Source organism: Thalassospira sp. MCCC 1A02898 (assembly GCF_001618185.1).
Lineage (GTDB): Bacteria > Pseudomonadota > Alphaproteobacteria > Rhodospirillales > Thalassospiraceae > Thalassospira > Thalassospira tepidiphila.
This window is the reverse complement of the sequence record NZ_LPXK01000001.1, coordinates 57672-288357: the sequence shown is the minus strand read 5'-3', so window position 1 is coordinate 288357 and position 230686 is coordinate 57672. Positions and strand designations below refer to the sequence as shown.

At 55.5% G+C, this 230686-nt stretch carries 197 protein-coding genes, 1 tRNA gene, 1 other RNA gene and 1 riboswitch (2 of these 200 only partly in view); of the genes, 113 read left to right on the top strand and 86 right to left on the bottom strand.

Translation table 11 applies throughout. The features are described 5' to 3' along the window. From pnp to AUQ41_RS01255, 5 genes are all read left to right on the top strand, one after another. Positions 1 to 1854: the 3' portion of a polyribonucleotide nucleotidyltransferase gene (gene pnp / locus AUQ41_RS01275; RefSeq protein ID WP_063086089.1), read on the top strand. The gene continues 270 nt to the left of window position 1, outside the view; only the last 1854 of its 2124 coding nucleotides appear in the window; its start codon lies beyond the left edge, outside the window; its stop codon occupies positions 1852 to 1854. A gap of 99 nt (positions 1855 to 1953) precedes the next feature. Beyond that, positions 1954 to 3348 carry a nitronate monooxygenase family protein gene (locus tag AUQ41_RS01270; RefSeq protein WP_008888877.1) on the top strand — a complete coding sequence of 465 codons (1395 nt, stop codon included), beginning with the start codon at positions 1954 to 1956 and terminating at the stop codon, positions 3346 to 3348. A gap of 189 nt (positions 3349 to 3537) precedes the next feature. Beyond that, positions 3538 to 3978, top strand: a complete 441-nt coding sequence (irrA, locus tag AUQ41_RS01265) for an iron response transcriptional regulator IrrA (RefSeq protein ID WP_063086087.1) — start codon at positions 3538 to 3540, stop codon at positions 3976 to 3978. A gap of 218 nt (positions 3979 to 4196) precedes the next feature. Further along, positions 4197 to 4631 (top strand): rubrerythrin family protein, encoded by a 435-nt coding sequence (locus AUQ41_RS01260; RefSeq protein WP_063086085.1) that lies wholly within the window; start codon positions 4197 to 4199, stop codon positions 4629 to 4631. Positions 4632 to 4726: 95 nt separating this feature from the next. After that, complete coding sequence (locus AUQ41_RS01255) at positions 4727 to 5011, top strand: YciI family protein (RefSeq protein ID WP_063086083.1); 285 nt, start codon at positions 4727 to 4729, stop codon at positions 5009 to 5011. A gap of 26 nt (positions 5012 to 5037) precedes the next feature. Here the strand turns inward: AUQ41_RS01255 and eutC are convergent, their stop codons facing one another. The 5 genes from eutC to AUQ41_RS01230 form a co-directional block, all read right to left on the bottom strand. Next, positions 5038 to 5811, bottom strand: a complete 774-nt coding sequence (gene eutC / locus AUQ41_RS01250) for an ethanolamine ammonia-lyase subunit EutC (protein ID WP_063086082.1) — start codon at positions 5809 to 5811, stop codon at positions 5038 to 5040. Continuing rightward, entirely contained in the window at positions 5812 to 7203 is a 1392-nt protein-coding gene (locus tag AUQ41_RS01245; RefSeq protein WP_063086080.1) for an ethanolamine ammonia-lyase subunit EutB, read from the bottom strand. Between the two features lie 168 nt (positions 7204 to 7371). Next, entirely contained in the window at positions 7372 to 8196 is an 825-nt protein-coding gene (locus tag AUQ41_RS01240; protein WP_008888883.1) for an ABC transporter ATP-binding protein, read from the bottom strand. Then, the gene (locus AUQ41_RS01235) at positions 8190 to 9251 is read right to left on the bottom strand and encodes an iron ABC transporter permease (protein WP_063086078.1); all 1062 of its coding nucleotides are present in this window, start codon (positions 9249 to 9251) and stop codon (positions 8190 to 8192) included. Before AUQ41_RS01235 ends, AUQ41_RS01240 begins: the two co-directional genes overlap by 7 nt. Next, positions 9251 to 10381 carry an ABC transporter substrate-binding protein gene (locus tag AUQ41_RS01230; protein WP_063086076.1) on the bottom strand — a complete coding sequence of 377 codons (1131 nt, stop codon included), beginning with the start codon at positions 10379 to 10381 and terminating at the stop codon, positions 9251 to 9253. The genes AUQ41_RS01235 and AUQ41_RS01230 overlap by 1 nt, the downstream gene beginning before the upstream one ends. Before the next feature lie 178 nt (positions 10382 to 10559). Here AUQ41_RS01230 and AUQ41_RS01225 point away from each other — a divergent pair, with 178 nt between their 5' ends. After that, the gene (locus AUQ41_RS01225) at positions 10560 to 11354 is read left to right on the top strand and encodes a class I SAM-dependent methyltransferase (RefSeq protein ID WP_063086074.1); all 795 of its coding nucleotides are present in this window, start codon (positions 10560 to 10562) and stop codon (positions 11352 to 11354) included. A gap of 20 nt (positions 11355 to 11374) precedes the next feature. Here AUQ41_RS01225 and AUQ41_RS01220 read toward each other — a convergent pair whose 3' ends face one another. From AUQ41_RS01220 to AUQ41_RS01210, 3 genes are read right to left on the bottom strand one after another with little or no spacing between them, the layout of a single operon-like run. Further along, entirely contained in the window at positions 11375 to 11836 is a 462-nt protein-coding gene (locus tag AUQ41_RS01220) for an OsmC family protein (RefSeq protein ID WP_063086072.1), read from the bottom strand. A gap of 18 nt (positions 11837 to 11854) precedes the next feature. Continuing rightward, on the bottom strand, positions 11855 to 12475 hold the full coding sequence (locus AUQ41_RS01215) for a GntR family transcriptional regulator (protein ID WP_063086070.1): 621 nt from the start codon (positions 12473 to 12475) through the stop codon (positions 11855 to 11857). 53 nt (positions 12476 to 12528) lie between these two features. After that, the gene (locus AUQ41_RS01210; protein ID WP_063086068.1) at positions 12529 to 14880 is read right to left on the bottom strand and encodes a carboxylesterase; all 2352 of its coding nucleotides are present in this window, start codon (positions 14878 to 14880) and stop codon (positions 12529 to 12531) included. A 366-nt stretch (positions 14881 to 15246) separates the two neighbouring features. Between AUQ41_RS01210 and AUQ41_RS01205 the strand changes: the two genes are divergently transcribed. Both AUQ41_RS01205 and AUQ41_RS01200 read left to right on the top strand, forming a co-directional pair. Next, positions 15247 to 16497, top strand: coding sequence for an MFS transporter (locus tag AUQ41_RS01205; protein WP_063086822.1), 1251 nt, complete (start codon positions 15247 to 15249; stop codon positions 16495 to 16497). A gap of 60 nt (positions 16498 to 16557) precedes the next feature. After that, positions 16558 to 17127, top strand: a complete 570-nt coding sequence (locus tag AUQ41_RS01200) for a CHAP domain-containing protein (protein ID WP_063086066.1) — start codon at positions 16558 to 16560, stop codon at positions 17125 to 17127. A gap of 563 nt (positions 17128 to 17690) precedes the next feature. Here the strand turns inward: AUQ41_RS01200 and AUQ41_RS01195 are convergent. Further along, the gene (locus AUQ41_RS01195) at positions 17691 to 18344 is read right to left on the bottom strand and encodes a GntR family transcriptional regulator (RefSeq protein WP_063086064.1); all 654 of its coding nucleotides are present in this window, start codon (positions 18342 to 18344) and stop codon (positions 17691 to 17693) included. Between the two features lie 128 nt (positions 18345 to 18472). Between AUQ41_RS01195 and AUQ41_RS01190 the strand changes: the two genes are divergently transcribed. Further along, complete coding sequence (locus AUQ41_RS01190; protein WP_232308280.1) at positions 18473 to 20959, top strand: plasma-membrane proton-efflux P-type ATPase; 2487 nt, start codon at positions 18473 to 18475, stop codon at positions 20957 to 20959. Positions 20960 to 21031: 72 nt separating this feature from the next. On the opposite strand, the gene AUQ41_RS01185 is transcribed toward AUQ41_RS01190, so the two are convergent. The 10 genes from AUQ41_RS01185 to AUQ41_RS01140 all read right to left on the bottom strand — a co-directional run bounded on the left by AUQ41_RS01185 (position 21032) and on the right by AUQ41_RS01140 (position 31593). Beyond that, on the bottom strand, positions 21032 to 21781 hold the full coding sequence (locus AUQ41_RS01185) for a proteasome-type protease (protein ID WP_008888894.1): 750 nt from the start codon (positions 21779 to 21781) through the stop codon (positions 21032 to 21034). Between the two features lie 15 nt (positions 21782 to 21796). Further along, a complete protein-coding gene (locus AUQ41_RS01180) occupies positions 21797 to 22615 on the bottom strand; it encodes a transglutaminase family protein (RefSeq protein ID WP_063086062.1) in 819 nt (272 codons plus the stop codon). Between the two features lies 1 nt (position 22616). Next, a complete protein-coding gene (locus AUQ41_RS01175) occupies positions 22617 to 23564 on the bottom strand; it encodes an alpha-E domain-containing protein (RefSeq protein ID WP_008888896.1) in 948 nt (315 codons plus the stop codon). A gap of 17 nt (positions 23565 to 23581) precedes the next feature. Continuing rightward, entirely contained in the window at positions 23582 to 24985 is a 1404-nt protein-coding gene (locus AUQ41_RS01170; protein ID WP_008888897.1) for a circularly permuted type 2 ATP-grasp protein, read from the bottom strand. A gap of 174 nt (positions 24986 to 25159) precedes the next feature. Beyond that, positions 25160 to 25921: a precorrin-4 C(11)-methyltransferase gene (gene cobM, locus AUQ41_RS01165; protein ID WP_063086060.1), complete on the bottom strand. Its 762-nt coding sequence runs from the start codon at positions 25919 to 25921 to the stop codon at positions 25160 to 25162. After that, the gene (gene cobJ, locus AUQ41_RS01160; RefSeq protein WP_348638990.1) at positions 25921 to 27870 is read right to left on the bottom strand and encodes a precorrin-3B C(17)-methyltransferase; all 1950 of its coding nucleotides are present in this window, start codon (positions 27868 to 27870) and stop codon (positions 25921 to 25923) included. The genes cobM and cobJ overlap by 1 nt, the downstream gene beginning before the upstream one ends. Beyond that, positions 27867 to 28604: a precorrin-2 C(20)-methyltransferase gene (cobI, locus tag AUQ41_RS01155; protein WP_063086056.1), complete on the bottom strand. Its 738-nt coding sequence runs from the start codon at positions 28602 to 28604 to the stop codon at positions 27867 to 27869. Before cobI ends, cobJ begins: the two co-directional genes overlap by 4 nt. After that, the gene (locus tag AUQ41_RS01150) at positions 28601 to 29854 is read right to left on the bottom strand and encodes a bifunctional cobalt-precorrin-7 (C(5))-methyltransferase/cobalt-precorrin-6B (C(15))-methyltransferase (protein ID WP_063086054.1); all 1254 of its coding nucleotides are present in this window, start codon (positions 29852 to 29854) and stop codon (positions 28601 to 28603) included. Before AUQ41_RS01150 ends, cobI begins: the two co-directional genes overlap by 4 nt. Further along, positions 29851 to 30534 carry a precorrin-8X methylmutase gene (locus AUQ41_RS01145; RefSeq protein WP_063086052.1) on the bottom strand — a complete coding sequence of 228 codons (684 nt, stop codon included), beginning with the start codon at positions 30532 to 30534 and terminating at the stop codon, positions 29851 to 29853. Before AUQ41_RS01145 ends, AUQ41_RS01150 begins: the two co-directional genes overlap by 4 nt. A gap of 33 nt (positions 30535 to 30567) precedes the next feature. Next, positions 30568 to 31593 (bottom strand): sirohydrochlorin chelatase, encoded by a 1026-nt coding sequence (locus tag AUQ41_RS01140; RefSeq protein ID WP_063086050.1) that lies wholly within the window; start codon positions 31591 to 31593, stop codon positions 30568 to 30570. A 366-nt stretch (positions 31594 to 31959) separates the two neighbouring features. Here AUQ41_RS01140 and cbiB point away from each other — a divergent pair, with 366 nt between their 5' ends. Both cbiB and AUQ41_RS01130 read left to right on the top strand, forming a co-directional pair. Then, complete coding sequence (gene cbiB / locus AUQ41_RS01135; protein WP_232308279.1) at positions 31960 to 33042, top strand: adenosylcobinamide-phosphate synthase CbiB; 1083 nt, start codon at positions 31960 to 31962, stop codon at positions 33040 to 33042. Then, positions 33039 to 33665, top strand: coding sequence for a nucleotidyltransferase family protein (locus AUQ41_RS01130; RefSeq protein ID WP_063086049.1), 627 nt, complete (start codon positions 33039 to 33041; stop codon positions 33663 to 33665). Before cbiB ends, AUQ41_RS01130 begins: the two co-directional genes overlap by 4 nt. Here the strand turns inward: AUQ41_RS01130 and rfaE1 are convergent, their stop codons facing one another. Genes rfaE1 through AUQ41_RS01115 form a run of 3 tightly spaced genes read right to left on the bottom strand, consistent with a single transcriptional unit; the run spans position 33666 to position 36773 of the window. Further along, entirely contained in the window at positions 33666 to 35147 is a 1482-nt protein-coding gene (rfaE1, locus tag AUQ41_RS01125) for a D-glycero-beta-D-manno-heptose-7-phosphate kinase (protein WP_063086047.1), read from the bottom strand. It lies immediately after the preceding gene. A gap of 53 nt (positions 35148 to 35200) precedes the next feature. Continuing rightward, positions 35201 to 35785 (bottom strand): D-sedoheptulose 7-phosphate isomerase, encoded by a 585-nt coding sequence (locus AUQ41_RS01120; protein ID WP_063086045.1) that lies wholly within the window; start codon positions 35783 to 35785, stop codon positions 35201 to 35203. Between the two features lie 31 nt (positions 35786 to 35816). Beyond that, positions 35817 to 36773, bottom strand: a complete 957-nt coding sequence (locus tag AUQ41_RS01115; protein WP_063086043.1) for a UDP-glucuronic acid decarboxylase family protein — start codon at positions 36771 to 36773, stop codon at positions 35817 to 35819. Between the two features lie 233 nt (positions 36774 to 37006). On the opposite strand from AUQ41_RS01115, the gene AUQ41_RS01110 reads away from it, so the two are divergent. After that, positions 37007 to 38236: a hypothetical protein gene (locus AUQ41_RS01110; RefSeq protein WP_008888909.1), complete on the top strand. Its 1230-nt coding sequence runs from the start codon at positions 37007 to 37009 to the stop codon at positions 38234 to 38236. Positions 38237 to 38284: 48 nt separating this feature from the next. Here AUQ41_RS01110 and cobT read toward each other — a convergent pair whose 3' ends face one another. Further along, on the bottom strand, positions 38285 to 39319 hold the full coding sequence (cobT, locus tag AUQ41_RS01105; protein WP_063086041.1) for a nicotinate-nucleotide--dimethylbenzimidazole phosphoribosyltransferase: 1035 nt from the start codon (positions 39317 to 39319) through the stop codon (positions 38285 to 38287). Between the two features lie 209 nt (positions 39320 to 39528). On the opposite strand from cobT, the gene cobS reads away from it, so the two are divergent. Beyond that, positions 39529 to 40341: an adenosylcobinamide-GDP ribazoletransferase gene (gene cobS / locus AUQ41_RS01100; RefSeq protein WP_232308278.1), complete on the top strand. Its 813-nt coding sequence runs from the start codon at positions 39529 to 39531 to the stop codon at positions 40339 to 40341. Between the two features lie 30 nt (positions 40342 to 40371). Next, the gene (locus AUQ41_RS01095; RefSeq protein ID WP_063086037.1) at positions 40372 to 40983 is read left to right on the top strand and encodes a histidine phosphatase family protein; all 612 of its coding nucleotides are present in this window, start codon (positions 40372 to 40374) and stop codon (positions 40981 to 40983) included. A 20-nt stretch (positions 40984 to 41003) separates the two neighbouring features. Here the strand turns inward: AUQ41_RS01095 and AUQ41_RS01090 are convergent, their stop codons facing one another. After that, positions 41004 to 41642 (bottom strand): hypothetical protein, encoded by a 639-nt coding sequence (locus AUQ41_RS01090; protein WP_063086035.1) that lies wholly within the window; start codon positions 41640 to 41642, stop codon positions 41004 to 41006. A gap of 551 nt (positions 41643 to 42193) precedes the next feature. Beyond that, positions 42194 to 42385, top strand: a riboswitch (cobalamin riboswitch). Positions 42386 to 42442: 57 nt separating this feature from the next. Here AUQ41_RS01090 and cobU point away from each other — a divergent pair. The 9 genes from cobU to AUQ41_RS01045 all read left to right on the top strand — a co-directional run bounded on the left by cobU (position 42443) and on the right by AUQ41_RS01045 (position 53708). Next, positions 42443 to 42982, top strand: a complete 540-nt coding sequence (cobU, locus tag AUQ41_RS01085; RefSeq protein ID WP_063086033.1) for a bifunctional adenosylcobinamide kinase/adenosylcobinamide-phosphate guanylyltransferase — start codon at positions 42443 to 42445, stop codon at positions 42980 to 42982. Positions 42983 to 43016: 34 nt separating this feature from the next. Then, positions 43017 to 44057, top strand: coding sequence for a cobalamin biosynthesis protein CobW (cobW, locus tag AUQ41_RS01080; RefSeq protein ID WP_063086031.1), 1041 nt, complete (start codon positions 43017 to 43019; stop codon positions 44055 to 44057). A gap of 99 nt (positions 44058 to 44156) precedes the next feature. After that, positions 44157 to 47921, top strand: a complete 3765-nt coding sequence (gene cobN, locus AUQ41_RS01075; RefSeq protein WP_063086030.1) for a cobaltochelatase subunit CobN — start codon at positions 44157 to 44159, stop codon at positions 47919 to 47921. A 184-nt stretch (positions 47922 to 48105) separates the two neighbouring features. Continuing rightward, a complete protein-coding gene (locus AUQ41_RS01070) occupies positions 48106 to 48807 on the top strand; it encodes a hypothetical protein (RefSeq protein WP_063086028.1) in 702 nt (233 codons plus the stop codon). Positions 48808 to 48979: 172 nt separating this feature from the next. Further along, a complete protein-coding gene (locus tag AUQ41_RS01065) occupies positions 48980 to 49753 on the top strand; it encodes an endo alpha-1,4 polygalactosaminidase (protein WP_063086026.1) in 774 nt (257 codons plus the stop codon). Positions 49754 to 49806: 53 nt separating this feature from the next. Continuing rightward, positions 49807 to 50433, top strand: a complete 627-nt coding sequence (gene cobO, locus AUQ41_RS01060; protein WP_008888919.1) for a cob(I)yrinic acid a,c-diamide adenosyltransferase — start codon at positions 49807 to 49809, stop codon at positions 50431 to 50433. Between the two features lie 51 nt (positions 50434 to 50484). Beyond that, entirely contained in the window at positions 50485 to 52005 is a 1521-nt protein-coding gene (locus tag AUQ41_RS01055) for a cobyric acid synthase (RefSeq protein WP_063086024.1), read from the top strand. Positions 52006 to 52224: 219 nt separating this feature from the next. Next, a complete protein-coding gene (locus AUQ41_RS01050) occupies positions 52225 to 52899 on the top strand; it encodes a glutathione S-transferase family protein (protein WP_063086819.1) in 675 nt (224 codons plus the stop codon). Then, positions 52896 to 53708, top strand: a complete 813-nt coding sequence (locus AUQ41_RS01045; protein ID WP_063086022.1) for a trans-aconitate 2-methyltransferase — start codon at positions 52896 to 52898, stop codon at positions 53706 to 53708. The genes AUQ41_RS01050 and AUQ41_RS01045 overlap by 4 nt, the downstream gene beginning before the upstream one ends. Positions 53709 to 53754: 46 nt before the next feature. On the opposite strand, the gene AUQ41_RS01040 is transcribed toward AUQ41_RS01045, so the two are convergent. Further along, positions 53755 to 54783, bottom strand: a complete 1029-nt coding sequence (locus tag AUQ41_RS01040) for a substrate-binding domain-containing protein (protein WP_063086021.1) — start codon at positions 54781 to 54783, stop codon at positions 53755 to 53757. 105 nt (positions 54784 to 54888) lie between these two features. Beyond that, positions 54889 to 55704 carry a tetratricopeptide repeat protein gene (locus tag AUQ41_RS01035; protein ID WP_063086818.1) on the bottom strand — a complete coding sequence of 272 codons (816 nt, stop codon included), beginning with the start codon at positions 55702 to 55704 and terminating at the stop codon, positions 54889 to 54891. 268 nt (positions 55705 to 55972) lie between these two features. Between AUQ41_RS01035 and AUQ41_RS01030 the strand changes: the two genes are divergently transcribed. Beyond that, a complete protein-coding gene (locus AUQ41_RS01030; protein ID WP_063086019.1) occupies positions 55973 to 56878 on the top strand; it encodes an SDR family oxidoreductase in 906 nt (301 codons plus the stop codon). Positions 56879 to 57101: 223 nt separating this feature from the next. Then, positions 57102 to 58109, top strand: coding sequence for a complex I NDUFA9 subunit family protein (locus AUQ41_RS01025; protein WP_063086017.1), 1008 nt, complete (start codon positions 57102 to 57104; stop codon positions 58107 to 58109). Between the two features lie 107 nt (positions 58110 to 58216). On the opposite strand, the gene AUQ41_RS01020 is transcribed toward AUQ41_RS01025, so the two are convergent. Further along, positions 58217 to 59002 carry a cobalt-precorrin-6A reductase gene (locus AUQ41_RS01020; protein ID WP_063086015.1) on the bottom strand — a complete coding sequence of 262 codons (786 nt, stop codon included), beginning with the start codon at positions 59000 to 59002 and terminating at the stop codon, positions 58217 to 58219. Between the two features lie 83 nt (positions 59003 to 59085). Beyond that, complete coding sequence (locus tag AUQ41_RS01015; RefSeq protein ID WP_063086013.1) at positions 59086 to 60204, bottom strand: cobalt-precorrin-5B (C(1))-methyltransferase; 1119 nt, start codon at positions 60202 to 60204, stop codon at positions 59086 to 59088. Between the two features lie 226 nt (positions 60205 to 60430). On the opposite strand from AUQ41_RS01015, the gene cobA reads away from it, so the two are divergent. The 8 genes from cobA (at position 60431) to AUQ41_RS00975 (ending at position 69600) form a co-directional block, all read left to right on the top strand. Then, positions 60431 to 61294, top strand: a complete 864-nt coding sequence (gene cobA, locus AUQ41_RS01010) for a uroporphyrinogen-III C-methyltransferase (protein ID WP_008888930.1) — start codon at positions 60431 to 60433, stop codon at positions 61292 to 61294. A 104-nt stretch (positions 61295 to 61398) separates the two neighbouring features. Then, positions 61399 to 62175: a sulfite exporter TauE/SafE family protein gene (locus tag AUQ41_RS01005; protein ID WP_063086011.1), complete on the top strand. Its 777-nt coding sequence runs from the start codon at positions 61399 to 61401 to the stop codon at positions 62173 to 62175. 143 nt (positions 62176 to 62318) lie between these two features. Then, complete coding sequence (locus tag AUQ41_RS01000) at positions 62319 to 62933, top strand: SCO family protein (RefSeq protein ID WP_008888932.1); 615 nt, start codon at positions 62319 to 62321, stop codon at positions 62931 to 62933. Positions 62934 to 62994: 61 nt separating this feature from the next. Beyond that, entirely contained in the window at positions 62995 to 64338 is a 1344-nt protein-coding gene (locus AUQ41_RS00995) for a cobyrinate a,c-diamide synthase (protein ID WP_083952879.1), read from the top strand. 88 nt (positions 64339 to 64426) lie between these two features. Then, entirely contained in the window at positions 64427 to 64891 is a 465-nt protein-coding gene (locus AUQ41_RS00990) for a YcgN family cysteine cluster protein (RefSeq protein ID WP_063086009.1), read from the top strand. Between the two features lie 109 nt (positions 64892 to 65000). Beyond that, a complete protein-coding gene (locus tag AUQ41_RS00985; protein WP_063086007.1) occupies positions 65001 to 66479 on the top strand; it encodes a PAS domain-containing methyl-accepting chemotaxis protein in 1479 nt (492 codons plus the stop codon). Between the two features lie 663 nt (positions 66480 to 67142). Continuing rightward, positions 67143 to 68633, top strand: coding sequence for a PAS domain-containing methyl-accepting chemotaxis protein (locus AUQ41_RS00980; RefSeq protein ID WP_063086005.1), 1491 nt, complete (start codon positions 67143 to 67145; stop codon positions 68631 to 68633). A 214-nt stretch (positions 68634 to 68847) separates the two neighbouring features. Continuing rightward, the gene (locus AUQ41_RS00975) at positions 68848 to 69600 is read left to right on the top strand and encodes an MBL fold metallo-hydrolase (protein WP_008888937.1); all 753 of its coding nucleotides are present in this window, start codon (positions 68848 to 68850) and stop codon (positions 69598 to 69600) included. An 87-nt stretch (positions 69601 to 69687) separates the two neighbouring features. Here AUQ41_RS00975 and AUQ41_RS00970 read toward each other — a convergent pair whose 3' ends face one another. The 6 genes from AUQ41_RS00970 to AUQ41_RS00945 form a co-directional block, all read right to left on the bottom strand. Then, positions 69688 to 69954: a DUF1150 family protein gene (locus AUQ41_RS00970; RefSeq protein ID WP_008888938.1), complete on the bottom strand. Its 267-nt coding sequence runs from the start codon at positions 69952 to 69954 to the stop codon at positions 69688 to 69690. A 16-nt stretch (positions 69955 to 69970) separates the two neighbouring features. Continuing rightward, positions 69971 to 70468, bottom strand: coding sequence for an Hsp20 family protein (locus tag AUQ41_RS00965; protein ID WP_040822570.1), 498 nt, complete (start codon positions 70466 to 70468; stop codon positions 69971 to 69973). 179 nt (positions 70469 to 70647) lie between these two features. Further along, positions 70648 to 72318, bottom strand: coding sequence for an adenylate/guanylate cyclase domain-containing protein (locus AUQ41_RS00960; protein WP_063086003.1), 1671 nt, complete (start codon positions 72316 to 72318; stop codon positions 70648 to 70650). Between the two features lie 223 nt (positions 72319 to 72541). After that, complete coding sequence (locus tag AUQ41_RS00955) at positions 72542 to 73267, bottom strand: type 1 glutamine amidotransferase (protein WP_063086001.1); 726 nt, start codon at positions 73265 to 73267, stop codon at positions 72542 to 72544. Positions 73268 to 73484: 217 nt separating this feature from the next. Continuing rightward, complete coding sequence (locus tag AUQ41_RS00950; protein WP_063085999.1) at positions 73485 to 73910, bottom strand: DUF6691 family protein; 426 nt, start codon at positions 73908 to 73910, stop codon at positions 73485 to 73487. Further along, positions 73910 to 74344: a YeeE/YedE family protein gene (locus AUQ41_RS00945; RefSeq protein WP_063085997.1), complete on the bottom strand. Its 435-nt coding sequence runs from the start codon at positions 74342 to 74344 to the stop codon at positions 73910 to 73912. The genes AUQ41_RS00950 and AUQ41_RS00945 overlap by 1 nt, the downstream gene beginning before the upstream one ends. Positions 74345 to 74653: 309 nt before the next feature. Here AUQ41_RS00945 and AUQ41_RS00940 point away from each other — a divergent pair, with 309 nt between their 5' ends. After that, positions 74654 to 75628 (top strand): class I SAM-dependent methyltransferase, encoded by a 975-nt coding sequence (locus AUQ41_RS00940; RefSeq protein ID WP_063085995.1) that lies wholly within the window; start codon positions 74654 to 74656, stop codon positions 75626 to 75628. A gap of 72 nt (positions 75629 to 75700) precedes the next feature. Here the strand turns inward: AUQ41_RS00940 and AUQ41_RS00935 are convergent, their stop codons facing one another. The 3 genes from AUQ41_RS00935 to AUQ41_RS00920 all read right to left on the bottom strand — a co-directional run bounded on the left by AUQ41_RS00935 (position 75701) and on the right by AUQ41_RS00920 (position 78760). Beyond that, the gene (locus tag AUQ41_RS00935) at positions 75701 to 76615 is read right to left on the bottom strand and encodes a 50S ribosomal protein L11 methyltransferase (RefSeq protein WP_063085993.1); all 915 of its coding nucleotides are present in this window, start codon (positions 76613 to 76615) and stop codon (positions 75701 to 75703) included. A gap of 526 nt (positions 76616 to 77141) precedes the next feature. Further along, a complete protein-coding gene (locus AUQ41_RS20610; protein ID WP_008888946.1) occupies positions 77142 to 77360 on the bottom strand; it encodes a hypothetical protein in 219 nt (72 codons plus the stop codon). 611 nt (positions 77361 to 77971) lie between these two features. After that, the gene (locus AUQ41_RS00920) at positions 77972 to 78760 is read right to left on the bottom strand and encodes a class II aldolase/adducin family protein (RefSeq protein ID WP_232308277.1); all 789 of its coding nucleotides are present in this window, start codon (positions 78758 to 78760) and stop codon (positions 77972 to 77974) included. Positions 78761 to 78923: 163 nt separating this feature from the next. On the opposite strand from AUQ41_RS00920, the gene AUQ41_RS00915 reads away from it, so the two are divergent. The 3 genes from AUQ41_RS00915 to AUQ41_RS00905 all read left to right on the top strand — a co-directional run bounded on the left by AUQ41_RS00915 (position 78924) and on the right by AUQ41_RS00905 (position 81816). Next, complete coding sequence (locus AUQ41_RS00915) at positions 78924 to 79880, top strand: NAD(P)-dependent oxidoreductase (RefSeq protein ID WP_063085988.1); 957 nt, start codon at positions 78924 to 78926, stop codon at positions 79878 to 79880. A 71-nt stretch (positions 79881 to 79951) separates the two neighbouring features. Next, entirely contained in the window at positions 79952 to 80650 is a 699-nt protein-coding gene (locus AUQ41_RS00910; protein WP_063085986.1) for a TetR family transcriptional regulator C-terminal domain-containing protein, read from the top strand. Further along, positions 80647 to 81816 (top strand): pyridoxal phosphate-dependent aminotransferase, encoded by a 1170-nt coding sequence (locus AUQ41_RS00905; RefSeq protein ID WP_063085984.1) that lies wholly within the window; start codon positions 80647 to 80649, stop codon positions 81814 to 81816. Before AUQ41_RS00910 ends, AUQ41_RS00905 begins: the two co-directional genes overlap by 4 nt. A gap of 24 nt (positions 81817 to 81840) precedes the next feature. Here AUQ41_RS00905 and AUQ41_RS00900 read toward each other — a convergent pair whose 3' ends face one another. From AUQ41_RS00900 to AUQ41_RS00885, 4 genes are all read right to left on the bottom strand, one after another. Further along, positions 81841 to 82305, bottom strand: a complete 465-nt coding sequence (locus AUQ41_RS00900; protein WP_063085983.1) for a YtoQ family protein — start codon at positions 82303 to 82305, stop codon at positions 81841 to 81843. After that, complete coding sequence (locus tag AUQ41_RS00895) at positions 82305 to 82787, bottom strand: hypothetical protein (RefSeq protein ID WP_063085981.1); 483 nt, start codon at positions 82785 to 82787, stop codon at positions 82305 to 82307. The genes AUQ41_RS00900 and AUQ41_RS00895 overlap by 1 nt, the downstream gene beginning before the upstream one ends. Before the next feature lie 159 nt (positions 82788 to 82946). Then, positions 82947 to 83022, bottom strand: a tRNA-Ala gene (locus AUQ41_RS00890). A 97-nt stretch (positions 83023 to 83119) separates the two neighbouring features. Then, the gene (locus AUQ41_RS00885) at positions 83120 to 83425 is read right to left on the bottom strand and encodes an FYDLN acid domain-containing protein (protein ID WP_008888952.1); all 306 of its coding nucleotides are present in this window, start codon (positions 83423 to 83425) and stop codon (positions 83120 to 83122) included. A gap of 360 nt (positions 83426 to 83785) precedes the next feature. Between AUQ41_RS00885 and aroA the strand changes: the two genes are divergently transcribed. From aroA to AUQ41_RS00845, 8 genes are all read left to right on the top strand, one after another. After that, positions 83786 to 85129 (top strand): 3-phosphoshikimate 1-carboxyvinyltransferase, encoded by a 1344-nt coding sequence (gene aroA, locus AUQ41_RS00880; RefSeq protein WP_063085979.1) that lies wholly within the window; start codon positions 83786 to 83788, stop codon positions 85127 to 85129. 74 nt (positions 85130 to 85203) lie between these two features. Continuing rightward, entirely contained in the window at positions 85204 to 85848 is a 645-nt protein-coding gene (gene cmk, locus AUQ41_RS00875) for a (d)CMP kinase (RefSeq protein WP_063085978.1), read from the top strand. Positions 85849 to 86080: 232 nt separating this feature from the next. Continuing rightward, positions 86081 to 87784 (top strand): 30S ribosomal protein S1, encoded by a 1704-nt coding sequence (rpsA, locus tag AUQ41_RS00870; RefSeq protein ID WP_008888955.1) that lies wholly within the window; start codon positions 86081 to 86083, stop codon positions 87782 to 87784. Positions 87785 to 88140: 356 nt separating this feature from the next. After that, positions 88141 to 89064, top strand: a complete 924-nt coding sequence (sppA, locus tag AUQ41_RS00865; protein ID WP_008888956.1) for a signal peptide peptidase SppA — start codon at positions 88141 to 88143, stop codon at positions 89062 to 89064. Between the two features lie 71 nt (positions 89065 to 89135). Then, positions 89136 to 89411 carry an integration host factor subunit beta gene (ihfB, locus tag AUQ41_RS00860; protein WP_008888957.1) on the top strand — a complete coding sequence of 92 codons (276 nt, stop codon included), beginning with the start codon at positions 89136 to 89138 and terminating at the stop codon, positions 89409 to 89411. 221 nt (positions 89412 to 89632) lie between these two features. Continuing rightward, the gene (locus AUQ41_RS00855; protein WP_063085977.1) at positions 89633 to 89941 is read left to right on the top strand and encodes a lipopolysaccharide assembly LapA domain-containing protein; all 309 of its coding nucleotides are present in this window, start codon (positions 89633 to 89635) and stop codon (positions 89939 to 89941) included. Positions 89942 to 90122: 181 nt separating this feature from the next. Beyond that, positions 90123 to 90845 carry an orotidine-5'-phosphate decarboxylase gene (pyrF, locus tag AUQ41_RS00850; protein ID WP_063085974.1) on the top strand — a complete coding sequence of 241 codons (723 nt, stop codon included), beginning with the start codon at positions 90123 to 90125 and terminating at the stop codon, positions 90843 to 90845. 222 nt (positions 90846 to 91067) lie between these two features. Then, positions 91068 to 92276, top strand: a complete 1209-nt coding sequence (locus AUQ41_RS00845; RefSeq protein WP_063085972.1) for an MFS transporter — start codon at positions 91068 to 91070, stop codon at positions 92274 to 92276. Positions 92277 to 92343: 67 nt separating this feature from the next. Here the strand turns inward: AUQ41_RS00845 and AUQ41_RS00840 are convergent, their stop codons facing one another. Continuing rightward, positions 92344 to 93147, bottom strand: coding sequence for a TSUP family transporter (locus AUQ41_RS00840; RefSeq protein WP_063086815.1), 804 nt, complete (start codon positions 93145 to 93147; stop codon positions 92344 to 92346). Between the two features lie 175 nt (positions 93148 to 93322). Between AUQ41_RS00840 and mutM the strand changes: the two genes are divergently transcribed. The 8 genes from mutM to AUQ41_RS00800 all read left to right on the top strand — a co-directional run bounded on the left by mutM (position 93323) and on the right by AUQ41_RS00800 (position 107783). Then, a complete protein-coding gene (gene mutM / locus AUQ41_RS00835; RefSeq protein WP_008888962.1) occupies positions 93323 to 94162 on the top strand; it encodes a bifunctional DNA-formamidopyrimidine glycosylase/DNA-(apurinic or apyrimidinic site) lyase in 840 nt (279 codons plus the stop codon). Positions 94163 to 94348: 186 nt separating this feature from the next. Continuing rightward, complete coding sequence (locus AUQ41_RS00830) at positions 94349 to 95125, top strand: enoyl-CoA hydratase (protein WP_063085970.1); 777 nt, start codon at positions 94349 to 94351, stop codon at positions 95123 to 95125. Positions 95126 to 95311: 186 nt separating this feature from the next. After that, positions 95312 to 95572: a 30S ribosomal protein S20 gene (gene rpsT / locus AUQ41_RS00825; RefSeq protein ID WP_008888964.1), complete on the top strand. Its 261-nt coding sequence runs from the start codon at positions 95312 to 95314 to the stop codon at positions 95570 to 95572. Between the two features lie 389 nt (positions 95573 to 95961). Continuing rightward, entirely contained in the window at positions 95962 to 97527 is a 1566-nt protein-coding gene (dnaA, locus tag AUQ41_RS00820; RefSeq protein ID WP_083952881.1) for a chromosomal replication initiator protein DnaA, read from the top strand. Between the two features lie 329 nt (positions 97528 to 97856). Next, complete coding sequence (dnaN, locus tag AUQ41_RS00815) at positions 97857 to 98975, top strand: DNA polymerase III subunit beta (RefSeq protein WP_008888966.1); 1119 nt, start codon at positions 97857 to 97859, stop codon at positions 98973 to 98975. Positions 98976 to 99039: 64 nt separating this feature from the next. After that, on the top strand, positions 99040 to 100200 hold the full coding sequence (gene recF, locus AUQ41_RS00810; protein WP_063085968.1) for a DNA replication/repair protein RecF: 1161 nt from the start codon (positions 99040 to 99042) through the stop codon (positions 100198 to 100200). 19 nt (positions 100201 to 100219) lie between these two features. Beyond that, entirely contained in the window at positions 100220 to 102676 is a 2457-nt protein-coding gene (gene gyrB / locus AUQ41_RS00805) for a DNA topoisomerase (ATP-hydrolyzing) subunit B (RefSeq protein ID WP_008888968.1), read from the top strand. 247 nt (positions 102677 to 102923) lie between these two features. Beyond that, a complete protein-coding gene (locus tag AUQ41_RS00800) occupies positions 102924 to 107783 on the top strand; it encodes a CHASE domain-containing protein (RefSeq protein ID WP_083952882.1) in 4860 nt (1619 codons plus the stop codon). 25 nt (positions 107784 to 107808) lie between these two features. Here the strand turns inward: AUQ41_RS00800 and AUQ41_RS00795 are convergent, their stop codons facing one another. From AUQ41_RS00795 to AUQ41_RS00780, 4 genes are all read right to left on the bottom strand, one after another. After that, a complete protein-coding gene (locus AUQ41_RS00795) occupies positions 107809 to 110412 on the bottom strand; it encodes a hybrid sensor histidine kinase/response regulator (RefSeq protein WP_083952883.1) in 2604 nt (867 codons plus the stop codon). Between the two features lie 197 nt (positions 110413 to 110609). Further along, positions 110610 to 111989, bottom strand: coding sequence for an aspartate aminotransferase family protein (locus AUQ41_RS00790; RefSeq protein WP_063085962.1), 1380 nt, complete (start codon positions 111987 to 111989; stop codon positions 110610 to 110612). A gap of 102 nt (positions 111990 to 112091) precedes the next feature. Further along, positions 112092 to 113138 carry a histone deacetylase family protein gene (locus tag AUQ41_RS00785; RefSeq protein ID WP_063085960.1) on the bottom strand — a complete coding sequence of 349 codons (1047 nt, stop codon included), beginning with the start codon at positions 113136 to 113138 and terminating at the stop codon, positions 112092 to 112094. Next, complete coding sequence (locus tag AUQ41_RS00780; RefSeq protein ID WP_063085958.1) at positions 113135 to 113839, bottom strand: GntR family transcriptional regulator; 705 nt, start codon at positions 113837 to 113839, stop codon at positions 113135 to 113137. The genes AUQ41_RS00785 and AUQ41_RS00780 overlap by 4 nt, the downstream gene beginning before the upstream one ends. A gap of 188 nt (positions 113840 to 114027) precedes the next feature. Between AUQ41_RS00780 and AUQ41_RS00775 the strand changes: the two genes are divergently transcribed. From AUQ41_RS00775 to AUQ41_RS00745, 7 genes are all read left to right on the top strand, one after another. After that, on the top strand, positions 114028 to 114798 hold the full coding sequence (locus AUQ41_RS00775; RefSeq protein ID WP_063085955.1) for a class II aldolase/adducin family protein: 771 nt from the start codon (positions 114028 to 114030) through the stop codon (positions 114796 to 114798). A gap of 115 nt (positions 114799 to 114913) precedes the next feature. Then, positions 114914 to 116446, top strand: a complete 1533-nt coding sequence (locus tag AUQ41_RS00770) for an ABC transporter substrate-binding protein (RefSeq protein WP_232308275.1) — start codon at positions 114914 to 114916, stop codon at positions 116444 to 116446. Positions 116447 to 116539: 93 nt separating this feature from the next. Continuing rightward, entirely contained in the window at positions 116540 to 117517 is a 978-nt protein-coding gene (locus tag AUQ41_RS00765) for an ABC transporter permease (RefSeq protein ID WP_063085952.1), read from the top strand. Between the two features lies 1 nt (position 117518). Next, complete coding sequence (locus AUQ41_RS00760) at positions 117519 to 118352, top strand: ABC transporter permease (RefSeq protein WP_040822295.1); 834 nt, start codon at positions 117519 to 117521, stop codon at positions 118350 to 118352. Further along, positions 118349 to 119968, top strand: coding sequence for an ABC transporter ATP-binding protein (locus AUQ41_RS00755; protein WP_063085950.1), 1620 nt, complete (start codon positions 118349 to 118351; stop codon positions 119966 to 119968). The genes AUQ41_RS00760 and AUQ41_RS00755 overlap by 4 nt, the downstream gene beginning before the upstream one ends. Continuing rightward, positions 119965 to 120870 (top strand): glyoxylate/hydroxypyruvate reductase A, encoded by a 906-nt coding sequence (locus AUQ41_RS00750; RefSeq protein ID WP_063085948.1) that lies wholly within the window; start codon positions 119965 to 119967, stop codon positions 120868 to 120870. The genes AUQ41_RS00755 and AUQ41_RS00750 overlap by 4 nt, the downstream gene beginning before the upstream one ends. 26 nt (positions 120871 to 120896) lie before the next feature. Beyond that, a complete protein-coding gene (locus tag AUQ41_RS00745; protein ID WP_063085946.1) occupies positions 120897 to 122288 on the top strand; it encodes an amidase family protein in 1392 nt (463 codons plus the stop codon). A 117-nt stretch (positions 122289 to 122405) separates the two neighbouring features. On the opposite strand, the gene AUQ41_RS00740 is transcribed toward AUQ41_RS00745, so the two are convergent. Then, positions 122406 to 123611, bottom strand: coding sequence for a glycosyltransferase (locus tag AUQ41_RS00740; protein WP_063085944.1), 1206 nt, complete (start codon positions 123609 to 123611; stop codon positions 122406 to 122408). After that, the gene (locus tag AUQ41_RS00735) at positions 123608 to 124108 is read right to left on the bottom strand and encodes a MarR family winged helix-turn-helix transcriptional regulator (RefSeq protein WP_008888987.1); all 501 of its coding nucleotides are present in this window, start codon (positions 124106 to 124108) and stop codon (positions 123608 to 123610) included. Before AUQ41_RS00735 ends, AUQ41_RS00740 begins: the two co-directional genes overlap by 4 nt. Before the next feature lie 328 nt (positions 124109 to 124436). Between AUQ41_RS00735 and AUQ41_RS00730 the strand changes: the two genes are divergently transcribed. The 14 genes from AUQ41_RS00730 to rfbC all read left to right on the top strand — a co-directional run bounded on the left by AUQ41_RS00730 (position 124437) and on the right by rfbC (position 143113). Continuing rightward, positions 124437 to 126251: a type I secretion system permease/ATPase gene (locus tag AUQ41_RS00730; RefSeq protein WP_008888988.1), complete on the top strand. Its 1815-nt coding sequence runs from the start codon at positions 124437 to 124439 to the stop codon at positions 126249 to 126251. Next, complete coding sequence (locus AUQ41_RS00725) at positions 126248 to 127630, top strand: HlyD family type I secretion periplasmic adaptor subunit (RefSeq protein ID WP_008888989.1); 1383 nt, start codon at positions 126248 to 126250, stop codon at positions 127628 to 127630. Before AUQ41_RS00730 ends, AUQ41_RS00725 begins: the two co-directional genes overlap by 4 nt. 331 nt (positions 127631 to 127961) lie before the next feature. Then, positions 127962 to 128756 (top strand): calcium-binding protein, encoded by a 795-nt coding sequence (locus AUQ41_RS00720; RefSeq protein ID WP_063085941.1) that lies wholly within the window; start codon positions 127962 to 127964, stop codon positions 128754 to 128756. 70 nt (positions 128757 to 128826) lie between these two features. Beyond that, complete coding sequence (locus AUQ41_RS00715; RefSeq protein ID WP_063085938.1) at positions 128827 to 131064, top strand: glycosyltransferase family 2 protein; 2238 nt, start codon at positions 128827 to 128829, stop codon at positions 131062 to 131064. Then, on the top strand, positions 131061 to 131906 hold the full coding sequence (locus AUQ41_RS00710; RefSeq protein ID WP_063085935.1) for a class I SAM-dependent methyltransferase: 846 nt from the start codon (positions 131061 to 131063) through the stop codon (positions 131904 to 131906). Before AUQ41_RS00715 ends, AUQ41_RS00710 begins: the two co-directional genes overlap by 4 nt. Continuing rightward, entirely contained in the window at positions 131903 to 133168 is a 1266-nt protein-coding gene (locus AUQ41_RS00705; RefSeq protein ID WP_063085932.1) for a glycosyltransferase family 4 protein, read from the top strand. The genes AUQ41_RS00710 and AUQ41_RS00705 overlap by 4 nt, the downstream gene beginning before the upstream one ends. Positions 133169 to 133188: 20 nt before the next feature. Next, entirely contained in the window at positions 133189 to 133983 is a 795-nt protein-coding gene (locus AUQ41_RS00700) for a hypothetical protein (protein WP_063085928.1), read from the top strand. Between the two features lie 61 nt (positions 133984 to 134044). Beyond that, positions 134045 to 136240 carry a hypothetical protein gene (locus AUQ41_RS00695; RefSeq protein ID WP_008888995.1) on the top strand — a complete coding sequence of 732 codons (2196 nt, stop codon included), beginning with the start codon at positions 134045 to 134047 and terminating at the stop codon, positions 136238 to 136240. Further along, positions 136227 to 137549 (top strand): glycosyltransferase family 4 protein, encoded by a 1323-nt coding sequence (locus tag AUQ41_RS00690; protein WP_063085926.1) that lies wholly within the window; start codon positions 136227 to 136229, stop codon positions 137547 to 137549. Before AUQ41_RS00695 ends, AUQ41_RS00690 begins: the two co-directional genes overlap by 14 nt. Positions 137550 to 137587: 38 nt before the next feature. Continuing rightward, positions 137588 to 138778, top strand: coding sequence for a polysaccharide pyruvyl transferase family protein (locus AUQ41_RS00685; RefSeq protein WP_008888997.1), 1191 nt, complete (start codon positions 137588 to 137590; stop codon positions 138776 to 138778). A 106-nt stretch (positions 138779 to 138884) separates the two neighbouring features. Further along, entirely contained in the window at positions 138885 to 139880 is a 996-nt protein-coding gene (gene galE / locus AUQ41_RS00680; protein ID WP_063085923.1) for a UDP-glucose 4-epimerase GalE, read from the top strand. A gap of 90 nt (positions 139881 to 139970) precedes the next feature. Next, a complete protein-coding gene (locus AUQ41_RS00675) occupies positions 139971 to 141176 on the top strand; it encodes a polysaccharide pyruvyl transferase family protein (protein WP_063085920.1) in 1206 nt (401 codons plus the stop codon). Positions 141177 to 141262: 86 nt separating this feature from the next. Then, positions 141263 to 142459 carry a hypothetical protein gene (locus AUQ41_RS00670; RefSeq protein ID WP_063085917.1) on the top strand — a complete coding sequence of 399 codons (1197 nt, stop codon included), beginning with the start codon at positions 141263 to 141265 and terminating at the stop codon, positions 142457 to 142459. A 3-nt stretch (positions 142460 to 142462) separates the two neighbouring features. Then, positions 142463 to 143113: a dTDP-4-dehydrorhamnose 3,5-epimerase gene (gene rfbC / locus AUQ41_RS00665; protein ID WP_063085914.1), complete on the top strand. Its 651-nt coding sequence runs from the start codon at positions 142463 to 142465 to the stop codon at positions 143111 to 143113. Between the two features lie 117 nt (positions 143114 to 143230). Here the strand turns inward: rfbC and AUQ41_RS00660 are convergent, their stop codons facing one another. Then, on the bottom strand, positions 143231 to 144433 hold the full coding sequence (locus AUQ41_RS00660) for a M24 family metallopeptidase (protein ID WP_063085911.1): 1203 nt from the start codon (positions 144431 to 144433) through the stop codon (positions 143231 to 143233). Positions 144434 to 144827: 394 nt separating this feature from the next. On the opposite strand from AUQ41_RS00660, the gene AUQ41_RS00655 reads away from it, so the two are divergent. Continuing rightward, complete coding sequence (locus AUQ41_RS00655) at positions 144828 to 146753, top strand: transglycosylase domain-containing protein (protein ID WP_063085909.1); 1926 nt, start codon at positions 144828 to 144830, stop codon at positions 146751 to 146753. Between the two features lie 176 nt (positions 146754 to 146929). Further along, positions 146930 to 148936 (top strand): transglycosylase domain-containing protein, encoded by a 2007-nt coding sequence (locus AUQ41_RS00650; RefSeq protein ID WP_063085906.1) that lies wholly within the window; start codon positions 146930 to 146932, stop codon positions 148934 to 148936. A gap of 1246 nt (positions 148937 to 150182) precedes the next feature. Here AUQ41_RS00650 and argE read toward each other — a convergent pair. The 4 genes from argE to AUQ41_RS00630 are packed head-to-tail and all read right to left on the bottom strand — an operon-like array spanning position 150183 to position 154462. Continuing rightward, positions 150183 to 151361 carry an acetylornithine deacetylase gene (gene argE, locus AUQ41_RS00645; RefSeq protein WP_063085903.1) on the bottom strand — a complete coding sequence of 393 codons (1179 nt, stop codon included), beginning with the start codon at positions 151359 to 151361 and terminating at the stop codon, positions 150183 to 150185. A 19-nt stretch (positions 151362 to 151380) separates the two neighbouring features. Continuing rightward, positions 151381 to 152883 (bottom strand): tripartite tricarboxylate transporter permease, encoded by a 1503-nt coding sequence (locus AUQ41_RS00640; protein ID WP_063085901.1) that lies wholly within the window; start codon positions 152881 to 152883, stop codon positions 151381 to 151383. A gap of 16 nt (positions 152884 to 152899) precedes the next feature. After that, a complete protein-coding gene (locus AUQ41_RS00635; protein ID WP_063085897.1) occupies positions 152900 to 153430 on the bottom strand; it encodes a tripartite tricarboxylate transporter TctB family protein in 531 nt (176 codons plus the stop codon). 42 nt (positions 153431 to 153472) lie between these two features. Beyond that, on the bottom strand, positions 153473 to 154462 hold the full coding sequence (locus AUQ41_RS00630) for a tripartite tricarboxylate transporter substrate binding protein (RefSeq protein WP_008889011.1): 990 nt from the start codon (positions 154460 to 154462) through the stop codon (positions 153473 to 153475). Between the two features lie 187 nt (positions 154463 to 154649). Here AUQ41_RS00630 and AUQ41_RS00625 point away from each other — a divergent pair, with 187 nt between their 5' ends. Then, on the top strand, positions 154650 to 155555 hold the full coding sequence (locus AUQ41_RS00625) for a LysR family transcriptional regulator (protein ID WP_063085894.1): 906 nt from the start codon (positions 154650 to 154652) through the stop codon (positions 155553 to 155555). Positions 155556 to 155638: 83 nt separating this feature from the next. Here the strand turns inward: AUQ41_RS00625 and AUQ41_RS00620 are convergent, their stop codons facing one another. Together AUQ41_RS00620 and AUQ41_RS00615 are read right to left on the bottom strand one after the other, a co-directional pair. Next, a complete protein-coding gene (locus AUQ41_RS00620) occupies positions 155639 to 156268 on the bottom strand; it encodes a LysE family translocator (RefSeq protein ID WP_063085891.1) in 630 nt (209 codons plus the stop codon). A 49-nt stretch (positions 156269 to 156317) separates the two neighbouring features. After that, complete coding sequence (locus tag AUQ41_RS00615) at positions 156318 to 157037, bottom strand: M48 family metallopeptidase (RefSeq protein WP_063085888.1); 720 nt, start codon at positions 157035 to 157037, stop codon at positions 156318 to 156320. A gap of 218 nt (positions 157038 to 157255) precedes the next feature. On the opposite strand from AUQ41_RS00615, the gene AUQ41_RS00610 reads away from it, so the two are divergent. The 3 genes from AUQ41_RS00610 (at position 157256) to AUQ41_RS00600 (ending at position 161470) form a co-directional block, all read left to right on the top strand. Beyond that, positions 157256 to 158476, top strand: coding sequence for an argininosuccinate synthase (locus AUQ41_RS00610; RefSeq protein ID WP_008889015.1), 1221 nt, complete (start codon positions 157256 to 157258; stop codon positions 158474 to 158476). Between the two features lie 84 nt (positions 158477 to 158560). Further along, a complete protein-coding gene (gene truA, locus AUQ41_RS00605; protein ID WP_063085885.1) occupies positions 158561 to 159307 on the top strand; it encodes a tRNA pseudouridine(38-40) synthase TruA in 747 nt (248 codons plus the stop codon). A 459-nt stretch (positions 159308 to 159766) separates the two neighbouring features. Then, positions 159767 to 161470, top strand: a complete 1704-nt coding sequence (locus AUQ41_RS00600; RefSeq protein WP_063085882.1) for a methyl-accepting chemotaxis protein — start codon at positions 159767 to 159769, stop codon at positions 161468 to 161470. Between the two features lie 77 nt (positions 161471 to 161547). Here the strand turns inward: AUQ41_RS00600 and AUQ41_RS00595 are convergent, their stop codons facing one another. After that, positions 161548 to 162273, bottom strand: a complete 726-nt coding sequence (locus tag AUQ41_RS00595; RefSeq protein ID WP_063085879.1) for an LrgB family protein — start codon at positions 162271 to 162273, stop codon at positions 161548 to 161550. Beyond that, complete coding sequence (locus AUQ41_RS00590; protein WP_063085876.1) at positions 162270 to 162638, bottom strand: CidA/LrgA family protein; 369 nt, start codon at positions 162636 to 162638, stop codon at positions 162270 to 162272. The genes AUQ41_RS00595 and AUQ41_RS00590 overlap by 4 nt, the downstream gene beginning before the upstream one ends. 237 nt (positions 162639 to 162875) lie before the next feature. On the opposite strand from AUQ41_RS00590, the gene AUQ41_RS00585 reads away from it, so the two are divergent. Next, positions 162876 to 163571, top strand: a complete 696-nt coding sequence (locus AUQ41_RS00585) for a DUF5343 domain-containing protein (RefSeq protein WP_063085873.1) — start codon at positions 162876 to 162878, stop codon at positions 163569 to 163571. A 415-nt stretch (positions 163572 to 163986) separates the two neighbouring features. Here AUQ41_RS00585 and arsC read toward each other — a convergent pair whose 3' ends face one another. Continuing rightward, entirely contained in the window at positions 163987 to 164322 is a 336-nt protein-coding gene (arsC, locus tag AUQ41_RS00580) for an arsenate reductase (glutaredoxin) (RefSeq protein ID WP_063085870.1), read from the bottom strand. Positions 164323 to 164380: 58 nt separating this feature from the next. After that, on the bottom strand, positions 164381 to 165088 hold the full coding sequence (locus AUQ41_RS00575) for a regulatory protein RecX (protein WP_063085867.1): 708 nt from the start codon (positions 165086 to 165088) through the stop codon (positions 164381 to 164383). A 94-nt stretch (positions 165089 to 165182) separates the two neighbouring features. Between AUQ41_RS00575 and AUQ41_RS00570 the strand changes: the two genes are divergently transcribed. The 6 genes from AUQ41_RS00570 to AUQ41_RS21090 all read left to right on the top strand — a co-directional run bounded on the left by AUQ41_RS00570 (position 165183) and on the right by AUQ41_RS21090 (position 171488). Then, positions 165183 to 165992, top strand: a complete 810-nt coding sequence (locus AUQ41_RS00570; protein ID WP_008889022.1) for an ABC transporter permease — start codon at positions 165183 to 165185, stop codon at positions 165990 to 165992. Positions 165993 to 166223: 231 nt separating this feature from the next. Further along, positions 166224 to 167381, top strand: coding sequence for an aspartate aminotransferase family protein (locus AUQ41_RS00565; RefSeq protein WP_063085864.1), 1158 nt, complete (start codon positions 166224 to 166226; stop codon positions 167379 to 167381). 33 nt (positions 167382 to 167414) lie between these two features. Then, the gene (argF, locus tag AUQ41_RS00560; protein WP_063085861.1) at positions 167415 to 168332 is read left to right on the top strand and encodes an ornithine carbamoyltransferase; all 918 of its coding nucleotides are present in this window, start codon (positions 167415 to 167417) and stop codon (positions 168330 to 168332) included. Positions 168333 to 168509: 177 nt separating this feature from the next. Next, a complete protein-coding gene (locus tag AUQ41_RS00555; RefSeq protein ID WP_063085858.1) occupies positions 168510 to 169481 on the top strand; it encodes an Hsp33 family molecular chaperone HslO in 972 nt (323 codons plus the stop codon). Between the two features lie 137 nt (positions 169482 to 169618). Then, a complete protein-coding gene (locus AUQ41_RS00550; RefSeq protein ID WP_063085856.1) occupies positions 169619 to 170215 on the top strand; it encodes a hypothetical protein in 597 nt (198 codons plus the stop codon). Between the two features lie 139 nt (positions 170216 to 170354). Beyond that, a complete protein-coding gene (locus AUQ41_RS21090; RefSeq protein WP_063085853.1) occupies positions 170355 to 171488 on the top strand; it encodes an AraC family transcriptional regulator in 1134 nt (377 codons plus the stop codon). Here the strand turns inward: AUQ41_RS21090 and AUQ41_RS00540 are convergent. The 6 genes from AUQ41_RS00540 to acs form a co-directional block, all read right to left on the bottom strand. Continuing rightward, a complete protein-coding gene (locus tag AUQ41_RS00540; RefSeq protein ID WP_168173431.1) occupies positions 171448 to 172455 on the bottom strand; it encodes an alpha/beta fold hydrolase in 1008 nt (335 codons plus the stop codon). The two genes, AUQ41_RS21090 and AUQ41_RS00540, sit on opposite strands and share 41 nt — an antisense overlap. A 201-nt stretch (positions 172456 to 172656) precedes the next feature. Then, positions 172657 to 173511, bottom strand: coding sequence for a universal stress protein (locus AUQ41_RS00535; RefSeq protein WP_063085847.1), 855 nt, complete (start codon positions 173509 to 173511; stop codon positions 172657 to 172659). A 25-nt stretch (positions 173512 to 173536) separates the two neighbouring features. Beyond that, positions 173537 to 175027, bottom strand: a complete 1491-nt coding sequence (locus tag AUQ41_RS00530) for a SulP family inorganic anion transporter (RefSeq protein WP_198155599.1) — start codon at positions 175025 to 175027, stop codon at positions 173537 to 173539. A 314-nt stretch (positions 175028 to 175341) separates the two neighbouring features. Next, complete coding sequence (locus tag AUQ41_RS00525) at positions 175342 to 177507, bottom strand: methyl-accepting chemotaxis protein (protein WP_143588760.1); 2166 nt, start codon at positions 177505 to 177507, stop codon at positions 175342 to 175344. A gap of 184 nt (positions 177508 to 177691) precedes the next feature. Further along, the gene (locus tag AUQ41_RS00520) at positions 177692 to 178774 is read right to left on the bottom strand and encodes a tartrate dehydrogenase (RefSeq protein WP_063085842.1); all 1083 of its coding nucleotides are present in this window, start codon (positions 178772 to 178774) and stop codon (positions 177692 to 177694) included. A gap of 216 nt (positions 178775 to 178990) precedes the next feature. Then, positions 178991 to 180934, bottom strand: coding sequence for an acetate--CoA ligase (gene acs / locus AUQ41_RS00515; protein WP_008889038.1), 1944 nt, complete (start codon positions 180932 to 180934; stop codon positions 178991 to 178993). A gap of 514 nt (positions 180935 to 181448) precedes the next feature. On the opposite strand from acs, the gene rmuC reads away from it, so the two are divergent. Both rmuC and def read left to right on the top strand, forming a co-directional pair. Beyond that, positions 181449 to 182960: a DNA recombination protein RmuC gene (rmuC, locus tag AUQ41_RS00510; protein ID WP_063085839.1), complete on the top strand. Its 1512-nt coding sequence runs from the start codon at positions 181449 to 181451 to the stop codon at positions 182958 to 182960. Positions 182961 to 183120: 160 nt separating this feature from the next. Continuing rightward, the gene (gene def / locus AUQ41_RS00505; protein ID WP_063085836.1) at positions 183121 to 183639 is read left to right on the top strand and encodes a peptide deformylase; all 519 of its coding nucleotides are present in this window, start codon (positions 183121 to 183123) and stop codon (positions 183637 to 183639) included. A 63-nt stretch (positions 183640 to 183702) separates the two neighbouring features. On the opposite strand, the gene AUQ41_RS00500 is transcribed toward def, so the two are convergent. After that, positions 183703 to 184689 (bottom strand): hypothetical protein, encoded by a 987-nt coding sequence (locus tag AUQ41_RS00500; RefSeq protein ID WP_063085833.1) that lies wholly within the window; start codon positions 184687 to 184689, stop codon positions 183703 to 183705. A gap of 59 nt (positions 184690 to 184748) precedes the next feature. Between AUQ41_RS00500 and fmt the strand changes: the two genes are divergently transcribed. Together fmt and AUQ41_RS00490 are read left to right on the top strand one after the other, a co-directional pair. Continuing rightward, a complete protein-coding gene (gene fmt / locus AUQ41_RS00495; protein WP_063085830.1) occupies positions 184749 to 185675 on the top strand; it encodes a methionyl-tRNA formyltransferase in 927 nt (308 codons plus the stop codon). Then, positions 185675 to 186217 carry a GNAT family N-acetyltransferase gene (locus AUQ41_RS00490; RefSeq protein WP_063085828.1) on the top strand — a complete coding sequence of 181 codons (543 nt, stop codon included), beginning with the start codon at positions 185675 to 185677 and terminating at the stop codon, positions 186215 to 186217. The genes fmt and AUQ41_RS00490 overlap by 1 nt, the downstream gene beginning before the upstream one ends. A 16-nt stretch (positions 186218 to 186233) precedes the next feature. Here the strand turns inward: AUQ41_RS00490 and AUQ41_RS00485 are convergent, their stop codons facing one another. Next, positions 186234 to 187217, bottom strand: coding sequence for a LysR family transcriptional regulator (locus AUQ41_RS00485; RefSeq protein WP_008889044.1), 984 nt, complete (start codon positions 187215 to 187217; stop codon positions 186234 to 186236). Between the two features lie 138 nt (positions 187218 to 187355). On the opposite strand from AUQ41_RS00485, the gene AUQ41_RS00480 reads away from it, so the two are divergent. Beyond that, on the top strand, positions 187356 to 187538 hold the full coding sequence (locus AUQ41_RS00480; RefSeq protein WP_008889045.1) for a hypothetical protein: 183 nt from the start codon (positions 187356 to 187358) through the stop codon (positions 187536 to 187538). A 166-nt stretch (positions 187539 to 187704) separates the two neighbouring features. Here the strand turns inward: AUQ41_RS00480 and AUQ41_RS00475 are convergent, their stop codons facing one another. The 6 genes from AUQ41_RS00475 to AUQ41_RS00450 form a co-directional block, all read right to left on the bottom strand. After that, entirely contained in the window at positions 187705 to 189012 is a 1308-nt protein-coding gene (locus AUQ41_RS00475; RefSeq protein WP_063085825.1) for an MFS transporter, read from the bottom strand. Positions 189013 to 189205: 193 nt separating this feature from the next. Continuing rightward, complete coding sequence (locus AUQ41_RS00470) at positions 189206 to 191221, bottom strand: TRAP transporter permease (protein WP_063085821.1); 2016 nt, start codon at positions 191219 to 191221, stop codon at positions 189206 to 189208. 5 nt (positions 191222 to 191226) lie between these two features. Next, positions 191227 to 191703, bottom strand: coding sequence for a DUF1850 domain-containing protein (locus AUQ41_RS00465; protein ID WP_231959662.1), 477 nt, complete (start codon positions 191701 to 191703; stop codon positions 191227 to 191229). A gap of 31 nt (positions 191704 to 191734) precedes the next feature. Further along, a complete protein-coding gene (locus tag AUQ41_RS00460) occupies positions 191735 to 192700 on the bottom strand; it encodes a TAXI family TRAP transporter solute-binding subunit (RefSeq protein WP_008889049.1) in 966 nt (321 codons plus the stop codon). Between the two features lie 460 nt (positions 192701 to 193160). Next, complete coding sequence (locus AUQ41_RS00455) at positions 193161 to 194570, bottom strand: sigma-54 dependent transcriptional regulator (RefSeq protein ID WP_198155598.1); 1410 nt, start codon at positions 194568 to 194570, stop codon at positions 193161 to 193163. After that, positions 194567 to 196282 carry an ATP-binding protein gene (locus AUQ41_RS00450; protein ID WP_063085816.1) on the bottom strand — a complete coding sequence of 572 codons (1716 nt, stop codon included), beginning with the start codon at positions 196280 to 196282 and terminating at the stop codon, positions 194567 to 194569. The genes AUQ41_RS00455 and AUQ41_RS00450 overlap by 4 nt, the downstream gene beginning before the upstream one ends. A 315-nt stretch (positions 196283 to 196597) precedes the next feature. On the opposite strand from AUQ41_RS00450, the gene AUQ41_RS00445 reads away from it, so the two are divergent. From AUQ41_RS00445 to AUQ41_RS00405, 9 genes are all read left to right on the top strand, one after another. Next, positions 196598 to 197314, top strand: coding sequence for a response regulator transcription factor (locus tag AUQ41_RS00445; protein WP_008889052.1), 717 nt, complete (start codon positions 196598 to 196600; stop codon positions 197312 to 197314). An 85-nt stretch (positions 197315 to 197399) separates the two neighbouring features. Continuing rightward, a complete protein-coding gene (locus tag AUQ41_RS00440) occupies positions 197400 to 199049 on the top strand; it encodes a stimulus-sensing domain-containing protein (protein WP_232308274.1) in 1650 nt (549 codons plus the stop codon). 109 nt (positions 199050 to 199158) lie between these two features. Further along, complete coding sequence (locus AUQ41_RS00435) at positions 199159 to 199599, top strand: HPr kinase/phosphorylase (protein ID WP_063085811.1); 441 nt, start codon at positions 199159 to 199161, stop codon at positions 199597 to 199599. A gap of 16 nt (positions 199600 to 199615) precedes the next feature. Beyond that, positions 199616 to 200548 carry an RNase adapter RapZ gene (gene rapZ / locus AUQ41_RS00430; protein ID WP_008889055.1) on the top strand — a complete coding sequence of 311 codons (933 nt, stop codon included), beginning with the start codon at positions 199616 to 199618 and terminating at the stop codon, positions 200546 to 200548. A gap of 17 nt (positions 200549 to 200565) precedes the next feature. Continuing rightward, on the top strand, positions 200566 to 200970 hold the full coding sequence (locus AUQ41_RS00425) for a PTS sugar transporter subunit IIA (protein ID WP_008889056.1): 405 nt from the start codon (positions 200566 to 200568) through the stop codon (positions 200968 to 200970). Between the two features lie 64 nt (positions 200971 to 201034). Further along, positions 201035 to 201310 (top strand): HPr family phosphocarrier protein, encoded by a 276-nt coding sequence (locus AUQ41_RS00420; RefSeq protein WP_008889057.1) that lies wholly within the window; start codon positions 201035 to 201037, stop codon positions 201308 to 201310. Between the two features lie 102 nt (positions 201311 to 201412). Further along, on the top strand, positions 201413 to 203209 hold the full coding sequence (gene ptsP, locus AUQ41_RS00415; RefSeq protein WP_063085808.1) for a phosphoenolpyruvate--protein phosphotransferase: 1797 nt from the start codon (positions 201413 to 201415) through the stop codon (positions 203207 to 203209). A 305-nt stretch (positions 203210 to 203514) separates the two neighbouring features. Continuing rightward, the gene (gene ahcY, locus AUQ41_RS00410) at positions 203515 to 204810 is read left to right on the top strand and encodes an adenosylhomocysteinase (protein ID WP_063086811.1); all 1296 of its coding nucleotides are present in this window, start codon (positions 203515 to 203517) and stop codon (positions 204808 to 204810) included. Between the two features lie 129 nt (positions 204811 to 204939). Next, on the top strand, positions 204940 to 205320 hold the full coding sequence (locus AUQ41_RS00405; protein WP_063085805.1) for a 5-carboxymethyl-2-hydroxymuconate Delta-isomerase: 381 nt from the start codon (positions 204940 to 204942) through the stop codon (positions 205318 to 205320). 24 nt (positions 205321 to 205344) lie between these two features. Here AUQ41_RS00405 and AUQ41_RS00400 read toward each other — a convergent pair whose 3' ends face one another. Further along, complete coding sequence (locus tag AUQ41_RS00400) at positions 205345 to 206280, bottom strand: DUF294 nucleotidyltransferase-like domain-containing protein (protein ID WP_063085802.1); 936 nt, start codon at positions 206278 to 206280, stop codon at positions 205345 to 205347. 197 nt (positions 206281 to 206477) lie between these two features. Between AUQ41_RS00400 and AUQ41_RS00395 the strand changes: the two genes are divergently transcribed. After that, positions 206478 to 206807 carry a DHCW motif cupin fold protein gene (locus AUQ41_RS00395; protein WP_063085799.1) on the top strand — a complete coding sequence of 110 codons (330 nt, stop codon included), beginning with the start codon at positions 206478 to 206480 and terminating at the stop codon, positions 206805 to 206807. A 12-nt stretch (positions 206808 to 206819) separates the two neighbouring features. Here the strand turns inward: AUQ41_RS00395 and AUQ41_RS00390 are convergent, their stop codons facing one another. Continuing rightward, a complete protein-coding gene (locus AUQ41_RS00390) occupies positions 206820 to 208076 on the bottom strand; it encodes an HD domain-containing protein (RefSeq protein ID WP_232308273.1) in 1257 nt (418 codons plus the stop codon). Between the two features lie 273 nt (positions 208077 to 208349). On the opposite strand from AUQ41_RS00390, the gene AUQ41_RS00385 reads away from it, so the two are divergent. Beyond that, on the top strand, positions 208350 to 210899 hold the full coding sequence (locus tag AUQ41_RS00385; protein WP_063085794.1) for a PAS domain-containing sensor histidine kinase: 2550 nt from the start codon (positions 208350 to 208352) through the stop codon (positions 210897 to 210899). A 73-nt stretch (positions 210900 to 210972) separates the two neighbouring features. On the opposite strand, the gene AUQ41_RS00380 is transcribed toward AUQ41_RS00385, so the two are convergent. After that, positions 210973 to 211929, bottom strand: a complete 957-nt coding sequence (locus tag AUQ41_RS00380) for a D-glycerate dehydrogenase (RefSeq protein ID WP_063085791.1) — start codon at positions 211927 to 211929, stop codon at positions 210973 to 210975. Between the two features lie 47 nt (positions 211930 to 211976). Then, positions 211977 to 212552 (bottom strand): hypothetical protein, encoded by a 576-nt coding sequence (locus AUQ41_RS00375; protein WP_063085789.1) that lies wholly within the window; start codon positions 212550 to 212552, stop codon positions 211977 to 211979. Between the two features lie 179 nt (positions 212553 to 212731). Here AUQ41_RS00375 and AUQ41_RS00370 point away from each other — a divergent pair, with 179 nt between their 5' ends. Then, positions 212732 to 213346, top strand: a complete 615-nt coding sequence (locus tag AUQ41_RS00370; RefSeq protein ID WP_063085786.1) for a hypothetical protein — start codon at positions 212732 to 212734, stop codon at positions 213344 to 213346. 60 nt (positions 213347 to 213406) lie between these two features. Here the strand turns inward: AUQ41_RS00370 and AUQ41_RS00365 are convergent, their stop codons facing one another. From AUQ41_RS00365 to AUQ41_RS00350, 4 genes are all read right to left on the bottom strand, one after another. Continuing rightward, positions 213407 to 214864 (bottom strand): DUF4139 domain-containing protein, encoded by a 1458-nt coding sequence (locus tag AUQ41_RS00365; protein WP_063085783.1) that lies wholly within the window; start codon positions 214862 to 214864, stop codon positions 213407 to 213409. 201 nt (positions 214865 to 215065) lie between these two features. Further along, positions 215066 to 215551: a flagellar assembly protein FliW gene (fliW, locus tag AUQ41_RS00360; protein WP_008889070.1), complete on the bottom strand. Its 486-nt coding sequence runs from the start codon at positions 215549 to 215551 to the stop codon at positions 215066 to 215068. A 116-nt stretch (positions 215552 to 215667) separates the two neighbouring features. Beyond that, entirely contained in the window at positions 215668 to 217032 is a 1365-nt protein-coding gene (locus tag AUQ41_RS00355; RefSeq protein ID WP_008889071.1) for an adenylate/guanylate cyclase domain-containing protein, read from the bottom strand. After that, on the bottom strand, positions 217016 to 217750 hold the full coding sequence (locus AUQ41_RS00350) for a Crp/Fnr family transcriptional regulator (protein WP_008889072.1): 735 nt from the start codon (positions 217748 to 217750) through the stop codon (positions 217016 to 217018). The genes AUQ41_RS00355 and AUQ41_RS00350 overlap by 17 nt, the downstream gene beginning before the upstream one ends. A gap of 454 nt (positions 217751 to 218204) precedes the next feature. Between AUQ41_RS00350 and AUQ41_RS00345 the strand changes: the two genes are divergently transcribed. The 7 genes from AUQ41_RS00345 to aroQ all read left to right on the top strand — a co-directional run bounded on the left by AUQ41_RS00345 (position 218205) and on the right by aroQ (position 225055). Then, the gene (locus AUQ41_RS00345) at positions 218205 to 219230 is read left to right on the top strand and encodes a DctP family TRAP transporter solute-binding subunit (protein ID WP_063085780.1); all 1026 of its coding nucleotides are present in this window, start codon (positions 218205 to 218207) and stop codon (positions 219228 to 219230) included. A 107-nt stretch (positions 219231 to 219337) separates the two neighbouring features. After that, positions 219338 to 219820 (top strand): TRAP transporter small permease, encoded by a 483-nt coding sequence (locus AUQ41_RS00340; RefSeq protein ID WP_063085777.1) that lies wholly within the window; start codon positions 219338 to 219340, stop codon positions 219818 to 219820. After that, the gene (locus tag AUQ41_RS00335) at positions 219817 to 221085 is read left to right on the top strand and encodes a TRAP transporter large permease (protein ID WP_063085774.1); all 1269 of its coding nucleotides are present in this window, start codon (positions 219817 to 219819) and stop codon (positions 221083 to 221085) included. The genes AUQ41_RS00340 and AUQ41_RS00335 overlap by 4 nt, the downstream gene beginning before the upstream one ends. Before the next feature lie 11 nt (positions 221086 to 221096). After that, positions 221097 to 221945 carry a shikimate dehydrogenase gene (locus tag AUQ41_RS00330; RefSeq protein ID WP_063085771.1) on the top strand — a complete coding sequence of 283 codons (849 nt, stop codon included), beginning with the start codon at positions 221097 to 221099 and terminating at the stop codon, positions 221943 to 221945. Positions 221946 to 221957: 12 nt separating this feature from the next. Further along, positions 221958 to 222611 carry a GntR family transcriptional regulator gene (locus AUQ41_RS00325; protein WP_063085768.1) on the top strand — a complete coding sequence of 218 codons (654 nt, stop codon included), beginning with the start codon at positions 221958 to 221960 and terminating at the stop codon, positions 222609 to 222611. A gap of 81 nt (positions 222612 to 222692) precedes the next feature. Then, a complete protein-coding gene (locus AUQ41_RS00320; RefSeq protein WP_063085765.1) occupies positions 222693 to 224570 on the top strand; it encodes a bifunctional sugar phosphate isomerase/epimerase/4-hydroxyphenylpyruvate dioxygenase family protein in 1878 nt (625 codons plus the stop codon). Positions 224571 to 224608: 38 nt separating this feature from the next. Beyond that, positions 224609 to 225055: a type II 3-dehydroquinate dehydratase gene (gene aroQ / locus AUQ41_RS00315; protein ID WP_063085763.1), complete on the top strand. Its 447-nt coding sequence runs from the start codon at positions 224609 to 224611 to the stop codon at positions 225053 to 225055. Between the two features lie 142 nt (positions 225056 to 225197). Here the strand turns inward: aroQ and recR are convergent, their stop codons facing one another. The 4 genes from recR to ffs form a co-directional block, all read right to left on the bottom strand. Further along, a complete protein-coding gene (gene recR / locus AUQ41_RS00310; protein ID WP_063086810.1) occupies positions 225198 to 225791 on the bottom strand; it encodes a recombination mediator RecR in 594 nt (197 codons plus the stop codon). A 126-nt stretch (positions 225792 to 225917) separates the two neighbouring features. Then, positions 225918 to 226241, bottom strand: coding sequence for a YbaB/EbfC family nucleoid-associated protein (locus tag AUQ41_RS00305; RefSeq protein WP_008889081.1), 324 nt, complete (start codon positions 226239 to 226241; stop codon positions 225918 to 225920). Beyond that, on the bottom strand, positions 226238 to 228121 hold the full coding sequence (locus tag AUQ41_RS00300) for a DNA polymerase III subunit gamma/tau (protein WP_063085760.1): 1884 nt from the start codon (positions 228119 to 228121) through the stop codon (positions 226238 to 226240). Before AUQ41_RS00300 ends, AUQ41_RS00305 begins: the two co-directional genes overlap by 4 nt. Before the next feature lie 179 nt (positions 228122 to 228300). After that, positions 228301 to 228395, bottom strand: an RNA gene (ffs, locus tag AUQ41_RS00295) — signal recognition particle sRNA small type. Between the two features lie 190 nt (positions 228396 to 228585). Here ffs and nudC point away from each other — a divergent pair. Together nudC and AUQ41_RS00285 are read left to right on the top strand one after the other, a co-directional pair. Further along, the gene (gene nudC / locus AUQ41_RS00290; protein WP_063085757.1) at positions 228586 to 229512 is read left to right on the top strand and encodes an NAD(+) diphosphatase; all 927 of its coding nucleotides are present in this window, start codon (positions 228586 to 228588) and stop codon (positions 229510 to 229512) included. Positions 229513 to 229644: 132 nt separating this feature from the next. Further along, a complete protein-coding gene (locus AUQ41_RS00285) occupies positions 229645 to 230391 on the top strand; it encodes a transporter substrate-binding domain-containing protein (protein WP_168173432.1) in 747 nt (248 codons plus the stop codon). A 16-nt stretch (positions 230392 to 230407) separates the two neighbouring features. Here the strand turns inward: AUQ41_RS00285 and AUQ41_RS00280 are convergent, their stop codons facing one another. Beyond that, on the bottom strand, positions 230408 to 230686 hold the 3' portion of the coding sequence (locus tag AUQ41_RS00280; RefSeq protein ID WP_063085752.1) for a DUF1636 domain-containing protein. It continues 90 nt past the right edge of the window; only the last 279 of its 369 coding nucleotides appear in the window; its start codon lies off the right edge, out of view; it ends in the stop codon at positions 230408 to 230410.

The following is a 230686-nucleotide window of genomic DNA, read 5'->3' as shown; positions in this document are numbered from 1 at the left end:
GTTTCGCGTCTGATCGACCGTCCGATCCGTCCGTTGTTCCACCCGCAGTACCGCAACGACACCCAGATCGTTTGTACCGTTCTGTCGCACGACATGGAAAACGATCCGGACGTGGTTGCCATGATCGGTACCTCGGCGGCCCTGACCATTTCCGGTCTGCCGTTCCTTGGCCCGATTGGTGCTGCCCGCGTTGGGTACAAGGATGGTGAATACCTTCTCAACCCGTCGACCGAAGCGGTCAAGGAAAGCGATCTGGATCTGGTTGTTGCCGGTACCCGTGATGGCGTGATGATGGTTGAGTCCGAAGCATCCGAGCTGTCCGAAGAAATCATGCTTGGTGCCGTGAAGTTCGGTCACGAACAGTTCCAGGGCGTTCTCGACCTGATCATTGATCTGGCCGAAGAAGCAGCCAAAGAGCCGCGTGAAGTTGCAGAGCTTCCGGAAGGTTACGACGCACTGGTCGAAAAAATCGCTGCGCTCGGCACCGAAAGCCTGACTGCTGCTTATGCACATGTTGTCAAACAGGAGCGTTCGGCTGCTGTTTCTGCTGCCAAGGCAGACATCGTCGAGAAACTTGGCGATGAAGTTCCCGATGCGCTTAAAGGCAAAGTTTCCTCGATCATCAAGGATCTGGAAAAAGACATCGTTCGCGGTGCGATCCTGAAAACCGGCAAGCGTATCGATGGGCGTACCGGTGCCGACGTTCGTCCGATCATGGGCGAAGTTTCGGTTCTGCCGCGTTCGCATGGTTCGTCGATCTTCACCCGTGGTGAAACTCAGGCACTGGCCGTTGTTACCCTTGGTACCGGTCAGGACGAGCAGATCGTTGACGCGCTGGACGGTGAATACCGTGAAAGCTTCATGCTGCATTACAACTTCCCGCCCTACTCGGTTGGTGAAGCTGGCCGTATGGGGTCGCCGGGCCGTCGTGAAATCGGTCACGGTAAACTGGCATGGCGTGCCCTGCACCCGCTGATGCCGGGCAAAGACGCCTTCCCGTACACCACCCGTATCGTTTCCGAAGTCACCGAATCAAACGGTTCTTCCTCGATGGCAACCGTTTGCGCAAGCTCGCTTGCGATGATGGATGCCGGTGTTCCGTTGGCACGCCCGGTTGCGGGTATCGCCATGGGCCTGATCAAGGAAGCCGAAGATTTCGCAGTTCTGTCCGACATCATGGGTGATGAAGATCACCTTGGTGACATGGACTTCAAGGTTGCTGGTACCGAAAACGGCATTACCTCGCTGCAGATGGACATCAAGATCACTTCGGTAACCCCGGACATCATGCAGATCGCCCTGAAGCAGGCCCGCGATGGTCGTCTGCACATTCTTGGTGAAATGGCCAAAGCCCTTCCGGAAGCACGCGGTGAAGTTTCGGGTAACGCCCCGACCATCACCCAGTTCTCGATCCCGAAAGACAAAATTCGTGATGTCATCGGTTCGGGCGGTAAGGTCATTCGCGAAATCTGCGAAGAGACCGGTGCAAAGGTTGATATTGAAGATGATGGTTCGATCACTGTCGCACATACCGACGGTGCAAAAGGCAAGCAGGCCGTGGATTGGATCAAATCCATCGTTGCGGAACCTGAATTGAATCATATCTATGATGGTAAGGTCGTTAAGGCTGTCGATTTCGGCGCATTCGTGAACTTCTTTGGTGCGCGTGACGGTCTGGTTCACATTTCCGAACTGGCACCTGAGCGTGTCAAACAGGTTTCGGACATCGTGAAAGAAGGCGACCAGGTTAAGGTCAAAGTCATCGGTTTCGATGATCGCGGCAAAATCAAACTGTCGATGAAACGTGTTGACCAGGAAACCGGTGCCGACCTCGACGCAGGCGACGCCGAATAAAGCAAACGGGATGCCGGACGACGATAAAAACGCGACGTCGTCCGGCACTCTGCGCGATGCCATAGCATCGCGGGCAAAGGCCGAATGGGAGAGACGAATTTGAAAGCCCTTAAACCGCTCGTCATGTCGGGTAAAGAAGTCTTGCCAGTTATCGAAGGTGGCAAAGGCGTTGCTGTATCGACGGGTAAAAGTTCCGGCGCATGGGCTGCTGCCGGTGGTATCGGGACTTTTTCCGCTGTGAATGCCGATTCTTATGATGAGAACGGCAATCTGGTCCCGATCGAATATGCAGGAAAAACCCGCAGTGACCGCCATCAGGAACTGATTGCCTACGGCATTCGTGGTGGTATTGCACAAGCACAGATCGCACATGAAATGCGGAACGGCGAAGGCCGTCTGCACATGAACGTATTGTGGGAAATGGGCGGTGCCGAACCGATCCTTCACGGCGTTCTTGAAGGTGCCAAAGGCCTGATCCACGGGGTAACCTGTGGTGCCGGTATGCCCTACAAGATTGCTCAGATTTCTGCGCAATACGGCGTTCACTATTATCCGATTGTCTCGTCAGCCCGTGCTTTCCGCGCATTGTGGCTGCGGGCCTATAAAAAGACCCCGGAATGGCTGGGTGGCGTGGTTTACGAAGATCCGTGGCGCGCTGGTGGTCATAATGGTCTGTCGAATTCCGAAGATCCGCTGGTGCCCGAGGATCCGTTCCCGCGTGTTGCAGCCCTTCGTGAATTCATGAATTCCGTTGGTCTGAATGATGTTCCGATCATCATGGCAGGCGGTGTCTGGTTCCTGCGTGATTTCGAAGACTGGATCGACAACCCCGAAGTGGCCCCGGTGGCCTTCCAGTTCGGGACTCGTCCGCTTCTGACACAGGAAAGCGAGATTTCCGACGAATGGAAACAGCGCCTGACCAGTCTCAAGAATGGTGACGTATCGCTGCATAAATTCAGCCCGACTGGCTTCTATAGCTCGGCTGTGCGCAATGCGTTCCTCGAAGACCTGCATCAGCGTTCTGATCGTCAGGTACGCTATTCACGTACCGCCGAGGCGGATCTGCATGTCGGTATTCCGCTCGGCCGTCGTGGCCGTCCGATCTATGTGCGTGAAGACGATGCCGACAAGGTTAAAGCATGGCTTGAAGCTGGCTATACCGAAGGCATGCCGACCCCGGATGACACCATGGTGTTTGTCACCCCGGAAAGCGCACTGACGATCAAGAAAGATCAGATTGACTGCATGGGTTGCCTGTCACAGTGCCAGTTCTCCAACTGGGAACAGCATGAAGGCACCACTGGCAAGCGTGCTGACCCGCGTTCCTTCTGTATCCAGAAGACGCTCCAGAGCATTGCACATGGCGCCAAAGTCGAAAATGAACTGATGTTTGCCGGTCACAATGCCTACAAGTTTGGCGAAGACCCGTTCTACGCCAATGGCAACATTCCGACTGTGAAGGAACTGGTCGACCGCATCATGACGGGCGACTGATCCTGATATCAGACCAAATAAAAAAGGGCCGGTTTTTACCGGCCCTTTTTGTTTGTATTTCGCAGTATTTCATCACGCGATTATAGTTGATCAAAATCAAAGAACAACGCGTCCGGGTTCTTTAGTCTGTCCCCAGCATTCATTAGGGCCATCATGATTTTGGCCCGACCACGACAAAGGGGCAAAGCTATGGGACATACATCGCGTCCATATACCAACGCGCTTAACCGGCTCAAGGATGCCAATCTGCGTCCGACGCGTCAGCGTCTAGCACTGGCACGTTTGCTGTTTGATGACGGCCATCGTCATGTCACAGCAGAACAGCTGCATTCCGAAGCCATGAGCAACAATATCAAGGTATCGCTGGCAACGGTTTACAACACGCTGCACCAGTTCACTGATGCGCGCCTTCTCAATGAAATCGTGATTGATTCGGGTCGGTCCTATTTCGATACCAACACCGAACCGCATTACCATTTCTATTGCGAAGAAGACGGCATGCTGTCTGACATTCCGGCAGGTGACGTCAAGATCGCCAACATTCCGAACATGCCCAACGGCACGGAACTGGCATCGGTTGATCTGGTATTCCGACTGCGTCGCAACCAGGCGGCGAAGGACGCAGCCTAACACATCGCGCAGCCGTTATTTGCGCAAGCCTTGCGCAGGTGACAGGCAGATGAAATCTGACACCTGATCAGTGCAATTGCCCCTGCTCTGCTTGACGGTGGCGGATTTCACGACACATAAAGGGCGGCAAGACCAATTGGTTTTGCCGCCTTAATTTTTGCGACTTTGGCTCATACAAAAACGCTGTATTGGGCGAACAATAACAAGGAACAGCGCACATGGCGCTTAAGGGAACACGTACCGAGGCAAACCTGCGCGCGGCCTTTGCCGCCGAGGCACAAACCAATCGCCGTTATCTTTACTTTGCCCAGCAGGCCGACATCGAAGGCTACACCGAGGCAGCCGAGCTTTTTCGCACCGCGGCTGAGGCCGAAACTGGCCATGCGTTTGGCCACCTGGAATTTCTTGAAACGGCTGGCGATCCGTTGACTGGCAAAGAACTGGGCACCACCCGCCTGAACCTTGAAGCGGCCATCGCACAGGAAAAGGACGAGGCCGAAACGGCCTATCCGGAAATGGCCCGCATCGCGCGTGAAGAGGGCTTAGAAGATATCGCTGCATGGTTTGAAAGCCTGGCCCGCGTGGAAGCCGCCCATGCAGATCGTATCGAACGTCTTCTTACCCGAATGGGGAGCAAAACGGACGGTGTATAAAGCTGCTTGATCGCCAAAATGTGATTTGTGATCAACGTCGAAACGCCGGATTGTGCGCAACCCCAACCCTTAGAATCTAACAGGGAAAATCAGCAATGTTTGTTGTCTCGCTGAACTACAAGGTTCCGCTTGAACAGGTCGATGCGCATATCGAAGACCATATCGCGTGGCTAAAGCAGGCCTATGCCAAGGGCATGTTTCTGGCATCCGGGCGCAAGATCCCGCGCGATGGCGGGGTTATCATTGCCAAGGGTGATCGGGCTGCACTTGAAGATGAACTGACGCGCGATCCGTTCCATCAACATGATCTGGCCGATTACCACATCACCGAGTTTGATCCGGTGATGGTGGCAGACGGACTTGAGGCGCTTAAGGTCTAGTTGCAATTGTCGCTAAGGCCCACGTCCTAGCCTTCAATCAGTTCCGGATTGGATGAATTGTCCTTAAGCGCCACACCCGACAGACCCATCTTGCGCGATTCGACCATCAGATAAGCGATCTTTTTCGCAGCCTTTTCCGGGGTTAAGCCCGCCGGACGGATGTTGGAAACACAGTTGCGATCGGCGTTAGATCGCCCGCGCCTTGGCCCCCAGGTCAGATAGCAGCCAAGTGAATCCGCACTCGAAAGCCCCGGGCGTTCGCCGATCAGCATAACGGTCAGCTTGGCGCCCAATGCAGCACCGATTTCATCGCCCAGTCCGACACGTGACTGGGTGGCCAGTGTTATCGGTGCGACAGACCAGCTTTCCCCCAAGTGATCAAGGATCAGCTTCAGGGTATTGGCTGCATGGTCATGGGTGGCGCGGGCTGAAAGGCCATCGGCCAGAATGAAGGCGACGTCAAAATTACCGGCATGCTTGCCAAGGACAGCAGCAGAGTCTTCGTTCAGTAACCGGCCAAGATCGGGACGCTGCAAATATGTCGGGCGATCCGGGGCGGCAGAATGGACATCAAGGATTGTGTGATCAACCCCATCAAGCTGGTCGCGTACGGAGTTGGGTTCAAAGGCCATATGCACCGAATCCCGGGCGCGGGCATGCGCCATCTGGAATTCAAGCAGCCGTTCGGTCGGCAACCCGTCGCCCACCCGGCCAAGGCCGATACGGGCATCGGTATGGGCACGAAGCGTGTTCCAGGGATCAAGGCCGCTCGGGATTTTCTTGTTGGTCAGATTGCTCATTTAAGCGGCCCCCGACCAAGCCAAAAGGTTCTGGGCTGCCTGCCCGTCAAGTTGCGGGCGGGTACGGCCATGCTGATCAAGGATTTCCATCTTGCGCAGCCAGGCGGCAAATTCCGGGGCCGGTTGCAGACCCAGCACCGAGCGCAAATACATCGCATCATGGAAACTCGTGCTTTGGTAATTGAGCATGATGTCATCCGCACCGGGGACGCCGATGACAAAGTTACAGCCAGCAACCCCCAGAAGGGTCAACAGGTTGTCCATGTCATCCTGATCGGCCTCGGCATGGTTGGTATAGCAAACATCGCAACCCATCGGCACGCCAAGCAATTTGCCACAGAAATGATCCTCAAGCCCGGCGCGCGTGATCTGTTTGCCGTCAAACAGATATTCCGGGCCGATGAAGCCGACCACCGTATTGACCAGAAGCGGCGAATATTTGCGCGCGACTGCATAAGCACGCGCCTCGACAGTTTGCTGATCAATGCCTTCGTGGGCATCGGCCGAAAGCGCGGCACCCTGCCCGGTTTCAAAATACATGACATTGTTGCCGACCGTGCCGCGCTTAAGCCCCTTGGCGGCGTCTTCGGCCTCGGCCAGCATGGCCTGGGTGATGCCAAAGCTTTCATTGGCCTTTTGCGTGCCGGCGATGGATTGGAACACCAGATCAACCGGGGCATTGCGCGCCATCACATCAATCGCCGTCGTGACATGGGCCAAAACGCACGACTGGGTCGGGATGTCGATCCTTTCACGGACCTCGTCGATGAGTTTGAGAAGCTCAATCATGGCTTCCGGGCTGTCGGTGGCCGGGTTGATGCCAATCACCGCATCGCCGCTGCCATGCATCAGACCATCAAGGATTGAGGCCGCAACACCGGCGGGATCATCGGTCGGATGGTTGGGTTGCAGGCGCACTGATAGATGGCCGGGCAGGCCGATCGTATTGCGAAAGGCGGTGACGACATGGCATTTCTTGGCAACCGCGATCAGGTCCTGATTGCGCATCAGCTTTGACACCGCCGCGACCATTTCGGGCGTCAGGCCGGGGGCCAGATGTTTAAGTGCTTCGGGGGTGGCGTCATCGGTCAGAAGCCAGTTGCGAAAATCACCGACGGTCATCGAGGATACCGGTGCAAAAGCATCTGCATCGTGATCATCAATGATCATGCGCGTGACGTCGTCATCCTCGTAGGGGACCAGTGCCTCGCTCAGAAACCGTTTGAGCGGCACATCGGCCAGCGCAAAGCGCGCCGCCACCCGTTCTTCATCCGAGCTTGCCGCCAGCCCCGCCAGCAAATCGCCTGACCGAAGCGGGCTTGCCTTTGCCAACAGGGTTTTCAGGTCGGGAAAGGTAAAGCGTTCAAAACTGAATGGCGCGCCGGTCTGCAAGTTCTGCCTCCTGAAGCATGAAAGACACCGCCAGGGATTTTTGCCCCTGTCCGCAAAGGAAAACAGCGCCAAACATGACGCTGTTGCGATGCATGATCATCATTTGTCCATGGAACCAGAAAATGCCTCAAATGCAAAGTTTTTAATCACAAGGAAAGGCGCGCCTTTCTATTGTGCAGCCTGTGCGACCTCCGTCAGGGTCTTGCGCGCCGTGGCCGTATTGTGCCGACTGTTGGTTTCATCACTTGGCCCGCGCAGGACGATATGCGGATGGCCAAGCGAATTGAGTTCAACATGGCCATCAACCTGATAGACATCGCGCAGAAGGTCGCTATCGATGACATCAGAACACGGACCGAATGCGACCATCTTGCCATTGCGGATGGCCATGGCCTGATCGCAATATTGAAGGGCGTGGTTCAGGTCGTGAATGGCGATCAGGACAATTATGTTCTGCCCTTTGGCGACATCGCGCATAAAGGACAGGACTTCCATCTGGCGATGCAGATCAAGGGCTGATGTCGGTTCATCCATCAACAGGATTTTCGGATCACGCACCAGCGTTTGGGCGATGGCCACCAACTGGCGTTGCCCGCCGCTAAGTTCGCCCAAGTTACGCGCGGCGAGATCGCCAATACGAAGGGCGGCCAGAATATCGTCAATCCGTGCCAGTTCATCTGCCCGCACGCGCAGGCTTGATCCCTGCTTGGCTGCCAGAATGATCGATTCATAGACCGACAGCACCGCAGTTGAGCCGGTATCCTGTGGCATATAACAAATCGTATTGCGTTCCTTGCGGTGTGATCCGAGGTCAACAATACCATCGCCCTTTGCAAGGCCGGCCACGCGGCGAAACAGGCTGGATTTTCCGGCCGCATTCGGACCGATGACGGCAGTGACAGTGCCTGGCTGGATCGTCGGCGTGGTAACATCAGATACCACCTGCACCTTGCCATAACGGGTTCCGATATTTTCGAGACGCAGCGTTACCATGATTTCCTCCGACTTGCGAAAATCAGCGAGAAGAAGAAGGGTACACCGACAAGGGCGGTAATCACCCCGATGGGCAGGATGGCGCCCGGGATCAGCAGCTTTGACAACACGGACGTTGCCGACAGGATCAGGGCACCACACAGGATCGATGCCGGCAGGAAGAAGCGTTGATCTTCACCCACCAGCATGCGGGCAATATGTGGCCCGACAAGTCCGATGAAGCCGATGGTGCCGACAAAGGAAACCGGAATGGCAGCCAGAAGGCTGACAATCAGCATGGTGCGCAGGCGAAGCCCCTGCACATTCACCCCAAAGCTTTCCGCCTTGGCATCGCCCAGACGAAGGGCGGTCAGTGCCCATGCCTGACGGGCAAACAGCGGAATGGCGACAACGACGGCAATGGCGGTCACCGCCACCTTGGTCCAGGTCGCCTTGACCAGTGACCCCATCGTCCAGAACACAACAGCCGCAAGGGCCTGCTCACTTGCCAGATACTGCAAAAGGGCCAGAAGCGCATTGAAGGTAAACACCAGCGCAATGCCAAGCAACACGATGGTTTCAACCGTCACGCCACGCATGCGGCTAAAGAAATGAATGATCAGGGCTGTGCCCATCGCCATGATGAAGGCATTGAGCGGAATGATGAATTCCACAAAGGCCGGTAGAAGGGCCACCCCCAGTACAAGCGCCAGTGCCGCGCCAAACCCGGCGGCGGCTGAAATGCCCAACGTAAACGGGCTTGCCAGCGGATTGGCAAGGATGGTCTGCATCTGTGCGCCAGCGGTCGACAGCGCTGCGCCCACGGTCAGCGCCATGAGTGCGACCGGCATGCGGATATCCCAGATCACCACGCGCAACTGATCAGTCGCCGAGGATGGATCAAGCAGGGTGGCGATGACGTCGGATAATGGATAGTTCGCCGGACCCGTTGCCAGATCGATGGCAAATGAAAGAAACAATGCGCCCGCCATTGCAAGCAGGAGCATGAAACGACGCAGGGAGCGTGCTTTGTAATGCACACTCCCGGCTTCGATACTGAGTTGGTTGGTCGTCATTAGTTTGTGGCTGTATCGCTGATCGAGATGAAATAGCCCGGCTGGTAATCCAGCGGCAGGAAGCGTTCGTGCAGTTCCTTGAAGGTTGCTTCCGGATCGATATCGGCAAACAGGTCCGGGTGGAACCATTTCGCCATCTGTTCGATCACCACGAACTGGTACGGGCTGTTATAGAACTGGTGCCATACAGCGTGAATTTCGCCGTTCTCGACCGCCTTGATGCCGGTGAAGGCCGGGCGTTCCATCAAGCCAACCAGTTTGCGGCGTGCTTCAACCATATCGGCATCCGGTCCAAGACCGACCCACGCACCACCCGGGGAATAGGCTTCCCAGCTGGCACCGGTGCCAACGAACTGATCGGGGTTGGAGGCCACAACCTGTTCCGGGTTGATCGTGCCAAAGGTGCCCGGGATGATGGATGCTGCGATGTTCACGCCGCCAGCCATTTCGACCATGGTGCCGAAGTTCTCGTTGCCAAACGACATGCAGCATTCATCGGAATAACCCGCAGCACGTTCAATGAAGACCTGCGGTTTTTTCGGATTTGCCTTGGCAATGCGATCGGTCACGTTCTTGATGCTGTCAGAGCGGAATTTGATGAATTCGGCCGCACGATCTTCCTTGCCGGTCAGTTGGCCGAGGATCTTCATGCTGGTGTCGGTGTTTTTCATCGGCGCTTCGCGGAAGTCGATATAGACCAGCGGAATGCCAACAGCAGCCAGTTTTTCGTCAAAACCGCCGTCTTCGGTGGCAGCCTTGGCTTCAAGGTTCATGATCACGACGTCCGGATTGACCGAAATGGCCTGTTCGATGTCGAACGTGCCGTCTTTAATGCCGCCAAAGGTCGGAATGTCGTCAATGCGCGGGTATTTCGCAGCATAGATGTCGTAGGTCTGCGGATCAGCCTTTTTAAGGTCGTCGCGCCAGCCGACAACGCGCTGGAACGGGTCTTCACTGTCGAGTGTCGCCAGACCATAGATCAAGCGGCCTTCGCCCAGAATGACCTTCTGAACCGGTACTTCGACTGTAACTTCACGTCCGGTAACGTCGGTCACCGTGACCGATTCTGCTGCCTGTGCGGTGCCTGTGACCAGCATGGTCAGAGCAGCAAATACACCCAAAAATTTCATTCCCGTTCCCTCAGATTAGGATTGCCTGTCGAGCGATTTATCAGTTATTGAGAATGAAAATCAATCTTTTTCGCAATGATAATGCAAATCATTTGTTTTTAGTGATTGCGCAATTATCGCTGTGAGATTTAACTAGCCCGCAGAAATCCGGGTATTCCGCCAAGAGAGCATCAAGACCATGAATCAGGCCAGCAACTTCAACCTGCGCGAAGAGATCAAGGAATATTGGTCAATGCGCGCAGCCACCTTCGACGAACAGCCCGGCCACGAGATTTTCTCAGAAGCCGAACGCAGCGCGTGGCATACCCTGTTTGAACGTCATTTCGGCAAGGGTGACGGGCGCAAGGCGCTTGATCTGGCAAGTGGCACCGGGGTTATCAGCCATCTGATGCATGATCTTGGATTTAACGTGACCGGCATGGACTGGTCGGAGGCGATGCTTGAAAAGGCGCGCGCCAAATCAAGGCAACGCGGATCAAAAATCACTTTCCTGCTGGGCGATGCGGAAAATACGCTTGAAGCAGACAACAGTTACGACGTGATCGTCACCCGCCATTTGGTCTGGACGCTTGTTGATCCGGCGGCGGCGTTTGCTGAGTGGTTTAGGGTGCTGAAACCCGGTGGAAAGCTTCTGGTGGTTGATGGTGATTTTGTCTCCCCGACCTGGGCGACGAAATTCAACAAGGCTATGGCGGGGTTCCTTGAAACCCTTGGTTTGCGAAAACCGGTTGAGGCGATTGCACAGATGCAGACCCATCAAGATATTCTGGCCCGCGTGCATTTTTCAAACGGGGCACGGGCAGATGCAGTTGAGGCAATGCTGCGCCAAACCGGGTTCGATCCGATTGCGGTGGATTTCGATCTGAAACGCATTCACAGCGCGCAGAAAAAACACATCAGCTTCGCCAAAGGCCTCGAACGTGGTGCACAACATCGCTATGCCATCTGTGCGCAGAAACCGTTGGAAGCTTAAGCTGCTCAAAAAAGTTGTGTTTAGCGGACCGGCTCGGTCACGACTTCGGTCTTGACCGAATTGGCCAAAAAACAAGCTTCGTGGGCGCGGTGATGCAGCTCATCCTCAAGCGCAACATCAGGGGCTGTGCCACCATAGGTGACCTTTGGCTTCAAGGTGACCTTGGTTATCATGGTCTTGCCATCGATCGTTTCCATGATGCCGGTGGCGTCATCGACATAGGCATCAATCAAAATCCCCGCGTCGGATGCGAAATGCAGGAAGAACAGCATGTGGCAGCTTGAAAGGGCTGCGACAAAGGCTTCTTCCGGGTCGACATTTTCTGCCAACGAATATGGCACGGGCACCACATGCGGGGATGAGGATGCCGGAACTTCGGCCCCGCCATCAAAGCGCCAGACATGACCACGCGAGTATCGGCGATCGGTGAAAACCTCGCTTTCCTTGCGCCTCCAGATCACTTCTGCGCCAAAACTGCTCATGGTGGGGCTCCGTGGTCTTCAGGACTGATCAATCGGGATCAGGCTTCCGGCGGTGACGCCGATATGGGTGGTCAAAACCTTGCGCGCGGTCGCAATGTCCCCGGCCTCAAGGGCGGCGAGGATTTGCTGATGTTCTTCATAAAACGCGCTTCGCGGTCGTGACCCCTTGGGTTGCAGGGCGTAGGCACGTTTGGCCTCTCCGCGAAATCCATCGATCATCGACAGCAGCCTTTGATTGCCGCATGCGCCATACAGGGTCGTGTGGAATTCCTGATCAAGCGCTGCCAGCATGTCGGGATCGTCTTCTTCAAACAGATCTTCGTTCAGGCGACGCGCCTTACGCAGTGCTGATGGGCTCAGGTTAGGTGCAGACAACTCAAGTGCACTGACCTCAAGCGAAATGCGAATCTGACAAAGCTCCTGCACGTCTTTGCTGCGCAATCCAGTAACTGCAAGACTTCTATCCGGGCGTTTTTCGAGCAAACCGGATTCGTGAAGCCGTTCAAGGGCGTGGCGAATCGGCTGGCGACTTACACCAAAGCGCGCGGCGAGATTTTCCTGCTTAAGCACCGTACCGGGGGGCAAGCTTCCAGCTTCGATCTCTTCGCGAAGTGCTGTTGTGATCAAGTTTGTATCCATGGATCCAAACTATGATACGTAAGACTTTTCGTCAAGAAAAACAGAGCGCAGTATCACTCTGCGGGGATGGCTTCTGTATGAGCGTCCTGCAGGTCGCAGTGGCTTTGCACAAAGGCAATAATCCGGTCATGTGCGCCGTCGATGTCTTCGTTAACAATGCCGTGACGATCGGATTTCAGCATCTGGACATCAATGTCGCTGGCGTTGGTTGCCAGACGCCGGATCATGGTTGCACTGGCCGGATCGACAACCTTGTCGCCATCACCTTGCAGGATCAGGGTCGGGCAATCGAGATCCGGCAGGCGCCGCTGCATCTCGGCCACGGTCTGGCGCAACTGATGCAGTCCGCCGATCGGAATGTTGCGATAATTGATCTCGGGATGCTCGGATTCGTTTGGCCGGAAACTGAGCAATTCCTGCGCGGATGGCATCCATCCCATCAGTTTGTTTGCACCATAAAGCAGTGGGACAAACATCAGATTGCGATTGCGGAATTTAAGAGGCGTTCCGGCAAGGACCAGTGCCCGCAATTTTTCAGGACGATCAGCGGCATGAATGACTGATAGCGCCCCGCCGGTTGAAAACCCGACAATGATCACCTGATCGCAAAACGGGGCCAGGATTTCATAGCCGCGCCGCACTGATGCCAGCCAATCGGTCCATTTGCGTTTTTGTAATTCGTGGGGTGATGTGCCGTGCCCGGCAAGACGAACCCCCATCACCGCATGACCCATGGCAGCAAATTTTTCGCCCAGTTCGCGAAGCTCCGCCGGGGATGCCAAAAAGCCATGCACAAGCAATACGCCACAGGCAAACTGCTTTTGTCCGTTGGGCAGCAGCAGATAGGGGCGGCTGTCAGCCGTTGCGGTTTCTTGGGCGTTGATTGCGTCATATTTCGGTTTCTGGAACTTGGTGTGGTTCCACTGCCAAGCCAGAATTTCATCATCAAAACGGCGATGGGCAATATCGGTCGGGCTCAGGTGGTTGACCTCGATCCGCGCGCGTTCAAGGGCCTGCCAAGCGGCATGGATCGGGGCCATTTCGTTGGCATAGACCATGATCGGGTTGTCCATGCGGATCTGATCAAACGTCGCCTCGGCCTGTAATTTTGGCAGGAAGCAGTATTTCTGATCGCGGCGTTCAATCAGGCCAAGCTGAACTGCACTATCGATGAAAAACCGGATTTGTGGGCAATTGAGCTCAAAAATACCGACATAGTCGGCGGGATTGCGCATGCCGCGATGAAGATGGACGTTTTCGGCCTGCTGGATGTTCTTGATCGCCAGGTAAAGTGTTCTGTCAAAGTGCCTTATATCAACTTCGGTTACGCCATCCTCAAGCCACATCATGATCAGGCGCGATGCCAGATGGCTGACATTGATCGTCAGATTGGAGTACATCACCGACATACAATGATCGCGCAGCGGCTTGATATGCCGGGTGATGGCAAATTGCGGGACGCGTTCGGTGATTTTTTCAAGGGTCTTGGCCGGCTTGAACAGATCATCAATGCAGGTGGCCTGCTCAACCCGCTTGGCAAGCAGCCTGCGGTCCAGCCAATTAAACTGATCGCGCGGATTGACCGGATCGCCCAACCGGATGTCCATATCGGTCTTCTTGAACATCAGATTGCCTTCGATGATCATTTCTTCGGCCATTTTGGGGCTCAGCCCACCGGTAAACATGTCAGCTGCCCGCGCCAAAAGGTTCTGATCAACGCGCAATGGATGGAAGGTAATGTTGGCCGGAAACATCAAGGTTGGCTTGGCAAGGCTTGTGCGCAGGTCATCTTCACTACGTTCCAGAAGGTCGGCCCAACGGTTGAGTTCGTCGGCTTTACCCCGATCAATCAGGGTGGATAGGCCGATCTTGAAGCCATCAATGCAAAGCCCAAGCAAGGCCGCACCGGTATGGTGGGCGCGCCTGGTATCTGCCGATCTGGAATAGACGCTGTAATCAGGGCGTTTGGGGTGTGGCCGTATATCGGTCAGAACCCGGCGATCCTTGACCATGCCGCCTTCGGGAAAGACAACCACCTTGCCACCACGCAGGACTTCCTCGGCCAGAAACGGCAACAGGCGTTCATAGTTATTAGGAACTCCGCCAAGCGCCCGGAGATAGCGCGAAAAAGTATTGTCCTGGACAAAAAACTCGCCCGACGCGATCGACCGGCAATAGACCCCGGTTTCAAGCGCGATCAGGTATTGCGGGATAAAGGTTTCAAACCGGGCGAAGTGATTGAACATGAAAATGTCGCCCTGCGACAAATGGTCGCGCGGCCCGTGCATCTTGATGTTGATGTCGATATTGGCCCGCAAAGCCGTCATCGCGCGAAGGGTCCATTCGCAGGTCTTCGGATTGATGGCGAACTTTTCACGTTCGATATCGCGGAATGTCTGAACCATGCGTGGAAATATCCCGGCCGGAGGTCTAACCCAGTATAAAGCGTTGGTTTCTTGGACGCTTTTATCAGTTTTTTATAAGGTGTCGGTTAAGATAGATATGTGTTGCAATCCCCGGTTTTGGAAGGCGTGCTATCTTCGATTTGTCACGAATTGGTGTCAGAACGGCACGTCTTTCGTATAATTAATCATCGGCGTGCTAGTCTGCCCGCTGGTTTACATCAAATCCGGGTCGGTCATATCCTCTGCCACCAATATGATGACCGCAGCCCCGGTTTGTGATCGCCCACCATGATTGGAGGCCTTGTGCCTGTTCCGGACCCTGCCCCAGACCCATCCAAAGGCTCGGACCAAAAAAATCCTGATTCTGTGCCTGCCTCTGACCAGGATGGCGGCCAAAGATCGATTTTTTCCGATCGTAACTTCGTGCTGTTTCTTTTCGGGCAATGCATCACGACACAAGGATTGTGGATCCAGAAAATTGCCATGTCTTGGCTGGCGTGGTCTTTGACTGGATCTGCCTTCTGGACCGGTGTGATTGCCGCGCTTAATTTTGCCCCGGCCTTTTTCCTTGGGCCAATTTTCGGGGTGATGGCCGATCGGGTCGATCTGCGGCGCACGGCCATGTTGCTTAATCTTGGGCAGGCGGCGGTTTCGTTCCTTTTGATGGGACTGTCCTATGCCGACATGATGACGTTGCCCTGGATGGTGGCACTTGCCGGATCGATGGGAATTCTTGGCAGTGCGATGACGCCCATTCGCCTGTCGCTGGTGCCGGTGATTGTACCGCGTGCCTTCATGAACCGCGCGGTCGCCTATGCGGCGATGAATTTCAATATTTCGCGTCTGGTCGGACCGGCGGTCGGTGGGGTCGTGATCGCCACATGGGGCACGGGGGCAGCGTTTATGATCAACGCGATCAGTTATCTTCCGATGGTGTTTGTCATTTCGGTGGTCACCATTCACATGGAACGCGCGCCCGATGCCAAAAGCCGCCGTATCTGGACATCGCTTGTCGACGGGGCAAATTATGCGCTCAATCACCCGATGATCCGATCGGTTCTGGCGCTGTCCTGCTTTGTCTCGCTGGTCGGGACCGGCATGGTTGAACTGATGCCGGTCTTTGCCGAGGCGGTTTATGACCGCGGGGTCACGGGTCTTGGCATGTTGGCATCAAGCGCGGGAATCGGGGCGGTGACATCAACCTTTATCCTGTCACGGATTTCATCAGATGCCATTGCCTATCAAAGGGTTACGATTATCGGCGCGTTTGCCGCCGCCGTCGGCATGACAGGACTTGGTTTTGCGCCGTGGTACGAGCTTGCCGTGCCGTTGGTCGCCCTGACGGGCGGTGGCTTGACCCTTGTCGGGGTGGGATCGCAAACAGCCTTGCAGCTGACGGTTGATAATCGCCTGCGGGGTCGGGTGATGAGTTTCTGGAGTGCGACCAGTTTTGGTGGCATGGCGCTGGGCGGGACGCTTCTTGGCGCAATTTCAGAGGCCGGTGATATTCAATATACGGCGCGTGGTTCTGGCGTTTTGATCCTGTGTGCGGCCTGTGTCGGGCTTTGGCGGCTTTATCGCATCGGGGCGCTGGCGCGTTCGGGTGCATTGCGGTAAAGGATTGTTAAGGCCTGCCGACCTATGGTGGCTCATTGTGAGAGGATCGGGGATTTCCAGATGCGTTTGCTTGGTATTGTCGGACTGTGTTTGTTGCTTTCGGCGTGTTTTAGCACTGGTAATTCGGCACCACGTGCGTCCGGCCCGATGCCAAGTGACACTGTTCAGACCCTTGCCAGCGTCAATCTGCCGTCCTCACGCCTGAACAGTTTCGCCCCGACCAACAAGTTCCTGCAATGCGTGCCCTATGCCCGCGAAGTATCCGGTATCGAGATTTATGGCGATGCCTGGACATGGTGGGCGCAGGCCGGGCAGAAGAACTTCCAGCGCGGTAACCGCCCGCAAATCGGTGCCGTTCTTGCGCTTCGCAAGACATCGCGCTTGAAACTAGGCCACGTAGCCGTGGTTTCAGCCATCCTTGATAGCCGCAAGATCCTTGTAAACCATGCCAATTGGGGCAGCGATTCGCGCACCCGCGGCAAGGTGCATTACCGCCAGCCTGTTGTTGATGTATCCCCCAACAATGACTGGTCCGAAGTGCGGATGATGAACACGCTTGGCACATTCGGCAGTATGTATCCAGCCCACGGCTTCATCTATCAGCCGCGCGAGACTGCCGAGGCGAACTAAGCCACTGCACTGTCGGTGCACCGCTGGCGCCAAAAACTCTCCCGACATCACGAAAGAAAAGTGGCGAAGCCCCCACGGATAGAGAGCTTCGCCAATTAAACCCGTGCGGGCGGCACGGGTTCGGGGGTTGAACCCGACAAGGCTTGCCGAAAGCGCCTTTCTGGCAGAGCAGGATCACGGTGCGATCCGATTTCGAGCATCCGTTTCGATACTGATTACCAGCACGGCAAATGATCACTGATCCCTTCTGGCACGCCTTGAATTCAAATTATCTATAAAATGACGTTTTCTATGATAATTACGCCGGGATCGAGTGCTGAAATCAACTGCAAAATCGGCAGAAAGGTGTGATTCTTCATTGAATCCACGTATGCTCAATCTAATTAATTGATTTTACAACATAAATATTATCTATAAAATTTTAGCTTGAGCGCGATAAGGGTGACTGAGACTCGCATTTTCTGTGCGTGTCGTCCTGAATCGGCGCCTTCGCGCGTCGTTCCGTCCCTTTGGGATCGTAAACCGGGCAGGCACGGAGAAAATTTCACGTCGGGGGAGTGTCGTCAGGCAGGGTTTTGCGGGCGTGCCGTTTTACCGGATTTATTGCCGATCCATTTCACATGCCGGGCAAGGGTGGCGGCAGCGACATCAATCTGATTGCTTCTGAGCGCGGCAAGGATCGCGCGGTGGTCCTGATCGGTCGGGGCTTCCCATTCCATGCGAAAGCCCGAAAATAAAAATCGTGCACTGGCGGCATGCAGATCATCAATCGTCGCAAGCAACCGAGGCATCCCGCAAGGTTCCAGGATGACACGGTGAAACGCTCTGTTGGCCTGTTCCCATCCATGGACATCAGTGGCATTTTCGCCTGCGCGGTTATGGGCCTCTGCCACATCAAGAATTTCAGGGGTCAAATGCGGGGCAGCTTGGCGAAGTGCCAAGACTTCGAGGGACGCCCGCATCTCAGCAACTTCGCGTACCTCGGCAACATCAAAGCTGGCAACTCGAACACCACGCCGTGGTTCGCTGACCGCAAGGCCTTGTGCCTCCAGCCGACGAAACGCCTCACGCACCGGAACGTGGCTGGCGCCAAATTCCTCGGCGAAATGGTCCTGACGCAGTTTCATGCCCGGTGCGAATTCGCCCGAAATGATCCGTTCCGCCAGCGCCCGGGTAATGCGACCCGCGACCGTGGTGTCTGTGGTGCTTTTTGTCATGTTTTATAGATAATTTGTGACACCTGATTTGTCGACCTGATTGATGTGCAACAATGTTGTGCGCTGCAATATAATCTAGAAACATTGCAGTTCCCCACATTGCCAACAGAGGCTCAGAGGGTGTCATCATGATGGAACAGACTGCCAAACGCGATAATTCCCAGATTGACCCATCCCTGCTTGATACAGATCCGAAAACCGGGCTTGGGCAGGACGAGGTAAAAAGGCGGACTGAGAAGTTCGGCGAAAACCGCCTGAAGGATGATCAAACCAGCGCGCTTAAAAAGCTTTTGTCGTTCTTTTGGGGACCGATCCCGTGGATGATCGAAGTTGCCGCCATCCTTTCGGCTGTGGTGCAGCATTGGTCGGACTTTGCGATCATCATCGTGATGCTGTTGCTCAATGCCGGGGTCGGTTTCTGGCAGGAATTCAAGGCGGACAACGCCATTGCTGCGCTCAAACAGCGCCTTGCGCCGGATGCCCGCGTGTTGCGCGATGGCGCTTGGTCGGATCTTCCGGCCCGTGAACTGGTGCCGGGTGACATTATCCGCATCAAGCTTGGCGATATTATCCCGGCCGATGCCAAACTGTTGGCGGGCGACTATTTGCGTGTCGATCAGTCTGCCCTGACCGGTGAGTCGCTGGCGATTGATAAGAAAATCGGGGACGAGGTCTTTTCCGGCGCCATCGCGCGTCAGGGTCAGATGACCGCAATGGTTACCGCGACCGGCATGGCGACCTATCTTGGCCGGACGGCAAGTCTTGTCAAAAGTGCTGGCAAACAATCACATTTTCAGCGCGCGGTTCTGCGCATTGGCAATTTCCTGATCCTGATCACGCTGGGTCTGATTGCGTTGATCATGACCGTGGCCCTGCATCGTGGTGATCCGTTGATGGAAACCTTGCTGTTTGCCTTGATCCTGGCGGTGGCGGCGATTCCAGTGGCCTTGCCAGCTGTTCTTTCGGTGACACTGGCGGTCGGGGCGGAGAAGCTTGCGCGGATGAAGGCGATTGTATCAAGGCTCGTCTCGATCGAGGAACTGGCCGGGATGGATATCGTGTGTTCTGACAAGACCGGGACATTGACGCAAAACCATTTAACCGTCGGAACCCCGGTCCTGATTGATGCCAAGGATGAAAGCGATCTGATCCGTACCGCTGCACTGGCATCAGAGGCCGACAGCCACGACCCGATTGATAGCGCGGTCTTTGCCATCCTTGGCGATCGTGCAAAGCTTGATGGCTATGACATCACCAGTTTCCGGCAGTTTGATCCGGTACGCAAACGGGCCGAGGCAGAGGTTGCGCATGATGGCCAGACCATCATAGTCGCCAAGGGGGCGCCGCAGGCGGTTCTGGCTTTGCTGTGTGAGGATGAGATATCGGATATCGAAAGTGTCGCGGCCTATCGTTCGGTGATGGATGCGATCAAAACCATGGCAGAGCACGGATACCGTGCGCTTGGTGTCGCGCGCACCGATAAAGACGGCAATTGGCAGTTTCTGGGGTTGCTGCCGCTGTTTGATCCGCCGCGTGAGGACGCGGCATCAACCATTGCCGAACTGCGCAACAAGGGTGTTGATATCCGCATGATCACCGGCGATCACGAGGCGATTGGCCGTGAAGTCGCCAGCCAGCTTGGATTGGGGCAAAACATCCTGCCCGCAGATGCGGTGTTTGATCGCAACAATCAGGCGATTGATCAGGTAATGATCGAGCAGGCAGACGGCTTTGCCCGGGTCTTTCCTGAGCATAAATACGCGATTGTTCGCCAGTTTCAGGATCGCGGCCATATTGTCGGCATGACAGGCGACGGGGTGAATGACGCCCCTGCCCTGAAACAGGCCGATATTGGCATTGCGGTTTCAAATGCCACCGATGCGGCGCGGGCGGCGGCCGACCTTGTTCTGACCGCGCCGGGTATTTCGGTGATTACCAGCGCGATTGAAGAATCGCGGCGTATTTTCGAACGTATGGGCAGTTACGCCACTTTCCGGATTTCCGAGACGATCCGGGTTTTGTTGTTCATGACGATTTCAATTCTGGTGTTTGATTTCTACCCGGTCACGGCGGTGATGATCGTGTTGTTGGCGTTGCTCAATGACTTCCCGATCATGATGATTGCTTACGACAATGCCGAGGTTGCCGAACACCCGGTGCGATGGAATATGGGCAACACGCTCACCATGGCATCCCTTTTGGGTGCTATCGGGGTGACATCATCCTTTGCCTTGCTTTGGGTGTCGGAAACGTGGCTGCACTTGCCACCGGAAGAAGTCCAGACACTGGTGTTCCTCAAGCTTTTGGTGGCGGGGCATCTGACGATTTACCTGACCCGGCACAAAGGGTTCTTCTGGCAGAAACCCTATCCCAGCATGAAGCTGTTTCTCGCAACCGAGATCACCCAGATCATTGGCACGCTGGCGGCTGTCTATGGCTGGTTTGTGCCACCGATTGGCTGGTACCATGCGCTGGTGGTTTGGGGATATGCACTATGCTGGTTTGTGGCGGCGGGCTGTATCAAGGTTTGGGTCTATCGCCTTCTGACACACCGGCACCACAGTCATCACAGCCATCTGGCCCGGGTTGAAGGATCGCTTCATCGTCACCGATAAAATCGGGACACCCACAAACAAAAAGCCGGACCATTTGTTAGGCCCGGCTTTGGGTGTTCGTATTCAAGGTGCTTATTCTGCGGCGATATCGCAATGTTCGTCGGGCATGTCGGCAAAGGCATCGCGAAGCGCATTCGACCAAGCGTCAGACAGTGCGCGGAAGCCTCTGTCCTCGGCCTCGATTCGGCGGATTTCGGAAAATTTGCAAGCGTCATCAGGCAACACAGCCAGATCAAGCGGCATACCAACCGACAGGTTGGAGCGCAGCGTCGAATCCATCGACAGCAACACCGCTTTGACCCCGTCCTGAATTGGTGTGTCGGGCGTGATCACACGATCAAGGATAGGCTTGCCGTATTTGTGTTCGCCAATCTGAAGGTAAGGCGTATCGGATGTGGCTTCGATGAAATTACCCGCGGCATAGACCAGAAACAGGCGTTGATCACCGCCCTTGCGCTGACCGCCAATCATGATCGAGGCAGCGCTGCTTTCATGATGCTGTTCAAGGGTGTCGTGGTATTTCAGCTGTACCTTCTGCATGGCTTCGCCAACCAGTTCGGCGACGCGGAACATGCTTGGTGCGCTCAGGATGCAGTTGCCCGGCTCGGTTTCGGGATCGTCGATGGCCTCGTGCAAGGTGCTCATCACCGCTTGGGTAATGGCAAGGTTGCCAGCTGAAAGTGCGACAATCGCGCGTTCCCCGGGGACTTCCCAAGTGAACATCTTGCGATAACGTGAAATGTTATCAAGGCCAGCATTGGTCCGCGTGTCCGAAAGGAAAACCAACCCTTCGTTCAGCATCAACCCGACACAGTAGGTCATCTTTTTGTAGTCCGACTATTGTTGTGACTGCGCAATGACGACTGTTACATCCAAATCTTCGTTTCCGCCACCAGTATGTACGCCCCGGATCGGGGTGGCGACCTGACCATCAAGTCCTGATCCAAGCCGGATATAACTATCCGTCGGGCAGCACTTGTTGGCCGGATCAAACCCGACCCAGCCGAACTCTGGCAGATGCAACTCCGCCCATGCATGGGATGCCTCATGCGGTTTGCCTTCATGATCGGCAAACAGATATCCCGATACATAGCGGGCCGGAATGCCAAGATGGCGTGCCGCCGAGATCAGCACATGGGCATGATCCTGGCAAACACCCTTGCCATCAGCAATCGCATCGGCAGCCGTTGTGTGCACATGGGTTGTACCCGGCGCATATTCAATGGCATCGGCGACCGCCGCGGCAAGACCGTGTGCAAGTTCCAACACCGTGCCGTCCTTGGTTTTCTTCGCGACCTTGTCGGCAAGCTTGCGAATGGCGGCGCTGGATTTGGTCATGGGCGTCGTGCGCAGGAATACGGCCGGAAAGGCGCGTTCCTTGTGACCGCGCAAAACGCCTGCGGTATCAGTGGTTTCGACCTCGCCGGTGACGACAATTTCAATTGCCTCGACCGGGCCGTTTGATGTCAGGGTGCTGATGATATCGCCATTGCCATCGGTAAATTCCGCACCGATGTTGCAGCCTTCGGCTGTGATCGACCATCTCAGGATCTTTTGGCCTTCGAATTCGGCAGGCGTCAGTTTGAGGCTCTGCACCGCGTGATAGGCCGGATACTCATAGCGGTAATGGGTCTTGTGTTCGACGGTCAAGCGCATCTTACTGCCCCCCGAAATGATATGCGTCAGCGATCGCAAGCGACAGGATACGATTGCGTCCCTGGAAGTCGGTCAGGAATTCGTGCAACCCGCCTGAGAAGATCTCGTCCATGTCACTTTGCGTCAGCAAGGAATACATCTCGACCGCCTGGCGATGAACGCTGTGGCGTTGACCATAGTGGCGGGCAAGCCTTTCAAGATGCTGGGTAATCTGTTCGGAACAATGCGCAAGCGATCGCGGACTGAACGGATTAAGGATCAGGAAATGCGCGATGCGATGTGGTGAATAATCATCACGATAGACCCAATGGAATGCGCGGAGCGACGATGCCGCACGCAAAACCGTCGTCCATTGATAGTTATCGACACCATCGCCGACCATGCTGGTTTCCGGCAGAAGGACATAATATTTGACGTCCAGAAGCCGTGCGGTGTTGTCTGCGCGTTCGATAAAGGTGCCAAGACGGATGAAGTCATAACCGTCATTGCGCAAGATGGTGGAATCGGTGGCCCCGCGGAACAGCGCGCCCTGCTTTTTGACCCAGTCAATGAATTCCGGCAGTTCGTTCTTGGCCAGATTGTGCATCGATGGGCGCCGCAGTTCCATCAGGGCATTATTCAGCGCCTCCCACATTTCTGCGGTAATGGCGGTACGCATGGCGCGTGCATTGGCGCGCGCATACTCAAAGCAATTGATGATCGATGAGTGGTTGTCGCGGTTAAAGATCAGGAAATTGGCAACCTCTTCCTGGCGCAACGGCGCATCGGGATCATATCCCGCGGCACATCCGGATGCAGAAAGGACTGATTCCCATTCCGACCGGTTGCCGCTTGCCGCAGCCGGCATCAGGGCCATGCGATAGCCCATTTCCATCAGGCGGGCCATGTTTTCGGCCCGTTCGACATATCTCGACAACCAGAAAAGGTTTTCGGCGGTACGACTAAGCATCTCTCAACCCTTTCCTTTTAATCGCTCATGATCCAGGTGTCCTTGACCCCGCCACCCTGTGACGAGTTCACGACAAGTGAGCCTTCACGCAGCGCGACACGGGTCAAACCGCCCGGTGTCAGTCGCACATCATCGCCAACAAGGCAGAAGGGCCGGAAATCGACATGACGCGGTGCAACGCCGCTTTCAACGAAGGTCGGGCAGGCAGAAAGCGACAGTGTCGGCTGGGCGATGAAATCACCGGGATCGGCTTCGATCCGTTTGGCGTAGGCGGCCTGTTCTTCCTTGGTCGATGCCGGACCGACCAGCATGCCATAGCCACCTGACCCGTGGACTTCCTTGACCACAAGCTCGCCCAGATGTTCGAGAACGTATTTCAGATCATCCGGCTTGCCGCATTTCCATGTTGGCACGTTATTAAGGATCGGCTCCTGTCCCAGATAGAAGCGGATCATATCAGGCACATAGGTATAAACCGCCTTGTCATCGGCAACACCGGCACCTGGTGCCGAACAGATCGCCACCCCGCCAGACCGATAGACATTCATAAGCCCCGGAATGCCCAGAACCGAGTCCGGTCTGAAGCACAGCGGATCGATATAGGCGTCATCAATGCGGCGATAAATCACATCAACCTGTGCTGGTCCGCGTGTGGTGCGCATAAAGACCCGGTCTTCATGAACAAACAAATCCTGACCTTCGACCAGTTCGACACCCATCTGATCGGCAAGGAAGGAATGTTCATAATAGGCACTGTTCATCGCACCCGGCGTCAGGACCACGATATTGGGATCGCGGTCGCATTTGCGCGGTGCAATGCTTTTTAGGGTTTTGAGCAACATGTCCGGATAGCTCTCGACCGGCTCAATCCGAAGGCTTTTGAACAGATCGGGGAACATGCGCATCATGATTTCGCGGTTCTCGAGCATATAGGACACGCCAGATGGCGTGCGGCAGTTGTCTTCGAGAACATAAAAATCGTCAGGACCGGTGCGCACGATATCGACACCCACAATGTGGCTATAGACATTGCGCGGCGGATCAATGCCGATTACGGCCGGTTCGAACGCATCGTTGCGAAACACCAAATCGGCCGGGACGATACCGGCCTTGATGATTTCAGCATTGTGATAAACGTCATAAAGAAACGCATTCAGCGCCCGGGCACGCTGTTTGACGCCACGATCAAGCTTGCGCCATTCCTGCGATGTGAAGATACGGGGAATCAGATCAAAGGGAATAAGCCGCTCGGGATCTCCGCCCTCGCCGTAAACAGCAAATGTAATGCCGATCTTGCGGAACAGCGTTTCAGCTTCAAGGCGCTTTTGTTCGAGGACCTCGGGGCCGCTTGCTTCCATCCAGTCAACCAAGGCGCGATAAGGTTCGCGAATTTGGTCGTCAACACTCATCTCGTTGAACATGCATTCTCCCCTTTATTTCCCTTTGATTAAAGGGTGCCGGGCAGGGGGCGGTCAAGGATGTTCACAGTTGAAATGACATATTTTTCAGCAAATTGTTGTTCTGCCGAAAAAATAAACTTGCTGATCAGAGGGTTTGTACAAAAAACGGGCGGACATGAAGTCCGCCCGATCAGATCATGCTTTTGCCGGGCGCAGAACGTGCGTGTGATCGGCGGCATAAAGTCTAGAGTCGGTAAAATCTTTCCGACCGAAAACCTCACCGACCATGATCAGCGCCGTGCGCGTGATGCCACTGCCTTTGACCTTGGCCCGGATATCGCCAAGGGTGCCAAAAATGAATTGCTGGTCGGGCCAGGTCACGCGATAGGCAATCACAACCGGGCAGTCTTCGCCGTAATGCGGGGTCAGATCGCGCACCACATTGGCCAGATTGTTGATCGACAGATGCACCGCCAGCGTCGCACGCGACTTGCCAAGTTCCGCAAGGCTCTCGCCGTCTGGCATGCCAGACGACCGCATGGCGGTTCGGGTCAGTATCACGGTCTGGGAAATATCGGGCAGGGTCAGTTCCGCGCCAATTTCCGCAGCCGTCGCGGCATAGGCCGAAACGCCCGGCGTGATGTCATAGGGAATGCCAAGATCGTCAAGCCGACGGATCTGTTCGGCAATTGCACCATAAATTGACGGATCACCGGAATGAACGCGTGCGACATCCTGTCCGTTGGCGTGGGCCGCTTCGATCTCGGCCATGATTTCATCAAGGTTCATGGGCGCTGTATCGACCACATGTGCGCCTTCGGGGGCCGCAGTCACGATTTCTTCGGGCACCAGCGATCCGGCATAGAGGCAGACCGGGCATTTTTCGATCAGGCGCAGGCCGCGCACAGTGATCAGGTCCGGGGCGCCAGGACCGGCGCCAATGAAATGAACAGCCATTATTCTGCCCCGCCTTTCTTGGAAGTGTCGTTTTTGGAAGTGTCAGTGCTGCTGTGAACCGGTGCTTTAGCCGCATCCGGACCCTTTTTGGCATAACCGCGCGGGGTATAGACCCATTCGTTCTCGCCGCGGGTGATGTGGCGGCTGTTGCTTGATCCGACCAGAACCGTGGTCAGCATATCGACCATGTCGACTTCTAGTTTCGCAAGTGGAACGACTGTGATTTCCTCATCCGGGCGGCCAAGCTGACGGCCCAGAACCACCGGGGTGTCTTCGTTGCGGTGTTCAAGCAGGATATCACGCGCCTTGGCCAAAAGATCGCGGCGGCGTTTGGAAACCGGGTTATAGAACGCAATCACGAAATCGCCCTCGGCCGCTGATTTCAGACGGCGCAGGATGTCTTCGCGCGGGGTCAAAAGATCAGATAGCGAAATCGCACAGAAATCATGACCCAGCGGCGCGCCAATGCGTGATGCCGCCGCCTGAAGGGCGGAAATACCAGGTGATACCTGAACCGCGACCCGGTTCCAGTCCGCGCGATCTTCACGATCCAACAGCTCAAACACCAGCGTTGCCAGCGCATAAATGCCGGCATCCCCCGACCCGATCAGGGCAACGTCCTTACCGGTCGCGGCCAGTTCAAGCGCGTGGCGCGCGCGGGCTTCTTCGGCACCAAGATCGGAATGATGGCAATCCTTGCCGTCAATCAGCGGGCCAAGCAGATCAAGATACATCTGATAGCCAACGATATCGGTTGCGCGACCGATCAGGGCGGTGGCCTCGGGGCTGCGCCAGCCGATCTGGCCCGGGCCGATGCCAACAATCGAAAGCCTGCCCTGCGCGGTTCCGACTTTATTTGGGATGATGTCATCCTGTGACAGGGCGACGGCGCAGGTGGACTTTTTGGTCTTGTGTTTGGGGACAATCAGCTTGCCGTTCGGACCGACCGTGGCCAGTGCAGCACCTTCGGCAACACCATGGCAGCCGGTCTCGGCAAACACGACGTCTGATGGTGTTACCAGACGGTCTGCCTCGGCCTCAAGGGTTTGGGCATCAAAGAACCGGGCTGGAACGCCCAGACGTTGCGCCAGCTCATGGACTGCGGCCTCATCAGCCTTCAGATCGATCGAGGTCACGCAGGCAATGGCCTTCGGGCTCAGGCACTGACCAGCCAGTGTTTCCATCACCAGATCATACAGATCATCGGCCGGGCAGCCGCGCTCACAGCCGACACCAAGTGCCAGGACCGGCGGGTGAAAGGTGATTGCGGTTTCAGCGCCATCGCTGATCGCATCTTCATTGGCGCCTTCGCGGGCGGTGGCGGTGATCAGGATGCTGCCGTCTTCGGACTGGGCAATAGCACTATTGGTCAACCACGCAGCCGAGCCTGCCTCAACCTCAATCCGGGCAGTGGCACCGGCCAGAAGGGCTGCAGTGGCGGGTTTGACGGTTTCGGGCGTGCCAAGCGTCCAGCCAACGGGCGGCTCATCAAGCGCAAGACCCAGCATGGCATCGCCCGGCGTGGTGATAGCGGCATTGCCCCCAAGACGATCAGCCAGATCGCGCGCCAGTCGGTTCCCGCCATGATGCCCGCCCAAAAGCGGGATGAAGTTATCACCGGCTTCATCAACGGCAAGCACGGCGGCGTCCTGCCATTTGCCGGCCAAAAGCGGTGCAAGTGCGCGGATCAGAATGCCTGATGCACAGACGCCAATGATGACATGATCGGATGAAAAGGTTTGTTGCAGATGCGCAATGGTATCATCAAAGGCGACATCAACATCCTTGACCGAAACGCGTGTGCGCAGGCCGTGAACCGATGCACCCTGCAGGCTGGATGCAATTTTTCGTGCGGTCGGAAGGGCGCGCTGTGTCAGGCAGATGACCGCGATCGGGGCAATTGGTGCGGTCGGCAATGCGGTTTTATTCTGGGTGTTCTGGGCGGTCATCGCCATGCGTCTCCGCGACGGTGGATCAGGATCATGGAAAAATACGGTGCCTTGGCGTCGGCGGGCAGTTCGCCCAGCGGGACCATTTTTTGGGTTTCAAGCGTTGCGCGTTCGATATAGCGCGCCCGGTCCGTCAGGCCGAGTTCGTTGATCACACCGCGAACCTTGGCGAAATGACGACCAAGCTTGATGATGGCGGCCGCATCGGTTTTGGCCAGCTGTTCACGCAGGCGGTCGGCTTCAAGCGGTCCCGGGATGACTTGCAACACGTCGTTCTTGGCGGCCAATGGCGCGCCAAGCTGGGCGGCACAGGCCATCATTGAGCTGACACCGGGAACGGTTTTGACCGGGTGCCCGGCCTCGGCCAAACGGCCAAACAGATACATGAAGCTGCCGTAAAAGAACGGGTCACCTTCGCACAGAACGGCAACGGTTTTTCCATCTGCCAAATGCTTGCCGATTTCGATGGCAGCCGCGTCATAGATCGGATCGGCCGGCTTGCCCATTTCGATGCGAATGGCGATTTCAATTCGGCCTTCGGGGATATGCGGATCAACGATCTGACGCGCCAGGCTGACGCCATCTTCAAGGGCTGGATAGGCGATCACATCGGCCTTTTGCAGGATGTTATAGGCCTTAAGCGTGATCAGATCAGGCTCGCCCGGTCCGATACCAAGGCCATAGGCCGTTCCGGCAACCGGAAGGCTATCGCTTGCGGGAAATTCCGCACTCATGCTTTTACTCCGAGGTAATGGGTGACCGGGGCAAGGTTGCTCCAGCCCTTGAAGCTGCCGCGCGGCACCAGTCGTGAAATCGACAGGCGCGACAAGCTGCCACCGTTTTTATTGTAAAACCGTAATAATTTTTCTTCGCCTTCAAGCGTCACCGTGTTGGCGACCAGCCGCCCGTGCGGCGGCAACAGATTCCAGCAGCTTTCAAGCAACCCATCAATCGTTATGCCTCCGCCGATGAAAATCGCATCGGGTTTAGGTAGGCGATCGGCGAAACTCAGTGCTTCTTCAATGGATTTCTGTTCAATCGCAAGGGTCGGGACGCCAAGTCGAATGGCATTCTTTTTGATCATCGCGCAGCGTTCGCCGTCGCGTTCAATCGCAACAGCCCGACCGCCCATGCGTTTCCATTCAATCGAAATCGACCCGCACCCGGCACCCAGATCCCACAAAACACCGCCGTCAAACGGCGCCAGGGATGACAGCGTCTGCGCGCGGATTTCCGATTTTGTGATCATGCCATCATGGATAAAGGCATCATCGGGCAGTCCCGGTCCCTTGGGCAGCGGTTTGGCGTTTGGCCCGGCTTCAAGATCGATCATGATCAGATTAAGCGGGTCGACCGATTTGATATCGGGCATCGAGGTGGCGGTGGATTGCCAGGTGCGCGCGGTTTGTGTGGTAATGCGCTCTTCGGGCCCGCCAAGCCTCTCGCACACCGACATGCGGCTTTGATCAAAACCGGCTTCACATAGCATGACGGCGACAAGGGCCGGGGTCGAGGCATCGGCGCTCAGTGCGATCAGTTTGCCATGCGGACGCAAATGGGCACGCAATGTTTCCGGATCGCGGCCATGTAGCGTAATCACATCGCACTCGGCCAGTGGCCAGCCGAGCCTGGAGGCGGCCAGAGAAATGCTTGATGGCGCCGGGATTGCATATACTGGTTCGGGTCCGAAATATTTAATCAGCGTGTTGCCCACACCAAAATACATCGGATCACCGCTGGCCAGCACGACCGGGTTCTGATCAAGGCAATCTTCGATCAGCGGCAGGTTGGCTTCAAATGGTGTTATCCATTTGTTTTGGGCTGCGGTGTTGGAACCGGGCAACATGGCGATATGGCGTGTACCGCCAAAAATGATGCTGGCATTTTCAAGGATCCTGCGCGCCATGGGTGACAGGCCGTCATAACCATCTTCACCAATGCCAATGACCGTGATCCGTCCCTTGATCGGTGCCTGTTCGTTCATGATGCACCCCCGGATTTGCGGTCGAAGGTTCCATCAGGTGTCGTTTCGTCATCGCGCGCCAGACGTGCTAGGGCATTGATCGTGGCGGCTGTTACCGCACTGCCGCCAAATCGACCCCGCAGCGTGACAAACGGAATGCCATTGGCATGTTCGATCAGCGCATCCTTGCTTTCAGCCGCCCCGACAAAGCCGACTGGCATGCCGACAATGGCCGCTGGCTTATTCAATCGTCCGTCATGGATGGCTTCAAGCAAATGGAAAAGGGCGGTTGGCGCATTGCCGATGGCAATTATTGTGCCTTCGATATGATCCGCCCAGGCCTCAACCGCGGCGGCAGATCGTGTGGTTTCCATTCGGGCGGCGAGATCGTGCGTATTGCCGTCATTGAGCGTGCAAAGAACCGGGTTCTGATTGGGCAGAAGCCGGGAAATGATGCCATGACGGACCATTTCCGCATCACACAGGATCGGTTTTCCGGCAGACAGTGCCGCCGTGGCCGCACGGACAACATCCCCGCCAAAGGAAATCTGATCGGCCATCTCAACCATGCCACAGGCATGAATGATGCGGATGGCAACAGGCCGCTCCGCATCTGAAAAGCGCGCAAGGTTTGCCTCGGCCTCGATGGTGGCAAAGCTTTTGGCATAGATTTCCTGCGGGTCACGCAGATAGTCAAACATTGCCGCGCCTTTCAGAGGATTGGGATCGACCGGTCAGGAACCGGTCGATTTCTTCGCGTCGTCGTGATCATGGGAATGGCTGTGCCCGTGATCATGGCTGTGGCCATGGCTATGACCGTGATCGTGGTGATGCCCGTGGCCGTGATGGTGGTGATGGCCATGATCATGGCTGTGTCCATCGGTGCCAATGCCCATCACATGGTGATGGTGACCGACCTGCGGGGTGCCGACATCGCCTTCATAACCGATGATCTGCTCACGATACTTGCAAAGCTGGCAGTTCATATTGTTGTCGCCGGTATCAATCTCGGTCAGACGTTCGGCAAAGCTTTCAAGAACCATCGGGTGGTCCTTGAGGTAGCCTGCCTTGATGAACTCGACATCACCAAATTCCGCCGCGACTTCGTCGGTATGGCTATAGATGCGGTCAATCAGAATGCCGGCAAACAGGAAATACGGGAAGACGACAACGCGCTTGTATCCCAGTTTCATCGCTTCGCGCAGGCCCGCATTGACGCGCGGATGGGCAACACCGGAATAGCTGATTTCGGTACGGCCAAAGCCCATGCCTTCCTGAAGCATACGGGCAACCTTATAGACATTGGAATTGGCGTCCGGGTCATTGGTGCCGCGCCCGACTACCATCAACAGGGTGTCTTTGCGATCTACGCTGTCATCGGCACCTTCAAGCGCTTCTTCGATACGTTCCTTTGCCGCCATCAGAAGCTTTGGATCAATGGCAAGATCGCGGCCGAAAAGCACTTCGATATCGGGATTTTCATGGGCGAAATTGTTTACTTCGCTCGGCAGGTCGTTTTTGACGTGACCGGCGGCAAACAGCATACCGGGAAGGGCATAGATTTTCTTGTGGCCCATGGCTTTGAGTTTTTCAAAACCATCACGCAGGATCGGGTGGGCAAATTCGAGAAAGCCGCTTTCGACATCGTAGTCGGCCAGGTGGGTCTGTTTCATAGCTTCAACCATGGCGTTGAACTGTGAAACCGCGCGTTCGTCGCGCGAACCATGACCGCAAATCATTACTGCGCCTTTGGGGGACATAAAAGGCTGCTCCTTTGTCTCTCTTTGATGGTGTTCTTCACATGACATTGTTGCCATGCGGTACCCGATGCCACCCCCGTTTTCACCGATTGGCTTGCGGAATGCAAGCGGCAGCTACGCCAAGAGGGTGCACAAGGGGCTTGGGTGATGAAAATACTACTTATTGTGGGCCGGTTATGGTCCGGTATCGAATATGTTGTGGGCGGGCTCAGTCCTTCGGTTCTGGCGGATGATCAGGTTGCGGTGTTTTGCGTTACGCACTGCGGGGCAAACAGGATTGATCAACATAAGTTATGATAAAATAAAAATTTGTATGAAATTTAACTATCAAACCTAAAACCAGATGGCAAATTTCGCAGCATCCAGTTGGTTCATAAATTCCCCCATGTCATTCTGATTGACGGGTTGGCGATCACCGCGCACATTGCCGCCATGGAACCGACATTCACCGATTTTCTGATCCCGGAGCCTGCGTTTTTCGGGCCGCTTTTTTCTATGCTGGTGCTGGCACTGCTGCTGGATGCGGTGTTTGGTGACTTCCCGTGGCTGTTTAGCCGGATCGGGCACCCGGTGGTGTGGATTGGCAATCTGATTGCGTGGTTCGAAAAGCGCCTGAACCGCACAGATCGCAGTAACCCGGACCGCCTTTTGCGCGGTGCTGTGACCAGTCTGATCGTGATTGCGGTCGCCGCGGCTTTCGGTGGTGCGGTGCAGTTTGTCTCATCACTTGGCGACGTTTTCAGAGCGCCCGAAGTCCTTTTGGTGGCGGTTCTGATTGCCCAAAAGGGCCTTTATCAGCATGTCAAAGCCGTTTCAAACGCGCTTAAGAAAGATGGCATCGCTGGCGGCCGCAAGGCGGTTTCGATGATCGTCGGGCGCAACCCCGAAACGCTCGATGAAGCAGGCATCAGCCGGGCAGCGATTGAAAGCTGTGCTGAAAACTTTTCAGATGGCGTTGTTGCGCCGCTATTTTGGTATGTGGTCGGTGGGCCGATTGGTATTTGCGCCTATAAGGCGATCAACACACTTGATTCTATGATTGGTCATCGCAACGAACGCTATCTTTATTTCGGTAGGTTCGCCGCGCGACTTGATGACGTTGCGAACTTTATCCCCGCACGGATTGCCGGTGGTGTGATTTGCCTTGCCGCCGTGATCGGTAAGAAAACAAGTGGCAAAGCTGCCTGGCAGACCATGGTGTCAGATGCAAAGAAGCATAAATCGCCCAATGCCGGTTGGCAGGAAGCAGTCTTCGCTGGCGCGCTTGAAATCGCCCTTGCCGGGCCGCGCCAATATGGCAGCGAAATGGTCGATGACCCTTATATTGGCAACGGTCGTTCCGATCTGACCGCTGCTGATATCGACCGTGCGCTGAAACTTTTTACAACCTCCTGCCTGATCAATGCGGCATGGCCGATTGTTCTTAAAGTTCTCTGGGTCGGGCTATGAGTGCCGGGCAGCGTACCAATGATATTCCGTTGGGCCGCGAATTTCTTGAAGGCATCCTGCAAAACCGCACCAACCAAATCATTCTCGACCGGTTTTCAGCCTTCGGGATTAAAGACTGGTGGCTGACAGCCGGATGCCTTGCGCAGACGATCTGGAACATCAAGGCCAATCGCGCCCCAGGTTCCGATATTGCCGATTATGATCTTTTTTATTTCGATCCCGATACGTCATGGCAGGCGGAAGATCATGTGATCGCCCAAGGCACTGAACTGTTTTCTGATATCCCGGTTTCCGTTGAAATCCGCAATCAGGCGCGTGTGCCGATCTGGTATCCGAAAAAGTTCGGTGTGCCTTATGGTGCTGTGACGGCTTCCAGTGATGGCATTGACCGGTTTGCCTATCAGACAACTGCCATTGGCGTACACAAAGAAACGGGTAACGACGGGATAGACGCCTATCGCATTTATGCGCCGTTTGGCCTTGCTGCTGTCATGGAAGGTCGGGTGATCCCGAACACGGTTTTACCCGTCAAAGAGGTCTATGACGCCAAGGTTGGGCGTTGGCAAAAGACATGGCCCGATCTGGTCGTAACGCCTTGGCCGGACGAAGAAGTTCAGGCTTAATTAAGACGTTTGGTCGTTGCCCTTATTCATTCGTGCGATGGTCGATGTGGTGGAAAAGCCATCTTCAAGGTTGGCCAGAACCACCTTGCCGCCATAACCATGGACGATTTCGGCCCCGACTACCTTGTCGATGGTGTAATCCGCACCCTTGACCAGAATGTCTGGTTTGATCGCCTTGATCAGTTCAATCGGGGTATCTTCGCCAAAAATCACCACGCCACTGACGGTTTCAAGCGATCCTAACACGGCCGCACGTGCAGCCTCCGACTGGACCGGACGGGCTTCGCCCTTAAGGCGTTTGACAGATGCATCGGAATTCAGCCCGACAATCAGGCGGTCGCAATTTGCCCGTGCCTGTTTCAACAGGCTGAGGTGGCCTGGATGCAACAGATCAAAACAACCATTGGTGAAACCGACCGTGTATCCCTTGCGCCGCCAGCGTTCTGCGCGATCGACCATACGGTCAAGTGGCATCAGTTTGGCTTCACCGATCATCAAGTCATGATGATGCAAGGTGGAAATGAGTTCGTCCGGATAAACAACCGCGGTGCCGATCTTGCCAACCACGATCCCGGCGGCAACATTGGCAATGCGTGCCGCGTCAGCCAAGCTGGATCCGGCTGCAACGGCGGATGCGAGGCAGGCAACGACCGTGTCACCGGCACCCGAAACGTCGAATACTTCGCGGGCTTCGGTTGGAAGGTGCAAAGCCTCGCCATCCTTGGTGACAAGCGTCATGCCATCCTGACTGCGGGTAAGCAGGACATTCTCGACCCCGCATTCGGCGATGATCTTTGTCGCGGCGGCGATGGCATCTTCGTCGCTGTTTACCGCAATGCCAGTTGCCGCTTCGGCCTCTGCGCGGTTGGGCGTCACCACTGTGGCACCACGATAGATGCTGTAGTCATTGCCTTTTGGATCGACGATGACGGGTTTTCCGGCTGCACGTGCTGCCTTGATCGCCGCTGCAACGACATCGGCATGCAAGACACCTTTGCCATAGTCAGACAGAATGATCGCTGCAACATCCCCTGCCAGCTGACCCGCGAGTGTCGAAAGATTGCTAATCGATGCTGGTGCAATGGCGCTGGTGGTTTCATTGTCAGAGCGCAACAATTGCTGCCCGCCCGCGATATAGCGGGTTTTGATCGTTGTCGGACGGTTGCGCTCGGTCTGGATATAGGGCTCAACACCCTTGTCAGCGGCAACATATTCCATAACTTCGCGGCCGGGCAGATCGTCGCCAACAAGCGACAGGAACTGAACCGATGCGCCAAGGGCTGTGGCATTGCGTGTAACGTTACCCGCACCCCCAAGCATGGCACTTTCGCGCTCAACCCGGATGACAGGGATGGGCGCCTCCGGCGAGATGCGGGTGACCGAACCATAGACAAACCGGTCAAGCATGACATCGCCAATGCAAAGGACTTTGGCATCAGTCAGTTGTTCAACCTGTCGGGCCAGATGGCTAAGATCGGTCATGGTCGCAATTCTTTGTTCTGTCTGAGTATTCAGGCGGTTTTGCAGCGCGCCGGTTATTTCTTCGTCAGGCCTAGCGTATGTTCAAGCGCACCGACCAGCATCTGGCCAATCTGTATATGCATTTCCTGGATGCGGGCGGTGGTGTTGCTTGGTACGATCATCAGCGGATCACACAGATCAACCATGTCACCACCGGTCTTGCCAGTCCAGCCGGTCGCAATCAGGCCCATTTCCTTGGCCTTGGCCAGACCAAGGTTGACGTTCTTGCTGTTGCCGGATGTTGAAATGCCAATCGCAACGTCATCCGGCTTGCCAAGCGCCTCGATCTGGCGCGAAAACAGGTGATCAAACCCAAAATCGTTACCGATCGCGGTCAAGGCCGAGCTGTCGGTGGTCAGCGCAATCGCCGGAAGCGCGCGACGATCATGGATATAGCGAACCGTGAATTCGGTTGCGATATGCTGGGCGTCCGCGGCCGACCCGCCATTGCCGAAAAACAGCAATTTGTTGCCATCATTAAGGGCGTCGGTGCAAATCTCGACCAGTTCGATAAAGGCATCGCGGGTGGCTTCACGGGTCTTGTTGACCAGATCAAGATGCTCGTCAAACTCGGCATCGAAAAAGGCTTTGATATCCATCACGCGTCCAAATCCAAAAGAAGTCGTCGTATTAGCCGTGTTTCGCAATCAGATTGCGGAAATACTCAATTGTCGAGCCGAGGCCATCTTCAAGGCTTACAGTCGGTTCCCAGCCATCAAGTGTGTTTCGGGCAAAGGTAATGTCGGGCTTGCGTTGCAGAGGGTCATCGGCCGGAAGGTCTTTGAAGATCAGCTTTGATTTGGCGCCGGTCATCTCAATGACGCGTTCTGCCAACTCACGAATAGTGATCTCATATGGGTTGCCAAGGTTCATCGGCCCGGTAACCGATTTATCGGTTGCCATCAGGCGAACAAAACCCTCAATCAGGTCAGTATAGAAGCAGAAGGATCGGGTTTGTTGGCCGTCACCGTAAATGGTGATGTCTTCGCCATGCAGCGCCTGGATGATGAAGTTCGATACCACACGGCCGTCCTGCGGATGCATGCGCGGGCCATAGGTGTTGAAGATACGGGCGACCTTGATATCCAGACCGTGCTGGCGGTGGTAATCAAAGAAAAGCGTTTCAGCACAGCGCTTGCCTTCGTCATAACAGGCGCGCGGGCCGATCGGATTGACATTGCCGCGGTAATCTTCGGTCTGCGGATGGACTTCAGGATCGCCATAAACCTCGCTGGTCGAGGCCTGGAAAATCTTGGCGCCAACGCGTTTGGCGAGACCCAGCATGTTGATCGCACCATGCACACTGGTTTTGGTCGTCTGGACCGGATCGTGCTGGTAATGGATCGGCGAAGCCGGGCACGCAAGGTTGTAAATCTCGTCGACTTCAAGATAGAGCGGGAAGGTAACATCGTGGCGCATCAGCTCGAAATGCGGTTTATCGAGAAGATGGACAATGTTGTCCTTGGTGCCGGTGAAGAAATTGTCGACGCACAGAACGTCATTGCCTTCTTCAAGCAGGCGTTCGCACAGATGAGAACCAAGAAAACCTGCGCCACCGGTTACCAAAACGCGCTTGCGTCGCCACATATCGTCTCTGACCTTACTACTCTGATATCAAAACGGGCTGAAACTAGCAGCTTGGTTGGCGGAAAGCTACGACTTATCTTTTCTTGGACGTGTCTGAAATTCCCCAATATTCGGGTTTGGTTTCAACATGCATGAATGCTAAATACATAACCTGTTAATGCACCGGCGTTATCGTGGTTCGGGCAGATTAGCGGCTGTGATTCCGTCGAAACAATTCTCTGGTCATTGCATTTATGTCTGATAGTTCACTTCCATCGCCCGAAGCCTTCCTCGTTGACTATGTGCGACGCCTTGAGCGGCGCAAGGATGGCGTTGGTGCGATTCATGTGCATTTTTCCAAATTGCTGCCATTTAACCGGCGTGACCATCACATCCGTACGGCGATTACGGCGTTTGAAGAGATCGTACCGGAAGTCACCGGGCGTATTTTCACCCTGTCCAACCAGGATCTGATTTTCATCTTTGATGCCGCAGAGATGGACGAGGTGAATGCTGTCATTTTCCGGCTGAAATTTCTGTTCAACGACGATCCACTGATCAGTGATGGCAAGGATGAAAGCGGCGCGCCCGCGACCTTTACAGACTATTTCGATGTCGGGCAGCAATATAAAGAATTCCTGCATCTGACACAGTTGCTGGTCCGCGCCAACGCCAATCGCCCCAAAATCGTCAGCAAAGCAGCCGAGCGCCATAATGACCATCCGGAACTCAGTGATGATCGTGCGCCGCTGACGCCGAAGATCTTGGGGCGCATCGATGAATCGCTTCGGCGTGCGGATCTGTCCAACCTGATGCGTCGACAGGCCATTTGTGCTGTGGTGGGCGATGCGAACCCGACGCCGGTTTTCCATGAATTGTTCATCTCGATCAAGGATTTGCAGGATACGCTGCTGCCAGATGTCAATGTTCTCTCGAACCGCTGGCTGTTTCAGCATCTGACCGAAATTCTGGATCGGCGCATGTTGTCGCTTCTGACCCGATCAAATGACGCATCAGTGACCGGGTCAGTCAGCATCAATTTGAACGTCTCGACATTGTTGTCACCGGACTTCCTGACGTTCGATAGTAACGTCAAGGCCGGGCAGCGTGGGACAATCGTGCTTGAGCTCCAGAAAATCGATATTTTTGCCGATCTTGGAGCATTCTTCTTCGCGCGCGATTTCTGCCGTGATCGTGGCTATCGCATCTGTATCGATGGCATCAGTTATCTTTCGCTTCCCTATATCAACCGTAACAAGCTTGGCGTTGATATGATCAAGATGCTGTGGGATCCGGAAATGGAAAACATGGACGAAGAGCATCGCGAAGCCATGCGCGCGGCAGTCGCAGAGTCCGGCGATACCCGCGTTATTTTGTGCCGTTGTGATGACGAACGCGCTATCAAGTTTGGTCATTCCATCAATATCACCATGTTCCAGGGCCGCCATGTCGAGCATCTGATGAACGAACGGACAAAAAAATAGCGCCAGATTGCTGACGCTATTGGGTGGTCTCACTTGTAAGGCTGGGGATCAGGCCTCTTCCTTGCCATCAATCCCGGCTTTTTCAAAGGTCGCCATGCCGGTGTGGCATTCTGCGGCCGCGCGCAAAAGCGGGATGGCAAGTGCTGCACCCGATCCTTCGCCGAGGCGCATGCCAAAATTGATCAGTGCTTCCTTGCCAAGTTTCTCAATCAACCGCGCATGTCCCGGTTCTGCCGATACATGTCCGACCAGACAATGATCAAGTGCATCGGCGCGCATCGCAGCCAATACAGCAGCCGCCGCACAAGATACATAACCATCAAGCAATATCGGAACCCGTGCAAAGCGCGCTGCAATGATGGCACCGGCCATAGCAGCAATTTCGCGTCCGCCAACACAGCGCAGAACATCCAATCCGTCATGCATCTGGTTTTTATGCAGGATGATGGCATCACCTACGACGCGCGTCTTGCGATCAAGGGTAGTGTCATCAATACCTGTTCCCCGGCCCGTCCAGTCCGAAGCATTCCCGCCATAAAGTGCATGGGAAATTGCCGCCGCCGATGTGGTATTGCCAATGCCCATTTCGCCAGGCACAAAAAGATCCAGTCCCTTTTCAATTGCACTCATGCCAAAGGCCATCGCCTCAGCACAGCCTTCGTCATCCATCGCCGGTTCGTGGGAAAAGTCGTTGGTCGGGATTTCAAGGGCGACTTCCATGACGCGGAGTTCGGCATCGACAGACTTGCAAATCTGGTTGATCGCAGCCCCGCCATTGATGAAGTTTTCGACCATCTGCTGGTTCACGCTGGCCGGGAAGGCCGAAACGCCCTGCGCAACGACACCGTGACTGCCGGCAAAGACGGTAACGCGCGGGCGCGACATGCGCGGGCGTGATGTTGCTTGCCATCCTGCCAGCCAAAGGCTGAAATCCTCAAGCCGTCCAAGCGATCCGGCTGGCTTGGTCAATGTCGGTTCGCGCTGGGCCACGGCGGCCTGCGCTTCCTGATCGACTTCGGGAAGTTCGGCCAGAAGCGCACGAATTTCCTCAAGATTTTGGGGCGGATGTTTCGGGTTGAACATTTTGGTCTCCGGCTGGCGACAAAGGTGCCTAACTAGTGTTCCGCTTGGCTTCCGGGATGGTAAGGATTAGGCTCGGAAACCAATTGTGTAAGGCGGTTCAGGAAGTCGGGCCAAACTAGGCCCTGACACTATGCCCGGGCGCAACAGATTGCCAGTTTGAAAATCGGAAATTTATGCTATCCAAAGATCATAACCAAAACGAAACAAATATGCAAAGCTCGGATTCATCTGACAAACCCACCCCTGAGGCAGCGACAGATGACCCCGTCGAGGTTTCGCCTATTTCCGATTTCTGGCGCGCCTTGGCATTGCTGAGCCGTGTTCCGGTCAAGGGTATCGAGGATTTCCGCGCTGAGGTGATTGCAAGATCGGTCTGGTCTTGGCCGCTGGTTGGTTTGCTGCTGGCTGGTTTTGCCATGCTGCCGGCGATGCTGGTCTATTACCTGACAGCTAACATCCTGATTTTTGCGATTGTCGCCTTGGCATGCATGGTTTTGTTGACCGGATCAATGCATGAAGATGGCATCGCGGATTGTGCCGACGGGTTTGGTGGCGGGTTTGAGCGGGCGCGCAAACTTGAAATTATGCGCGACAGCCATATCGGTACATATGGGGTTGTTGCCCTGATCCTGTGTTTCGGCCTGCGTCTGATTTTGCTTTTTGCAGCGGGCGATGCCGGTCAGGCAGCGATCCTGTTTCTGGTGATGGCAATAACATCACGGGCGGCAATGCCAGTCGTGATGCATATCTTGCCTCCGGCGCGCGCCGATGGTTTGGGCAAGGGGGCCGGAACGCCAAATGTGATGATGGTCGGTTTGGGTGTTGGCCTTGCTTTGATCCTGTCGCTTGTTTTATCGGGTCTGTTTGCGACGATGGCCATTCTGATAGGCGGACTTTTGGCGGTGGGTATTGTTGCGGCAGTCGCGAAATGGCAGATCGGCGGGCAGACTGGCGATGTCCTGGGGGCAACCCAGATCGTGACCGAACTGTTTGTCGGTATCGCGTTTATTGCCGCCCTTTGATCAACCAGAACAGCAACAAGAAGGAATGCCGTGAGCAGTTTGAAAATAACCCGCTGGTGGCTGGTGCGTCACGCGCCGGTCCAAAATCCGAAACGGCTGGTCTATGGCCAAAGTGACATGCCTGCCGACCTTTCCGATGATAAGGCACTGGCTGCCCTTGCCAGACAATTGCCGGTCGATGCCGTCTGGGTGACCAGCCATCTATCACGTACGCATGATACGGCGCGCAGTCTGCAGGCCTTCATGGACAAAGACGTAACGCCGCAGGCTGAAAGCGGCTTTGCAGAACAGCATTTTGGTGATTGGGAATTGCAGAACTGGAACGATCTGCCCAAGGGGGAAACAACACGGTTTTGGACCGACTTCGCCCGCCAACATCCCCCAAAGGGTGAAAGCTTTGCCGATGTGGTTGGTCGTGTCGGCCCCGTCTTTGGACGATTGAGTGCGGATTGGGCGGGCAAGGATATTGTCGCCGTCGTTCATGGCGGCACCGTGCGCGCCATGCTGGCCAATGCGTTGGGTTTATCCCTTGAAACCGCATTGGCATTTCATATCGACACGTTGGGGCTGACCACGCTTGAATATATCGACGGGGTCGACGAACCGGGCTGGCGCGTAACCGCTGTCAATCAGCGGTTTTAAGGAGCTTACGGGGTTTTCCGTCAGGCAGAGGCCAGCTCGATATCGGATGCCATGTCATCAAGAGCGTGTTCTGCCAGATAGCGGTCAATCATATCCGGGTTCAGATCATGCTTTTCGCAGATGTCGAAAACATCGCGCAGATAGGCCTGATAATAGGGCATCGGACGGCTGCGTGATTTGCTTCGCAATTTGGCAACATTCGGGAAATCACTGGCAAAGGATGCGTTTTCGATTACCTGAATGATGGTGTCATCAATGATGGCAGCCGGCATTCCGCAATAAGTCTTGCCGCAGGCAGACAACATCTTGCTGGCAGTCGGAACAGAAATGCCTGGCTGGGAAAGCAGCTCGTTCAACTCGTCCTGTCCGAAATCCGAGATCGACATCAGGGTCACAAGGGTTGGCATATCGCGCACAAGCAACGACAGCGCATTGACGCGAATGCCGCGTTCATGGGACCAGATGATGGTTGCGATTACACCTTTTGAGGCATCTTCGGCAAAGATGTCACGCACATCGCGCCGTGCCAGAGTGATCTCGCCATCGGTTGCGTGCTGTTCAAGAAAATCCTGAAATGACCGATCAGGACTGTTCAGACGGTCCAGCAATCCCAGCCACATGTCCTTGCGAGACGATGTGGTCCAGGTTGGCGCGTTCATCTGTCGGATTTTGGATAGGTGAGAACGTATTGCCATTGGTCTTGAAAAATCCAGATTACCCCAAGAGTTTCGGTACAGTATTTCCTGCAGCCAGCCGGGTGATGAGTCTACTTCCCGGGTTTTCGCCAGATTGCGGATTGTTCCGTCTTTAGGGTCAGGACCTATTAATTTGATTTGAATGGCAGGCGTTATATTTGCGAAATCCAAGGAAAAGCCCGCCGGGCGGGTTGGTATCCCGCACAAGGGATTTGACGCTGGAGTTTGCAAATATAACGCCTGTCCTTCGGATTAATCGGATTTGCACGGGCTACTTTGTCGTAAAACCTTGAAAGATAAATATCTTCCTGCAGTTTTACTCCGCGTATCCGCGCAAATCTGTTTAACCATTCAAACCAAATTAATAGGTCCTGACCCTAGTTCCAACGCAACGGTTTGATGTTGGCTGAAATGGTATGACCTCTCAAGCAGACAATTCTTACAAATACTGACCTTCCGATTAGGGTGGGGTGGTAACGAAGGGTTAAGTGCCGAGAATGACCTTTGGCATTTTTTGCAAACCTGCTAGGTTCGGCGCATCGTTCGGTGATGGGAAATCGGTGCAAGGCCGATGCTGCCCCCGCAACTGTATCGGGTTGGGAGATCCGGGTCGGTGCCAATGCGCCAGACCAGCCACCGGGAAACCGGGAAGGCGGATCGCTTTCATGCCCGCAGCCAGGAAACCTGCCGAAGGTGTCACTATTCGAAGGAAGGTGACGACGCAATCGGGCCTCGGTGGGAGGCTATGGCGAGGAAGAAACGGGATGACCCAGACTTTACCCCCTGACGGCCCCTCTGGCGGGACGCATCTGATCCTTGGCGGGGCGCGATCCGGCAAAAGCCGGTTTGCCGAAAACATCATCAATCAGGCGGGCGGTGGCACATATATCGCAACCGGGCGTGCCTGGGATGACGAAATGGCCAACCGCATTGATCTTCACAAACAATCACGCGGCGATCTCTGGCAGACACTCGAGGAACCGGTCGAACTTTGTTCGGCACTGCAGACCTGTAATGTCACAGGCGGCAAGCCTGTTCTGGTTGATTGTCTGACCTTGTGGCTGACCAACCTGATGCTTGAAGACCGCGACATTGATGCCGAGATCGCAGCTCTTTGTGACCTGCTGCCAACCCTTGATGTGCCGGTGCTGCTTGTCTCAAATGAGGTTGGCTTTGGCATCGTGCCGGAAAATGCGATGGCGCGGGCCTTTCGCGATCACGCCGGACGCCTGCATCAACGCATTGCCGAGTTTGCAGACAAGGTCACCCTTGTGGTGGCCGGCATTCCGATGCAGGTCAAATAGTAACATAAAGAATTGAATTTTAAGGATTTCAGAAATGGCACAATTGGGCAAAATCCCGGCAACCGTCATTACCGGTTTTCTGGGCGCTGGCAAAACAACGATGATCCGCAACATGCTGGAAAATGCCAATGGCAAACGCATTGCGCTGATCATCAATGAATTCGGCGATCTAGGTGTGGATCGCGGTATCATCAATGGCTGTGGCATTGAAGGCTGCGAAGAGGATGACGTTGTTGAACTGGCAAATGGCTGCATCTGCTGCACCGTGGCTGATGACTTTCTGCCAACCATCCAGGGCCTGATTGATCGTGATACACCGCCTGATCATATCGTTATCGAAACATCTGGTCTTGCCCTGCCAAAGCCGCTGGTAAAGGCGTTTAACTGGCCCGAAGTCCGGTCGCGTGTGACCGTTGATGGTGTTGTGGCGGTTCTTGATGGCGCTGCCCTTCGTGATGGGCTGTTTGCCCATGACCATCATGCGGTACAGGCCCAGCGCGAAGCAGACGAAAATCTTGATCATGAAAGCCCGCTTGAAGAACTGTTCGAAGAACAGCTTCACTGTGCGGATATGGTGGTTCTCAACAAAACCGACCTTTTGACCGATGCTGAACGCAGCAAGGTCGAAGCCGATATCCGCGCAGAGCTGAAAAAGCCGTCGGTCAAGATTATCGCGACCGAACATTCCCGGGTTGAAAATGCCATCCTGCTTGGTCTGGGGGCCGCAGCCGAGGATGACCTCGATAGTCGTCCAAGCCATCATGACGATGGTCACGAACATGATCATGATGATTTCGACAGTTTTGTCGTTTCGCTTGACGCGATCAGTGATCCGGCCAGCCTTGAAAAGCGCCTGATTGATGTCGTGCGTCAGTTTGACGTGCTGCGCATCAAGGGTTTCCTGGATGTGCCCGGCAAACCGATGCGCCATGTGGTTCAGGGTGTTGGTGAACGTTTTCAGCGCTATTTTGACCGTCCGTGGGCCGATGGCGAAAACCGCCGCTCGGAATTGGTGGTGATTGGCCTGCATGGTCTGGATCGCGCTGCGATCGAGGCCGCCATCAAGGCCGCCTGATCCAATTTAAACTGATCGAGCTCACCTGAAACCGGATGCTAAAAATCATCCGGTTTCGGCCTGTTTGAAGACCAAACGCACAAGGATACGGATCGCGCGATGCATCTATTGGCAGCCCAGCCCGGAATGGTGACAGATGGCAGTGAGGCCGTCGACCTTGGACAGCAACCCGGCGATGTGGTGATCCTGTCTGCGGCCGAGTCTGAGCTGGCCTGCCTTGCCGGGGCGCAAGCGCGGCTGGTCGATGCATTTGGCGATGAAACCCCGTCACTGCGTCTGGCAAGTTTGCTGCAGCTCGGCCACAACATGTCGGTCGATCTTTATATCGACGATGTACTTTCCGATGCCAAATTCATCATCGTGCGCATTCTGGGCGGGCGCGGCTATTGGGATTATGGCATTGAACAGTTGGTTGCACTTGCACGTGCCAAGGACATCCCATTGCTCCTGTTGCCCGGTGATGATCAACCCGATGCGGAGCTTTTGACGCTTTCGACCGTTAAGGGGCGCGAATATCAGAATATCTGGCGCTACCTGATCGAAGGCGGACCGCAAAATTCCGAGAATTTACTTCGCCTTATATACGAAAAGTTAAATTCAAGCGTGAATTGGAACTGGTCACCGGCGGCCCCGCTGGTCAAGGCCGGGGGCTATTGGCCCGGCAAGGCGCAGGCAAGCCTTGATGAAATCCGGGTTAATTGGGTGGAAAATCAGCCGGTTACACCGATTATCTTCTATCGTTCACTGGTACAGGCCGCCAACCTGGATGTTATTGACGCGCTGGTTGAGGAAATTTGTGCCAATAGCCTGAATCCATTGCCGGTTTTTGTTGCCAGCCTCAAGGATCCGTTGGCTGCGGCATTGGTTGAGGACTGGTTGACAGAAACCAGCGCCGATTTGATCCTGAATACCACCGGCTTTGCGATATCTGTTCCGGGGGCAGAACGAAAAAATGGTCCGTTTGACGCGGTCGATGCCCCGGTCTTTCAAGTGGTGCTGTCGGGCGGTGGCGAAGAAGCCTGGCGCGAAGGTGTGAATGGTCTGGCCGCGCGCGATATTGCGATGAATGTGGCGCTTCCCGAGGTTGATGGCCGTATCCTTTCACGTGCTGTGTCATTCAAGGGATCGGCGGGAAAAGACGAGCTGACCCAGATTGACCTGGTGAAATACATCCCCGTGCGGGATCGCGTGGCCTTTACCGCCGAACTTGCCGCCAATTGGGTACGCTTGCGCAAATCCGATGTCAGCGCGCGCAAGGTGGCGATGGTCATGGCAAACTATCCCAACAAGGATGCCCGTCTTGGCAACGGCGTCGGGCTTGATACGCCAGCCGGCATGATCGAAACACTCCGTGCGATGCAGGACGAAGGATACCGTGTCAATGATCTGCCAAAAGATGGCGATGCGCTGATTGCTGCGATCAAGGCCGGGCCGACCAACGATTTCAAATCGCTTGCCAACCGCGAAATTCGCGTGACCTTGTCTCGCGCGGACTACCGAAAGGCGTTTGATGGCCTGCCGAAAACCATCCGGGATCAGGTGTTTGAGGCCTGGGGCGATCCGACAAATGATCCGTTCTATCTGGCCGATCAGGATGCCTTTGCGCTTTTGATCTTGCCGCTTGGCAATGTGGTGGTCGGGTTGCAGCCTGCGCGCGGCTATAACATTGATCCGCTTGAAAGCTATCACTCGCCGGATCTGGTGCCGCCACACAACTATTTCGCCTTTTATATCTGGCTGCGCCATGTGTTTGGCGTCGACGCCATCATTCATTTTGGCAAGCACGGCAATATGGAATGGCTGCCGGGCAAGTCACTGGCCCTGTCCGAGGATTGCTTCCCGGAGGCCGTTTTTGGTCCGACCCCGCATTTCTATCCCTTCATCGTCAATGATCCGGGCGAAGGCACACAGGCCAAACGCCGCGCCCAGGGGGTGATCCTTGATCATTTGACCCCGCCTTTGACCCGGGCGGAAAGCTATGGCCCGCTCAAGGATCTCGAAGCGCTGGTCGATGAATATTATGATGCGGCTGCGGTTGACCCGCGCCGCCTTGTTATCCTGAAACGCGACATCCTAGAACTGGCGATCCGCATCGGCCTTGACCGTGATTGCGGCATTGAGGCCGACGAGGATGAGGAAAGCGCACTGGCCAAGCTTGATAACTATCTGTGCGAGCTCAAAGAACTGCAGATCCGTGATGGTCTGCATATCTACGGCAAGGCGCCTGAGGGCGATCTTCTGACCGATCTTCTGGTCGCACTGGCTCGCCTGCCGCGCGGGTCAGACAGTGGGCCCAAGGCATCCCTGCATCGCGCGATTGCCAAGGATATCTTGGATGATCCGGCGTTTGATCCGCTTGATTGTGCCTTTGCCGAATTCTGGCCGGGGGCCAAGCCCGAAATTCTAGCCGCCTATGACAGTGAAGATATCGGGCCATGGCGCACCACGGGTGATACCGTGGAACGGATCGAGCTTTTGGCACGTGATCTCGTCAAGGGAACGGTGAAGGCAGATCCGGCATGGTCGGCCGTCTGTGACGTTATTTCTGATATCGAAACGACTATTCGCCCGGCCGTTGTTGGTTGCGGTCTGGCCGAGATCAAGGGTCTTTTGCGTGGCCTTGCCGGGAAGTTCGTCGAACCAGGCCCGTCCGGTGCCCCGACCCGTGGCCGCCCGGATGTTTTGCCAACTGGCAGAAATTTCTATTCGGTTGATACCCGTACTGTCCCGACGCCAGCCGCCTGGCAGTTGGGGTGGAAATCGGCCGAGTTATTGCTGGAACGCCATGTGCAGGATCACGGCGAATGGCCAAGCGCGCTTGGCTTGTCTGTCTGGGGAACCAGCAACATGCGTACTGGTGGTGATGATATTGCACAGGCGCTGGCCCTGATGGGTGTGCGCCCGACCTGGGATAGTGCATCACGCCGGGTGACCGGTTTTGAAATCATGCCGGCATCGGTGCTGGGCCGACCGCGTGTTGATGTCACCCTGCGTATTTCTGGCTTCTTCCGCGATGCCTTTCCCGGTCTGATTGATCTGTTTGACAGTGCGGTACGCGCGGTGGCCGGGCAAACCGATGAGCCGGATGATCTCAATCCGATTGCCGTCCGGATAAGGGCCGAAACCGAGAAACTTCGCGCTAAGGGAATGGATGCGGATCAGGCGGCCCGGCAGGCCGGCTTCCGGGTGTTTGGCTCCAAACCCGGTGCCTATGGGGCCGGTTTGCAGGCGATGATTGACGAAAAACTCTGGGAAGACGAAGACGATCTTGCTGACGCCTACCTTGCCTGGGGCAGTTATGCCTATGGCAATGGCGCTGAGGGCACGGCGGCACGCGATCTGTTTGAAACCCGCCTCGCCAAGGTTGATGCGATTGTCCACAATCAGGACAACCGTGAACATGATTTGCTCGATTCCGATGACTATTATCAGTTCGAAGGCGGAATGACGTCTGCTGTGCGCAGTCTGTCGGGCAAACAGCCGACAGTTTATCACAGTGATCATTCCCGCCCGGAAAGCCCGAAAATCCGCACCCTGGAAGAGGAAATTGCCCGTGTCGTTCGGGCACGTGTCGTGAACCCCAAATGGATCAAGGGCGTGATGCGCCATGGTTACAAGGGCGCGTTCGAAATGGCGGCAACAGTCGACTATCTGTTTGCCTTCGCCGCAACGGCCCGCTGCGTTGCCGATCATCACTTTGATCTGGTCTATGATGCCTATCTGGGCGATGCGGAGGTGCGCGATTTTATTGCCGATCACAATCCCGATGCGTTGCAAGATATCAAGGATCGCCTGAATGAGGCGATTGAACGTGGGCTGTGGCAGCCGCGTCGCAACAGTGTTTCCGTCGATCTGGGAGTGTAATGTCAACTGTTGCTTGTTATTGGAATCACGGGAATTTTACCGTCGGAACAAACCGGGCAGTTGAAACGTTACGTTTTCGCACCATATCTCAATTAACCAACTGTTAATAAGTTGTGAGGGACGGGGCACCCCTATCGGATCGCCTGCATGGGAAGCAGGTTGATTGAACAGATCGGAGGCCGCGATGGATATCAAGACCAACGTTCGTTTGCCAGATTATCTGCAAACTCCAATGCCTGCCCATGACAGGCATGCAGATATCGTCAACTCCCTGCTTTCTGATTTCGACATGCCAGACTGGTTGCGTGCAGATTTGCATGGCAACGGGCGCTATCGCCCGGCACGCGGTGCCATTCGCGCAGTTCTGGATGTCCGTGAACGTTTCAACGGCGTGCATCGGCCGGTAACGTTTGATGAATTCCATGCCGGCATGACAGAGCTTGCTCATCACCTTCCGGGTCCGGACCAAACCAAATTTGAAATCAATGCCAAGGTGAAGATTTATTGGCGCTACCTGCAAGGGGTCGAACGTCAGGTCTGGCGGACGGCCGTTGCGGTTGCCCATCTGCGTCTGGATCACTTCCCGGTGGTGCGTGAACTCAAAACCCTGATCGAACAGGTCGCGATCAGCCGTGACTGGCTGGAAAAGCGCCTTGAGGTGATCGAGAAAAGCTTCCAAAGCCCGACCGGAGCGCGCAACGAGGCCGTGCGCAAGGCCTTGGACCGTCTGCGCCGTATGTCGCCCGGTGATCGCCTGCAATTGTTCAATAAGGCCCGGATGCGCCGTCCGGAACTGCGCAATATCGACATGCGCGAACCCGATAAATGGGCGGATCTGGTGACCAGTGACCTTGGTCTGACAACAGGTCAAAGCGCCAATTGGTAAAGTTGGGCCAACCAAGATTAGATAACAGCGCGGTCATTGGGACCGCGCTTTTTGTTTGCGGGATTGTCTTGGCGGGTGCCCGCGGGCAAACTCACTGCCCAACATTTCAGGGCAGATACATCGCGTGAAGAACTCAATTCCCAAATCTTTTTGTCTGTGGACTGCCATTGTCATGGGTCTGCTGTCGCATGGGCAAACCGCACAGGCGGATACCACAAAAGAATGGACATCCGTCCCAAACGGCCGGTTTCACTGGCAGCTTCAAGGCACGCTTGATGTCAATAACGCCGTCCGCGTCGTTGGGGCCGATCTTTTTGATGTGTCCGCCGATCAGGTCGCGGCTTGGCGCGCTGCCGGCCAGTATCCGATTTGTTATATCAATGTCGGGGCTGTCGAAGATTGGCGGGATGACGCGAAGGCGTTTCCGCAAGATGTGATCGGCGCGCCCTATTGGGGTTGGGATGGCGAAAACTGGCTTGATGTCCGCCGGTTTGAGCTTTTTGCCAATGTGATCAGGGCCCGTCTTGATCTTTGCCGTGACAAGGGGTTTCTGGCGATTGAGCCTGATAACATTGATGCCTTTGAAGCCGACCAAAGCAGTAAGCCAACCGGTTTTGACATCACGCGCGCCGATCAGCTGCGCTATGTGAATTGGCTGATCACTGAGGCCCATACGCGCGGTCTTGCCATCGGGCAGAAAAATGTTGCCGATCTTGTGCCCGATCTTGTTGATCAGATGGATTTCGCCCTGTTGGAATCGGCCCATCGACTTGGCTTCATGCATGAGTTTGATATTTATGTCTCTCAAGATAAGCCGGTTTTCGCCGTCGAATATCTTGATGAAGGGGCCGATGCCAACGCCTTTTGCCCGGCGGCGAAGCAGCACGGATTTCAGGGTGTGATCGCCCACTTGGATCTTGATCAAACTCCGCAAAACTGCCCTTGATCCCGGTAGGACTTTCGCCGCATTCTGGGCCGGCATTTCAAAGGGAAGAAACAATGACCGACAAAAGCCAGCCAGACGTCGATATCAATGCGCGGCATGATGAAAAAATGAAGAAAATCAAGGCCGCACGCGACAAGATGATGGCCCAGAAGATCGATAAAAAGGGCCTGATCATTGTCCATACCGGCAAGGGCAAGGGCAAGTCATCCTCGGCCTTTGGCATGGCGATGCGCTGTGTCGGCCATGATATGAAAGTCGGCGTTGTCCAGTTCATCAAGGGTGGCTGGGAAACTGGCGAGGCAAAGCTTCTTAAAAAATTCCCCGATCTCTGTGAATTCCACGCCATGGGGGCGGGCTTTACCTGGGAAACCCAGAACCGGGCACAGGATGTCGCCCTGGCCCGTGAAGCCTGGAACAAGGCATTGGAAATGTTGCGCGATCCAAGCTATTCGATGGTGATCCTCGATGAGATCAATATCGTTCTGCGCTATGATTTCCTGCCGCTTGAGGATGTGCTTGAAGCACTCGCAAACAAACTGCCTGATCAGCATATCGTGCTTACCGGGCGCAATGCCCCGGATACCTTGATCGAGGCGGCCGATCTGGTCACGGAAATGACCATGGTCAAACACCCGTTCCGTGAACAGGGCATCAAGGCCCAGATCGGTGTCGAATTCTGATCCGGCCTTGATCATTTAGTTGGCCGTTTACAAGAAAGTTTTGAATCCGGAATGAGTGCGCAATCCGTCCCCGCCCTGATGTTGCAAGGTACCGGTTCCGATGTCGGGAAATCCTTGCTGGTCGCCGGATTGTGCCGTGCCTATGCGCGTCGGGGGCTGCGGGTGCGCCCGTTCAAGCCGCAAAACATGTCCAACAATGCCGCCGTTACCGATGATGGCGGCGAAATTGGCCGCGCACAGGCACTTCAGGCGCGTGCAGCGGGCGTTGCGACCTCGGTCCATATGAACCCGGTCTTGCTCAAGCCCCAAAGTGACATTGGGGCGCAGGTCGTGGTGCAGGGCAAGGTCCTGACCAGCGCCAAGGCACGCGATTATTATCGCCTGAAACGCGATCTGCTGCCCAAGGTGGTCGAAAGTTTCGAGATCATGGCACGTGACGCTGACCTTGTCCTGATCGAAGGTGCCGGCTCACCTGCCGAGGTCAATCTGCGGGCGTCCGATATTGCCAATATGGGCTTTGCCGAGGCGGTGGGCGTTCCGGTTATTCTGGTCGGCGATATTGATCGTGGCGGGGTGATTGCCTCGATCGTCGGAACACATGCGTTACTGTCCGAGGATGACCGCCGCTGGCTTAAGGGTTATGTGATCAACAAGTTTCGTGGCGATGTGTCGCTGTTTGAACCGGCCACCGGAATCATTCATGAGCGTTGCGGCCTTAAAAGTTACGGTATCGCAACATACTGGCCGAATGCCCACAAGCTGCCTGCCGAAGATGGCGTGGCGCTGGAAAAGGCTGGGAAATATCACCGCAAGGCTATGGATGGCGCGGGCAAAGTCCTGCGTATCGCCGTGCCGCATCTGCCGCGTATTGCCAATTTTGATGATCTTGATCCGCTGGCGGCCGAGGATGATGTTGAATTGCTGGTGATCAAGCCGGGGCAAGTGATCCCGGGGGATTGTGATCTGGTGCTTCTGCCGGGGTCAAAATCGACCATGGCCGACCTTCGGTTCGTCAAAGATCAGGGCTGGGATATCGATATTCTGGCCCATCACAGGCGAGGCGGTCATGTGATCGGTATTTGCGGCGGGTATCAGATGCTGGGCCGTATGGTCCATGACCCGGACGGGGTCGAAGGCGCGCCGGGAAGCGAGGCTGGCCTTGGTTTGCTTGATGTTGAAACCGTCATGGCGGACGACAAGACGCTGCGTAAAACAACTGGGCTGACGGTTGGCGATCATGCTGTTCTTGCCGCCGGAATACCCGTCGATGGCTATGAAATCCATATGGGCCGGACCGATGGACCGGATCGGGCGCGAAGCTGGCTTGATTTGAATGGTGTGGTGGATGGCGCGATCAGTAGTGATGGACTGGTTTTGGGGTGCTATCTGCACGGGCTGTTTGGCACTGATGATTTCCGTCATGCCTTTCTGGCGGCATTGCGATCGGACGAGGCACACAAAATGACGCATTTTGAGGCCAGTATTGATGCGGCCCTTGATGAACTGGCCGATCATCTTGAAGCCTGCCTTGATCTTGATGGCATGCTGGAACTGGCAAAAAGCCGGGCGTGACAGGGCGCATTTAAGCTTTCTGTCAGGCATGAGCGTTACGTATAGCAAAATTGCACTTTCACACACTTGAAGGTCTTTACTTCGCGCGCATTGCATGGTTTGAGATATCTTGCAGTTCCGGGTTGGAAACGAACCGGCTTCGTTGCGGTTTATGGAATGTTTGCGCCCCCATGCCGGGTATTTGCGAAACGTTCATCTTGGTCGGGTATCTTCACGCTCATGCGTCAGTTATATCATTTTTGGCTTTCACCTTTTTCGCGCAAGGTCCGTCTGGTCCTGGCCGAGAAAAAGCTCGATTTCGAACTAACGGCTGAACCGGTATGGGAACGGCGTGACGATTTCCTGCTGCTTAATCCGGCCGGTGAAGTGCCTGTGCTTAAGGAAGAAGACGGCACGGTGCTGTGTGATTCCAGCGTCATTTGCGAGTATCTCGACGAGGTGTACGAGGACGAGCCGAAACTGTTTGGATCCGACCCCAAGGAACGCGCTGAAATTCGCCGCCTTGTCGCGTGGTTTGACGGCAAATTCAATCGCGAGGTCACTGACCATCTGCTCGGTGAGAAGCTCCTGAAACGCTTCTTCTCGACCGGCACCCCCGATACCAAGGTCCTGCGCGCAGGGCGCACCAATGGCGCCTATCACATGGATTATATCGGCTGGTTGTTTGAGCGCCGGAACTGGCTGGCCGGTGATCATCTGACCATGGCCGATCTGGCGGCTGCCGCACAGGTATCCGTGATCGACTATATGGGCGATATCAACTGGTCAAAACATCCACGCGCCAAGGACTGGTACATGCGGATCAAAAGCCGCCCTGCCATGCGCGATATTCTGGCAGACCGGCAGGCAAGTTTCCCGCCATCAAGTCATTACGCGGAACTGGATTTTGAATGAAGGATTCATCCATATCTGATGAATTCTACCCTGAAGGCGGGTTAAATACCGCCAGTTACGATCTTCGTGCTGATCTTGATCGTAAGATTTTTGAAGACCCCATTCCCTTTTATACCCGTCTGGCAACCAGCCTTGCGCATCAAAACGGCGTGCTTGAACTGGGTTGCGGCACCGGCCGGATCAGTGCCGCGATTGCCAAACTTGGTGTCGCGGTCGAAGGCCTTGATCTATCGCCCGCCATGCTGGGTCAGGCACGCGCCAATTACCCTGATCTGACATGGCATCTTGGCAATATGTGCGACTTTGATCTGGGGCGGCAGTTTGATCTGGTGATCATCCCGTTTCGCGGGCTTCAGGAAGTCATCGATGCCAAGGATCAGCGTCGTGCCCTTGAACGCGCCTTTGCCCATCTGAAACCCGGCGGGGCGATCGCCCTTGATCTGATGGATCCGGATTTGCGCTATTGCCTGCCCGAAGGTGACCCGGAGCACGTCGAACTGCCGATCTTTCCGATGCCAGAAGGCGTCGGGCAGCCGGGCAGTCGGCTTCGCATCACGGCGATGGAACGCACCAATGATCCCCTGACCCAGAAGTTCAGCGAACATTGGCGGTTTGAAGAAATCAACGATCAGGGCGATGTGATTACGCGCGAGGATTGCTGGCATCATCTGCGCTGGGTTCATCGCAGTGAAATGCGGCTGATGTTGGAGCTATCTGGTTTCATTTCGATATCGGAATTTTCGGATTTCCAGGGCAATCCCCCGAAATATGCCAGCAACCAGGTCTGGATGGCAAAACGGCCGGACTGATGCCCGACCGCTCAATTGCGTCTAGTGGTGTTTATCCGTTAGCTGCTCAGTTACCGGCGAATTTCGCGGCACTGGTCATGGTTTCAGCGCGTTCCTCATTGGTCAGCGGTACCAGGCCATTATCTGCCAGCAGGCCCTCTTCGCCAATCACCGCTTCCGAAACATAGGTCGAGATAAAGTCACCCAGGCTCTGGACGAGCTGTTGATGGTCATCCTTGACGTAAAGATAAAGCGCACGCGATGCTGGATAGCTGCCATCAAGGATGGTTTCATAATCCGGTTCAATGCCGTTGATTGGAACCCCCTGAAGACGTTCTCGGTTACGCTCCAAGTTGTTAAAGCCCATCACGCCATAGGATGTCGGATCTTTTTCAAGCTTGCTGATCACCAGCCGGTCATTCTCGCCGGCCTCGATGTAGGCGCCGTCTTCGCGAAGGGTCCGGCAAAGCAGGCGGAAGCTGTCAGGATCGGTTGCCTCGAGGCTTGCGATGTCAGAAAATGTTGCACAACCCTGATCAAGCAACAGCTGCCCCATCAGATCGCGCGTACCCGAAGTCGGCGGCGGGCCATAAACCCGGATTTTAAGGTCCGGCAGGCTGGGATCGATATCAGACCATTTTTCATGCGGGTTTGGCACACTTGCGCCATTGACCGGAACGGTCCGCGCGAGGGCGAGATAAAGCTGACGGGCGGTGAGTTCCATACCCGGTGCTTCGCGCGAGCCCAGTAGGACAATACCATCATAGCCGATTTTGATTTCGCTGATGTCACGGACAGAGTTTGCCGCGCAAATTGCAGTTTCCGACCCGGTGATCGGGCGCGATGCGTCAACGATATCGGGGAACTCTGCACCAATGCCGCCACAAAACAGCTTGAAGCCGCCGCCTGAACCGGTGCTTTCAACCACCGGGGCCGGTGCGCCGGTGGTCTTGGCGAAATGTTCGGCGACCTTGGTGGTCAGCGGAAAGATCGTCGAAGATCCGACAATCCTGATCTGATCGCGGGCCTCTGCGGCATGTGATGTCAGAAGTGCCATCGATGCGGCAAGGGTAGCCAAGGCAAGCGTGCGACGCATTTCGTCCCCCAAAACGTATCCGGTGATGGTCCGGCAAATGGTTCTACCGGTCATATACAAGGAAATCGGTCACCGTGAACCTGTTTTCTAAACTGACGGTCCCCGTCAGTTCGATTCGGTGCGAACATCCATCTTCTCTATATTCGCTTTTGCCGCGTCAGCAACAGGGGTTCCATTTGAAAGTTCTATGACAGTTAACCAGTCCTGCCGTGCAAGATCGTTATCACCGGCAATCTGATGGAGCTTGCCGCGTTCGAAAAGCGCCTGAACATTCTGGGGTTCCCGGTTCAGAACTTGTTCGATATCAGTCATTGCCAAATCGTAACTTTCAAGTAGTCGCCAGGCCGATGCCCGGTAAATCAGCGCCTCGGTATGATCGGGTTGAAGATCAAGGGCGGCATTGAGGTCGTCAATCGCCTCCCAATACTGCCCGGCAAGGCCAAGTGCCATTGCACGATCGACCCAAAGCTGCGGATTGTTGGGCACCAGTTCAAGCGCGCGGCTTTGGTCACGCCAGGCGAATTCAAGGTTATCGGCCATCATCCACGCTTGGCCTGCCTGGGCCAGCATTCCGGCAACCACACCGGGCCCGGCCGTGCTGTCCTTGGCAAGCGCATCAAGTCGGGTGGCGGCTTCTTCATATTTGCCAAGCGATATCAGTGCGACGGCAACACAGTGGCGGGCCGGTTCCCCGCCGCCCAGATCTCGCCAGGCAATCGCGCTTTCAAATCCGTCTTCGGGTTTGAGTTGGGCCAGCTTGATGCAGTCACGATATTGCTGGCTTTCTTCCTGTGTCATGCCACCGTTGCTTTCGGTTTGGGCCTTGGCGGAAGGCAATCCTGCGCCGATGCCGACAAACCCCGCCAGACACAGCAAGCCTGTGGCGCGCGCTAGGAACGAGGTCGCGAAAAGTCGTGACATGAAAAAGCTCCGTCTTTGGCAAAATTTCTGGCAGTCACCATAGAAGATCACATGATCGATCCACCATGGCTGAATGCGCATATCTGTAAACGCACATTCGTGAAGTCTCACACCATGAAAACGGCAACAAGATGATTGTTGTTCCCGAAAGCCACAGTTTGCGGGAACAAATCATGGTCCAAAAGGTTTTGCCAAAAGACTTTGTTTGTCTGTGGCAAGGCCGTTACTGTGCCCTTCACACGAATTTGCCGTCACAAAAGGTGCCTTGATGACCAATAAGCTGTTCTGTTTCGGATTGGGATTTTCCGCCCGCCTTGTTGCACACGAGCTTAAGGCAGAGGGTTGGAAAATCGCCGGAACCACGCGAAGCGCGGACAAGGCCGAACAGCTGAAATCCGAAGGCATCGAACCCTTCATTTTTTCCGATGATCAACCGATTGGCGATATTGCAAGTGCGCTTGAAGGCGTGACGCATGTCCTTTCATCGGCCCCGCCCGGCGGGATGGGCGATCCGGTGATCCATCATCATGGCAGTGATCTTGCGGCACTGCCCGCAGACACATGGATTGGCTATTTGTCGACCACCGGGGTTTACGGTGATCGGGATGGCGCCGAAGTCACCGAGGATGATGACCTTTTACCAAGTGGCAAGCGCGGGCGCAGACGGGTCGCGGCAGAAAAGGCATGGTTTGATCTGGGCCGTCGTCATGATCTGTGTGTGCAAAGCTTCCGACTGGCGGGCATCTATGGCCCCGGTCGCAATGCGCTTGAAACCGTCCGGTCAGGTCGCGCACGCCGGATTGTCAAACCCGGTCAGGTCTTTTCGCGCATCCATGTTGATGACATCGCCCAGACGGTTCTGGCATCCATCAAGCAGCCCAATTGCGGGGCGGTCTATAATGTGTGTGATGATGATGCGGCCCCGCCGCAGGATGTGATTGCGCATGCCTGCGGTTTGCTGGGTATCGATCCACCACCCGAACAGGATTTTGCCACCGCTAAGCTAAGCCCGATGGCCGCCAGTTTCTATGAAGACAATAAACGGGTGTCAAATGCGCGGATCAAACAGGAATTGGGTGTTAAGCTACGCTATCCGGATTATCGGGCCGGTTTGCTGGCACTGCATGATGAAATACTAGCCAAATTGCAGGGCAGAGACGAAAACGTTTCATAAAACCGCATTGTTGACCACAATTGCGGGTCGTATATAACCCAAGAGCCTGCGGAAAATCATATTGTCGTCTGTTTGGACACAGTATGTTCAGGCACCATATGATTTTCCACAGGATCAGTTTCGGACCGGATCGTTTTGGCGTTCCGGACCCCAAGGCCACCGAGCACGGGCATCTGATGCGGGCATCGTCCGCATCGTCCCGACCGGCAAGGAGAGAGCAAGTATGGATCGTCGTATCGTAACCGTTTTTGGCGGCACCGGATTTGTCGGACGTCATATCGTCAAGCGTCTGCTGGAGCGTGATTTTATCGTTCGCGTCCCGACCAGAAGCTTTGAGCGCGTCAAAAAACTCAAACCGATGGGCAATCTGGGGCAGGTCGTTCCGGTCCATTGCGATGTGCGCGACGAAGACAGCATCAAGGGCGCGCTTGAAGGTTCCGAAGCGGTGATTAACCTGCTGGGCATTCTCTATGAACGCGGCAGCAAGAATTTCCTCAATATCCATGTCAAGGCGGCCAAACGCATTGCCGAGGAAGCCAAGGCAGCCGGTGTAAAGACGCTTTTGCACATGTCGGCACTGGGTGTGGATAAAAACACCTCTGCCAACTATGCGACGTCCAAACTCGCCGGTGAAAAGGCCGTGCGCGAAGCTTTCCCGGATGCGGTGATCTTCCGTCCGTCGGTCATCTTTGGTCCGAATGACAACTTCCTGAACAAATTTGCCACCATGGCTCGTTTTTCTCCGGTTCTGCCGGTTGTCGGTGCGCCGGGCCTGCCGAAAGTTGATCTGGGCGAAGGCAAGGTCGATCTGCACGGCGAAGGCGGCCCGAAATTCCAGCCGGTCTATGTTGGCGATGTTGCCGATGCCTTTGTCACCGCACTCACCGAAGGCAAATCTGCTGGCAAAACCTATGAGCTTGGTGGACCGGAAACCTATTCCTTCATGGCGCTTCTGCAGGACATGCTGCGCATTACCCGTCAGCGCGCCATTCTGATGCCGGTTCCGTTCTGGCTGGCCTCGATCAAGGCATTCTTCCTGCAGTTCCTGCCGGTCCCGCCGCTTACCCCGGATCAGGTTCGGTTGCTCAAGACCGATAACGTCGTTTCCGAAGGTGCGGACGGTTTTGCCGAACTTGGCATTACGCCCAACAGCCTTGAAGCAATTGCGCCGTCATACCTCAAACGGTTCTGCCCGCCGCGTAAATCCGGTGAGTTCCGCCGTTTCGTCTAAGGCGCACGGCTGATCAGACGATCAAAAAGAAAACCCCGCCAAACTTTTGGCGGGGTTTTTTCTTGTCTCGAAGGCGCCAAGGATATCGGCCAGCGTGCACAGGACCATCAGACCTTCTTAAGGGTCTCACGAACGGTATCGATGATTTCAGAACGCGACGGGGCCTGAATGACCGGCTCCCCACCGGGGCGTTCAATCATGATCACCGGAATGCCAAGGTTCCGCGCGGCTTCGATCTTGGCAAAGGTCGCATCACCGCCGCTATTTTTGCTGACGATCACATCGATTTCGTTGCGTTCAAGAAGCTCCGTCTCGCTTTCAACACTGAACGGGCCGCGCGCAAACAGCCATTCACCAAATTCCAGATCAAACGGATCACGCGGGGCATCAACAGTGCGGACAAGCAACCATGTTTTTTCAAGCCCTTCAAAGGCATGAAGGTTCTTCGCACCGCTTGCGATTAGCGCGCGATTGCCAACGTCAGGCAGGATTTTGGCCGCTTCTTCAATCGATTTTACCATGATCCAGTTGTCATCTTCGGTCTGTTCCCAGGCCGGGCGGTGATACTGAATGCAAGGCATTGCCACAGCATGGCAGGCCTTGGCGATATTGTGTGAAATCTCGGTGGCATAGGGGTGGGTGGCGTCAATCACCAGATCAATCTGTTCGTTTTTAAGATGGGTGATGATGCCCTCTGGCCCACCAAAACCGCCGATGCGAACAGGAACGCCATCAGGAATGCTCGGCGCACTGGTGCGCCCGGCGAGCGAGAGTTGCAAACGAACATCCCGGCCAAATTCATGCATCAGGTCCTCTGCAATGCGATTTGCGTCTCCGGTCCCGCCAAAAATAAGAATGCGTTTTGGACGTTCGGCAGGGCGGGAGAGGGACATGGGCAAAGAACCTTGTTGTTGCTTTATGACCTTGGATGGCCTGTTTGTTGCGCAGACACGGGAACAGATTAACGAACTGCTGCTTACGATGCCACCGGTCGGAATTGATCAAATTCGCCAATCCCGTGGCGGGTAATGATGGTGCCGTTGCGATCGGTAATAACGACTTCAACGGCCGATGCGCCGTCCAATGTGGCGCGTGCGGATTCGCAGGCCTGACGGGCAATAGCATCTTCAATCTTAACGTCCGCCGCCTGACAAAGTTCCAGAACCTGTTTGGCAGTATTGGCCGTGCGGCACTGGTCTTGCAGCGTTTCATCGCCGCCGCACGCTGCAATCGTTGCTGCCAGTCGATCAAAATCGACCTGTGATCGGCTTGAATGCAAATCCAAGTGGCCCTGGGCAAGTTTGACCAGTTTGGCAAACCCACCGGCGATGCTGACAAAGGCAATCGGGTTTTTGCGAAGATATTTCAGCATCCCGCCAACAAAGTCGCCCATATCAAGAATGGCTTCTTCGGGAAGGCCATAGAATGCACGAATGGCCGCCTCTGATGTTTTGCCGGTTGCGCTGGCAACATGTTCGCGCCCGGTTGCCCGCGCGACGTCAATCCCGCGATGGATCGAATGGATCCACGCCGAACAGCTAAACGGGATGACAATCCCCGTGGTGCCCAGAACCGACAAACCGCCAACAATGCCCAATCGCCCATTCCACGTTTTGGTGGCAATTTCAGCACCCCCGGGAATGGAAATCTCGATCTCGACATCGGGGCTTGCGCCATACTGGTCACAAAGTGCTTCGATCTGTCCGACCATCATTTCGCGCGGTTTGGGATTGATCGCGGGTTCACCCGGCGGCAATGGCAGGCCCGGCTTTGTAATCGTGCCAACCCCGTCACCAGCATGGAATGTGATGCCGCATCCGGGTTTGCCGACACGCACCGTCGATATGATTTCCGCCCCATGGGTGACATCGGGATCATCGCCGGCATCCTTGATCACGCTGGCGCGCGCCCAGTCCTCGCCCTTTTCCGCCTTGATCAATTTGAAGGACGGCGTTTCTCCGCCAGGTAGGGTAATGGTGACCGGATCGGGAAAATCGCCGGACAGCAATGCCTGCCACGCGGCACGGGTTGCGGCGGTGGCACAGGCCCCCGTCGTCCATCCCTTGCGCAGTGGTCCTTCCGGTTTTCTTGCCATCAGTCGGTTTTTTTCCTGTTAATCCTGTCGGTGTTTTCGCTATTGAGGGCGGAGATGAGATCCGATTGGGAAATTCAATTAAACATCAATATTTATGTGATTTAAAAAGTTATACGAAAAAATATCGGAAATATGTTGTGCGTATCGTTTGATTGCTGTTTAACATATCCTCTTGATGCGGTCCTGCACAGATGGCTGCATTTCATTTAAGTAGAAGTATCGCGCGATGACGAACCTTGGTGTTGATTTTCCGGTTTTTGAACCGGGTTGGGTATGGCTTGTTGGGGCGGGACCTGGTGATCCCGGTCTTCTGACGCTGCATGCCGTCAACGCCATGCAACAGGCCGATGTTGTTGTCTTTGATGCACTGGTCGATGAACGGATTTTGAACCTTTTGCGTCCCGATGCCAAACGCATCTATGCGGGCAAGCGCGGTGGTCGTCCATCTTCCAAACAAACCGATATTTCTCTGCAGCTGGTTGAACTGGCCAAACAGGGCCTGCGTGTTTTGCGCCTTAAGGGCGGTGATCCGTTCGTGTTCGGACGCGGCGGCGAAGAGGGCATGACCCTTGTCGATCACAATGTGCCATTCCGGGTGGTGCCGGGCATTACCGCCGGGATTGCTGGCGCGGCCTATGCCGGTATTCCGACCACGCACCGCGACTGCAATTCGTCGGTGACCTTTGTCACCGGCCACGGCTCCAGTGGCGAAGTGCCAGACAATATCAACTGGGCAGCACTCGCCAAGGGCGCACCCGTTCTTGTCATGTATATGGCGATGAAACATCTGCGCCGGATTTCGTCGGAACTGATGGCAAATGGTCGGGCCGCGGATGAACCGCTTGCCGTGATCAGTCAGGCGACCACACCGGGACAGGGAATTCTGATCACCACCCTTGAAAAGGCGGCTGATGACGTCGAACGCGAAGGCGTTGAACCGCCTGCGGTGTGCATTCTGGGCAAGGTTGTTGGCCTGCGTGATCGTCTGAACTGGCTTTCGCCGCAGGACGATGTGACCGCAGTGCGCCACGTGCCGTTCGAACAGGTGCTTGATCTGATCACCGCACCGGCAGATCCCCTTAAAAACTGAACTTCGATTCCGTCCGGATAAGGCGGCAACAGATTGATATATATCGTTGCTGGTGGGACGTGCGATTGTACAATCGCGCTCAAATGTTTTGACCCGGATGGATCATGGACGAACAGCAGGTATTGATACGCATCCTTGAAAGCGGTTGGGCGCAATGTGCCGATATCGTGCGCACGGATGGCGGGGTACTTCTGACTGCTTTGGTGGCAGGACTGGTAGGCAGTGCGACCCACTGTGTCGGCATGTGCGGCCCGTTCGTGATCAGTCAGGTCACCAGCCGGATGGAACAGCTCCCGGTCGAGAAAATGAGCGAGTTTCGCCGTCTCACCGGTGCCGCACTCCTGCCCTATCAGTTCGGGCGTTTGTCGACCTATTGCCTGCTGGGGGTTCTGGCCGGCTATTTCACCGACAGCATCAGTGCCCTGACCCGTGTCTGGTGGATCGGGCCGGTCTTGCTGATTGCGGCCGGTGTGTTTTTCCTTCTGTTCGGCATTTTGGGCCTCATGCCTCATCTTGGCGGGTTGCTGCCATCGACCGGCGAATCACGCTGGTGGAACAAGCTGGTTGGCAACCGCGCGCGTGGGCTTTTCCAGGCCCCCTATGGCTGGCGGGGGTATTTGCTGGGCGTGATGCTGGGCTTTATTCCCTGTGGTCTGGTTTATGGTGCGCTTGTTATGGCGGCCGCCACCGGTGCGGCGCTTAATGGCGGGGCGGTGATGCTGGTGTTTGGTCTTGGCACGGTGCCGATGTTGTTTGTCACAGGCTTTGTCGGCCAATATGCCGCACAGCGGTTCCGGGCCCTGATGGTGCCAGTGGGCCGTGGACTCATGATTATTAATGGCCTGATCCTGTTTGCCTTGGCGGCAACGACACTGGGCTGATGGGTGCGGGCAGCGTGATCAAGTGTGAGCTTTCCCACAGGTGCTGACCTTGCAAGAATGTGTAGGGTATTTATAGTGCCCCGTCAGTTTGTGGCACACAAAGATCGGTTGTCCGTAACCGGCAAAGAGATGAGGGTGGACGCGTGAGCAAAAAGACGCTTCTGGCAATTCTGGGTATTGCCCTGGTTCTTGGTATCGGCCTGACCTATCGTCTGATGATGATGGGCACGGAAACCAATTCGTCCGGAACTGCGTCGATTGGCGGTCCCTTCACACTTGTCAATCAGGATGGCGAAACTGTCACTCAGGATGACTTCAAGGGCAAATACATGCTGACCTATTTCGGCTATACCTTCTGCCCGGATGTTTGCCCGACCGAATTGCAGGTCATGGGAACAGCACTTGATATGATGCCCCAAGACATCGCAGATGAGATCACTCCCGTCTTTTTCACCGTCGACCCCGAACGCGACACGGTCGAAGCGGTTGCCGAATATGTTCCCTATTTCCATGATCGGATGGTTGGACTGACCGGCACCGTTGAACAGACAACGGCGGCCGCCAAGGCGTTTCGTGTTTACTACGCGAAAGCGATCCCGGAAGGTGAGCCTGAAGATACCGATACCTATCTGATGGACCATTCGTCCTTCGTGTATCTGATGGATCGTGAAGGCAAATTCGTCCGTCATTTCAATTATGGTACGAGCCCGGAAGACATGGCAAAGGGCGTGACCGAGGCGGTCAAAAACAACGGCTGATTATTCCGTCGCGTAATGCCATGATCATGGCAAATAAATTCGGCTCGGAGAACAGCCCAAAATGCCTGACACCATTCCGGGGATCGTGATTGCGGCCCCCGCGTCAAACAGTGGCAAGACCGTCATTACATTGGCGCTTCTGCGCGCGCTGACCCGCAAGGGCCATAAAATTGCGGCGGCCAAAACCGGGCCGGATTATATCGACCCCGCCTTTCAGGCAGCTGCCTGTCGCGATACCTGCATCAATCTTGATCCGTGGGCGATGACGCCAGACCAGATCAACGGTCTGGCCCGCGATCACACGGAGGGCAAAGCCTTTTTCATGTGCGAAGGCGTCATGGGCTTGTTCGATGGTGCCGCCAACGGCGATGGATCGACCGCCGATCTTGCCGCCCTTGCCGGGTGGCCGATTGTTCTTGTGGTCGATGTGAAAGGCCAGTCGGCTTCTGCCGCGGCGGTGATTTCCGGCTTTGCCAAATTTCGTGATGACATCAATGTTGCCGGCGTGATCCTTAATCGGGTGGGCAGTGACCGCCACAAGCAGATGATTGTTGATGCCTGTGCCAAACATCTGCCGGATCTTCCAGTGCTTGGCGCGGTCCGGCGCAGCGAAGACCTGATCCTGCCGGAACGTCATCTTGGTCTGGTGCAGGCGGGCGAACATGCCGAACTTGATAGTTTTCTCGATCGTGCCGCCGATATCATCAGTGAAGATGTCGATCTTGATGCCTTGATCGCACTGGTGGGGCAAAAGGCCGGAAAGGCGGAGAAAACCAAAAAATCTGCAAAGGTTACTTCAACTGCACCCGTAATTGCCCCTCTTGGCCGTCATGTTGCGGTGGCGCGTGATGCGGCCTTTGCGTTTAGCTACCCCCATCTTCTGGATGGCTGGCGTGCGGCGGGGACGAAAATTTCCTTTTTCTCGCCATTGGCGAACGAGGCCCCCAACCCGGAATGTGATGCCATCTATCTGCCCGGCGGCTATCCGGAACTTCATGCCAAAACCCTCGCCGCGGCCAAGGTTTTCAGGGCCGGCATGCACGATGCGGCCCAACGGCATGTCCTGATTTACGGCGAATGCGGCGGGTACATGACCCTTGGCAACGGCCTTGTTGATGCCAGTGGTACGCGCCACGAAATGCTTGGTCTGTTGCCGCTTGAAACCAGCTTTGCCAGCCGCAGGCTGCATCTTGGCTATCGCGAGGCACAACTGGGCATTCCGACCCCGTTTGGTCCGGCAGGCATGAAGCTGCGTGGTCATGAATTTCACTACGCGACTACATTGTCCGAAGACGGCATGCCATTATGCCGGATGAAAACGGCGACGGGTCTTGATCTGGGCCCTGCCGGTCTGGTGGATGGAAGTGTTTTTGGGTCCTTCTTCCACATGATCGCAGAGAGTTGATCAATCCGTTGTCAGACTTGAATGCGACGGGGATTACGCGCGGGTTAGACTATGTTATGTCTCAATGACGGCCCGACTGAGAGAGATCATGGATAATAAAGACCGCGTCGCATTGTCACCTGAACCATTCTGGGAAACCAAGACTCTTGCTGAAATGACGCAAGCGGAATGGGAATCCCTGTGTGACGGATGTGGCAAATGTTGCCTGCACAAGCTGCAGGACGAAGAAGACGATTTTGTCTATTACACCTCGGTCGCGTGTCGTTTGCTCGATTGTCATACGTGCCGCTGCAAGGATTATCCCAACCGGACCCAGCATGTTCCCGATTGTGTGCAGCTTTCCAAAGAAAATGTCGAAACCCTGTCCTGGATGCCATCCACCTGTGCCTATCGCCTGATGGCAGAGGGAAAACCACTACCCGACTGGCATCCGCTTAAGACAGGTGTAGCAGACTCGGCCATTATGGCAGGCATGTCCGTGCGCGGCATGGCCATCCCCGAAGACGAAGCCCATCCTGATCTGACACGCTACATCGTGAAGTGGCCTGCCTGATTCTGAACTGTGGATAATTACGCCACTGAGATCAGCAACCTTCCTTGTAATAAACATCCTGCTTTACCACCTGAATAAAATCTTAGGTTGAACGGTTCAGGGGACAGCGATGTTTGGCGGCAATGGTGGTGATAAAGAAAAAGCCCAGATTTACGAGGCATTGAATCGGTCCATGGCTGTTATTGAGTTCAACATGGACGGGACCATCGTCAGGGCTAATGAGAATTTTCTAGAGACGATGGGATATGAGCTTGATGAGATTGTAGGCCAGCATCACCGTATGTTCATGCCGTCGGATGTCTTTGACAAGGCGGAATATGAAGCGTTCTGGGAAGAGCTTCGCTCTGGCAGGTTCGTTTCTGGCGCAATGGCCAGAAAGAAAAAGAACGGCCAGATGATTTGGCTTGAAGCAAGCTACAACCCAATTCTTGATCGCAACGGCAAACCCAAGAAAGTCGTCAAACTCGCTTCTGACATCACAGAGCGTCGTGTCGAGCGCGCAATGTGGCAAAGCGTTTTTCGCGCCATCGAGAAATCACAGGCGACGATCGAGTTTGAGCTCGATGGCACCATTATTTCCGCAAACCAGATGTTTTTGGATGTGATGGGCTACACGCTTGACGAAATCAAAGGCAAGCATCACAGCATTTTTGTCGAACCTTCTTATCGGGACTCCAAGGAATACAAGGATTTTTGGAAAACCCTCAACGCCGGTGAATTCAATTCCGGCGAGTTTAAACGCGTGGGCAAAGGCGGCAAGGAAGTATGGATCTCCGCTTCCTACAATCCGGTTCTTGATCCGGTGGGGCGTCCGTTCAAGGTCGTGAAGTTTGCAACCGACATTACCGCACAAACCAAGCTTCTGCTGGATTTGAAAAAGATCATCGATACGAACTTCAGCGAAATCGACGGCAATCTGGGTGAGCTCAATAGTTCCGCTGACCAGAGTGTTTCCATGTCTGAGGAAACATCAAACACGGTCCAGACAGTCTCTGCCAGTGCCGAACAGATGGCGTCTTCCATCGCTGAGATTTCACAAAGCATGAGCCAGTCGCGCTCGGAGACAGAACGGGCTTTTGCCGAAACGGTTACGGCCAATGATTCAACCCAGCGTATGGCGCAGGTTGTTGATGCCATGGGCAATATTGTTGAAGTCATCCGCAATATCGCAGGCCAGATCAATCTGCTGGCACTGAATGCAACAATTGAAAGTGCGCGTGCTGGTGATGCGGGCAAAGGTTTTGCCGTTGTTGCCAATGAGGTCAAAAACCTCGCTAACCAAGCAGCCAAGGCGACAGAGGATATATCCGAGGAGATTTCAGGTATTCAGGCCATTTCGGGCGAGGTTGTCGGTGCGCTTGAAACCATTCAAAGGGCGGTTCAAACGGTACGTGACGGCGTAACCAGTATTTCGTCCGCCGTTGAAGAGCAAAGTGCCGTCACCAATGGTGTGACCAATAATATGCGCATCATGGCGTCGTCTGTGGAAGGATTGACCAGTAATCTGGAAACCATTCGGATTTCAACATCCCGCGTGGCTGACTCAGTCAAAAAGACTCGCGAAGCAGCATCTGTTCTTGCCAAATAACGAGATTAAAATTGGTTGAAAGCTTCCTGACCTGCCGTCGTGCACACGAAATGGGCGAATATGACCCTTCGTTGTAGCTATACCAAAGGGTTGGAATCCTGCGAGAGCAAAAATATTTTGGTGAAAGGGGTGTGACGTTCCGATGGTGCTCACGAAAATCGGTGAGCTCTAAAAATTGCAACAGTGCATTGTATTGCAAGTTTAATTTTAAAATCGTTCCCGCGATTCTACTAAAATTTATGATCCAAAGTTGTTTTACTCAGGACAAATAAACAATTTGTCTTGTCCCAGCCAAAAGTATATGGTTGGGTGTGAATGATCAGTTGTTCAAAGTGGGATCAATTATTCAACAGCAGAAATATTTTCAAGCGTCGCTCGGTATGGCTGAGAGTCTAGCGTACCCGATGCAAAGTTTGAAAAACTGCAAGAAATTCCGAACATCTGAGTCATCAAACGCAAGTCGTTTGAAAACCGGGAATGATCTGTGTTGAAGATCTCACCGTATCCTCTCGCATGAGAAGTGAACGCTCTTAGGACTAGGTTCGATCATGCATGCGTATGAGAGACTGGTTCACGCGTTCATAATTACGACCAAACGGTCAATAACCCCGCGAGGCTGACGGGAATTAACGGGATAAACCCGTTTACGCAAAGGGTATAAAAGTGGGTATTGGATTTTTTAAGGGTGAGTCCGAGGCGCGTAACGAACAACAAGTCACCGCTGCGCTCGGACGATCAATGGCACGCATCGAATTCAACGCGGAAGGCAAGATCCTTTCGCTGAATGAAAACTTCGAAAACACGATGGGCTACAAGGCCAGCGATCTTATCGGCAAACATCACTCATTGTTTGTCCCCGAAGAGCTCATCAGTTCGGCAGATTACAAAAATTTCTGGAAGAGACTGGCGTCAGGCGAGTTTCTGACCGGGGCCTTCCCGCGCAAACGTCGTGACGGATCGTTGATTTGGCTTGAAGCCACTTACAACCCGATCCTCGACGCGAAGGGCAATGTAACCAAAGTCGTGAAGTTTGCGACCGACATCACCGAACGTCGCAACGAACGTGCGTTGCTGCAAAGCGTGTTTGATGCGATCAGCACCTCGCAGGCGGTGATCGAGTTCAATCTGGATGGCACGATTCTGACAGCCAATGAGAACTTCCTGTCTGTGCTGGGCTACAGCCTTGATGAAATCAAGGGCAAGCATCACAGCATGTTCGTGCCGGAAGATCAGAAAAATTCGTCAGAGTACCGGGCTTTCTGGCAAAGCCTGAACCAGGGAAAATTCCAGGCCGGTCAGTTCGCCCGTGTGGGCAAGAATGGCAAGCAAGTCTGGATCGAAGCGACCTATAACCCGGTGCTTGATGCTGTTGGAAAACCGATCAAGGTGATCAAGTTTGCCACCGATATCACCGAAAAAACCAAGCTTCTGATCGACCTTAAAAAAATGATCGACGGTAACTTTACCGAGATCGACAACAATATCACCGAGCTCAACACGCGCACGGTTCAAAGCGTTGATGCGTCGACCAATACGATGGAGCTGACCCGCAACGTTGCGGCCAGTACCGAACAAATGGCCGCCTCAATTGCCGAGATTTCCCAAAGCATGGCCCAGTCACAGGGCGCAACCGAGCGCGCCTACGAGCAGACCAACACCGCCAACGAAATGACCCAGCGCATGACAGGCGTGGTTGACGAGATGGGCAATATCGTTGAAGTCATTCGCAATATTGCCGGGCAGATCAACCTGTTGGCGCTGAACGCGACGATTGAAAGTGCCCGTGCGGGTGAAGCTGGCAAAGGCTTTGCCGTTGTTGCCAACGAGGTCAAGAACCTTGCCAATCAGGCGGCGCGTGCCACCGAAGACATCACCCAGGAAATTACCGGTATTCAGGAAATTTCCGCCGAGGTCGCCGGTGCTTTGGAGACCATCCGTGGTTCGGTTGAAACTGTCCGTAACGATGTCACCAACATCTCTTCGGCGGTGACAGAGCAAACGGCGGTTACCGAAAATGTCAGTACCAGCGTGCGTGACATGGCCCGGTCTGTCGAAAACATGTCAGATAACCTTGCCGCCATTCGCACGACGACCGATACGGTTGCATCCTCTGTACAGCGCACGCGCGAAGCGGCCGAAGTGCTGACACGTTAATTCAGGCCGATTTCTTCGATCGAAAGCTGCCATTAAAAGGGCGGAGCCAAACGGCTCCGCCCTTTTGTCATGGAATATGACAGTTTGAAGATGATCAAGGTATCCTTCGGGGAACCACTTGCCTTACGCAGGGGGAAGTCACAAGAATGTCGGCTTGAGACACTTGGAGCTGATATACTCCGGGCTTGCAGGGGAAATACGGGGCGATAAGGAAATGAACAGCGATCATCTGCGCATTGATGTTCTTGGTGTGGGCGAGGCCTTCGATCCGAACTTTGAAAATTCGTCGGTCGTGGTGTCTGCGGGCGATTTTCGCCTCTTGATCGATTGCGGGGCAACGGTGGCCGGGCGGCTGATGGCCAAGTTTCCCGATCCAGATGCGATTGATGCGATCTATTTCACCCACATGCATCCCGATCATGTTTTCGGTCTGGTGCCGGTCATGTTGAACTGGCGCGATGACGGCCGTTCAAAGCCGTTGCGCATTCTGTGCAGCCCGCAATTGCGCACTCATCTTGAAAAACTGATGGAGCTCGGCTTTACCGGGCTTGGGTCAGCTTGGCCGTTTACCATCATCTGGCATTCGATTGCCGAAACAAATTCAATTGGTCCGTTTGAATGCCGTTTCGCAAGGTCTGATCACAGCGTGCAGAACCACGCGATCCTGCTGCGCTACGCGGACAAGGGATTTGCCTATTCCGGTGATGGCAACGTAACAGCAGAAACCGCCGCCCTGTTTACGGGTGCGGATTTGGTGTTTCAGGAAACCTATCTGATCAAGCATGACCCGCAACACGCGGCCCACTGTGATCTGGAAACGGTTTTGAAACTGGCCTCTGACATGCCCGGCGCGCGATTCTGGCTTTATCACGTCAAACGCAATGTCCGTGCGGAAATGGCCCAGATGATCAGGGGCAATGAACAGGTCCGTATTGCGGCACCCGGCGAAGTGATTGAAATCCGCTGAGCGGGCCAGTGTTCCCGGAACTGAAGGCAAAACAAAAATGCCCGGCACAAGGCCGGGCATTTGGGCATGCAGGACAAGCTTTCCTGATTAGTGAACCGCGCGTGGCTCCATGTCGTGCTGGCGGATGGCAGCATCCGCGACGGCATGGTTTTCGAACGACGCGATATGGGTACCGTCGGCGGTGAAGACGCCATAGACCAGTTCGTCACTGTCGTTCTCTGTATTGGGAACCGGACGCACATAGGCAAAATCATGAATACCCAACAGGGCGAAGTCACCGTTTGACAGAAGACCGGTATCCTGGCCGATCCGCTGATCGCTTTCGGTATCGTGGTTGTTTGTTCGATTTGTCATTTGAACCACTCCTTGGTTAGGCTTTGCCGTCTATTTGGTCAGCATTGCTATCCTCGTCCTCGACATTCATGTCGATGGTTTTTGACGGCACAGCTTTTTTCTTGTTCGAGCCAATCGCGATTTCACGGACGACCGGTTCCGGCAAGGGTCTGTTCAGGTCAACATGCAGCAGACCATTATCCAGATGCGCACCGACGACTTCGATGCCTTCGGCAAGGACGAAGGAGCGCTGGAACTGTCGCGACGCAATGCCACGATGGATATAAACACGTTCGCTGTCATCATCGGTATGTTTGCCGCGAATGATCAGCTGGTTGTCTTCAGTGGTTACCGACAGGTCTTCCTCGGCAAATCCGGCAACTGCAACGGTGATTCGCAGTTTGTTTTCACCAATCTGTTCGATGTTATAGGGCGGATAACCCTCGGCCTTGGTTTTCGAGACCTGATCAAGAACGCGTTCGATCTGGTCAAAACCCAAAAGCAACGGGCTGTTGAACATTGAAATTCGTGACATTTGCAGCACCTCCTCCATTAGAGCGAGTGTGGTTGTTTTCAGATCCCACGCATCCTGCGTTTCGGGCATCTAATTGTTCGACCCGAGGCATTCGGCACCGAACGTTTCATATATTCAAATAAATGTGGTTTTCCCGCCAATAGTCAAGCCTTGCCTGCGCTCCGGACATTAGACACCGGCTAATTCTTGGTTTGTGTCAGATCTGGCATGGTTTCAAGCGCATAATAGGCAACCGACTGATCCTTACCGCGCAGCGCTACCTCGTGCATCACAGCGTTTTCCGGCAAGGGAATCGGTCCGTGATCAAACAGCGTCTTGGAAATCACCAATGGCACGCCATGCCCCTTGGTCTGGGCTTCAAGGCGGGCGGTGGTGTTGATCGTATCGCCGATTGCACTGATGTTTTCCCGGCCGGGCGGGCCCATTTCCCCAACAATTGCCTTGCCCATATGTATGCCAATTCCAATGCGCAATGCATGGGGAAGTTCGGATTTAAGATGCAGGTTAAGGCCTTCGATCCGGCGCAGCATCTCGGCGGCTCCCTCAAAGGCCTGCAGGATGGTGCGTTCGGTATCGTCACTTTCATGACCATAAAGCGCCATCAGGCCATCGCCGGTAAACTGGGCGTAATACCCACCTGTGCCGCGCAATGCCTCGGTCATCTCGGCAAAGAACTGGTTGAGGATGAAAAGTACGTCATAGGGCATCTTGCTTTCGCCAAGCTTGGTCGAATCGCGCAAGTCGATAAAGATGCAAACAACCTGTCTTTCACTGCCCGAAAGTCCGCCGGGACGTCGTCCGTCACGCGCGGTTGCGTTGGGCGGCAAAAGCGGGGCAACCGCCAGATCATTATGCGGTCTGATCTGACAGGCAAGGCGCATGCCCTTGGGGGCCTGAATGCTTTTGAGTGCCGCAGCCTCGATATCGCCGGGAGGAGCGAGGTGATCACTGCCTGATCCACAGTGGATCCTGCACGTTGTGCAGCGCCCGTGCCCGCCGCAAACCGACGCCATCGGAACGCCGGCATCGCGCAACGCCTCAAGCGCTGTGGCACCGGGCGGTACACGCACGAAACGCCCGTTTGGCAGGCTCAGCATCGGTCCGCGCTTGACCCGATCAAATGTCTGGCGGATCTGGCGCACACCAAATGGTGCCAGCGCAAGGGCGATACTCAGGATCGTGAAGGGCAAAATGGCGTTTTCATAGAAGGTGATGGCGTCCTGATTGACATTGGCCGCATCAATCACCCCAAACACATATTTGCGTCCGCCTTCCTCTGCGCGGCGGATCACCTCGGCCGCCGCGGCCGAATAACCGGCAAGCGAAAGTGTCGGGATCAGGATTGCCAGCGTGCCGAGCGTATTGCGCCATTTCGGATAGAACGGTTTGACCCGTAGCCAGAAATGAATGCCGATGCAGCCATGCGCCCATACAACAATCACCGTGATCGCCTGCAAGATACCCTGATGCGGAATGAACACGGCCAGATCCAGAAGAACGCGCTCAAACGGTGAATCAACATCAAAGCCCAGATCGATAATCCGGGTCGCGATGATATGCCGAAACAGCAGGAACGGGATGCACAGGCCAAGGATCATCTGTGCCCATTCCGATTTGCGCAGGCGCAAGGTGCGGCGGCTGGTCAGGCGTGCGGTTGCCAACAAAAAGTGTGTTATCAGTGACAACACCAACAGGATCTCAAGCGGTGGAAACTGCCAGACTTCCGTGGTGTATTCCCCGGCTTTTTCCATCAGTTCCGGTGAAACGATGCCTGCCGTATGGTTCAGCAAATGCGTCAGCACATAGGCAAACATGGTCAGGCCGGAATACAGCCGCAGATTCTGTATCATCGCTTCGGGTGCCTATTCTTCATTTGCGCGGTCTCTCGGTGGTCCAAACTTGAACGTCGACATTCTGCGGTCGATCACATCATTTTGGTGCGTCTATGGTTGAACAGGATCATGCAACACCTTTGGTTGATAAAGTGTTTTGCATCTTCAGGCACGAAAAAAGCCACCGGGATTTCCGGTGGCTTTCTGTGATTTTCTGCGTGATGTCGATATGATCCGCGCCTTAGGCGGCAGACTTGATACGCTTCCGGGTCATGAACTTCACGAGCGAGCGCGCGAAATCAACACTTGTGATCGGCGTCTCAAGCGACTTCATGGCAGCTTCATGTACATCATCGGGGATCAGGTCATAACGGGCCTGCAAAAGGGCGGTCTCGTATGGTTTCATGAATTCTGGATGCGGCTGGATCGAGGCGGCATTATCGCCATACTGCAAACCGGCATAGGGGCAAAAATCGGAACTTGCCCAGACGGTCGCACCTTTTGGTGGCTCAACCACCTGATCTTGGTGGAAGGCATTGATGCGGATCTTTGCCGGGCTGTCAGACAGCCAGTCGCTGTTGCGTGCATCAACCGCGTATTCATGTACGCCCACACCCCAACCCTTGTCGGATTTGATGACCTTGCCGCCAAGTGCTGTTGCCAGAATCTGATGACCAAAGCAGATACCAAAGACCGGCTGACCGGCGGAAACCGCATCGCGCAGGAAGTCCTGCAGGCGGATCATCCACGGCAAGTTTTCATAAACGCCATGTTTGGACCCCATGATCACCCAGCCGTCGGCATCACGGATTGAGTCCGGAAAAACGTCTTCCAGAACGGTCCAGGTTTCGAACTCCAGACTCGGATCAACGTCGCCAAGCAGCTTTTCGAGCATGCCGGGGTAGGAGGCGAAATCGTCGCGAAGTTCTTCCGGGGCGAATCCGGTCTCAAGAATGCCGATCTTCATGCAAAAACCTTTATGGACGTCAATGTGGCGCTAAGGGTCAAAACTCAGTTATGGGATTTTAACGCCAAAGACAAGCCCAGTGCTGCGAGATTTTAGTCAATTTTTGACCGGAAATGCGAAACCGCCCGGCGTAAAGCACGGGCGGTTGCAAAACCTGCGGCCAGCGTCTGGGGGATCAAACCGGCCGCAGATTATCGGGTTCAGTCTTTGGCCGGGTTTATTTGTTGAGACCCATGGCACGCGCGCCGCCCATGCCGGCAATCATCGCGACCACAAAAATAATCGTATCGGTATGGCCGAAGGCCAGTGCACTAAGGGCCGGACCCGGGCAATACCCAACCAGTCCCCAACCGGTACCAAACAACAGGCCGCCAACAACCAGTTTGGTGGTGATGGCACGGTTGGTCGGCAGGCTCATCTCGCCGCCACAGACCGCCTCGGTCCGGTTCTTTGCAAACTGGAAGATTGGAATGGCAACCGCCAGCCCACCGCCCATGACGAACGCAAGACTCGGATCCCATCCCCCATCGGCAATCGCCCAGATATCAAGAAAACCCAGAACCTTTTGCGGGTCGATCATGCCCGAAATGTAAAGGCCAAAGCCGAAAATCGTGCCGCAAATCAGGGAAACAATTATCCGCATTACATGCCTCCCATCAGATGGCGGGTGACAAGAACCGTGACAAAGCCTGCTGCCATAAATGACAGGGTCGCGACCAGCGATCGCAGCGAGAACCGCGACAGGCCGCAAATGCCATGACCACTGGTGCAACCACTACCAATCGTGGTGCCAAGACCAACCAGAAGACCGGCAACGATGATGACCGGTAATGAGCTTGTCACGACACTCTGGGCTTCGATCTCGGTTGCGTTCATCAGGATGAACGGACCGACAACCAGCCCGATGATGAAGGCCAGTCGTTCAAAAACAGCAGAACCACCCTTGGTCGGAGTCAACAAACCGCCAAGAATGCCGCTGATCCCGGCAATTCGCCCATTGAGCAAAAGATAAAGGCCAGAGGCCAGACCAATAAGTCCACCGCCAATCAGGGCGGAAATCGGAGTGAAGTTTTCCATCATTCAATCCATCAAAATCAGAATTTATATTAATGTATGATAATTAATTGATTTTATCAATGGGTCAGTGGAAATTTGTGCCAAATTTCTTTGTAGAACCCGTTGCTAAAAACGAAGCAGACGTACCCGGATGCGCCCAACTATCGGTCAAGATACTGTTTGCATTGGTGTCCGATTCCACAAAGCAGATAAGCAATTGATTTTTCGATATTTTATCTATCTTGCAAAACACCGAAAATAGGAAGATACAGCAGTATCTTTGGTTGTGGTTTCGGCGTGTTGCCCAAACCCCCTTTTCGGATTTCATGCATGAGCAAAGATCGTCTGTCCGCCAGTCGGCGTCTTGATGTCGCATTGGCGTTGGTATCACAGGGTGACTACACCGCTGCGATTGACGTGGCGCGTGCCGCATTGGCCGCTGATAGTGACTGGGACGAAGCCCATTTTACGCTGGGCGACATCTATGAACGTGCCGGTGAAACCGAAAACGCCGTTGAGGCTTTCCGTCAGTATCTGATGCTTGATCCCAAGGACCGCATGGGGGCAGAGGTCCGCCTGACATTGCTTGGTGCGGCTGCCCTTCGTGATCGCTTGCCGCCCGATTATGTGCGGGCTCTGTTTGACGATTATGCCCCACGGTTTGAGATCAGCCTGCGGGATCGTTTAGCCTATCGCGGACCGGAGCTTTTGTTCGAAGCCATCCGGACTCATCTACCGGAAATGTTGCGTCCGATGGATGTGCTTGATCTTGGCTGTGGTACCGGGCTTGTGGGCGAAGTGTTCGCTGGTCATGTTGATGCGATTGATGGCATCGACCTGTCGCCGCGCATGATCAACCGCGCACGCGCCAAGGGGCTTTATCGCACCCTTGTCGCTGGCGATATCACCGATATGCCCGCCGATATCGGAACGGATTACAGCGTTGTCATCGCGGCGGACGTTCTGAACTATCTTGGCGATCTGGTGCCAGCCCTGCGTGCTGCCCATGACCGGATGAAGCCCGGCGGGTTGCTGGTATTCACGCTCGAGCACGGCGATAACTTCCCGTTCGATCTCGGTCCCGGGCAACGCTTCCGCCATCATCAGCGCGCGATCAGCGAATGGCTGGTCGAATGTGGCTTTAATGTTCTGTCAGACACATTGGGTGTTCTGCGTCAGGAAAAGGGTAATCCGGTCGAAGGTCGGGTCATCGTCGCACGTCCAAGTGATGCATTGGCGCTGATGGCGGGCGATCTGATCATTCCGGGCGATCCCGATCAGGCCTTGGGTCAAACCCTTCACTGAGCTGCTGCGAACTGCTTAATGCAAAACACCCCGTAGCCTGTGGCAGCGGGGTGTTTTTTGTTTGGTATTGTTCTAGACCGGCGTGCCGCGAATGACCGCCACCTCGTGATAAAGTGGGACATTCGGATCATCATTGATCATTTCCTGGGCCTTGGTGGCCGAAAGCGGCTGTTTTCCCTCCGGGTCGCCATAGAATTTGCAGACAAGCTGCTTTTCATATTCAGTCCCGTTCAGCGCCTTTTCCAGTGACACGAAAAACGAAATGTCGGTGCCTGAATGTTGCAGAACGATCTTTGACGCAATCTTTTCGGGTTTGTAGCCGTTGGCCTCAAAGCATTCGCAAATAATCTCGGTGCCAATGCGGCAACCAAAATTCATCACCAGTTCGGCCTTTGGCGCGTGTTCGCGAATTCGGCGCATAAGCGCCTCATTCAGGCCAAGCCCTACCGAGTTGTAAGGGTACTGGTCAAACAGGCTCCAGGGATAATAATGCGCGATATGGTCTTCGGCCTCGTCACCGGCCCCTTCGGCCAGTTCGATGGACTGGGCTTCGCGAAAGGCCGTCAGGCGTTCATCACTGGGCTCGCCGACCTGTGGGATGCAGGCAATCACCACATCGGTCTTGGCAATTTTTTCACGTGCCTCATCGGTATCGACAAGGCTGACACTGCCGTGGACCGGTTTGAAATGTTTGGCATGTTCGGGGGAAAGGATTTTGATGTTTCGCTCTGCCAGAACGACAAGGCGGGGGTCAAGGTCGCTGCCGTAAACGCGTTTGGCGCCGCAGCTTTGCAAGATAAAGGCGACATTGATGCCAGTACCGACACCGACTTCGTAAATGGTTTTGCGTCTCAGATCAGCGCGCGCCAAGCCTTCCTGGAATGTTTGTGTCCAGGGATCATCGGGATCAAAGGCAAAATCTGGCGTTTCGGGATCACTGGCGTATGGGCTGGATGTCTCGCTGCTCTCTTCTAAAGCATGTTGCATTTAATCTGCTCCATTGTGTTTGTTTTTGGCGTGCCGTTTGGCAAGGCACAGCGTGCAGAGCGATGCGGCGCATCGGTCAAACGGTGTAACGCCGCGAAACGCCGCCAAAAACAAACCCTTCGGGCCGGGATAACCTTCCGCCCCGCAGCGTCAAGACCCTTGAACGTAGCCCCGCTACGTCCTGCGGCCCTTTCCTCGCCGGACAGATGGTTATCTCCGGCAAAATGGGGCAGATTAAATGCAACATGCTTTAGCATAATGCTTCCTGTTTTCTTGCGCATTAGCCGGTCGCGGGACCCTGCAGGCATGGCAAAAAGCGCCATATAATCCGGTGACAAGGCAACCGGATGGTGTTGGCGCGACAAGCCTGCATAAACGGTACCGGGATCGACAAGCCAGTGCCGATGCGCAGCGTTTTATCTTATTCTTGACGCGGTCAGGTGAGCGCGACGTGACGCCATACAGGCATCATGAACGGGAAGATTGCCGGCAATGGCACCGGCATGGGCAGGGCAAAAAGCGGCCCTCAGTTTACGGCGGCAAACTGTTTTGCGTCGCTGGCCAACTGAACGTCTTGGGCAAGCGGGCCAAGCGAAACTGCCAGACTTTCACAATTGCAGTCCGCGCCGACCAGAACATTGAGTGGGGATGTGCTGTCTTCACGGCCCACCAGCGCCTGCATGATCCGCAGAAGGGTTGGTGCCGGCGACAAACCGTTGCAATCAATTGTGTTCGATACTTGCATGTCGTCTTCTCCTTGTCTGGCAAGCAGGAGCTTCGGCACACCGCCGGGGACGGTTAAGAATGCCGCAGCATGACGTGTTCCCGATGCCCGCCAAGATCTGCGGGCAACCTGATAGAAACACTCTCGACCTTTGCGCGATCCCAGCATCAAGCCACCACGCGGTGGCATCATCGGAATGACAGAAGGCCCGATCCAAAGACCCGTTCTGTCAGCTGGGCGGTCATAAGGGTCAACTTTTGCAATTAACCCGTTTTGGTCATCAAACTCGTTTCGCATCGCGACTGTCGCGCATCAGCACAAGTTATGATTTTCAATGCGTTGGGATTGGGTCACCATCAAAGTGGCTTTCTCCGAACCCCGACCAAAACACACCGGAAAATTCTCCGGCCCGACCTTGTTGAATTCAATCGTAGCAGTCGGCAGATGGGTGTCAAGGAAGGATTTGATTATCTTTTGCGCAATAAGTCGAACAGATTAAATTTTAATCACAAATGTCCCTCTTTCCCGCCCAGGGATTTGGGCAGGCTGGAGGATGGCTCCAGAAATATGAAAACCAGCAAGTATTTACCGCGCTTGCGAAGGGGCGGAATGCGCGCTTCTGGCGTGATGTCCTAATCGCGGAAACCGGGGTCCAGACGGTCGGCAAGGCGCATTTGCGCCTCCCACTCCAGGGCAACATCACCGTCGTCATAGGCCATCTGGCTGAACTGTTCGGAAACGCGTTTTATCACCGCATCATCAATCTTCCGAAGCGGTCTTCCCATCGCCAGGGTAGACTCCTGAATCTCGCACGCCCGGTTCAGATAAAACATGTTTGAAAACATCTGCCCGGCGGTTGCCCCCACGGTCAAAAGACCATGATTGCGCAGGATCAGCGCGATGTTGGCGCCAAGCGCTTCAACGATTCTTTCGCGTTCCTCAAGATCAAGCGCGATGCCCTCATAGTCGTGATAGCCGATTTGGCCATAATACTGCAGGGCGATCTGATTAAGCGGCATCAAACCTTCTTCAAGGCAGGAAACGGCAAATCCCGACCGTGTGTGGGTGTGCATCACCCAGGCCGCATCATGGCGCCCGATATGCACGGCACTGTGAATGGTAAAGCCTGCCGGGTTCACCCGATAGGGGCTGTCCGCAACCTTGTTTCCGTCGACATCGATCTTCACCAGCGACGAGGCGGTAATTTCCTCCCACATCAGCCCATAAGGATTGATCAGAAAATGCCCCGGTTCACCAGGTACCCGGGCCGAAATATGGGTATAGATCGTGTCGGTCATTCTGTAATGGGCCGCCAGCCGGTAACAGGCGGCAAGTTCAATGCGGCACTGCTTTTCGCCGTCGCTGATCTGTGGATCACTCATGACGCTGGTCTCGGCGTCCTTCTGTGTCGCGATATGCATGCCGACCTCCATTGATCTGATCAAACGGCTTTACTCTTTGATATACACTTGTTTAACTGAGGATGAAACCAAAGCGCAAATTTTCTTGGTCAGGCGCCCGCAATTTGGGTGCGCCAACAGGGATCAGCAGCGCAAAAGAAGATGATGTGAGGGGCTTTGACTGATGGCGGTGGCGGAACCGATTTACGGTGTTCTTCTCAGCGATGCGATGGATCTCAAAAGCTATTATTCGCTTGATTTTGGTGATGCGGCACCCGATGTCCGCCTGCTTAAGCCCGATGAAGTCACCAACCCGGATCTTATCCGTTTTGCGGTGTGCTGGCTGCCGGGCCCGGCGGCGTTTTCGCCTTATCCCAATATTGAAATGGCGATGTCGGTCGGGGCTGGCGTGGATGCTTTGCTGAAACATCCGGGCTTGAGCGATGACGTCGCGATCTGTCGTGTCCGCGATCCCAATCAGGCCGATCTGATGGCGGGTTATGCGGTGCACGAAGTTGTTCATATTGAACGCGGCTTTGCTAGCATGCAGCAAAGTCAGGCCAGCGCCGAATGGGCCCCGCCTGCGATCCGGCCACCGCGTGATCTCAAGGTCGCCGTGCTTGGTCATGGCTCCATGGGGGCATCTGTTGTCAAAGCCTTGGCTGCCTGTGGATTTAGTGTTTCGGTTGCCTGCCGCCGTGATCCGGCGGACCCCGTTGAAGGTGTGTGCTATTTCACCGGTGACGACTCGGTTCTGCAATCGGTGGCCGGTCAGGATGTGGTGATCAATGTCCTGCCCCTGACGGCCAAGACCGAGAATATCCTTAATGCGGCGCTGTTTTCAAAACTGGCCAAGGACGCCTGGCTGATTCAGATCGGACGTGGTGAACATCTGGACGAGGATGACTTTGTTGCCGCGCTTGATAGCGGGCAGCTCAGTGGCGCGACCCTTGATGTGTTTCGCACCGAACCGTTGCCGTCTGATCATCCGTTCTGGGCTGATCCGCGCCTGCGCATCACCCCACACATCGCCAGTGATACAACACCACGCATTGTTGCCGAACAAGCCCTGCAATCAGCCCGTGAACTGCATGCAGGCAAACCGCTCAGCCTTGCTGTCAGCCGCGGTCAGGGCTACTGAGCGATCTGTTCAATATACCCACACCCGATTGCACGCTTGAAACCCAATAAAAATTATTCAATTGTATAACAATGAGCCGAAAAACATTTCAACGCCTGTCGCTTGATGTCCGCCGTCGCAGTTTGATCGAGGCGACCTTGACCTGCATTGCCCGCGACGGGCTGCATGGGGCATCGGTGCGCCGGATTACCGAGGCAGCCGGGGTGACAGTCGGGCTGGTGCGCCATTATTTCGGCAGCAAGGATGACATGATCCGCAACGCATATGCCTATCTGGTCGGCCAGCTGACGGCACAGGCCAGTGAAAGCGCACGCGCCACCGAAGGTACGCCAGAGGCCAAGCTGGCAAGCTTCCTGCGCGCCAACCTGACCAAGCCCAACATGGACGAAGAAACGGTTTCGCTTTGGGCGACCTTCATCGGCCGGGTGCGCCATGATCCGGACTTTGCCGAAATTCACCGTGATGGCTACCGCGAGTTTCTCAATGTCCTTGAAACCCTGATCGAGCCTGTCCTGATTGATCATGGCTGCCCGCACAGCGTGGCGATTTGTCGCAACCATGCGATTGCACTCAATGGCCTGATTGATGGGCTTTGGATGGAAGGGGCGCTGAATTCCGGCCTTTACGCCCAGGATATCCTGCCCGATCTGATTACCGGTGCCGCCGAACGCCTGCTTGAATTGCCCGCCGGTGCGTTGTCCGCACCCGATATTGCCCTTCAATCGGCACGCCACCAGACACACCGCGAACAACAAAGTAAGCCGTCATGAGATATGCCAAGATTACCGACCGTCTTGCCGAACTGGGTGGGGCAAAGTGGGCCGTCCACAACACCGCGCGTGATCGCGAGGCCCAAGGTGCGAAAATTATCGAGCTGACAATTGGCGAGCCCGACATTCCCGTCGATCCGGCCCTGATTGACGCCTGCGAGGCCTCCATGCGGCGCGGTCGCACCCATTATTCCAATGGCCGGGGCGAGGTCGGGTTGCTTGATGCGTTGGTGGAAAAATACAAACCCGTCTGGCCGGATGTTACGCCGGAAAATATCCTGTGTTTCCCGGGCACGCAGACCGCGCTTTATACCGTGATGACGGCGCTGGTGGATGCCGGTCAGGGGGTGCTGGTCGGTGATCCGTATTATGCGACCTATGCCGGGGTGATCCGGGCATCGGGGGCTGAACTGCAATCCGTCCCGTTATCGATCGAGCATGGCTTTATCATGCAGCCGGGTGACCTGCGCGCAGCCATCACCAAGGACAGCCGTGTGTTGCTGCTTAACACGCCGCACAATCCGTCCGGCGCGCTGCTGGATCGCGCAACGCTGGTCGAACTTGGCAAGATCGCCATCGAACATGATCTGTGGATTGTCTGTGACGAGGTCTATGAGGATCTGGTGTTTGAAGGCACCTTTGCCTCTCCGCTTGAAATCGAAGAGCTGAGTGATCGCACCATCGTCACATCCTCGATCTCGAAAACCTTTGCTGCCACCGGCTTTCGCAGTGGCTGGGCCGTTGGCCCCGAGGAACTCTGTACCAAGGTCCTGCCGATTTCCGAAACCATCCTGTTTGGCAATCAGCCCTTCATCGCCGATGCGACCGAGGTCGCCCTGCGTGGCAATTTCGATACGGCCGCGCGCATGTGCAAAAGCTATGCGGCGCGCGTTGACATGATCGAAACCGAACTTGCCGGATGCGATGTGCTTAAACCGGGCAAGGTATCCGGTGGCATGTTTGCCATGATTGATGTCGGTGCCACCGGCATGAACGGCGAAGAATTCGCCTGGGCGCTTTTGGACGATCAAAACGTCGCCGTCATGCCCGGCGCATCCTTTGGCGAAAACGCCAAAAACCTGATCCGCGTGGCCCTCACGGTCCCCGACGACGAACTTCGCGAAGCCATCAAACGCATCCGGGCCTTTGCCGAGAAATCGGCATAAAGGCCCGGCTTTGAATGTTCGGAATTATGCCTTGGGCATGTCGCCCCGGATGATATAGGCCAGTGCCGCAACCACCTGTTCGGGTTCGCGCGCCACACCATTGGCTGCGCCATCAACTTCCTTCAACGCGTGATCATGCTCGGCCGGATGCAGCGTAATATACGGAATGCCAAGGGCGGCGGCATAACCGGCATCAAAGGCCGCGTTCCACTGCTTGTATTTCTCGCCAAAACGGATAACCGCAAGGTCGGACTGGGACAGCAAGGTCTTGGTGCGCATGGCGTTCAGCTGCGCGCCCTTGCGGTCATGCCAGAACTTGCTTTCTTCAGCACCGAAAACGGCAACGCCGCAATCATCAGAATCTTCATGCACGGTAATCGGGGCAACCAGCTCGACCGGAAGGCCGGCTTCTTTTACGCCCGTCTCGATACGCTCGCGCCAGTCGCTGTGAATTTCGCCCGATAAGTAGACGGTCCAGACTTTGTTCATTAGTATTCACCTGTATGGCTTGAGTTGAGCATTGCCATAGTTCTTGCAGTTGCTTGATCTTTAGCTGCTTTATCGACAAGAAACTGATTTTTACACTCAGGGCAAACTCGGTTCCAGTCTGCCAAATCTGACTTGTATCTCAGTTTTATCAGCTTTTTCTCGGCTTCAATACAACGCGGGCAGTAAGGGTCACCTTTCGCGTTTCCTTGCTCATTTGGCTGATAGAGGAAACCTTGCCATTCAATTAAATTATTGATTTTAAAGGAAACATCTTTGAGCTGGGCGATTTCTGTTTGATATTCTTGAATTAGTGTTCGGGCATCTACCAAGGCTTCCTTCGAATCCAGCAGTTGGTCTACCAATTCGGCAATCTTCAGCTTCAATTCGGCTTTGTCCATTGCCGATGATGCTTGCGCGATCGCTTTTGCCAAGGTGATGCTGCCATTAATTGTGGCAAGCGCGGATGAGGGATCAAAAGCCATTTGTTAAGATCCTTTGTCTGGGAGCTGGGAGGGCAAATAACAATACTACGCTAACGCGAATGCTATCTACAAATTCATCCGTTACTTGGTTCGGTTTTAGTTCGAACAGACTTAGCCCAATAACGACAAAACCCGTTGCCAAAGGCAACGGGTTTTGAATGGTGGAGCCGATCAGGATCGAACTGACGACCTCTACAATGCCATTGTAGCGCTCTCCCAACTGAGCTACGGCCCCACTTTGTCCGCGACGCAGTCTGATGAAACAGGCTCTGCGGCGCGGCGCATATTTAGAAGGTTCGCCAAATGTTGGCAAGACCCTTTTTCAAAATTTCTTAGCGATCGTCGTCGTCTGATTCGACATGCTCATAGACTTCGCCAAGATCATCATCATCTTCGCCAAGATCAGAAGCATCTTCGAGAATATCGTCGTCGATATCGGTATCGACATCATCGTCAAGATCGGTGACGTCATCGACGTCTTCGTCTTCTTCCGGTGCCGGTTTTGCAACCGCGGATTTCTTGACCTTTGTCACCCCGTCCGGCGTTTTGCATTTCGGGCAGACAACCGGGGTACGGTTCAGGTCGTAATACTTGGTACCACAGGCGAGGCAGTGACGTTTCTTACCGCGTGCTGACATTACGGCAAATCCTCTTAATTACCGTTATCAATTAAGAAAAAGACTTTGTGTCGCAAAAGCGCAGCAAGGCTACGCACAGCGTCTTGTCCGAGAGGCCCAATTGCCATCTTGCGAGCACCTTGTCAAAAGGAAATTGCGCGTTTTTCCCTTTGGCAAGGCGATGGGACAAATCTGCCGCACATTCGTGCAATTTCCTACACCGAATTTCGGGTTCGATACTGGTGCCTGCCAACCGCTTGTGCTAGAGCATTGGTCCCCTGATTGAAAGGCCCGCGCGCGCCTGAAAACATGGCCGCAGCGCAGTGCAATTTCAATCAGCCTTTTGTTGATGATAAAACAGTGACTGGCAGGTACGAGCCCATGAGTTCTTCGAAAACCAAACGTCCGCTTTCCTCGGCCAAGGCCGGGCCGCTTTCGGGCGATATCCGGGTTCCGGGTGACAAGTCTATTTCTCATCGCTCCCTGATGTTTGGTGGTCTGGCAATCGGTACAACCAAGGTTACCGGCCTTTTGGAAGGCGAAGACGTTCTGGCAACGGCGGACGCCATGCGCAAACTGGGTGCCACCGTCACCCGCGATGAAGACGGCACCTGGCATGTCACCGGTGTTGGGGTTGGTGCACTTCGTGAACCCGATAGCGTGATTGACATGGGTAATGCCGGCACCGGCATTCGCCTGATGGCTGGCATCGTTGCCACCCATCCGATCAAGACCTTCTTCACCGGCGACGCGTCACTCTGCAAACGTCCGATGGGCCGTGTAGCCGACCCGTTGTCCGAGTTTGGTGCGCAATTCATTACCCGTGATCGCGGTCGTCCGCCGATGGCGGTGATTGGCACGGACGAAGCCAAACCGGTGACCTATACCTTGCCGATGGCCTCGGCCCAGGTGAAATCGGCGGTGATGCTGGCCGGGTTGAACACGACGGGCACCACCACCGTGATCGAACCCAAACCGTCGCGTGATCATACCGAACGCATGCTGCGTCACTTCGGGGTTGAGGTAGATGTGAAGGTCAATGACGATGGCGGTCGCACCGTCAGTCTGACCGGTCCGGTCGAAATGAAGGCCGCCGATATTGTTGTGCCGACCGATCCGAGCTCGGCCGCATTCCCGATGGTGGCGGCCCTGATCAATCCCGACTCCCACGTCACCATTCGTGATGTCTGCCTGAACCCGCTGCGCACCGGCCTGATCACTACCCTGATTGAAATGGGCGGTGACATCACGATCACCAACGAGCGCGAAGAAGCCGGGGAAACCATCGGCGATCTGGTGGTGACCGGTAAGAACCGCCTCAAGGGCATTGTCGTTCCGGCCGAACGCGCCCCATCCATGATTGATGAATACCCGGTTCTTGCCGTGGCTGCGGCCTATGCCGAGGGTGAAACGCGTATGTGCGATCTTGAAGAACTGCGCGTGAAGGAATCGGATCGTTTGGCAGCGGTGGCCGCCGGTCTTGAAGCCAATGGCGTCATTCACCGGGTCGAAGGTGATGATCTGATTGTCACTGGCGGTGTGGTGCCGGGCGGTGGCATGGTGGAGACCCATCTTGATCATCGCATTGCGATGTCGTTCCTGGTTCTGGGGCTTGGCGCGGAAAAGCCGGTTGCGGTCGATGATGCCAACCCGATTGCCACGAGCTTCCCGAACTTCGAAACCCTGATGGCGGATATGGGCGCGAAATTTGCCCTTCATTCCTGATCGGGCCCACCAATATATAAGTCACCATTCGGGACTTATGGATGCACCAGATATAATCACAGGGAGTGACCCATATGATCATCGCCATTGATGGGCCGGCCGCGTCCGGCAAGGGGACCTTGGCACGTCGAGTCGCAGAAGCAATGGACTACGCCTATCTCGATACCGGCCTGCTGTATCGTGCGACCGGTGCGAAAGTTCTGGCCGAAAATGGCGACCCTGCTGATGAAGCCGCCGCCGTGGCCGCGGCCGAAAATCTGAGTGCGTCCGATCTCGAAGGTGAGGCCCTTCGCAGCGAGGAAGTCGGCACCGCTGCCTCAAAAGTTGCAGCGATTCCAAGGGTTCGCGAGGTGTTGCTTGATTTCCAGCGCACCCTTGCCACCACCCCGCCGGGCGGTAAACGTGGTGCGGTTTTGGATGGTCGTGACATCGGAACGGTCGTCTGTCCGGAAGCACCGATCAAGTTTTATCTAACGGCCAGTGTCGAAGAACGTGCAAACCGTCGGTTCAAACAGTTGCAGGAAAAAAATCCCGCTGCTATATACGAGCGCGTTCTTAAAGAGCTTGAAGAACGGGATGCTCGAGACAGTGCTCGCGATGTCGCACCGCTCAAGATGGCAGATGACGCAATCCATATTGATACGGACCGTCTGAATGCCAACGCAGTGTTCGATGCCGTCATGGCACATATCCATACCCATATGGGTGCGGATGACTGATCAAAAGGCGTTTTAACCGTCAGGCGTTGAACGATCCCGAGGTACCGGTCCTTTGGCCTGTTCCTAAGGTGAACGACTTGTGCGTTCACCTTTTCGTGTATGGAAGGTTCGCCTTCACATGCGTTCGGGTTTGAACACTGAATGACAAATCGCCGCGATTTTGCGGCAAAGACCACCGGACACAACCGGTTGGCCAGAATATAGTGACGATACTCGAAAGGAAGTCTGGTTTATGACCACCGCTGAAGAAGCACAATTCTCGACTGGCGAAGATTTTGCCGCCCTGCTGGCTGAAACCCTTGGTTCTGAAGACGAAGGTTTTGTTGGCCGCGTAATGACCGGTTCGGTCGTTAAAAAAACTGACGATGATGCCATCGTCGATGTCGGCCTGAAATCCGAAGGCCGCGTTCCGCTTAAAGAATTTGGCGCAGGCGAAGTAAACATTGGCGATACCGTTGATGTTTATGTCGACCGCTATGAAAACAAGGATGGCCTGATCGTCCTGTCGCGCGAAAAAGCGCGCCGCGAAGAAGCTTGGGTTGAGCTGGAAAAACAGTTCTCCGAAGGCAAACGCGTCGACGGCACCATCTTTGGTCGTGTTAAAGGCGGCTTCACTGTTGACCTGTCGGGCGCAGTTGCGTTCCTTCCGGGTTCCCAGGTTGATATCCGTCCGGTTCGTGACGTCACCCCGCTGATGAACAACCCGCAGCCGTTCCAGATCCTGAAAATGGATCGTTCGCGCGGCAACATCGTTGTTTCGCGTCGTGCCGTTCTCGAAGAGACCCGTGCAGAACAGCGTGCTGAACTGATCCAGAACCTTCAGGAAGGTCAGATCCTTGACGGCGTCGTCAAAAACATCACCGATTACGGCGCGTTCGTCGATCTCGGTGGCGTTGATGGCCTGCTGCACGTTACCGACATTGCTTGGAAACGTATCAACCATCCGTCCGAAGCGCTTCAGATCGGCCAGACTGTTAAAGTCCAGGTTATCCGCTTCAACAGCGAAACCCAGCGTATCTCGCTTGGCATGAAGCAGCTTGAAGCTGATCCGTGGGAAGGTGTCGAAGCCAAATACCCGGTCGGTTCGAAATTCGAAGGTCGTGTCACCAACATCACCGATTACGGCGCATTCGTCGAACTCGAAGCTGGTGTCGAAGGTCTGGTCCACGTTTCCGAAATGTCCTGGACCAAGAAAAACATCCACCCGGGCAAAATTGTTTCGACCTCGCAGGAAGTCGAAGTCATGGTGCTCGACGTCGATGCCCAGAAACGCCGTATCTCGCTTGGTCTCAAGCAGTGCACCTCGAACCCGTGGGATGCCTTCCTGGCAGCTCATCCGGTCGAGTCCGAGATCGAAGGCGAAGTCAAGAACATCACCGAATTCGGTCTGTTCATTGGCCTCATGGGCGGTATCGACGGTATGGCTCACCTCTCGGACCTGTCATGGGACCGCGCTGGTGAAGAAGTCATCAAAGAATACAAAAAAGGCGACATCGTCAAAGCCAAGGTTCTTGACGTTGACGTTGAAAAAGAACGCATCTCGCTCGGCATCAAACAGCTGTCTGGTGATCCGTTCAAAGACGCCGTTGTCGGCATCAAACGTGGCGACGCTGTAACCTGTGAAGTTACCGAAGTTAACGACGGTGGTATCGAGGTTTCGGTTGGCGACACCGAACTCAAAGGCTTCATCCGTAAAGCTGAGCTGGCGCGTGAGCGTTCTGAACAGCGTCCGGAACGCTTTGCAGTTGGTGAAAAAGTCGACGCACGCGTTACTGCAATCGACTCCAAAACCCGCAAGGTTTCCCTCTCTGTCAAAGCTCTTGAAGTTGCTGACGAGAAGAAAGCAATGGCGGATTACGGTTCGGCAGACAGCGGCGCATCGCTCGGCGACATCCTCGGCGAAGCTCTGCGCAAGAAACAGGAAGGCGGCGAATAAGCCATCCTCCGACGAATACGCTCTGCAGTCTTGCAGAACGAAAAGACGGGTCGCGCATTGCGCGGCCCGTTTTCTTTTGTCTGGGTTCTAGATCTGGCAAGTTGATGCGCGGTGTATGGCCGATATATCCGCCCAATGTCCGGCAGACCTGTAAAGGGCGCAAAATTGTATATCATCTGCTTTTTGGGGCTGAATTTTAGCCCGACTCTGCCGATATCGGCATTTTTCGCGAAAATTTTGATTTTAAACGCTTTTTGTTCTTGCCTTCCGGGTCGATAAAAACCATTTGAAGAGACGGGTTTGAGCGATCACACTCGTCTAAGTATTTGATTGAACAATTGGAAACGGACACGCCGATGGCACTTGATGCCGATATCCTGCTGGATCGACGCCGCTTGAAAAAATCCATCTTTCGCTGGCGTGTGGTGGCGGTGATCGCCGTGATCGCGGTGATCGTGATCGGCTTGTCTGGCACGGGTGTTAAGGACAGTGTTCTGGGCGGACTGGGTCCGCGCATTGTTGAAGTCACCATCGAAGGTGTGATTACCGAAGACCCCTATCTCCTTGATGCGCTAAGCGCGATCGAAGAAGACAGCGACGTTGTCGGCGTGATTGTCCATATCAATAGCCCGGGTGGCACCATGGTTGGTGGCGAAACGCTGTTTGAGGCGCTGCGTCGTATCGGCGAAACCCGGCCAATCGTTGCCGAGATGGGGACTGTTGCGGCGTCCGGCGGTTACATGACCGCGATTGCCGCCGACCACATCATTGCCCGCCGTGGAACGATCACCGGCTCGATCGGGGTGATTTTCCAGTCGATGAATTTCAATGGAACGCTTGAAAAGCTTGGTGTTGAGCCGCTGACGGTAAAAAGCGGTCCGCTTAAAGCTGCACCCAATCCGTTCGAACCTGTTGATGATGTTGCAAAATCGGCCATGCAGGGCCTGATTTCAGACATGTTTGACGTGTTTGTTGAAATGGTTGCGACCCGCCGCGATATGTCGGTCGAAACAGTTACGACTCTTGCCGATGGCCGCGTCTATACCGGACAGCAGGCCGTTGCCAACGGATTGATTGACGAAATTGGAGGCCGTCGTGAAGCCTTGCGCTGGCTCGAAGAGGAAGCCGGTATCACGACGGATGCACAGGTAGTGCCGCTTGAAATCGAATACCCGGAAGACGATTTGATGAGTGCTGTTCTCGAGGGAAGCCTTGGAAAAGTGCTGTCATCTGAGGGGCTTAAACTTGACGGTTTGCTGACGGTCTGGCAACCTGAGTGAGAGCTTCTTTAAGACATAATCTAATCCGTGGTTGAGTGAGACTGTCAGCACCAACAGGATGGGGCCTGGAAATGACAAAATCTGAATTGATTGCCCGCCTTGCGGAGATGAACCCGCATCTCTATCAGCGCGACGTTGAACGGATTGTCGCCACGATCTTTGACGAGATCACAGACGCGCTTGCGCGCGGCGACCGGGTCGAGCTTCGCGGCTTTGGCGCATTTTCCGTAAAACAGCGCGAGGCCCGCGTCGGCCGTAACCCGCGTACCGGGGATGCGGTTCCTGTCGGTGAGAAAAAGGTTCCCTATTTCAAAACCGGCAAACAGCTTCGCGAACGTTTGAACTGATTCCTGCCTGATTTGTTTTGACCGGCAATCGGGCCTGCGCCACCCGCAGCCAGCCCGATACGACCAGCATGCAACACACAAAAACTGTGTGACTGTTGCCATGGCTTTTGTCCGGTTCTTACCCCATACTGATCAGAACATTGATCAAACGAGACCTGCTGCCGGGTTTTGAACCATCCTGTTTTCGGGGTGGAACAGCCACCGGCACAAGGAGCTAGGTAATGCGCTTCCTGTACTGGATTATTTCCATCCCGCTTGCCGTACTGATTGCGGTGTTTGCAGTTTCCAACCGGGCATTGGTCACGATTTCGCTTTGGCCCTTGCCGTTTGAAATCGACTTGCCGCTGTTCCTGCCGATCATGATTGCGTTGTTGATCGGACTTGGGATCGGCTTTGCCTTTGAATGGTTGCTGCAAGGCAAGCACCGCCGTGCCGCACGGCGCATGGATAGCGAACTCAAGCGCATCAAGACGGATGACACCACGCCATCCACCCCAAATACCGATCAAAAGGCCATCGGCCAAAGCTGATCAAGTCAAAGGGCTCCGTTTCGGGGCCCTTTTGCTTTTTGCCGCATGGCGTCAATGTCTGTTCGAACGCCGATTTGACATTGGCCTTTGTGACCAAATCGGCTAAGCCATGTCCGGTCCGCTATGAAATTTGCTGCGAAAAGCTGGGCCATGACCCATTGCCAGCCTGCCGGAGGACACCATGACTCAGACCCTTGCCGCCAAAGACCGCATCTATTGCGCGATTGATACCACCGATCTTGATCATGCAATCAATCTGGCATCGAAGCTGTCGGGTGTTATCGGCGGTGCCAAGCTTGGCAAGGAATTCTTCGCGGCCCACGGGCCACAAGGGGTCAGGGCGGTTGCCAAAACCGGCATGCCGATCTTCCTTGATGTCAAATATCACGATATCCCCAACACGGTGGCCGGGGCCATTCGCGCTGTGACGCCATTAGGTATCAGGATCGTCAATGTCCATGCCGCCGGTGGTTTGGAGATGATGAAACGTGCCGGTGATGCGGCGCGCGAAGCCGCCGACAAGGCCGGCGTCGACGTGCCGTGGGTGATTGCCGTAACCATCCTGACCAGTATGGACCAGGGTGATCTCGATGATGTCGGCCTCAAGGGCCCGATCGAAGATCGCGTGGTCAAGCTGGCGGAACTGACCCAAAAGGCCGGTCTGGACGGTGTTGTCTGTTCCGCCCAGGAAATCACGCCGGTGCGCAAGGCACTCGGCCCGGACTTCAAGCTGATCACACCGGGTATTCGGCCAAGCTGGGCGGCAAGTGACGATCAGAAACGCATCGTTACCCCGGCCGACGCCGTCGCCATGGGAAGTGACGTTCTGGTGATTGGTCGCCCGATCACCAAGGCCGAAGATCCGGTTGCTGCGGCGCAAAAAATCGTCGCCGAACTTTCCTGATCCACGATCCTCAATCTCTGCCTGTGCTGCATCATGCCTGTGCCTTGCTGTAATGCAGGCAAGACAGGCTGCCATGCAAATTTCGCGATGGATTTGTTCTCCGCATTATCTCAGAATTGAATCGTTTCAAAATTTGCTGCATGATGCATATCTCGCAGTTGCACAAAACGTTGGCCGCGCCACCCGCGTCACCAGCGCTAAAGTTGATCTGGATATTCTGACATGACAGATACCGTCACCCGCCCCGGATTTTTGGGGAATCTGCCGATTCTGGCCCTCGCCCTTGCGTCATTCGGGATCGGCACCACCGAGTTTGTCATCATGGGGCTTCTGCCCGATGTGGCGCTTGATCTTGGTGTGAGCATTCCCGATGCCGGGTTGCTGGTGACGGGCTATGCGCTGGGTGTGACGTTTGGTGCGCCGTTTTTGGCGATTGCCACCGCGCGCATGGACCGCCGGCGCGCCTTGTTGCTGCTGATTTCGATCTTCATTCTCGGCAACTTCCTGTGTGCAATTGCCCCTGATTACTGGCTTTTGATGGCGGCCCGTGTGGTCACTGCCTTCTGCCATGGTGCGTTTTTTGGGCTTGGCGCTGTTGTCGCCTCAAACCTTGTCGCGCCGCATAAACGGGTTCAGGCGATTGCCCTGATGTTTTCCGGTCTGACGCTGGCCAATGTGCTGGGCGTGCCGTTTGGCACGGCCCTTGGTCAGGAACTTGGCTGGCGTTCGACCTTCTGGGCAGTGGTGGCGATTGGTGTTGTTGCCGCCAGCGCGCTTTATGTTGCCCTGCCACGCCAGATTGCCGCATCGACCGGCAGTCTGTGGCTTGAAGCCAAGTCTCTGGGCAAAAAACAGGTCCTGCTGGCGATGCTGATTTCGGTTCTGGCCTCGGCCAGCTTGTTCAGTGTCTTTACCTATATCACTCCGATGTTGCAGGAAATCACCGGCATTACCCCGCGTCAGGTAACCTATGTGTTGCTGCTGTTCGGGGTTGGCTTGACCGTCGGCAACTATATCGGTGGGCGTTTGGGGGACTGGCGTTTGATGCCGGCCATCATCATGGCCTTCGCCTTGCTGATTGCGATTCTTGCCCTGTTTACCGAAACGCTGACATCGGTCATTCCGGCAGTCGCAACCGTGATGCTGTGGGGCGTGGTGGCATTTGCACTGGTGTCCCCGCTTCAGATGCGGGTGGTGAACGAGGCATCCGATGCACCCAACCTTGCCTCAACCCTTAATCAGGGCGCCTTTAACCTTGGCAATGCGGCGGGCGCATGGTTTGGCGGTATCGCCATCACCCAGGGCGTTTCCTATCAGCATATCCCATGGCTCGGAGCCGGAATTGCCGTTCTGGCCCTGTTGGCAACGGTCTGGAGCCATTTGCTTGATCGCCGCGACGAAGTCCTTGTCGAAAACGGCGCCAGCGCCTGAGTAAAACAAAACCCGTCAAGCTTGAGGCTGACGGGTTTTTCTTTGTCCGGTCGATAAGTGGTCGAGCTCAGCTTATCCAGTGGCGGATCTGATCCCAGCTTTGGCTGATGGTGGTCCCGTACTGATCAATGATCAGCTTGATCGATATCGCGATTGAAGTGACGACCAGAAGCGGCCGTACCAAACGTGCACCGACCTTCATCACCATATGGGATCCGATCTGTGCCCCGATCAATGCACCAACGGCCATCACCCCGCCAACAATCCAGACAACCTCACCCCCGGCGATAAACATCACAAGCGACGCAAAGTTCGACGTGAAATTCAGAACCTTGGTATGGGCGGTTGCCTTGGTCATGTTGAAACCAAGCAGGGCAACAAAGGCGATGGAAAAGAACGATCCGGTGCCCGGCCCAAAGAACCCGTCATAGAACCCGATGCCAAACCCGGCGGTAAACGCAAAGGTCGCTTTGCCAATCATCTGATGGGCATCAATGTCCCCCACACGCGGCGAAAACAGGAAATAAAGCGCAATCAGGATCAAAAGCCCCGGCAGGATGGTCATCAGAATACCGGGATCAAGCATCTGCACCAGAACCGTGCCGAGTGCCGATCCGGCAAAGGTCAGGACAATCGCCAAAACCATATCGCGCGGATCAACATGCCCTTTGCAAATGAAATTAAGCGACGCACTGAAACTGCCAAAACTGCCTTGCAGCTTGTTGGTCGCCAATGCCTGGGCCGGGGTAACACCCGCCCATAACAGGGCCGGGATGGTAATCAACCCGCCACCGCCTGCAATCGCATCGACAAAACCGGCAAGGGTGGCAACCGCAAACAGGATCACTAAAAGATCTAAACCAAATTCCATCTGGTCGCTTTCAAATTGGGGCGCGACCGCACAACTGGGGGCGATGCGGTCTGTCAAAACAGCGCACATCATATGGCTTTGCGTGCACGCGTCCAGTGGGATCGATTTCAGTCGTTGAATTGCGCGCAAGCCGTAGTCTAAAAGTCACACACCCTTGTTTATATGAGTTCCAGATATGCCCGAATTGCCAGAGGTCGAAACAGTCACCCGTGGTCTGACACCCGTCATGGAAGGACGGGTGGTCAATCATGTGGTGCAGCGACGTGCCAACCTGCGCTTTCCCTTCCCGGAGGGTTTTGTTGATCGCATGGCCGGGCGCACCATCAATCAGCTGACCCGGCGGGCAAAATACATTCTGGGCTACCTTGATGACGGGCAGGTACTGCTGATCCATCTTGGCATGTCTGGTCGCATGACCATTCACAATGATCCGACTGTCGAGGTGCCCGAAGCGGGCAAGCATGACCATGTCGATTTTGTCATGGCCGACGGGGCTGTGGTGCGGTTCAACGATCCGCGGCGCTTTGGTGTCATTACCCTGATCGCGGGCGACGAGGTCGCAAGCCACAAGATGCTGGCCGGTATCGGGCCCGAGCCGCTTGGCAATGCGTTTAATGCCGACGTTCTGGCAGCGGGAATCGCCAAACGGGCAAGTCCGATCAAGACCGTATTGCTCGATCAGAAACTGGTGGCTGGTCTTGGCAACATCTATGTATGCGAAGCCCTGTTCCGATCGGGCATCGCACCGGACCGTCTGGCAAAGGATCTTAAACCCGGCGAAATCGAACGGCTTTACCGAGAAATCCGTCTGGTGCTTGAAGATGCGATTGCTGCCGGTGGTTCAAGCCTTAAGGACTATCGTCAAAGCAATGGCGAGCTTGGCTATTTCCAGCACAATTTCCGTGTCTATGGCCGCGAGGGCGAAACCTGCATCGCCGATGGTTGCGATAGCACCATCGCGCGGATTGTTCAGGCCGGACGGTCGACCTTCTTCTGCCCAACCTGCCAGAAATAATATAGGCGGTACCCGAATCTTAAAGTCGGGGTAGCTAAAGGTGCCGATAACAGGTTCGGTTGCGGCCCGGGATCAAAATCGGTAAAACAGTATCAAATTATGGTTTCAGGCGAATCGGCCCGATAACCCCACAGCGACTCACACCCGGAGTCCCGCGGGCCGAACAGCGATAAAAGGATCACTTGCATGTCTTATGAAAACATCATCGCCGAGAAAAAGGGCAATGTCGGCCTGATCACGCTTAACCGTCCCAAGGCGCTCAATGCGCTGTGTGATGCGCTGATCAAGGATATCGGTGCTGCTCTTGATGATTTCGAATCCGATGAAGACATCCGCGCCATCGTCATTACCGGGTCGGAACGCGCCTTTGCCGCCGGTGCCGACATCAAGGAAATGGCCGATTACGACTATATGGACGTTTATAAGAACGACTTCATCACCAAGGGCTGGACCCGCGTTGCAAGCTGCCGCAAGCCGACCATTGCCGCAGTCGCCGGATTCGCATTGGGCGGTGGCTGTGAAATGGCGATGATGTGCGACATCATGATTGCCGCCGACACCGCCAAGTTCGGTCAGCCGGAAATCACCATCGGCACCATTCCCGGTGCAGGCGGGACACAGCGCCTGACCCGTGCGGTTGGCAAGGCCAAGGCGATGGAAATGTGTCTGACCGGGCGCATGATGGATGCCGAGGAAGCCGAACGTGCCGGACTGGTGGCGCGAATCGTTCCGGCCGACTCGCTGCTTGATGAAGCCATGCAACTGGCCGAAAAGATCGCCTCCTTCTCGGGTCCGGTATCGATGAAGGTCAAGGAATCGGTCAACAAGGCCTATGAGATGACCCTGACCGAAGGCCTGATGTTCGAACGTCGCGAATTCCATTCGACCTTCGCACTCGAAGATCGCGCCGAAGGCATGAAAGCCTTTGGCGAGAAACGTAAGCCCGCCTTCAAGCACCGCTGATTGCGGGGTGATCAGGGCAAGTTGACCTCTGATTCCGTGCCTGCATATCTGCCTTGCGGCGCAAAAGAGTCCGAAGCCGCAGAAATTGAGGCATTATGGCGGTATCGGGGGTTGACGAGGGTTTCGGACAGAGCTATAAGCCGCGCTCCGAATTACGTAACATTTGTTTGAAGAGACAGGTTCGCAATGGCTCACCATAAATCGGCCAAGAAGCGCATTCGCCGCAACGCCGCACGTGCAGAAGTTAATGGTGCACGTATCGGTCGCATTCGTACCTTCGTTAAGAAGGTCGAGGCTGCGCTGAACACTGGCGATAAAGATGCTGCTCTGGCTGCGATGAAAATCGCCGAGCCGGAAATGGCGCGTGGCGCACAGCTTGGTGTTCTGCACAAGAACACCGTTGCTCGCAAGGTTTCGCGCCTGACCGCGCGTATCAAAGCGCTTTAATTTATCCCTTACGGGATGGCGAGTCGAAGGCCGCACCTTGGGTGCGGCCTTTTCGCTGCCCGGATTTCGCAGAATCACCTTTTGTTCCTTGGTTGCGCGGGTGCAAGAAACCGCAGAAAACAAGGGCCGTTTTGGTTGCGAAATCCTTTTAACGTTCTGTTAAAGATCGCCTTGCCTGATGTGGGTCACATCAGTACAGTGTTTGAACTTCGCAGGCCGCGCAAAGCGACCAGTGACGAAGAACTAAAAACAAAAGGCGCGAGTACACTTCCTGATTTTGTGGAAGGCCAACGTGTTGGTCACTGCGGTGATCAACGCGACACAGTATCGTTTTGTCTTTTGCGGTCTTTGTGGTGGTGAAATCGGGATATCGGGGAAAGGTTCTTACAGTGCAGCACGCCGTGAGGGACACACAATCGGCACTTGGGCAATCCAACGGGGGGATTGCGGGTGACCAGCACGCAGCACTTGATGATCACGCAGTGGCAACCTGGCAAGTCGTACGCGAAAAGCTGCGCGCCGAATTTGGCGCAACGGCCTATCGCTATTGGCTGGAACCGGTTGCCCTGATGGCCGTAGAAGCCGGCGTGGCTCGTTTGGGTGCACCGACTCGTGCCATGCGTGACTGGGTGACGCAGCACTATCTCGACCGTATCCAGAATTTCTGGCACGCCGAAGATTCCGATGTGCATTTCGTTGAAATCAATATCGTTTCGGGCGCGACTGCGCAGAACGATGCGTCTGCTTCGGGTTCTTCTTCGGCCAAGTCGACATCGGCAAACGCCACGACCGCGCGTACCAAATCCGCGCGCACTTCCCATTCCTCAGGCCATTCCCCAAGCCATTCCTCGGAAAACAATACCGTGGTCATTGCGCCGTCCCCGTCAAATGGATCAGGCCGCACCGCCATTGCCAGCATGTCTGATGACGGCATCTCGGCTGCCCTGGATCCGCGCTACACCTTTGATAACTTCGTGCTGGGCAAACCAAACGAGTTCGCCTATGCCGCCGCCCGCCGGCTGGCAGAGGCCGAATCGGTCCCGTTCAACCCGCTGTTCCTCTATGGTGGCGTTGGTCTTGGTAAAACCCACCTGATGCATGCGATTGCCTGGCATATTCGCCGCACCCAGCCGCATCGTACGGTGATCTACCTCTCGGCCGAGAAATTTATGTATCGCTTTATTCGGGCGCTGCGCGACAAGAACACGGTCGATTTCAAGGACCAGTTCCGCTCGGTCGATGTGTTGATGGTTGATGATGTCCAGTTCATCTCGGGCAAGGATTCGACCCAGGAAGAATTCTTCCACACCTTTAACGCACTTGTCGATCAGGGCCGTCAGATCATTGTGTCGGCGGATAAATCGCCCTCCGATCTCGAAGATATCGAGGAACGCCTGCGGTCGCGTCTGGGCTCTGGCCTTGTTGCCGATATTCACGCCACCACCTACGAGCTGCGTCTGGGCATTTTGGAGGCCAAGGCTGAACGTCAGGGTGTCGAACTGCCCCAGCGCGTCATGGAATTCCTTGCCCACAAGATCACCGCCAACGTGCGTGAACTCGAAGGCGCGCTTAACCGCGTGATTGCTCATTCCCAACTGGTCGGTCGCGAGATCGGGCTGGAAATGGTCCAGGACATCCTCCACGACGTCCTGCGCGCTTCCGAGCGCCGGGTTTCGATCGAGGAAATCCAGAAACGCGTGGCTGAGCATTTCAACATCAAGGTGTCCGACATGCATTCCGCCCGCCGTGCGCGTGCGGTCGCCCGTCCGCGTCAGGTGGCAATGTATCTGTCCAAGCAGCTCACCACCCATTCGCTGCCGGAAATCGGCCGCAAGTTTGGTGGTCGTGACCACACCACGGTGATGCATGCCGTGCGCAAGATCGAAGAACTGCACGGAACGGATCCGTCACTCTGCGAAGATATCGATCTTCTGCGTCGGATGCTCGAAAGCTGATTGCGCGTAAAAGCGTGTCGAATTGTTGTGATTCATGATGAAATCCGCCGTGTTTTCCGGCGGATTTTGTTTTTGAATCATCTGGATTTTTAGCTGCAATTTTATCGTCGAAACTGCGAGTCGCACGGTTTGCGCTGCTTTGCGCGTTCGGGGCGTATTTTTGTCCGCCGACTCCTTTTATTTGCTTGGGTTTAGGCCGTAAAAATCCTTCGATTTCCAAGCCAGCATGTTATAATGCGATTTCCGCACCCGAAAGGGTGTGGGTCAGGTAAGAAAATCGATTAAAAATCAATTTGTTAAACGAATACTGACAGACGGATAGGACGGGCATGAAGCTGACCATCGAACGCGCGGCGCTGTTGAAATCGCTGACCCATGTTCAAAGCGTTGTTGAACGACGTAACACCATTCCGATTCTGTCCAATATTTTGCTCCGGGCAGAGAATGATCGTCTTGCGCTGACCGCGACCGATATGGACCTCGAAGTCATCGAAACCACGACGGCCGAGGTGTCCGAACCGGGCGCGACCACGACCCCTGCCCATACCCTGTATGAAATCGTGCGCAAGCTGCCCGAAGGCTCCCAGGTGCAAATCTCGCTTGAGCCGGGTGCAGGCCGTCTGACCCTTTCGGCTGGTCGTTCGAAGTTCAATCTTGCCGTTCTGCCGGTTGATGATTTCCCGGTCATGTCGGGGGGCGACCTTCCGGTCAGCTTCGGTCTGGCAGCGGCTGAGCTGCGCGGCCTGATTGACCGCGCCGAATTCGCGATCTCGACCGAGGAAACCCGGTATTACCTCAACGGGATCTATTTCCATGCCACCGACGCCGAAGGCACCAAGATCCTGCGCGCAGTTGCAACCGATGGTCACCGTCTGGCGCGCGTCGAGGCCCCGCTGCCTGATGGTGCGGAAAACATGCCGGGCGTGATCGTGCCGCGCAAAACCGTTGGTGAACTGCGCAAACTGATCGAGGAAACCGGCGAAGCCGTCGATATCGCGCTGTCTGATACCAAAATCCGTTTTGGTTTCGGCGATGCGGTTCTGACTTCCAAGCTGATTGACGGTACCTTCCCGGATTACGAACGCGTGATCCCGTCGGGCAATGACAAGACCCTTGATATCGAATGCAAGGCATTTGCCGATGCGGTCGACCGTGTATCGGCGATCTCGATTGAAAAATCCCGTGCGGTGAAGGTTGTTCTGTCGGGCAATACCCTGACCCTTTCGGCTTCCAGCCCCGAACACGGCACCGCGTCCGAGGAACTTGAAATCAACTATGATGCCGAGGATATCGAAATCGGCTTTAACTCGCGCTATCTGCTCGACATCGCCAAGCAGGTTAAGGGCGATACGCTTAACCTTCTGATGTCGGACGGATCCAGCCCGACCATCCTGCGTGACACCGACGACCTTTCGGCATTGTACGTTCTGATGCCGATGCGTGTTTGACGGTTAGTACGATCAAGCTGTGGCTGCTCTTGCCAATAACCTCATGCCAAAAGACGGGGTGTCGATGACAGGCCGTCTTGCTGTTTCCCGCATCCAGCTCAGCGAGTTTCGCTGTTACGAAGGCCTGCGACTGTCGCTCGACAGCTCGCCGGTCGTGCTGACGGGGCCAAACGGGGCGGGCAAGACCAACCTGCTTGAGGCTGTCTCGCTTCTGGCACCGGGCGGTGGATTGCGCCGGGCCAAGCTGGGCGAAATCGCCCGAAGCACCCCGCCAGCCGATACCGGCGCACTTCGGGCCTGGGCCGTTGCGGCAGATGTCGATACGCCGGACGGAGCGTTTCAATTGGGCACCGGGCTTGATCCGGCCGCCCTTGAACAGGGCCGCGAACGCCGTGCTGTGCGCATCGATGGACAGGCCCAACGTGGGCAGGCCGCATTGGGGCGGGTTTGTGCCGCGGTCTGGCTGACGCCGCAAATGGATCGACTGTTTCTGGATGGTCCGTCGGCGCGCAGGCGCTTTCTGGATCGGCTGGTATATGGCCTTGATCCCGATCACAGCAGCCGCGTTGCCGCCTACGAGCATTCGCTGCGCTCACGCGCCAAGCTGCTTAAGGAAGGCAAGGCTGACGATAAATGGCTGACCTCGATCGAGGATTCGATGGTGCGTCATGGCATTGCGGTTGCGGTCGCACGTGCAGAATTGCTTGAACGGCTGCGACGTGCCGGGACCATGGCGATCGGACCGTTTCCGGCCGCCCGTCTGGCTTTGACCGGGGACCTTGAAGACTGGCTCGAAAACCTGCCAGCGGTCGAGGTCGAAGATAAAATGCGGGCCGCATTGCGCGACGGACGTTCACGTGATGCGACCTACGGCGGGGCGGTGGTCGGCCCGCAACGCAGTGATCTGCTGGTTTGGCACGATGCAAAGGGCCAGTCGGCGGATCAATGTTCCACCGGGGAACAAAAGGCGTTGTTGCTGTCGATCATTATGGCCAATACCCGCCTGCAGACAAAGGCACGCGGGGCTGGCCCGCTCTTGTTGCTTGATGAAGTGGTTGCGCATCTCGATGCAGAACGCCGCAGCCACTTGTTTGATGAAATCGTGGCGCTTGGCGTCCAGGCCTGGATGACAGGCACGGACCGGGCGCTGTTTGAAGGTTTGGACGGTCGTGCGCAATTCTTCCGCGTGGAAGATGCCACACTGACCCTTGAAACCACTCAGTGAATGCCGAGGTTCTGACCCTATGACCAACGAAACCGAAACGCCGAACACTGGTGAACAGTCGCAGGAGTATGGCGCAGAATCGATCAAGGTTCTTAAGGGCCTTGAAGCTGTGCGCAAACGTCCGGGCATGTATATCGGCGATACCGATGACGGTACCGGTTTGCACCATATGATCTACGAAGTCGTCGACAACGCAATCGACGAAGCCTTGGCCGGTCACTGCGATACCGTCTGGGTACAGCTTAACGGTGATGGTTCTGCCACCATCCGCGATAACGGCCGTGGCATTCCGACCGACATGCACAAGGAAGAAGGCGTTTCCGCCGCCGAGGTCATCATGACCCAGCTGCATGCCGGCGGCAAATTCGACCAGAACTCCTATAAGGTTTCCGGTGGTCTGCACGGCGTGGGTGTGTCGGTGGTGAACGCGCTTTCGACGCTGCTCAAGCTCCGCGTCTGGCGTAACGGCAAAGAACACTACATGGAGTTTTCCGGTGGGGACGCGATCAAGCCGCTTGAGGTTGTTGGCGATGCACCGCTGACCGCGGATGGCACGCCGCTTTCGGGGACCGAAGTCACCTTCTACCCGGATGCCGAAATCTTCACTATGACCGATTTCGACCTGCCGACACTGGAACACCGCCTGCGCGAACTGGCCTTCCTGAACTCTGGCGTGATCCTGACGCTGCGTGATGAACGCAGTGGTGAGCCGACCGAAACCAAGCTGCATTACGAAGGCGGTATTCGCGCCTTTGTCGAATATCTTGACCGTAACAAGGCGCGTCAGATCGAAGAAGCCATTTGCATCGAAGGCGAAAAAGACGGCATCACCGTCGAAGTCGCCCTGCAATGGAATGACAGCTACCACGAAACCACGCTGTGCTTTACCAACAACATCCCGCAGCGTGATGGCGGGACGCACATGGCCGGTTTCCGTGCCGCTCTGACCCGTCAGATCAACAACTACGCTCAGGAAAGCGGCATCGCCAAAAAGGAAAAGGTCGCCCTTTCCGGCGATGATGCCCGCGAAGGCCTGTCTTGCGTGATTTCGGTCAAGGTTCCGGATCCGAAATTCTCATCCCAGACCAAGGACAAGCTGGTCTCGTCCGAAGTCCGTCCGGTGGTTGAAAACATCGTCAATGACAAGCTTGCCCAATGGCTTGAAGAACATCCGCAGGACGCGCGCAAGATCGTCTCCAAGGTGGTCGAAGCCGCCTCTGCCCGTGAAGCGGCCCGTAAAGCACGTGAACTGACCCGCCGCAAGGGCGCGCTTGATATCTCGTCCCTGCCGGGCAAATTGGCTGACTGTCAGGAACGCGATGCGTCCAAAGCCGAACTGTTCATCGTGGAGGGTGATTCCGCAGGTGGTTCGGCCAAACAGGGCCGTGAACGTGGTTTCCAGGCCATCCTGCCGCTGCGCGGTAAGATCCTCAACGTCGAACGCGCACGCTTTGACAAGATGCTTTCAAGTCAGGAAATCGGCACCCTGATTACCGCCATGGGTACCGGTATTGGCCGCGATGACTTCAATATCGAAAAGGCCCGTTACCACAAAATCATCATCATGACTGACGCCGACGTCGATGGTGCGCATATCCGAACCCTGCTTTTGACCTTCTTCTACCGTCAGATGCCTGAATTGATCGAGCGCGGCTATCTCTATATCGCGCAGCCGCCGCTTTATCGCGCCAAACGCGGTAACTCGGTCCAGTATCTCAAGGACGACCGCGAGATGGAGCAATACCTGACCGCACAGGGCACCGAAGAAGCCGTGCTTACCCTTTCCGGTGGCCAACAGCTTGCGGGGCCTGATCTTGTGCGTGTGGTCGAACTGGCGCGTAAGGCCAAGGGCTTCTTGGAGCCGCTATCGATCAAGCTTCCGATCTCCGTGCTCGAACAGGCAACGCTTGCCGGTGCGTTGAACCCGGCATTGCTTGATGACGATGGCAAACGCCTCGAAGCGGCCGAAACGCTCGCCAAACATCTTGATACCCTTGAAGAAGACTATGATCGCGGCTGGCACGGCGAAGCACCGCTCGATGAAATCGTGCTCTGGCGGATGCTGCGCGGCGTTGAACAGCGTCACGTGATTGATGGCAACATCCTGCGCTCGGCCGAGGCGCGTGCGATTGCCGGTATCCTTGGCGAACTGCGCGAACTGTTTGAAAAGGGTGCAGAATTCGTTGCCAAGGACAAGACCTGGAAAATCAACGGTCCGGTCGATCTGGTCAATGCGGTGATGGAATATGGCCGCCGCGGCATTTCGGTCCAGCGCTATAAAGGTCTGGGTGAAATGAACCCGGATCAGCTTTGGGAAACCACGCTCGATCCGAACGTCCGTTCGCTGCTGCAGGTCAAAGTCGCCCACGCCGACGAGGCCGAGGAAGTCTTCTCCACCCTCATGGGCGACGTCGTCGAACCCCGCCGCGACTTCATCCAGTCGAACGCACTAAAGGTCGCGAACCTCGACGTATAAGCGACCTTGACTGTGAATTGACTCATAAAACTGGAAACGCGACACATAAATTTAGAATCTGTGACGCATAACCTTGGAAAGGCCTGCTGATGCGGGCCTTTCTTGTTTTTGGAGCTCCGTGTTGCAAGTTTTGAAAGCACCATGGTTATTCGCGTTCGAATTCACCTAGCACCTTGTTCTCTTTGATGATCGTCCAAACATAGTATCTTACAACTTTTTGTAGATACACTCTGTGGGCTGTTTACACATGAAAGAACCAGTGCGGCAAGGCGTTGCCAACGCAGTGACGGCAGAACGTGATAAGGGCAGCTCGACGGGCTCAATCATTGCCATACCTGCCCTGGCTTTATTGCTTGGGCTGCTCATCTCATTTGCGCTTGGTTGGTCCTGGAACACCCGAAACGAAGAGGCCATCAACGCCGAGTTGTTGCGACTGACGGATCAGGCCGAAGAACTGGTCAAAACCCGCTTTGGTGTCTACGAGTACGGTTTGCGTGGTTTGCGTGGTGTGGTCATCACGGCTGGCCCCGAAAACCTGACCCGAGCCGAAATACAACGCTATATTGTGTCGCGTGAAAACAGGCGGGAGTTCCCCGGTGCGCGCGGTTTTGGCTATATCAAGTTTGTTGAGGCCGAAGATACTCAGCAATTCCTTGAGCGTGCCCGCGCTGATGATTTTCCCGATTTTGGCATTCGCGAACTATCCCCAAATTCCGGTGACCGGTTTGTTATTCAGTATATCTATCCCCTTGCGGGGAACGAAGGCGCCACGGGTCTTGATATCGCATCTGAGGCAAACCGACGGGCTGCCGCGCTCGAAGCAGCACGCACCGGCGATGTAAGACTGACCCAGCCGATTACGCTTGTTCAGGCCGATGGTAATGTCAGACGCGGCTTCTTGGTGCTGTTGCCTGTTTACCATCCGGGTATGCCGATCGGCACTCCGGATCAAAGGGAACAGGCGATCGCCGGTTGGTCTTACGCACCACTCGTCGTTGACGAGGTCCTGTATGACTTTGAACCCAACCTTGGCAATATCAGCCTGACACTTACCGATTTGTCGGAGTCCGAACCATTCTTTGTGTCGGACACGTCCGGGCAGCAACCATCGGAAAGACTGACCCAATCGCGTCAGATTAAGGTCAAGGGGCGCGACTGGTTGATGCAGACAGCCGTTTTACCTGGTCTATCACAAAGCATTGGTCTGCTTAGCCCATGGCTGATTTCTGCGCTTGCCGCGGCTCTGTCATTTGCTGTTTCAAGCATTATCTGGTGGCAGATGATCTCGCGGAGGAAGAATTTCCATCAAGCCTATGACAAAGACCTAAGTGTTATCGCCTTTCTGCGGCAGCCAATCGCGATTTCGTCAACAACCTTGCTGTTGGGCTTGTCTTTGTTGGTGTGTTTGGCGACCGCTGTTTATATCTGGCGAACCAATATATCGACATTTTCTGATGAGCTGATTGACCGCACAGCTGAGGCAATCGACGCGCATCAGGATAATTACTCGGATTACAAAGCAGCCGTGAGCTTCTTTGCGACAAGCGTTCAGTCAATGGCATCTTTTCAGAGTTATCTTGATGATGAAAAGGTCGCGCCCGCCGTCTGGAAAGATCAAATTGCAGATTCCTTTGTCGCCTTCATGCTGTCTTCTGAGGCCGTTACCCAAGCACGCATTGTTGGTGTCGCCAATAATGGACGCGAGCTGGTCCGGGTTCAGTACGAAGACGGCCATCTCGTTAAATTTGATCAGTCACGGCTTCAGGAAAAAGCTCAAGAACCCTACATGCAGGCCGCCAATTCTTTGCGTCCCGGCGACATTTGGATTTCCGATATTAATCTGAACAGAGAGTTTGGCGAAATTGTAGAGCCTTTCGAGCCCACGGTTCGTTTTGTCTCGCCGATTTTTGACAACAGTCAGCAGCTGTTTGGTATCGCCATTCTGAATGTCGATGCCGAGGGGGTGCTTGCCGAGAGTCTTGCAACTGAGGCGCACGATCTTCTGGCGATTGCACTTGATCGGAATGCCCAGATTCTCGCCTATCCAGACGCTAGCCGAAATTTCGCCTTTGAAACGGGTGATGCCCCTGCATGGGACAAATTATCTCGTCAAATTGCACTTCCTTGGGGTGCAGATAGTCGACTTCAGATGTTTGACAGCGAATTTGGCGAACTTCTGACCGCAAGTGCGACAACCCAAGGCACTTCCAACGCGGCAAGTGGCCAGATCACCTACATCTTTGGCAAGCCGATGCGCAGCATCTATACCGCATTCCTTCGACCAGTAGGTGTTGTCGCGCTCGCCTTCTTTATCACCATCCTTGTTGTCCTGATGACTTTATATACCTCGTGGCGCAAGGGACGGCAGGAGCAGTTATTAGACGAGCAAATTGTTGCTGCAGACAGACTAAAGGAGCAGGAGGAACTGTTTCGCGGAATTCTCGCCGCAGCACCCGAGGCAATGCTGGTGATTGATGATCAAGGCATCATCACTCTTGCCAACGATCAGGCCGGATCAACATTTGCCTATGACACAGATGAACTGCTCGGCCGTTCCGTCAGCATATTTGTCAGACCTCAAGACGTCGCCGCCCATGAAGCGGGCATGAAGCAGTATATGACAAACCCTGGTTTGGTGGCGATGGGTCGTGACAGAGAAATCATCGCACAAAGGAAGGACGGCTCAACCTTCCCGATTGAAATAAGCCTCGCCCCGGCGCAGCTTTCGGGCAAAACAATTGTCATTGTGTCCCTACGTGACCTGACCGAGGCCCGCCGTGCAGAGGCGGTGTTGCTTGCCGCAAAAGAAGCCGCCCTGAAGGCAAGTGAAGCCAAGGGCGCCTTCATGGCCAATATCAGTCATGAAATCAGAACGCCGCTCAATGCGATTATCGGTCTGACCAGCCTGTTGTTTGATGATGACTTGCCTGATCGCCATCGGGATTATCTGAACAAGATCAATCTTGCAGGTCGTTCTTTGCTTGGCATCGTGAATGACGTTCTCGATCTTGCAAAGATCGAAGCCGACGAGATGACCCTTGAAAAGGTTGTCTTCGCCCCAAAAGAAAAACTGACCGAGGTTGAGACAGTTCTTAAGAATCAGGCTGAGAACGCTGGCATAAAATTGACAAGTGAAATTGGAACGGGCGTGCCGGACTTGGTGATTGGCGATGGTAACCGCCTTGGTCAAATTTTGACCAACCTTGTGGGCAATGCCATCAAATTCACGGAAAAAGGTTCTGTCACGCTCAAAGCCGAACTGGTCGAAACACAAAATGCCGATACGGCAGACAATGTCACTTTGCATTTCTCGGTAACCGATACCGGCATAGGCATCCCCCAAGACGTGCAGGCAAAATTGTTCCAGCCATTTTCGCAAGCCGACAGCAGCACGTCGCGCAAATTTGGCGGAACAGGACTTGGTCTGTCGATTGTACGAAAAATGGCCGATTTGATGGGCGGAACTTGCAGCCTTGTAAGCGAACCTGGAAAAGGCAGCACCTTTGCTGTGACCATTCCGTTTGAACTGGTCAAAGCAGATGGCAGTGACGAACAAGATACCGGGTCTGACCCCCTGTTTGTCTTTATTGTCGAAGACAATCAGGCTGACTGCTTGCGTTTGAAAGAACTGGCGACGTCTTTAGGGTGGCGTGCAATTGCGCTTTCCACCGGCCAAGAGCTGGTAGATGAGTATATGCAACGCCACAAAAACAACAGGCGGCTGCCAGATGCCATTATCATTGATTGGCAATTGCCCGACTTCGATGGGTTGCGCGCTATTCAAATGCTTGCAGATGAAGTCGGTGAGGACACCTTGCCCGCAGCCCTGATGATTTCGGCCTTTGACAAAGATAAAATTGCCGAAATAGACGCAAGCAGGCTGGTCGATGCAATCGTCAATAAACCGATTGACGGCTCCACCCTGTTTAACACCGTCAACGAAATCGTTTCGGCGAAAACCGGTCGTCTGAATAAAGTGCTGGAGCTCACAAGCACAGCCTCTTTGAATGCGAACTGGCTGGCTGATATCAAGGTTCTTGTCGTTGATGACAGTGCCCTGAACCGCGAAGTCGCACATCAAATACTTAAAAGAAATGGCGCGCATTCTGTGGCCGTCGAAAGCGCAGAGAAATGCATTGAACTGCTCGAAAAAACATCTCTGATGTTTGACGTGGTGCTGATGGATATTCAGATGCCCGGCATGGACGGGTACGAAGCTACGCGGTTTATTCGCAACAACCTGAAACTGGAAAATCTGCCGATCATTGCCCTGACAGCTGGTGCGCTTGTTGAGGAAAAGAAGGCAGCCCTCAATGCCGGGATGAATGACTTCCTGACCAAACCGATCGAACCGCAGAGCCTCATCACCAGAATAAGAGCATGCGTTGAACAAAGTCGCGGCCAATCAATTCCGGTAACCCCGCATGTATCGGCCGCAAAACCTCAAACGGCCGTGTCGGAAATCCCTGATCGCAACAACACTGCCAGCCCCCCTGCATCAGCAGATCCGGCGGCGCCAACTGTCTCTGACGAGACATTACCCCTCTGGGATAAGCAAAGGGGACTGACGTTGGTTCACGGCAACGAGGCCCTGTTGATCAGGATTGCCGGCTTGTTCCCGCCCCAGGCACGCGAGATCATCGATAAACTGCGTACGGCTTTGTCCGATGAAGATGCTAAAACCTGTGCGATGTTGCTGCATACGTTGCAAGGTGCCGCATCGCAAGTTGCCGCCCTCAAGGCGGCTGCACACGGCAAGAAACTTGAAAACGTCACACTTGAAGAAGGCGTCTCCACCTTGAAAACGCAGTTCGATGAGTTTGCCAAAACTGTCGAAGATACGGCAATCCTTATCGAAGCGTGGCTGACGAATGGCGTATCAGAAACCGCGCCAGCCAACGGCCAGAACGAGGAGCTGATAAACTTGTTGAATTTGCTTGAAGCTGGAAGTGCTGATGCGATGGAAAAATTCAAACAAGTGACATCAGAGCTGGCGGAATTGACCTCTCACGATCAAGTAGCAGTCATGGAAAACCATCTACGCAATCTTGACTTCGACATTGTTGCCGAGATGATCAAACCCATTGCGAAAAGTAACTCAGAATAACAAACCAGACGCAAAAATCCGGTGGTTAAACACTTACGTTATCGCTGGCGCGTCCCAACTCAGTCGCGAGATATGAAATCAGCAATTTGCCAATATGCGAAACATGATCAAGGTGCGCAACAAACCGCGTAATAGAGTGCTTGAGTGCATCTTGATCCGACTGATTTGCCTTAACCATCGCGAAGTCATTGGCCAGTGACTTCGCGTACTCACTGCCCTTGGGATCACCGACCAGAGACAGCATACCACCCAGTGTTTGGAGTTCTCTTACAATGTCCTCTTGCACATTTTCTGGAGTATGTTTGGCCAATTGACCGCGGACACGTCCGATATCAAGGATAAGGCTTTCAAGCGCACGATTATATGATGCGATGCTGCCATCAAAATTGCCAATCGCAGATTTAAGGTCGATGCCGAATTCACCTGCAAGTGACGTCGCGCGTTCTGATAAGTTGATATATTCCTTGTCCGACGTCTCGGCTGGTTTTTCACGCAGGTTGTTGACAATGGTTGCAGCAATCTCTTTTGCCAGAAACGGCTTTTGCACCACGTCTTGCGCCCCTGATTTAAAGCAATCGCTGCGCACGGTTTCCGATGTATTTGCTGTCATAATGACAATTGGCAAAGAAAGATAACCAAGTGACCTGATCTGCTTGACCGCAGACAAGCCATCAAGATCAGGCATATGTATATCCATCAGAACAAGGTCAAGCGCACTGGCGGCGTTCTGGATTGTCGAAATTGCTCCATATCCGCCACCGGCCGTAATGACCTTTGCCCCGTACAAAGACAGGAACTCCTTGGCGACCTCAAGGTTCATGGCATTGTCATCAACAACCAGAATTTTCCGTCCCGCTAACATGTCGACCTCCGGCTGTTTCTCGATGTTCGCGAGCACAAATTTGTCAGGCTCATATTTGTGGGCCATGGCATCAGCAACCGCGTCAAGCAACATGGTTACACTGACCGGCTTGGTAAGAAATCCGTTGATGACTTTTGATCGGTCCAGGGAGCTTTTTGACAGAAAATCGTGACTGTGTGCCGTGATCATCACGATAATAGGAAGCTTCCCACCATCGATTTCCTCGCGGATTTTTTGTGAGGTATCCCAGCCGTCAATGTCTGGCATACGCCAATCGACCAGTACGATGTCATAGGCCGCATCAAGGGCGGATTTAAAATTCATCATATGCAATGCAGACTCTCCCGACGCAGCGACGTCTGCATGCCACCCTATTTCGTGGGCAAGTTCCTGAAGCACCTCGCGAGATGCTGGATTGTCATCAATGATCAGAGCGCGAAGGTTTTTCAGATGGTTCGGGACAACAAAGGCGGCTCCCATATCGTCCGTGACAACCCCCTTTAACGTCAGTTTAAAGCCGGGATTATCTGCGAAAAAGCGGCCAGCCTGCAGTTCGCCTTTGACGGCACCCGCAAGGCGCCTTGCGATTTCAAGATCAAGACTGATCTTGTCGGGATCGTGAATGGAGCCGGTTTTGATCCGGGGCAACGTCGCTGAGTTCTGCAGGACCTCAATGCTCAGTTCAGTCGCACTGTTATTACTCTCAAAAATTCTTGGCCTGACTAAGATGGATCCGTCCAGCTCGGTCTGGACGATATGCGCCACAAGATGGCCAATAAGCTTTTCAAGAACCTCCCGCGGGAACCGTACATTTCGGAAAACAGAGCGATCTGTATCGTACAGCACCTCGAAAGTATCGGAATCGGTGCGACGGTTCAGAGTATCGGAAAGGCCACGTAAAAGCTCGTCAATGCTGTAAACGTTGCCAGCCTTGCCGGAGTACTCGTCGATTTCGAAGAAATCTATGAGGGTATCAACACTCTCAAGAATCAACTTGGTAGAGCTATCAAGCGCATCAAGATATTTTGTTTGTTGCTTGGGATCGGGGCCACCTCTCAGAAGCTCGATCATGCCGAGCAACCCTTGCAGTTCGGTTCTCAAGCCATGATTGAGCTCTTTTAGCAAGGAGCGGTCATCGTCACGCAACCGCAAGGCCTCTATCATTTCAATTCTTCGGTTCTCGCCAAATTTGGCTTCGGACAGGGGTTCGGCGATCTCAATAAACAGTGCCCGATCGTCAGGCCCGGGATACCCCACCCAAGTCAGATGAAACACACCGTGACTTTTCACCTTGCCGCGCAGGCAAAGCTCTCCGGCAAGATAGCCAGACTTGCCAATTGCCAGTTGGGACGTTTCGATGTCCCAAACGTCGTCGCTTGAGGAGTGATTGTTAAAGGTAATATGTGCTTCTTTAAGGCGGTTTCTTGAGACGCCCCAAAGGTTCTCAAGAATATGATTGCTCTCAAGAATCTGTCGGTTCTGGTTGATGATCAGACAAGGCGACAAAGAGATTTCAAGGTAATCCTTGATGTTCTCCAGACCAGCGTGACCGTTCGTTTCTTCGTTATCTGTTGATCGACGATCATCCCAAACAAGCTCATTGGGCAAAAAGTAGCCAGCAAAGAACGCAGCAATGCTCGACATCAAAGCCGCAATGACAATGGCGGGATGAAGTTCATAGTCACCGCCAAGGGTCGCAAGTGAAATAACAACCAGAGCGATAGATACACAGAAAACTGTCAACGGCCAGAAACGACGCTTGTTCAATACCTTCTCCACCGACGGAAATGTTTATCGGATTGATATTGGGATGAATTGTTGTCGTTCAAGTTGCGCTGTACCTTAGATTTATTTTGCAGAACACCTTTCGTCATCAGAAGAAACAAAAAGCCGGAGACAAGTGAACATCTTGTCTCCGGCTTTGTTTTTGAGGTGTCGTGACCTTGTCGGTCGTCACTTCCTGATCACAGCATCCCTTCGGACTTCGCCCAATCAAGCGCCCGGTCAAGGGCACGGCCGAGGCGGGTGTGGATTTCGCGCACATCATCCTCGGTCACGATTAGCGGTGGGCAGAGTGCCACCGTGTCATAGACATTGCGGCAAATAAGCCCTTCTTCGGCGGCAAGGGCCACGACCTTGGCGGCAACCGTGCCCGGTTTGCCAAACGGTTGTTTGGTTTTTTTGTCTGCCATCTCAAGGCCGGCAATCAGGCCGACACCGCGAATTTCACCGATCAACGGATGATCGGAAAAGGCGCGCAAGCCATCCTGGAACATCGGCTCCAGGCGTTTGGCGTTGCCCATCAAATCGCGCTCTTCGATGATGTTGAGGTTTTCCAGACCAACCGCACAGGCAACCGGATGTCCGGTGCCGGTGAAGCCGTGGCCGAAATTGCCAAGTTTGGCGGTGTTATCGGCAATCGCGTTATAGACCTTGTCATTCACCACAATCGCCGCAAGTGGCATGTAGGACGAGGTCAGCTGTTTGGATGTCACCAGAATGTCCGGCGTGAAGCCATATTTTTCACAGCCAAAACGGGCACCAGTCCGGCCGAAACCGTTAATGACTTCGTCGGAAACAACCAGAATGTCGTACTTGTGGCAGATTTCCACCACACCCGGCCAGTAGCCTTCCGGCGGCGTCATAACACCGCCCGCACCCATTACCGGTTCGCCAATAAAGGCCGCAATGGTTTCCGGGCCTTCGGCGATGATGGTGTCTTCAAGTTCCTTCAAAAGGCGCGCGGTGAATTCTGCTTCCGTCTCGCCCTCTTCGCCATAACGCCAGAAATGCGGGCAGCTCAGATGCGTCACCGGAATAGCCGGAAGGTCAAAGTCCTTCTGGTTGCCAGCAAGCCCGGTCAGGGAGCCCGAGGCAATCGTAATCCCGTGATAGGCCTTGGTGCGCGACAGGAACTTCTTCTTTTCCGGGCGACCCAAACCGTTATTAAGGAACCAGGCCATCTTGACGACGGTGTCGTTGGCTTCCGATCCGGAATTGGTAAAGAACACGCGGTTCAGGCCCTCAGGCGTCATTTCCACCAGCTTTTCGGCCAGACGGATCGATGGCTCGTGCGCCTTGTGGGCAAAGCTGTGGTAATAGGGCAGGCGTTTAAGCTGCGCATAGGCCGCATCGGCCAGACGGGTTTCAGAAAAGCCAACCGCAACCGACCAAAGCCCGGCAAGACCTTCGATATATTCCTTGCCTTCGCTGTCGGTGACGCGGGCGCCATTGCCCTCGGCCATGATCATCGGGCCCTTTTCTTCGTGCAGTCGCATATTGGTGTACGGATGCATCGAATGTGCGATGTCGGACATGTGGAGCGAATTCGGCCGATGGTTCATGTGAAACTCCCGTTCTGATGATGAGGCCCTGATATGGGGCGGCCATTTTGTTTTGCAGTATATGCGGTTGCGATCAAACCCGCCATTGGTGGCTGATGCGGGTCAGTTTCTCTCAAGTGCGGGTATTTTTGCGCCCAAATAACCCGAAAGAAAAGATGTCAGCGACGTGGTCAGCGATGGTGTCAGATATCCACCCTCTTGCACAATAACCGTCGGATAGCCCGCCGCAGCAATTTTTTCACCGGCACGACGCAGTCCGTCCCAACTGACTTTCATGCCAAGCAACGGGTCGTCTTCGTGGGTATCAAGCCCAAGGCTGAGAACCAGCGCACCGGGATTGAATGTGGCAATACGGTCAAGGGCGGTATCGATTGCTGCAAGCCATGCCGCATCTGTGGTGGTGCGAGGCAGGGGCAGATTAAGGTTATATCCTTCGCCATCACCCGACCCGGTCTCATCGGCAAAGCCGGTAAAGAACGGGTAATAGTCCGTGGGGTCGGCATGGATGGAGGCGGTCAGGACATCGCCCCGATCATAAAAGATATCCTGCGTGCCGTTGCCATGATGGACATCAATATCAAATATGGCGACGCGATCATGTGCGGTCCGCAGACGTGCGGCCGCAATGGCGGCATTATTTAACAAACAATGCCCGGCGGCAATCTCGGCACTGGTGTGATGGCCCGCCGGCCGACACAGCGCATAGGCCTTGTCATCCCCCGCCAGCACAGCATCGGTTGCGGCAATGGCGCAATCGGCGGCGCGCAAGGCCGCCTGCCAGCTATGCTGGCCAATCGGGGCAGACGTATCGCCCATATGCCAGCCCGCTTTGGCCAGAATGGTGTGCGGATAGGACGATGTCGCAGCACGCGGAAAGACGTTGGGGACGACTTCCGGGCCAGCATCGGGCTGTTTTTGCCATTCATCCCACGCCGTTTCGAGGAACTTTAAAAACCGCTTGGTATGAACGGTTTCAAGGGCCGCAATCGGGGCGCGTCCGGGTTCGGTTACCGACAGGGAAAGCGCATCAAGGCCAGCCAGCAAAAGCTTGGCGCGTTCGGCCTGTTCGGCATTACGCTGGATCTTGCCATAGGTCAGGCGAAAAATCGGATCATGTGTTTCGGTTTCGGGGGCGTAGAAGCATTTCATGTCGACGTTTTGCCTTCTTCCAGAAGGCGGAACTGATCGATCACGATGCGTTGCGCCTCCGAAATGTGGTAGCGGATGGCCGAAACGGCCTTGGTGGCATCACGTGCCCGCAGGGCTTCAAGAATCGGTTCGTGCGTTTCTGCAATGCGGGTCGGATCGTCATAAAGCTGCCCGATCAGCATGATGCTGAACTCGGTTTCTATGGCGACCTGTTCGAACACCTGCAGGAATTTCGGGTTGTCACTGCCGGTACACATCAGCCGGTGAAACTGCATGTCGGCTTCGACCTGGGTGAAGATATCGGCCTCTTCGGTGGCAACCCGGTGAAGTTCGGCCACCTGTGCGCTCAGGGCTTCCTCGATCTCGTCGTTCCAGTTCTGCACCAGACGTTCGACCACGGCCGTCTCAATCGCCAGACGCAACTCATACAGATCATTGAGCGCCTTTATCGAAACCTGACGCACAAAAAATCCCCGGTTCGGCTCGGACCTCACCAGTCCCGAACTTTCAAGCAACCTTGCTGCTTCACGGACGGGTGCCCGGCTGACCCCCAGTTCGCGGGCAACAACCGATTCGGATAACCGCGCACCCGGTGCAAGCTTTCCGCTAACGATTGCTTTGCTCAGCAACTTGGCAACCCGTTGGACGAGCCCTTCACGATCAATCTGTTGGAAGCCGGAGGACGGCTGTGTCTGTGTCATATGTAAGCCCGCAGAAGGTGGATTTGAGTTCTTTGAATTAAGCCCGCAACAGACGCCAAAGAAAGATGCATGACTTCGATCAGTCTAGGCAACGAATTGTAGATTGTCGACAATTTACTTGACTGCGCCGGGATCATCCCGCAGCCTTGAAGCAATCAAAAAAGCGACATAACGAAAGGGCGGCATTAATGCGCGATGCTATGAGTGATCAATCGATATCCGAAATCCGCCGCGATCTGGCTGCGGCCTATCGGTTGATCGCGCTCGAGGGCATGGATGACGGCATCTACACCCATATTTCTGCACGGCTCCCATCCGGACCGGGGGGCGAGCAACGCTTTCTGCTCAATCCGTTCGGTCTGCGGTTTGACGAAGTCACCGCAGCCAATCTGGTAACCGTCGATGAAACAGGTGCCGTGATTGATGACCCCTATGGTGCGGGGGTGAATGCCGCGGGCTTTACCATCCATTCGGCCGTTCACATGGCGCGCCATGATGCGGTTTGCGTGCTCCATACCCACACGGTCGCGGGTGTGGCGGTGTCATCAAATCAGGAAGGATTGCTGCCGCTTAATCAGTGGTCGGCACAGTTTTACGACCGGATTGCCTTCCACGACTACGAAGGCATTGCGCTTAATCTTGAGGAACGCGCCCGCATCGTTGCCGATCTCGGCGACAAATCGGTGATGTTGCTGCGCAATCACGGGACGCTGCTTTTGGGGCGCTCGGTGGCCGAGGCGGTAAAGCTTGCCTTGAACCTTGAACGGTCCTGCAAGGCACAAGTTGCCGCGCTGGGAATGGGCCTGACCCCGGTTGTGCTGGGCCATGACGTTGCCGAGCACACGGCCTCCCAATACCAGTCGATGTACGATTCTTATGAACAAAAGGGCAAACCAGACCCGGAATGGGCCGCCCAACTGCGCCGGCTTGATGCCAGCGCCCCGGGTTACCTCGGGTAACCTGTGCGCCGGGGTCGCGCTTGTGGCCTTTGGTAAAACAAAACGTGCGTAACACCAATAAAAACAAGAACCTAAATGCAAAACACAATCAGGGAATGCTATGAAATATTTAAAGGTGACTACTTTTCTCATCGCCGCCGCCCTGGCCTCGCCAGTGGCGGCACAGGAAGCTGGCGGTCGGCTTGATATCGTTGTTCAACCCGAACCACCGGGATTGATGCTCGGCCTCGTGCAGAATGGCCCGACCCAGCTGGTTGCAGGCGATATCTATGAAAGCCTGCTGCGCTATGACAGCGAACTGACCCCGATGCCGAGCCTGGCCAAAAGCTGGGAAATCTCCGACGACGGTCTGACCTACACCTTCAAGCTTAATGAAGGTGTCAAATGGCACGACGGCGAAGATTTCACCGCCGATGATGTTGTCTTTTCCGCCGATGTTTTCCTGCGTGAAACCCATGCACGTCTGCGTGCGTCACTCGCCTATGTCAAAAGCATCACCGCCCCGGATCCGATGACGGTTGTCTTCAAACTCAAGGAACCATTTGGTCCGTTTATCAATGCCTTTGAAAACGGCACCATGCCGATTGTGCCCAAGCACATCTACGAAGGCACTGATTTCGCCAACAACCCGGCAAACGCCACCCCGATTGGCACCGGTCCGTTCAAGTTCAAGGAATGGGTCAAGGGCAGCCACATTCATCTCGTCAAGAACGAGGACTACTATGTCGATGGCCTGCCCTATCTCGACGAAGTCTTTTACCGTGTGATCCCGGATGCTGCGGCCCGTGCGGTGGCGTTTGAAACCGGCGAAGTTGATGTTCTGCCGGGCGGTTCGGTTGAAAACTGGGATATCCCGCGTCTGGCCGAAATGGATGGTGTTTGTGTCACCGAAAAGGGCTGGGAATTCCTCGCACCGCTGGCGTGGATGTGGCTTAACAACCGCGAAGGTCCGACCGCCAACGAGAAGTTCCGTCAGGCTGTCATGTACGCCATGGATCGGGAATTCATGCGCGATGTGGTCTGGAACGGCTTTGGTAAAGTTGCGACCGGTCCGATTGCGTCGAGCACCAATTTCTATTCCGATGACGTGACCATTTATGATCACAACCCGGACAAGGCCAAGGAACTTCTGGCCGAGATGGGCTATGACGGCGAACCTGTCCGCATCCTGCCGCTGCCATATGGTGAAACCTGGCAACGCTGGGCCGAGGCCGTGCGTCAGAACCTCAGCGAAGTTGGCATCAATGCCGAAATCGACAGCTCTGATGTCGCTGGGTGGAACGAAAAAACGTCCCAGTGGGATTACGACATGGCCTTCACCTATCTCTATCAGTACGGTGATCCGGCCCTTGGTGTTTCGCGCAACTATACCGCCGATCGCATCAAAAAAGGTAGCCCGTGGAACAATGTCGAAGGCTATGAAAACCTGGCACTCGACGAAAAATGGGCCGCTGCTGCGACGATGGTAACACCCGAAGAACGCGAAGCAGCCTATGCCGAAATCCAGAAGGAAATCGTCGATGACGTTCCGGTCGCCTGGATGCAGGAACTGACCTTCCCGACGATCTACCGTTGCAACGTCAACGATCTGGTGACCACGGCCATCGGTATCAATGACGGTCCACGTAACGCCTGGATCAAGAAGTAATATTGCGGGCGGACCGATTGCCGGTCCGCCCCCTTCTTTTCCTGATTGCCCGCGCTTAGGCGGGATTTCAAATACGGGATGCTACGGGGACCTATGACCATATTCGCTGTCGTGGTGTCGCGGCTATCCAAGGCTATTTTGACCTTGTTGGCCATTGCGATTCTGAACTTTTTCCTCATCCATGCCGCGCCGGGCGACCCGGCTGTCGTGCTGGCCGGTGAAGCCGGTGCCGCTGACGAGCAGATGATCGAACAGCTGCGCGAACGCTTTGGCCTCGATCAGCCGCTTTATGTCCAGCTTGGCAAATATGTCGCCGGTATTGTGCAACTTGATCTTGGCTACTCCTTCCGCCAGGGCGCGCCTGTGGCCGAACTTATTGCCGATCGGTTGCCGGCAACCTTGCTGCTGACATTAACGGCTTTTGTCGTCTCGCTGGTGTTGGGCATCGCCTTTGGGGTTGCCGCCGCCGCACGCGTTGGCAAACCGTCTGACACGGTCCTGACCACGATGGCGCTTTTATTCTATGCAACCCCGCTATATTGGCTGGCCCTCATGGCGGTTCTGGTGTTTTCCGTTTGGTTTGGATGGCTGCCGGGCTTTGGCTATGAAACTGTCGGGGCGAATTATACCGGTCTGGAGCGCATCCTCGATATTGGCAGCCACCTGATCCTGCCAGCCCTGACGCTGGGTCTGTTCTTTACCGCGGTCTATATGCGCATGGCGCGTGCATCCATGCTCGAAGTCTCGCAGCTTGATTTCGTCAAAACCGCCAAGGCCAAGGGCCTGTCGGATGCGGTCATTCGCCGTCGTCACATCCTGCGCAATGCCATTTTGCCGGTGGTGACCTTGGCTGGCTTGCAGGCCGGCCAACTTGTCGGCGGGGCGGTTCTGACCGAAACGGTCTTTGCTTGGCCCGGTATTGGACGCCTGATGTTCGAAAGCTTGGCTGCACGTGACTACAACACGATTTTGGGTGTGTTCCTTGTCTCGGCGGCCATGGTCATTCTGTTCAACATCGTGACCGACATTGTCTATCGCATTGTCGATCCCCGTATCGGAGCCCGTAGCTGACATGTGGAAACGTTTCAGAAGCAATATGGGCGCCATGATCGGTGTCGTCTTGTTGATCTCCGTGATCGTCATCGCCCTGATCGCCCCCTTGATCTTCTCCGATGGGCCTTGGCAAATGGTTCAACGCCCTTTCCTCGCACCCTTTGCCGTTGATGGTTTGCCCCTGGGCACAGATACACTGGGCCGTAATGTGGCAGCCCAACTGGCCTATGGCGCGCGGGTTTCCCTTTTGGTCGGGCTGGTTTCGACCGTGGTTGCCTTGCTGATCGGTGTGCCGTTGGGCGCGTTGGCCGGGTTCTATGGCGGCTATGTCGATGAAGGTGCTATGCGCTTCACCGAGTTTTTCCAGACCATCCCGAACTTCGCGCTGGCCATCGTGCTGGTGGCGATTTTTGAACCGACCTTGACCTCCATCACCATTGCGATTGCGATTGTCAGTTGGCCGCCTGTCGCCCGTCTTGTCCGTGCCGAAGTCATGTCGGTGCGCACCCGTGAATTTGTCGATGCGGCGCGTCTTGCTGGTTTGTCTAAACCGCGCATCCTGATCCAGCAGGTGCTGCCAAATACGGTATCCCCGATCATTGTCATGGCGTCACTGATGGTGGCAACCGCAATCCTGCTTGAAAGCTCGCTCTCGTTCCTTGGGCTTGGCGATCCGAACTCAATGTCGTGGGGCTATATGATTGGGGCGGCTCGTACTGTCATCCGCACCAGCTGGTGGCTCAGCTTCTTCCCCGGCATTGCCATCGTGATCACCGTTTTGGCGCTCAACCTGATCGGTGAGGGGCTCAATGATGCCTTCAATCCGCATCTGTCGCGAAAGGGCAAAGCATGAGTGCGACACTGACAATTGAACGGCTGACAATCGGCCTGCCCGAGGGTGCAGATCGCCCCTTCGCGGTCGAAAATGTCAGCTTCGATATCGACAAGGGACAGATCCTTTGTGTGGTGGGCGAATCCGGGTCTGGCAAGTCAATGACCGCCAATGCCCTGATGGGGCTTCTGCCTCAGGGGGTAGAGGTCAAATCAGGCCGGGCGATGTTCGAAGCCCGCGATGTCTTGCGCCTGCCAGAAGCCGACAAACAGGCCCTGCGCGGCGCCCAGATCGCCATGATCTTTCAGGAACCGATGACCGCACTCAACCCGTTGATGCGCATCGGTGATCAGATCTCCGAGGTGTTCGCCGCACACGGCCTTTATACCCAGTCCGAACGCCGCAAACGCGCATTGGACCTTGTCCGCGAAGTCGGGCTTCCCGATCCGGAAAAAATCATCCGCGCCTATCCGTTTCAGCTTTCCGGTGGCCAACGCCAACGCGCGATGATCGCCATGGCATTGGCGCTGGAGCCCAAACTCCTGATCGCCGATGAGCCGACAACCGCCCTTGATGTCACCACCCAGGCGCAGATCCTGAAGCTTATTCTCGATCTGCGTAAAAAGCGTGGCATGGCGGTGATGTTTATCACCCATGACTTTGGGGTGGTGGCGGAAATTGCCGATCAGGTGATTGTCATGCGCGAAGGCAAAGTTGTTGAGCGCGGTGATGCGGCATCGGTTCTTGATAATCCGCAGCACGACTATACCAAACGCTTGCTTGATGCCATTCCAACCGGAAAACTTCCGGAGGCACGTGAACTAAGCGACACACCTGCGCTTGAAATCAAAAACCTGCGCAAAACTTTCCGGACGGGTGGTGGTTTATTCAAGCCCGTGCGTGAAGTTCATGCGGTCGATGATGTCTCGCTCACCGTTTCGCGCGGCGAGGTCCTTGGTCTGGTCGGCGAGTCCGGTTCGGGCAAGTCAACATTGGGCCGAACAGCGGTTCGGCTGGTGACACCCGATGGCGGCCACGTCATGGTTGGTGGCGTTGATCTTGCCGCACTGTCCGAGGAAGAACTCCGCCGTCAGCGCAACAAGGTCCAGATGGTCTTTCAGGATCCCTATGCATCGCTCAATCCGCGCCAACGGATCATGAGTGCTCTGACAGATGGCCCGATCAACCGTGGCGTACCCAAGGAAAAGGCCCAGGCCAAGGCAAAGGAACTGCTCGAAATCGTTGGCCTTGGTGCCGATGCCGCCGTGCGCTATCCGCACGAATTTTCCGGCGGGCAACGCCAACGCATCGGGATTGCCCGGGCACTTGCCATGGAGCCCGAACTGATCATTGCCGATGAAGCCGTCTCGGCACTTGATGTGTCGATCCAGGCACAGGTGCTTGATCTGTTGCGTGATTTGCGTGAACGCCTGTCTTTGTCGATCCTGTTCATCACCCATGACTTGCGGGTTGCGGCCCAGCTGTGTGATCGCATTGCCGTAATGCAAAAGGGCAAGCTGGTTGAAATTGGTCGGGTCGATGAAATCTTCCTGTCCCCCAAACAGGAATATACCCGTCAACTTCTCGCCGCCGTTCCGGGTGCGGACTGGGCCCAAACCGAAGAAGTGCCAGCATGATTGGCGTTCTGTCGTGTAGCAAAATCGATTTGCGGGGCATTTACGGCCCGCATTTCGATGCCCTGGCACCCGAACTGGACCTGCGCCTGCCCGGCGAGATCGACCGGCCCGAAGATGTCAGCTTCATGGTCACCTTTGTCCCGGCGCCGGATGCCTTTACGCGCTATCCGAATTTGCGCGCGATCTATTCGGTGGGGGCCGGTATTGACGCCATCATGGCGTGCCCGTCCTTGCCGCCGGAGGTGCCGATCCATCGGGTAGAAGATCCGGATCAGGCGCTTCAAATGGCCGGGTTCGCCACCTTTCATGTGCTTTGGCACCATCGCAATATGGGCAATCTTCTTGCCAATCAGAAAATCGCGCACTGGGAACGCCAGCTGACCGGGCTATCGCCCCGTGCACGGCGCATTGGTGTTCTGGGCTTTGGTCTGATGGGGCGTGCGGTGGCAAGGGCATTGGTGGCCTTGGGCTATACGGTCGCAAGCTATTCCCGATCTGCCCCAAAGCCGCCCGAAGACGGGGTGACGCATTATATCGATGGCGGGTTTGATGATTTCCTCGCCCAAAGCGACATTCTGATCAATGTGTTGCCGCTCACTGATCAGACAAAGGGACTTTTGGGCGCAGAAAATCTGGCAAAACTGCCCAAGGGTGCCGCCCTGATCCATTTGGGCCGGGGCGGGCAGGTCGATGAAACTGCCCTTGTTGATGCCCTTGATCGGGGGCATTTGTCGGGTGCGTCGCTCGATGTGTTTGAAACTGAACCCCTGCCAACCGGACATCCGCTTTGGCACCATCCCAAGGTTTTCGTCACCCCCCATGTCGCCAGCATTTGCGAACCAAAGGCGACCGTTCTGTCCATCCGCCGGAACCAGCTTCAGTCCGAGCCGATGACAGCTTAACCCAAACCCATAAGGTAGCGCCCCACATGACCAGCGATCCGAATTCCCTGTCTGCCCGCGAATTGGCCCGCCGCATCAAAAGCCGGGAAATGCGCGCCACCACGGTCATTCGCCAAATGCTTGATCGTGTGGCGCGGGTCAATCCGGCCATCAATGCCATCGTTCAGGATTGCGCAGATGACGCCATGCAAGAGGCCGAACTGCTTGATGCCCGCATCGAGGCCGGGGACGCTGTCGGTCCCTTGGCGGGCGTCCCGGTCACGATCAAGGTCATCTCCGATCAGGCGGGACACGCTACCACCAATGGCACGACCTTGGCCGCCGATCTGATCGCAACCGAGGACAGCCCGTTTTTGCGCAACATGCGCAGCAAGGGCGCGATTGTCATAGGGCGTACCAACACGCCAGCCTTTTCCTATCGCTGGTTTACCTCCAACAAGGTGCATGGCACGACGCTTAATCCCCATAACCCGGCCCTTACACCGGGCGGGTCATCGGGCGGGGCGGGTGCCGCCACATCGGCCGGATTGGGGCATATCGGTCATGGGACGGATATCGCGGGCTCGGTGCGTTACCCGGCCTATGCCTGTGGCATTCAGGGATTGCGCCCGACCCATGGCCGCATTCCGATGTTCAACCGGACCGGCGGTGATCGTCCGATTGGCGCACAATTGATGGCGGTATCAGGACCGCTGGCGCGCAGGGTTGATGACCTTAGGCTCGGGCTTGAGGGCATGGCGGGCTATTCCCCCGATGATCCCTGGAGTGTGCCGATGCCACTTCGCGGTCCCGATTTTGCCAAGCGTGTTGCACTTGTCACCCATCCCGGCGGGATTGACATCGATCCGCGCATTCTGGCCGATCTCGAACGTGCCGCTGAGATTTTCCGCGCCGCAGGCTGGACGGTCGAAACCCCGGAAATCCCCGAAATTCGCGAGGCCGTTGATCTTCAGATCGACCTGTGGCTTTCGGACGATCACGAAGCCAAACTGAAAGCCGCCCGGGCCGAAGACGATCCGGGCGCGATTGCCCTTCTCGAACACTATGCTGATCGCGCCGCCGCGATTGATAAGGACACGTTTAGTAAGCTCTTCCTGCGCCGTTCCGCCCTGATTCGCGACTGGCGGGCGTTCCTTGAAGATTATCCGGTCGTCCTGATGCCGGTTTCGGCTGAACTGCCGTTCCGCAAGGACGAGGACCTTGAAGGTCCCGCAACCCTGACCCGCCTGTGGAATGCCCAATTGCCGCAAATCGCAATCCCGCTGCTGGGGCTTCCGGCGATCTCGATCTGCTCGGGTGTCGAAAACAACATGCCCTCGGGTGTTCAGCTTGTCGCCGCCCCCTGGCGCGAAGACATCTGCCTGACCGCTGGCGAGGTGCTTGAACAGGGCTTCGGTCTGCCACAAATGACGATGTGATTACTGTTCGTCTGATGTGCTGGTTAAGTAATCATCTAATTTAGCTTGAAGCGGATATGCAAAAGCCAAAGGTGACGTAAGTTTCATCTTTGGCTTTGCTTTTGGCATATGATGCCGTCATCGGCTTTTTCTGCCAGACGCCATATTCTCGATCAGGGTCGTTTGCCGATCCAAACACCGTCGAAGGTCAAAGTGATTAAGGATCGTCTTGCGGGCCCGTTCACGCAGGGGTGTCAGGTCGTCACGATGGGTAAGACAGAATGCAATCTTGATTGCCAGTGCATCACTGTCCCAGAAATCGGTCAGAAATCCGTTCTGTCGATCGCGGATCATGTCGTGACACGGGCCTGTGTCCGAGGCGATCACAGGCGCACCGCACGCCATGGCTTCCAGCACCGACCACGACAAAACAAACGGATATGTAAGGTAAACATGCAACGAACTGATCTGGTACATCCGGATCAGTTGGTCATGGGGGATCTGGCCCAGAAAGTGGATGCGTGACGGATCAATCTGCGTTTCTGCCATCATCACATCACGCCAAGTCCGCCCGTCCTTTCGGGCCTGTCCGTAACTGACGCCATCGCCCCCGGCGATCACGAACTGCGCATCGGGGTTTTGCTGGGCCAGTTTGGCGGCTGCACGCATAAAGGTCGGAAACCCGCGATAGGGTTCAAGATCGCGCGCGACATAGGTAATCACCTGATCACGCGCGGTAAGGACCCGCCCATCGGGCAAGGTCAGGCTGGCGTTCGGATTTGGTTGGCAACGGTGGGTATCAATCCCGTCATGGCAAACGCCGATCTTGTGGTGATAGGCCGCTGGAAATGCCGATTTCTGCCATTTGGTCGGGCTGATCGCGGCATCAAGCTGATCAAGTGTCGTCAGTTGGGCCGCATTACGCACGCGAAGCTGCGCGCGTTTCGCCAGCGTGATCTCATCATCCGGATCAAAGCCGACGTCGCGCCCGATGGCGTGATAATAATGTTCGCAATAACCGATCAGGGGTGTTTTGGGCAAAACGTCGCGGGCGAACATCATGCTGCCCCAACCGATATGGCCGTAAACAATGTCCGGTGCGCCTTCTTCGCGCACAAGGCTTTCAAGGGTTCTGGCGGCCTTAAGTCCCACATCCTGATGATATTGCGCAAACGGTATGGCAGGCGGTGGGGCTGTGACAGGCTGGCGGAGTGTCCGGATACCGGGCAGGCGCACATTCATTGCTTCGCACAGGAAGGAAACCTGCCATCCGGCATCGGCCAGATGGCAGGCAAGATGTACAAACTGTCCCGGTCCATGACGATGAACGAGGACAATTTTCATCGTCTGTTTCGTGCCTCCTGCACGGCGACGGACCCATTAATGGGAACACCCCCGTATCTGAGGGTCTGTGTCCAGAATTCTTCCAGTCTGCGCAACGTACGCAGCGCTGTTTCCATCTCCTGCTGGTCTTCAAGATTGTTGGTCAGGGCGTCGTGATATTCTTCGTGGAATTCGTGCAATGCCTGACAGAGTTCATGGCCCTTTTTGGTCAATTTCAAACGGGCAGAACGCCTGTCCCGCGCCATGACCTGACGTTCGACATAACCCGATTCCGCGAGCTGTTTAAGATTATAAGACGCGTTTGAACCCATATAGTGGCCACGATCAAGAAGATCGCGCACCGAGAGTTCATCTTCGCCAATGGTAAAAAGCAGCGCCACTTGCGCCGGGCTGATGTCATCCTTTCCGAGTCGAATGAGATCTACCCGTAACAAATCCGCAAACCGCCGATAGATCCGCTCGACGGTATTTGCCAGTTCAAGATGAGTGACGGTCATGAGTTTCGATCCGTTATCTGGTCCCAAGCGAGAGTTGATGCCAAGGCGCGATTGCCCTGACACAAATTTCGTATTGGGGAAGATAACAAGACGTTGTTCTTGAACAATTTTTCCGAACGCCTCTTTCTTCCCGCAGGTTTGCTCGTTGTCCGGAAGTAATTCGAAAGTGTTTTTATTTTTGAATTACTTCCATTGTTAATGTTTTTACATTGTCTAATCATCAACATGAGATCGACATATTTAATTTTATTGTAGATCATCCTGTCATCGCAACTATGTGATTAGATTGCGGAAAAACTATGACTTTTGCTTAATTGGATGATTTTCGATGCAATTTCGCCGCAAAAAGCTGGCAAAACCGGTGGATTCGCCTGTGAATTCGCCCGTGAATGCGAAGGAAGCCCGGCCCGAACTTGATGCAAGATCGGTCATTCGCGAGGCCCGCTTTACGTTCGTGCGCGGGCTCGGATGGGCCGGTGTCATGAGCGGCTTCATCAATATCCTTCAACTTACCGTGCCGTTGTTCATGCTTCAGGTGCATGACCGCGTGATCAACAGTCAAAGCACCGATACCCTGCTGTTGCTTCTGGTGATCGCAGTCGGTGCGATCATTCTCTATGGCATCCTTGATTTCGTGCGCGCGCTTGTCTTTCAGGAAATGGCAAAGTCGCTTTTGCGCCGGTTGAACCTGCCGGCAATTTCGGCGGCCATGCGTGTGGCGCTTGAAAAAGGATCGCTGCACGGCACCCAAGTCCTGCGCGACCTTTCTGATCTGCGCAACTTCATCACCGGCACCACCATCGCCGCCCCGCTGGAAGCGATCTGGTCGCCGATTTTCCTTTTCGTGATGTTTGCCCTGCATCCCTATTACGGCATTGCCGGGCTGGTGGCGGTTTTGACCCTGATCGGGTTAAGCCTGCTCGGTGATGTGATGGTCCGTCAGGTCACCAAGGAAGGAACCGACGCCAATCTGCGCAATATCGGCGACATTGGGTCGACCGTTTCAAACGCCGAAGTGATCGAGGCAATGGGCATGATGCCAGCCCTCGCCCTGCGCTGGCGTCAGGCACAAATCCACGCCAGCGAGTTGCTTGATGTCGGCAACGTGCGCAGCAAGGGCATGTATTCCATCACCCGTTCTGCCCGGTTCGGCATGCAGATCATTGTGCTGGCCATGGGCGCTTACCTTGTCATTCAGGGCGAAACCACGCCCGGTGCCATGATCGGCGGGACCGTGATCATGGGGCGGCTGTTGCTGCCGTTTGATAATGTCACCCGCGACTGGCGGGCGTGGGTCGGGGCGTTTTCATCGTGGAAACGCATTCGATTGATGCTCGAAGAAAGCCAGTCCGAACGCGAAATCAAACCAACCCCGCGTTCCGAAGGTCCGCTGGTTGTCGATAATCTGGTTTATGCCGTCCCGGGATCAAATGTGCCGGTGCTGCGCGGGATCAGTTTCGAACTGTCGCCGGGCGATATATTGGGCGTGGTCGGGCCGTCTGCGGCCGGGAAATCAACCCTTTCAAGATTGCTGGTCGGCACGGCAAAGCCTGCGACGGGCGGTGTCTATCTTGACGGCCATAATGCCTATCTCTGGGAGCGCGGATCATTTGGCGATATGGTCGGCTATCTGCCGCAATCGGTATCGCTTCTGAACGGCACCATCCGCGACAATATCAGCCGCATGCGCGATGCAAGCCCGCGCAAGGTGATCGAGGCTGCCCGTGCGGCCGGTGTGCATGAAATGATCGGTCGATTGCCGCTCGGCTATGATACGCCGATTGGTGCCGGTCGCCACACCCTGTCTGGCGGGCAGCAACAACGCATCGCTTTGGCGCGCGCGCTTTATGGCTGGCCGCGTCTGCTGGTGCTTGATGAACCCAACGCCAATCTTGATGCCGAGGGCGAAGCATCCCTGATCCGTGCCGTGCGCCAGGCCGCTGATTCCGGTGCAATGGTGGTGCTGATCGCGCACCGTCAAAGCATCATGCAATATGCCAACAAGCTTTTGGTGATGCAGGACGGACGGGTCAAACAGTTCGGTGAACGAACAGACGTGATCCGCAATCTGTCCAATGAAAGCGACGACATCAAAAGCCTCCCCCCGGTAAAGCGTAAACATGAAAACGGAGGTGCGGCATGACCCGTGTCATTAATCTTGAAGGTGGCGGCGCGGCACTCCCGGCCGAAGAACCGCAAGTCGCCTGGCACCAGATCCTTTCGGAAGAACGCGAAGCATCGCGCCAAAGCCTGCGCAAGCCGATCCTGGCCGGATTGTTCGTCATTGTGTTGGGCTTTGGCGGGTTCCTGACCTGGGGCTTTACCGCCGAACTCGATAGTGCTGCTGTTGCGACCGGCTCGGTGATTGTCGATTCCAAAAAGAAAGTTGTTAATCACTATGAGGGCGGCATCCTCAAACAGCTTCTGGTCGAGGAAGGCGAAAAAGTCACAGCAGGCCAGACCCTTGCCCTTCTTGATGGCACACGCAGCGAGTCGGAGCTCGGCCAGTTGCGCGGCGAACGGTTTGGTCTGATGGCCAAGCTTGCCCGATTGCGCGCCGAACAGCGCGGTCAGGAAAACATCACCTTCCCGCAGGAACTTCTCGCCAGTGACGAGGCCTATGTCGCCGATATCCTCAGCGATGAAAAACGCCTGTTTGCCAAGCGCAAGGAAGTCTATGCCGCCAAACGCGATGCCCAGGCCAAACAGATCGAACAGTTCGAGGCCGAAGCCGAAGCACTGGTCTCTCAGATCAAGGCCCGCACACGTCAGGAAAAGCTCGTCGCCGAACAACTTGCCGGGATTCGCCAACTGGCCGAAAAGGGCTTCGCCACCCGCACCCAACTGGTCGAGATTGAAAATAACTGGTCGGATCTGGTCGGTGATATGGGCGAATTCAAAGCCCAGCGTGCCGCCGCCCAACAGCAAAAGGCCGAAGCCGAGATCAATCTCGCCTCGATTGAAATGGAATGGCAAAGCGATATCGCAACGGAAATTCAGGAAGCCCAGCTTGCCCTGAACGACGTCACCCAACGCATCCGCGCAAGCCAGGACGTGCTTGATCGCCTCGAAGTGCGTGCACCCCAGGCCGGAACGGTTGCCAATATCCAGATCAGAACCCCCGGCGGTGTGATCAGTCCGGCCGAACCGATCATGGATATCATCCCCGAAGATGAGCCGCTGGTGATCGAGGCACGGATCAACCGACAGGATATCGACTCGGTCCAGGTTGGATCAAAGGCGCAAATTCGCCTGACCGCCTATAGTCAGCGTCGACTGGCCCCCCTGAATGGCGAGGTAAGCTATGTTGCCGCTGACCAAACCGTCGATGAACAGCGCGATGCGTCTTACTACATCGTGCGGGCGGCGATTGATCCGGCCGAACTGGCAAAACATGATGACATCAATCTGCGTCCGGGCATGCCAGCCAATATTCTGGTTCTGAAAACCCCGCGCAAGGCCATCGATTACCTGATCGATCCGATTACCCAAAGCATGGAGAAGGCCTTCCGCGAAGAGTAATCCTCCCCCGCGACATGCGGATTTAACTTGGGGCCTTTCCCGGTTTTTCGCTGGATTGGCCCTTTTCTTTTCAAGTATAGATCGAATTTTGAATCAAATAATAAGTAAAATTGAACTAGTATTCAGACAATAAATGTAATGAATCTCAAACTAAGTCATAATGTTGACAAAATAAAACCACGACAATACCCTCCAATGATAAAGTAAAAAAATATAGGATTTCTGAGTGGTCGTTTCCACGGGGCTCAGAACGTCCAGAGGGAACGGCCATCCTCTCGTGAGGGAAATATCCCCACGATGTCATTAATGTTGGGACACGAAGGAGGATTACATGGCAACTCTCGAAGGCGGCGCCTTTGATGATGCGCTTCTCGGATCTCGTTTCAGTGACGTCATTTTCGGACGTGGCGGAGACGATACAATCTTCGGACAAGGTAATGATGACGTGCTGTTTGGCGAAGAAGGCGATGATGTCTTGTTCGGCGGATCGGGCGACGATGTTGCCGTTGGTGGCGAAGGTGATGATGTCCTGTTCGGTGGATCGGGTGACGATGCACTGATCGGGGGCGACGGCAGCGACCTGATGATGGGTGGCTCCGGTGAGGATGTTCTGTCAGGGGGTGCGGATTCCGACATCCTGCTTGGCGGTTCAGACAATGACGTTCTCGACGGCGGATCAGGCAATGATGTCCTGATTGGCGGTGCAGGCGACGATATCGTTCTCGGCGGTGGCGGAGACGATGTCATGCTTGGCGGTTCTGGAGACGATGTGCTTCAGGGCGGCGAGGGTGATGACCTGATGCTTGGCGGCTCCGGGGATGATGTCCTCGAAGGCGGCGCAGGCGATGACATCATGTCTGGTGGTTCCGGTGCAGACACCTTTGTCTTCTCCGGCGGCGGCGGCAACGACGTCGTACTCGACTTCCAGGCTGGCGAAGACATGCTTTCCATTAGCAGCAACATCAACGACACCGGCATTGCAAGTGCCGATGACGTCGCTGCCCGTGCAACGCAAGTCGGTGCCAACACCGTCATCGATCTTGGCAATGGGGATTCCATCACCCTCAACAATGTCGATGCCGAAGACGTACAGGACGATCCGGACAGCTTCTTTAGCGTCCAGTAATCCGTTGGCGGCGTCCGCAGCTTCGGCTGCGGGCGACCCGTCCTGAACTTCAAGTTAGTGAAAGATTGTCATGCTTGAATTTGCCTCGTCCGATGCAGTGCGGACGACCGGCGAAGCGCCCGGTGTTTGCCTGCTGAACCCTGATACGTTGTTGTTAAGTTGGGATACACCCACCCGTTTGTGGGAAGTTCCCCGGCTTGAAACGGTTGATGGTGCTGCGATTTCACCGCAGGCCACATTGCGGTTGCCACTTGACGGGGGCGGGACCCGGTTGTTGCGCGTCATCCGCCGCCCCAAGGATGAACCGATTACGATTCTGGCCGAGGCCGGAACGCTGGGCCGCAAGGACGAGATCACAATCGATCCCGATGGCGATTTTGAATTTGCCAGTGCATCAACGCTGCTGAACGGGGTGACGCCTGCCGGGCGGCTTTCGCTGGTCTCGACCCTTCTGGGCATGTGGGCAAGCCTGTTTCGACTGCGCCTGTCCAAAAGCTACAACAGTTTCCTTCTTCAACTGGTTGCCGAAATTGTCGATCGGCCCAAACCGGCCAAGGCGGTCGCAAAGCTTTCCGGTGAAAAGATCCTGCTGGCAACCGCTTTGCCCGATGCCTTTCACGATATCGAGGCCGTCTTCATCGTCGCCCCCTCGGGGTTCAAGCGTTTGACGCAGCTTCCCCATATCAGCAAGACCGGGCCGCGCGGGCAGAAACTGGTTTACATGATTGCCGACCAGCCAAGCACCGCATCCGGGGCCTATATGGTTGTGACCGGTGTGCGCACGCTGGCCATTCGCCATTTGCCCGATGTCTCAACCCTGCCGTCTCTGGCGCGCTGGTGGCAAACCAAGGGCAAATCGGATGCCGATTTGCGCGAATATATTATCGGGTCGCTTGCCCGTGCGGATATGAAATCGAGCAAGGCCGCGATTGAATTCCAGCTCCGCTGTCCGCTTTCAAGCCAGCGCGTCTCAGGTGGCGGATCGCTTCCCAGTGGCGAAGTCGATCTTGCGGTCACGACCGCGCGCGGCACCTTGATTGGCGGCTGGTATCGCGATCCTGTCGATATGATTGCCAGCATCGACCTTCTCGATAGCAACGGTATCGCCCATCCATTCGGCGATGGATTTTATCGTTATCAGGGCAATGTGCAGGACGATGGCCAGACCGTTCCGGCAACCGGCTTTGTCGGCTTTTATCAGGATATCCAAAGCCCGGTTCCCATCCTTCAGCCCCGAAGCCTGATGCGCCTGAAATCGGGCAACCGGCATCTGATGGTCCCCCCCGCCCAACCGATTGACCCGGCCGAGGCCCGTGCCCGCATCCTGCGCGCCGTCCCGCCGCAACACCTGACAGCCGACATTATCGAAAACTGCCTGGCACCGGTGATTGGCGACTTGCAGCAAAAACTGATGGCATCCGCCAAGGTTGATCGCGTGATTGATATCGGCACCCCGTATGATGACCCGGATGTCTCGATCATTGTGCCGCTCTATCGTGTTCTTGGTTTCCTGCGCGCGCAAATCGGCGCCTTTGCCTGTGATGACTGGGTCGCGAAATATTGCGAACTGGTCTTTGTGCTCGACTCCCCCGAACAGGCCGAAGAATGCGAACATCTGTTGCGCGGTCTGCATGTTCTCTATGGCATTCCGATGCGTCTGGTCGTGATGACCCGCAATGGCGGCTATGCCCGCGCATGTAATGCCGGTGCCCAGAACGCACATGGCCATTATCTCGCAATGCTCAATTCCGATGTCATTCCCCATACGCCCGGCTGGGCACAGGGGATGGCGTCAAAAATGGGCGGTCCGGATGAGGTCGCAGTGGTCGGGCCGAAACTTCTGTTTGAAGATGGCTCGATCCAGCATGCCGGGATGTATTTTGCCCGCAATGAAAGCGGCAAGTGGCTGAATTATCACTATCACAAAGGCATGCCCGACCAGTTCCGGGATGCCAATATTGAACGCTCGGTCCCCGGTGTCACCGGTGCCTGCATGATGATCCATCGCGATGCCTTTGACGCGGTCGATGGCTTTACCGAGGACTATGTCATTGGCGATTACGAAGACAGTGACCTTTGCCTGAAAATTCGTAAGGCCGATTTCGACGTAAAATACGTCCCGGATGTCAGCCTCTATCATTTTGAGCGCAAATCGATATCGACCCATGCCGACTACATGCGCGGGGTGGCGGCCGAATATAACGCCTGGCTGCATGCTTCGCGCTGGGCCGATGCGCTCGAAGATCTTCACACCAACGGTGTGCCGCAAAACCGATCGCGAAAAACCCCCAACGGAGAAGCGGCATGAGCCAGGTTCTTGCACTGTCCGAACACCAGTCCCCGCTGACATCCGATTTCAGCGATACCCATCTTGCCTGGTTGTGCGAACAGATCATTTCCAACCGTTTCCTCCCGGTTCCGCCCGAAGAAGACGTCTTTGTCGGCGATGGCGATTACCGTGCCATCGGGGCGGAATTCCTTGGTCATTTTGTCCGCATGGCCGGGCTTAAAACCACCGAGGATGTTCTTGATATTGGCTGTGGCATTGGCCGGATTGCCGTCCCCCTGACACAGTTTCTCAACCCGAAACAGGCGATCTATCGCGGCATGGATCCAGTGCGCGGCGGCATCGAGTGGTGCAAGCGCGCCATTACGCCAGCCTATCCGAATTTCCGGTTCGAGTGTTCGGACATCAAAAACGAACTCTACAACCCCGAAGGCGAGATCAGCGGGCGTGGCATGCGACTGCCCTTTCAGGACGGAACATTCGATTTCACCGCAATGATCTCGGTGGCGACCCACCTGCCGCCAGACGAAATCGAAACCTATTGTTCCGAGGTCTTTCGTGTGCTGCGCCCCGGCGGTCGGCTGTTCTTGACCGCTTTTGTCATCCGCGAAGATGACGACCCGTCAAATCCCGAACGCGATGCACGCCTCAAAGGGTTTGAGAAAGCCGAAGGTCAGCCTTGCTGGCACCTGCGCGGTGAAAATCCGATGGCGGCCGTCGGTTTCGATGATGCGTTTCTTGAGGGCGCCCTGAACGGGGCCGGGTTCGATATCCACACCAAAAGCTTTGGCACCTGGCGCGGCGAAACGGCCGCCCATTACCAGGATTTCCTGATTGCCCAGAAACCACGGAGGACCGCATGAATCCCCGGATAATGGTGCTTGCCCATAATCACCCCGATCTGCATCCGGGTGGGACTGAAATTTTCGCCCATGATCTGTTTCATGCCTACAAGCGTGCGGAATGCGATGCGCTTTTCATCGGGGCGACCAACGATGTTCACCGCGAACGCCGTCCGGGCACAAGTTTTCAGGCGATCAATGATGCCGGCGATGAAATGCTGTTCTGGGCCGGGCATTTTGACCGCTTCAACATGTCCCAGACCGATCTTTATGCGGTCGCCCCGGATTTCGCGCGTCTTCTGAAGAGTTGGGCACCGGACGTGGTGCATATCCATCATCTGGTCCTGTGGGGCATCGAATTGCCGATGCTGATCCGTCGAGTTCTTCCGAACTGCAAGATCGTGATGACCCTGCATGACTATTATCAGATCTGCCCCAGTGACGGCCTGATGATCCATCGCGGAACCAAAACCCGCTATACCAAGGCCGATGCCACCGGGCGTCTGTCCGGCCTTGATGGCTTTACCCCCGATCAACATGCGATGCGCGCGGTCAATCTGCGCAACCATCTGCGCGCGGTTGATCATTTCATCTCGCCCAGTGAGTTCCTTCGTGATCGCTATATCGAATGGGGCATCGACCCCGACAAGATTTCGGTGATCAATAATGGTCGCCCGACTGTCCCGGCTGCGCCCAAACGCGACATCGGGGCAGCCGGCATGCCCAATGTCTTTGGCTATTTCGGCAATCTCAACCCGTGGAAGGGCGCGGATGTGCTGCTTGAAGCCGGGCGAATCCTTGCCTCGGACGCGGTCGATTTCAATCTGCGCATTCATGGTGCGGCCCTTTACCAGACTGATCAGTTCACCAGTCGCATTGCCGATCTGATCGGACAAAGCGGCCCGCAGGTAAGCCATATCGGTGCCTATCAACGCGAAGATATCCCCGATCTGATGGCACGGGTCGACTGGGTCGTTGTGCCCTCGATCTGGTGGGAAAACGCGCCTCTGGTCATTCAGGAAGCCTTCCAGCATGGCCGCCCGGTGATCACCAGTTCAATTGGTGGCATGGCCGAAATGGTCCGCCATGGCCATGACGGCATTCATGTCCGTCCCGATGATCCGGCCGAACTGGCGCGCGTCATGAAGGACTGCGCAACCAATCCGAAACTCTGGAAAAAACTGTCGGGCCATGTCCGGCCCCCGGCCGGGATTGACGATGTTGCCGAGCAATATCTGGCGATGATCCGCCGCATGGTTCGCCCTGATTTTGTTGCCGCCTGACGTTTAACAAGGAGGCCACTATGGCTGTTGCCGAAAAACAGACGATGGAAGAAACCCCGCCCCCGACCTCGACCCGGACCCCGGCGTCAACAGGTGCGCAAGATGGCGAACAAACCGCACCGACCCTCGAAGGGCGGGTTGATGCCATTGATCAGAACCGCCTCTATGGCTGGGTCTGGTCGCCGCAAAGCCCGGATGCCAGGATCGAGGTGGTCGTGCGCCTGAACGGTCATGCCCTGCTGCGCGAAACCGCCGAAAACGAACGTGTTGATTTGCGCCGCAACGGTATCGGCGATGGAAAACACGCGTTCGAGGTCGAATTGCCTGATGCCGCGGTTGCCAGTGTCGAAAGTCTGACGGTCTGTGCCGTCATGCCCGGCACCAAGGAAGAAATCACGCTGCGCATCCCGTCGCAAAGCGAACAGGAAGCCCACACGGCGCTCAATGCCCCGCTTGGCAAAATTCTGGATCGTCTGGATCGCCTGCTGGCCGCACAGCACATCTTGCAAAACGGCCAGCGCGAAGCCGCCAAACGTCTGGTCAGCGCATCCAAACGCATGGATGAACTGGCATCCGCCGATGATGGCATCGAGGCCGGCGTGAAACTGGTGCGCAACGGTCAGGAAGAACTCTCAAGCCGGGTCGATGAACTCGAAGTCTTTCTGGTGCGCTTTGACAAGTCACTCGGTGGCTTTGACGAACGGCTTTCAGCCCTGACCGCACGCCACACCAATGATCTCAAAACCCCGTTGCTGATCCTGTCCTGCCTGATTGGTGTGACCACCGGGTTGGCAATCGGCGCCTTTGTCTGGTGATCGCCATGGCACGGCAATCAGTTGCTTTGAAACACATGCGTAAACACAAGGAGGCCCGGGCATGACCGAACAGCATGGAATGCCACTGGATGGCAGAACCGTCGTCGCCGCCTTGGTCGATGAAGGGCTGGCTTTGATGGTCGGGGTGGGAAATGCCCTGCCGGCAACAATTGATATTTACCTCAACAGCCAGTCTGACGCCAAAGTCCAGGCATCCATCATTTCATGGCGCCGCCACGATGCGGAACCCGACAACGCCTATGGCTTTGTGGCCCTCTTGCCGATGAAGGATGTCTCCGCACGTCGTTTGAAAACCGCCCTGTTCCGGGGCGCGGGCAAACCGCGTGAATACCGCATCGACAATCGTCAGCAACGCATTGAGGCGGTTCTGTCCTCAGTTGCCGATCAATCCGGCCCGGCCTTTGCCACCGTGATTGATGGCCTGATCGAAGCCCTGCTGGCCGGCGATCCGGATAAAAAACGCCTCAGCAAGGTGGCCGCACTGGTGCAAAGTGCCGCACGCAGCAACGGCTTTATCGAAGTACTGGGCGGGCTCGAAGAAGGTGATGTTTATATTCAGGGCTGGTCAAGCGGCTTCCCCACCGGGCGCACCCGCGTCATTGCCATGGCGGATTCTCCGATACTGGCGGAACTGACCAGTGCCGATTTTCAGCGCGATGACCTGGGCGACGAGGCATCCGGTGTAACCGGCCTGATGCTGGGCGATAAGCCGATCAATCCGAAAAAACTTAAACGGGTTTACTTCCGCGGCCGCGACACCTGGTACTCGATCGAGGTGTATCAGCACCGCGTTCTGGTCGCGCCACCCGATGTTCCGGCCCATATTCGATCGGTCCTTGATCGTGTGCGTGCGCCGGAAAAAATCCTGCATACTCTTAAAATGGCCGCACATCGTTTTGATGGCCGCGACACGGTATCCGAACTCGATCGCCCGGTCCGTATCGGCATCGATTTCTCTCTTCTGATCGAAGGAAGCGGGGTGTTGATTTCCGGCTGGATGCTTGATCCCGACCGTGCGGTCAAGGATGTATCACTGCGGGTTGGCGGTGAAGTGGTTCGGATTGACGATCATTGGACGCGCCAGTCACGCGCCGATGTGACCGATGCCTTTGCCAATGATCCGATGTTTTCTGGCATGAACCCGGCCCGGAATAATCACGGCTTTTTGGTGTTTTGTCCGTTGGATGTCACCCCGCCATCCGATCAGGCAACCTATCTTGAACTGGGCATTACCGATGCCTTTCCGGCCTATTGCCCGCTGAACCCGACGCGTGCGTCGGCCCGTCAGGCCCTTTCACGGGTTTTGCCCTCGCTTGATCCGCGGTCGGTCACGGCTTCAAACAGCATCGAACGTCAGTTCGGCCCGATGTTACAGGCCATGACGGCACAGCGCCCCTATGCGGTGGATATCCATGATATCGGCGACTTTGACGAAGACGCGCCGGTGACCCTTGTGGTCGGTGTCGATGACACGATCAATGATATCGGCGTCACCATTGCCCTGCTGGGCCTTGATAGTGCCACCCGCCATCTGCCGATTGTCATTGCCGGGCCGGTCGAAAGTTTTGATCAGGTTGGCAGCGAAATCTTGCGCCTTGCCGCCTTTTACAAACTCAACACCCGGATCGTTTTCGCCGAAGGGGTCGAAGACTATTGCGATGCGCTCGAAGTGGGCGTTGATGCCACCAATTCCGAAACAGTCGGGCTGGTGTCAGCACACATTCTGCCGCGCGATGATGGCTGGTTTGATCAATTGCATGCCGCCTATATCAAACGCGGCAACAAGGTTCTCGTATCGCCGACCATCCTGTTTGAAGACGATTCTGTGCGTTGGGCCGGGACCTGGATCAACAGCAATGCCAATGGCGGGCAGTACCTGTCGGATCGCTATGTCGGCTACCCTTGCGCGGTTCTTGCCGATGCCCAACCCAGCGAAGTCAGTGCCGGCACGTTGGAATGCTGCATCCTGCCGCGCAAGGCCTTCAAGGACAGTGACGGCTTTACCCGTGGCTATATCGGTCCGGCGGAAAAAAGCCTCGACCTTGCACTCAAGCTGCGCATGGCGGGGACGCCATCCTACTGGATCCCCGATGTCGAAGTACTGGGCAGCGAACAATCCATAAGCAAAGCCCCTGCCTGGGAGGAACTTTCCAATCGTCTTGACCGCTGGGCGTTTGATCGCCGCTGGTCATTGGTCGTTTCAAACTTGCGGAGCCACAACAATGCCGTCGACTGATTTACGCGTCCTCGTTATTTCGCACGGCCATCCCAGCATCTCGCTGGGCGGGGCCGAAGTGGCCTCCTACAACCTGCATAAAGGGTTGAACAAACTTGACGGGGTCGAAAGCTTTTATCTCGCCCGCGTTGGCAATCCCGTGCCGCGTCATGGGGCGTCGGCCCTGATGAGCCTGCGGCAAAAGGAAAACGAAATCCTTTATCACGCGGAAAACTATGATCATTTCCTGCTGTCCAACGGCAGCACGGATGAAATTGATCGGGATTTCCTGCGCTTTGTGAAGGATTACGAACCCGATGTCGTGCATTTCCACCACTATCTCGGCCTTGGGCTCGAAACCATCTATGCCATTCGCGAAGCCCTGCCCGAAACCGCGATTTTCTTTACTTTCCACGAGTTTTTGACGATCTGCCACAATCACGGGCAGATGATCAAAAGCGGCGGAACCAAGCTGTGCAACCGGGCCAGCCCGATTGATTGCAATGGCTGTTTCCCCAATATCTCGCCGGCTTCGTTCCTGCGGCGCGAACGCTTCATCAAGGCGATGCTGGAACTGGCCGATCACTATGTCTCGCCCAGTGAATTTCTCGCCAACCGCTTCATTGACTGGGGCATGAAGGCCGAAAAAATGTCGGTGATCGAAAATGGTCTCGACATCAATGAACGGGCCAAGGACCGCCCGCTTTCCAAAACCCAGCCGCGCCGGTCGCGCTTTGCCTTTTTCGGGCAACTGACGATGTTCAAGGGGGCCGACATCCTTCTCGATGCGGTCGGGCGTGTGCCTGATGAAATCTGGGGCGATGATGCGCGGCTGATGATCTTTGGCGGCAACCTTGATCGCCAACCCAAGGAATATCAGGACAAGGTCCATGACCTGATCGAAAAGGCCGGCGAACGTGTCCGCTTTTACGGGGCCTATCAGAATACCGAAATGCCCAAGCTGATGGAGCTCGCCGACTGGACGATCATTCCCTCGATCTGGTGGGAAAATTCGCCGGTGGTGATCCAGGAAGCCTTCTTCCACGGGCGTCCGATGATCTGTTCCAACATTGGCGGCATGGCCGAAAAAATCACCGACGGTGTCAATGGTCTGCATTTCCGGGTCGGAAGTGCCGAAGACCTTGCTGATCGGATGATCGAAGTTCTCAGCGACAACAAGATCTGGGATCGGATGCGCGAAGGGATACCAAGCGTGACGACCTATCAGGAATGCGCCGAGCAACATCTCGCGCAGTATCGGGAGGTTCTGGAAACGCGCCGTATGTCTGCAAAGGCTGCGAGCCCGCAAACCGTGGCAAGCACGGCATGAATTCAGAACAAAAACGTGATCAACCAAGGAGAGACAACATGGCGCGCGTTCTCGTAATGATCCCGTCCGGCGAAGTCTACGACCACGACTGCGTCCGATGGTACAACTATCAGGATGTTCAAAAGAGCATCAACCACTACCACAATATCGGGGATGCCTTTGTCTTCGATTCATCGCTCAAACTGATGAATTACGACAAGCTTGGTGTCTTGCCGATTGCCGATCCCAAGATGGAAGACATCGACCGCCTTCGCGAGGAATATGACTATGTCTTCCTGCGCGGGTCGAACTACATCCATTCCGATATGGACTGGCGCAATACCATCGACGTTCTCAAACGTCTGAAGCTTCCCGTGTTGGGCTTTGGCATCGGTGCGCAGGCCCCGGTCAAAGGCAAGATCGAACTGTCTGAACAGACCAAAACCGTTCTGCGGATGATGGCTGATTCCACCACCTCCATCGGTGTGCGCGGGGCCTATACCGCACAGGTTCTTTGGGATCTTGGCATCACCAATGTCCGCATTGTCGGCTGCCCGACCGCGTTTAGGCAAAACAATCCCGACATGCGCATCAAACTGCCGTCACTCGATAGCGTGAAAAATGTCGGCATTACGCTGCGCCGTGAAGTTTCACCGGCCTATGCCCAGGACATCAAACGGTATCTGACCTTCCATCGTGATCTGGTCAAACATCTCGCAGATCGGTTCGATGACATGACCCTGATGGCCCAGGGCGAACCCGAAGAGAAAAAGCTCGTCTTTGGCAGCAACGCCCAGCGCGAAGAAGCCATGCAGGCGCTCAAAAACAACGACTGGGTCAAGAACTGGTATCTCGATGACACGATGGAACGCCTCTATCGCGAGAAGCTGTTCTATTCCGATGTCGTATCCGATTACGAAGATCTGGTGCGGACCAAGGATTGCGTGCTCGGCTATCGCCTGCACGGCAATCTGATGGCGCTGTCGAACGGTGTTCCGTCGATTTACTTCACCTATGACAGCCGCACGGTCGAATTCGCCGAAACCTATCAGATCCCGTCCTATGACGTGTTCTCGGAAAAGGAATTCGTGCTTGAGGATTACTGGAATCAGGATCTGTTCGACAAGTTCAACCGCGCCTGGTTCCAGACCTATCGCGAAATGGCGCAGTTCCTGACCGAAAACAACATCGATCACAAAATGGTCGATGTCATGAAAGCTGATACGCAGCCTCAGCGAAAGGTCGCGTGATCCCCCGGTATGGCCGTTCTGGCGACCCGGATCGGGATCGCCGGGCGGCCGTGCCTTCCAAAGCAGCCTGAACCAAAACAGGCAACATCAACAAGGAGACACGGCAATGACTGTACTTGTAACAGGTGGCGCAGGGTATATCGGCAGTCACGCGGCACTGGCACTTCTCGATGGCGGGCGCGATGTCGTCGTGCTGGACAATCTAAGTCAGGGGCATCGCTGGGCAGTGCCAACTGGGGCGGCGTTCGTTGAAGGTGATTGTGGCGACGAAGATCTGGTGCGTCGTGTCATCGCCGAACATGATGTGACGGCCATCATGCATTTTGCCGGGTCGATCATTGTACCGGACTCGGTCATCTATCCGCTGGAATATTACCGCAACAACACGGTCAATTCGCGTGCGCTCTTGCAAGTTGCTGTGGATAACGGCGTAAAGCATTTCATCTTTTCCTCGACCGCGGGGGTTTATGGCGAACCAAAAGCCACCCCGATTAACGAGGACTTTGCCCTTAAGCCGATCTCGCCCTATGGCACATCAAAAATGATGACCGAAAAGATGTTGGCCGATGCCGCCATCGCCCATGACTTGCGCTATGTCGCGCTGCGTTACTTCAATGTTGCCGGTGCCGATCCCAAAGGCCGTTCTGGCCAGACATCGCGCAAGGCAACCCATCTGATCAAGATCGCAAGTCAGGCGGCAACCGGTACGCGTCCGCAAATGGCCATTTACGGCGAAGATTACGAAACCCCCGATGGCACCTGCATTCGCGATTACATCCATGTCTCCGACCTCGCCAATGCCCATGTTCTGGCCCTTGAATATCTTGAACGCGGCGGCGAAAGCGACGTGATGAATTGCGGTTATGGGCGCGGTTTCTCGGTGCGCGAAGTGATCGGTGCGGTCAAAAAGGTATCTGGCGTTGATTTCGAAGTCGAACTTGCCGACCGTCGCCCCGGTGATCCGGCAGCCCTCATTGCCGCGGCCGATCGTATTCGCCAGAAACTCGGCTGGACCCCGGTTCATGATGACCTCGAAGACATCGTGCGCCATGCCCTTGATTGGGAACAAAGCCTTAAATCCCGCGAGGTCAGTGCGGCTTAAACACACCTCGCAAGACCTGCACTTCCAAACACGAGCAACGGTTCGAAACAACGTCAAAAATGACACGAGCCAAACACGCAGGAGCATAAAATGGCACCCGAACTCCCCACCGGGGGGCGCAAGCCCCGTATTGGCGTATTGATGCCCGCTGGCCGTCTTGAGGGCAATCTTGGTGTTGTCACCCACACCTATAATGCGCCGGAAAAGGCAAAGACCTTATTCACCAATATCGGTGACTGCTTTGTCTATGATTCCTCGCTGCGCATTCTCGATTATTCCGAACTTTTTCCGATTTATGTGCCGTCTGACGGCAATATTTCGGAAACCCAGATCGAACAGATCAATCGGCTGGATTACATCTTTCTGCGCGGATCGAACTATATCAACACCAACGGTCAATGGGACCCGATCACAGCGGTTCTTGAAAAAACCAAGGTCCCCGTGATTGCTTTTGGCATCGGTGTTCAGGTTCCCGACAATTCCGACGAATATGTCAATGAATCGACCCGACGTTTCTTGAACCTGGTTGCAGATCGCTCGGCATCCATCGGCGTGCGCGGCAATCTGTCGAAAAAGGCGCTGAATTCGATCGGGATCAAAAATGTCCGCATCTTTGGCTGTCCGACGGCGTTCCGCCATTGCAAACCGGAACTGAAATTGCGCCGGGTTGATGCCGCATCGATCAAAAGGCTGGGCTTTACGCTTCGCCGCAAGACGCACGGTTTCCAGACCCAGCAACGCTTTATGCTGCGCACACTGGCCGAACGCTATGACACGGAAATCCTGTGTGCCGGCGAGCTTGAAGAAAAGCAGATCTATTACGCGCGATCCAAACAGGTCGAAAATGACGCGGCTGTCATGGACGAGGCCGTCGAAAAGCTGACCGCGGAAAAGTGGTTCTACGGCCCCAAGGATCCGTTGCTGGACCTCTATAAATCATCGCTTTCGGTGTTTGAAAGTGTTGCCGATTTTGAACGGGCCGAACAGAACCTTGATGCGGTGACCGGCTATCGCCTGCATGGCAATTTGCTGGCCTTGGCCAACGAAGTTCCGGCCCTTTATGTCACCTATGACACGCGCACCCGCGAATTTGTCCGAACGCTTGGCATTCCGTTCGTTGATGGTCGCTACATGGACAAATTCTCGTTCGAGGAAGCCTGGGATAACGCCGATTTCGATCTGTTCGAAAAGACTTATCAGAAGCGATTTGGCGATCTGAAAAACTTCCTTGAAGAAAACAGCATGGCACACCGTCTGGGCAGTACCCCGGCCCCATACGTCGCAGAGGCGGCGTGACCTTGCTGTCTGGTGCGTGGCGTAACCCCCAGTAACGCCACGCACCACACTTTCTCATTTGATTTGCAAACCTGGCGGGTGAAACCTTGGGCATACTTCGTTTCTCAAAACGCATCACAGGTCTCTCGGCATTCCTGATCGGATTGTCGGTCGGTGGCATGTTTGGCTGGAACCCGGATTTGCGGGCCGCCGAAGTAACTGTCTCTGGCACCGAAACCGTCATCTTTGATAGCGACGTCACCGGATGTGACAACCATCATCTGCCCGATTCACCGGCGCGCGCCTTTCGCAACAATCAGGGCCAAATGGTTCTGTTTGCGCCCAACTTTCAGAACCGGGCCTTTGTCGGTTATGGCTTTAACAGCCTGAAACCCGATTGCGACAGCCGCTTCAAGGCGGCGGGCAAAGCCGTACCCGAACTGCTTGATGACCGCACCTGGCTTCAGGCGATCTATACCCGCGACGGGCGCGATGTTTATGCCTTGGGCAGTGCCAGTTTCATGCCCTATCGCCATGACATGCCGTGCAAGGGCCGGACAAAACGCACCGATTGCTGGATCAATGGCCTGGTAACGCTGAAATCTTCTGATGGTGGCAAGACCTTTGATTATCTCGGCAATCCGCCCCATCACGCACCGTTTCCGCCGCCTGAACCCTATCGCGATGACCGCAAACGCGCGCCAAGCTATGTGACGGTGACCAACATCATCTCGTGGCAGAATTACTACTACGCCATTGTCTGGCGTCGCGCCGATAACTGGGAAGAGTCGCGCAATTGTCTGGTGCGCGCCCCGATTGATGATCCCAAACGATGGGATGTCTGGAACGGCTCAGGCTTCGAGTTGGCCGCAACCCTGACCGATCAGGGATGGTCGGCGCGCGAAACCGAATGCGCGCGCGTCGGGCCGGTGGGTGTTTCTTCCGTCCGCGGGCTGGTCCGCCACGAAGGTTCAAACAGTTTCATCACCGTTTACCTCCATCGCATCCGCAAAAAGGGCGAGCCCGACATTGCTGGCTTTTTCTATTCGTACTCGACGGATCTCAAAAACTGGTCGGAACCCAAATTGCTCTATCGCCAGCCTTTGCAACGCGACGCGGCAGAGGGCGAAACCTTCTCGGCCTATCCGTCGATCATCGACGAAGACAGCACAGACCGTCTGTTTGGCACGGTTGATGACGAAGCCAGCCTCGTTTTCGTCCGTCTTGTCCCGAAACCCTACAAGGATCGCTGGCGTGTGCCGCGCCAACTGATCCGTGTTCCGATCTCGATCAAGGAGTATTGAACAATGCCTGTCGAATTTACCGAGTTTGATATCGAAGGTCCGGTTTTGTTTGTGCCCAACCGACATCGGGACAAACGCGGTGTTTTTGCCGAAACCTTTCGCTATGACGATTTTTGCGAGGTGGTGGGTGATATTGATCTGGTGCAGGAAAACCATTCGATCAGTGTTCCGATCAACACCATCCGCGGCCTGCATTTTCAGACCTGCCCCTATGCTCAGGGCAAACTGATCCGCGTGACACAAGGTGCGATCCTTGATGTTGCGGTCGATATCCGCCCGCGCTCCGCGACCTTTGGGCAGCATATCAAGATCGAACTCAGTGCAGAAAACTGGTACCAGCTCTGGATCCCCGAAGGCTTCGCGCACGGCTTCAAAACGCTCAAGCCCGACACCCATGTCATGTACAAGGCATCGAATTATTACAGTCCCGACCATGATCGCGGGATCGCCTGGAACGATCCCGATCTTGGTATCGACTGGCAGCTTTACGGCCAGCAGCCGGTGGTGTCCGAAAAGGATAACAGACAGCCTCTATTGTCCGATCTGGACCCTGAGGCCCTTGGTCCCATGGGGCGCACGCCGCCAAACCACGATTTCACACCCCTCAATCTCAACCGCGCGAATGTCACGGTTTTAAGCGCCAATCCATCCTGATTGGCCCACCGTGACATTATTGGGTGCGCACGGGTTGCCCATCCAGTCTCCCTGTCCGATGCGCACTCAATCCGGAAATGGGCCCGTTATCGGGCCCATTTCTTGCAACACGCTATCCTATCCAATCACATTGAAGTCCGGGCCATACGGGTATCCGGTGATGTTTTCATTGCCATCTTCGGTAATCACCAGAATGTCATGCTCGCGGTATCCCCCCGCGCCCGGGTTGCCCTCGGCAATGGTTAGCATCGGTTCCATGCTGATCACCATGCCGGGCTCAAGCACAGTGTCGATATCTTCACGCAGCTCAAGCCCCGCCTCGCGCCCGTAATAATGCGACAGCACGCCAAAGCTGTGGCCATAGCCAAAGGTGCGATATTGCAGCAAATCCCGCTCGGCAAAGAACGCATTGATCTGCTCTGTCACCTGCGCGCAGGACGCACCGGGTTTCAGCAAGCTCATGCCATATTCATGGGCCGCGACATTGGCCTCCCAGATTTTCAGGCTGGCCTCATCGACCTCGCCGACAAACAGCGTGCGTTCAAGCGCTGTGTAATAACCCGAAATCATCGGAAACGTGTTAAGCGACAGGATATCCCCGCGCTTAAGCTTGCGTGCTGTCACCGGGTTGTGCGCCCCGTCGGTATTGATCCCTGACTGGAACCAGACCCACGTATCGCGATATTCCGCATGCGGGAACCGCTTGGCGATTTCAAGTTCCATCGCGTCACGTCCGGCCATGGCGACATCAATTTCACGCACCCCTTCCCTGATCGCGTCCCGGATGGCATAGCCACCGACATCGGCGACCTGCGCTCCATGGCGGATCAGGGCAATCTCGGCAGACGATTTATGCATGCGCTGGCGCATTGTGGCCGGCGCGATGTCCTGACTGCTGGCCGGTTTCAGGAACTCATCCATCAACGCCTTTTGCACAAGGCTCAGATGATCGCCCTCATAGCCAATCACCTTGCCCGGCCCGGTCACCGACAGGATCGCGCGCCAGTAATTGTTTCGCGCCCAGTCGGTATAGGTGATGTTATCGCCATGACACCGCCGCCAGGGTTGGGCGGCATCAATCCCGGCACTGATCGTGACACTTTCCGATGCGGTCACGACAAGCCCGTAAGGCCGGCCAAAGGCGCAATAGAGGAAGCCTGAATAATAGGCGATGTTATGCATGGAGGTGAAAACACAGGCCTCAACACCGGTGTCATTCATGATCTTGCGCAAGCCCGCAAGACGGGCGTCATATTCGGCGGCCTCAAACGGCAGCACGCGGTCACCTTGGTGAAAGCGGTAAAATTCCGGGCGATCCATAAGCGCGTTCCCTTTTTTACGCGTTGCGCATGCAAAGGGACAAAGACCTCCCCCTGTCATGACAACGACAAAGCAAGATCCCGGCGTTCAGGATATGGTTGGTGATGGATTGGGCGCGTGCTTCTGATCGTTCTCACGCTGGCGACGCCATCGCCTGCCCACCGAGACATATTGAGAGATAGGCGCAAGTTGGCAAGCAAAATCTGCATCGCCATATCATTGATCACAGTCACCCGCCGCACGTTCGGATATCGTCGCGGCCATCACATCTCTTACGAGCGGCGTTACCATACGTTCGTATGATAAATCTGGCGATTTAAAGTACTTTATTAACGGCTTGGCGCTTTACTGTCAGAGAATAAGCAAAAACCGCGAGCAATAACGGATATTCGGCGTGGCAGAAGAAAACGACGACAACGAACAAGGCGGCAGGACAGCGGCCAACGCAGCGATGAAACGCATCGCCGAAAAGGAACTGCGCGAGATCCGCAAACGTCAGCGCCGCAAACGCATGATCGTGTTCGGCCTGAGCTTCTCCCTGCTGTTCCTTGCCATCTTCGGCAGCCTGTTTACCATCAAGTCCAACCTTGATCTCAGCCGCAATATGGTCCGCAGCCCCGAAGTCCGTATTCTGGGCTATGACGGTGCGCTGCTTGAAACCATCAAGGGCCACTATAGCCAGGATGTCTCGCTGACCACCTTGCCCGAACGGGTTCAGAACGTTTTTGTTGCCGCCGCCGATCCGACGTTTTTTGATCATCTGGGGGTTTCGGGTGCGGATGTCGCGCGCATGTTCAGCACCGAAAATGCGCCTGGCTCAACGATCACGATGAAGGTCGCGCGCAGCTTTTTTAAAACCAAGGACAGTGGCCCCGGCCGCCACATCCAGGAATTTCTTGTCGCGCTTTGGCTGGAATGGAGTTTCAGCAAGAAAACCATTTTGCGAAGCTACCTTGAACGCGCCTATGTCGGGCGCGGCATCTTTGGCATCTCGGCGGCATCGCGTCTTTGGTATGGCGGGCCTGCCGAACGCATGACCCTGCATCAGGCCGCCGTTCTGGCCGCCGCCATCAGCGACCCTGAAACCTTCAGCCCGCTGTTTTATCCGCGCGAAACCGCCGAAGAAGCCAACAAGATCTTGGCCCGTCTCGCACAATACAAGTTTATCGAGGCGGATCGTGTGTCGGCCCTGACCTTGCTCGAACCGAAACTCGATGTGCAGTACGAAGAAAACGTCCTGTCGGGCTATGTCGTCGATATGGTGCTCGAAGAAGTCGCCGATATTGTCGGTTACAGCAGCCGCGACATTGATGTGCTCACCAGCATCGACTGGAAAATTCAAAATCTGGCGCAGGAAATCGTGCCGGAAATCGCCGAACTGCGCTTCAAGCCGCGCGGCGCGTCACAGACGGGATTGCTGTCCATCAGCCCCGAAGGCCGCATTCGCGCCCTGATCGGCGGGCTGAATTACTCACCGTTCCAGCGCAACCGGGTCACCGATGTCCGCCATTCGCCCGGTCGGATGATCAAGATCGCGACCTATTACTATGCGCTCAATGAAAACAGCGATCCGGCCCAATGGGTGCGCGATAACCGCATGGCGGTGGGTGGCTGGCGCCCGATCAACCCGGATCACGACTATATGGGCATGATTTCACTGCGCGAGGCTTTTGTGCGTGATGTCAACACGGTGCCAACCAACCTTGCCGATCACTTCGGTCTGTTGAATGTCCGCCAATATGCCCACAATATCGGCATCAAAAGCCCGCTATCGAGCGATATCCGAACCGTCGTCGGCCTTGATCCGGTGACAATCAGCGACGTCACAGCCATTCACGCCCTGCCGCAAAATTCCGGCAAACCACCCCAGATGACCCTGATCAACCGGGTGTCCTACACCGGCGATAATAGCACCCCCCCTGTTTATCAACGCATCGAGGAACTGCAGGAAAAGCGCCTGACCGACGAGGGGATTCAGGCGTCCTACGTTCTGTTTGCCAGTGTCACCGACCCGCAAGTGCGTCTGGATCGTCCGTTTGCCGGCTACGGCACGGTGGCCGGTGGCCGCACCGATGCATGGTATGTCGGGTTCTCGTCTGATCTGATCACAACCGTCTGGGCGGGGAATGACAATCGGTCACAGATGGATGTCCGCGGCGAGGTAGAACTTGCGTCTTTGTGGCGGTTATTTATGCTGGAAGCGCATGATGGTTTACCCATCCGTTCCATGGTCCGTGCATCGTCTGAACGCCGTCGCGCCGGCGATGGCGTCAAGGATCTGTGGAAAATGGGTCAAGTTGACAGTGCAAACGGACAATAACGGATAAAACCGTCGCAAAACGGGGAGACGGGGGACTCCCTCCTCGGTTGGGACATAAAAATTGAAATTCGCCGGAAAATGCGGCGCTATCGCCTGTCAGACGCACTTTGGGGTTGTGCGGATATGACGGGCAGGTTGGCGTGTGCACCGCCCGGACCAGACCGATAGGTGCTTTTGTGGCCCAAAGAGAATTCAAAAGGAAAAAGAGCGTCCGTAAAGGCGCGACAGGTTCCAAAAAGCCGAAAAAGCGCGTCAGCAGTTCGGGCAAGAAAGGCGGCAGTCTTTTTGCCCGTCTGGGCGATATGATTCCGGGGCCCGAAGCCATTGCCAAATTCATCGTGCTCGGCTCGATCTGGGTCATGGTTCTGGGCGGCGGGGTTGTTGCCTATTACGGCTATGGTCTGCCCGACAAGGTCAGCTTTGATGTCGCAAGCGAACGCAAACCGTCCATCCGTGTGATCAGTATTGATGGCCAAAACCTCGCGGCCTATGGCAACCGCTATGGCAACCCGGTCGAGGTCCGCAACCTTCCCGACTATGTCGGTCAGGCGTTTGTTTCCATCGAAGACCGCCGTTTTTATGACCATTTCGGGATTGATGTCGTCGGCATCATGCGCGCTGCCTGGGCCAACCTGACGGCTGGCCGCATTGCCGAAGGCGGCAGCACCATCACCCAGCAGCTGGCCAAAAACCTGTTCCTGTCACCTGAACGTTCCTTTGGCCGCAAGATCGAAGAAGTGCTTCTGGCCATCTGGCTGGAATTCAAATTCGATAAGCAACAAATCCTCTCGCTTTACCTCAACCGGATTTATTTCGGATCGGGCGTCTATGGCATTGACGCCGCCGCCCGGCATTATTTCGGTACCGATCCTAGGCGTCTGAACCTGTATGAAGCCGCCGTACTGGCCGGCCTGCCCAAGGCACCAAGTCGCTATAACCCGATGGTCGATCCCAAACTTGCGGCCGAACGCGCCAATGTCGTGCTGGAAGCCATGGCATCGACCGGTGCGCTGACCAAGGCACGCGCCGAACGGGCCAAACAGACCCGTGTGCGCACAGCACGTGCTGCACAGGCAGGGCCGGGGGTGCGCTATTTCACTGATTGGGTGCTTGATCGTGTGAAAGATTATGTCGGCTATGTCGATCAGGATCTTCTGGTTTATACCACGCTTGATTCCCGTCTTCAGGCCATCGCCGAAGAAAACCTTCTGCGTGCACTCGCCAGTAACGGGGCCAAGGAACACCATGTCGGGCAGGCCGCCCTTCTGGCGATGACCCCCGATGGGGCGGTGCGTGCCATGGTTGGCGGTCGTGACTACTACGAAAGCCAGTATAACCGCGTGACGCAGGCCCGCCGTCAGCCGGGCTCGGTCTTCAAGTTGTTCGTCTATCTCGCCGGGCTTGAAAACGGCTTTGGCTCAAATGACTGGATGCGCGACGGGCCGATTGTCATTGATGGCTGGGAGCCGCGCAACTTCGATCGCAAGCATCACGGCACCATGTCGATCCGCGATGCGGTGGCAACCTCGAACAACTCAATCGCGGTCCAGCTCTCGCTTGAAGTCGGTCTTGATAAAGTCATTCAAAAGGCGCGTGACATGGGCGTCTCGTCGGAACTCAAACCGGAACCAAGCCTGGCGCTTGGCACCAGCGAAGTCTCGATGCTCGAGCTCACCGGCGCCTACGCGATTGTTGCCAATGGTGGCTTTGCCGTCTTCCCGCACGCGGTCAGCAAGATCACCGGCAAGGGTGGCGAAGTGCTCTATGAACGCTCTGACGACTTCCCGGTCCGCTTGATGAACCCGCTGCATGCCGGGGAAATGAACAACATGCTGGCTGCCGTGGTGTCCAAGGGGACAGGGCGCAACGCCATCATCGACCGCCCGTCGGCGGGCAAGACCGGCACCACGTCCGATTACCGCGATGCCTGGTTCATCGGCTACAGCTCCGATCTGGTGGCAGGCATCTGGATGGGCAATGACGATGGCAGCCCGATGGATGAACAGGTCACCGGCGGTGCCCTTCCGGCCGCACTCTGGCGCGACTTCATGCTGCACGCCCACCAAAACATCCCGGTCCGATCCCTTGGCAAGGCCGCACTCGCGCGGTCTAAAAAGATCGGCGAGGACGACAGCTGGCGCGACTTCACCGCCGGCTACAGTTCGGGCAACACCAAGCAGTAAGGCACCTCAAGTGTCTTTGCCGAAATTACAGGCGGCCTTCGGGCCGCCTGTTTTCGTTCAAGCCCTTTGCCCGCTGCATCCACCCCATCCGTCATTCCCGCGCAGGCGGGAATCCACGATGGTTGCTGGGGTCCGGGGCTACGCTCCGCTTCGCCCGGAATGACGTTGCCGAATAATTCGTGCGCACGTCACTATTAACGAGGTTCGAATATGGGTGAATATGCTCAACGTGGCTGAGTAATTCAGGACATTCGTAAACTGCCTGTATTCCCTGTGGATGGTTCACAAAAAAGACCGGCATCGATAAACGAGCCGGTCTTCAAGTTTAGCTTGCTACCAAAATATATCTTTCCCCGTTTCTACGGGTAAGGAGTTGTTCCGCTTCAATCGGACGCACACAACATGTTGGTGTTAACCCACACTGAAAAGTTTCTAAACTATTAACAAACTGTAGTTGATGTGAGTAGCCTGTCACCTGGAACCGAGCTTTTCTGCGGCTCCCGGACCGATTCAGAGAAGATTAACAAATTGTTTAGTAGCTTCGATCTTAACAACGGATCTCACTGAATAATCTTTGATGCTAGATGTTGTTTGAAAATTACTGTCAACCACAAAGATTAGTGGACTGTTGTGAAGTACGAGCTTTAAAATATTAGTCGAGAAGCAAAAAGCGAGAGCTGCTGTAACAACCCTCGCTTCAAGTGTTTCTTGTTGACCCACTTAGACAATGGCAAGACAACAAGTAAACTTCCATCTACAAATTTACTTGTAGCAGGGTTGGGATGCAACCCAATTTCTAAGCCAATCTGGTTTGTTGTCTCTTGTTGTTGTCGTAGATTGAAAGGCTATGGATAGTATTTGCGTCGCGATAACAACGGATTAGACGTAATTCACAAGATAACTCAAATTGCTTACTTCGTGATCATGGTAGTTATTGCACTGCTGGGTCTCTAGTTGGTAGGCACGAGTGAACCTAAGGCAGCGTCCCGTCTCCATGACGGGGCGCTGCAACTCTATTACGAAAAAGGCGACAGATTTATTCTTCCTTATTTCCGCTAAAACCATAAAAAAAGACCGGCATCGATAACGAGCCGGTCTTCAAGTTGGCTTGCTATGACCACATCAGGGGAGATGTGGCCGGGAGTTTCTCACCTGTCAGAACCCCGTTGGTGCAGCATCGGGTTGGGAGACATTCTACTGCGGGGTACCAACTGACGGTGCGGGGTGGCGCGTCGTCATGGTGAGATCAGGCTGCAGCAGCCTGATCTGTGAGCGCTTCGAGGAAGTCCAGGCATTCCTCGATTTGCGAAATTTCAATGAACTCGTTGGGTTTATGCGCCTGCTCGATGCTGCCGGGGCCGCAAATGATTGACGGGATGTTGCCCTGTTTTTCAAACACCCCACCTTCCGAGCCATAAGACACCTTGCCGGAAATCTCCGGGATGATGTTGCTGACATAGGAAAAGGCTTCCGCATCCGTGCAATCACCCATGCCCGGATAGGAAAAGATCTTCTCGAACGTGAAGCCGGTGTCGTCTGCCTTGGCCTTCATCTCGGCATCAAGGGTGTCCATGATGGTCTTTTGCAGATCGGCAATCACCGCTTCGGCGTCATGGTCAGGCAGATGGCGAATTTCAAAGGTAAACTCGCAATATTCTGGCGTCACGTTGGTCGCCGTCCCGCCACTGATCGTGGTGGTCAGCATCGTGCTGTGCGGCACGGTGAAGTCTGCATCAAACGGGCCATTTTCTTCGAATTCACGGGCCTTGTCGGCAATCAGGTTGATCGCACGTGCGCCATATTCGATGGCATTGACGTGATCAGGCGCAAACGAGCTGTGTCCGGCGGTCCCCATCACGCTGACACGCATGGAATATTTGCCTTTCTGGCCGTTAATCACCTTCATGTTGGTTGGCTCGCCAATCACCGCTAGCCGCGGTGGCGTGTCCATTTTCGCCAGATGATCGACCATCGACCCAACACCGATACAGCCGACTTCCTCGTCATAGGACAGGCAAAGATGAAACGGGATTTCAAGGTCGCGTTTGACCAGTTCCGGGATCATCGCCAGCGCACAGGCCGAAAAGCCTTTCATGTCGGCTGAACCGCGACCAAACAGCTTGCCATCGCGCTCGGTCAGCTCAAACGCCGGGCTGACCCAGGTAGTCTCAAGGGCAGGCACCACATCGGTATGACCCGAAAGCGCAATACCCGGCACGCCTTTGGGGCCGATGGTCGCCAGAAGGTTGGCCTTCTGCCCGGTTTCATCGTGGAACAGCGTGGACTCAACGCCGTATTCCGCCAGATAGTCACGGACGAAATGGATCAGACCGAGATTGGAGTTTTTGCTCGTCGTGTCGAACGCCACCAGTTTGCCAAGCAGATCGATGGCATGATGAAGGCGGGACATGTTTGGTTTGGACATTTTTATCTTCTTGTTTGGGTCAGGACGCGGATGCGTTGGTGGCATCGCGATTGTCGCGCCATTTCTTCCATTCGCGGCGAATGGTCAGAATGACGAACAGAACGGTCAGGGCAAAGAAGCCCCATGAAATCCATGACTGGAAGAAGACACCAAGATCACCGCGCGAAATCGCAAGCGATCGGCGCATATTGTCTTCAAACATCGGGCCAAGGATAAAGGCGATCAGGAACGGGGCGGCCGGGATGTTAAGCAACATCATGGCAAAGCCAACCACACCCATCACCAGAAGGACGGTGACATCAAACGGGCTCGCCCCGATGGAATAGATGCCATAAACGCACAGGATCAGAATGCAGGGCAAAAGCAGCGTCTGGGGAATGCGCGAAATCTTGGTAAAGGCACCGGCTGTTGCCTTGCCGGCAACAAACAGGAAGACCGAACTAAACAGGATCCCGATAAACAGCGCATAGACATCGCCCAGATTGTTCTGGAACAGAAGCGGGCCGGGGGTCAGACCATGGATCATGAACGCACCCAGCATCACACCGGTAATCACATCACCCGGCACACCAAGGGCCAGAAGCGGGATCATGGTCGCACCGCACGCACCGTTATTGGCAGATTCCGACGCGGCAATGCCTTCAAGCTCGCCTTCGCCGAACTTGTCCCCGTTTTTCGAAGTCCGGCGCGCTTCGCTATAGGAAAAGAACGCCGCAGTCGACGGACCGATGCCCGGAATTGCGCCCAGGATCACGCCAATGATCGACCCGCGACAGATCGATTTGATCGATCCGCGAAACTCGGCAAGGGTCAGGCGGTTATCGCCCAGCTTCATCGCCGCCGCATTATCTTCCGGGCGGAACACAATCATCTTGATCAGTTCAGGCAGGGCAAACAGACCGATCAGAACCGGCACCATGCCAAGACCCGATTTCATGTCTTCGGAAAGCGCAAAGCGGAACGATCCGTACATGTCTTCGCCAACGGTCGCCAAAAGCAAGCCAAGGCAGGCCGAAATGATGCCAAGAACCAGCGACCGGCCCGAAATACTTGCCACAATGGTCAGCGAAAACGCCATCAGCATAAAGAATTCCGGCGGACCAACACGCAGCGCAAATGTCGCCAGCGGGATGGCGAGGAAGAACAGCGAAATGTTGGAAATGAAATCGCCGATGCAGCTTGAAATCAACGCCATGTTCAGCGCCTTGCCACCCTTGCCAGCACGCGCCAGTGGATAGCCGTCAAGCACCGTGCACGCGGCCGATGCGGTACCCGGCGTCTTGATCAGGATGGCCGAGATTGATCCGCCGTAAGTTGAGCCTTTATAAAGCGCAACCAACAGCAAAATGCTCGTCACCGGGGACAGATAGAACGTAAACGGCAGGGCCAGGGTGACGGCCATGGTCCCGGTCATGCCCGGGATCGCGCCAATGATCACACCGCCCCAGATTCCGGCAAACATCGCCAGGAAATTCGGTAACGTTGCCACCTCCTGAAAGGCGTAAAGCAATTCATTCCACATAACGATGAACTCTCAATCAGATCAGGGTGGTCAGGTGGGAAATGTTCGCCGACAACAGCTTGCCCTTGGGGAAGGGCGTATGCGTGACTTCGGTAAACAGCAGATACAAAAGAACCGGGAAAATGACCGCAAGGCCGATCATCCAGAACTTGCGTTCGAAATTGCCCGTCATGACAAACAGCACGCCAAGCAACAAAACCGTCGCCGGAACAAACCCGATCAGCGGCATGCCATATACAAAGGCGGCAAACACGATCAGGATACCGGCAAAACGCACCAGATGGGTCTTGTTGCCAAGGATGCGGTTGCCAAAACCTTCGACCCGGTTACGGCCAGCTTCGCGCATTTTCGGGAAGGCCAGAACAAGCGCAAGAACCCCCATCACCAGTCCGACAATCGACACAACCCTTGGCCACATATCCGGTGGCGGGGCAAAGCCCGGAATGAAAGACGGAACCTTCACATAGATCGGGATCAGAACGAACAGGATGACGGCAAAGAACACCGTTGCCACCAGTCCGGCATAGAAATCACGATTTTGGTTCATGGTTCCGTCTCGCATCAAAAGTCTGAATTAAAAAGCGTCTGCTTACTGGATGTAGCCGAACTTCTTGGCCATGCCGTTATAAAGCTCGAACTGGCTTTTGACGTAGGCAGCCGGGTCTTCATCGCCGATGATCGAGGTCGAACCACGCTTCTCGGCAAGATCAAGCCACTGTTCATCGGTCGCAACCTGGCCAAGGATCTCGGTCCATTTGGCTACGACGTCTTCCGGAAGGCCTTTGGGCGCATAAAGACCGCTCCAGCCGCCAACCTGACCGGCCTGGGCATAACCCAGTTCTTTCGCGGTCGGAACGTCCGGCAGGGATGCCATACGTTTCGGCGAATAGACCATCAGCGGACGCATTTTACCGGCTTCGATGTGGGGCATCAGTGAGCCAGCAGCAATCGCGAGGAAATCAACGTGACCGCCAAGCAGGGCAGCGGCCAGTGCAGAGCCGCCTTTATATGGCACGAGGGTGGATGCTGTCAGCGGGTCAAGACCAACGTCAGACAGCAATGCCTGAACCGTAAAGCCGTCAATCGCGGTGGGGCCGGATGCGGCATAGGTCGTGGCACCGTTGCTGTCTTTGATTTTGGCAATCAGCTCGTCGATGGTCTGGATGTCGGAATTGGCGTTCACCGCCAAAATCATCGGGGTTGCTTCAAGCATGCCAAGGAAGGTGTAGGCATCCCAGCCAACCGGGCTGTCGGTATAGACGGCCGGATAAAGCGCCATGCCAACACGCGACAGAAGAAGGGTATAGCCATCCGGGTCGGCTTCGGAAACGAAGCGCGCGCCATTCATGCCGCCATTGCCGGTCTTGTTGACCACAACAACCGGCTGCCCGCCGGTATAGTTGCTTGCGGTTTCTGCCAGCGCACGGGCGGCCAGGTCAGATGCACCGCCGGCACCATAAGGTGCGACCAGCGTAATGGCTTTTTCAGGATAGGCGTCTGCCTGCGCGGTCGAAATCATGGATGTGGTTGCAAGGATTGCGGCAGCGATCCCGGCTGCTTTCTTAAGCTTGTGAAACATTTTCATGTCTCCCTGGGTGGTGGTGGCAGAATTGCCGAAGCTCAGACTGGTTTTCACTCTGTCTTTTGTTTTTGTGCCTTCTTGCATAGACAAACTATAACCGGTGACGCAAAAAATTAATTCCAGTATAACTAATTTACATACTGAACAGCATTCAGCGGCCGAAATCCGGATTTGGGAAAGCACGATGAAATTGCGCGAACTCGAAAGCTTCAATGCCTTTATGACCCACGGTTCTGTGACGGGCGCGGCCCAGGCGATGAATATCAGCCAACCGATGGTCAGCCGACTGTTGAACAACTTTGAAAAATCGGTCGGTTTTGAACTGTTTACCCGCAAACGCAATCAGCTGATCGCGACGTCCGAGGCCCAGCAGTTCCACGCAACCGTGTTGCGGTCGTTAAACGCGTTTCGCGAAGTCGAAACCCAGGCGCGTGCGATTGCCAATGATCAGTTGGGTGCGATCCGTATTGCCGCCCAGCCGATCTATGTTGATACCTATCTGCTTGATGTTGTTGCGAAGTTCAAACAGGCCCATCCCAAGGTTTCGATCAGTATTACCGATACGGGTCTCGAAGGGATGCTCGACATGATTGCCACCCGCCAGTGTGATCTTGGCATCGGCATCACCCTTGATCTGCAAGACCCCGATGTGGTGATCACCCCACTTGCGCAATCGCGCGCCGTCTGTCTGATGCCGGTCGATCACAGGCTGGCAAAGTTTGAAACCATTGATATCGATTTGCTGCGCGGCGAGGACTTTGTTGAACTTTCCATTGGCTCGCCGCTTCGCACCAAGATCGACTATATTTTCCAGATTGCCGGCTGGCCGCGCAAAATCGCGGTCGAGGCCCGCACGATCCGCACGATCTCGCGTCTGGTCGAACGCAATGTCGGTATTTCGGTCAGTGACCCGTTCGCAGCCCTTCTGGTCGACACCAACAAGGTGGTCGCCCGCACCCTGACCCCGACCATCGAATGGGATGTGGCGCTGTTTACCGCGTCACGTGAACTGAGTGCGGTGGAAAAACGGTTTCTCGCCTTCCTGCGCGCCGAATTGCCAAATCTGCGGGCCAGCGGCTGTATTGTATGAGGATTTGATTTGGCCCTATTTGGGGTGATACGCCGGTATCGGCCTATTATTCACTGAATTTGAATAATGACCCTGATTATTCATTATTTCCGGTCAAACGCCAGCTTGGCAGCAAGGCCCAAAAAGATACAGCCGGTGGCGATCTGAAAGGCGCGCGCAATCTTCGCAGATCGCGACAGAACCTGGCCAATTTTCCCGGCAAAACTCCCCACCAGACAATTGATAATCGTCCCGCCGATATTCAAAATCAGCCCGAAAATCAGGAATTGCAACAACACCGACCCGCGCGACGCATCAACAAACTGCGGAATAAACGCCAGCACAAAGACAATGATCTTGGGATTCAATAGGTTAACGACGATCCCGTCGCGCCAGGCAGTAAAGGCCCCGGAACGCTTGGTTTGTGCTGGTTTCAGGCGCTGATCGGTGCTTCGAAATGCGCCAATCGCCAGCCACACCAGATATGCAATCCCCGCCCAGCGCAACACATCAAGTGCCACCGGATGGGCCGCGACAAGCGCCGCCAGTCCAAGTCCCGCAAGCATGGTGTGGATCAGCGCACCGGTGGCAATCCCGAAGCTTGCCGCATTGCCCGCAATCGGCCCGGATTTGATTCCCTGTCCCAGACAAAACAGCATGTCATTGCCCGGCGTCATGTTCAGCGCCAGGGCAGTGGGAATGAAAATCGCAAGGGTTTCCAACGGGATCAGCATGCTTTACGTCCTTTGGGAGTAAATGTGAGGGTTCCTCACATTTCAATATTTACGCGCTTCCAGCACCGTAGCGATGCAGGGCTGCGCCATGTTTCTTGAGCCAGTGTTGCTGCTTTTTCGAGGGGCCATACAAATCATCGACCACGGCCCAGAAACGTGCGGAGTGATTAAGCTCCTGCAAGTGGGCGACCTCGTGGGCGACGACGTAATCAAGCACATCTTCCGGCGCCAGCACCAGCCGCCAGCTGAAAGACAGATTGCCCGAGGATGAACAACTGCCCCAGCGTGTGCGGGTGTCTTTGAGCGAGATGCGATTGACCTTTTTGTTGATCTGTTCGGCATAGGCATGGGCGCGTGGGGCGATTTCAAGTTTGGCCTGCTTTTTAAGGAAATCGGTCACCCGGCGGTTGGTATGTTCGGGCTGGCCTGAGACCCAGATCACGCCCGCCTCAACCCAGACTCCGCGTTTGGCATCGGGCACGGCACGGATGGCGTGATCATGGCCCATGAAGGGAATCCACGCGCCGGGCATGAATTGAACCCGTTCGGGCAGGCGTTGCATGTGGGCTGCCACCCAATCGCCATGCTGATGGAGCATCGAAATCGCCATTTTGCGCGAAACCCCGTTGGGCACGACGATTTCGACACCGTCAAATGCCGGATCAATGCGCAATTTGAGTCGCGTCGCGCGCGCACTTGGCCGCAATCGCACCGGCAGCGGGCCGATTTTGGGCATATCGATCTCGGTTTCTTCGGTATTCTTGAGCATTCGGCGCGGATTTTTCCAAAAGAGAGGCAAAAAGTGCGATCTTTTTGTGCCTTTTTCGGGCCAAGCCCATCTTGGGTCTTGCCCCCTAGTAGTGTTTTCCTATACTCCGCGCTCAAGGTCTAGGGGCGATTTGCGACATATGGGTTGCAGCCCCGACAGGACGCAGGCGTTAGGTGCCGCGCCCTGCATTACATCGGAAGAAGAAAGGCGTCACTCCCATGAGCGATCAGGTCAAAAAGGTCGTCCTTGCCTATTCAGGCGGTCTGGATACCTCCATCATCCTGAAATGGCTTCGCGAAGAATATAACTGCGAAGTCGTGACCTTCACCGCCGACCTCGGCCAGGGCGAAGAGCTGGAACCGGCCCGCAAAAAGGCAGAGATGTTCGGCGTCAAACAGATCTTCATCGACGATCTGCGCGAAGAATTCGTCCGCGACTTCGTCTTCCCGATGTTCCGCGCCAATGCCCTTTATGAAGGTGTTTACCTGCTCGGTACCTCGATCGCGCGTCCGCTGATTGCCAAGCGCCAGATCGAAATCGCCGAAGAAGTCGGTGCAGATGCCGTTTCCCATGGTGCGACCGGCAAAGGCAACGACCAGGTCCGTTTCGAGCTGGGCTATTATGCGCTTAAGCCGAACGTGAAGGTCATCGCACCGTGGCGCGAATGGAAGCTGAACTCGCGTACGGCTTTGCTGAACTTTGCCCGCGAACACCAGATTCCGATTTCAGCTGACAAGCTTGGTGGCGATGAGCCGCCCTATTCGACCGACGCGAACCTTCTGCACATTTCCTATGAAGGCAAGGCGCTGGAAGATCCGTGGGTCAAGCCGGACGAAAATATGTTCGAGCGCACCGTATCGCCGCAGAACGCCCCCGATGCGATCACCACGATCGAGATCGAGTTCGAGCAGGGCAACCCGGTTGCGATCAACGGCGAACGCCTGAGCCCGGCCACTTTGCTGACCAAACTGAACGAAGTTGCTGGCAAGAACGGCATTGGTCGTCTGGATCTGGTCGAAAACCGTTATGTCGGCATGAAGTCGCGCGGTGTTTACGAAACCCCGGGCGGTACCATTCTGTCGGTTGCACACCGTGCGATGGAAAGCATCACGCTTGATCGCAACGCCGGTCACCTCAAGGACGAGCTGATGCCGCGTTATGCCGAGATGATCTATAACGGGTATTGGTGGTCGCCGGAACGTCAGGCCCTGCAGCGCCTGATCGACGAGACCCAGCGTACTGTGAACGGTGTTGTGCGCCTTGATCTGTACAAAGGCAACGTTACCGTCACCGGCCGCAAGTCGCCGAACTCGATCTACTCCGAAGAGCATGTCACGTTCGAGGCCGACACCGTTTACAACCAGCGCGATGCAGAAGGCTTTATTAAGCTGAATGCGCTGCGTCTGCGTCTTGGTTTTGACCGCGACGGCATGAAGTAAGTTTCCGCAAGCAATTGTGGAGCGGCAAGCGAGGGGCATTTTTGCCCCTCGTTTTCTTTTGGATCAGGCGATATAAAACAGCCCATGCAGCGCTATAAATGTACCGTCGAATATGATGGCCGCCCTTATCACGGCTGGCAGTACCAGGACGAAGTGATTTCGGTTCAGAAGGTCTTTGAGACCGCGATCGAAAAATTCGCCGGTGTATTCGTGCGCGTCTATGTGTCGGGCCGAACCGATGCCGGGGTGCATGCACTGGGCCAAGTGGTGCATTTCGATCTGCCGAAATACTACCCGGCGGAAGCGGTGATGAATGCGATCAACCATCACCTCAAACCTGATCCGGTGGCGATCAAGGAATGCGAGGAAGTCACGGAAGACTTCCATGCGCGGTTTTCGTCAAAGAAACGATATTACATGTATCGCATCATCAATCGCCGCGCCCCCCTGACCTTTGAGGCGGGGCTGGCCTGGGGTGTTTATAAGCCGCTTGATATTGATGCGATGAATGAAGCGGCCCAGCACCTGATCGGGACGTTTGATTTCACAAGCTTCCGGGCCAGTGAATGTCAGGCCAAAAGTCCGATCAAGACGCTGGAAAAGCTTGAAGTCACGCGCGGGATCGAAAACCCGCTTGAAATCCGCGTCCATACCGAAAGCCGGTCTTTCCTGCATCATCAGGTGCGCAATATGGTTGGCACACTTGTTCTGGTCGGCAAGGGTGCCTGGAAGCCGATTGACGTTAAAACGGCCCTTGAGGCCAAGGATCGCAGTGCCGGCGGCCCGACCGCACCGGCCGACGGGCTTTATTTCGTCAAGGTCGATTACTGACACCCGATCAGATCGAGATCCGTTCAGCGTCTGAACCAAATTCAGCAGACGAATATTCAGCCTGACCTTTTCGCATTACCTGTGCGCATTACCTGTGCGCATTTCATCCTTCCCGGACCTCGTTGTAGAAAAAACGAGGCACAGGCGAAATTTTTTTCGGTTTTCTGTCTGCCACTCCCCATATGACGCTTATTGATATGGTTGTTCATCTTATGGGTAGGTGTTCACCTATCGGTAACGAACTGTAATTACACTATTAATTAATCTTTAGTTGGTTGACTCGCGTTCAGGTTGCAAAAGGTATGTACGATAGTATTGCTCTATACTAAAGTTTAATTTATAGGATTGTATATCTTATATCTCTGCTGAATCAGGCGACCAAGACCCGGGAAGATGCTGAACCGCCGATCTAGTTGCTAGAGGGGCTCGTCGGTGACCAACGATGAAATGAGAGTAAGTATGTCGAAAAGTTTGATTTTCAAGGTGGCACTCGCCGCCGTTGCGATCCTGATTGCGGGCATCGCGCTTCTGGGCTTGCTGATCATGCAGCGCATCGATGACAAGGTGGCAAGTGACAGTCTTGAATCGCAGAAACTGAACCTTCGCGTTGCTGCGACAATCTTCCAGGATAATCATCCCGAATTTTCCATGAAGATCAGCGAAGACGGTGAAACCACCGATCTCGTCATTCCCGAAATTCCGGATCTGTCGTCGCATGACCTGATTGACTCGATCGGGGCCGCCACCGGCCAGACGGCGACCGTGTTCGCCTTTGTCCCGGCAGAGCAGGACTTCGTGCGTGTTTCGACCAACATTATCAAGCCGGACGGTCAGCGTGCGGTTGGTACCATGCTGGGCAAGGGCAGTGCGGCCTATCAGCCGATCATGTCGGGTAATACGTTCCGGGGTGAGGCGCTTATTCTTGGGACGCAATATGTAACGCAATATTCGCCGATTACATCGCCGTCGGGCGATACGCTTGGCATTCTTTATGTCGGGATCGAGAAGGCACAGGTTGCCGAAGTGGCGACCGAGATCGAACTGCGGATCGCGATTGTCGGTATTATCGTTGCCATCGCGTCGGCTGTGTTGCTGTTCCTGTTGCTGCGCTGGCAGCTTGGACCGCTGCGTGATCTTGGTCAGACGATTTCCCGATTTGTTGAACGTGACTTTTCCGAGGAAGTTTCCTTTACCGATCGCAAGGACGAGATTGGCGTGATTGCCAATGGTCTTGTGCGTTGGCGTGAAACGGCTGAAAAAATGGGTGAGGCCGAGGCCGCCCGGGTGGAAGCGGAAAAACGTGCCGAAAAGGAACGTTTGGAACAGCGCAACCGTCTGGCCCACGAGCTTGAACAATCCATTGGCCAGATCGTTGCATCTGTACGCCAGTCGTCGACCGGCATGCAGAAATCCACCGAACTGATGCGTGAATCGGCCAATCATTCCCTGACCCAAAGCCAACGGGTGTCTGAGGCCGCCAATGATTCGGCCCAGAGCGTTCAAACGGTTGCAGCCGCGACCGAAGAACTTTCCGCCTCAATCAGCGGCATCGGTGATCAGGTCCGTGAATCGACAGCGATTGCCGAAACCGCAGTCGGTGAAGCATCGCGTGCCAACGAAATGGTTGGTGGTCTGGCCGAAGCAGCCGAGCGCATCGGTGAAGTCGTGAGTTTGATTAACGACATCGCGGCCCAGACCAACCTTCTGGCGCTGAACGCGACAATCGAGGCCGCCCGTGCTGGTGAAGCCGGCAAGGGCTTTGCGGTTGTGGCGCAAGAGGTCAAAAACCTTGCCAACCAGACCGCCAAGGCAACTGACGAAATCGCCCAGCAGATCGGGGCGATTCAGGGCGAGACCAGGGTCACGGTCGAGGCAATTGAAAAGGTCACGCATACGATTTCATCGATCAGCGAAATCGCAGCAGGCATTTCATCGGCAGTGAGCGAACAGAACGCCGCCGTCAATGAAATCGCCAACAGCGCGACCAGTGCATCGTCGGGTTCGAGCGAGGTTGTCGCCAACATCAACGAGATTCACGAAGCCGCGGCTAGCAGTGGGGCAGCCGCCAGTGAACTTGATCAGAATGTTGGTGCGATGGCCAAGCAGATCGATAGCCTGCAAAAGACCGTGTCGAACTTTCTGTCGCAATTGCGCGCAGGCTGATCGGATCACGTTTGCGGCGGGATACCTGCCGTGGAACCAAATTGAAAAAGGGTGGGCATATGCCCACCCTTTTTTGTTTAGCCAAATATCCAGTGCCACAGGAACGGGATGGTCAATGCGGTGGCCAGGGTATTGAGCCCCATGGCGAGGCCGGAAAAGGCCCCGGCGGTTTCATTGACCTGAAACGCCCGCGCCGTTCCGATGCCGTGTGATGCTACCCCCATGGCAAAGCCGCGTGCGCGCCAGTCCTTGAGACGGGCCATATTCATCACCATCGGGCCGAGGGTTGCGCCAACGATGCCCGTCGCAATCACGCAAACCGCGGTCAGGGCCGGAACACCACCAATATTTTCGGCAATGCCCATGGCGACCGGGGTGGTGACGGATTTCGGGGCCAAGGATGCCAGTGTTTCCGGACTTGCGCCCAGTGCCCAGGCCAGAATGACGGTGCTGGCACTGGCAACCAGTGATCCGAACAAAACCCCGAACGCGATGACTGGCAACGCACGTTTCAGCGTTTCGGTCTGCCGGAAGAGCGGGACGGCAAGGGCCACGGTGGCCGGACCCAACAGGAAGTGAACAAACTGCGCGCCTTCGAAATAGGTGGCATAGGGTGTGCCGGTGACCTTGAGCAACAGAGCAATCAGGGCAATGGCGATGACCACCGGATTGCAGATCGGGTTGCGGTCGCTTTTCTGATACAGCCAGAAGCCGATGGCATAAGCGACAAGCGTGATGGTCAGCCCGGTCAGCGGTTTGGCCGACAGGTAAACCCAAAGCTGGGTGATATCGGTCTCGTTCATTGCCCGTCCTCCAGACTTTCGCCCGGTTTGGCCTTGGGCAGCAGTTTCGACATCAAAAGGGCGGTCAGCACCATGGCCAGCAGGGTGGAAATGATCAGGGCGGCGGCAATCGGCAACCAGTCACCTTTGAGGCGGTCAATCTGCGTCACAACGCCCACCCCGGCCGGAACAAACAGCAAGGAGAAATGGATCAGCAGATTATCTGCGGCATCTGTCAGAACCTTGGGCGGGTTACGTTTGATCAGAAGGCCGACAAACAGCAGCACCAGACCGATGACCGGGCCGGGAACCGGCAGATCAAACAGTTCCGAGACCACTTCGCCAAACAGCTGGCAGACAAGGATCAGGGCAAAAGCAGCAATCATCAAAAACCTCCCCACAGGCACATGCATGTTTTTCTGCGTAAGACATAATAGGCTTCGGGAAGTTCGACTTTTATTAATTACGCAAAACGCCCGTGCCGGGTGGGCACAAAATCGATTTTTGAACAAATATTCAGAGGAAAAGGAGACGATCTTTCGGCTTATTTCGAATCAGTTTGATTTGTGTGTGGCGATTTGGTATTTAGGACAAAGCCACACATAAAACAATTATGGTGATTTATGGCCGATTCTCAGTCATCAAAGTCTGCGCCGTACGCAACGTTTTCTTCTTTTATCAACTTTTCCAATAAGTTGCGGGATGATGGCGTGCCAAACAGAATCGACAAGACCGTTTTTGGTGCAGCGTCTGGCAGCGTTATTTATAGCACAATTTCTGCTCTGAAATCTTTGGACTTGATCGACGAAAACGGAATCCCTTCGAAACAATTTGTCGACTTCGTCAATTCCTCTGACGAGGATCGAAAGCAAATATTGAGGGATATTTTGCGAGTTGGCTATTCATCGCTCTGGGATAGTTCAATTGATCTGGAGACTGCAACGGCTGGCCAGTTCGATGAGCATCTACGCGAAATTTATGATGTGAAAGGCTCCACCGTAGATAAATCAGCTGCATTTTTCATTTCTGCAGCAAATTTTGCGGAGGTTCCGTTGTCTTCGCACTTGAAAGCACGCAAACCAATTGCGTCATCTTCGTCTTCTAGAAAAAGTTCCAAACAGAGAAAAAAGAACAATGGTAATGAGCCGAAAGCAGAGAGCGAGTTGCCAGTTCAGCGTCCTGCTCCAGTAAAGCCATTGGAACATCAGTTGGTTGATCTAATGACCGAAGACGACCTTGACGTTGACGTTAAAGAGGCGATTTGGAAATTGGTTCAGTACCTAACTGCCAAACGAGCGAAGAGCAGCGTTTTTGACTGAAGAATTTGCGCCACGGAATCTGCTTGGCGGCCATTCCGTGGCGCATAAACCGCTAACACATGGAGGTCGGCAAGGACCGTTATGCCTTTGGTTTTAAAAGCTCAAATTGTAGCACCCATTTTGGTTTACAAGCCCAAAATGGAGCACTGTATCAAGCCTTCGGCAAGCATTGTGCATGCCTTAAGTGCCCATTAATTATGCACTTTTTCTTGCCGATTTCAATTCAATTCCGGCAATAAGGAATTTATTGATGCAAGAAAGCCGTGTTTTTGTGCGTGCTTACGAGCGTATTCGTTATGGAAATCGCGAATATGTTTGCGCACATACACGTCGCTGGCCGCGCCAGTTGACGTTTGCATTCTAAAACTCATGGCAGGCGGGGACGTTTCCCCGCCTGCTAAGGATGAGCTACGGACTAAAGAATTTCCAGCGCGTTTTCCGGCGGACGGCCGAGAACGGCCTTGTCGCCATTGACCACAATCGGGCGTTCAAGGGCGCGTGGATGGGCGCAAAGCGCCTCGATCAACTCGTCGCCACGCAGATCGGCAATGCCTTCTTCTTTGGCCTCCTTCTTGCGCAGGATGTCCTCGGGTTTCATGCCGAGCATATCAAGGATGCCCGAGAGTTCCTGTGGGGTGGGCGGGGTGTCGAGATAGGCGATCACGTCAGGCGTGATGCCCTGTTCTTCGATCATGGCCAAGGTCTGGCGCGATTTGGAGCAGCGCGGATTGTGGTAGATGCGGACCATCATGGTTGGGTCTCCGTATCAAAATGGATTTGTTCATTGATAGCGGTCTTTGCGGACGCAATCAAATCCCGTCAATCATCGAGAGCAGGTCTTCGAGCTCTTCGATCTCGCTATTGATGATGCGGGTGGCGGTGTCATAGCCAAAGCCCTGACGGGCGAGGGCGGCCATATCCTTTTCGCGTTTTTCATCGCGGATATCAGACCGGCGCCATGGGCCAAGACGACGGCGACGGGCATAGGCGGCGGCGGCGGCAATGTTGGGATCGGTGCCACGCACTTCTTCATAGGCGGCGTCATCGGCCTCGGCCCGAAGTTCGGTCAGTGCGGCATCGACCTGATCACTGGCAATGCCCCGCGCGGACAGATCGGCGGCAATGACGCGAAGTGCCTTGCCGCGCCTGAGCAGCGATCGCGCCCGGCCCTTGGCATAGGCATCGTCATTGATGAAGCCGGCCTTTTCGCAGACCGACAAAACCGAATTCATCCATTGCACCGCTTCTTCGGGGTCGGTGCCGTGTTCGGCGACTGAGAGGCGGATTTTACCGCGCATCAATGTTTCAAGCCGGGCGCGCGAGGCGGCGAAGCGTTCGAGATACCAGGTGGCATAATTCATCAGATAGTCGCGGGTGACCTTGCGCGGGCGTTTGGGCTCATGCGACCTGGCTTTCGACTTTTTGCCGGACTGGTTGGAAAAACGCGCATTTCCGGCGGGCTTTTTTTCGCGCGCAGAGTCGCTGGTTTCCGGGCTTTGGCGATGTTTGTCGTGCATGACTGACACTATGAATGAATTCACACCCTTGCAAGTATGCCCCCACTCTCCCTATTTTACGCGCAATTGTCTGCATTTTTCCGAAGGAAATTCCATGAACGAGTCAGAGCAACGTGCTCTTGCCCCGCGCTATATGGGGGCTGTGAACTGGCTTGGACTTTGGACCCTTTATGCCAAAGAAGTCCGTCGGTTCCTGAATGTGCATTTGCAAACCATCGGTGCGCCGGTTGTCACCAGCCTGCTGTTTCTTGCTGTTTTCCTGCTGGCCCTTGGCCGTGCGGTTGAAATGGTCAATGGCATTCCGTTTGCCACCTTCCTCGCACCTGGTCTGATCATGATGACCATGGTGCAAAACGCCTTTGCCAACTCCTCAAGCTCGATCACGATTGCCAAGGTACAGGGCAATATCGTCGATGTGTTGATGCCGCCGCTGTCGGCTGGCGAAATGGTTGCCGGTTTTGCCTTTGGCGCGGTAACGCGTGGCATGATCGTTGGTCTGGTTACCGCGATTTTCATGTCGTTCTTTGTCGATGTCGCAATCCATAACATCTGGGCGATCCTGTATTTCGGGATTTCGGCATCCTTGATGCTGTCGCTTTTGGGGATTGCGGGTGGTGTCTGGGCCGAGAAGTTTGACCATATCGCGGTTGTGACCAACTTTGTCGTGACCCCGTTATCCTTCCTGTCGGGCACGTTTTACAGTGCGGAAAGCCTGCCCGAAGCCGGTCAGGTTCTGGTGCATTTCAACCCGTTCTTCTACATGATTGACGGGTTCCGTTATGGCTTTACCGGGATTTCCGATGGCACGATCATGACCGGTGTGGTGGTTCTTGCCCTAGTCAATGCGGCCCTTTGGCTGCTGTGCTATCGCATGATCAAAACCGGCTACAAGCTTAAGGCCTAAGCGCCGATCCGATTGCCAAACCATAAAGGACGGTATTCCGAGACGGATGCCGTCCTTTTTCATTTTGATGACCATTTTTAAAACACCACCGTACGTGCTTTTGCGGCGTTGACAGGGTCGGTGAATCTCTTGATACTCCTCGGCTTCCCAGCAGTCCGCTGGAGCTTGACCAATTGGTCAGGAATGTGAATTTTACCCGAATTGAGGAATAAGAAAGTGATTACTCCCGTCATGCCGACCTACGCGCGGGCCGATTTGGCCTTTGAGAAAGGTGAAGGACCTTATCTCTATGCGCAGGACGGCCGACGATTCCTTGATTTCGGGTCGGGGATCGCGGTCAACACGCTTGGTCATTCGCACCCGCATCTGGTGGCGAAACTGACTGAGCAGGTTGGCAAGCTTTGGCATACCTCGAACCTGTATCAGATGCCGGGGCAGGAAAAGCTGGCCAAGCGGCTGATTGAGAACAGTTTTGCCGATACGGTGTTTTTCTGTAATTCGGGTGCCGAGGCGAATGAAGCGGGCATCAAGATGCTGCGTCGGTATCAGTATGTGTCGGGCCATCCGGAAAAGAACCGCATTCTGGTTGCGACCAATGCGTTTCATGGAAGGACCCTTGGCACCCTGACCGCAGGCTACAGCGAGAAATACCGCGAAGGTTTCGGGCCGATGCCCGATGGCTTTGATCGTGTGGCGTTTGGTAACCTGAACGAGCTGCGCAATGCGATCACGCCCAATACCGGCGGTATCATCCTTGAGCCGATCCAGGGCGAAGGCGGCATTTGCCGCGCGCCGGACGGGTATCTTGAGGGTGTGCGCAAGGCAGCCGATGAATTCGGCATGCTGGTGATGTTTGACGAGGTTCAGACGGGCATTGGTCGGACGGGCAAACTGTTTGCCTATCAATGGTCGGACATGGAGCCTGATATCATTTCCTCGGCCAAGGGACTTGGCGGTGGCTTCCCGATCGGGGCACTGCTTGCCAATGAAAAGGCAGCCGCTGCCTTTACGCCCGGCATGCATGGCACGACCTTTGGCGGTAACCAGCTTGCAACGGCGGCTGCCAATGCGGTGCTGGATGAGGTCCTGAAACCCGGTTTCATGGATCATGTTCTGGAAATGAGCCGCCTGATTGTTGATGGCCTTGAGGTGATTGCACGCAAGCATCCGGGCTTTATCGAAGAAGTGCGTGGCATGGGCCTGCTGTTGGGGATGAAAACCAAACCGGCCAATGTTGATGTTGTTGCCAAACTGCGCGAGTTCAATCTTTTGACCGTGCCGGCAGGCGACAATGTGGTGCGTATCATTCCGCCGCTTAACATCACCAAAACCCATGTTGACGAAGCGCTGGTTGCCATTGATGCAGCCGCTGCCGCCCTTGGTAAATAATGCGCAAATAAGGGCGCGGAAGGAAATTTGACTATGACTGATATTCGCCATTTTCTCGATCTCGACAAAATGTCGGCAAGCGAGCTTAAGGATATTCTCGCCCTTGGCGACTCAGAGAAGGCCGGGAAAGCCCCGTTCGGGGTAAAGCCGCTTGCGGGCAAGACCTTGGCTTTGATTTTTGAAAAGCCATCGACCCGTACGCGCGTGTCGTTCGAAGTTGGCATGCGCCAGCTTGGCGGTGATGTGGTGACCCTTGATGCTGACAGCAGCCAGCTTGGCCGCGGGGAAACCATTGCCGATACCGCACGCGTTCTGTCGCGCTTTGTCGATGCTATCATGATCCGAACGACCGATGAGTCGAAACTGCATGAGTTGGCGCAATATGCCACCGTGCCGGTGATCAACGGGCTTACCGATCAGAGCCACCCGTGCCAGATCATGGCCGATCTGATGACCGTCAAGGAACACAAGGGCAAGCTTGATGGCCTCAAGTTCGCCTGGGTTGGTGATGGCAATAACGTCTCGGCATCGTTCATTCATGCATCGCCGAAGTTCGGCTTTGCACTCGATATGGCGTGCCCGGCGGGCTATCGCCCCAATCAGGGTCTGATTGAAACCGCCAATGCCGAAGGCGGCAAAGTGCGCCTGACCGATATGGACAGTGCCTTGGCCGGTGCCGATGTTGTGGTCACCGATTGCTGGGTGTCGATGGGCGATGAAGATTACGACGCCCGGATGGAGGCCCTTTCGCCCTATCAGATCAATGAAACCACCATGGCACAGGCCAAGGATGATGCGATCTTCCTGCATTGTCTGCCTGCACATCGGAATGAAGAAGTCACCGACGCGGTGATTGACGGGCCACAATCGGTTGTGTTTGACGAGGCGGAAAACCGCCTGCATGCGCAAAAGGGTGTTTTGCTGTATTGCCTGAATGGTTTGCCGTCGTAAGGCTTGCCATCCGGGTTATGGCCCCTAAATAAGCCATATCGAATTTGAAGGGCGGCATTGGCCGCCCTTTGCTATGCTGTCAGGTGTTTTCGTCCAGGGTCTTTACACTGGCACCTCGACAATGCGGGGGTGCAGTTGTTATACGCCCCGCAACACGTAAAAACGCGGAAGCTGAAAATGCAGATTGCTGTCGATTTTTGCCAGCCCTTCACGCTGGATCATTCCAACATCCGTGGCCGCTTCACGCGCCTGGGCCCGACGGTGCAGACCATCATCGGGCAGCACACCTATCCTGCGCTTGCCAACCATCTGCTTTCCGAGATCATCGGCCTTGCCGTGCTGTTGTCGTCCTCGCTGAAATATGAAGGCCTGTTTACCCTTCAGACCAGCTCGGACGGGCCGATCAGCATGCTGGTGGTTGATGTCGATAGCGATGGCAATGTGCGCGCCTGCCTTCGGGTCGATGAAGAACGCCTGAAGGCGATGATTGCCGAGGAAGAAGGCGGCGAGGATGCGCTTCGGGGTCAGGTTCTTAAACTGATGGGACGGGGGCATATTGCCTTCACGGTCGATCAGGGCGACGAGCACGAACGTTATCAGGGGATTGTATCGCTTGAAGGCGAGACGCTGGCGCAATGTGCAGAGGCCTATTTCCGCCAGTCCGAACAGCTTGAAACATCGTTCAAGCTTGAAGTGCATCGCGGCGAGACGGCGGATGACTGGTGGGTCGGCGGGCTGTTCCTGCAAAAAATGCCGGTCAGCGCATCGGGCGATGCGAGCACCCCGGAAGAGGCCGAAAAGGTATCTGAAGACTGGAACAGATCAACCATCCTGATGGCCAGTGCCACTGAGAACGAGCTGGTTGATATTTCGCTTTCGGCCCATGACCTGATCTGGCGCCTGTTCCATGACGAGGAACCGCGTGTGTTTGAACAAACACCGCTTCAGTTCAAATGCCGTTGTTCGCGCGAGAAGATCGAAGGCGCGCTTGTGACCTATCCGCTTGATGAGCTTCTGTCGATGCGCGAAGCCGATACCGGCGAAGTTGGCGTATCGTGCCAGTTCTGTAACACGCGTTATGGTTTTAACGAGGCGGAGCTGCGTCAGCTCAAGGCAGATGATCCCGAAGCGGCATCGCCGAAAATCTAGTAGCGGCTTCAGGGGCTTCGGGGCTTAATTGTTCGTCACAGCCTTGCCTTAATCATCAAGCAACGTCACCATGGAATTTGTACGCCATGGTGGCGTTGTTTTTTTATCTGTGTGATTGATCAAAGGAGATCGAAGACATGACGGTTATGTCCATCAAGGGCCTGCGCGCCGTTGTTGCCGGGGCTGCACTTGCGCTGATGGCGGCTTGCACAAGCGGCCCGGTTGCGACTTATCCCGATGTGACATGGCGCCATCTTGATCCGATTGTCTTTGCCGCCGGTCCGATTGAAAAGGTTGCGGCCTGGTCGGACAATGAGGATGGATCGATCCAGTCGTCCCTGCCGTTCAATCTGGGCCGTATGGCGATGAACTGGCCCGATGACCGCATCCAGACTGCCGGCACTAATGACATGCTGCGTTATAGCGTGACCGAGGCCTCGGTGACCTCGAACGCGCTTAAAACCACCAAGGGCATCAAGGGTGTCTTTACCGACGATCAGTCCGACAAGATCGATCTTAAGGTCGCAGCCAAGCTTGAGCTGCTCGACCCCAATGGCATGCAGAAGGGCGAGGTAACCGCGATGGCGGAACGGTCGCGCACGCTTTCGGAATCGATGTCTGTTGCCGAACGCGAACAGGCGGTCTATGACGCCACCACAGCCCTTTTGATGGATCTTGATCGCGAAATGGAACGCCAGATCAATAACAATCTGGGCCGTTTCCTGCTGCGGTGATCGACGTCCCGTTTGGGATTTAAACAAAATCCAAAGGCCGCGGTGATCTGTCATCGCGGTCTTTTTTGTTGCGCGTCCCTGCGACACGCGGGACAAACATCAGGTTACGTTTGCCAAATGCCAGATTGTGCCAAGCCTTATGTTTGAAATCCCGTTGCCCTTTGTTGTTGCCTTGTTGCTGGCGATTTTGCTGGTGCGCCTGACCCTGCGCGGGCCAGCCGGGCCGGTTGGGCGGAGCCTGCGGATCTTCGTTGCCGCCAGTCTGGCGCTGGTGATCATGGTCGGGCTGCGCTGGCAATTTGATCTGCTGATTTTCCGTTTCTTGCGCCCCTTGTTTGCCGCGATGCTGCCACCCATCGCCTGGATGTGCTTTGCCGCACTCGGTTCAAAGGAACGGTCGCAAACCAGATGGCGGTGGCTGCATGTTATCCCGGTTCTGGCGATTTTCATCGCAAGTCTGACCTGGCGGCAATGGCATATCCAGGTTGATTTCCTGATTGCTGTGCAATTCGCCGGATATGGTATTGCGCTGATGGTGCTGGCCAGCCGCGGCGAAGACCGTTTTGCCCAGGCACGGCTGGGCGATGTCGGATCGGTTCGGGGCATTGTTGCCGTGGTTGGCGGGGCGCTGATCTTTTCGGCCTTGGTCGACGGGTTGATCGCCCTTGATTTCAGCATCACCCAGGGCACAAACGTCGCCACAATCGTCGGCTCTGCGCAGCTGGTTGTTCTGGTGGTGCTGGCGTTGCTGATGGTCCGGTTGGAGCGGCTTAGTCCACAGACCACGCAGTTGACTGAAAGCGTGACCGAACCCGCACCTGCGCAGCAAAGAGACGACCCGCAAGACAACAACGATATCGCCGAGGATGATGCCATCCTTGCCGCAATCGATCAGGTGATGTGCGCGCAGCATCTGTATCGCGATCCTGATCTGACACTGGATCGGTTGGCGCGCCGGGTGGTGATCCCGGCCCGGCAGATTTCCGGGGCGATTAACCGCCGGTTCGGGCGCAATGTGTCACAGGTCGTCAATGAATACCGCGTGGCTGAGGCGCAGATGCTGCTGCGAACGACTGATAAGCCGGTAACCGAAATCATGTTTGACTGCGGGTTTCAGACCAAATCGAACTTTAACCGCGAATTTGGCCGCGTGACCGGGATGGGTCCACGGGCTTATCGCGACGCGAACCCAAATCCTGATCAACCGACCCCCGATCAACCGTTCGGTCCGATCAGGAAGCTGTTTTCAGAGAACGCAGAAAGTCGAGAATAAGGGCGATGGTTTGCTGATGCAGGTCTGATCGATCGGTTGCGTCGTCACCATCAAGACAGATGATGCCATCACCCGGGACGTCCTGTTCAAGGAGGATCGCGGCATTTGGCTTGCATTTAGGCAGGAAGCTGAAATGCGCTGCACCGGGCAAATCATGGTAACGGGTTAAATCGGCCGGCAAATGTTCGATCAGATAACCCGATTCAAGGTCCTTGGGGATTTTGGGATTGGGCGCACCGGCGGCAATGACCAGAACCGGGATGTCGATGGCCGCCAGACTTTCCGGGGTAAAGCCACGGGCAAGGCCAAGATCAAGCGAGATTGCACCACGGATCCGCTCATCTTTAAGGTTGGCGGCCAGCTTTTCGCGATCTTCAATTGTGCGGCCAACCTCAAGTGTTGCGAGGCCATCACAGGCGGCGAATTCGGGATGCGCTTGGCATTCGTCATCCATCCGATCCATGTCCATTCGCGCCCCGGCAAGCTCCAGCACCGTCCATCCGCCCAGTGAATGACCAATCACCGTGATGTTGGTCGGATCGATGGAAGACGTCCATGTTGGATTATCGGTCAGCGATGTGATCACGTGACTGATATCGCGCGGGCGGAGCCACAAAGCGGATCCGACTTCGGCGGTGACATCGCGGCTGGTGGTGCCGGGGTGATTGATCGCCGCCACCACATAGCCCGCCCGGGCGAGTTCCCTGGCAAGCCATCCCTGATTGCGCCAGTTGCCGCCAAACCCGTGCGACATCACGACCAGGGGATGACGTCCGTCCTGAATTTCGGCATCAGGCTGCACCATCTGGCCGAAAAAGACCGGATTTTCGCCGACAGGCACGGCTGGGTTTGTATCGCTGGTCGGATACCAGATTGCACCGACCAATGCGCGGTTCTCATCGCTTGCTGCGATGGTGGTTTCCGTGAAACCCACGGCATAGGGCGCGCCATGAGATGGGGTTGCCATGACAAAAGCCGCCAAAGTGGCCAAAGTGGTGACGGTAAAACGCAACATGCTTGATCCTTCGAACCAAATGAAAGGGTGCGATGAGTTTTACCGGTCGGGAGGCTTTTGGCGTCCTTGATCGCGATCAAGGACCTTTCAGGCATAAAAAAGCCCCGGTCGGTTGGCCGGGGCTTGGTCTTTGATCGCGGATCAGGATGGGTCTTAGCGGAACATCATCACCGGCACATGGCAGGAGCGGACCATTTCGGTGGTGGTGCTGCCAATGATCAGGTTGCGGATGCGCGAATGGCCATAGGCGCCCATAACCAGAAGATCGATATTTTCCGCTTCGATCTTGTCCTTGATCACGTCTTCGGGTTCGCCCGAAGCAAAGCCTGCATCAACATCGTACCCCGCCTTGCGCAGGATGGTTGCCGCGTCATCAAGCTTTTCCTGCAAGGTGTCATTGGGTTTGCCAACCGAAAGCAACGTGCAGGGCAGACCGGTAAACAGTTTGCCCGATGCGATGTGGCGCACGGCCTTCATCGCGCTTTCACCGCCATCAAAGGCAATCAGGAATTTGTTGATCGGCTTGAACGCACGCGATGCGACAAGCACCGGCTTTTTGGCCGAACGCACAACCCGTTCAAGGTTGGAGCCCAGATGCAGTTTGGCGAAATCGGCGGCTTCACCGCGTTTGCCAACCAGGATCAGATCGGCATCACCTTCGAATTCGGCAATGGTTTCGATCAGATCGCCATGGCGAAGCTTGGTGGTGACGGTGGCGACACCCTTTTCCTCAAGCCCGGTTTTGGCTTCTTCAAGCAGCAAACGACCGCGTTTGAGTTCGAGCTTGTTTTTCTGCTCGTCCAGATCGGCCAGCTCTTTCAGCAGCGCTGAACGGGCACCGAGTTTGAGGCTGCCACTCAGGTCTGCCGGTTCGGAATCGGTGTTGCGCCGGCCCAGCACGTGCATCAGTTCAACCGATGCGTCGGTGCGTTCTGCCACCCAGCGGGTCAGGTCGCATACACTTTGCGAATAGCCTGATCCATCGATCAGTGCGATCAGATGTGTCATGGATCGTCTTCCTTTCCCAGTTTCCCTAGTGGCCCATCAGGCGTTCAAGCGCGCCGGGCTTATCGTGGATGGCCAGTTTATCGACGATTGTCTCGCTGGCTTCATTGAGACCGATCAACTCGACTTCGGCCCCTTCACGGCGGAATTTGAGCACGACCATATCAAGGGCTGCAACACTTGAAATGTCCCAGATATGCGCGTGGCTGACATCAATCGTGACCTTGTCGAGCGCTTCGCGGAAATCAAACGCCTTGGTGAAATCTTCGACCGAGGCAAAGAAAATCTGGCCGCGCACTTCATAGGTGCGGTGCGTGCTGTCGGGCGAAAGCGTGCTGGTGACACGGAAAATCTGCGCGATCTTCCAAGCAAAGAAAATACCCGAAAGCAAGACACCGACCAGAACACCGATTGCAAGGTTGTGCGACCCCACCACCGTGATCACGGTTGCCAGCATCACGATCGACGAGCTGCGCGGATGGGTCCTGAGGTCCTTGATCGAGGACCAGCTGAATGTCCCGATCGACACCATGATCATGATGGCGACAAGGGCGGCCATCGGAATGATCGCCACCAGATCGCCCAGAACCACAATCAGGATCAAAAGGAAAATCCCGGCAAGGAAGGTCGACAGACGGCAACGGCCACCCGATTTGACGTTGATCACCGACTGGCCGATCATCGCGCAACCCGCCATACCGCCGATAAAGCCGGTAAAGAAGTTGGCGATCCCCTGGCCATAGCATTCGCGCGTGCGGTTGGATGTTGTGTCGGTCAGATCATCAACGATCTGGGCCGTCATCAGACTTTCCAGAAGACCCACAGCCGCGACCGCCGCCGAATAGGGCAGGATGATCAGGAAGGTATCAAGATTAAGCGGCACATCCGGGAAATAGATCGCCGGGAAGGCATCAGGAAGCGCGCCCATATCGCCCACGGTGCGCAGATCGGCATCGATAAAGAATGACAAGCCGGTCAGAACGATGATGCAAATCAGCGGCGACGGGATGACCTTGGTGATGCGCGGGAACAGATAAATGATGGCAAGGCCGCCTGCGACCATCACATAGGTCATGGGGCTGACATTGGTCAGTTCCGGCAGCTGGGCCATGAAGATCAGGATGGCGAGCGCATTGACAAAGCCGGTCATGACCGACTTGGAGACAAAGCGCATCAGAGAGCCAAGACGAAGGGCACCGGCCAGCATCTGAATGACACCGGCCAGAACGGTCGCGGCCAGCAGATAATCCAGCCCGTGTTCACGGACAAGCGATCCCATCAGAACGGCGGTGGCGGCGGTGGCCGCCGAAATCATGCCCGGACGGCCGCCAAAGATGGCGGTGATCACGGCAATCGAGAAGGAAGCATAAAGCCCGACCTTCGGGTCAACACCGGCAATGATGGAAAAGGCAATCGCCTCAGGGATCAGGGCCAGCGCAACCACAAGGCCCGAAAGCACATCGGCGCGAATGTTGCCAAGCCATTCAGCCCGCAAACGCGGCAGAAAATCGCTATTCACAGAAAATCTCCGTCTCGGTCAAGCCCGACCGCGCAATCGCCTGATCTGGCGATTGATTGTCCCGCGGGCTGGAATGTCATCAGGCGGTCTTCATGATCCGTCAGCCGGAAATTCAGCGACAGGTCTCCCCAAGACCATCCCGTTCGTTGCTGCGTCGCAGCAGGCTGTACCTATACCAATTTAAAGATTGGCACAACCGTGACACGGATTTGCCAAGGCATTTTGGCAAGCGCCGGACGGATAAAAAAACTGCCGGGCACTGAAGTCCCGGCAGGCGCAGTTTGGCGGAGGCCACAAAACTTTTGCCGATGTTGCTAGCCGGTGGCGCGCTCGTCGATCTGGATCGCTGCGAGGAACAGGTCGATCTCGCTGCGCAGATTTGCCGCCTGAACGGAAAGTTCATCTGCTGCGTTGGTTACATCGCGGGTTGCGTTTTCACTTTTGCAGGCGGCACTTTGAACACCATTGATGCTGTCGAGGACTTCGCGTGTGCCCTGTGCGGTGTCGCGGGCGCGAAGCGCGATATTGCTGGTGGCTTCACCCTGCTGGGTGACAGCCTGGGCCACCGTGTTCGAGATCGAGTTGATTTCATCAATGACCTCGGAAATATCGCGCATGGCTGTGACGGATTCCTGGGTGGCCTCCTGAATGGCCAGGATCTGCTCGCTGATTTCGCCGGTTGCGCGACTGGTTTGCGCGGCAAGGTTTTTGACTTCGTTGGCGACCACGGCAAAACCTTTGCCGGCTTCACCCGCCCGGGCTGCCTCAATCGTCGCATTGAGGGCCAGAAGGTTGGTCTGGGATGCGATATCACTGATCAGCGTGATGACTTCGCCGATTTTAACCGTACTTTCCGACAGGCTTTGGACCAGCCGGTTGCTGTGTTCTGTCCGGGTGACGGCACCTTGGGCGATGGTGCTTGAGGTTCGGACATGATCACCGATTTCCGCGACCGAGGATGACAGTTGCGTCGCGGCACTGGCGACGGAATTGATGTTGTCAGACGCACGTTCGACAATTGTCACGACACCGCTTGCAAGGTGGGTTGTGTCAGAAACTGCACCGGACATGACATTGGCCGTATTGCCCATCGATTCCGATGCATGGCACAGCGCCTGAACAACATTGTCCGCACGGGTGCGGAAAGTATCGACTGCATTTGCAACGGCGGTAGCACGTGCAAGTTTTTCGCGGTTTTCCTCTTCGCGCTGACGGGTCAGGCGATCATTTTCCAGAAGGCTCTCTTTGAAATTGGCCAAGGCCTGCATGATGCGCGCGATGGCATTGTTGCCTTTGGTCGGGGGGATTTCGGCGTCGAGTTTCCCCGCGGCCAGCTGTTCCATCATGCTTACTGCATGGGTCAGTGGGCGCGTGATGCCCCGACCCAAAGACCAGCCGACAATGGTGGCAATGGCGGCGACAATGACAAGGATCAGCAAGGAAGCATTGCGCATGTTGATCGTCGGTGCGAACACTTCATCGGCGGAAACTGTTGCAACAAGGGCTAGCCGGGAGCCGAGGATTTCCAGCGGGGTATAGGCCGAGACCACCTCTGTCCCGCCGAAATCATCAACCGTCATGGTGCCTGTTTCACCAGCAAGTGCGCGGTCGACCGGGGCTGCGCGGATTTCGCGCCGAAGGCTGGTTGGTTCGTTCATCAGGCGGGTGTCGTTGCGCATCAATCCATCTGCACCGACAAGATACGTATCGCCCGTTTCCCCAAGGCCCTGTGCGCCCTGCAATGTATTGTTGATGCGGTCTACCGGAATACGAACGGCCATAACGCCGATCAGGTTGCTGCCCGCTTCGTCATAGACGGGGGCTGCCATAAAGGCAGAAGGCTGAACATCGGCAAGGGTATATTGGCTGAAATCGATGAAACTGACGGCTCCCGGCTCTGCATTGCTGGCAGCGACAAAGGCCCGCCCCAAACCGGTCGATGCATAGGCATCCTGACTAAGGTCGATTGAGAAATCGTCAGTTTTCGAGACACTGTAAAGGACACTGCCCTGTGTTGCGATCAGATAGATATCGCCATAGGAACGTTCGCGCCGCAATTGGCGAAGCCACGGGTGATACTGTTTGTGGATGTCAGAATAGGTAGAGCCATCCGCCGCCTTGTCGAGCATGTCTCGTTCAGAGGCGTTATGTGGATTTTGTTTGATGTAGAGATCGTGCAAAGTTGCCATTGCACTGCTGCCCAGATCGGACCAAGCAAAATCAAAAATAGTGATCGATTGGCGCAGCGCAGGGCTCGAAGACTGCAACACCAGATCCTGTTCGATGGATCGGAAATAGCCATCCAGTTCGCTTTGCCGCGCACTGACAACGGCGGAGAGCTTTTCGGTGGCCCCCATATTCAACGCATCGCGCGCAATCAGATAACTTGAAAGGGCCGTGGTGGCAGCAGCGACGATTGCCAAAATGGCGATTGTCGTCGGGATGACGCGACGCAAAGACATAGAGGCAAGGAACGACACCAGACCCTCCTGACCGATTTCTGGAATGAGTGTTCAATTACTCAGTAAAGCAAAAATCCGATCCGGCGAATTCACATGCTTGTGTCTAGGGTGTGAGCGTGGACGTGGTGCCAAACGCGAAAAGCCTGATCCCCGGTTGGCAGGGATCAGGCCATGTTTTCAAGCAGTTCGGCTGTTTTTCGCCTCAGGCGTTGTCGCGCAGCGCCTTGGCGATTGCCTCGCCGCAGGTGACGGTATTGGCCTTGCCGCCAAGGTCGGCGGTACGCAGGTTTTCATCGAGCAGGACGGCCTCAATCGCGCGCATGATCGCATCATGGGCATCGGTGTGGCCGAGGTGATCAAGCATCATTGCCCCTGACCAGATTTGCCCGATCGGGTTGGCAATGCCCTTGCCCGCAATATCCGGGGCCGAACCATGGACCGGTTCGAACAGGGAGGGGAATTTGCGTTCCGGGTTGATGTTTCCCGATGGCGCGATGCCGATTGTGCCCGTGCAGGCCGGGCCAAGGTCAGACAGGATATCGCCAAACAGGTTCGATGCCACGACGACGTCAAAGCGGTCCGGGTTCATCACGAACTGGGCGGTCAGAATATCGATATGGTATTTGTCCCAGGTGACGTCGGGATAGTTTTTCGCCATTTCGATCACGCGTTCATCCCAATAGGGCATGGTGATTGAAATGCCGTTTGATTTGGTGGCGGATGTCACATGTTTGCGCGGGCGTTTCTCGGCCAGTTCGAACGCATATTTCAGGATGCGATCAATGCCGGTGCGCGACATGACGGTTTCCTGAATGACGATTTCACGGTCCGTGCCGGGATACATCTTGCCCCCGACCGAGGAATATTCGCCTTCGGTGTTCTCGCGCACGACATAGAAATCAATGTCACCCGGTTTGCGACCGGCGAGTGGCGATGGAACACCGGGCATCAGTTTGGCCGGGCGCAAATTGACATACTGGTCAAAGTCGCGGCGGAACATGATCAGCGAGCCCCACAGCGAAATGTGGTCCGGTACCGTATCGGGCCAGCCGACCGCACCAAAGAAGATCGCATCGTGCGGTTCGATCTGTGCGCGCCAGTCATCGGGCATCATTTGGCCGTGCTTTTGATAGTAGTCGCACGAGCCGAATTCGAATTCATTAAACACCAGATCGAGGTCGAACACTTCGGCGGCGGCCTTAAGCACGCGGATGCCTTCGGGCATGACTTCGGTTCCAATGCCGTCGCCGGCGATGACTGCGATTTTATGGGTGGGGCGTGTCACGGTGCTGTTCTCCGCTGATGTGTGTTTTTGGTGGCTTGTCGGTTTGGGGATTATTGCGTTGATAGGACGTTTCGTCGAGCCCCGGAAGCGATCCGGATTACAGTACTGATTGCAGCCCGGATACAAGAAAGGCCCCCACCATTGGCAGGGGCCTTTCCGTGTAAGGGTATCTGGCGACGAGAGGCCGCCGGAGTTTTGGTCTTAACGATTCAGACCTTAGCGATTTTGGCGGTTATCGATCAGGTCATCGACAACACCCGGATCGGCAAGGGTCGAGGTATCGCCAAGCTGATCATATTCGTTGGCAGCAATCTTGCGCAGGATACGGCGCATGATCTTGCCCGAACGGGTTTTCGGCAGACCCGGCGACCACTGGATGAAGTCGGGGCTTGCGATCGGGCCAATTTCCTTGCGGACCCATTTGACCAGTTCGGCGCGCAGTTCGTCAGTCGGTTCTTCGCCGGCATTGAGCGTGACATAGGCATAGATGCCCTGACCCTTGATGTCGTGCGGAACGCCGACCACGGCGGCCTCGGCCACCTTGGAATGCGCGACCAGTGCGCTTTCGACTTCGGCGGTGCCCATACGGTGACCCGATACGTTGATCACGTCATCAACACGGCCGGTGATCCAGTAATAACCATCATCATCGCGACGTGCGCCATCACCGGTGGTGTAGACGTTTTTGAACGTGCTGAAATAGGTCTGAATGAAGCGTTCATGGTCACCATAGACCGTACGCATTTGACCGGGCCAGCTGTCCTTGATGACAAGGTTGCCATCGGTTGCGCCAGTCAGTTCCTTGCCCTCGTTATCCAGAAGGGCTGGCTGAACACCAAAGAACGGAAGCGTCGCCGAACCCGGTTTCAGGTCGGTCGCGCCCGGCAGCGGCGTAATCAGGATGCCGCCGGTTTCGGTCTGCCACCAGGTATCGACAATCGGGCAATTCTTTTTGCCGACATGCTCGTAATACCATTCCCAGGCTTCCGGGTTGATCGGCTCACCCACCGAACCGAGGATGCGCAGGCTGGACAGATCAGCCTTGTTCACAAAGCTTTCGCCTTCGCGCATCAGGGCACGGATCGCGGTCGGTGCGGTATAGAAGATGTTGACCTTGTGCTTTTCGCAAACCTGCCAGAAGCGCGATGCGTCCGGATAGCTCGGCACACCTTCAAACATCAGGGTGGTGGCACCATTGGCCAGCGGACCATAAACGATATAGCTGTGACCGGTGACCCAGCCGACATCGGCCGTGCACCAGTAAATGTCGCCTTCATGATAGTCGAAGACGTATTCATGGGTCATGGATGCGTAAACGAGGTAACCGCCCGAGGTGTGCAGAACACCCTTCGGCTTGCCGGTCGAGCCCGAGGTATAAAGAACAAACAGCGGGTCTTCGGCGTTGACTTCGGTCGGCGGGCAGTCGGTAGAGGCTGCTTCGCAAACTTCATGATACCAGACGTCGCGCGCATCGTTCCAGGCAACGTCCTTGCCGGTATGCTTGACGACGACCATTTTCTCGACCGATTTCACACCCGGATGCGACAGGGCTTCATCCGCATTGCGTTTAAGCGGGACTGAGCGGCCACCACGCAGACCTTCGTCAGACGTGATAACGACTTTCGCACCGCAATCCTCGACGCGGCCAGCAAGCGCTTCGGGCGAGAAACCGCCAAAGACGATCGAATGGATCGCGCCGATACGCGCGCAGGCCAGCATGGCAACCGCGGCCTCGGGGATCATCGGCAGATAGATGACAACGCGATCACCCTTGGCAACGCCCATCGATTTCAGCGCGTTGGCGAAACGACACGTGCGCTCATAAAGATCGCGATAGGTGATGTGTTCGGAGACGTTGGGATCATCGCCCTCGAAGATAATCGCGGTCTGGTCGCCGCGCTTTTCAAGGTGGCGGTCAAGGCAGTTGGCCGCGACGTTGAGCGTCCCGTCCTCATACCATTTGATATAGAGGTCTTTGGCGTCGTAGCTGACGTTTTTGACGGTTTTATAGGGTTTGATCCAGTCAATGCGTTTGCCGTGTTCGCCCCAGAAGCCTTCCGGGTCTTCGACCGACTGCTTGTACATGGCGTCGTATTTTGCCTTGTCGATCAAAGCGCCCTTCGCGATGTCGTCAGGTACGGGATAAACGTTCGCAGACATATGTGGCCTCTTGTTCGTTTCCTGTGGTCTCTAGGTCGGCACCGGGGTGTTTTCGATGACTTTTCCAACGGGCTCGAAAAAGGCATCCGTCCGATGCAGTAATTTCGGTGCGGTTCAGAACCTGCTTTGCCATGCTGCCCGGTCCGGTGTGTGATCGGTCCCGTTCAAAGGGGGCGGGCACGGCAAAGTTACTCCTGTCGCTTGCGCCCTATGCTAGTGCGCAGAGAGTATTGAGGGAATACAACTTAAGACGGGGGCGGGCCTGGCCGGGTGCACGTTGGTTCGCGCGCGTTTGCCGCAACAGCTGGCTTGGTCGTCATCTTTGGCCGCCTTGGGTGCCGATCCTTGGTTCTGTTCCCTTATCCAATTGAAATATATCCGAAATTCCGGGCTTCGCCAGTGAAGCCGATTACATTTTTTCCGGGCGTGGGTGTGGGGCCAGCTTGGTTCGGTTCTGGATTTGACGGAACAAAACAGATACAAAGAAGCCAGCACGTAATCAAATGGTGGGATAATGGATCCGATTTCTTTGGCAGCAGGTGCGCTTGGCGCGTCTGTTCTGGCACTTGTCTTTAGCATCATGATGGTCAAGCGCATCAAGGATGCCGCAGAGGCCGAGACGGAGTCGCGCACAGCCCTTCTGGCGTCCCAGCTTGAACATGCAGACAATACCCGGCGTGATCTTGCGACCGAGGTGGCCCAGATGCGTGAAAAGCTTTCCGAGGCATCGGAAAAGCGCGCCATTGCCGAAACCACGGCCAACCGGGTGCCGGTGCTTGAAGCCGAGATGAAGGAACTTCGCACCGCCCTTGATCACTGGCGCGAAAAGGGATCCGAGCTTGAAACCGCGCTTGAGAAAGAGCGCGAGGCGGCCAAGGAAAAACTCGAGATGCTTGAAGATGCCAAGACCAAGCTGCTTGATAGCTTCAAGGCCCTGTCGTCTGATGCGCTCAAGGTCAATAACGACGAGTTCATGAAGCTGGCGCGTGAAAACTTCTCGCGCCTGCAGGAAGGGGCCAAGGGCGATCTTGAAAAACGCCAGCAGGCAATTGACGGGATCGTAAAACCCATCCGGGAACGGCTTGAAGCCTTTGATACCAAGGTTAACGAACTTGAAAAAAACCGCAAGGAAGCTTACGGCGAGCTGCGTGAGCAGGTCGGGACCCTGGTGCAATCGCAACACAAATTGTCCAAGGAAACCCAGACGCTGAGCTCGGCCCTGCGGTCGAGTTCATCGGTGTCGGGCAAGTGGGGCGAATTGCAGCTTAAGCGCATTGTCGAACTGGCCGGGATGCTCAAGCATTGCGACTTTGACGAACAGGTGCATTTCAACACCGACGAAGGTGTCCAGAAACCCGACATGGTCATTCACCTGCCGGGCGGCAAGAATATCGTGGTCGACGCCAAGGCCCCGACATCGGCCTATCTTGAGGCGATTGACGAGAAATATGACGACGATCGCCGCGAAGCCTTGATGGCGACCTATGTCACCAATGTGCGCAAGGTGATCACGGATCTCTCGAAAAAATCATACTGGAAGTCGGTCGACAGTCCGGAATTTGTCGTGCTGTTCCTGCCCGGTGAAAGCTTCTTCTCGGCCGCCCTTGAACGCGATCCGCGTTTGATCGAGGACAGCTTCCGCGACGGGGTGATTTTGGCAACACCGACAACCTTACTGGGCCTGCTTAAGGCCGTGTCATATGGCTGGCGACAGGAAGCGCTGGCCGAAAGCGCACGCGATATCAGTGAAATCGGCTTGCAGCTTTATGACCGCCTGGGTGCGCTTGCCAAGCATTTCTCATCGATGGGGAAATCGCTTGAAAGTACGGTCAAGCATTACAACAAGACGCTGGGGTCACTCGAAGGATCGGTTCTGGTGTCGGCGCGCAAGCTTAAAGAAAAGCATATCGTCTCAGATGACCGCATGATCGAGGAACCGTCCCCGTCGGAAACCCATGTCCGCGAAATCACCAAGACGGAATTGCTGGCCGGGCCAGAGGCTGCGAAGCCAGACGCCGGGGATTGAACCAAACCGGTTTGGGCGCAGAACCCTTGTGCGCGACATGGCAGCCATCACGGGTAAATCGGGCTGTTTGCTTGACTTGGGCGTGGGGAAACCTTATCTCGAAGCGCGAAATTCGCTATAATAATATATTGCATCAAGTTCGAAACCGGATCAGAGACCCATGGCCCTGCGTGAAATTCTTATCGTTCCAGACCCGCGCCTGAAAAAGGAATGCGAACCGGTCACGGAAGTGAATGATGAGATCAAGACCCTTCTGAATGACATGCTTGAAACCATGTATGCGGCACCGGGCATTGGCCTTGCGGCACCGCAGATCGGTGTGATGAAACGCGTGGTGGTCATGGATGTGTCCGATGACAAGGACAAGCCGGAACCGCTGAAGCTGATCAATCCGGAGATCATTTGGGAATCTGAGGAAACCTCGATCTATCAGGAAGGCTGCCTGTCGATCCCGGAACAATATGCCGATGTCGAACGCCCGGCCGAAGTCGGCATGCGTTACATGGATGAAAACGGCGAAACGCACGAGATCGAGGCGGACGGGTTGCTTGCGACCTGCATCCAGCACGAGATTGATCACCTTGATGGCGTGCTATTCACCGACTATCTCAGCGCGCTTAAGCGCAACATGATCCTGAAAAAAGTCCAGAAGCTGCAGAAAACCAAAAAGTCTGCCTGAGACGTTTGATCCGAAACGCATGCGAAGGGCCGGTTTTCCGGCCCTTTTGTTTTGTGTGGGTTACTATTTGCGGGGTTTTATGTCGTTCGGATCCAGCCCGACGATCCAGCCCTCGCGGTTCAGAATGCTTGGTGTGCGGGGCAGATGTTCGGGGCGGCGGCCCTCGGCGATTTCGATCAAGCCCATTACACCAATCAGGGCGTCAAAGGCATCGTCCTTGCCGTGGTCCGGCCCAAAGCCATCCTTGATGTCGTCCCAGACCGCACGATTGATTTCAATGCCTTTGGTTTGCGCGTTATCGCGGAGCTTGTGCAGGTATTTTTTGCGGCTGGGTTGAATTGATTTAGTCAACTCACTTGTATCAGAAAGCCAACCGTAGATTTCGCCGGGATAGGTTTCAATCAGGGTGACGCCGGGGGATTTGCAAAGGCTTTCAAGATCGCCCGAAAACGGCCAGATGTTAAATCCATCGGCATATCCCGGCATGATCAGGTTTTTGAGGCCATGCAGCATGCCTTTGCCGACCTGATTGGCGCCAAGCGTCCAGAAGGGCGGGCAGGCAGCGTTGCGTTGGGTGGTTGGAAATTCGCAGGCGCGATGAAGTGCGTTGAAATCGGCCAGGCCCAGTGCCTTGATCAGATGATCGCGTTTCACGCTGCCCTTAATGCCAGAGCTTTGCGGATAGAATGGCCGGGTATGCCGGATTTCATCCGGTGATTGGCAGACTTCAAAGAATTCCTGCCATTCATCGGTTTCAAGCAATCCGAGCAAGGATGTGAAGTCTTTGACATTCGCGCCATCATACCACGCGTCAAGAAAGCCGATGGGCATATCAAGGCCAAGCCAGAGCGCGTCCTTCTTGCCATGCGCGGCAAGCGATTGGCGAAATTGATGGAGCATCCCGACCGGCTCGATGGCGTGGATTTGCCAGCCAGTATCGGTGCGCCTGGCTTTGGCGACCCAGCGGCCCTTGGCCGACAGGCTCCAGTCCGCATGCCAGATGTGGCTGACCGGGTATTTCGGCGATTGAGGTAAGGCTTGGCTTGTCATTTGGGCAGGATAACGCCAAATTGCCGCCAGACGACTCAAAAGATGAATGGACGAGTGATATGACCAAGCTGCGCATTGCCTTTATGGGAACCCCGGACTTTGCCCTTGTGGCGCTTAAGGATCTGGTGGCGGCGGGTCATGACGTGGTTTGCGTCTATTCACAGCCGCCGCGTCCGGCCGGCCGCGGGCACAAGGAAACGCCAAGCCCGGTGCATGCCTGGGCCGCCGCGCAGGGGATTGAGGTCCGCCATCCGGTGTCGCTGAAATCGGCCGAGGAACAGAAGGCCTTTGCCGATCTTGATCTCGATGTTGCGGTGGTCGCGGCCTATGGTCTGATCCTGCCGAAAGCCATTCTTGATGCGCCGAAATTTGGGTGTCTCAATATTCACGCGTCGCTTCTGCCGCGCTGGCGCGGGGCGGCGCCGATCCAGCGCGCCATTCTGGCCGGGGATGCGGCGACCGGGGTGACCATCATGCAGATGGATGTCGGGCTTGATACCGGCGACATGCTGCTAGTTGGCGAACTGCCGATCACGGCGGAAACCTATGCCAATGCGCTTCATGATGATCTGGCGGAACTTGGTGGCAAGATGATTGTCGAGGCGCTTGAAAAACTGCCCAAGGGGGAGCTTGTTGCCACCAAGCAGCCGGATGAGGGCGTGACTTATGCCGCCAAGCTTGAACGCGCCGAGGCCAAGCTTGATTTTGCCGATGATGCCGCTGCACTCGAGCGCAAAATTCGCGCCTTTACCCCGTGGCCGGGGGCCTATTTCGAACTCGGTAACGAACGGATCAAGGTGCAGGCGGCCGAGGTGATGGATCAGTCCGGGCCGGTGGGTGAGATCCTTGATGACAAGTTGACGATTGGCTGTGGCACCGGTGCGCTGCGTCCGACCCGTATTCAGCGACCGGGCAAATCGGTGATGGATACCGACGCGGTCCTGCGAGGCTATGACAAGCTGGCCAAGGGCGTAAAGCTCGGCTGATGGCAAATATCACGGCACATACCGGTGGTGATGTGACGATCCGGCCTGCCTTTAACCGCGATGGCGATGGCATTGCCGATCTGATCGCGCTGGTTTTTGCCGATTATCCGGGGTGCGTGTTTGATCGCACCGCCGAATTCCCCGAACTTGATGCGATTGCCGATGACTTCAAGGCCGATGACGGCCGGATCTGGGTTGCGGTCGATGACCACGACCGGGTTCTGGGCTGTTTCGGGGTTAAGTATGACGTGGCCAGCCGCGAAGGCGAGCTTCACAAGGTTTATCTGCACCCGGCTGTGCGTGGGCGCGGCATGGCACAAAAACTGATGGCCAAGGCGTTGGCCTGGCTTGGCCAGACGCATCCCGAATGCGAAACGGTGATGCTGTGGACCGATACGCGGTTTGAGGCCGGGCATCGGTTCTATGAAAAATGCGGCTTTGCGCGCACAGGCGAAAGCCGCATTCTGGATGATCTTTCCAATTCGTCGGAATGGCAGTTCCGCTTTGACTTTGCGGCCTATCAGAAGGCGCTTGGCTTCTAGGCCGGGTGCCTATCAGCTATTTGCCAACGTCGCGGGCGGTTTTGCTGGTGTCGGTGGTGCCGTCACTGTTGCGGCGCACCGCACGGGCATCGCGGAAGCCAAGCTCCCACGGCGGGACCGGGGTGAATTTTTCGGCCAGGAAGTCAACAAAGGCGCGGACCTTAGGCGAGAGGTGGCGTTTATGCGGATATACCGCCGAAATCCACGCCTGATCATGGACATATTCGGTCAGAACCGGGGTCAGACGGCCGGTGCGGATATCTTCATGCACCAGATATTCGGCCAATCGCGCCATGCCCAGCCCGGCCAGAACAGCCTCATGGAGCACGTCACCGTCATTGGCCGAGAACGAGCCCTGTGCGCGGAAGGCCACATGACCATCGGGCGTTTCAAAGTGCCAGTCGTTAAAGCTTTCGCGTGACGACAGATGCAGACAGTTATGGTTTTCAAGGTCCTGCGGCTTGCGCGGGATACCGTTCTTTTCAAGGTATTCCGGCGATGCGACGATCATGCGCCGGTTGACCGCATATTTACGCGCAATCAGCGACGAGTCTTCGAGTGCCGAGAGGCGAATGGCAAGGTCATAGCCATCGTTGACCAGATCGGTGAATTTGTCATCAAGGGTCAGCTCAATCCGCACATCGGGATAGCGCGCCAGAAATTCCGGGATCAGCGGCACCACCTGCATTTTGGTGAAGGCGACCGATGCGTTGATGCGCAAGGTGCCGCGCGGGGCGGCATAAAGCTGGGTGACGACTTCTTCGGCTTCCTCGATCTCGTTTAGGATCGTGCGGGCGCGCTCATAAAAGGCGCGGCCTTCCTCTGTCAGGCTGAGCTGACGGGTGGTGCGCATCAAAAGACGGGCACCCAGGCGATCTTCAAGGCGCGAGATGTATTTCGAAACAGCTGACGGTGACAGACGCATTGTCCGGGCAGCGGCCGAGAAACTTCCTTCCTCGACTGCATGGACAAAGATTTCCATTTCCGCGGCGCGATCCATATTCAGCTTTCCTATTTATGACGGACATTCACAAGTAATGTGCATATTGAGGTAATTCTCTTTCCCCGTAAAGGAAATTAGATTGAGTTCATCGAGAGCGACACGGCGTCGCAACGAACGAAATTTTAGGAGGTCACCATGGCCACTTACGAAGAAATCACCACCCGTTACATCTCCACCACCGAAATCGAGGCAGGTGTACGTAAAGGTCAGCAGCTGCGCGCTGAATTCGTAGGCTCCTTCTTCCGTAACCTGTTCAAAGGTTCCGAGAAATCAGCCGACGTAAACCATCCGGCCGGCACCGTTGGCGGTGCTGCCTAACTGACGACCTAACTGCATGCGGTCGAGCGCCGATTGATTTCCTCCCCAAGAGGTGCTCCCGCAGGCAGGGACTATGACGACGGTTTCTATCTAGCGTCTTCCTCCCTATTTGACGCTGTTTTCCCGACTGGCCCGGTCACCTTTGTGATCCGGGCCATTTTTTTGCCTAATCGGCCTCTTTGGGGGCGATGTTGGGCGGCATGTAAAAGCCCGGCCGTTCCGAGAACCACGACCCCAGGCTGACGATGGCGGCGGCAATCAGGGTCACCACCAGCATGGTGGCAATCGACATGTCGGCGGCAAACATCCAGCCATAAATCGCCGGGCCGATGGCCGAGGCCAGCACCATGACAGCGGTCAGCGTACTGCGCACCGCGCCAATTTCATCAAGTGGCACCAGTTCGGGGATGATGGCGGTGCGCAGTGTTGTGGCAAATCCGACCGTAATGCCGACCAGCCCCATATAAATCAGGATCACCCACGGCGTGGTTGTGAGCGCCAGAATGGCAATGCCAACCATCATCGGGATCAGATGCCAGGGGAACAGGCGGCGCGCCGAATGTTTGTCAATCAGCGGGCCACTGCCAAACGCGCCCAGCACCGATGTAATGGCAAACACCGTAAACCCGGCGGCAAACCAGCCAAGCTCGATCCCCTTGCTGTTGGAAATCGCCCCCTGATGGAAAAAGAGCGCGGTCATGATCAAGGGTGGTGCGGCCAGCATCGGCATGCAGAACCAGACATAAAGCGATTTGAACAGGCGGGGGTGATCACTTTGGCTGGTGTCTGTCGGGGACTCGGCGTGATCCGCACTGTCCGGATCCGCGCCGGTGGCCGACTCGGTTGATTCTGCCGGTGATTTTGCCAATGATTTTGCAGGTGCCTTGCGGAATTTTGCATCGCTTCGAATAAGCCAGATCGCAACCGGCAGAAGGACCAGCAGAATAAACGCCGCCGACCCGGCATAGGTATATCGCCAGCCAAAGGCGGCAATCAGGGCCAACAAGGTGGCGGGCATGATCGCCTCTGCCAGGGGAAAGCCGAAACTGGCAATTGCCAGCGCCCGACCACGACTGCGCGAAAAATAGCGCGCTATACCGGTCATGCTGACATGGCTCATCAAACCCTGACCGGCCAGACGCAGGACAAACAGGGCGGCAATCAGCATCCAGACATTGCCCGCCAGCGCAATCATCACACAGCCAAGGGCCAGAAGCGCCATGGTGGCAAGGCTGTAGGACAGGATATCGACCTTGTCGATCCAGCGGCCAACGACCGGCAGGCAGAGCGCACTGGCAATGGTGATACCGGCATAGATATTGGCAAATTCGGTTTCATTGAGTGCCAAGCTTGCCGAGATGAAGGGCACAAACAGTGCGACCAGAAACGTTTGCCCGAATGAAGAGCCAAAACTGTGCAACGCGCCAAAGGCAAGTTGGCGGGGCGCTTGGCGAAGCAAGATCAAAAACTGCATGCGGATTCCGGCGAGGTATGAGTGGGGCGCGTGATTTAAGATTTAAATAGTATGAGGAATGTATCTGGCGTGTGAACACCTGTCTACCTGCCCGCATGGGTGGGGTGGGATCAGGTCGCCCGGGGATGCGGCAAAGAAAAAGCCCGCAAGCATTTCGCTTACGGGCTTTGACTTTCGTCGGGACGGAGATGGTTTAGCTTGCGGCGACTGCCGGTGTCGGAGTGTTCTTTTTGCCCTGCCACCAGTTGAAGGCCAGAACCGCAAGAAGGACGATCGTGCCAGCGATTTCTGCCCGGATGTCGGGATAGAACACGCCGATGGTTGCCGGAACGATGATAATGCGTGAAAGCACATCCATCGGGGCAAACAGATAGCCTTCAAGGGCGGCGGCAAAGGCGACCAGACACAGGATCGCGGTAAAGCCGGTCCAAAGGACGATCTGGATCGAACCGCCTTCGATGATTTCCGGATTGAAGACCATGAAGGCCGGGATCAGATAGAGACCCTTGGCAAACTTCCAAGCCTGAATACTGGTTTCCATCGGACTGGCGTTGGCAATTGCAGCCCCCGCGAAGCCCGCCAGGGCAATCGGCGGCGTGACGTTACTGTCCTGCGAGTACCAGAACACCACCAGATGGGCGATCAGAAGCGGAATGCCGAACTCGTTCGAAAGGGCCGGACCCACCAGAACGATCAGAACGATATAGGACGCCGTGACCGGCAGGCCCATACCGAGGATCAGGCTTGCGATCAGCACCAGAACAAGTGCCAGAACGATGTTGCCACCCGAAAACGCGATCATCATCGACGAGAATTTCAGGCCAAGACCGGTGACGCCAACCACGCCGACAATGATACCGGCAACCGCACAGGCCATCGACACAGCAACGGCGTTTTTCGCACCAAGTTCAAGGGCGGCAATGGTGATCGCGATGCCCTTGCGAATGGCGGCGACCAGTTTTTCGTGGCTTGGTTTTTCACCCTGCTGCGGGGCGACAAAGAAGAACCACAGCGCATAACGCAGGGCGGCAACCGCCATCACCGACAAAATGGCCCAGAAGCCCACCCGCATCGGCGAGATGTTAAGCACCAGCAGGTAAATCAGGATGCCCAGCGGCAGGATGAACTGCCAGCCCTCCTTGAGAACTTCTTTCCAGTCCGGAAGTTCTTCGACCGGCATGCCGCGCATGCCCTGTTTCAGGGCAACGATATGCACGAACAGATAAACCGTGCCGAGATACAAGATCGCCGGGAAGATCGAGACCAGAACGATGTCGAGATACGGCACCTGGGTATATTCGGAAATCAGGAACGCACCCGCCCCCATCAGCGGCGGGGTGATCTGGCCACCGGTGGACGCCGCGGCCTCAACACCGCCAGCCTGTGCCGGGCGGTAGCCGAGTTTCTTCATCAGCGGAATGGTAAAGGCGCCCGTGGTGACAACGTTGGCAATTGCCGACCCGCTGATCGATCCCATACCGGCCGATGCCAGAACGGCCGCCTTGGCCGGGCCACCCGGCTTTTTGCCGGTGGCGGCATAGGCCATATCGATAAAGAATTTGCCAGCACCGGTGACTTCAAGGAACGCGCCAAACAGAACGAACATGAAGATATAGGTCGCAGCAACCCCCATTGGCAGGCCGTAAATGCCTTCCTGACCGAGGTAAAGTTGCCCGACAAGGCGATCAACGTCATTGCCGCGATGGGCAAGAATGCCCGGAAGCCATTCACCAACCCACGGCAGCGCACCGCGCGGACCCGACAGGGCGTAAATGATGGCAACGATGCCAATCACGGTCATGCCAAGGCCAACCGCACGGCGGCTGGCCTCCAGCACGGTGACGGTGGCAATCACGCCGATGATCAGGTCGGTTTCGCTCCAGAAACCGGCGCGGTTGATGATTTCATCAAGAAAGAACGTAAGATAGAAGCCCGTGGTAAAGGCACCGGCAAGGAAGGCGAGATCAATCACCCAGCCAAGGAAGCCGCGCTTTTTGTTGCTGCCGAAAATCGGGAACATCAAAAAGGCCAGGAACATCACGAACGCAAGGTGAATACTGCGTTGATAGAACAGGCCAAGCGGCTCGATCCCTGCGCCATACATCTGGAACAAAGAGAGTGCGACTGCGACGATCGAGATTGCCCACAGAACCAGTTTTGGCTGTGGCAATCTATCCGTCATGGATGGCAGCGTTGCCTGTTCGGACATGAAATTTATTCCCCGGTATCAAGGCGGATGGTGACACGGGTGTGTTCAGCCATCTTTGAAAGGTTGATTTCGTCACGGTCGGTGACGATGCGGTGGTTCACCGCAAGTGAGCCGACGCGCAACACATAGGCATTGCCGCGTACAGGTTCGTCGATATCTTCGATCCAGTATCCGCCGCCTTCTGCGCTGGTCAGGATCCCGCGACCGGGATAATGACCAAGTCCCGCCGCGAAGTCGGGCTGATAGGCGCGATGGAGAACCATCTTGCCAAGATCGTCTACATAACAGTCAATCACGCCATCACCGGTGACAGAATGGTTCCAATACAGGCACCAGCCGGTTTGACGCGGAATTTCGGTTCTGGCCAGAAGCGCCCCGTCCTCACCAATCACCTCAAGATGATCAATGACGGTGCCGGGTTTGACGTGATCCTGATAGGCCGGGCCAGCACATGCCGTGATCAGGAGAAGAAGGGCGGCCATTGCTGGCCGCCCGAACTTTTGCAGAAGCATCTTACTTGATCAGCTTCGGCGGAATCGGCATGCCGGTTTCTTCGTAGTAACGAAGGGCGCCCGGATGCATCGGGATCGGGGTCGAGTTCAGAGCGAAATCAACCGTGGTGTCGTTTGCTGCCGGGTGGATGGCGATCAGTTCGTCGACCTTTTCAAACAGGGTCTTGGTGATCTGGTACGCCAGTTCCTCGTCCATTTCTTCGTTCACGAACAGAACGTTCGGGGTCGAAATGGTGTTAACCGGTGCAGTTACGCCTTCGTAAACGCCTTTACGCAGGGCGTACGGTGCGAAGGTCGGTTCTGCATCGAGGGCCGCCAGGATTTCATCGTCGGTCAGCGCGATCAGTTTGATTTCACGCGTGGTCGCGAGGTTCAGGATCGAGCTGGTGGGCGGACCAACGCTCCAGAAACCGGCATCGATGTCACCATCACGAAGGGCATCTGCGGTTTCGTTGAAGTTCAGGCGCTGTTCTTCGATGTCATCATAGGTGATGCCGTTGGCAGCAAGCAGGGTCTGTGCCGAAACTTCGGTACCCGAACCCGGTGCGCCAACAGAAACGCGCTTGCCTTTAAGGTCGGCAAGGCCGTTGATGCCGCTGTCGGCCATGGTGACGAGCTGAACAGCGTTCGGATAGATCGACGCCAGTGCGCGAACGTTATCAAGGGTACGGCCTTCGAATTTACCGGTGCCGGTGTAACCAGCATAAACGGTATCAGCCAGACCGATTGCGATGTCACTGTCGCCACGGGCAATCAGGCCCATGTTTTCAACAGATGCGCCGGTGACTTCGGCAACGGCACTGGTGCCGTCGATGTATTTGGTGATCAGTTCCGCAAGGCCACCGCCATACGGATAATAGGTGCCACCGGTACCACCGGTTGCGATTGACAGTTGCTGTGCCGACGCGGGTGCGACGGTCAGCATCATGGCTGCGGCTGCTGCGGTGAGCAGGGTACGGAGCTTCATGATAGTCCTCCCTAGGGTTAAACACTTAAGCGACGAATAGATCCAAGAGATCGTAAAACAATATGGGTCTTCACGTTCGTTGGCGGCCTGTAAACCGGGCCTGTTGTTTTTGGGTTTTCGAAGATGCCAGATGTTGATCGCAACATGGTTGGCCGATCAAGCCAGACGGGCACCCTTCAAAGACCAATTCCAAGAGATGATTTTAAGTCAGCCGTTTGAACCGTCCGAACTGGACCGGCTGTCAGATTTCCTCCCTCGGATTTTTATCAGTTTATCATTTTGGTGTTTTAAGCTGCAATGAGTATGCCAAACAGGAAATAAAATTAACAATTACAAATCAATGACTTAGATTGCCTCGATTTGTCAATTCGGCATAATCTTGCCGATTTACCAAAATGGATCGGCGGATTCTTGCCGATTTATTGCGCGTGCGAACAAAATATCGCAATGCAACAATACCTTAGGCCGGTTTGTCACGCCGGATGTTGAGCTTTTTCATTTTCTCGTTAAGCGTCCGGCGCGGGATATCGAGTTCTTCCATCACCGATTTCACATTGCCGTCATGGCGATCAAGCGCATCGCGAATGATGCGTTCCTCAAACTCGCGAACCTGATCGGCAAGGGCAAGATCGCCGGTGGGGGCTGTTGTTGTTTCAAAACCACCCTTGAACAGCCGTTTGAACCGTTCTTCAGGACTTCCGACCAAAAGAACATACCGTTCGGCCATGTTTTTAAGTTCGCGGACATTGCCCGGCCACTCATGTGCCCTGAGTTGTGCGATCAATGTCGGGGACAGGCGTTCATACGGGCGTTCGAAGCGTTCAGCCGCCCGTTCGGCAAAGATATCAAACAAAAGCGCGACATCATCCTGGCGTTCGCGCAACGGGGCGATGGACAGTTCGAACGTGTTGATGCGAAACAGCAAATCTTCACGGAAACTGCGCTCGGCAACCGCGGCGACCAGATCTTCGTTGGTAGCACAGATCAAACGGAAATCGACCTTCACTGGCGCGTTGGAGCCCAGCCGCACCACTTCGCGCTGTTCAATCACGCGCAGCAATTTGGCCTGAAGGGCAAGCGGCATACTTGAAATTTCATCGAGAAACAGCGTGCCGCCAATTGCATGTTCGATCCAGCCGATCCGTTGGCTTGCCGCCCCGGTAAAGGCTCCCTTTTCATGGCCAAACAGTTCGCTTTCGGCCGTGCTTTCGGGGATGGCGGCACAGTTTACCGCGACAAATTTTTCATCGCGCCGGTCGCTTAGATCATGGATGGCGCGCGCGACCAGTTCCTTGCCGGTGCCGGTTTCGCCTGAAATCAGAACCGGGACTTCGGTTGGCGCAATATTGGCGATTTCATCCTTGAGATTACGCATCGGCATCGAATTGCCGATCAGGCGGGATTCAAGGCTGCCGCGGCTTGCGATCTGACGCCGAAGGTTGCGGTTTTCAAGAACAAGACGGCGCTTTTCAATGGCGCGTTCAAGGCTTTCGACAATGTCTTTGGGCTCGAACGGTTTTTCGACGAAATCATAGGCGCCGCTTTTCATCGCCTCTACAGCCATTGGTACGTCGCCGTGGCCTGTCATCAGGATGATCGGGATGTCCGGGTCGGCGGCCAGAACGGAACGGGTAAAGGTAATGCCATCAAGCTTGGGCATTTTGACATCGGTCAGGATGACGCCGGCAAATTCGGGGCTGATATCATGCAGGGCCTGGCGGGCATCTTCATAGACCGTGACGTCAAAGTCGGAAAGTTCAAGCCACTGGGCAAGCGAGATGCGCATCGCCTCGTCATCATCGACAATGATGATGTGCGGTGTGATCTGAATTTCTGCGTCACTGTGTGGCACTTGCTTGGTGGTCGTCACGGTGTTTTACCCTTGAGTAACGGCAGTCGGACTTCGAAACAGGCCCCGGCCGTTTCGGTGTTATAGGCTTTTATGCTGCCCCCGAAGTCCCGCACAATGCCATAAGTTACCGAAAGTCCCAATCCCACGCCTTGTCCCGGATCCTTGGTGGTAAAGAACGGATCAAACAAAAGCGACAGGGTTTCTTCATTCATGCCAGGCCCGGTATCGGTAATCTGCATGATGACGTCGGTTTTGGTGCTCGTAAGGTCAATGCGGATGCGTTTGACCGAACTGTCGGCCATGGCATCCAGTGCGTTGCGGATGATGTTCACACAAATCTGTTCGATGCGCACAAGATCGGCCTGGATCACCAGCGGCGTATCGGGTTCATTGCGTTCAAGCGTGCATTCTTCCTGCTGCAATTGGGGGCTTAGCAATTGCAAGGTGTTATCAAGGGCGACCTTAAGGTCAACCGGCTCCAGCACGCCGGTGGATTTGCGCGAAAACGTCTTGAGCTGGCCTGTGATCGCGCCCATGCGTTCGGTCAGCGCCGAGATCTGGTTGATGTTCTGATCAAGCTTTTCGGTTTTGCCGCGTTCCAGCATCAGTTTGGCACTGGCACAGAATGTCCGGATGGCTGTGATCGGCTGGTTGATTTCATGGGCGATGGCAGCCGACATTTGCCCAAGGGCGGCAAGCTTTCCGGCTTGCACCAGTTCGTTCTGGGTACCGCGCAGTTCTTCTTCGGTTTTACGCCGAACGGCGATTTCTTCCTCAAGGCGGATGTTCAGTGCCTGAATGCGGGCAAATTCGCGTGCTTCGCGCTGGGAGGCGAGCTTGAGTTCGCGTTCGCGCAAAAACAGGATGATCAGAATGATCAGCCCGGCCCCACTGACGGCAATGAACAGGGCGGCGGCCTGACGGTTTGAAACATAATCCATCGATGTCAGGTAATAGAGCCGCCATTTGCTGTCTTGCATGTGTTTGTCATCAAACAGGAAACGTTCGGAATTGATGGTGACAATGCCCGTACCCTTTGCCAGTTGCTGGCCGATATCAAGGGATGCCAGTTCCTTGCCGGGATATTGTTGATGGCGGACAATCCGGCCGCGCACCTCGGGCGAGAGTTCGGACAGGGTGCGGTATTTCCAGTCGCCGCGACTGGTCATCGTGATTACACCGTCTTCATCGGCGACAAATACCGTCTCGCCGCCTTCCTGCCAGTTGCTTTCGACCTCATCGAGTTCGATCTTCACCACCGCAACGCCGATGATTTCATCGTCACCACGGATCGGGTTGGAAATAAACAGGCCGGCCCGCCCGGTGGTCACCCCGATACCAAAGAAAAATCCCTCGCCGCCGGTAATCGACTGACTGAAATAGGGACGAAATCCGTAATCCTCGCCAACAAAGCTGTCAGGGGTATTCCAGTTGCTTGCCGCGACTGTCATGCCGGTCTTGTCCATGACATAAAGGGCGGCCGCACCGGATCGTTGTTTGACCCGTTCAAGATACATGTCCGCGGTGCGGGGATTGCCGGTGCCGGTGATGGCGGCGATCACTTCGTGATGACGGGCAACGACATAAGGCAGATAGCGATATTGATCGACGGCTGCGCGCAGGGAACTGTCATAGAGCGCCAGTCGTGCCTGTGCGGTGCGATGCAATTCATTGATCGTCAGATTGCCGGTCGAACTGACAACAAGCCAGACAACAAGTGTCGAAATCAAAACCCCGGCAGCGGTCAGGCTGGCACGGCTGAACTTGCTTAACCAATAGAAAATCGCGACCTCCCGTCGGGTCAGGGATCAATTTGGTTTGTCCCGCGTTCGGGACAGGTGGGCATTTTACCCTGATGCGATGATTGTTATTTGCCGCAGTGGCGCAAAGTCAACAAATACAGCGATGTGACAGATCGCACTGCGACTGTATTCGACAAGCCTTAATTATGCCGCAAGTGGTTATTTTTTCGCCACATTGGAATGTAAATTGTATAGTCACCACACGAATGAGTGAAATGTATCTGTCCAGTAGATGAGGTCCAGGTGAGTAAGATCGCACTTGTTGATGACGACCGTAATATCCTGACGTCGGTTTCGATGGCGTTGGAAGAAGAAGGATATGAGGTCCTGACATATTCTGATGGCTCGGAGGCACTTCATGCCATCACGAAGGAAGAGCCTGATCTTGCGGTGCTTGATATCAAGATGCCCCGTATGGACGGACTGGAACTTCTGACCCATTTGCGCAAGAAAACCGAAATGCCGGTGATCTTCCTGACGTCCAAGGATGACGAGGTTGATGAACTGACCGGCCTGCGCATGGGTGCCGATGACTACATCAAGAAACCGTTTTCCCAGCGTTTGCTGATTGAACGTATTCGCACCCTTCTGCGTCGTGCGGAAATCATGCGTGCGGGCGGTGTTCGCCCGAACGGGTCGGACGATGTTCTGCAACGCGGTGATCTGGTGCTTGATCCGTCGCGCCACATGTGCAGCTGGAAAGGTCAGCATGTTAATCTGACCGTGACCGAGTTCCTGTTGATTCAGGCACTGGCCAAACATCCGGGGCACGTGAAAAACCGTGACCAGCTGATTGATGCGGCGTACGGCGAACATATCTATGTCGATGACCGCACGATCGACAGCCACATCAAACGCCTGCGCAAGAAATTCCGCGAGACCGACAAGGAATTCAAGGAAATCGAAACCCTGTATGGCGTCGGTTACCGGTATCGCGACACGGCCACTGTGGCAGGTTGATCAGGATTTTTGACGCGCCGGAGCTTTGTGCTTCGGCGCGCACTCTTTTGCAGGCCCGCTTCCGGGCCGGTTATTGCAGGTTTGAATGAGCGATCTTGGGACTGGTGATCACGACCAGCACACAGGTCCGTCCGAACCCCGGACGACACGGATAGAGGAACGCCACGGGCTGTTTTCGCCTTTGACCTGGCGGATTCTGGCCGTGAACGCGCTGGCACTTTTTGTGCTGGTGGCGGGTATTTTGTATCTGGGCCGCTACAAGCAGGAACTTATTCATTCCGAACTGGAAGCCATGGCGGTGCAAGCCGAAATGTATGCCGCCGCCCTGTCGACGTCGGCCGTGAGTTCCAGTGATGATGCAACCAACCGGGTGAAAATCGAAGTGGCGCGCGAAATGGTGCGCCGTCTTGTCGGGATTACCGGCGCACGCACCCGTCTTTTTGCCACCAATGGCAGCCTTCTGGCTGATAGTCGCAGCATCCAGTCACTTGGTGCGGGCACCATTCAGGCCGAACAGCTTCCACCACCGGGCGAAGAAGATGCCTTTGCCGATATCATGCGCAAACTGACCGATGGCATCCTGACATTATTTGAGGGCGAACAACCCTTGCCACTTTATGTCGATCCGCCGGTTGCCAGTGCGGCCGATTACCCGGAAGTGCGTGCAGCCCTGGCGGGTTATTCGCGCGGGGTGGTCCGTGTTGATAGCGAAGGACGCCGGGTCTTGTCGGTATCGGTGCCGGTTGCAAGGTTCAAGCAGGTTCTGGCATCGGTGATGATGACCAAAAGCGGCGAATCGATTGAAAACGCCCTGCATGCGGTCCGCCTTGATATCCTGAAGATCTTTGTCTTTGCCTTTGGCATTACGGTGTTGTTGTCGATCTATCTTGCCGGGGTGATCACACGGCCGCTCAACCGGTTGGCGCGTGCGGCCGAACGGGTCCGGCGCAGCAAAAACCGCCAGTTCGCCATTCCCGATCTGTCGGATCGTCGCGATGAAATCGGCGATTTGTCGACCACACTGCGCGATATGACCGAAACGCTGTGGGATCGCATGGACGCGATTGAACGGTTTGCCGCCGATGTCGCGCACGAGATTAAAAACCCGCTGACATCATTGCGGTCTGCGGTGGAGACCGCCACGCGCCTTAAGGATCCGGAACGCCAGCGCCGCCTGATGGAAATCATCGCCGAGGATGTCCAGCGTCTTGATCGCCTGATCAGTGATATTTCCGACTATTCGCGTATGGATGCCGAATTGTCGCGCGCCGAGAGCGAGGAAGTCGATCTTGATGTGCTGCTTTATACGCTGGGCGAACTTTATAACGCCGATGCCGAGGGCCCGCGGATCAAGGTTTCGGTGCCCGAAAACCTCAATGTCCCGGCGCTTGAAAGCCGCCTGACACAGGTGTTCAGGAACCTGATTTCGAATGCGATTACCTTTACCCCGGAAGGCGGTGAAGTGCGCGTGCGGGCATGGCGCGATAAAAACTGGGCGGTGATCACGGTCGAGGATGATGGCCCGGGCATCCCGCCCGGCAAGGAAGAGGCGATCTTCAACCGGTTCTATACCGAACGTCCGGCGACCGAGAAATTCGGGCAGCATTCGGGCTTGGGGCTTTCGATTTCCAAGCGAATCATTGCCGCCCATAATGGCGAGCTCAGTGCACAGAATCGCGTGGTCCGTGACGAGGTCAAGGGCGCTGTCTTTACCATTCGCCTGCCGCTCGACTAGGATTTTTCAGCTCAGAAAGTGCGAAATGCCTATGCGGGAGGTTAAGTGGATCACGCCCCGGGCTTTTGGGGTTTGACAAGCCAACCTCTGCCAAGCATCGTTTTGCATTATGTCCCAGCTTCACGCAAATTGTGTCCGGATCGGCGCCCATGCGGTGCTGTTGCGCGGACCATCCGGATCTGGAAAATCCGGGCTTTCGCTGCGTCTGATCGACGCGGGCGGCTTTCTTGTTTCCGATGATCGAACCGACCTTGTGGCGCGTGATGGCCGCCTGATCGCCAGCGCACCCGATCAGATTGCCGGATTATGCGAAGTCCGCGGCATCGGTGTTGTGCGCGGTTTGCCGCAAAAAACCGAAGGCGATGTGCGGGTTCTGATTGATCTGGTCACCGATCCAGCCACGGTTGAACGCATGCCTGAACCCGATTTCGAAGAGATTTGTGGCATTGCGATCCCGCGTTGGACATTATGTGCATCCGATCTGGCCATCGAGGCAAAGATTGGAGTAGTTTTGGCGCTCGCGACGGGTGGAATGACACTTGAACCGTAATCCACAGGACCCAGACTTGCAGAAAACTTCGGCGAATTCTTCGGACAGCCAGAACAAGGCCCTGGGGGCGTTTGATGGCAAAAGCGGACTGGTTCTTGTGACCGGGGTATCCGGTGCCGGGCGAACGACGACCCTTAAGATTCTTGAAGATTTCGGCTTTGATGCGGTCGATAACCTGCCGCTGCGCATGCTGTCCGCCCTGGTGCCGGGGGATTGCCGCCCGGAACAGCCGATTGCCATCGGTCTTGATATCCGGACCCGTGATTTCGGCGTTGATCAGTTTGTCGAGATTGTCGGTCGCCTGCGCAAACAGACCGGCATGGATCCGTTGATGATCTATGTTGATGCCGACACGACGGTCCTGCAGCGTCGATTTACCGAAACCAGACGTCCGCATCCACTCAGCCATGATCGGCCTTTGGTCGACGCGATTGAGCATGAAAAACGCCTGATGGCGCCGATTGCCGCCACGGCGGATATGCGCATTGACACATCGCGCCTGAAATCAGCCGAGCTTCGCAAGATCCTGCAAGACCAGTTCGACATCGGCGAAAACGAAGGCCTTGCGATCTTTGTGCGCAGCTTTTCGTTCCGTCAGGGTGTTCCGGCAGAAGCCGATCTTGTTTTTGACGTTCGCTTTCTGCGCAACCCGCATTATGATCCCGAGCTTCGCCTGATGACCGGGATGAATGCGGCTGTTGGGCAATACATAGAAGAAGACCCGGATTTCGCCGGGTTTATCGACCGCCTGAAGGCAATGCTGGAGCCGATTTTGCCGCGCTATGCGCAGGAAGGTAAAAGCTATCTGACCATTGCGGTCGGGTGCACAGGTGGTCAACATCGTTCGGTTTATATCGCGCGGTTACTCAATGACTGGATTGCCGATCTGGGATATGACACACATCTCAGCCATCGGGACAAACCGGACGAGCCGACCTCGGGGGAGTGAAAAATGGAGAAAACTGCATGATCGGGATGGTGCTGGTCACCCACGGCGATCTCGCGAAAGAGTTCGTATCTGCCTTGCAGCATGTTGTTGGCGAACAGGAAAATGTCGAAGCGGTCTGTATCGGACCGGATGACGACATGGAACAACGCCGCGCAGATATTCTTGCCAGTGTCGAAAAGGTCGACAGCGGCAAAGGTGTTGTCCTTTTGACCGACATGTTTGGCGGGACCCCGTCCAATCTGGCGATTTCCATTATGGAACAGGCAAATGTCGAAGTCATCGCAGGGGTTAATTTACCTTTGCTGATTAAACTCGCATCTGTTCGCATCGACGGCACCTTGGCCGAAACGGTCAATGCGGCCCAGGATGCGGGGCGTAAATACATCAACGTTGCGTCGCGTTTGCTGAGCGGCGAGGAATAAGTCAGCCACAAAAAGAACAGGGCCGGATGCACGGGGACAGTGCATCAGGCTTGCGGGGACATACATGGCGCAGAAGGAAAAACGCACTTTAACAATCAGCAACCAGCGCGGATTGCACGCGCGGGCGGCTGCAAAATTTGTTAAACTGGCAGGTGAATTTCAATCGAGCATCATGGTGCGCAACCGCGGCACCGAAGTGTCGGGTGTGTCGATCATGGGTTTGATGATGCTGGCCGCATCGATCGGCACCGAGATCGAGGTCGAGGCCACCGGCCCGGACGCCAAACAGGCGATTGATGCGCTTAACGAACTGGTCGATGCCAAGTTCGACGAAGAATAGGATCCCGCGGATCACGATGTGAGGCCGCGGGCGTCTGAATTTCGTGACAACAAGAAAGCGTTGTCGGGATAACAATAAAAACGAGTTGGTAGCAAAGAAGGTTTGCAAGTTCCTCCAAAAGACCAAACCGTTTCAGATGAAAATAACTCGGGCGTTCGCCGGGTCATAACCGGATTGGGCGCATCGGGCGGGATTGTGATCGGTCGCGCCTTTGTTCTGGATCGCCAGATCGTTCATGTCAGCCGCAAGCCGATTTCCCATGATGCCGTGCAGGCCGAATGCAAACGCCTTCATGATGGCGTTGCCGAAAGCATTGATCAGCTCAAACGCCTGAAATCCCAATCATCGAGTGCCGAAAGTGCGGCGTCCGAGGAACTTGGCTTCCTGATGGATGCCTATATCCACATGCTGACCCAATCGCGTCTGGTGCGCGGGGCCGAAGAACTGATCGTCTCGCGCAAGCTTAATGCCGTGCATGCGGTCAGCGAAGTGATCGATGCGATTGCCGAACAGTTTTCGGGCATGGAAGACAGCTATCTTGCGGCACGCGCCACGGACATTCGTGAGGTGGGCCTGCGCCTGATGCGCTGCCTGATCGGTGAGACCGACCGGGCAATGGACAATGCCCCACAGGGGTCCATCCTGATTGCCGAGGATGTCAGTCCGGCCGATATGGCGCGCTTTGAGCCTGGCCAACTGACCGCCTTTGTCACCGCCCTTGGCGGGGCAGAGGGGCATACCGCAATCATGGCGAGATCCCTGGGTATCCCGGCCGTTCTGGGGGCTGCTGATATCGTTCGCGGCGTTGCTGGCGGCGATCAGATCATTATCGATGGCGGGCGCGGCGAAGTGATCCTGTCGCCAAGCGATGCCGATATTGAACATTATACCCAACGCCGTGCTGACTGGCTGGCGGCGCGCGAAAAGCTGGCGTCACTTCGCGATGTACCGTCATCAACCCGTGACGGTATCGATATTGACCTGCATGCCAATATCGAATTGCCAATCGAGCTTGCCGCCGCCCTGGAAAACGGGGCGACCGGTATCGGGCTTCTGCGCAGCGAGTTCATGTTCATGAACAAGGACTATCTGCCCGACGAGGACGAGCAATACGAAGAACTTGCCGATATCGTCAAACGCATGGATGGCAAACCGGTCACCATCCGAACCCTTGATATCGGTGGTGAAAAACTGGCCGTCGCCCTTCAAGATGAAATCGTGTCTGGCCCGAACCCGGCCCTTGGATTGCGTGGCATACGGTTATCATTGCGCAAGCCGGAACTGCTTGAAGCACAGTTTGCTGCGATCCTGCGTGCCTCCCTGCATGGATCGGTTCGGGTGTTGCTTCCGATGGTGGTCAACGTGCATGAAATGACCCGTGCCCGTCAGATCTATGAGGCAGTGGCAAAACGCCTGCGCAAGGATGGACATCCGATCCCCGAAACCCTGCCGCCGCTTGGTGCGATGATCGAAATTCCCGCCGCGGCGCTGGCGGCGGATACCTTGGCGCGCGACAGTGATTTCTTTGCCATCGGCACCAACGACCTGACGCAATATACCCTGGCGATTGACCGCACCGATGATCAGGTGGCGGGTATGTTTGATCCGCTGCATCCGGCTGTGTTGCGTCTGATCCGTGATGTGATCAAGGTGGCCCGCGAACGCGATATACCGGTCAGTGTCTGTGGTGAAATGGCTGGTGATCCGCGCTATATGCCGCTTTTCATCGGATTTGGCTTGCGAAACCTTTCGATGTCGCCGGTCAATCTGTTGCTGGTCAAACAGCGCCTGCGCCGCCTTGATAGTCGTAACTCCGAACATCAGGCCAACCGTGTCATGGAACAATGGGATTCTGCCCGGATTGCCATGATGCTTGATGACTTCAACGATCTCGCCTGAAAAATCCCGTACCCCATAGCTTGTTGTGATCGGCATCTGTCCCAACATAGGGGACAGTTTTGTCCGCGCTTATCCTTGGTTTCCCGCCGCAAAAAAGGCCGGGATTTCAGGGCGCGAGCATCTTTAAACGGGTCCGGTTTTGCCCGGAATGCAAATTCCGTCAAAAAAGGACTTGAAAACGATATAAAGATATCTTTATATGTGGCCTATAGCGATCAGGGAAATGATCGCAACAGAATTCTTCGGCGTATCGGCAGGATGGAAATTCCATGCGGATGCGCCATTCCTGTTTGATTGGAGACGATATGTCGAACTTTACCGATTACAAGGTCGCTGATATCTCGCTGGCCGGTTGGGGCCGCAAGGAAATCGCGATTGCCGAAACCGAAATGCCGGGCCTGATGGCGCTGCGCGATGAATATGGCGCGGCAAAGCCGCTTGCTGGCGCGCGCATCGTCGGCTGCCTGCACATGACCATTCAGACCGCAGTTCTGATTGAAACCCTGACGGCACTTGGCGCAGAAGTTCGTTGGTCTTCGTGCAACATCTTCTCCACCCAGGATCAGGCTGCTGCGGCGATCGCGGCTGCTGAAATCCCGGTATTTGCCTGGAAAGGCGAGACCGAGGAAGAATTCTGGTGGTGCATCGAGCAGACCATTTCCGGTCCGAACGGCTGGAAGCCGAACCTGATCCTTGATGATGGCGGCGACGTTACCCAGCTGATCCACGACAAGTATCCGGAACTTCTTGAAGACATCAAAGGTCTGTCGGAAGAAACCACCACCGGTGTGCATCGCCTCTATGAAATGGCGAAAAAAGGCACGCTTAAGGTCCCGGCGATCAACGTCAATGACTCGGTCACCAAGTCGAAATTCGACAACCTGTATGGCTGCCGCGAATCGCTTGTTGATGGCATCAAGCGCGCAACCGACGTCATGGTTGCCGGCAAGATCGCCGTTGTTGCCGGGTTCGGCGACGTGGGCAAAGGTTCGGCTGCGTCGATGCGCAGCCAGGGCGCACGCGTTCTGGTAACCGAAATCGATCCGATCTGCGCATTGCAGGCCGCGATGGAAGGTTACGAAGTCACCACCATGGAAGACGCAGCCCCGGTTGGCGACATTTTCGTCACCACCACCGGTAACATCGACATCATCACGCTTGACCACATGCGTGCGATGAAAGACCGCGCAATCGTCTGCAACATCGGTCACTTCGATTCCGAAATCCAGATCGGTTCGCTGCGTAACTACAAGTGGGACAACGTCAAGCCGCAGGTCGACGAAGTCGAATTCCCGGATGGCAAACGTCTGATCGTTCTGGCCGAAGGCCGTCTGGTCAACCTTGGTTGCGCAACCGGTCACCCGAGCTTCGTGATGTCGGCATCCTTCACCAACCAGGTGCTGGCCCAGATCGAGCTGTGGAAAAACTTTGCTAACTACGAAAACAAGGTTTACGTCCTGCCGAAACACCTTGATGAGAAAGTTGCAGCCCTGCACCTTGATCGTCTTGGCGTGAAACTGACCAAATTGTCGTCTGAACAGGCCGAATATATCGGCGTTCCGCAGGCTGGTCCGTTCAAGCCGGATCATTATCGCTATTAATTGGCGCTACTAATTGGCAGCTGCCGATTTGCATCAAAGCCGGTCTGTTTATTCAGACCGGCTTTTTTGGTGTCCAGATACAAAGCAAGTTGTTAGAAGAATTTTAATCTTGTCAGACGGATGACAGCCATGCCCCAGCTTGAAATCGAATATTCTGCCCAACTGCCAATCAAGGATGAATTGTCCAAGCTCGCAGTTGATCTGCATTACGTCATCGCCCGCGAGGCCGATGCGGAACTGAGTTCTTTCAAGACCCGGATTACGCCGCTGGAAAATGTCGTGATCGGCGATGGTGATCCGAAAAACGCCATGGTGCATATTGATATCCGGCTGCTGTCAGGCCGGATCAATGCGGTGAAATTCGCCACTGGCGAGGCTGCCCTTGCCGCACTCATTGACCGGCTGGAATGGCTGGTTGGCGATTATCAGGTGCAATTCACCGTCGAGGTCCATGACCTTGATCGGGAAAACTATTTCAAGCATGTCACTGACGGCCCGCGCGCGGCCTGATTGGCCGACGCGTTTGCCGGGTGATTACATCAGAAGCGCTTCATGGATCGGATGATCCGGGCCATAGCGATCATTAAGCAACTTTATCAATTCACGCGAAAAGCCCTTGCCAGCATCAAGCAGGGAGCGCAATTCCGTATCATTGCGATCATGCGGACCAACACCATCAAGGCGCGCACGCACTTCCGGATCGGAAAGTTCGCGCAGGAAACGGTCATAAAGTTCCAGTGCCGGCAGGCTTTTTTCACCAAACACGGTTTGCAGGCGTGTGATCGGTGGCAGCTGTAAAAGTTCGGACAGTTTTTCGCGTTTACCGGCATAATCCCGGCCTGCGGTTTCGGCCGCTGCGATAATGCCGCCGAAATAAAGCATCTTGCGCGAGAAAACCAGTTTCAGCCGCCGGGGTGCCCAGGCCTTGCTGGCATCGCCTTCGCGGGTCTTGATTTCAAAATCGACGCTGATGGTGCGGTAATAGCGGATCACGTCATTGACCAGAAACCGCGCAATCGAATCACGTGTAACCGAACTGGTGACGTAATTGGCGATCAGATCGTCAAAAAACTTGCGTTTGCCCGCCTCGTTATACAGCCACTCACATTCCAGCAGGAACAACAGCCGACGCGTGGTGATCGAGTTGGTATCGCCATCAAGCCCGATGCGATTTACCAGTTCCTCGGCGGTGATATAGGACGAAAACGGGCCGTTTACCGCCGGTTTTTTGGTGACCATCTTGCCAAGGATATCGGCGACCTGTTGGTGCGGCGCCTGACTGCGTTCGGCTTCGCGGCCAATGATGAAGTAATCCAGATCGGATTGATCGGATGCTTCATGCCGCCCATAGGACCCGGTTACCACCACGCAAAATGTATCGCCCGAAAGGCTTTTACCCAATGCTTCGCGCATCTCGGCCAGACGGGTGGCCGAGTAGTGCTGATTGGTTGCGATGGTTTGCGGTAACAAGATCGGGACAGCCTCTTGGTGCGACTCGTTGATATCCGAGTATCTGCCTAATGGTTAAAGATTAAAACCACGTTTAACTGATATGGCACTGTCCAATTAAGCTGATTGACAGTTTTATGGGCGCGGCAGATATTTTTCGCGCCTGTTCAATATCTTGAACCTTCTGCGTCCCCCTTGACCCCGAAAGTTTTCCCATCATGGACATTTCCGATCTGCCGTTCGGCACAACCGACTGGTCTGCGATTGAACCGACCGAACACACCGGTGAAACCGGCATGGCGACCTGGCGAACCCGCCACTTTGGCCCGATCCGTGTCAGGATGGTGCAATATTCCGCCGGGTATCTGGCAGATCACTGGTGTTCCAAGGGGCACATTCTGCTGTGTCTTGAAGGCGAACTGGTGACCGAGCTTGAGGATGGCCGGACCTATGTCCTGAAACCGGGTATGAGCTATCAGGTGGCAGACAACGCAGAGGCGCATCGTTCCTCAACCGAAACCGGCGCGACCCTTTTTGTCGTTGATTAAAAAGGCCGGGTCTTAATCAAACAGGCTGGCGGCGGCGGCCTGCTGGGCCGGATCGGTCAGGCTGCCAACGCGTCGCAGGAAGGAATGCTTTTCCTCGTAGTAGCGTTTTGACAGATCGGCAAAGCAGCGGACTTCGACATCGGTATTGATGTGGAATTCACGCCGGGGCACCTTGGCCTCGTGCAGGTCAAAGCTGCTGGCAGAGGCGCTGAGTTGATGGTCGACAACATCGGCAACACCATCAAGCTCGATCCGGTTTTTGAGACTATGCAGGAATTTCTTGAACGGCGGATGGCTGTTTAAGAACGCCTTTTCGGTCAGCAGGAAGTCATCGGCGGCAAAGTCCGGCGCGTTTTTGACGACAAATTCGCGACACAGATGGTCGGTGGCAAAGCACATCGGACCAAAGATGAAGTTGCGATAGATGTCTTCTTTCAGCTGCCAGAACTTATCGAGACGTTTGAGCGAATCTGCATCGAGTTTTACCGCTGCCTCAAGCAACAGGCGCGGGTGGCAATGCACATGGTTGGGATGGACATACGTTTTGGTGCGGCTAATGCCCTCAAGCGTGTCGATATTAACCGGGCCGGAAAACAGGGCGGCATGCGGGTGATCGGACTTCTTCGATAAAAGCGCGATCACTTCATCCGGATCGACACCATGTTTGACCAGCAGATGATTGACCGACAGATCGAGATCCACCTCGCCGGTGATGATCTGGTTGGTCAGCTGATGGTGGTTGCGGTTAAAGCGGCGCGCAAATTCCGGTTCCAGCGTATGGGAAAACGGGCCATGGCCAATGTCATGCAACAAGGCGGCTGCGCCCAGAAGGTCGCAATCGGCATCCGATAGTCCCATCAAGCGGCAATAGCGTTGCGACAGCAATGCGACGCCAATCGTGTGGTCATAACGGGAATGACGGATATTGGCCGGGCGTCCGTTTGGGTGGAACAGATAATCAATGGCACCGAGAAACGAGATTTCGCGCAACCGTTCAAAGGCGGGCGAGGCGATCAGTTTCTTGTGCAACGGCCGATCAAAGGCCGAGGCGATCTGGGCGCGTTTGAAATGGTAGTTATATTGCGGCACATCGCGAAACAGCAGTTCCCATTCGGCGATGTCATCGGCATTGAAATTGGTATCAAACAGATCGCCGATTTCCGGTGCCGGCTTTGACGCCGCCTTGAGCATGGCAGAGTCCTTTTGTGGCGCGGCCTGCTTGGGCTCTGCGCGCTGGGCAAAAAGGTCTAGCTGCGGTTTTGGGCTCATTTTAGGAATGGTTGATGCGCTCAGTTGAGAATGTGTGTCCCGCAGACATAAACGGAATCACCGGCTATGTCATTGCGGTTTTTCCGCAGGATTTCGCCATGAAATACGCCACCAGACAAGCCTGTTGCCGTAATGATGTGAAACGGTGGTAAAAGCACGGCGTTTTCACCATAATAATAGCTCATAAACACAAACGGTTAACAACACGTGACACGGCGAGCATCCGAACAGGCATCCACACAGCTTTGCGCAGGCAAAAAGACAGTGGCGATCATGCGCAGACTGTCTGATTTGGCGCGCCCGGCCTTTTGGCGCGGCACGGGTGCGATGGTTGCCACGTTTGGTCTGTCGATAACTGTGCAGGCCCAGGAAAAATTTCGCCTTAATACCGCGACAAATGCCGGGGAAGGCGCGACCAAAGCTCAGAACCAGCCCGACGGAATCGGCGCGACGATTTTCGGAAGCCTGGCGGGTCTAAGCGACCGCGACTGGCTGGTGGTTGGCTTGGCGGCTGTTGGTGGTGCGGCGATTGCCGGTTGGGTTGGTTGGCGGCTGTCGCTTCGCATGCGCCGTCACCTTGAAGAAGTCGAAGATCACGAACACGAACTGGCGGGTGAGACAGAGCTTTTCACACAGCTTCTATTCGCCGGTCCCGACCCGGTTTACTATTGGAGCCGCCATGGCTTTGCCGAGGGGGCCAGTCCGTCGTTAAAGCGGGCCTTCCAGCTGGGTCAGGATGGACGCTTTCCCGATCTGCTGGATCTGTTGCGCGATGAAGATGCCGCAGCACTCAAGGAACGGGTGCGGAACCTTAAAACCGGGCATGACAGGTTTGAGCTGTGGATCACCACGGTCGATGAGCGCAAATTCCACGTCACCGGCATGGCCGCGCGCAAGGATCGGTCATCGGATGTATTGGCGCATGGTTTGTGGTTCCGCGATGAAACCCGCCATTCGCGCGAACGCGAAAACCAGTTTGGTGATTTTCAGCTGCTTAAACACGAAGTATCGGGCCTGCGGCAGTTGCTTGATAGCTTGCCCTTCCCGGTCTGGCGCCGCGATAGCGAACTTCGCCTGATTGATTGCAACATCGCCTATGCCGATGCGGTCGAATACCAAACGATTGAGGATGCCCTGGCCGCACAGGCCGAAATTGGCGCGGGGGTGATTCCCGATCACGGGCGATCACTGGCGGCATCGGTTCAGCGCAATAATGAAAGCCTGACCCGCGATTTCCATGTTGTCATTCGTGGTGATCGCAAATTGCTGCGCATTACCGAAATGCCAGGCGGGGCCGCGAACGAGCCCGATGGCCTGATCGGCTTTGCGATTGATTGCACCCCGGTCGAAGAATTGCAGTCCGATCTGTCGCGCCACATCCGCGCCCATGCCGAGGTGCTTGAAAACCTGGGTACTGCGATTGCGGTTTATGGCGGGGATAAGGGACTGATCTTCTTTAATACCGCCTTTACCAAGCTTTGGGATCTTGATGACGAATGGCTCTGGACCGAGCCGACCCATGATGATGTTTTGCGTCGTCTGCGCGATGAACGCAAACTGCCCGAAGTCACCGATTTCGCCCAGTTCCGCAATACCGAAAACCAGCGTTTCACCGATCTTCTGAAACCTGAAGAAGACCTGATGCATCTGCCAAATGGCATGACCTTGCGTCGCTTTATCTCGCCCCATCCGTTTGGCGGGCTGATGTTTGTCTATGAGGACGTCACCGACAAGCTGGTTCTGGAAAGTTCGTACAACACCCTGATCGCGGTTCAGCGTGAAACGCTTGAAAGCCTGCATGAGGCGGTTGGCGTGATCAGTGGCGATGGGCGTTTGCGGCTTTATAACCATGGCTTTGCCGATCTGTGGGGCCTTGAAAGCACCTTCCTTGATGTCGCGCCGCATCTGGGCGACGTGGTCGAGAAATCCAAGGATTTCTGGCGCGAACGCGATGATTGGGAAAAATTCAAAAACCGCATGGTTGCGCGGATTACCAACCATGAACCGATGAATGGCCGGTTGGAACGGGCTGATAATTCGATTGTTGATTTTGCCATCGTGCCGCTGCCTGACGGGGCGGTGATGATGTCCTATATCGATGTGACGGACACCATCCGGGTCGAACGTGCGCTTCGTGAACGTAACGAGGCACTGCGCACCGCCGACCAGATGAAGTCCGACTTCATTTCGACCGTGTCGCGCGAACTGACCAAGCCGCTGGATCACATCAATGGCGAGTCTGATCGATTGATCCCGCATCTGACCGGCAATGTGGCGCGCTCGGTCGAAACCATCCGGACCGAGGCACAAAGCATGCTGGCGCTGGTCGATGACATGCGCGATCTGGCAACCCTTGGGTCGGGGCAGGTGGCCCTTGAACTTGATACCGTCGACCCACGGCGTTTGCTGCGCTCCCTCGAAGCGCTGACACGGGCGCGCTTGGCGGAGCTTAATGTGTCGCTGCGTCTTTATTGTTCGCGCCAGATCGGCTGGATGGTGGCCGATGAACGGCGCCTGAAACAGGCCTTGTTCATTCTGGTGACCAACGTGCTGCGCACAGCACCCGAAGGCAGCGAGGTTTCCGTGGTGGCAAAGCGCAGCGGCGATGATATCGAAATTTCGATCTCGCTGTCGGACGAAGCCCCGCAACCGATGCTGTTTGAAGGTCTGCGCGATGGTGAATCCCCGTCGGCCCGCCGTGCGCTTGGCATGGCGATGGTCCGCGCCGTGGTCGAAATCCATGGCGGACGTGTGAAGATCAGCCGAGATGGCCGCAAGATCGCCTGTATCCTGCCCGCGGGCGAGGAAAGCGATCTTGGCTAAGGCCGCGGACCCGTCAGACAGATACGAAAAAGGCGCCAGATGGCGCCTTTTGTTTTGCAGGCTAGGTACACGGTCAGACCGTAAACGGCACGTCCTTACCGGCAACAAAGGCATCGATGTTATCAAGTGCGCGGAAGCCCATGGCGTTGCGGGTTTCAACTGTGGCTGATCCCAGATGCGGCAGCAGGAAGGTGTTGGCAAGGTCGCGATAGGCCGGTTCGATATTCGGCTCACCGGCGAACACATCGAGGCCGGCCGCGGTCAGTTTGCCCGATTTCAGGGCGGCAATCAGGTCCTGATCATTGACGACATCGCCGCGTGCGGTGTTTACGATGATCGCGCCATCGGGCAGCTTGGCAATGAAATCTGAATTGACCATGCCACGCGTTTCGGGCGTTGACGGGCAATGCAGCGACAGGAAATCACAATGGGGCAAAAGGCCCTCGATACTGTCGTGATAGGTCGCGCCCATTTCCTGAGCAGCGGGCAATTGGCGGCGGTTGTAATAATGGATGTCCATATCAAAACCACGGGCGCGTTTGGCGACCGCCTGACCAATACGGCCCATGCCAACGATGCCAAGTTTCTTGCCTGTTACTTGCGTGCCCATCAGGTGGGTCGGACGCCAGCTTGACCAGGTGGCGTTGCGGACTTCGGCCTCCCCCTCGCTCGCACGGCGCGCAGCACCAAGGATCAGAAGCCAGGCAATATCAGCGGTGGCATCGGTCAGCACCCCCGGGGTGTTGCCAATGATCACGCCCTTTTTCTTGGCTGCGGCCAGGTCGATATGATCGGTCCCGACCGAGAAGGTGGCGATGATTTTCACACTGTCGGAAAGATGATCAAAAAACTCGGCATCAATCGGATCGCCCACCGAAACAAGGGCGGCATCCGCATCATGACACAGGGCCAGGATTTCGGCCCGGGTCAGGGGATCGTCATCTTCCTGGGTGCGGATGTCATAACTTTCAGCCGCACGCTTGGCGACGGCATCTGGCAATCGGCGGGTGACGGCAAGAACAGGTTTCATGGTGGGTTTCTCCCTGAAGCGATTTTGTTTTTAAGTTTTCAATTGTTCTAGAATAACTGCCCGACGGCCAGACGGATACCGATTGATGTGATCACCAGCGACAGCAGGAAATCGGCCAGAACAATGGTGCTTGCCGTCGGAATCGGGACCGACAGGGTCAGCTTGGCGATATAGACGCCATACACAAGCGTTGCGATCACCGCGATAAAGACAAAGCCACCGGCCCCCAGCGACGGCAACAAAACACCCAGCATCAAGGCTGCCAGATACAGCCCCATCTGCAACACGCTTGCCCAATTATAGACCGTGATAAACGCGATATAGCGTTCCGCACGGCCCAGCATCGGGATGACGTGGAACATGATCAGGGGAAAGGCGACCCATTTGATGACATAGGCAATGACTTCGACCAGCATGTAACGCATTGCCGGGAAGTCGTCCGGGGCATCGAAAATGTCGTTCCAGCGCAACATCGCAAAGGCCGGAAACACAATCACTGCCGCCAGAAACGAACGCCAGAATCCCTCGATTGAAAAATTAAAAAAGCCAAGACCCTGGGTATCGCCACGGGCAAGACGCCATGTGCCGTAAAGGGCGCGCAGGGTTTCGCTGGAACTGCTCATTTGGGGCTTGTTTCCGCACTTTGGGGCAAATCTGATCCTGATTGTCTAGCAGCCTGCCAGACCGAGGGAAACAGCTTATCGCTGATTGCCCGTCCTTCACAAGGTGGGGTTGCCAAACGTCTTTTTCTTGCACGGGTCATCGGGCCCTTGAGACGGCAAACCGAGGTGGCGGGATCAGGATGACGGACAATACGGACGAAGAATATGCGTTGCGCTTGTCCTATCTTGAAAAAACCGATCCCAACTCGCTGGCGGTCGCGCGGCTGTATCTTGAAATGGCCAGCAACCACAGGCCCGATCAGCGTGAAGAGGCATTGGCGCTGTTTGATGCCGCCGATGCAATTTTCGCCCTGCATTTGCCGACGGCACGTGATGCGGCGGTGGCGGGCCTGGCACTAAGTCTTAATAACCGGGCCGCGCTTGAGATTGAGGCAGGTGAATGGGACTGGGCGGTGGATGCTGCCTGTCAGGCCGTCGAACTGCGCCAGGATCGCTTGCGCAATTGTGTCGGGCGCAAGGATGACAAGGAACGTCTTGATCTGGGCTATTCACTGGCCGCGCTTGTTCTGGCGCTGCAAGGGGCGGACAAGCTTGATCTGGCGCGCGATGCGGCATGCGATGCGGTCAAAGTGCTGGGCGCCTTTGCCGGGATGCGCAATCAGGATGCGTTTGTCCTTTTGACCAAGCTGATCTGTATCTATGCCGATCTGTGCAACCGGACCGGACAACTGCCCGATGCCAATGTTTTGTTGCCGCTGGCCAAAGCGTTTTACTCTGCGCGCGGCAAGTCCTGAGCAAAGAAAAACGGCCACAAGGACGTTTCCCTGTGGCCGTTCAATTTATGGATTTAGTGATCAGCGGGTGCTTGCCACCGACCAGGTCAATGTCACTTCACCATTCGCCGGAACGTCGATGTCCCAGCTGATCTGGCCGGGTTGGTCGCGTTCGTGCTTGTGGCTTTCGGCCGTAACTTTCCAATCCACTGGCAGGTCTTCACGGACGGTGACGGTTTCGACACGGTCGCTGGTATTGCGGATGGTCCATTTCAGATCGGCCTTTATGGCGTCTGGCAGGTTCGGACGGGCCTTGCGGTCAAATGAGGCGACATTGCGTGTGCCGTTAAGATCGCTGGCCTTGCCCAGACGCAGGGTCGCATCGCGGCCAACCGGGGTCAGCGAAATCATGTCTTCGGAAAGATAGCCGGTATCGCCTGCCGGGGTTTGGGCATAGATGCGCACAATGCCATCGGGCCACGGGCTTTTGGCGTCTTTGCCGCCTTCGTTGGTGATGTCGATTTCAAGATCCGGACGGACGAAGTCGTTGGTGTCATTTTGCGCCATGTTATAGACGCTGCTTGATGCCTGGAAGATTGCATGGCGTTTGACCGGCAGGACCTGCGGGTCGAGCAACGGCAAAATCACCGTATCGCCATCCTGCATCGAAAGGCCGTCAAACGGGCCATAAACATGCAGGTTTTCAAAACTTGCCCGGTCCGGCGCGCCAGCAGAAGGTGCGGCACCATCGGCCATGGCCGACATCATCATTTCGGTGCGTGCGGCCTTGGCCATTGGGGGCTGCTGCACCCGGTTGGGGTCACCGGCGATCAGACGCAGGGACGCATTGTCATAATCGCTGCCCGATCCGTTCATGACCTTGGCGATTGCTGTCAGTTTCAGGCTGTTTTCCGCGCGGTCGTAATAGGCGGTATAGGACGTGTTCCAACCGATCCCGCCCAGAAGATAGGCCATCGATACGTGGTCAAGCGGGGCGCCGGTCGCGATATCCGCATCAAGGGTCGGGCTGGTGGTAAAGCCATCGGGCAGTTCGGAAACAATCACCTGATCAAGTGGCACCTGTTCCAAACCGGCATCGGTTTCGATCAGGGCAACATGGCTTATCGCGACCAGGGTGCCTTCAATCAGGTCGTCATCACGGCGAATGGTGACCGTCTTGCCGATCTGATCGCGCACAAGGTCGTCAATGGCGTTTGATCCGTTGCCGCGATTGCGCAAGGACGTCCAGACAAGATCGGCATCCTTGGCAGTACCCAGTAGGAAGGAGTCATTCATGATGGTCTGGGGCAGGCCACCAATGCGAAGCGTGCTTTGGCCTGCGGGAATGGCCACATCGCGTTTTTCGGTAATCAGCGACAGGTTGCCGGGATAAACCGTCAGCTGCAGGCTGGTGCGGTTGTCGGCGGATAGTCCGACGGACGGGCTTTGCGCGCGGGCAGGCTCAGCATCCGGTCCGAAAAATACCGCTGATCCCAACAAGGCGGCGAGTGCAAAACGATTGCGCAATGCTGCTGTCATTCCCGATCCCTTTTGTCATGATGAAGTGGGGCTATGCAATTTGCTCTGATTGCCACCTTTGCGTGAAAAGATGGCAGGATCAAGGACATGCAGGGATAATTTCAGGCAAGGCGCATAAACACGTAGTACCAACGCACACAAGCGTTTGCCCGTGCAATTCGATGCGTAGCAAAAGTCAGGATCTGACGATGGGGCTTATGCTTAGCTCAGAACGTGGTGGAAGGAATATCCGCCGACCTCGGGCAGGTGATGCTGGTAGGCAGCCTGACGGGCGGTATCAATAATGATCGGCGCGCGCAGATTGACCGACATGCTGACCGGGCCATCATCGGGTTTGTGCAGGGTCACAATCAGCAACACCGCGCCATCTTCCTTTTTGATGCCATGAATGCCAAAGCCCTGTTCAAGATGTTCGGGCCGGATCGTATCGCTTTCAAGGTTATAAGGTGCCACGATAAAGGCCAGTTCCGGTTCGGTCAGGCATTGCATCAAAAGAAATGCATTGCCACTTTCACCCGGGAAGCTTGCCAGCGCAAAGACGTTATGATCAGGAAAGCCCTTAAGCCCGGCCGGGAAGTAAATGGCCTTGTCCCAGGCGAATTCGCGTTCGCCAAACAGGGTGGTCAGTTTTACGGCGGACGGGACGGGCCCCTTGGCCGTCGGGTTCGCGCCTTTTTCGGTCGCCATCGCGTCCTCCTGCTGATCCGTTTTCATTCTGCACCAGAAATATCAAAGCACTTTGGATTGGTTTGCCGGATATTCAAGGGCTTGGCAGACCGGAAGACATTCTATTAGCAGTTTATTTAGCAGCCGTTAAAGCGGACACCGACAGGTTCACTAAACCCTTTGACCTGAATTGTTTGCGTTTGTGCGTAGCGGGCAAGAAGGATCGGTCCGGCGACCGGGGCCTCTTTACGCAGGCGGTTGGCGAATTGTTCGCTCATCACCGTATCGCTGCCAAGTTCGCGGGTTGCCTTTTCAAGGCGGGCCGCCAGGTTGACCGTGGCCCCGATGACGGCGGGTGTCACCGCCTCGCGTTGGCCGATATCGCCCACAACGGCCGGGCCGAAATTAAGCCCAACCCCGATTTCAAGAGGTTCGCCGCCATTTGCCGGGGCCCGGGCCTGCCATTCGGCGACCTGGGCGATGATTGCCTGTGCGGCACAAAATGCATTGGCCGCCGGGTTTTCAAGATCGTCGAAGGCCGCGAAACTCGCCATCACCGCATCACCGATATATTTTTCGACAATGCCGCCATAGGCACCGATTTGCGACGTTGCGATGTGATGGAACTGGTTTAGGAACCGCATGACTTCCTGCGGGTCGCGCTTTTCGGCAAAGCGTGAAAAGCCAATAACATCGGCAAACAGAATAACGCATTCGCGGCGTTCACCCACACGGATCGGCTCATCACGATCGGCCAACTGATCGGCAAGGGCGGTCGGGAAATATCGTGCCAGATTACCATGCGCACGTTCGGACGCCGCCGACTGGTTGATCAGGACCCGCAAACGCGAAACCATCACCGCACAGGCCAGCGTAAAGACGATGACAATGATCACCTGTTCGGCAAGGGCCGAGATATCGACAAATTCCGGCAGGTTATAGGTATCGATGATTTCTTGCTGGCTGGGGTTCCATTCATCGCCGAAATGTTGGGAAACGATCACACCGGGCCGCGTCATCAGCCACCAGATCGCCCCGCACCATGATGCAAACAGCCAGAAGCCGAACCACAGGATCAGGCGCGGCGAGAAGGTCATGATGATTATCGCCATCATGATCATCGAAAAGACCACGCCACGGTCACGTACGACAAAGCCATAAAGCCATGCCGGATGATCCAGCAACGGATTAAGCGGATCAGGCACAACCGAGACATAGACAATCAGAACCGCATCAATCACCGCCAGCAGATAGATCATCCAGTATGATTTGCCGCCGCGAAAGGCGACGAAAAGCTGAACGAACACGCCGGGAATGAACCAGCCGAGAACCTCAAGCAATGTGTAAAGCTTGCCGGTGGGCGAATCAGGTTTGCTAAACAAAAGCAGGATGAACGCCAGAAGGCAGATGCGTAAGAAGGCAACAAGGATCAGCCCGCGCTTTTCTTCGCGGGCGACAAGGCGTTCAAAAATTGACTCGGAAGGCTCAGTTTTTGACGGCATCAGCAAGAAGTTGTTTCAGCCCTTCGCTGTCCTTGACGACCAGTCGACCATCACGGCGCGTGATCATCCCCTGTTTTTCAAGTTCGCGCAGCTTCTTGTTCACCGCTTCACGGGTCACACCCAGCATCAGACCCAATTCCTGCTGCGACAGCGGCAGGGCAATGCGAATGCCTTCCGGGTCCGGGCCGCCATGACGTTCAGCCAGCCACAGGATGCGCTTGATCAAACGTGCGGTAAGATCAAGGAAGTTGGCATCTTCAAGCAGGTCACTGACCCAGCGCAGACGACGACACAAAAGGGCGGTGATGTGACGGCGCAGCGGAGCTTCGCGGTCAAAGATTTCAAAGAAGTCATCGCGCGAAATGAAAAGTGTCCGGGTCGGGCCAACCGCACGTGCGGTCGCCGTGCGCGGTTCACCGTCCAGCAATGCGATTTCGCCAAATACCGCACCGGGCGCCAGAACGTTAAGCACGATTTCCTTGCCGGTTTCCGAAACCGATGAAATGCGAACCTTGCCGGCCTCAACCGCATAAAGCCCGTCTGCCGGTGCGCCCTTTTCAAACAGCAACTGACCATCGTCAAACCGGCGCACAGTCGCCTGGTTTGACAGCTGCTCCAACAGTTCGGGGTCCAGATCCTCAAACAGGAAGCTGCCTGCCAGAATGCGCGAAGCAATCTTCGCAAGTTGCGGTGATTTTGGGCCGGTTACACTGTTCACGGGGTTCACTTTGAAAATGGTTTCGTTTCAGCGGGCGAATCGCAGAATTCGAATGCCAAAGTAGCACAAATATCCTGCTTTACAGCAAGCTGTTTTGCAACTGGCATCTGGCCATTGCATCTGTTGCCAAGTCACTGGAATGCTTGTGATGCGACAAGGTTTTTTGATGTCACTGGTTTGAAATTCAGACAGCCCTCCCCCAAGCTTATAGATGTTAAAGCATCGCTTTTTGGCAGGAATTTGACGGGAAGATCGGGACTGGCCGCAGAGAATGGCAACGATCCGAACGGGGCCAAAGGCCTTATTTTACGCGGCCTACAGGTAAAATATAGAACATTTGACAAAATCTCCTATGTTTTTTAAATTATCCTAATTCCGAACAGGGACCGCCCAAGAACAAGAGTGTCAAAAGCAACCACGGTCCGCGGATGTCGTTTTATATCGGGAGGAAGAAATGAAGATGATTTCCAAAGGTGCCTTGTTTGGCGCCGCTTCAATGGTCGCCGCGTCATTTGGTTTTAATGCGCAGGCAGCCGATGTGACCCTGAACTTTGCCCATGTTGACCCGGCAGAGTGGACCACCTCGAAAAAAGGTGCAGCGTCACAGGTCTTTAAAAACATTGTCGAAGCAGAATCGGCTGGCCGTATTGAGGTCGCTCTGTTCCCGGCCGGTGCGCTGGGTGGTGAAACCGATCTGCTGCAGAATACCCAGGACGGTACGCTTGCCATGTCGATGGTATCGGGTCCGTTCTCCAAGGTCTGCCCTGAGGCAGCCGTTCTTGATATCCCTTATGTTTTCCCGAATGCCAACGTTGCCTGGAACGTTCTGGATGGTGATTTCGGCAAGGAACTTGCCGCGCACTGCCTGGAAAAAACCGGTCTGCGTACGCTGGCCTATGGTGAAACCGGTTTCCGTAACTTCACCAACTCCCAGCGCGCAATTTCCGAGCCGAAAGACATGGAAGGCTTGAAAATTCGCGTCATGACCGTTCCGCTGTTCGTGGAAATGGTCAAGGCACTTGGTGGCGAACCGACCCCGATTCCGTGGCCGGAAGTTCCGACCGCACTGACCACCGGTACGGTGGACGGTCAGGAAAACCCGATCAGCGTGATCTATGCCAACAAGTTCTATGAAATGCAGAAATACCTGACGCTTGACCGTCACGTATATGGCACCGACTTCATCGTGATCAACGAAGCAATCTATCAGAACCTCTCCGAGGCTGATCAGGCACTTCTGCGTCGCGCAGCCGGTGTTGCATCGAACGTTGGCCGTGCGGTTCAGCAGTTCAACTCTGCCGAAGGCGTTGCCAAACTGGCAGAGGAAGGCATGGAAGTAACCACGCCGACCGCCGAACAGCTCAAGATGTTCCGTGATGCCGCTCAGCCGGCAGTGATCGAATGGCTTTCGGGCGAGATCGATGCTGCATGGATCGAAAAACTGCAAACTGCCGTTTCCGAAGCAGAAGCTTCAATGTAATCGGTGTTTGGCGGGTCGGGTGCTCCTCCTTGCACCTGACCTGCCCTTTTTTCCCGCCACCGTGCTTATAAAAGCATAATGATTTTCAGAGCGATCCGGGGGAACCCATGCAACGCACCGAGAATGCTTACAAGCGTTTGCTCGCCGGACTTTCGGGATTAAGTATCCTAATTGTTTTTGGTGTCGTTTTTGCCGGCAGTGTCAGCCGATATCTGTTTTCTTCCCCGCTGCAATGGAGCGAAGAAATCGCGAAATACGCGATGATCTATGGCTGCATGTTCGGTGTGGCCTATGCCTATCTGCAGGGTACCCAGATCACTTTCAGCATTGTTGTTGATACCATTCCCGCAGGCATCCGCCGCAAGCTCGCAATCATTGTTGATGCCGCGACGCTGGTGCTGGGCGGTATCCTTGCCTATGCAGGTTACGTGTTTGCTGCCAAGCGTGGCGGTATTGTTGCCTCTGGCATTGGCATTCAGATGTATTGGGCGCAAATTGCCATCACTGTTGGTGGTGTTTGTCTGGTGATTGCCGCCATTTTGCGCCTTGCGTCTTGTCTGAATAAGAATTCCACCGGGGGTGAAGCATGATTACCGGCGTCACCCTTCTGGCACTGCTTGCGATCGGTGCACCGGTTGCCTTTGCGATCGCGCTTGGCATTGTCGCCTATATCAGTACCGGCACATTCGGCATTGATCTTCTGCCGCAGCGTATTTTTGCCGGGATGGACAGCTTTACCATTCTTGCCATTCCGCTGTTTGTTCTGGCCGGCGAGTTGATGAATGCCAGTGGCATCACATCGCGTGTGATCAATCTGGCCAATGCGCTTGTCGGCCATGCCAAGGCCGGTCTGGCCCAGGTCAATATCTGGTCCTCGGTGATCTTTGCCGGTCTTTCGGGCTCTGCGGTTGCCGATACATCTGCGATTGGCCGTATCTTTATTCCGTCGATGGAAAAGGAAGGCTATCCGCGTGATTTTGCCGCCGCCCTGACGGCCGCATCATCGGTCATCGGTCCGATCATTCCGCCCAGCATTCCGGTGATTATCTATGCGCTGATTACCACTAATGTCTCGGTGCCGGCCTTGTTCCTTGCCGGGATTGTGCCGGGGGTTTTGCTGGCGATTGCGCTGTCGGTTTATGTGCGGTTCTTTGTCAAAAACCACGCCAAGCCGCGCGAACGCATGAATATGGGCGAGAAGCTCAAGGCAGTCTGGAACGGCCTTATTCCGCTGTTCATGCCGGTTTTTGTCATCGGCTCGATCCTGGCCGGGATCGTTACCCCGACCGAGGCGGCAAGCTTTGCGGTGTTCTATGCGCTGGTTGTTGGCCTGTTCGTGTTCCGGGAACTGAAACCGGGCGATCTGCCGGCAATTTTCGCAGGTGCGATGCGCGATTCATCAAGCATCCTGATCATCATGGCAACGGTGGCGGCGGCAAACTGGTTCATGACCTTTGCCGGTATTCCGCAAACCGTCAGCAAGTTCGTTCTGGGTTATGTCGATAGCCCGGTCACCTTCCTGATCCTGATCAACCTGATGCTTTTGGCGGTTGGTCTGGTGCTTGAAGGCATTGCTGCGATGCTGGTGCTGGTGCCGATCCTGCATCCGATCGCGATCAGCCTTGGCATTGATCCGACCCATTTCGGGATCATCGTGATCTTTAACCTGATGATCGGTCTGATTACGCCGCCGATGGGACTGTGTCTGTTTGTTGCGGATGCAATTGCGGGCGTCGGTATGGCCCGAATGATCCGCGCGATCATGCCGTTCTTTATCGTTGAACTGGCGGTGTTGCTGATCATCACCTTTGTACCGGGCATCGTTACGTTCTTGCCCGATCTGTTTGGATTTTAGGATACCTGTCCATGTTGAAACTCGGTCTTATTGGTAAAGGCATTTCGCGGAGCCAGTCGGCACGACTGCACGTATTGCTGGGCCGTATGTGCGGTATGGATGTCACGTACGACTATCTCGACAGCGATGTGATCAAGGATTTCGATCTGATCAAGCAGCTGACCACCTGTGCGGAAACCAGCTATGCCGGGGTCAATGTGACCCATCCGTACAAAACAAGTGCGCGCAAACTGATCACCCCGCGCAAACGCCTGCCCGAAGCGCTGGGCTCGGTAAACACCGTTGTCTTCCGCGAAGATGGCTGGCGCGGGGATAACACCGACTTTGTCGGCTTCATGCGCGGCTATCAAAAACAGTTCGGCGATGCCAAGCCGGGAACCGTTTTGCAGATGGGGGCGGGTGGTGTCGGCCTTGCCACGGCGTTTGGCCTGCGCGGGCTTGGTGCGGACAAGATCCTGATCCATGACAAGGATGCCGCACGCGGTGAAGAACTGGTGGCAACCCTTGTTGCGGCCAATGCCAATGCAGCCTTTGTCGGTGAAGATGACCTTTCTGATGCGGTGCGCGCGTCCGACGGTTTGATCAACTGCACGCCGGTTGGCATGAACCAGTATCCCGGTTGCCCGTTTGATACCGATCTGTTTGGCGGGCAGAAATGGGCGTTTGATGCGGTCTATACGCCGGTTCAAACCGCCTTCCTGCGCGCTGCGGCCAAATCGGGGATCGACGTCATGACCGGCTTTGAACTCTTCTTCTTTCAGGGTATTGAAGCATTTGAAGTTTTCAGCGGGGCAGAGATTGATGCCGACGCTGCGAGGGACGAATACTTCAATGCCTATCCCGAGGCATTGACAGGCTAGGGGACCAAGACCATGAGCAGCAGTACCGTTGCCGAGACAGTCTATAACGAAATTCGCGATGACATCCTGTATGGCGAATTGCAGCCGGGCGTGAAGCTTAAGCTTGAAGCGCTGCGCGAACGTTATAGCGTCGGGGTCAACACGCTGCGTGAAGTGCTCAACCGTCTGGTGGCGTCGGGCTTTGTGTTTGTCGAAGGCCAGAAGGGCTTCCGTGTTGTTGAAACATCGCCGTCGAACTTCATGGAACTGACGGCGATGCGATTGTTGCTTGAACGCGATGGTCTGGCAGCCTCGATCAAGCATGGCGACGTTGAATGGGAAGCCCGGGTTGCGGCCGCCCATCACAAGCTTTCCACTGTTGAAAAGCAGATGCTTGATCGTGACAGCCGCGAACTGACCGTCCGCTGGAGCCAGTATGACCGCGAATTTCATCAGGCACTGATTTCGGCCTGCGGGTCGAACCTGCATATGCGCCTGCACCACGAAATTTTCGATCAGTTCCGCCGCTATGTGGTGATCGAACTCAAAACCCATGGTTTCCGCGCCCAGGAAATCATCGATGAGCATCGCGAAATCTGTGAGCTGTCGCTTGCACGGGATCTGGATGGCGCGATTGCCAAACTGACCGACCATATCGAAACCTATCGGCGTCGTTCACAGCATTGATCTGCGCGCGGGGCAGGCCCCGCGATTGCAGCATCCTTCTGTGAATGTGCCGGTGCCCCACATGCATCCCGGAGGGATAAAATGCTGACCTCAATTGCCACAGTTTCACTGTCAGGCGATCTTCAGGAAAAACTCGATGCCATTGCCGCTGCCGGCTTTGACGGGGTCGAGATTTTTGAAAATGACCTTCTGTCCTTTGACGGATCGCCAGAAGATGTTGGCAAAACGATCCGTGATCTGGGTCTGAAACTGGTCACCTTCCAGCCGTTCCGCGATTTCGAAGGCATGCCCGAACCCCAACGCACCCGCGCGTTCGAGCGCGCCGAGCGCAAGTTTGACCTGATGGAAGAACTCGGCACCGACCTTTTGATGGTCTGTTCGAACGTCTCCCCGCAATCATTGGGTGGGCTTGATCGCGCCGCCAAGGATCTGGCAGAGCTTGGTGATCGTGCCGCCAAACGCGGCTTGCGTGTCGCGTTCGAGGCCCTTTCATGGGGCAAGCATATCAGCGACTATCGCGATAGCTGGGAAGTGGTGCGCCGTGCCAATCACCCGAATGTCGGTCTGGTGCTTGATACCTTCCACATCATGGCGCGCAAGGTGCCGTTGGATGCGATTTCATCGATCCCGGGCGACAAGATTTTCCTCGTGCAGGTGGCCGATGCGCCGATCCTTGAAATGGATGCGCTTTCCTGGAGCCGCCATTTCCGCTGCTTCCCGGGGCAGGGGGACTTTCCGCTCGGTGAATTCATGCGCAACCTTGCTATGACCGGCTATGACGGGCCGCTGTCGCTTGAGATTTTCAACGATCAGTTCCGCTCAAGCTCGACCAAGAACGTGGCCAAGGATGGTTTGCGTTCCCTGATCTATCTCGGCGACGGCATCGAAGGCGTTCAGGTCGGTGAAAAGGGAACCGCCCTGCCGCCCAAGGCGCATGCCAAGGAAGTCGGCTTTGTCGAGTTTGCGGTCGAGGAAGAAAACGCCGAAAAGCTTGCGACACTGTTCGCAGCCCTTGGCTTTGAAAAGCGCGGCAGCCATAAGACCAAGGCGGTGACCTGGTGGAAACAGGGTGACATCAACCTTGTGATCAATTGCGACAAGGATGGCTTTGCGCATTCCTATAACATCGTGCATGGCCCGTCGGTCTGTGCGGTCGGGCTTAAGGTTGATGATGCCAAGGCAACGATGGACCGTGCGCAATCATTGCTGGCAGCCCCCTTCAGTCAGGCGGTTGGCGAAGGCGAGATTGAAATGCCGGCCATCCGGGGTGTTGGCGGCAGCCTTGTTTATTTCCTTGATGATCACAGCGAGCTTTCGCGTATCTGGGATGTCGAGTTCGAACCCGAAAAGGGCGCGGATGCAGACGCCAGAAAGGCCAAACTTCGCAAGGTCGATCATGTTTCATACTCGATGCAGTATGAGGAAATGCTGACCTGGCTTTTGTATTTCACCTCGATCTTTGATCTGGGCAAAATGCCGACCCTTGATATCCCGGATCCGGGCGGGCTTGTGCAAAGTCAGGTGGTGCAAAGTGATGCGGTGCGTTTGATCCTCAATGGCTCGCAAAGCCCGCATACCCAGCATTCCCAGTTCCTCAATGAATTCTTTGGCAGCGGTGTGCAGCATCTGGCATTCGCCAGCGACGATATCTTTGCCTCGGTTGATTACTGCATGGCGCATGGGGTTGAAATCCTGCCGATCCCGGAAAACTATTATGACGATATCGAAGCACGGTTTGGGTTGGAGCCGGAACTGCTTGATCGTTTGCGCGCACGTAATATTCTCTATGATCGTGATGATGAAGGTGAATATTATCAGGCCTATACGCGCACCTTCGCCAACCGTTTCTTCTTTGAATTGGTCGAGCGTCGCGCGTATCGTGGCTTCGGGGCGGCCAATGCGCCGATCCGGCTTGCGTCACAGACGCGCATGAACCGTCGTAACGATGCGGCGAAATAACCACAGGGCACCAAGCGCATAAAGGCGGGAACAAGGAAATGAGCGTGCAGGAAATTCTAGTCATCAACGGACCGAACCTGAACCTTCTGGGGCAGCGCCAGCCGGAAATTTACGGCTATGACACGCTGGCCTCGATCGAGGAAAAATGCAGCACGCTTGCCAAGGAGCTTGGCGTTTCGGTGCGGTTTGGCCAGTCCAACCATGAAGGTGCGATCATCGATATGATCCACGAGGCCCGCACCAAATCAGCCGCCCTGATCATCAATGCCGGTGCCTATACCCATACCTCGGTTGCGATCCATGACGCGCTCAAGACCTTTGAGGGCTATATCATCGAACTGCATATTTCCAACCCGCACGCGCGTGAGGAATTCCGCCATACCAGCTGGATCAGCCCGGTCGCCCATGCGGTGATGGCCGGGGCTGGTGCCTATGGCTATGAACTGGCAACCCGCCTTGCTGCGGAAAAGATCAAGGCCGCCTGAAAAGGCTCAGAATTATTCAATCCTGTTGTGGTGGAATACTGTAATTCAGCCTACAGACGGTTTGAATAATTACGACACAGATATTTTGAAGATAATTAAGGGCAGCTCATGGCTGCCCTTTTTCTGTCCGAATGATCGCTGTTTAGACCGAGCTTCTTGACCTCAATGCGGCTGCCAGTGTGCCATCATCAAGATAATCAAGCTCACCGCCCACCGGCACGCCATGGGCAAGGCGGGTGACCTTGACGCCGGTTTCGATCAGCCGTTCGGTGATGTAATGCGCGGTTGTCTGGCCATCGACCGTGGCATTGGTGGCAAGGATGACCTCGGACACACTATTTTCGCGCACGCGATTGACCAGCTGATCGATTTTAAGGTCATCCGGCCCGACACCATCAAGCGGCGACAACGTCCCGCCCAGCACATGATATTTGCCCTTAAACGATGCGCCGCGCTCAAGCGCCCAAAGATCCTGGACTTCCTCGACCACACAGATGATGTCCGTACCCCGGTTCTGATCGGCACAGACATGGCAGGGATCGGTGACATCGATATTGCCGCAAACCGAACAGGTCGTCATGACCTCGGCCGTGGCATGGAGTGCGTCGGCCAGCGGGATCATCAATGTTTCAGGCTTTTTGAGCATCTGCAAAACCGCACGCCGTGCCGAACGCGGCCCAAGGCCGGGCAGACGCGAAAGCAGCTTGATCAGATTTTCAATTTCCCGTCCGGTCATCATGACCCCGTGCTGGTAAAGTTTTATCGTTACTTATTGCTTGTATCAAAAACAAAGGGCGGCGCAATGCCACCCTTTGCCGCGTACTAATGAAAGTACGAAATTTATCGTGTGTCCGATGAAAGATCAGAACGGTAGTTTGAAGCCTTCCGGCAGGTTCATGCCGCCGGTGACGTCTTTCATCTTTTCCTGAACGGCGGCCTCGACCTTGACCTTGGCGTCGTTATAGGCGGCAACGATCAGGTCTTCGAGGACTTCGGTGTCGTTCGGGTCAACGATGCTTTTATCAAGCGAAAGGCCGCGCATTTCGCCTTTGCCATTCAGCATCACCTTGACCATGCCCGCACCGGACTGGCCTTCGATTTCAAGTTCAACCAGTCCTTCCTGCATTTCCTGCATTTTGGACTGCATCTGCTGGGCCTGTTTCAGCATCCCTGCAAGGTTCTTCATAGCTCGTCGTCTCCTTCGAGATAAAATGCGTCGTCATATACGGAACCGCTTTCGTCCTCTTCGCCTTCGGCGTTTTCCTGGCCGGGAGGCAGATGGACGGCAACGATTTTGGCTTTTGGTAAACCATCCAGAATGGCCCTGACCAGCGGATCTTGCGAGGCATCTGCCTTGCGCTGTTCAAGGGCTTCAAGTTCCTGTTCTTTTAGGGTCGGTGCCCCTTCTTCGCGCTCCGACACACTGACCAGCCAGCGATGACCGGTCAGGCCATTGAGCGCCTTGATCAGCTTGGTCGAGAGGTCCGACCCCGCCCCGCGTGCCGGGCGAAATTCAATGCGGCCCGGCTCATACTTCACCAGATGCATATAGTTTTTGACCTGCATCGAAAGGCCGGTGGTTTCCCGGTCCTTACCAAGCAACTCGGCAACTTCTTCGAAGCTTTCGGGCATCTTGGCATAGACTGGCTGTTCGACCTGTTCGGGTTCGCCCAGCGGATCGGGTCGGCGCTGTGCCACTGCGGCTGCACCGCCGCCACCATTGACCACCTGCATGCGCGGTCCCGGACCGCCACTGCCGCCGCCATTGCCGCCACCTTGGGGCGCGCTGCCGCCAGCATTGTTCATGTCCTGACGCAGCTTCTTGATCAGATCACCGGGCGGTGGCATTTCCGCGGCATAGGCCAGACGGATCAGGATCATTTCAGCGGCCTGAATCGGTGATGGCGCAATGCGCGTTTCTTCAAGGCCTTTAAGCAACATCTGCCAGGCGCGGGTCAATTGCGGCATGGCAAGCTTGGCAGCAATTTCCTTGCCGCGTTCGCGTTCGATCTGTGACACGCCGGGATCATTGGCCGCATCAGGCGACAGCTTCACACGTGTCAGCCAATGGGTCAGATCGAGCATATCCTGCAACATCACCGGCGGATCACCGCCAAGGGCATATTGCGCACCAAGAAGTTCCAGCGCCTCGTTAATCTCGCCCTTCATGGTGTGATCAAACAGATCGAAAATCCGCGACCGGTCCGAAAGACCCAGCATGTCACGCACCTGCTGGGTGGTGACCTTGCCAGCACCATGCGAAATCGCCTGATCGAGCAGGCTCATGCCATCACGGACGGATCCGTCGGCGGCACGTGCGATCAGGGTGACGGCTTCTTCTTCGATCTCGGCATTTTCAAGCCCGGCGATGCGGCTATAGTGCGCGGCCAGTTCATCGGTCTGCACACGGCGCAAATCGAACCGCTGACAACGCGATAAAACCGTGATCGGGATCTTGCGGATTTCGGTGGTGGCAAAGATGAATTTTACATGCTCTGGCGGTTCTTCAAGCGTTTTGAGAAGCGCGTTAAACGCACTTTTCGAAAGCATGTGCACTTCGTCGATGATGTAGATCTTGTAGCGTGCCGATGTCGGGCGATAACGAACACCCTCGATCAGTTCGCGAATGTCATCAACGCCGGTACGCGACGCGGCATCCATTTCCAGAACGTCAACATGGCGGTCTTCGGCAATCGCACGGCAATGTTCACACACACCGCACGGCTCGATCGTTGCACCGCCCTTGCCATCCGCGCCAATGCAGTTCAACGCACGCGCAATGATACGCGCCGTCGTGGTTTTACCAATACCGCGCACACCGGTCAGGATGAAAGCATGTGCAAGCCGGCCACTTTCAAGCGCGTTTGACAGCGTCTTGACCATCGGCCCATGGCCGATCAGTTCGTCAAAGGATTTCGGGCGGTATTTCCGCGCAAGAACCTGATACTCGCTTTTGCTTTCTGGCTCGGCCGTGGTGACGGGCGCGGTTGTGTCCGCGACGTTACTGTCTGTCACCGTGTCACCTTCTGGTGCCGTTTCGCTGGCGGTCTCGATCTGCTCGCTCATTCATCCGGTCCGGACTGTTTTAATTCTCATTCGGTTTTAGCAGCTTCGAAGCCCTATGGGAAAGGCCAAGTGGGAAATTTCCCACACAAACTTGGGAAAGTTCCCATGCAAAAAACCATCTGCCCATCAATGTCAGGGGCAAAGCAAATATCAGCAATTTCAATGGGAGGGTTTGAAGGGTGAGAGACTGAACAGCGACCCGGAAAAACTCGTTACGGCTGCTACCTTCCGGTCCTGACCGGGTTGGCGAGCGGTCCGTCCACTGCCAGCCTCTCGCCCCCTATATCGCGCAAGCGTCCATAAAACGCAAGGGTTGGCTGGGATTTTTTCTGTTATCAAGCAATCGTGGCTTTTGACCGATCCTCACCCACGTTAATGTCATGCTCCGTCACCACAGGAAATGTCGGCGATCCCATGGGTTTGCCCGATATTTTCCGCATCAGAATTTCAAGAAAGTGACCACCATGCACAGGCTGTTTTATGAATCCGTTGATCTTGATCGCGATGCGGTTTTGCGCAAACGCGAAGACTGGCAACAGGTTCTGTTGGCCGAGGAGTCGCTGCGCATCCTGATTTGCCATGCCGGTGATCCGCTTTTTGCCTGGCCCGAGGACATGGACGCCCACGAACTGGTGGTGCTGGGTGCCCCGGCCGTGCCGCATCTGGATGTTGATCTTCATCTTGGGCAGTGGATTTATCTTGGCCGCGATGAAAGCGGACCGGTGATTGCGGTCGATATTGCTGCGGTGGTGACGGATCGTGACGAGGCCATCCGCAAACTCGGCGGTGGTTTTGGTGACATGCGCACCCGCATGGCCAATCTTTCGGTGGATGAGGCGGCCCTTGCCGCACAGGCGCGCGCGATTTTCAACTGGCATCAGGGGCATCAGTTTTGTGGGGCGTGCGGTCATCCGAATTTGGTGGCAGAGGCGGGATATCGTCTGCAATGCAGCAACCCGAACTGCGGCAAATCGCATTTCCCGCGCACCGATCCGGCGGTGATCATGTTGATCCATCATCAGGATCATGTGTTGCTGGCAAGATCCCCGCAATTCCTGCCCGGCATGGTGTCGGTTCTGGCCGGTTTCGTTGAACCGGGCGAAACCCTTGAACAGGCCGTCGCGCGCGAAGTGTTCGAAGAAGTCGGTGTCCGGATCAAACGCCCGCAATATGTCGCATCCCAGCCATGGCCGTTTCCGGGTTCTTTGATGCTTGGCTTTGTCGCCGAGGCCGAAACAACCGACCTTCTGCCCGATAACGAAGAAATCGAGTTTGCGATGTGGGTGCATCGCGACGATGTGCCAAACCTGCCCGAAAAAGGTATCAACCTGCCGCGTCCGATATCTATCGCACGCTTCCTTCTGGAAAACTGGTGCGCGGGCCACATATAGAGACAAAGAGGCCTTTGTCACCATCCTGGTGATACGGCATCGCTGTACTGTGTGATGATCGGTATTCAGGGAAAAGCTTTGGTAGCGATACGTTTTCTACGCGATTTGGTTGTAACCGGCGTTGCTGTCTGTTTGCTTGCGACTTTGTTCGCAGTAACGGCCGCAAAGGCCCATGAACGGATCCCCGTCAAGGTCGGTGCGTATGAATATGGCGTGGTCTATTTCTATGATGATGGCAAGCCACGGGGCATGGTTCTGCACCTGATCAGACTTCTGAATGATTTGCAGGACGAATATGTGTTTGAACTTGCCGAAACCTCATCGCGTCGGCGCTATCAGGCCGTCACCAGTGGCGAGGTGGACCTTGTTCTGCTGGAAAGTGCGCAATGGGAATGGCGGAATCTGGATGTTCAGTTCTCCAAATCCATTGTTCAGGAAAAGGACCTTTATCTGACGCTTGCCGGGCCGGATAACACCGACGCACTTTTGTCAGATGTGACCAATTATCCGATCCTGTGCGTCTTGGGGTTCCATTACGGATTTGCCGATTTCAACGCGGATCCGGAATATCTGCGCCAGAACTTTGATGTTTTGCTGCGCTATAACGAGCAAGAGGTCCTTGACGGACTTCTGGCCGGGGAAGCACCGATTGGTATCGTCTCGGCGGGCTTTCTGGCCGCCCGGTTTGTTGATTATCCGTCCTTGCGCGAAAGCCTTGTGATTTCTGATCAACCCGATGCCGTCCATGATCTGGTGGCGGTGCTGTCAGCCGGATCGTCAATCCCGCTTGAACGGTTCAACCAATTGATTGCGAAACTGCAATCCACTGGCGAGGTCGAACGCCTGTGGCAGCAACTTCACATCGGTTTGTCTGGCTAGGCCCAGACCGGATTTGCTAGTCGATCGGTGGGATGCGGGCAATAACATTGCGGCGTAGGGCATCTGGGCGTTCGCGCCAGGCAACAATGCCCTTTTCACTTTCGGCATATTTTGACGCCAGCTCACAGAGATCCTCGACCATGCTGTCGGGATCAACATTGCCATAAACATATCCCCACTTGCCCGATCCGTTCAGCGCGACCGAACAGCCAGACTTGCAATTGGTCAGGCATTCAACCGGTCTAACCTCAAACGGCAGATCGCGCGTGGCACAGACTTCCTGAATGCGCTCAAA

Bases quoted from the DNA above. Each gene is read 5' to 3' on its own strand.
- irrA (WP_063086087.1), top strand. From the start codon at position 3,538: ATGGGACATACATCGCGTCCATATACCAACGCGCTTAACCGGCTCAAG.
- AUQ41_RS01260 (WP_063086085.1), top strand. From the start codon at position 4,197: ATGGCGCTTAAGGGAACACGTACCGAGGCAAACCTGCGCGCGGCCTTT.
- AUQ41_RS01255 (WP_063086083.1), top strand. From the start codon at position 4,727: ATGTTTGTTGTCTCGCTGAACTACAAGGTTCCGCTTGAACAGGTCGAT.
- eutC (WP_063086082.1), bottom strand. From the start codon at position 5,811: ATGAGCAATCTGACCAACAAGAAAATCCCGAGCGGCCTTGATCCCTGG.
- AUQ41_RS01240 (WP_008888883.1), bottom strand. From the start codon at position 8,196: ATGGTAACGCTGCGTCTCGAAAATATCGGAACCCGTTATGGCAAGGTG.
- AUQ41_RS01235 (WP_063086078.1), bottom strand. From the start codon at position 9,251: ATGACGACCAACCAACTCAGTATCGAAGCCGGGAGTGTGCATTACAAA.
- AUQ41_RS01230 (WP_063086076.1), bottom strand. From the start codon at position 10,381: ATGAAATTTTTGGGTGTATTTGCTGCTCTGACCATGCTGGTCACAGGC.
- AUQ41_RS01225 (WP_063086074.1), top strand. From the start codon at position 10,560: ATGAATCAGGCCAGCAACTTCAACCTGCGCGAAGAGATCAAGGAATAT.
- AUQ41_RS01220 (WP_063086072.1), bottom strand. From the start codon at position 11,836: ATGAGCAGTTTTGGCGCAGAAGTGATCTGGAGGCGCAAGGAAAGCGAG.
- AUQ41_RS01215 (WP_063086070.1), bottom strand. From the start codon at position 12,475: ATGGATACAAACTTGATCACAACAGCACTTCGCGAAGAGATCGAAGCT.
- AUQ41_RS01210 (WP_063086068.1), bottom strand. From the start codon at position 14,880: ATGGTTCAGACATTCCGCGATATCGAACGTGAAAAGTTCGCCATCAAT.
- AUQ41_RS01200 (WP_063086066.1), top strand. From the start codon at position 16,558: ATGCGTTTGCTTGGTATTGTCGGACTGTGTTTGTTGCTTTCGGCGTGT.
- AUQ41_RS01195 (WP_063086064.1), bottom strand. From the start codon at position 18,344: ATGACAAAAAGCACCACAGACACCACGGTCGCGGGTCGCATTACCCGG.
- AUQ41_RS01190 (WP_232308280.1), top strand. From the start codon at position 18,473: ATGATGGAACAGACTGCCAAACGCGATAATTCCCAGATTGACCCATCC.
- AUQ41_RS01185 (WP_008888894.1), bottom strand. From the start codon at position 21,781: ATGACCTACTGTGTCGGGTTGATGCTGAACGAAGGGTTGGTTTTCCTT.
- AUQ41_RS01180 (WP_063086062.1), bottom strand. From the start codon at position 22,615: ATGCGCTTGACCGTCGAACACAAGACCCATTACCGCTATGAGTATCCG.
- AUQ41_RS01175 (WP_008888896.1), bottom strand. From the start codon at position 23,564: ATGCTTAGTCGTACCGCCGAAAACCTTTTCTGGTTGTCGAGATATGTC.
- AUQ41_RS01170 (WP_008888897.1), bottom strand. From the start codon at position 24,985: ATGTTCAACGAGATGAGTGTTGACGACCAAATTCGCGAACCTTATCGC.
- cobM (WP_063086060.1), bottom strand. From the start codon at position 25,921: ATGGCTGTTCATTTCATTGGCGCCGGTCCTGGCGCCCCGGACCTGATC.
- cobJ (WP_348638990.1), bottom strand. From the start codon at position 27,870: ATGACCGCCCAGAACACCCAGAATAAAACCGCATTGCCGACCGCACCA.
- cobI (WP_063086056.1), bottom strand. From the start codon at position 28,604: ATGAGTGCGGAATTTCCCGCAAGCGATAGCCTTCCGGTTGCCGGAACG.
- AUQ41_RS01150 (WP_063086054.1), bottom strand. From the start codon at position 29,854: ATGAACGAACAGGCACCGATCAAGGGACGGATCACGGTCATTGGCATT.
- AUQ41_RS01145 (WP_063086052.1), bottom strand. From the start codon at position 30,534: ATGTTTGACTATCTGCGTGACCCGCAGGAAATCTATGCCAAAAGCTTT.
- AUQ41_RS01140 (WP_063086050.1), bottom strand. From the start codon at position 31,593: ATGTCCCCCAAAGGCGCAGTAATGATTTGCGGTCATGGTTCGCGCGAC.
- AUQ41_RS01130 (WP_063086049.1), top strand. From the start codon at position 33,039: ATGAGTGCCGGGCAGCGTACCAATGATATTCCGTTGGGCCGCGAATTT.
- rfaE1 (WP_063086047.1), bottom strand. From the start codon at position 35,147: ATGACCGATCTTAGCCATCTGGCCCGACAGGTTGAACAACTGACTGAT.
- AUQ41_RS01120 (WP_063086045.1), bottom strand. From the start codon at position 35,785: ATGGATATCAAAGCCTTTTTCGATGCCGAGTTTGACGAGCATCTTGAT.
- AUQ41_RS01115 (WP_063086043.1), bottom strand. From the start codon at position 36,773: ATGTGGCGACGCAAGCGCGTTTTGGTAACCGGTGGCGCAGGTTTTCTT.
- AUQ41_RS01110 (WP_008888909.1), top strand. From the start codon at position 37,007: ATGTCTGATAGTTCACTTCCATCGCCCGAAGCCTTCCTCGTTGACTAT.
- cobT (WP_063086041.1), bottom strand. From the start codon at position 39,319: ATGTTCAACCCGAAACATCCGCCCCAAAATCTTGAGGAAATTCGTGCG.
- cobS (WP_232308278.1), top strand. From the start codon at position 39,529: ATGCAAAGCTCGGATTCATCTGACAAACCCACCCCTGAGGCAGCGACA.
- AUQ41_RS01090 (WP_063086035.1), bottom strand. From the start codon at position 41,642: ATGAACGCGCCAACCTGGACCACATCGTCTCGCAAGGACATGTGGCTG.
- cobU (WP_063086033.1), top strand. From the start codon at position 42,443: ATGACCCAGACTTTACCCCCTGACGGCCCCTCTGGCGGGACGCATCTG.
- cobW (WP_063086031.1), top strand. From the start codon at position 43,017: ATGGCACAATTGGGCAAAATCCCGGCAACCGTCATTACCGGTTTTCTG.
- cobN (WP_063086030.1), top strand. From the start codon at position 44,157: ATGCATCTATTGGCAGCCCAGCCCGGAATGGTGACAGATGGCAGTGAG.
- AUQ41_RS01070 (WP_063086028.1), top strand. From the start codon at position 48,106: ATGGATATCAAGACCAACGTTCGTTTGCCAGATTATCTGCAAACTCCA.
- AUQ41_RS01065 (WP_063086026.1), top strand. From the start codon at position 48,980: ATGGGTCTGCTGTCGCATGGGCAAACCGCACAGGCGGATACCACAAAA.
- cobO (WP_008888919.1), top strand. From the start codon at position 49,807: ATGACCGACAAAAGCCAGCCAGACGTCGATATCAATGCGCGGCATGAT.
- AUQ41_RS01055 (WP_063086024.1), top strand. From the start codon at position 50,485: ATGAGTGCGCAATCCGTCCCCGCCCTGATGTTGCAAGGTACCGGTTCC.
- AUQ41_RS01050 (WP_063086819.1), top strand. From the start codon at position 52,225: ATGCGTCAGTTATATCATTTTTGGCTTTCACCTTTTTCGCGCAAGGTC.
- AUQ41_RS01045 (WP_063086022.1), top strand. From the start codon at position 52,896: ATGAAGGATTCATCCATATCTGATGAATTCTACCCTGAAGGCGGGTTA.
- AUQ41_RS01040 (WP_063086021.1), bottom strand. From the start codon at position 54,783: ATGCGTCGCACGCTTGCCTTGGCTACCCTTGCCGCATCGATGGCACTT.
- AUQ41_RS01035 (WP_063086818.1), bottom strand. From the start codon at position 55,704: ATGTCACGACTTTTCGCGACCTCGTTCCTAGCGCGCGCCACAGGCTTG.
- AUQ41_RS01030 (WP_063086019.1), top strand. From the start codon at position 55,973: ATGACCAATAAGCTGTTCTGTTTCGGATTGGGATTTTCCGCCCGCCTT.
- AUQ41_RS01025 (WP_063086017.1), top strand. From the start codon at position 57,102: ATGGATCGTCGTATCGTAACCGTTTTTGGCGGCACCGGATTTGTCGGA.
- AUQ41_RS01020 (WP_063086015.1), bottom strand. From the start codon at position 59,002: ATGTCCCTCTCCCGCCCTGCCGAACGTCCAAAACGCATTCTTATTTTT.
- AUQ41_RS01015 (WP_063086013.1), bottom strand. From the start codon at position 60,204: ATGGCAAGAAAACCGGAAGGACCACTGCGCAAGGGATGGACGACGGGG.
- cobA (WP_008888930.1), top strand. From the start codon at position 60,431: ATGACGAACCTTGGTGTTGATTTTCCGGTTTTTGAACCGGGTTGGGTA.
- AUQ41_RS01005 (WP_063086011.1), top strand. From the start codon at position 61,399: ATGGACGAACAGCAGGTATTGATACGCATCCTTGAAAGCGGTTGGGCG.
- AUQ41_RS00995 (WP_083952879.1), top strand. From the start codon at position 62,995: ATGCCTGACACCATTCCGGGGATCGTGATTGCGGCCCCCGCGTCAAAC.
- AUQ41_RS00990 (WP_063086009.1), top strand. From the start codon at position 64,427: ATGGATAATAAAGACCGCGTCGCATTGTCACCTGAACCATTCTGGGAA.
- AUQ41_RS00985 (WP_063086007.1), top strand. From the start codon at position 65,001: ATGTTTGGCGGCAATGGTGGTGATAAAGAAAAAGCCCAGATTTACGAG.
- AUQ41_RS00975 (WP_008888937.1), top strand. From the start codon at position 68,848: ATGAACAGCGATCATCTGCGCATTGATGTTCTTGGTGTGGGCGAGGCC.
- AUQ41_RS00970 (WP_008888938.1), bottom strand. From the start codon at position 69,954: ATGACAAATCGAACAAACAACCACGATACCGAAAGCGATCAGCGGATC.
- AUQ41_RS00965 (WP_040822570.1), bottom strand. From the start codon at position 70,468: ATGTCACGAATTTCAATGTTCAACAGCCCGTTGCTTTTGGGTTTTGAC.
- AUQ41_RS00960 (WP_063086003.1), bottom strand. From the start codon at position 72,318: ATGATACAGAATCTGCGGCTGTATTCCGGCCTGACCATGTTTGCCTAT.
- AUQ41_RS00955 (WP_063086001.1), bottom strand. From the start codon at position 73,267: ATGAAGATCGGCATTCTTGAGACCGGATTCGCCCCGGAAGAACTTCGC.
- AUQ41_RS00950 (WP_063085999.1), bottom strand. From the start codon at position 73,910: ATGCGGATAATTGTTTCCCTGATTTGCGGCACGATTTTCGGCTTTGGC.
- AUQ41_RS00945 (WP_063085997.1), bottom strand. From the start codon at position 74,344: ATGGAAAACTTCACTCCGATTTCCGCCCTGATTGGCGGTGGACTTATT.
- AUQ41_RS00940 (WP_063085995.1), top strand. From the start codon at position 74,654: ATGAGCAAAGATCGTCTGTCCGCCAGTCGGCGTCTTGATGTCGCATTG.
- AUQ41_RS00935 (WP_063085993.1), bottom strand. From the start codon at position 76,615: ATGCAACATGCTTTAGAAGAGAGCAGCGAGACATCCAGCCCATACGCC.
- AUQ41_RS20610 (WP_008888946.1), bottom strand. From the start codon at position 77,360: ATGCAAGTATCGAACACAATTGATTGCAACGGTTTGTCGCCGGCACCA.
- AUQ41_RS00920 (WP_232308277.1), bottom strand. From the start codon at position 78,760: ATGCATATCGCGACACAGAAGGACGCCGAGACCAGCGTCATGAGTGAT.
- AUQ41_RS00915 (WP_063085988.1), top strand. From the start codon at position 78,924: ATGGCGGTGGCGGAACCGATTTACGGTGTTCTTCTCAGCGATGCGATG.
- AUQ41_RS00910 (WP_063085986.1), top strand. From the start codon at position 79,952: ATGAGCCGAAAAACATTTCAACGCCTGTCGCTTGATGTCCGCCGTCGC.
- AUQ41_RS00905 (WP_063085984.1), top strand. From the start codon at position 80,647: ATGAGATATGCCAAGATTACCGACCGTCTTGCCGAACTGGGTGGGGCA.
- AUQ41_RS00900 (WP_063085983.1), bottom strand. From the start codon at position 82,305: ATGAACAAAGTCTGGACCGTCTACTTATCGGGCGAAATTCACAGCGAC.
- AUQ41_RS00895 (WP_063085981.1), bottom strand. From the start codon at position 82,787: ATGGCTTTTGATCCCTCATCCGCGCTTGCCACAATTAATGGCAGCATC.
- AUQ41_RS00885 (WP_008888952.1), bottom strand. From the start codon at position 83,425: ATGTCAGCACGCGGTAAGAAACGTCACTGCCTCGCCTGTGGTACCAAG.
- aroA (WP_063085979.1), top strand. From the start codon at position 83,786: ATGAGTTCTTCGAAAACCAAACGTCCGCTTTCCTCGGCCAAGGCCGGG.
- cmk (WP_063085978.1), top strand. From the start codon at position 85,204: ATGATCATCGCCATTGATGGGCCGGCCGCGTCCGGCAAGGGGACCTTG.
- rpsA (WP_008888955.1), top strand. From the start codon at position 86,081: ATGACCACCGCTGAAGAAGCACAATTCTCGACTGGCGAAGATTTTGCC.
- sppA (WP_008888956.1), top strand. From the start codon at position 88,141: ATGGCACTTGATGCCGATATCCTGCTGGATCGACGCCGCTTGAAAAAA.
- ihfB (WP_008888957.1), top strand. From the start codon at position 89,136: ATGACAAAATCTGAATTGATTGCCCGCCTTGCGGAGATGAACCCGCAT.
- AUQ41_RS00855 (WP_063085977.1), top strand. From the start codon at position 89,633: ATGCGCTTCCTGTACTGGATTATTTCCATCCCGCTTGCCGTACTGATT.
- pyrF (WP_063085974.1), top strand. From the start codon at position 90,123: ATGACTCAGACCCTTGCCGCCAAAGACCGCATCTATTGCGCGATTGAT.
- AUQ41_RS00845 (WP_063085972.1), top strand. From the start codon at position 91,068: ATGACAGATACCGTCACCCGCCCCGGATTTTTGGGGAATCTGCCGATT.
- AUQ41_RS00840 (WP_063086815.1), bottom strand. From the start codon at position 93,147: ATGGAATTTGGTTTAGATCTTTTAGTGATCCTGTTTGCGGTTGCCACC.
- mutM (WP_008888962.1), top strand. From the start codon at position 93,323: ATGCCCGAATTGCCAGAGGTCGAAACAGTCACCCGTGGTCTGACACCC.
- AUQ41_RS00830 (WP_063085970.1), top strand. From the start codon at position 94,349: ATGTCTTATGAAAACATCATCGCCGAGAAAAAGGGCAATGTCGGCCTG.
- rpsT (WP_008888964.1), top strand. From the start codon at position 95,312: ATGGCTCACCATAAATCGGCCAAGAAGCGCATTCGCCGCAACGCCGCA.
- dnaN (WP_008888966.1), top strand. From the start codon at position 97,857: ATGAAGCTGACCATCGAACGCGCGGCGCTGTTGAAATCGCTGACCCAT.
- recF (WP_063085968.1), top strand. From the start codon at position 99,040: ATGACAGGCCGTCTTGCTGTTTCCCGCATCCAGCTCAGCGAGTTTCGC.
- gyrB (WP_008888968.1), top strand. From the start codon at position 100,220: ATGACCAACGAAACCGAAACGCCGAACACTGGTGAACAGTCGCAGGAG.
- AUQ41_RS00800 (WP_083952882.1), top strand. From the start codon at position 102,924: ATGAAAGAACCAGTGCGGCAAGGCGTTGCCAACGCAGTGACGGCAGAA.
- AUQ41_RS00790 (WP_063085962.1), bottom strand. From the start codon at position 111,989: ATGAACCATCGGCCGAATTCGCTCCACATGTCCGACATCGCACATTCG.
- AUQ41_RS00785 (WP_063085960.1), bottom strand. From the start codon at position 113,138: ATGAAATGCTTCTACGCCCCCGAAACCGAAACACATGATCCGATTTTT.
- AUQ41_RS00780 (WP_063085958.1), bottom strand. From the start codon at position 113,839: ATGACACAGACACAGCCGTCCTCCGGCTTCCAACAGATTGATCGTGAA.
- AUQ41_RS00775 (WP_063085955.1), top strand. From the start codon at position 114,028: ATGCGCGATGCTATGAGTGATCAATCGATATCCGAAATCCGCCGCGAT.
- AUQ41_RS00765 (WP_063085952.1), top strand. From the start codon at position 116,540: ATGACCATATTCGCTGTCGTGGTGTCGCGGCTATCCAAGGCTATTTTG.
- AUQ41_RS00760 (WP_040822295.1), top strand. From the start codon at position 117,519: ATGTGGAAACGTTTCAGAAGCAATATGGGCGCCATGATCGGTGTCGTC.
- AUQ41_RS00755 (WP_063085950.1), top strand. From the start codon at position 118,349: ATGAGTGCGACACTGACAATTGAACGGCTGACAATCGGCCTGCCCGAG.
- AUQ41_RS00750 (WP_063085948.1), top strand. From the start codon at position 119,965: ATGATTGGCGTTCTGTCGTGTAGCAAAATCGATTTGCGGGGCATTTAC.
- AUQ41_RS00745 (WP_063085946.1), top strand. From the start codon at position 120,897: ATGACCAGCGATCCGAATTCCCTGTCTGCCCGCGAATTGGCCCGCCGC.
- AUQ41_RS00740 (WP_063085944.1), bottom strand. From the start codon at position 123,611: ATGAAAATTGTCCTCGTTCATCGTCATGGACCGGGACAGTTTGTACAT.
- AUQ41_RS00735 (WP_008888987.1), bottom strand. From the start codon at position 124,108: ATGACCGTCACTCATCTTGAACTGGCAAATACCGTCGAGCGGATCTAT.
- AUQ41_RS00730 (WP_008888988.1), top strand. From the start codon at position 124,437: ATGCAATTTCGCCGCAAAAAGCTGGCAAAACCGGTGGATTCGCCTGTG.
- AUQ41_RS00725 (WP_008888989.1), top strand. From the start codon at position 126,248: ATGACCCGTGTCATTAATCTTGAAGGTGGCGGCGCGGCACTCCCGGCC.
- AUQ41_RS00720 (WP_063085941.1), top strand. From the start codon at position 127,962: ATGGCAACTCTCGAAGGCGGCGCCTTTGATGATGCGCTTCTCGGATCT.
- AUQ41_RS00715 (WP_063085938.1), top strand. From the start codon at position 128,827: ATGCTTGAATTTGCCTCGTCCGATGCAGTGCGGACGACCGGCGAAGCG.
- AUQ41_RS00710 (WP_063085935.1), top strand. From the start codon at position 131,061: ATGAGCCAGGTTCTTGCACTGTCCGAACACCAGTCCCCGCTGACATCC.
- AUQ41_RS00705 (WP_063085932.1), top strand. From the start codon at position 131,903: ATGAATCCCCGGATAATGGTGCTTGCCCATAATCACCCCGATCTGCAT.
- AUQ41_RS00700 (WP_063085928.1), top strand. From the start codon at position 133,189: ATGGCTGTTGCCGAAAAACAGACGATGGAAGAAACCCCGCCCCCGACC.
- AUQ41_RS00695 (WP_008888995.1), top strand. From the start codon at position 134,045: ATGACCGAACAGCATGGAATGCCACTGGATGGCAGAACCGTCGTCGCC.
- AUQ41_RS00690 (WP_063085926.1), top strand. From the start codon at position 136,227: ATGCCGTCGACTGATTTACGCGTCCTCGTTATTTCGCACGGCCATCCC.
- AUQ41_RS00685 (WP_008888997.1), top strand. From the start codon at position 137,588: ATGGCGCGCGTTCTCGTAATGATCCCGTCCGGCGAAGTCTACGACCAC.
- galE (WP_063085923.1), top strand. From the start codon at position 138,885: ATGACTGTACTTGTAACAGGTGGCGCAGGGTATATCGGCAGTCACGCG.
- AUQ41_RS00675 (WP_063085920.1), top strand. From the start codon at position 139,971: ATGGCACCCGAACTCCCCACCGGGGGGCGCAAGCCCCGTATTGGCGTA.
- rfbC (WP_063085914.1), top strand. From the start codon at position 142,463: ATGCCTGTCGAATTTACCGAGTTTGATATCGAAGGTCCGGTTTTGTTT.
- AUQ41_RS00660 (WP_063085911.1), bottom strand. From the start codon at position 144,433: ATGGATCGCCCGGAATTTTACCGCTTTCACCAAGGTGACCGCGTGCTG.
- argE (WP_063085903.1), bottom strand. From the start codon at position 151,361: ATGTCCAAACCAAACATGTCCCGCCTTCATCATGCCATCGATCTGCTT.
- AUQ41_RS00640 (WP_063085901.1), bottom strand. From the start codon at position 152,883: ATGTGGAATGAATTGCTTTACGCCTTTCAGGAGGTGGCAACGTTACCG.
- AUQ41_RS00635 (WP_063085897.1), bottom strand. From the start codon at position 153,430: ATGAACCAAAATCGTGATTTCTATGCCGGACTGGTGGCAACGGTGTTC.
- AUQ41_RS00630 (WP_008889011.1), bottom strand. From the start codon at position 154,462: ATGTTTCACAAGCTTAAGAAAGCAGCCGGGATCGCTGCCGCAATCCTT.
- AUQ41_RS00625 (WP_063085894.1), top strand. From the start codon at position 154,650: ATGAAATTGCGCGAACTCGAAAGCTTCAATGCCTTTATGACCCACGGT.
- AUQ41_RS00620 (WP_063085891.1), bottom strand. From the start codon at position 156,268: ATGCTGATCCCGTTGGAAACCCTTGCGATTTTCATTCCCACTGCCCTG.
- AUQ41_RS00615 (WP_063085888.1), bottom strand. From the start codon at position 157,037: ATGCTCAAGAATACCGAAGAAACCGAGATCGATATGCCCAAAATCGGC.
- AUQ41_RS00610 (WP_008889015.1), top strand. From the start codon at position 157,256: ATGAGCGATCAGGTCAAAAAGGTCGTCCTTGCCTATTCAGGCGGTCTG.
- truA (WP_063085885.1), top strand. From the start codon at position 158,561: ATGCAGCGCTATAAATGTACCGTCGAATATGATGGCCGCCCTTATCAC.
- AUQ41_RS00600 (WP_063085882.1), top strand. From the start codon at position 159,767: ATGTCGAAAAGTTTGATTTTCAAGGTGGCACTCGCCGCCGTTGCGATC.
- AUQ41_RS00595 (WP_063085879.1), bottom strand. From the start codon at position 162,273: ATGAACGAGACCGATATCACCCAGCTTTGGGTTTACCTGTCGGCCAAA.
- AUQ41_RS00590 (WP_063085876.1), bottom strand. From the start codon at position 162,638: ATGATTGCTGCTTTTGCCCTGATCCTTGTCTGCCAGCTGTTTGGCGAA.
- AUQ41_RS00585 (WP_063085873.1), top strand. From the start codon at position 162,876: ATGGCCGATTCTCAGTCATCAAAGTCTGCGCCGTACGCAACGTTTTCT.
- arsC (WP_063085870.1), bottom strand. From the start codon at position 164,322: ATGATGGTCCGCATCTACCACAATCCGCGCTGCTCCAAATCGCGCCAG.
- AUQ41_RS00575 (WP_063085867.1), bottom strand. From the start codon at position 165,088: ATGCACGACAAACATCGCCAAAGCCCGGAAACCAGCGACTCTGCGCGC.
- AUQ41_RS00570 (WP_008889022.1), top strand. From the start codon at position 165,183: ATGAACGAGTCAGAGCAACGTGCTCTTGCCCCGCGCTATATGGGGGCT.
- AUQ41_RS00565 (WP_063085864.1), top strand. From the start codon at position 166,224: ATGCCGACCTACGCGCGGGCCGATTTGGCCTTTGAGAAAGGTGAAGGA.
- argF (WP_063085861.1), top strand. From the start codon at position 167,415: ATGACTGATATTCGCCATTTTCTCGATCTCGACAAAATGTCGGCAAGC.
- AUQ41_RS00555 (WP_063085858.1), top strand. From the start codon at position 168,510: ATGCAGATTGCTGTCGATTTTTGCCAGCCCTTCACGCTGGATCATTCC.
- AUQ41_RS00550 (WP_063085856.1), top strand. From the start codon at position 169,619: ATGACGGTTATGTCCATCAAGGGCCTGCGCGCCGTTGTTGCCGGGGCT.
- AUQ41_RS21090 (WP_063085853.1), top strand. From the start codon at position 170,355: ATGTTTGAAATCCCGTTGCCCTTTGTTGTTGCCTTGTTGCTGGCGATT.
- AUQ41_RS00540 (WP_168173431.1), bottom strand. From the start codon at position 172,455: ATGGCAACCCCATCTCATGGCGCGCCCTATGCCGTGGGTTTCACGGAA.
- AUQ41_RS00535 (WP_063085847.1), bottom strand. From the start codon at position 173,511: ATGACACATCTGATCGCACTGATCGATGGATCAGGCTATTCGCAAAGT.
- acs (WP_008889038.1), bottom strand. From the start codon at position 180,934: ATGTCTGCGAACGTTTATCCCGTACCTGACGACATCGCGAAGGGCGCT.
- rmuC (WP_063085839.1), top strand. From the start codon at position 181,449: ATGGATCCGATTTCTTTGGCAGCAGGTGCGCTTGGCGCGTCTGTTCTG.
- def (WP_063085836.1), top strand. From the start codon at position 183,121: ATGGCCCTGCGTGAAATTCTTATCGTTCCAGACCCGCGCCTGAAAAAG.
- AUQ41_RS00500 (WP_063085833.1), bottom strand. From the start codon at position 184,689: ATGACAAGCCAAGCCTTACCTCAATCGCCGAAATACCCGGTCAGCCAC.
- fmt (WP_063085830.1), top strand. From the start codon at position 184,749: ATGACCAAGCTGCGCATTGCCTTTATGGGAACCCCGGACTTTGCCCTT.
- AUQ41_RS00490 (WP_063085828.1), top strand. From the start codon at position 185,675: ATGGCAAATATCACGGCACATACCGGTGGTGATGTGACGATCCGGCCT.
- AUQ41_RS00485 (WP_008889044.1), bottom strand. From the start codon at position 187,217: ATGGATCGCGCCGCGGAAATGGAAATCTTTGTCCATGCAGTCGAGGAA.
- AUQ41_RS00480 (WP_008889045.1), top strand. From the start codon at position 187,356: ATGGCCACTTACGAAGAAATCACCACCCGTTACATCTCCACCACCGAA.
- AUQ41_RS00475 (WP_063085825.1), bottom strand. From the start codon at position 189,012: ATGCAGTTTTTGATCTTGCTTCGCCAAGCGCCCCGCCAACTTGCCTTT.
- AUQ41_RS00470 (WP_063085821.1), bottom strand. From the start codon at position 191,221: ATGTCCGAACAGGCAACGCTGCCATCCATGACGGATAGATTGCCACAG.
- AUQ41_RS00465 (WP_231959662.1), bottom strand. From the start codon at position 191,703: ATGGCCGCCCTTCTTCTCCTGATCACGGCATGTGCTGGCCCGGCCTAT.
- AUQ41_RS00460 (WP_008889049.1), bottom strand. From the start codon at position 192,700: ATGAAGCTCCGTACCCTGCTCACCGCAGCAGCCGCAGCCATGATGCTG.
- AUQ41_RS00440 (WP_232308274.1), top strand. From the start codon at position 197,400: ATGAGCGATCTTGGGACTGGTGATCACGACCAGCACACAGGTCCGTCC.
- AUQ41_RS00435 (WP_063085811.1), top strand. From the start codon at position 199,159: ATGTCCCAGCTTCACGCAAATTGTGTCCGGATCGGCGCCCATGCGGTG.
- AUQ41_RS00425 (WP_008889056.1), top strand. From the start codon at position 200,566: ATGATCGGGATGGTGCTGGTCACCCACGGCGATCTCGCGAAAGAGTTC.
- AUQ41_RS00420 (WP_008889057.1), top strand. From the start codon at position 201,035: ATGGCGCAGAAGGAAAAACGCACTTTAACAATCAGCAACCAGCGCGGA.
- ahcY (WP_063086811.1), top strand. From the start codon at position 203,515: ATGTCGAACTTTACCGATTACAAGGTCGCTGATATCTCGCTGGCCGGT.
- AUQ41_RS00405 (WP_063085805.1), top strand. From the start codon at position 204,940: ATGCCCCAGCTTGAAATCGAATATTCTGCCCAACTGCCAATCAAGGAT.
- AUQ41_RS00395 (WP_063085799.1), top strand. From the start codon at position 206,478: ATGGACATTTCCGATCTGCCGTTCGGCACAACCGACTGGTCTGCGATT.
- AUQ41_RS00390 (WP_232308273.1), bottom strand. From the start codon at position 208,076: ATGAGCCCAAAACCGCAGCTAGACCTTTTTGCCCAGCGCGCAGAGCCC.
- AUQ41_RS00385 (WP_063085794.1), top strand. From the start codon at position 208,350: ATGCGCAGACTGTCTGATTTGGCGCGCCCGGCCTTTTGGCGCGGCACG.
- AUQ41_RS00380 (WP_063085791.1), bottom strand. From the start codon at position 211,929: ATGAAACCTGTTCTTGCCGTCACCCGCCGATTGCCAGATGCCGTCGCC.
- AUQ41_RS00375 (WP_063085789.1), bottom strand. From the start codon at position 212,552: ATGAGCAGTTCCAGCGAAACCCTGCGCGCCCTTTACGGCACATGGCGT.
- AUQ41_RS00370 (WP_063085786.1), top strand. From the start codon at position 212,732: ATGACGGACAATACGGACGAAGAATATGCGTTGCGCTTGTCCTATCTT.
- AUQ41_RS00365 (WP_063085783.1), bottom strand. From the start codon at position 214,864: ATGACAGCAGCATTGCGCAATCGTTTTGCACTCGCCGCCTTGTTGGGA.
- fliW (WP_008889070.1), bottom strand. From the start codon at position 215,551: ATGGCGACCGAAAAAGGCGCGAACCCGACGGCCAAGGGGCCCGTCCCG.
- AUQ41_RS00355 (WP_008889071.1), bottom strand. From the start codon at position 217,032: ATGCCGTCAAAAACTGAGCCTTCCGAGTCAATTTTTGAACGCCTTGTC.
- AUQ41_RS00345 (WP_063085780.1), top strand. From the start codon at position 218,205: ATGAAGATGATTTCCAAAGGTGCCTTGTTTGGCGCCGCTTCAATGGTC.
- AUQ41_RS00340 (WP_063085777.1), top strand. From the start codon at position 219,338: ATGCAACGCACCGAGAATGCTTACAAGCGTTTGCTCGCCGGACTTTCG.
- AUQ41_RS00335 (WP_063085774.1), top strand. From the start codon at position 219,817: ATGATTACCGGCGTCACCCTTCTGGCACTGCTTGCGATCGGTGCACCG.
- AUQ41_RS00330 (WP_063085771.1), top strand. From the start codon at position 221,097: ATGTTGAAACTCGGTCTTATTGGTAAAGGCATTTCGCGGAGCCAGTCG.
- AUQ41_RS00325 (WP_063085768.1), top strand. From the start codon at position 221,958: ATGAGCAGCAGTACCGTTGCCGAGACAGTCTATAACGAAATTCGCGAT.
- AUQ41_RS00320 (WP_063085765.1), top strand. From the start codon at position 222,693: ATGCTGACCTCAATTGCCACAGTTTCACTGTCAGGCGATCTTCAGGAA.
- aroQ (WP_063085763.1), top strand. From the start codon at position 224,609: ATGAGCGTGCAGGAAATTCTAGTCATCAACGGACCGAACCTGAACCTT.
- recR (WP_063086810.1), bottom strand. From the start codon at position 225,791: ATGACCGGACGGGAAATTGAAAATCTGATCAAGCTGCTTTCGCGTCTG.
- AUQ41_RS00305 (WP_008889081.1), bottom strand. From the start codon at position 226,241: ATGAAGAACCTTGCAGGGATGCTGAAACAGGCCCAGCAGATGCAGTCC.
- AUQ41_RS00300 (WP_063085760.1), bottom strand. From the start codon at position 228,121: ATGAGCGAGCAGATCGAGACCGCCAGCGAAACGGCACCAGAAGGTGAC.
- nudC (WP_063085757.1), top strand. From the start codon at position 228,586: ATGCACAGGCTGTTTTATGAATCCGTTGATCTTGATCGCGATGCGGTT.